The organism is Fibrella aestuarina BUZ 2 (assembly GCF_000331105.1).
GTDB classification, from domain to species: Bacteria; Bacteroidota; Bacteroidia; order Cytophagales; family Spirosomataceae; genus Fibrella; species Fibrella aestuarina.
On record NC_020054.1, the window covers coordinates 3,943,477 to 4,174,162 of the forward strand.

The 230,686-nt window shown below is 57.3% G+C and carries 210 protein-coding genes, 8 tRNA genes and 1 pseudogene; 123 read left to right on the forward strand and 96 right to left on the reverse strand.

All coding sequences use genetic code 11. The features are described from left to right. Positions 1-162: 162 nt before the first annotated feature. The 4 genes from FAES_RS15985 to FAES_RS16000 form a co-directional block, all read right to left on the reverse strand. Entirely contained in the window at positions 163-1,635 is a 1,473-nt protein-coding gene (locus FAES_RS15985) for a tetratricopeptide repeat protein (protein ID WP_041259050.1), read from the reverse strand. A gap of 146 nt (positions 1,636-1,781) precedes the next feature. Then, a complete protein-coding gene (gyrA, locus tag FAES_RS15990) occupies positions 1,782-4,346 on the reverse strand; it encodes a DNA gyrase subunit A (protein ID WP_015332279.1) in 2,565 nt (854 codons plus the stop codon). A gap of 341 nt (positions 4,347-4,687) precedes the next feature. After that, positions 4,688-5,131 carry an RES family NAD+ phosphorylase gene (locus tag FAES_RS15995; RefSeq protein WP_229364569.1) on the reverse strand — a complete coding sequence of 148 codons (444 nt, stop codon included), beginning with the start codon at positions 5,129-5,131 and terminating at the stop codon, positions 4,688-4,690. A gap of 101 nt (positions 5,132-5,232) precedes the next feature. Beyond that, positions 5,233-5,613 carry an Xre family toxin-antitoxin system antitoxin gene (locus FAES_RS16000; protein ID WP_015332281.1) on the reverse strand — a complete coding sequence of 127 codons (381 nt, stop codon included), beginning with the start codon at positions 5,611-5,613 and terminating at the stop codon, positions 5,233-5,235. 162 nt (positions 5,614-5,775) lie between these two features. Between FAES_RS16000 and FAES_RS30735 the strand changes: the two genes are divergently transcribed. Beyond that, positions 5,776-5,910 carry a hypothetical protein gene (locus FAES_RS30735; RefSeq protein ID WP_015332282.1) on the forward strand — a complete coding sequence of 45 codons (135 nt, stop codon included), beginning with the start codon at positions 5,776-5,778 and terminating at the stop codon, positions 5,908-5,910. Between the two features lie 21 nt (positions 5,911-5,931). Then, positions 5,932-6,531 (forward strand): hypothetical protein, encoded by a 600-nt coding sequence (locus tag FAES_RS16005; RefSeq protein ID WP_015332283.1) that lies wholly within the window; start codon positions 5,932-5,934, stop codon positions 6,529-6,531. Between the two features lie 66 nt (positions 6,532-6,597). Here FAES_RS16005 and dapA read toward each other — a convergent pair whose 3' ends face one another. From dapA to ligA, 3 genes are all read right to left on the reverse strand, one after another. Further along, positions 6,598-7,494, reverse strand: a complete 897-nt coding sequence (gene dapA, locus FAES_RS16010) for a 4-hydroxy-tetrahydrodipicolinate synthase (protein ID WP_015332284.1) — start codon at positions 7,492-7,494, stop codon at positions 6,598-6,600. Positions 7,495-7,575: 81 nt separating this feature from the next. After that, positions 7,576-9,303 carry a glycosyltransferase family 39 protein gene (locus tag FAES_RS16015; RefSeq protein WP_015332285.1) on the reverse strand — a complete coding sequence of 576 codons (1,728 nt, stop codon included), beginning with the start codon at positions 9,301-9,303 and terminating at the stop codon, positions 7,576-7,578. Positions 9,304-9,419: 116 nt separating this feature from the next. After that, positions 9,420-11,552 (reverse strand): NAD-dependent DNA ligase LigA, encoded by a 2,133-nt coding sequence (gene ligA, locus FAES_RS16020; RefSeq protein ID WP_015332286.1) that lies wholly within the window; start codon positions 11,550-11,552, stop codon positions 9,420-9,422. Positions 11,553-11,747: 195 nt separating this feature from the next. Here ligA and rpe point away from each other — a divergent pair, with 195 nt between their 5' ends. The 10 genes from rpe to FAES_RS16070 all read left to right on the forward strand — a co-directional run bounded on the left by rpe (position 11,748) and on the right by FAES_RS16070 (position 25,621). Beyond that, positions 11,748-12,422, forward strand: a complete 675-nt coding sequence (gene rpe, locus FAES_RS16025) for a ribulose-phosphate 3-epimerase (protein WP_015332287.1) — start codon at positions 11,748-11,750, stop codon at positions 12,420-12,422. A 28-nt stretch (positions 12,423-12,450) separates the two neighbouring features. Continuing rightward, positions 12,451-13,881: an alpha-amylase family glycosyl hydrolase gene (locus FAES_RS16030; protein WP_015332288.1), complete on the forward strand. Its 1,431-nt coding sequence runs from the start codon at positions 12,451-12,453 to the stop codon at positions 13,879-13,881. 15 nt (positions 13,882-13,896) lie between these two features. Beyond that, complete coding sequence (locus FAES_RS16035) at positions 13,897-15,939, forward strand: OmpA family protein (protein ID WP_015332289.1); 2,043 nt, start codon at positions 13,897-13,899, stop codon at positions 15,937-15,939. A 98-nt stretch (positions 15,940-16,037) separates the two neighbouring features. After that, on the forward strand, positions 16,038-17,759 hold the full coding sequence (locus tag FAES_RS16040; protein ID WP_015332290.1) for a hypothetical protein: 1,722 nt from the start codon (positions 16,038-16,040) through the stop codon (positions 17,757-17,759). Positions 17,760-17,762: 3 nt separating this feature from the next. Continuing rightward, the gene (locus FAES_RS16045; protein ID WP_015332291.1) at positions 17,763-18,962 is read left to right on the forward strand and encodes an acyltransferase family protein; all 1,200 of its coding nucleotides are present in this window, start codon (positions 17,763-17,765) and stop codon (positions 18,960-18,962) included. Positions 18,963-19,147: 185 nt separating this feature from the next. Further along, positions 19,148-19,909: a glycosyltransferase family 2 protein gene (locus FAES_RS16050; protein ID WP_015332292.1), complete on the forward strand. Its 762-nt coding sequence runs from the start codon at positions 19,148-19,150 to the stop codon at positions 19,907-19,909. A gap of 77 nt (positions 19,910-19,986) precedes the next feature. Further along, a complete protein-coding gene (locus tag FAES_RS16055; protein WP_015332293.1) occupies positions 19,987-21,378 on the forward strand; it encodes a protoporphyrinogen/coproporphyrinogen oxidase in 1,392 nt (463 codons plus the stop codon). Between the two features lie 120 nt (positions 21,379-21,498). Continuing rightward, positions 21,499-24,195, forward strand: a complete 2,697-nt coding sequence (locus FAES_RS16060) for an NHL repeat-containing protein (protein ID WP_041259052.1) — start codon at positions 21,499-21,501, stop codon at positions 24,193-24,195. Then, positions 24,192-25,199 (forward strand): hypothetical protein, encoded by a 1,008-nt coding sequence (locus FAES_RS16065; RefSeq protein ID WP_015332295.1) that lies wholly within the window; start codon positions 24,192-24,194, stop codon positions 25,197-25,199. Before FAES_RS16060 ends, FAES_RS16065 begins: the two co-directional genes overlap by 4 nt. A 125-nt stretch (positions 25,200-25,324) precedes the next feature. Further along, a complete protein-coding gene (locus FAES_RS16070) occupies positions 25,325-25,621 on the forward strand; it encodes a hypothetical protein (protein ID WP_015332296.1) in 297 nt (98 codons plus the stop codon). Between the two features lie 220 nt (positions 25,622-25,841). Here FAES_RS16070 and FAES_RS16075 read toward each other — a convergent pair whose 3' ends face one another. Then, entirely contained in the window at positions 25,842-27,530 is a 1,689-nt protein-coding gene (locus FAES_RS16075; protein WP_015332298.1) for a PKD domain-containing protein, read from the reverse strand. 180 nt (positions 27,531-27,710) lie between these two features. Between FAES_RS16075 and FAES_RS16080 the strand changes: the two genes are divergently transcribed. Both FAES_RS16080 and FAES_RS16085 read left to right on the forward strand, forming a co-directional pair. Continuing rightward, positions 27,711-28,130 (forward strand): hypothetical protein, encoded by a 420-nt coding sequence (locus FAES_RS16080; RefSeq protein WP_015332299.1) that lies wholly within the window; start codon positions 27,711-27,713, stop codon positions 28,128-28,130. 125 nt (positions 28,131-28,255) lie between these two features. Then, positions 28,256-29,617, forward strand: coding sequence for a sensor histidine kinase (locus FAES_RS16085; protein ID WP_015332300.1), 1,362 nt, complete (start codon positions 28,256-28,258; stop codon positions 29,615-29,617). A 70-nt stretch (positions 29,618-29,687) separates the two neighbouring features. On the opposite strand, the gene FAES_RS16090 is transcribed toward FAES_RS16085, so the two are convergent. The 4 genes from FAES_RS16090 to FAES_RS16105 form a co-directional block, all read right to left on the reverse strand. Next, positions 29,688-30,104, reverse strand: a complete 417-nt coding sequence (locus FAES_RS16090) for a response regulator (RefSeq protein ID WP_015332301.1) — start codon at positions 30,102-30,104, stop codon at positions 29,688-29,690. Positions 30,105-30,157: 53 nt separating this feature from the next. Then, entirely contained in the window at positions 30,158-35,644 is a 5,487-nt protein-coding gene (locus FAES_RS29625) for a CheR family methyltransferase (RefSeq protein WP_083891494.1), read from the reverse strand. A gap of 34 nt (positions 35,645-35,678) precedes the next feature. Beyond that, on the reverse strand, positions 35,679-36,731 hold the full coding sequence (locus FAES_RS16100) for a chemotaxis protein CheB (protein WP_015332303.1): 1,053 nt from the start codon (positions 36,729-36,731) through the stop codon (positions 35,679-35,681). A gap of 320 nt (positions 36,732-37,051) precedes the next feature. Next, entirely contained in the window at positions 37,052-37,585 is a 534-nt protein-coding gene (locus FAES_RS16105; protein ID WP_148289379.1) for a hypothetical protein, read from the reverse strand. A 197-nt stretch (positions 37,586-37,782) separates the two neighbouring features. On the opposite strand from FAES_RS16105, the gene FAES_RS16110 reads away from it, so the two are divergent. After that, a complete protein-coding gene (locus FAES_RS16110) occupies positions 37,783-38,580 on the forward strand; it encodes a hypothetical protein (protein WP_015332306.1) in 798 nt (265 codons plus the stop codon). A gap of 185 nt (positions 38,581-38,765) precedes the next feature. Then, positions 38,766-39,332: an RNA polymerase sigma factor gene (locus FAES_RS16115; protein WP_041257958.1), complete on the forward strand. Its 567-nt coding sequence runs from the start codon at positions 38,766-38,768 to the stop codon at positions 39,330-39,332. 55 nt (positions 39,333-39,387) lie between these two features. Here FAES_RS16115 and FAES_RS16120 read toward each other — a convergent pair. The 3 genes from FAES_RS16120 to FAES_RS16130 all read right to left on the reverse strand — a co-directional run bounded on the left by FAES_RS16120 (position 39,388) and on the right by FAES_RS16130 (position 41,584). Continuing rightward, positions 39,388-39,462 (reverse strand) — tRNA-Val (locus FAES_RS16120). A gap of 47 nt (positions 39,463-39,509) precedes the next feature. After that, positions 39,510-40,826, reverse strand: coding sequence for an MFS transporter (locus FAES_RS16125; RefSeq protein WP_015332308.1), 1,317 nt, complete (start codon positions 40,824-40,826; stop codon positions 39,510-39,512). A 23-nt stretch (positions 40,827-40,849) separates the two neighbouring features. After that, complete coding sequence (locus tag FAES_RS16130) at positions 40,850-41,584, reverse strand: tetratricopeptide repeat protein (protein ID WP_229364494.1); 735 nt, start codon at positions 41,582-41,584, stop codon at positions 40,850-40,852. Positions 41,585-41,665: 81 nt separating this feature from the next. Here FAES_RS16130 and FAES_RS16135 point away from each other — a divergent pair. Continuing rightward, a tRNA-Lys gene (locus FAES_RS16135) sits at positions 41,666-41,741 on the forward strand. Positions 41,742-42,142: 401 nt separating this feature from the next. Next, a complete protein-coding gene (locus tag FAES_RS29050; protein ID WP_015332310.1) occupies positions 42,143-45,079 on the forward strand; it encodes a PAS domain S-box protein in 2,937 nt (978 codons plus the stop codon). Between the two features lie 101 nt (positions 45,080-45,180). On the opposite strand, the gene FAES_RS16145 is transcribed toward FAES_RS29050, so the two are convergent. Further along, entirely contained in the window at positions 45,181-45,582 is a 402-nt protein-coding gene (locus FAES_RS16145; RefSeq protein ID WP_015332311.1) for a DUF3127 domain-containing protein, read from the reverse strand. 150 nt (positions 45,583-45,732) lie between these two features. On the opposite strand from FAES_RS16145, the gene FAES_RS16150 reads away from it, so the two are divergent. Next, positions 45,733-45,814, forward strand: a tRNA-Leu gene (locus tag FAES_RS16150). A gap of 119 nt (positions 45,815-45,933) precedes the next feature. On the opposite strand, the gene FAES_RS16155 is transcribed toward FAES_RS16150, so the two are convergent. Continuing rightward, positions 45,934-46,641: an XRE family transcriptional regulator gene (locus FAES_RS16155; protein WP_158408785.1), complete on the reverse strand. Its 708-nt coding sequence runs from the start codon at positions 46,639-46,641 to the stop codon at positions 45,934-45,936. Positions 46,642-46,790: 149 nt separating this feature from the next. Between FAES_RS16155 and FAES_RS30080 the strand changes: the two genes are divergently transcribed. From FAES_RS30080 to FAES_RS16260, 24 genes are all read left to right on the forward strand, one after another. Further along, complete coding sequence (locus FAES_RS30080; protein ID WP_015332313.1) at positions 46,791-47,084, forward strand: hypothetical protein; 294 nt, start codon at positions 46,791-46,793, stop codon at positions 47,082-47,084. A 159-nt stretch (positions 47,085-47,243) separates the two neighbouring features. After that, the gene (locus FAES_RS16165) at positions 47,244-47,750 is read left to right on the forward strand and encodes a hypothetical protein (protein WP_015332314.1); all 507 of its coding nucleotides are present in this window, start codon (positions 47,244-47,246) and stop codon (positions 47,748-47,750) included. After that, on the forward strand, positions 47,747-47,920 hold the full coding sequence (locus tag FAES_RS30405; RefSeq protein WP_015332315.1) for a hypothetical protein: 174 nt from the start codon (positions 47,747-47,749) through the stop codon (positions 47,918-47,920). The genes FAES_RS16165 and FAES_RS30405 overlap by 4 nt, the downstream gene beginning before the upstream one ends. Further along, complete coding sequence (locus tag FAES_RS16170; RefSeq protein ID WP_015332316.1) at positions 47,917-48,228, forward strand: hypothetical protein; 312 nt, start codon at positions 47,917-47,919, stop codon at positions 48,226-48,228. Before FAES_RS30405 ends, FAES_RS16170 begins: the two co-directional genes overlap by 4 nt. Next, entirely contained in the window at positions 48,225-48,989 is a 765-nt protein-coding gene (locus tag FAES_RS16175; RefSeq protein ID WP_041257963.1) for a hypothetical protein, read from the forward strand. Before FAES_RS16170 ends, FAES_RS16175 begins: the two co-directional genes overlap by 4 nt. 2 nt (positions 48,990-48,991) lie before the next feature. After that, positions 48,992-49,117 (forward strand): hypothetical protein, encoded by a 126-nt coding sequence (locus FAES_RS30740; RefSeq protein ID WP_015332318.1) that lies wholly within the window; start codon positions 48,992-48,994, stop codon positions 49,115-49,117. After that, complete coding sequence (locus FAES_RS16180) at positions 49,114-49,683, forward strand: hypothetical protein (protein WP_041257965.1); 570 nt, start codon at positions 49,114-49,116, stop codon at positions 49,681-49,683. The genes FAES_RS30740 and FAES_RS16180 overlap by 4 nt, the downstream gene beginning before the upstream one ends. Further along, positions 49,683-50,984 (forward strand): hypothetical protein, encoded by a 1,302-nt coding sequence (locus FAES_RS16185; RefSeq protein WP_015332319.1) that lies wholly within the window; start codon positions 49,683-49,685, stop codon positions 50,982-50,984. The genes FAES_RS16180 and FAES_RS16185 overlap by 1 nt, the downstream gene beginning before the upstream one ends. Next, complete coding sequence (locus tag FAES_RS29055; protein WP_015332320.1) at positions 50,984-51,463, forward strand: VRR-NUC domain-containing protein; 480 nt, start codon at positions 50,984-50,986, stop codon at positions 51,461-51,463. The genes FAES_RS16185 and FAES_RS29055 overlap by 1 nt, the downstream gene beginning before the upstream one ends. Positions 51,464-51,477: 14 nt before the next feature. Continuing rightward, entirely contained in the window at positions 51,478-52,041 is a 564-nt protein-coding gene (locus FAES_RS16195) for a DUF4494 family protein (RefSeq protein ID WP_015332321.1), read from the forward strand. A 1-nt stretch (position 52,042) separates the two neighbouring features. Then, positions 52,043-53,134 (forward strand): helix-turn-helix domain-containing protein, encoded by a 1,092-nt coding sequence (locus tag FAES_RS30085; protein WP_015332322.1) that lies wholly within the window; start codon positions 52,043-52,045, stop codon positions 53,132-53,134. Beyond that, positions 53,046-54,047 carry a P-loop NTPase family protein gene (locus FAES_RS16205; RefSeq protein ID WP_015332323.1) on the forward strand — a complete coding sequence of 334 codons (1,002 nt, stop codon included), beginning with the start codon at positions 53,046-53,048 and terminating at the stop codon, positions 54,045-54,047. Before FAES_RS30085 ends, FAES_RS16205 begins: the two co-directional genes overlap by 89 nt. After that, on the forward strand, positions 54,040-54,345 hold the full coding sequence (locus tag FAES_RS16210) for a hypothetical protein (protein WP_015332324.1): 306 nt from the start codon (positions 54,040-54,042) through the stop codon (positions 54,343-54,345). Before FAES_RS16205 ends, FAES_RS16210 begins: the two co-directional genes overlap by 8 nt. After that, positions 54,342-54,821 (forward strand): LytR/AlgR family response regulator transcription factor, encoded by a 480-nt coding sequence (locus FAES_RS16215; RefSeq protein ID WP_158408786.1) that lies wholly within the window; start codon positions 54,342-54,344, stop codon positions 54,819-54,821. The genes FAES_RS16210 and FAES_RS16215 overlap by 4 nt, the downstream gene beginning before the upstream one ends. Next, a complete protein-coding gene (locus tag FAES_RS16220) occupies positions 54,811-55,635 on the forward strand; it encodes a DUF5131 family protein (protein WP_015332326.1) in 825 nt (274 codons plus the stop codon). The genes FAES_RS16215 and FAES_RS16220 overlap by 11 nt, the downstream gene beginning before the upstream one ends. After that, positions 55,632-56,516, forward strand: a complete 885-nt coding sequence (locus FAES_RS16225; RefSeq protein WP_015332327.1) for a hypothetical protein — start codon at positions 55,632-55,634, stop codon at positions 56,514-56,516. The genes FAES_RS16220 and FAES_RS16225 overlap by 4 nt, the downstream gene beginning before the upstream one ends. Before the next feature lie 11 nt (positions 56,517-56,527). Beyond that, positions 56,528-56,860 (forward strand): hypothetical protein, encoded by a 333-nt coding sequence (locus FAES_RS29060; RefSeq protein WP_051054168.1) that lies wholly within the window; start codon positions 56,528-56,530, stop codon positions 56,858-56,860. A 1-nt stretch (position 56,861) separates the two neighbouring features. After that, entirely contained in the window at positions 56,862-58,130 is a 1,269-nt protein-coding gene (locus tag FAES_RS16230) for an HAD-IIIA family hydrolase (RefSeq protein ID WP_041257969.1), read from the forward strand. Beyond that, entirely contained in the window at positions 58,102-58,656 is a 555-nt protein-coding gene (locus FAES_RS16235) for an ASCH domain-containing protein (protein WP_158408787.1), read from the forward strand. Before FAES_RS16230 ends, FAES_RS16235 begins: the two co-directional genes overlap by 29 nt. Next, positions 58,653-59,060 (forward strand): hypothetical protein, encoded by a 408-nt coding sequence (locus FAES_RS16240; RefSeq protein WP_015332330.1) that lies wholly within the window; start codon positions 58,653-58,655, stop codon positions 59,058-59,060. Before FAES_RS16235 ends, FAES_RS16240 begins: the two co-directional genes overlap by 4 nt. A gap of 3 nt (positions 59,061-59,063) precedes the next feature. Then, positions 59,064-59,726 carry a hypothetical protein gene (locus FAES_RS16245; RefSeq protein WP_015332331.1) on the forward strand — a complete coding sequence of 221 codons (663 nt, stop codon included), beginning with the start codon at positions 59,064-59,066 and terminating at the stop codon, positions 59,724-59,726. Further along, positions 59,719-59,967, forward strand: a complete 249-nt coding sequence (locus FAES_RS16250) for a hypothetical protein (RefSeq protein WP_041257971.1) — start codon at positions 59,719-59,721, stop codon at positions 59,965-59,967. Before FAES_RS16245 ends, FAES_RS16250 begins: the two co-directional genes overlap by 8 nt. Before the next feature lie 15 nt (positions 59,968-59,982). Then, the gene (locus FAES_RS16255; RefSeq protein WP_015332332.1) at positions 59,983-60,342 is read left to right on the forward strand and encodes a hypothetical protein; all 360 of its coding nucleotides are present in this window, start codon (positions 59,983-59,985) and stop codon (positions 60,340-60,342) included. Between the two features lie 17 nt (positions 60,343-60,359). Beyond that, entirely contained in the window at positions 60,360-61,184 is an 825-nt protein-coding gene (locus FAES_RS16260; RefSeq protein ID WP_015332333.1) for a hypothetical protein, read from the forward strand. A 98-nt stretch (positions 61,185-61,282) separates the two neighbouring features. On the opposite strand, the gene FAES_RS16265 is transcribed toward FAES_RS16260, so the two are convergent. From FAES_RS16265 to FAES_RS16320, 12 genes are read right to left on the reverse strand one after another with little or no spacing between them, the layout of a single operon-like run. Next, the gene (locus FAES_RS16265; RefSeq protein WP_015332334.1) at positions 61,283-61,864 is read right to left on the reverse strand and encodes a glycoside hydrolase family 108 protein; all 582 of its coding nucleotides are present in this window, start codon (positions 61,862-61,864) and stop codon (positions 61,283-61,285) included. A gap of 9 nt (positions 61,865-61,873) precedes the next feature. Continuing rightward, positions 61,874-62,161 carry a hypothetical protein gene (locus tag FAES_RS16270; RefSeq protein WP_015332335.1) on the reverse strand — a complete coding sequence of 96 codons (288 nt, stop codon included), beginning with the start codon at positions 62,159-62,161 and terminating at the stop codon, positions 61,874-61,876. Then, positions 62,158-62,994: a glycosyltransferase family 9 protein gene (locus tag FAES_RS16275; RefSeq protein WP_015332336.1), complete on the reverse strand. Its 837-nt coding sequence runs from the start codon at positions 62,992-62,994 to the stop codon at positions 62,158-62,160. Before FAES_RS16275 ends, FAES_RS16270 begins: the two co-directional genes overlap by 4 nt. Further along, complete coding sequence (locus tag FAES_RS16280; RefSeq protein WP_041257972.1) at positions 62,991-63,431, reverse strand: hypothetical protein; 441 nt, start codon at positions 63,429-63,431, stop codon at positions 62,991-62,993. The genes FAES_RS16275 and FAES_RS16280 overlap by 4 nt, the downstream gene beginning before the upstream one ends. Beyond that, positions 63,424-63,903, reverse strand: a complete 480-nt coding sequence (locus FAES_RS16285) for a hypothetical protein (protein ID WP_015332338.1) — start codon at positions 63,901-63,903, stop codon at positions 63,424-63,426. The genes FAES_RS16280 and FAES_RS16285 overlap by 8 nt, the downstream gene beginning before the upstream one ends. A 33-nt stretch (positions 63,904-63,936) precedes the next feature. Continuing rightward, positions 63,937-64,569, reverse strand: coding sequence for a hypothetical protein (locus tag FAES_RS16290; RefSeq protein ID WP_015332339.1), 633 nt, complete (start codon positions 64,567-64,569; stop codon positions 63,937-63,939). A 2-nt stretch (positions 64,570-64,571) separates the two neighbouring features. Further along, on the reverse strand, positions 64,572-64,985 hold the full coding sequence (locus FAES_RS16295) for a hypothetical protein (RefSeq protein ID WP_015332340.1): 414 nt from the start codon (positions 64,983-64,985) through the stop codon (positions 64,572-64,574). A 47-nt stretch (positions 64,986-65,032) separates the two neighbouring features. Further along, positions 65,033-65,410, reverse strand: a complete 378-nt coding sequence (locus FAES_RS16300; protein ID WP_015332341.1) for a hypothetical protein — start codon at positions 65,408-65,410, stop codon at positions 65,033-65,035. Between the two features lie 11 nt (positions 65,411-65,421). Further along, a complete protein-coding gene (locus FAES_RS30090) occupies positions 65,422-67,236 on the reverse strand; it encodes a phage head spike fiber domain-containing protein (RefSeq protein ID WP_015332342.1) in 1,815 nt (604 codons plus the stop codon). Further along, positions 67,236-67,955, reverse strand: a complete 720-nt coding sequence (locus FAES_RS16310; protein WP_015332343.1) for a hypothetical protein — start codon at positions 67,953-67,955, stop codon at positions 67,236-67,238. Before FAES_RS16310 ends, FAES_RS30090 begins: the two co-directional genes overlap by 1 nt. A gap of 2 nt (positions 67,956-67,957) precedes the next feature. Next, positions 67,958-70,114, reverse strand: coding sequence for a NosD domain-containing protein (locus FAES_RS16315; RefSeq protein ID WP_015332344.1), 2,157 nt, complete (start codon positions 70,112-70,114; stop codon positions 67,958-67,960). A 24-nt stretch (positions 70,115-70,138) separates the two neighbouring features. Beyond that, positions 70,139-71,068, reverse strand: coding sequence for a hypothetical protein (locus FAES_RS16320; protein ID WP_041257977.1), 930 nt, complete (start codon positions 71,066-71,068; stop codon positions 70,139-70,141). Positions 71,069-71,140: 72 nt separating this feature from the next. Between FAES_RS16320 and FAES_RS30745 the strand changes: the two genes are divergently transcribed. Continuing rightward, complete coding sequence (locus tag FAES_RS30745) at positions 71,141-71,269, forward strand: hypothetical protein (protein WP_262493788.1); 129 nt, start codon at positions 71,141-71,143, stop codon at positions 71,267-71,269. Positions 71,270-71,420: 151 nt separating this feature from the next. Here FAES_RS30745 and FAES_RS30630 read toward each other — a convergent pair whose 3' ends face one another. From FAES_RS30630 to FAES_RS16395, 13 genes are all read right to left on the reverse strand, one after another. Continuing rightward, entirely contained in the window at positions 71,421-75,359 is a 3,939-nt protein-coding gene (locus FAES_RS30630; RefSeq protein ID WP_041257979.1) for an alpha-amylase family protein, read from the reverse strand. Positions 75,360-75,401: 42 nt separating this feature from the next. Beyond that, the gene (locus FAES_RS30555; protein ID WP_051054174.1) at positions 75,402-75,842 is read right to left on the reverse strand and encodes a hypothetical protein; all 441 of its coding nucleotides are present in this window, start codon (positions 75,840-75,842) and stop codon (positions 75,402-75,404) included. A 1-nt stretch (position 75,843) separates the two neighbouring features. Beyond that, the gene (locus FAES_RS16335) at positions 75,844-76,434 is read right to left on the reverse strand and encodes a hypothetical protein (RefSeq protein WP_015332348.1); all 591 of its coding nucleotides are present in this window, start codon (positions 76,432-76,434) and stop codon (positions 75,844-75,846) included. Continuing rightward, the gene (locus FAES_RS30515; RefSeq protein ID WP_015332349.1) at positions 76,434-78,293 is read right to left on the reverse strand and encodes a fibronectin type III domain-containing protein; all 1,860 of its coding nucleotides are present in this window, start codon (positions 78,291-78,293) and stop codon (positions 76,434-76,436) included. Before FAES_RS30515 ends, FAES_RS16335 begins: the two co-directional genes overlap by 1 nt. Beyond that, the gene (locus FAES_RS16350; RefSeq protein WP_015332350.1) at positions 78,280-78,522 is read right to left on the reverse strand and encodes a hypothetical protein; all 243 of its coding nucleotides are present in this window, start codon (positions 78,520-78,522) and stop codon (positions 78,280-78,282) included. The genes FAES_RS30515 and FAES_RS16350 overlap by 14 nt, the downstream gene beginning before the upstream one ends. Continuing rightward, complete coding sequence (locus FAES_RS16355) at positions 78,510-79,352, reverse strand: hypothetical protein (protein ID WP_015332351.1); 843 nt, start codon at positions 79,350-79,352, stop codon at positions 78,510-78,512. Before FAES_RS16355 ends, FAES_RS16350 begins: the two co-directional genes overlap by 13 nt. Position 79,353: 1 nt before the next feature. Beyond that, the gene (locus tag FAES_RS16360; RefSeq protein WP_148289380.1) at positions 79,354-79,668 is read right to left on the reverse strand and encodes a hypothetical protein; all 315 of its coding nucleotides are present in this window, start codon (positions 79,666-79,668) and stop codon (positions 79,354-79,356) included. Continuing rightward, positions 79,652-81,766 (reverse strand): hypothetical protein, encoded by a 2,115-nt coding sequence (locus tag FAES_RS16365; protein WP_015332352.1) that lies wholly within the window; start codon positions 81,764-81,766, stop codon positions 79,652-79,654. The genes FAES_RS16360 and FAES_RS16365 overlap by 17 nt, the downstream gene beginning before the upstream one ends. A 355-nt stretch (positions 81,767-82,121) precedes the next feature. Next, entirely contained in the window at positions 82,122-83,219 is a 1,098-nt protein-coding gene (locus tag FAES_RS16375; RefSeq protein ID WP_015332354.1) for a hypothetical protein, read from the reverse strand. A gap of 13 nt (positions 83,220-83,232) precedes the next feature. Next, the gene (locus FAES_RS16380) at positions 83,233-83,880 is read right to left on the reverse strand and encodes a hypothetical protein (protein ID WP_015332355.1); all 648 of its coding nucleotides are present in this window, start codon (positions 83,878-83,880) and stop codon (positions 83,233-83,235) included. A 10-nt stretch (positions 83,881-83,890) separates the two neighbouring features. Then, positions 83,891-84,910: a hypothetical protein gene (locus tag FAES_RS16385; RefSeq protein WP_015332356.1), complete on the reverse strand. Its 1,020-nt coding sequence runs from the start codon at positions 84,908-84,910 to the stop codon at positions 83,891-83,893. 57 nt (positions 84,911-84,967) lie between these two features. Beyond that, positions 84,968-86,569 carry a hypothetical protein gene (locus tag FAES_RS16390; protein WP_015332357.1) on the reverse strand — a complete coding sequence of 534 codons (1,602 nt, stop codon included), beginning with the start codon at positions 86,567-86,569 and terminating at the stop codon, positions 84,968-84,970. A gap of 72 nt (positions 86,570-86,641) precedes the next feature. Next, complete coding sequence (locus FAES_RS16395) at positions 86,642-87,613, reverse strand: hypothetical protein (RefSeq protein ID WP_015332358.1); 972 nt, start codon at positions 87,611-87,613, stop codon at positions 86,642-86,644. A 161-nt stretch (positions 87,614-87,774) separates the two neighbouring features. Between FAES_RS16395 and FAES_RS16400 the strand changes: the two genes are divergently transcribed. The 11 genes from FAES_RS16400 (at position 87,775) to FAES_RS16450 (ending at position 94,424) form a co-directional block, all read left to right on the forward strand. Next, complete coding sequence (locus FAES_RS16400; protein ID WP_015332359.1) at positions 87,775-88,443, forward strand: hypothetical protein; 669 nt, start codon at positions 87,775-87,777, stop codon at positions 88,441-88,443. A gap of 45 nt (positions 88,444-88,488) precedes the next feature. Next, positions 88,489-89,208, forward strand: coding sequence for a hypothetical protein (locus tag FAES_RS16405; RefSeq protein ID WP_015332360.1), 720 nt, complete (start codon positions 88,489-88,491; stop codon positions 89,206-89,208). 237 nt (positions 89,209-89,445) lie between these two features. Continuing rightward, entirely contained in the window at positions 89,446-89,667 is a 222-nt protein-coding gene (locus tag FAES_RS16410; RefSeq protein WP_015332361.1) for a hypothetical protein, read from the forward strand. Between the two features lie 112 nt (positions 89,668-89,779). Continuing rightward, positions 89,780-90,574 (forward strand): hypothetical protein, encoded by a 795-nt coding sequence (locus FAES_RS29075; RefSeq protein ID WP_193790487.1) that lies wholly within the window; start codon positions 89,780-89,782, stop codon positions 90,572-90,574. A 13-nt stretch (positions 90,575-90,587) separates the two neighbouring features. Continuing rightward, on the forward strand, positions 90,588-91,139 hold the full coding sequence (locus tag FAES_RS16420; protein ID WP_015332363.1) for a sigma-70 family RNA polymerase sigma factor: 552 nt from the start codon (positions 90,588-90,590) through the stop codon (positions 91,137-91,139). A gap of 25 nt (positions 91,140-91,164) precedes the next feature. Beyond that, positions 91,165-91,830, forward strand: a complete 666-nt coding sequence (locus tag FAES_RS29080; protein ID WP_051054176.1) for a DUF3307 domain-containing protein — start codon at positions 91,165-91,167, stop codon at positions 91,828-91,830. Next, the gene (locus FAES_RS16430) at positions 91,827-92,228 is read left to right on the forward strand and encodes a hypothetical protein (RefSeq protein ID WP_041257985.1); all 402 of its coding nucleotides are present in this window, start codon (positions 91,827-91,829) and stop codon (positions 92,226-92,228) included. Before FAES_RS29080 ends, FAES_RS16430 begins: the two co-directional genes overlap by 4 nt. Positions 92,229-92,536: 308 nt before the next feature. Next, entirely contained in the window at positions 92,537-92,914 is a 378-nt protein-coding gene (locus tag FAES_RS16435; protein WP_041257986.1) for a hypothetical protein, read from the forward strand. 35 nt (positions 92,915-92,949) lie between these two features. Continuing rightward, entirely contained in the window at positions 92,950-93,351 is a 402-nt protein-coding gene (locus FAES_RS16440) for a hypothetical protein (protein ID WP_015332365.1), read from the forward strand. After that, a complete protein-coding gene (locus FAES_RS16445; RefSeq protein WP_015332366.1) occupies positions 93,323-93,784 on the forward strand; it encodes a hypothetical protein in 462 nt (153 codons plus the stop codon). Before FAES_RS16440 ends, FAES_RS16445 begins: the two co-directional genes overlap by 29 nt. Further along, the gene (locus FAES_RS16450; RefSeq protein ID WP_198409036.1) at positions 93,774-94,424 is read left to right on the forward strand and encodes a DUF5662 family protein; all 651 of its coding nucleotides are present in this window, start codon (positions 93,774-93,776) and stop codon (positions 94,422-94,424) included. The genes FAES_RS16445 and FAES_RS16450 overlap by 11 nt, the downstream gene beginning before the upstream one ends. 132 nt (positions 94,425-94,556) lie before the next feature. Here the strand turns inward: FAES_RS16450 and FAES_RS16455 are convergent. From FAES_RS16455 to FAES_RS30750, 5 genes are all read right to left on the reverse strand, one after another. Continuing rightward, a tRNA-Gly gene (locus FAES_RS16455) sits at positions 94,557-94,632 on the reverse strand. Between the two features lie 437 nt (positions 94,633-95,069). After that, positions 95,070-95,142, reverse strand: a tRNA-Met gene (locus FAES_RS16460). Positions 95,143-95,214: 72 nt separating this feature from the next. After that, positions 95,215-95,544 (reverse strand): hypothetical protein, encoded by a 330-nt coding sequence (locus FAES_RS16465; protein WP_148289381.1) that lies wholly within the window; start codon positions 95,542-95,544, stop codon positions 95,215-95,217. Positions 95,545-95,604: 60 nt separating this feature from the next. Then, the gene (locus FAES_RS16470; protein WP_015332369.1) at positions 95,605-95,952 is read right to left on the reverse strand and encodes a hypothetical protein; all 348 of its coding nucleotides are present in this window, start codon (positions 95,950-95,952) and stop codon (positions 95,605-95,607) included. A 407-nt stretch (positions 95,953-96,359) separates the two neighbouring features. Further along, the gene (locus FAES_RS30750) at positions 96,360-96,488 is read right to left on the reverse strand and encodes a hypothetical protein (RefSeq protein ID WP_262493789.1); all 129 of its coding nucleotides are present in this window, start codon (positions 96,486-96,488) and stop codon (positions 96,360-96,362) included. A gap of 923 nt (positions 96,489-97,411) precedes the next feature. Between FAES_RS30750 and FAES_RS16475 the strand changes: the two genes are divergently transcribed. The 34 genes from FAES_RS16475 (at position 97,412) to FAES_RS16640 (ending at position 114,972) form a co-directional block, all read left to right on the forward strand. After that, complete coding sequence (locus FAES_RS16475) at positions 97,412-97,651, forward strand: hypothetical protein (protein WP_148289382.1); 240 nt, start codon at positions 97,412-97,414, stop codon at positions 97,649-97,651. A 145-nt stretch (positions 97,652-97,796) separates the two neighbouring features. Then, complete coding sequence (locus FAES_RS16480) at positions 97,797-98,069, forward strand: hypothetical protein (RefSeq protein ID WP_015332373.1); 273 nt, start codon at positions 97,797-97,799, stop codon at positions 98,067-98,069. A gap of 24 nt (positions 98,070-98,093) precedes the next feature. Next, positions 98,094-98,414 carry a hypothetical protein gene (locus FAES_RS16485; RefSeq protein ID WP_041257989.1) on the forward strand — a complete coding sequence of 107 codons (321 nt, stop codon included), beginning with the start codon at positions 98,094-98,096 and terminating at the stop codon, positions 98,412-98,414. A gap of 79 nt (positions 98,415-98,493) precedes the next feature. Beyond that, positions 98,494-98,925, forward strand: coding sequence for a hypothetical protein (locus tag FAES_RS16490; protein WP_015332374.1), 432 nt, complete (start codon positions 98,494-98,496; stop codon positions 98,923-98,925). Positions 98,926-99,014: 89 nt separating this feature from the next. After that, positions 99,015-99,749 (forward strand): hypothetical protein, encoded by a 735-nt coding sequence (locus tag FAES_RS16495; protein WP_015332375.1) that lies wholly within the window; start codon positions 99,015-99,017, stop codon positions 99,747-99,749. A 3-nt stretch (positions 99,750-99,752) separates the two neighbouring features. Continuing rightward, a complete protein-coding gene (locus tag FAES_RS16500) occupies positions 99,753-100,145 on the forward strand; it encodes a hypothetical protein (protein ID WP_148289383.1) in 393 nt (130 codons plus the stop codon). 3 nt (positions 100,146-100,148) lie between these two features. Then, entirely contained in the window at positions 100,149-100,382 is a 234-nt protein-coding gene (locus FAES_RS16505; protein ID WP_015332377.1) for a hypothetical protein, read from the forward strand. Between the two features lie 5 nt (positions 100,383-100,387). Continuing rightward, positions 100,388-100,930 (forward strand): hypothetical protein, encoded by a 543-nt coding sequence (locus FAES_RS16510; RefSeq protein ID WP_015332378.1) that lies wholly within the window; start codon positions 100,388-100,390, stop codon positions 100,928-100,930. Positions 100,931-101,196: 266 nt separating this feature from the next. Next, positions 101,197-101,328, forward strand: coding sequence for a hypothetical protein (locus FAES_RS30755; protein WP_262493790.1), 132 nt, complete (start codon positions 101,197-101,199; stop codon positions 101,326-101,328). Positions 101,329-101,330: 2 nt separating this feature from the next. Further along, positions 101,331-101,552, forward strand: coding sequence for a hypothetical protein (locus tag FAES_RS16520; RefSeq protein WP_041257991.1), 222 nt, complete (start codon positions 101,331-101,333; stop codon positions 101,550-101,552). Positions 101,553-101,557: 5 nt separating this feature from the next. Beyond that, positions 101,558-101,779 (forward strand): hypothetical protein, encoded by a 222-nt coding sequence (locus FAES_RS30105; protein WP_148289384.1) that lies wholly within the window; start codon positions 101,558-101,560, stop codon positions 101,777-101,779. Positions 101,780-101,804: 25 nt separating this feature from the next. Continuing rightward, entirely contained in the window at positions 101,805-102,068 is a 264-nt protein-coding gene (locus tag FAES_RS16525) for a hypothetical protein (protein WP_015332379.1), read from the forward strand. A gap of 5 nt (positions 102,069-102,073) precedes the next feature. Beyond that, the gene (locus FAES_RS16530; RefSeq protein ID WP_015332380.1) at positions 102,074-102,592 is read left to right on the forward strand and encodes a hypothetical protein; all 519 of its coding nucleotides are present in this window, start codon (positions 102,074-102,076) and stop codon (positions 102,590-102,592) included. Beyond that, entirely contained in the window at positions 102,589-103,458 is an 870-nt protein-coding gene (locus tag FAES_RS16535; RefSeq protein ID WP_051054178.1) for a hypothetical protein, read from the forward strand. Before FAES_RS16530 ends, FAES_RS16535 begins: the two co-directional genes overlap by 4 nt. Continuing rightward, positions 103,455-103,979 (forward strand): Rad52/Rad22 family DNA repair protein, encoded by a 525-nt coding sequence (locus tag FAES_RS16540; RefSeq protein ID WP_015332382.1) that lies wholly within the window; start codon positions 103,455-103,457, stop codon positions 103,977-103,979. Before FAES_RS16535 ends, FAES_RS16540 begins: the two co-directional genes overlap by 4 nt. Continuing rightward, complete coding sequence (locus FAES_RS16545) at positions 103,976-104,266, forward strand: hypothetical protein (protein WP_015332383.1); 291 nt, start codon at positions 103,976-103,978, stop codon at positions 104,264-104,266. Before FAES_RS16540 ends, FAES_RS16545 begins: the two co-directional genes overlap by 4 nt. 41 nt (positions 104,267-104,307) lie before the next feature. Beyond that, positions 104,308-105,522, forward strand: a complete 1,215-nt coding sequence (locus FAES_RS16550) for a phosphoadenosine phosphosulfate reductase domain-containing protein (RefSeq protein WP_015332384.1) — start codon at positions 104,308-104,310, stop codon at positions 105,520-105,522. Then, on the forward strand, positions 105,497-106,027 hold the full coding sequence (locus FAES_RS16555; RefSeq protein WP_015332385.1) for a hypothetical protein: 531 nt from the start codon (positions 105,497-105,499) through the stop codon (positions 106,025-106,027). Before FAES_RS16550 ends, FAES_RS16555 begins: the two co-directional genes overlap by 26 nt. A 31-nt stretch (positions 106,028-106,058) precedes the next feature. Continuing rightward, positions 106,059-106,280: a hypothetical protein gene (locus FAES_RS16560; protein WP_015332386.1), complete on the forward strand. Its 222-nt coding sequence runs from the start codon at positions 106,059-106,061 to the stop codon at positions 106,278-106,280. A 46-nt stretch (positions 106,281-106,326) separates the two neighbouring features. Continuing rightward, complete coding sequence (gene dnaN, locus FAES_RS16565; protein ID WP_015332387.1) at positions 106,327-107,442, forward strand: DNA polymerase III subunit beta; 1,116 nt, start codon at positions 106,327-106,329, stop codon at positions 107,440-107,442. A 68-nt stretch (positions 107,443-107,510) separates the two neighbouring features. Further along, positions 107,511-108,278, forward strand: a complete 768-nt coding sequence (locus FAES_RS29085; protein ID WP_015332388.1) for a PRTRC system protein E — start codon at positions 107,511-107,513, stop codon at positions 108,276-108,278. Positions 108,279-108,302: 24 nt separating this feature from the next. Beyond that, complete coding sequence (locus FAES_RS16575) at positions 108,303-108,521, forward strand: PRTRC system protein C (protein ID WP_015332389.1); 219 nt, start codon at positions 108,303-108,305, stop codon at positions 108,519-108,521. Between the two features lie 33 nt (positions 108,522-108,554). Further along, positions 108,555-108,758 (forward strand): hypothetical protein, encoded by a 204-nt coding sequence (locus FAES_RS16580; RefSeq protein ID WP_041257993.1) that lies wholly within the window; start codon positions 108,555-108,557, stop codon positions 108,756-108,758. A gap of 170 nt (positions 108,759-108,928) precedes the next feature. Beyond that, complete coding sequence (locus tag FAES_RS16585; RefSeq protein ID WP_041257994.1) at positions 108,929-109,828, forward strand: hypothetical protein; 900 nt, start codon at positions 108,929-108,931, stop codon at positions 109,826-109,828. Further along, a complete protein-coding gene (locus FAES_RS16590; RefSeq protein WP_015332391.1) occupies positions 109,812-110,558 on the forward strand; it encodes a hypothetical protein in 747 nt (248 codons plus the stop codon). The genes FAES_RS16585 and FAES_RS16590 overlap by 17 nt, the downstream gene beginning before the upstream one ends. Further along, positions 110,555-111,346, forward strand: coding sequence for a PRTRC system ThiF family protein (locus FAES_RS16595; RefSeq protein ID WP_015332392.1), 792 nt, complete (start codon positions 110,555-110,557; stop codon positions 111,344-111,346). The genes FAES_RS16590 and FAES_RS16595 overlap by 4 nt, the downstream gene beginning before the upstream one ends. Then, entirely contained in the window at positions 111,343-111,621 is a 279-nt protein-coding gene (locus tag FAES_RS16600) for a hypothetical protein (protein ID WP_015332393.1), read from the forward strand. Before FAES_RS16595 ends, FAES_RS16600 begins: the two co-directional genes overlap by 4 nt. Before the next feature lie 171 nt (positions 111,622-111,792). Then, positions 111,793-112,221 carry a hypothetical protein gene (locus tag FAES_RS16605; RefSeq protein ID WP_041257995.1) on the forward strand — a complete coding sequence of 143 codons (429 nt, stop codon included), beginning with the start codon at positions 111,793-111,795 and terminating at the stop codon, positions 112,219-112,221. 11 nt (positions 112,222-112,232) lie between these two features. Beyond that, a complete protein-coding gene (locus FAES_RS16610) occupies positions 112,233-112,880 on the forward strand; it encodes a hypothetical protein (protein ID WP_148289385.1) in 648 nt (215 codons plus the stop codon). Positions 112,881-112,971: 91 nt separating this feature from the next. After that, positions 112,972-113,343 carry a hypothetical protein gene (locus FAES_RS16615; protein ID WP_148289386.1) on the forward strand — a complete coding sequence of 124 codons (372 nt, stop codon included), beginning with the start codon at positions 112,972-112,974 and terminating at the stop codon, positions 113,341-113,343. Between the two features lie 97 nt (positions 113,344-113,440). Continuing rightward, complete coding sequence (locus FAES_RS16620; protein WP_148289387.1) at positions 113,441-113,647, forward strand: hypothetical protein; 207 nt, start codon at positions 113,441-113,443, stop codon at positions 113,645-113,647. Beyond that, positions 113,647-113,835 (forward strand): hypothetical protein, encoded by a 189-nt coding sequence (locus FAES_RS16625; protein WP_015332397.1) that lies wholly within the window; start codon positions 113,647-113,649, stop codon positions 113,833-113,835. The genes FAES_RS16620 and FAES_RS16625 overlap by 1 nt, the downstream gene beginning before the upstream one ends. A 12-nt stretch (positions 113,836-113,847) precedes the next feature. Further along, positions 113,848-114,366, forward strand: coding sequence for a hypothetical protein (locus FAES_RS16630; protein WP_041257998.1), 519 nt, complete (start codon positions 113,848-113,850; stop codon positions 114,364-114,366). 225 nt (positions 114,367-114,591) lie between these two features. Further along, positions 114,592-114,972, forward strand: coding sequence for a hypothetical protein (locus FAES_RS16640; protein ID WP_015332398.1), 381 nt, complete (start codon positions 114,592-114,594; stop codon positions 114,970-114,972). A 109-nt stretch (positions 114,973-115,081) separates the two neighbouring features. Here the strand turns inward: FAES_RS16640 and FAES_RS16645 are convergent, their stop codons facing one another. From FAES_RS16645 to FAES_RS16705, 13 genes are all read right to left on the reverse strand, one after another. Then, entirely contained in the window at positions 115,082-115,489 is a 408-nt protein-coding gene (locus FAES_RS16645; protein WP_015332399.1) for a hypothetical protein, read from the reverse strand. Further along, positions 115,486-115,941, reverse strand: coding sequence for a hypothetical protein (locus tag FAES_RS16650; protein WP_041258001.1), 456 nt, complete (start codon positions 115,939-115,941; stop codon positions 115,486-115,488). The genes FAES_RS16645 and FAES_RS16650 overlap by 4 nt, the downstream gene beginning before the upstream one ends. Positions 115,942-116,140: 199 nt before the next feature. Beyond that, positions 116,141-128,704 carry a DEAD/DEAH box helicase family protein gene (locus FAES_RS16655; protein WP_041258002.1) on the reverse strand — a complete coding sequence of 4,188 codons (12,564 nt, stop codon included), beginning with the start codon at positions 128,702-128,704 and terminating at the stop codon, positions 116,141-116,143. Between the two features lie 8 nt (positions 128,705-128,712). Further along, positions 128,713-130,278, reverse strand: coding sequence for a phospholipase D-like domain-containing protein (locus FAES_RS16660; RefSeq protein ID WP_015332403.1), 1,566 nt, complete (start codon positions 130,276-130,278; stop codon positions 128,713-128,715). A 41-nt stretch (positions 130,279-130,319) separates the two neighbouring features. After that, positions 130,320-134,240: a hypothetical protein gene (locus FAES_RS16665; protein WP_041258004.1), complete on the reverse strand. Its 3,921-nt coding sequence runs from the start codon at positions 134,238-134,240 to the stop codon at positions 130,320-130,322. 4 nt (positions 134,241-134,244) lie between these two features. Then, the gene (locus FAES_RS16670) at positions 134,245-138,201 is read right to left on the reverse strand and encodes a hypothetical protein (protein WP_015332405.1); all 3,957 of its coding nucleotides are present in this window, start codon (positions 138,199-138,201) and stop codon (positions 134,245-134,247) included. A gap of 2 nt (positions 138,202-138,203) precedes the next feature. Then, positions 138,204-138,800 (reverse strand): hypothetical protein, encoded by a 597-nt coding sequence (locus FAES_RS16675; RefSeq protein ID WP_015332406.1) that lies wholly within the window; start codon positions 138,798-138,800, stop codon positions 138,204-138,206. Positions 138,801-138,802: 2 nt separating this feature from the next. Next, positions 138,803-139,510, reverse strand: a complete 708-nt coding sequence (locus tag FAES_RS16680; protein WP_015332407.1) for a hypothetical protein — start codon at positions 139,508-139,510, stop codon at positions 138,803-138,805. Further along, positions 139,489-140,043: a hypothetical protein gene (locus FAES_RS16685; RefSeq protein ID WP_015332408.1), complete on the reverse strand. Its 555-nt coding sequence runs from the start codon at positions 140,041-140,043 to the stop codon at positions 139,489-139,491. The genes FAES_RS16680 and FAES_RS16685 overlap by 22 nt, the downstream gene beginning before the upstream one ends. Positions 140,044-140,046: 3 nt before the next feature. After that, on the reverse strand, positions 140,047-140,862 hold the full coding sequence (locus FAES_RS16690) for a hypothetical protein (RefSeq protein WP_015332409.1): 816 nt from the start codon (positions 140,860-140,862) through the stop codon (positions 140,047-140,049). 5 nt (positions 140,863-140,867) lie between these two features. Further along, positions 140,868-143,312, reverse strand: coding sequence for a hypothetical protein (locus FAES_RS16695; RefSeq protein ID WP_015332410.1), 2,445 nt, complete (start codon positions 143,310-143,312; stop codon positions 140,868-140,870). Between the two features lie 112 nt (positions 143,313-143,424). Further along, on the reverse strand, positions 143,425-144,108 hold the full coding sequence (locus FAES_RS16700; protein ID WP_015332411.1) for a helix-turn-helix domain-containing protein: 684 nt from the start codon (positions 144,106-144,108) through the stop codon (positions 143,425-143,427). A 2-nt stretch (positions 144,109-144,110) separates the two neighbouring features. Beyond that, on the reverse strand, positions 144,111-145,484 hold the full coding sequence (locus FAES_RS16705; protein ID WP_015332412.1) for a site-specific integrase: 1,374 nt from the start codon (positions 145,482-145,484) through the stop codon (positions 144,111-144,113). Positions 145,485-145,693: 209 nt separating this feature from the next. Between FAES_RS16705 and hemF the strand changes: the two genes are divergently transcribed. After that, positions 145,694-146,611: an oxygen-dependent coproporphyrinogen oxidase gene (gene hemF / locus FAES_RS16710; RefSeq protein ID WP_015332413.1), complete on the forward strand. Its 918-nt coding sequence runs from the start codon at positions 145,694-145,696 to the stop codon at positions 146,609-146,611. Position 146,612: 1 nt separating this feature from the next. Here the strand turns inward: hemF and FAES_RS16715 are convergent, their stop codons facing one another. Then, positions 146,613-148,286 (reverse strand): M1 family metallopeptidase, encoded by a 1,674-nt coding sequence (locus FAES_RS16715; protein WP_015332414.1) that lies wholly within the window; start codon positions 148,284-148,286, stop codon positions 146,613-146,615. Between the two features lie 36 nt (positions 148,287-148,322). Next, entirely contained in the window at positions 148,323-149,411 is a 1,089-nt protein-coding gene (gene menC / locus FAES_RS16720; protein WP_015332415.1) for an o-succinylbenzoate synthase, read from the reverse strand. 104 nt (positions 149,412-149,515) lie between these two features. Between menC and lpxK the strand changes: the two genes are divergently transcribed. From lpxK to FAES_RS16755, 7 genes are all read left to right on the forward strand, one after another. Continuing rightward, complete coding sequence (gene lpxK, locus FAES_RS16725) at positions 149,516-150,559, forward strand: tetraacyldisaccharide 4'-kinase (RefSeq protein WP_015332416.1); 1,044 nt, start codon at positions 149,516-149,518, stop codon at positions 150,557-150,559. Between the two features lie 107 nt (positions 150,560-150,666). Next, the gene (locus FAES_RS16730; protein ID WP_015332417.1) at positions 150,667-152,778 is read left to right on the forward strand and encodes a putative porin; all 2,112 of its coding nucleotides are present in this window, start codon (positions 150,667-150,669) and stop codon (positions 152,776-152,778) included. Positions 152,779-152,798: 20 nt separating this feature from the next. Further along, entirely contained in the window at positions 152,799-153,965 is a 1,167-nt protein-coding gene (locus tag FAES_RS16735) for a transglutaminase domain-containing protein (RefSeq protein ID WP_015332418.1), read from the forward strand. Positions 153,966-154,076: 111 nt separating this feature from the next. After that, positions 154,077-157,553, forward strand: coding sequence for an isoleucine--tRNA ligase (ileS, locus tag FAES_RS16740; RefSeq protein ID WP_041259072.1), 3,477 nt, complete (start codon positions 154,077-154,079; stop codon positions 157,551-157,553). Positions 157,554-157,801: 248 nt separating this feature from the next. Next, positions 157,802-160,132, forward strand: coding sequence for a T9SS type A sorting domain-containing protein (locus FAES_RS16745; RefSeq protein ID WP_015332420.1), 2,331 nt, complete (start codon positions 157,802-157,804; stop codon positions 160,130-160,132). Between the two features lie 303 nt (positions 160,133-160,435). After that, positions 160,436-161,056, forward strand: a complete 621-nt coding sequence (locus FAES_RS16750; RefSeq protein WP_041258007.1) for an RNA-binding domain-containing protein — start codon at positions 160,436-160,438, stop codon at positions 161,054-161,056. A gap of 111 nt (positions 161,057-161,167) precedes the next feature. Then, positions 161,168-162,091, forward strand: coding sequence for an EamA family transporter (locus tag FAES_RS16755; protein ID WP_015332422.1), 924 nt, complete (start codon positions 161,168-161,170; stop codon positions 162,089-162,091). 3 nt (positions 162,092-162,094) lie between these two features. Here the strand turns inward: FAES_RS16755 and FAES_RS16760 are convergent, their stop codons facing one another. After that, positions 162,095-162,709 carry a deoxynucleoside kinase gene (locus tag FAES_RS16760; RefSeq protein ID WP_015332423.1) on the reverse strand — a complete coding sequence of 205 codons (615 nt, stop codon included), beginning with the start codon at positions 162,707-162,709 and terminating at the stop codon, positions 162,095-162,097. A 241-nt stretch (positions 162,710-162,950) separates the two neighbouring features. On the opposite strand from FAES_RS16760, the gene FAES_RS16765 reads away from it, so the two are divergent. Next, entirely contained in the window at positions 162,951-163,874 is a 924-nt protein-coding gene (locus FAES_RS16765) for a sugar phosphate isomerase/epimerase family protein (protein ID WP_015332424.1), read from the forward strand. 2 nt (positions 163,875-163,876) lie between these two features. On the opposite strand, the gene FAES_RS16770 is transcribed toward FAES_RS16765, so the two are convergent. The 5 genes from FAES_RS16770 to FAES_RS16790 all read right to left on the reverse strand — a co-directional run bounded on the left by FAES_RS16770 (position 163,877) and on the right by FAES_RS16790 (position 171,053). Beyond that, positions 163,877-166,783: a carboxypeptidase-like regulatory domain-containing protein gene (locus FAES_RS16770; protein ID WP_015332425.1), complete on the reverse strand. Its 2,907-nt coding sequence runs from the start codon at positions 166,781-166,783 to the stop codon at positions 163,877-163,879. A gap of 57 nt (positions 166,784-166,840) precedes the next feature. Beyond that, positions 166,841-168,040: a vWA domain-containing protein gene (locus tag FAES_RS16775; protein ID WP_015332426.1), complete on the reverse strand. Its 1,200-nt coding sequence runs from the start codon at positions 168,038-168,040 to the stop codon at positions 166,841-166,843. Positions 168,041-168,197: 157 nt separating this feature from the next. Beyond that, complete coding sequence (locus FAES_RS16780) at positions 168,198-169,028, reverse strand: AAA family ATPase (RefSeq protein ID WP_015332427.1); 831 nt, start codon at positions 169,026-169,028, stop codon at positions 168,198-168,200. 119 nt (positions 169,029-169,147) lie between these two features. Next, positions 169,148-169,708 (reverse strand): hypothetical protein, encoded by a 561-nt coding sequence (locus tag FAES_RS16785; RefSeq protein ID WP_015332428.1) that lies wholly within the window; start codon positions 169,706-169,708, stop codon positions 169,148-169,150. Between the two features lie 121 nt (positions 169,709-169,829). Next, on the reverse strand, positions 169,830-171,053 hold the full coding sequence (locus FAES_RS16790; RefSeq protein ID WP_015332429.1) for a M28 family peptidase: 1,224 nt from the start codon (positions 171,051-171,053) through the stop codon (positions 169,830-169,832). 39 nt (positions 171,054-171,092) lie between these two features. Here FAES_RS16790 and FAES_RS16795 point away from each other — a divergent pair, with 39 nt between their 5' ends. Together FAES_RS16795 and FAES_RS16800 are read left to right on the forward strand one after the other, a co-directional pair. Beyond that, a complete protein-coding gene (locus tag FAES_RS16795; RefSeq protein WP_015332430.1) occupies positions 171,093-172,109 on the forward strand; it encodes a glycosyltransferase family 2 protein in 1,017 nt (338 codons plus the stop codon). Next, the gene (locus tag FAES_RS16800; RefSeq protein WP_015332431.1) at positions 172,070-172,858 is read left to right on the forward strand and encodes a polysaccharide deacetylase family protein; all 789 of its coding nucleotides are present in this window, start codon (positions 172,070-172,072) and stop codon (positions 172,856-172,858) included. Before FAES_RS16795 ends, FAES_RS16800 begins: the two co-directional genes overlap by 40 nt. Positions 172,859-172,978: 120 nt before the next feature. On the opposite strand, the gene FAES_RS16805 is transcribed toward FAES_RS16800, so the two are convergent. From FAES_RS16805 to FAES_RS16830, 6 genes are all read right to left on the reverse strand, one after another. Further along, the gene (locus tag FAES_RS16805; RefSeq protein WP_015332432.1) at positions 172,979-173,296 is read right to left on the reverse strand and encodes a DciA family protein; all 318 of its coding nucleotides are present in this window, start codon (positions 173,294-173,296) and stop codon (positions 172,979-172,981) included. A gap of 189 nt (positions 173,297-173,485) precedes the next feature. Then, complete coding sequence (locus tag FAES_RS16810; protein WP_015332433.1) at positions 173,486-174,349, reverse strand: hypothetical protein; 864 nt, start codon at positions 174,347-174,349, stop codon at positions 173,486-173,488. A gap of 110 nt (positions 174,350-174,459) precedes the next feature. After that, entirely contained in the window at positions 174,460-175,221 is a 762-nt protein-coding gene (locus FAES_RS16815; RefSeq protein WP_015332434.1) for a LytR/AlgR family response regulator transcription factor, read from the reverse strand. 40 nt (positions 175,222-175,261) lie between these two features. Further along, positions 175,262-176,734 carry a histidine kinase gene (locus tag FAES_RS16820; RefSeq protein ID WP_015332435.1) on the reverse strand — a complete coding sequence of 491 codons (1,473 nt, stop codon included), beginning with the start codon at positions 176,732-176,734 and terminating at the stop codon, positions 175,262-175,264. Positions 176,735-176,817: 83 nt separating this feature from the next. Continuing rightward, the gene (locus tag FAES_RS16825; protein WP_015332436.1) at positions 176,818-177,474 is read right to left on the reverse strand and encodes a hypothetical protein; all 657 of its coding nucleotides are present in this window, start codon (positions 177,472-177,474) and stop codon (positions 176,818-176,820) included. A gap of 215 nt (positions 177,475-177,689) precedes the next feature. Further along, on the reverse strand, positions 177,690-178,673 hold the full coding sequence (locus tag FAES_RS16830; protein ID WP_015332438.1) for a glycoside hydrolase family 43 protein: 984 nt from the start codon (positions 178,671-178,673) through the stop codon (positions 177,690-177,692). A gap of 237 nt (positions 178,674-178,910) precedes the next feature. On the opposite strand from FAES_RS16830, the gene FAES_RS16835 reads away from it, so the two are divergent. From FAES_RS16835 to FAES_RS16845, 3 genes are all read left to right on the forward strand, one after another. After that, positions 178,911-179,597, forward strand: a complete 687-nt coding sequence (locus FAES_RS16835; protein WP_041259074.1) for a response regulator — start codon at positions 178,911-178,913, stop codon at positions 179,595-179,597. 111 nt (positions 179,598-179,708) lie between these two features. Further along, on the forward strand, positions 179,709-181,079 hold the full coding sequence (locus FAES_RS16840) for a HAMP domain-containing sensor histidine kinase (RefSeq protein ID WP_015332440.1): 1,371 nt from the start codon (positions 179,709-179,711) through the stop codon (positions 181,077-181,079). 127 nt (positions 181,080-181,206) lie between these two features. Then, the gene (locus tag FAES_RS16845) at positions 181,207-181,461 is read left to right on the forward strand and encodes a hypothetical protein (protein WP_015332441.1); all 255 of its coding nucleotides are present in this window, start codon (positions 181,207-181,209) and stop codon (positions 181,459-181,461) included. A 75-nt stretch (positions 181,462-181,536) separates the two neighbouring features. On the opposite strand, the gene FAES_RS16850 is transcribed toward FAES_RS16845, so the two are convergent. Continuing rightward, positions 181,537-182,655, reverse strand: coding sequence for a glycerate kinase (locus FAES_RS16850; RefSeq protein ID WP_015332442.1), 1,119 nt, complete (start codon positions 182,653-182,655; stop codon positions 181,537-181,539). Between the two features lie 280 nt (positions 182,656-182,935). Here FAES_RS16850 and FAES_RS16855 point away from each other — a divergent pair, with 280 nt between their 5' ends. From FAES_RS16855 to FAES_RS16875, 6 genes are all read left to right on the forward strand, one after another. Beyond that, positions 182,936-183,958, forward strand: a complete 1,023-nt coding sequence (locus FAES_RS16855) for a Gfo/Idh/MocA family protein (RefSeq protein WP_015332443.1) — start codon at positions 182,936-182,938, stop codon at positions 183,956-183,958. Between the two features lie 156 nt (positions 183,959-184,114). Then, complete coding sequence (locus tag FAES_RS29090; protein WP_015332444.1) at positions 184,115-185,734, forward strand: endo-1,4-beta-xylanase; 1,620 nt, start codon at positions 184,115-184,117, stop codon at positions 185,732-185,734. Between the two features lie 98 nt (positions 185,735-185,832). Next, positions 185,833-186,282 (forward strand): hypothetical protein, encoded by a 450-nt coding sequence (locus FAES_RS30110; protein ID WP_148289388.1) that lies wholly within the window; start codon positions 185,833-185,835, stop codon positions 186,280-186,282. Between the two features lie 80 nt (positions 186,283-186,362). Beyond that, the gene (locus FAES_RS30410) at positions 186,363-186,509 is read left to right on the forward strand and encodes a hypothetical protein (RefSeq protein ID WP_158408788.1); all 147 of its coding nucleotides are present in this window, start codon (positions 186,363-186,365) and stop codon (positions 186,507-186,509) included. Positions 186,510-186,549: 40 nt separating this feature from the next. Then, on the forward strand, positions 186,550-187,158 hold the full coding sequence (locus tag FAES_RS16870; RefSeq protein ID WP_015332447.1) for a GrpB family protein: 609 nt from the start codon (positions 186,550-186,552) through the stop codon (positions 187,156-187,158). After that, positions 187,151-188,365 carry an FAD-dependent monooxygenase gene (locus FAES_RS16875; RefSeq protein ID WP_041258008.1) on the forward strand — a complete coding sequence of 405 codons (1,215 nt, stop codon included), beginning with the start codon at positions 187,151-187,153 and terminating at the stop codon, positions 188,363-188,365. Before FAES_RS16870 ends, FAES_RS16875 begins: the two co-directional genes overlap by 8 nt. A gap of 89 nt (positions 188,366-188,454) precedes the next feature. Here the strand turns inward: FAES_RS16875 and FAES_RS16880 are convergent, their stop codons facing one another. Together FAES_RS16880 and FAES_RS16885 are read right to left on the reverse strand one after the other, a co-directional pair. Further along, positions 188,455-189,765, reverse strand: a complete 1,311-nt coding sequence (locus FAES_RS16880; RefSeq protein WP_041258010.1) for a serine hydrolase — start codon at positions 189,763-189,765, stop codon at positions 188,455-188,457. Between the two features lie 133 nt (positions 189,766-189,898). Further along, complete coding sequence (locus tag FAES_RS16885; RefSeq protein WP_041258011.1) at positions 189,899-190,453, reverse strand: hypothetical protein; 555 nt, start codon at positions 190,451-190,453, stop codon at positions 189,899-189,901. A gap of 256 nt (positions 190,454-190,709) precedes the next feature. On the opposite strand from FAES_RS16885, the gene FAES_RS16890 reads away from it, so the two are divergent. From FAES_RS16890 to FAES_RS16930, 9 genes are all read left to right on the forward strand, one after another. After that, a complete protein-coding gene (locus FAES_RS16890; RefSeq protein ID WP_041258012.1) occupies positions 190,710-192,146 on the forward strand; it encodes a hypothetical protein in 1,437 nt (478 codons plus the stop codon). A gap of 35 nt (positions 192,147-192,181) precedes the next feature. Next, entirely contained in the window at positions 192,182-193,627 is a 1,446-nt protein-coding gene (locus FAES_RS16895; RefSeq protein WP_015332452.1) for an oxidoreductase, read from the forward strand. Continuing rightward, positions 193,624-194,436: a 3-ketoacyl-ACP reductase gene (locus FAES_RS16900; protein WP_015332453.1), complete on the forward strand. Its 813-nt coding sequence runs from the start codon at positions 193,624-193,626 to the stop codon at positions 194,434-194,436. Before FAES_RS16895 ends, FAES_RS16900 begins: the two co-directional genes overlap by 4 nt. A gap of 23 nt (positions 194,437-194,459) precedes the next feature. Then, entirely contained in the window at positions 194,460-195,695 is a 1,236-nt protein-coding gene (locus FAES_RS16905; RefSeq protein ID WP_015332454.1) for an MFS transporter, read from the forward strand. Positions 195,696-195,942: 247 nt separating this feature from the next. Continuing rightward, entirely contained in the window at positions 195,943-196,353 is a 411-nt protein-coding gene (locus FAES_RS16910) for a TerB family tellurite resistance protein (protein ID WP_015332455.1), read from the forward strand. A gap of 13 nt (positions 196,354-196,366) precedes the next feature. Further along, positions 196,367-197,257, forward strand: coding sequence for a hypothetical protein (locus FAES_RS16915; RefSeq protein ID WP_015332456.1), 891 nt, complete (start codon positions 196,367-196,369; stop codon positions 197,255-197,257). A gap of 435 nt (positions 197,258-197,692) precedes the next feature. Continuing rightward, positions 197,693-202,294, forward strand: coding sequence for a glutamate synthase large subunit (gltB, locus tag FAES_RS16920; protein ID WP_015332457.1), 4,602 nt, complete (start codon positions 197,693-197,695; stop codon positions 202,292-202,294). A gap of 99 nt (positions 202,295-202,393) precedes the next feature. Next, positions 202,394-203,884, forward strand: a complete 1,491-nt coding sequence (locus FAES_RS16925) for a glutamate synthase subunit beta (RefSeq protein WP_015332458.1) — start codon at positions 202,394-202,396, stop codon at positions 203,882-203,884. A 197-nt stretch (positions 203,885-204,081) separates the two neighbouring features. Next, on the forward strand, positions 204,082-205,008 hold the full coding sequence (locus FAES_RS16930; RefSeq protein WP_015332459.1) for an NAD-dependent epimerase/dehydratase family protein: 927 nt from the start codon (positions 204,082-204,084) through the stop codon (positions 205,006-205,008). A gap of 59 nt (positions 205,009-205,067) precedes the next feature. Here the strand turns inward: FAES_RS16930 and FAES_RS16935 are convergent, their stop codons facing one another. The 6 genes from FAES_RS16935 to FAES_RS16960 all read right to left on the reverse strand — a co-directional run bounded on the left by FAES_RS16935 (position 205,068) and on the right by FAES_RS16960 (position 214,604). Next, entirely contained in the window at positions 205,068-207,392 is a 2,325-nt protein-coding gene (locus FAES_RS16935; protein WP_015332460.1) for a glycoside hydrolase family 65 protein, read from the reverse strand. A gap of 101 nt (positions 207,393-207,493) precedes the next feature. After that, complete coding sequence (gene pgmB, locus FAES_RS16940) at positions 207,494-208,165, reverse strand: beta-phosphoglucomutase (protein WP_015332461.1); 672 nt, start codon at positions 208,163-208,165, stop codon at positions 207,494-207,496. Between the two features lie 111 nt (positions 208,166-208,276). After that, positions 208,277-209,170, reverse strand: coding sequence for a PIG-L family deacetylase (locus tag FAES_RS16945; RefSeq protein ID WP_229364495.1), 894 nt, complete (start codon positions 209,168-209,170; stop codon positions 208,277-208,279). Positions 209,171-209,246: 76 nt separating this feature from the next. Further along, positions 209,247-211,115, reverse strand: a complete 1,869-nt coding sequence (locus FAES_RS16950; RefSeq protein ID WP_041258014.1) for a glycoside hydrolase family 13 protein — start codon at positions 211,113-211,115, stop codon at positions 209,247-209,249. A 185-nt stretch (positions 211,116-211,300) separates the two neighbouring features. Then, positions 211,301-213,340, reverse strand: a complete 2,040-nt coding sequence (locus FAES_RS16955; protein ID WP_041258015.1) for a M3 family metallopeptidase — start codon at positions 213,338-213,340, stop codon at positions 211,301-211,303. Between the two features lie 139 nt (positions 213,341-213,479). Further along, complete coding sequence (locus tag FAES_RS16960; RefSeq protein ID WP_041258016.1) at positions 213,480-214,604, reverse strand: fatty acid desaturase family protein; 1,125 nt, start codon at positions 214,602-214,604, stop codon at positions 213,480-213,482. A 176-nt stretch (positions 214,605-214,780) separates the two neighbouring features. Here FAES_RS16960 and FAES_RS16965 point away from each other — a divergent pair, with 176 nt between their 5' ends. Next, positions 214,781-215,599, forward strand: coding sequence for a DUF4198 domain-containing protein (locus FAES_RS16965; protein ID WP_015332466.1), 819 nt, complete (start codon positions 214,781-214,783; stop codon positions 215,597-215,599). An 18-nt stretch (positions 215,600-215,617) separates the two neighbouring features. Here FAES_RS16965 and FAES_RS16970 read toward each other — a convergent pair whose 3' ends face one another. The 8 genes from FAES_RS16970 to FAES_RS17005 form a co-directional block, all read right to left on the reverse strand. Then, positions 215,618-216,586 (reverse strand): quinone oxidoreductase family protein, encoded by a 969-nt coding sequence (locus FAES_RS16970; RefSeq protein ID WP_015332467.1) that lies wholly within the window; start codon positions 216,584-216,586, stop codon positions 215,618-215,620. 85 nt (positions 216,587-216,671) lie between these two features. Further along, the gene (gene cdaA / locus FAES_RS16975; RefSeq protein WP_041259082.1) at positions 216,672-217,475 is read right to left on the reverse strand and encodes a diadenylate cyclase CdaA; all 804 of its coding nucleotides are present in this window, start codon (positions 217,473-217,475) and stop codon (positions 216,672-216,674) included. Positions 217,476-217,572: 97 nt separating this feature from the next. Continuing rightward, entirely contained in the window at positions 217,573-218,559 is a 987-nt protein-coding gene (locus tag FAES_RS16980) for a ribonuclease Z (protein ID WP_015332469.1), read from the reverse strand. Continuing rightward, positions 218,513-218,935 (reverse strand): STAS domain-containing protein, encoded by a 423-nt coding sequence (locus FAES_RS16985; RefSeq protein WP_015332470.1) that lies wholly within the window; start codon positions 218,933-218,935, stop codon positions 218,513-218,515. Before FAES_RS16985 ends, FAES_RS16980 begins: the two co-directional genes overlap by 47 nt. An 85-nt stretch (positions 218,936-219,020) precedes the next feature. After that, positions 219,021-219,971, reverse strand: coding sequence for a phosphoribosylaminoimidazolesuccinocarboxamide synthase (locus FAES_RS16990; protein ID WP_015332471.1), 951 nt, complete (start codon positions 219,969-219,971; stop codon positions 219,021-219,023). Between the two features lie 82 nt (positions 219,972-220,053). After that, positions 220,054-221,229 carry an acetyl-CoA C-acyltransferase gene (locus tag FAES_RS16995; protein WP_041258018.1) on the reverse strand — a complete coding sequence of 392 codons (1,176 nt, stop codon included), beginning with the start codon at positions 221,227-221,229 and terminating at the stop codon, positions 220,054-220,056. Positions 221,230-221,260: 31 nt separating this feature from the next. Then, on the reverse strand, positions 221,261-221,965 hold the full coding sequence (locus tag FAES_RS17000; RefSeq protein ID WP_015332473.1) for a tetratricopeptide repeat protein: 705 nt from the start codon (positions 221,963-221,965) through the stop codon (positions 221,261-221,263). Positions 221,966-222,067: 102 nt separating this feature from the next. Next, positions 222,068-223,021 carry a VWA domain-containing protein gene (locus FAES_RS17005; protein ID WP_015332474.1) on the reverse strand — a complete coding sequence of 318 codons (954 nt, stop codon included), beginning with the start codon at positions 223,019-223,021 and terminating at the stop codon, positions 222,068-222,070. 227 nt (positions 223,022-223,248) lie between these two features. Between FAES_RS17005 and FAES_RS17010 the strand changes: the two genes are divergently transcribed. The 3 genes from FAES_RS17010 (at position 223,249) to FAES_RS17020 (ending at position 224,484) form a co-directional block, all read left to right on the forward strand. Next, positions 223,249-223,338: transfer RNA gene (locus tag FAES_RS17010), tRNA-Ser, on the forward strand. Positions 223,339-223,340: 2 nt separating this feature from the next. After that, positions 223,341-223,413 (forward strand) — tRNA-Pro (locus tag FAES_RS17015). A gap of 459 nt (positions 223,414-223,872) precedes the next feature. Then, positions 223,873-224,484, forward strand: a complete 612-nt coding sequence (locus FAES_RS17020) for a hypothetical protein (RefSeq protein WP_041258019.1) — start codon at positions 223,873-223,875, stop codon at positions 224,482-224,484. 7 nt (positions 224,485-224,491) lie between these two features. Here the strand turns inward: FAES_RS17020 and FAES_RS30820 are convergent. Next, positions 224,492-224,904: pseudogene (locus FAES_RS30820) on the reverse strand (recombinase family protein). Between the two features lie 1,777 nt (positions 224,905-226,681). On the opposite strand from FAES_RS30820, the gene FAES_RS17030 reads away from it, so the two are divergent. Next, positions 226,682-226,755 (forward strand) — tRNA-Arg (locus FAES_RS17030). A gap of 111 nt (positions 226,756-226,866) precedes the next feature. Here the strand turns inward: FAES_RS17030 and FAES_RS30635 are convergent. The 4 genes from FAES_RS30635 to FAES_RS17055 form a co-directional block, all read right to left on the reverse strand. Further along, a complete protein-coding gene (locus tag FAES_RS30635) occupies positions 226,867-227,130 on the reverse strand; it encodes a hypothetical protein (RefSeq protein WP_041258021.1) in 264 nt (87 codons plus the stop codon). 289 nt (positions 227,131-227,419) lie between these two features. Continuing rightward, positions 227,420-227,926 (reverse strand): hypothetical protein, encoded by a 507-nt coding sequence (locus FAES_RS17040; RefSeq protein ID WP_041258022.1) that lies wholly within the window; start codon positions 227,924-227,926, stop codon positions 227,420-227,422. A 980-nt stretch (positions 227,927-228,906) separates the two neighbouring features. Next, positions 228,907-229,833, reverse strand: coding sequence for a hypothetical protein (locus FAES_RS17050; RefSeq protein WP_015332476.1), 927 nt, complete (start codon positions 229,831-229,833; stop codon positions 228,907-228,909). Then, positions 229,834-230,655, reverse strand: coding sequence for a hypothetical protein (locus tag FAES_RS17055; RefSeq protein ID WP_041258023.1), 822 nt, complete (start codon positions 230,653-230,655; stop codon positions 229,834-229,836). Positions 230,656-230,686 lie beyond the last annotated feature (31 nt).

Genomic DNA, 230,686 nt, shown 5'->3' on the forward strand with positions numbered 1-230,686 from the left:
TTTTTTAGGCTAACTGCTTCTGTAGTAATCCATTAGCGTTCCACGTGGATATGCTGTGGATAGCGAGTGGAAAACTGGCCAGCCTTTAGTTATATAATTTATATTATGTTAAGTTAAAACAGCAAAAATAAGAGAGGGTGTTTCCCCTCCCTTATTCACCGATTATTTGGTCGGCTCAACGCAGGCGATGTTCTTGCCTTCGAATTGCTTCAGAATCGTTTCCAACTGCTCCAGCGTGCTCAGCAGTTGTGGATCGTCGGCCTTGATCGACTTCGCCTTCGTGAAGTAGGGTAACGCCTGCTTGAACTTACCGCAAACCCGGCCTTCGACTTCTTTTCCGTTCTTGCTGTAGTCGCTCATGCTCATGTTATCAACCTCCCGCTTCATCACAACGGCTTCATTGAAGTAGGCAACGCCCATGTTGAAGTTACCTTCATAGTTATTTGGGTCAGCAGCAAGCGCTTTCTCGTAATACTGACGGGCCATTTTCTTAGCCTCATCCGTCTCGGCGTTCAATTTGGCCGCTTTAGAAGCCAGAGCAGCCCCGTCAACGCCTTTGCCTGCTTCCGCCTTCACCTGCTGATCCAGCTCGGCAATTTTGGTTTTCTGCTCAGCAATTTTGCCTTGCACATCGGCCAGCTGACGCTTCAGATCGGCATTTTTTGGCTGCTTCTTGATCGCCGCTGCCAAACGTACCACCTCGCTGTTGAACGTCTCCAGTACGGCTTTCTCGTCAGCCAGCTTTTTCGTGAGCTGCCCTCCGCGCTTCGCTTCGTCCGTTGCCTTTTTGGCATCCGTTTCCAGCGTGTTCGCCTTGTTATCATACATGATTCCAAGGTTCACGGCCGTTTGTGCGTCGTTCGGGTTTTTATCATACACCTCCTTCATGCTGGCGATGGCGTCGTCGAGGCGGCCATTCTGCTGCATGATGCTTACGCGGGTAGTGCTCAGGTCCCGGTTGCCAGGGAACACTTTCAGCGCCCGATCCAACGTAGCCAGCGCCTTGTCGGTTTCTTTGTCGGTGCTGTACATCGACGCCAGCATGGCCCAGATCGTCGCGTCTTTACCGCCGTTGCTGGTGTATTTCTCAAACTGCTCCTTCGTCAGAGCCGTATACTTCGGCTTGTCAGCCCCCTCCCCTTTCTGGCTAATCGCCTGCTGCGCGCTGATACCTGCGTACAACGGAGCGGCCGTATCTTTCGGGTTAATCTGGCTTGCCATACCTAAGGCGCTGATCGCCGCGTCGTAGTTCTTCGCCTGGTACCGACGAACGCCCTGGTTCATCATGGCCGAGTACATCATCTGACCGCTCAAGGCGTCGTTGATCTCTTTGGTGATCTTGCTGTTCGGCTCGACCTCCAGCGCTTTCTTATACGACTCGTAAGCTGTCATAGCCGCGTTCGAATCCAGCGCAACCACCTTAGGATCATTTGATACCGCAATCGCCTCGTAAATCTGCGCACGAGCCTGCCAAGTTTTGGCTTTCGTACTCAGTTTGGCTTCGGTGACGTTATTATCGATTTCAGCTTTCGCTTTGTCGAGTGCACCCTGTTCTTTCAACAGGATCGCTTTGTTCTGCGCTACAGCCGAAAAAGACAGCACAGTTGCCGCCGACAGGGCCAATAGGTGCTTCATGGGTTGTTCCATGTAGGTTTTCACTTGGTTTTGTTCAACAATGGACACGAATTTACGCAATTCTACGCTTATAGACAGAAAACCGAGTCGCCGGTTTATTTACCCAACAACTCGGTTTTCTATACACACCCTGTAAAACAGGCCAATTACTCCGTAACGCCGGGCAAATCGGTGGCGGTTGGCGTTTCACCATCCACGGCAAGCGGGCCGCCGGCATCAGCGCCGGCCGTGTCGATAACCTCTTCTTCCTGCGTTACCGTGGTTACCGATGAAATGGCATCGCCATCACGAATCGAGATGACCCGCACGCCCTGGGTGTTGCGCCCGATGACGCTGATGTTCCGAACCGGCGTACGCAACAGCACGCCTGACCGGTTGATGACGATCAGATCGTCGGAATCGGAGGCTTCCAGAATCCCGACCAGCGCACCCACTTTTTCGGTCACTTTCAACGTACCCACGCCTTTAGCACCCCGGTTGGTTACCCGATACTCGTCGATGGGTGAACGCTTGCCGTAGCCGTTTTCCGAGAGCACCAGCAATTGGGCATCAGGTCGGCCAATGCAGACCATACCCACCGCGCGGTCGTCGGCTACCTCCTCGTCGAGCGTAATGCCTTTTACCCCGGCTGCCGTACGGCCCATAGGACGTACCCGGCTTTCGTGGAAACGAACCGCTTTGCCGGCCCGCGACGCAATCACCAGGTCATTATCGCCGTTGGTCATCACCACGTCGAGCAGGCGATCGCCTTCTTCGATGGTGATGGCGATAATCCCCGTACGACGCACATTCGAGAACGCTTCCAGCAAGGTTTTCTTGATGGTGCCCTGCTCGGTGCACATCACGATAAAGTTGTTCTTGACGTAGTCGGGATCGTCGAGGTCTTTTACGTTGATGACGGCGCGGACTTTATCGTCGCTGTCGATCTGAATGTAGTTAGGTAGCGGCTTGCCCTTGGCATCCCGACTTCCCTCCTGCAATTTGTACACCGGCAGCCAGTACAACCGCCCTTTCTGCGTGAAGATCAGCAGGGTGTTGTGCATGGTGGCCGAATAGATATGCTCGGTGAAGTCGCCGTCTTTAGACGTTGCTCCTTTTGACCCGGTGCCGCCCCGCCCCTGCCTCCGGTATTCGGTCAGCGGGGTCCGTTTGATATAGCCTTCGTGCGAGATCGTGATGATCATTTCCTCATCGTCGATCAGCGACAGATCGTCGAGGTCGCCGTCGCCCAGCGCATTGATCTGGGTACGTCGGGGATCGCCGTAGCGGTCTTTCACGTCGAGCAGCTCGGCCTTGATGATACCGCGCTTACGATCGTCGCTCGCCAGGATTTCCTTGTAATCGGCGATGTCGCGCATCAGTTCGTCATACTCACCCTGGATCTTATCGCGCTCCAGGCCCGTCAGGCGTTGCAGACGCATTTCCAGAATGGCTTTCGCCTGCACCTCACTCAGCTCGAAGGTCGACATCAGGCCATTTTTGGCCACCTCGGCATCGCGCGACGACCGGATCAGTTCAATGACCTGATCGATGTGATCGAGGGCAATGAGCAGACCGGCCAGAATGTGGGCGCGTTTCTCGGCTTCACGGAGTTCGTACTGGGTACGTCGGGTCACCACCTCAAACCGATGCTCTACGTAGTAGCGCATCATGTCTTTGAGGTTCAGGATCATGGGCCGCCCTTTGACGAGGGCCACGTTGTTGATACTGAACGACGATTGCAGCGAAGTATGCTTATAGAGATTGTTCAACACCACGCTGGCGTTGGCATCCCGCTTGATGTCGTACACCACCCGCATGCCGTCGCGGTCCGACTCATCCCGGAACGCCGAGATCCCCTCGATCTTTTTCTCGTTGATCAGATCGGCGGTTTTCTCCAACATCACGGCTTTGTTGATCATGTACGGAATCTCCGTAACGATGATCTGCGTTTTGCCGCGGTTTTCCTCGATTGTCGCGTTGGCCCGAATAACCACCCGACCCCGGCCTGTATGAAAGGCCGAATGCACGCCGCTCACCCCAAAGATGGTACCGCCCGTGGGGAAGTCGGGGGCCAGCACGTATTTGGTCAGTTCGTCGATCGTAATCTCCGGGTTATCCAGGAAGGCTACCAGCCCGTTGACCACCTCCGAGAGGTTGTGCGGGGCCATGTTGGTCGCCATACCCACGGCAATCCCCGACGAGCCATTGAGCAGCAGGTTGGGCAATTTGGCCGGCATCACGGTTGGCTCTTCGAGCGAATCGTCGAAGTTGGGCTGAAAATCAACCGTTTCTTTATAGATGTCGCCCAGCATCTCCTCGGCAATTCGCTTCAGACGGGCCTCGGTATACCGCATGGCGGCGGGTGAGTCCCCATCGACGGAGCCGAAGTTTCCCTGCCCATCCACCATGGGGTAACGCAGCGACCAGTCCTGCGCCATCCGAACCATGGTATCATACACCGATGCGTCGCCGTGGGGGTGGTATTTACCCAACACCTCCCCGACGATACGGGCTGATTTTTTATGCGGTTTGTTGTAGTTCACGCCCAGTTCGGCCATACCAAAAAGCACGCGACGGTGCACGGGCTTGAGGCCGTCGCGCACGTCGGGCAGGGCCCGGGCAATAATCACCGACATAGAATAGTCGATGTAGGCACCGCGCATTTCGTCTTCGATATTGATCGGGACGATGTTGCTGGGGGTCTCCATTTCGGGAGTTTGTTCTGCCATAAACGGAAGGGGGATTTCGCGAAAATTTGCAATTTCTGCCGTTGCCTACGGTAGGCGAACGACTATAGACAAATATACAATTTTTTCGTCGGAAACGGAAATAATCGTTACAATAACGCGCACGAGGGCTTATCAGGCGGTTATCGGCGCTTCGGCGCAGGCCCTTCCCTCCTACCGCCCCCTGCCGGTTATGTTCTTTCCGAAATACAATTCGTCGTGAGTTGAAACAGCCCCGCTTTTTGGCTGCCGACACCGCCCGATGATGTGAATTAGTCAGGTGGCCAACGCAACCCTTACCCCTATACGCACCACGGAGCCATCGAGCAGAAAAGCGGTGATACTCAGGCTTTAATTCGGGGGTCGAACAGGAAGGGTTCGGTGCGGAGCAACGTGATGCGGGCAAAGTCGGGATGAGCCGGATTGAGCAGGTAGTTCCACTCCTGCGGCACGATAACCGACGGCACGCGCAACACGGCGGTTTGACCCGTCGTGAGCCAGCGTTCGCCCAGCTGCTGGCACACATCAAAATTCTGGTAGTCGGCCCAGTTGGCAGGCAGGTCGGCGGGGGTAACGGTTTGGCTGGGTACATTGTCCGGTACGTGGATGACCATCACCCGGAAAAGCGCCTGCAGGCCTTCGCCGCTCCGGTGCACGACGTTTTCGAGGCAGGCCAACGCCCGGCTCCCGGCCGTGTAGATAACAAAGCGACCCCGCGCATTCCACCGGGCCACCCCGCCCGACGCCACCAGCCGATCGGCATACACAGCGCGGGTGATTCGATACACCTCCAAAGTCGTTTGATGTTTATTGTTTCCCGTCTGACGTCGGGTCATTTTCAGGTGGTCAATAACCTCAACCCCGAAACGACAAACGTCAAACTAACCGATCAAGCCAGATCGCCGTAATCGATGCGGATGAGTTCGTCCATAATCAGGTCGATACCGCCCGACGTATGCAACAGCGAGAAAGGCACCTGATCGCCTAGCCCGAAAGCGGGTTTATCCATCCACCGGCGAAAGGCATCGAGTGAACCAAAGACCTCGGTACCCCGCGCAAACAGCGCCTGAATTTTCAGGACCTTCTCGCTATCCTGCGGGTTGAGTTTCCGGTGTTCCCGCTCGTAGCGCTGAAACGTTTTCAACGAGGTATCGAACACCTCAGCCAATTGCTCCCGACGATACCCCGTCTGATCGGCCACGTCGAAAAACAACAGGGCCGGTACGCCCCGCAGTGCGGCCAATACCAGTCGATTTCGATCCTGAACCATAGTGCGTTTTTGTTTAGCCGAACAAAGATAGACAATTGTCTGACTAACCAAGAAATTTGTCTATATGTTCCTCCGATCGCTAAGCCAGCAGCACCAGTCTGGACTCAGGCAACTTACTTTATCACCTTGACGACGATAAACGACACGTAACCACCACCTTATATGCTCCCACAACGCTATCTGATCCTTGGGCTAGGCGCGCTGACGATCGGCTACCAGCCTAAACAGGCAACCGATCCGTCGGCTACCTTCCAGTCGATCCCATTGGCTGTCAACGAGGCCCCCCCGCGAACCTAACGGCCCGCACTCAACTTCGCCATGTACGCGCAAGTCAGTCGGCCGGTTCGTAGTGAGCGCGATCACGAGGCCCGGCAACGCCTGATTCACCAGCTAAAAGGGCAACTCGCAACCGAATCGCCACTGCTCGTTCCGCTCAATGAGCCGCAGCCACCCCGTTCGCTCGCCGCCGCCGACCGGATCTACCGCCAGTTTGTACTCACTCACCGCAACAGCCTTGTCCTTCCGCTGTTTCAGCAACGCCACGCCCGCTCGCTCCTGATCGATTACGGAATGCTGCATACCCAAAACTGGTCGGCCATCGCGTATTACACCGATCAGCTGGTAAGGGGCCAATCCCTCGACTACCCGCTCATCACCAGGGCGTTGGTAAGGCTGAAAGGGCATTTGCCAGCCGGTGCGTACAGCGCTTTGTTGCGGCGGGCCACCACCGTCGCCGAGGCGGAGTGGCACCGACAGCAACAACACATCGACCTGCTTGATCAGCAATTGGCCAAGGTGCCCACGTCGCGCGGGCAGGCAGTAACCCGAACGCTGCTACAGCGGGGCATCGCTCACCTCCGCGCCGATTGCATTGGGCCGGAGGTAGCTACCCTCCATCGGTTGGCCAAATCAGCCTGACCAGCCTACCCACAAAAAAAGCATCCGCCGGCGGATGCTTTTTTTGTGGGTACGACTAGAGCGCGCCTAGGCAACCAGTTCAATCAGGCTGTCTTGCTGCAACACGGCCCGTTGGCGCTCACGCAGGTCGTCGGACGCTTTCATGAGCGGCAGCCGCACATCGGAGCCAATGATACCGAGCGTATCGAGAATCCCTTTGATACCGACGGGGTTGCCTTCTTCGTAAAGCAGCGGGTCGATGCGCAGGAAATGATTCAGTTCGCGGCGGGCGGTCTGGAAATCGCCGTGCAGCGCGGCGTCGATCATCCCGGAGAACCGGGCCGGGAAGGCGTTGGCAATCACCGACATAACCCCTACCCCACCGATGCTAATGATGGGCACGCCCTGCACGTCGTCGCCCGAAATGAGCAGAAAATCCTCGGGCGCGTCGCGCGCAATTTCCATGCACTGTTCAATGATGCAGGAGGCTTCTTTCACGCCAATGATGTTGGGATGCTGCGCCAACTCAACCACCGTTTCCGGTGACATGTTGATGCCCGTCCGCGGCGGAATGTTATACAGAATGACTGGTACCGGCGAGGCATCGGCTATGCGGGTGAAGTGTTCGATCACGCCCCGGCGACCGGGTTTATTGTAATACGGACAAACCGACAGGATGGCGTCGACGCCATCGAAATCAATGTCGTTCATACCCGCGACCACATCGGCCGTCACGTTGCCGCCGACGCCATAGACGATGGGCAGGTTGCGCGGGTTGTTTTCGTTCAGGTACGTTAGCAGTTGTTTTTTCTCGGCCTTCGACACCGTCGGTGACTCACCGGTGGTGCCTTGCAGCACAAAGTAGCGCACGCCTCCCTCCGAAACGTGATTGATGACCCGACCAAATCCCTCGAAATCGATCGAATGGTCGGCGTTGAACGGGGTGACAATGGCGACACCCACACCGTGGAACTGCGTGTACATGAGCAGAGAAAGGTCAAATTGACGACTGCAAAGATAGTCAGTTGTCCTTGATGGTCAGTAGTTGTTTTTTACAATGACAGCCTAATACCGATACGTCGCCCCTTTGAAGTCGAACAGCACCTGCTGACGGCCATCGGCTTTCTTGAGCAGGACCTTGTTGGGCTCGTGCTGATCCACCCGCTGCCAATAGGTCGCCGTTTTGGGCAGGTAGAAATTGACCAGCTGCGCGTCGATGATGGGGTAAAACGACGGACTGACCGTATAATCGGCATCGTCGCCTTTATACGACGGATACACGATGGTATCGCCCGCCACGTATTGCCGCTCAATCGTCTGTGCAATCGAGCGGTATGGGTTGGCGATGCGCGGGTTGGCATACAGCAGGTAACGCGGCGATCGGTCTTCCCAGACGTGCCGAATCGTGTTGGCTACAAACCCCAGCTGGCACAGCAGCAGCACGGCCATCGGGTACTTTACCCAGGCTGGGTACGTCCAGAGGGCGCGCAGGGCTAGTGCCACCAGCACCAGCGCGAACGCCATGCTGTAGCCCACGTATTTGTGCTGAATGCGGAAGGTATTCTGATCCTGCACGGCGTAAACGAGCAGAAACGCCAGCGGTACCATCCCCAGCAGCCACATCGCCCAGTAGGCCCGCCGCCGCTCGCCGCGTTGACGCATGGTGTCGTCGATCAGCACAGCCAGCAGCAACAGCCCCGCCGTAAAGCAGGTGAATTGCAACCGCGTTTTGGAATAGAGCAGCCCCGCCACGACCAGCACCCCCAGAATAGCGCCCTGCTTGATGCGTTCGGACCGGACAAACCGGTAGATACCCAGGATGCCAACCGTAGCCGCCGCCAGGATGAGCCAGTTTCGTTTACCCTCCAGCACGTCGAAGAAGCCATTGATGGGCAAGAAGTGGTTGATGGCGATGGGCACCAACTGAATAATCGCGTTGAACGGCGTGGTGGGGGCCAGATAACCCACCTGCGGATTTTTAGCGGCCATCTCGTTGTAGACATTCTTACTGTCTTCAATGAACCGAAACGCGTATTGCCCGCCCCCGGCTTTCAACCACCAGAGCATCCCCAGCGTGGGAATAACCATCGCCAGGGCCAGCCCAACCCAGGTACGTAGGTTCCGTACGAACAGCAGCACAATGAGGCCGTGAAGCGCAAACAAGGTGAAGACCGAATAATGGCACATCAGGCACAGGAAGGCACACAGGCCATAGGCGACATAGAGCCCCACCGGTCGTTGGCGGGCCTCCTCCGCTTTCAGAATCCGAAAAAACAGGTACGTGGCCAGCAGGCAAAAGAAGAAGGTCATAGTGTAGGTACGTACCACCTGCGACCAGCCTACGTAGAGCGGCTCGATGGTGGCCAGCGCCGCCACGCCCAGCGCCAGATTGGGCGAGTTGAACACGGACCGCACAAACACGAAGATGAGCGGAATCAGCAGGACACTGAACAGCACCGACAAGGCCCGCAACGTACCATCGCCCACGCCAAACCAGTTGGTCCAGTAATGCAACAGCAGGGCGTGCGCCGCCGAACTGCCGTTGTCAATCCGGGCGCCGGCATCGTAAAAGTCAGCGATGCCTTTCTCCTTCCAGAACTCGGCCGGTGTAAAATACGGCTTGGCTTTGTTGAAGAAAACCTCGTGCTGGTTCGCGCCGCCCATCGGCACAAACTGACTGACGAAGAAGGAGTTCTTCTCGTCGCCGCCAATGCCGTGTGCGTCCAGATTAACGATGCGAATGGCAACGGCAACCGCACAAAGCAGAAAAAGAAACAGGTAGTGAAGGCGCATGAAATGGAGGTTGGAGGTTCAATGTCCAAAGTCCCACGTCCAAAGTTCAAGGTGGGCCGACGCAAGAGCAAACATGCCAGCCCACCTTGAACCTTGAACGTGGGACTTTGAACTCATTATCCCAGCATCGCGACGAATTCGTCTTCGCTGATCATGGGTACGTTTAGTTGTTGGGCTTTCTGCACTTTCGACGGACCGGCATTTTCACCCACGATGAGGTAATTGAGCTTTTTGGATACGCCGCTCAGCAGTTTACCGCCGTTGGCCGCAATGCGTTCTTCGAGGCTTTCGCGGCTGAAATTGGCAAACGTGCCGGTATACAGGAAGGTCTTGCCCGCCAGCGAGTCGCTCTCCTGCGCCACTTGTTTCTTTTCCGAGACGAACTGGAGGCCCGCTGCCCGCAGGCGGTCGATGTACTGGCGGTTTTCGGCGTCCTGAAACCAGGCGTAGGCACTCTCGGCAATCCGCGGGCCCACGTCGGGCACCCCCGCCAACGTATCGAGCGGAGCGGCCATCAGCGCATCCAGCGAGCCGAAATAGGCCACGAGGCGGTCGGCGGTGGTATTGCCCACGTACCGGATGCCCAGCGCAAACAGCACATTGGCAAACGACTGGCTTTTCGACCGCTCGATCGCCGACAGGATATTGTCGACGGTTTTCTGGCCGAATTTCACCGTGCGGGCCTTACCCGGCGTCTCCGAGCCATCATCATGAATCAACGGTGCCGCCGGATACGTCTTCTCCAGTCCCAGCAGTTTTTCGTTGGTCAGGTCGTACAGGTCGGCGGGGCTCTCAACCAGCCCTTTGTCGATCAACAGCTCAATTTTACCCTCGCCCAGGCTCTCGATGTTCATGGCCCGGCGCTGGATGAAATGCTCGAACCGCGCCTGCCGCTGCGGCGGGCAGTGTTTGTCGTTGGTGCAATAAAAGTGGGCCTCCCCTTCTTTCCGCACCAACGGCGTGCCGCAGGCGGGGCATTCGGTTGGGTACGTGATGGGCTGCACGGCGTCGGTACGTTGGCTGAGGTCGACGCCCGTTACTTTCGGAATGATCTCCCCGCCCTTTTCCACGAAGACCGTATCGCCCAGCATGACGCCCAACCGGGCAATCTCGTTGGCGTTGTGCAACGACGCCCGCTTGACTACCGTACCCGCCAGCAACACCGGCGACAGGTGCGCCACGGGCGTCACGGCCCCGGTGCGGCCCACCTGATAGCTTACGCTGTTGAGCGTGGTGCTGGCTCCGGCAGCCTTAAATTTATAAGCAATGGCCCAGCGTGGGCTTTTGGCGGTAAAGCCCAGCTCACGCTGCTGATCGTAGCGGTTTACCTTGATCACGATGCCATCGGTATTCAGGGGCAGCGTAAACCGCTGGGTATCCCACTTCTGAATGTAGGCCATCACGGCGTTGATGTCGGCGCATTTTTCCCAGGTTGGCGACACGTTGAAGCCCCACTCGGCCATGCGCACGAGGCTTTCTTCGTGGGTCTTGAACACCGCTTCGTCCGACAGAAACGAATAGAGGTAACAATCCAGCCGCCGTTTGGCTACGCTGCCCGAATCCTGCTGCTTGAACGTACCGGAGGCGGCGTTGCGCGGGTTGGCCAGCAGCGGCTCGCCAATGTCTTCCCGCTCCCGGTTGATGCGCTCAAATTCGGCCAGGGGCAGAAAGCCTTCGCCCCGCACTTCGAACAGGGACGGGATGGCAGGGGTTGGTTCCGCCGCGGGGGTGGCGGGGGGCGTCGACTCATCCGCAACACCGGCGGCGAAGCGCCCCGTCACCTTCAGGGGTAATGTGCGGATCGTGCGGATGTTGTTGGTAATGTCGTCGCCGCGAACGCCGTCGCCGCGGGTCGCGCCCTGCACTAGCACGCCATTTTCGTAGGTCATGCTGAGGGCCACCCCATCGAATTTCTGTTCGCAGATGTATTCGTAGGCCTCGCCGTTCAGGCCTTTCCGCACCCGGTTGTCGAATTCGATCAGGTCGGCTTCGGAATAGGTATTGCCCAGCGACAGCATCGGAAACCGGTGGTAAACCGTCGGGAATTCTTTGCTGATGGTACCGCCCACCCGCAGCGTAGGCGAGTCGGGTTGGCGCAGTTCGGGGTATTGGGCTTCGAGTTGCTGAAGTTCTTCGAGCAGCTTATCGAAGGTGAAATCATCAACGACCGAGCGGCTATGCTGGTAATATTGGTCGTTATAGTAATTGAGCCGATCGGTGAGTTCCTGGATACGCGTTTGTGCAGACATAAAAAGCAGAAGGCAAAGGACTTGGGGTCAGGCGATAAGCGCGCCGGACGGATTGGCGGGGTAGCCCCAGGCCCATTTACCCCGGCCCTAAGCCCAGCACGAAGATGGTAGGGTTTCGGCATTCGGGCAAAAAAACTTAGTTTTACTGGCTGGCTATGGGTTTTGTAAGCCCCAACTGGCCTGACACCCATTTGTATGAATTTTCCCATTGTGGCGCCGTCAATTCTGGCTGCCGACTTTGCCAATCTGCAACGCGACGTTGAGTTGATCAACCGCAGTGAGGCCGACTGGTTTCATATCGACGTGATGGACGGCGTCTTCGTGCCCAACATCTCGTTCGGCTTTCCGGTGATGGAGGCCGTTCGGCGGCACGCGACCAAACCCCTGGATGTTCACCTGATGATCGTGCAGCCCGAACGGTACATCGACGCCTTTGCCAAGGCCGGTGCCGCCGCCATTACAGTACACTATGAGGCCTGTACGCACCTCCACCGCACGCTCACCCAGATTCGGGAAGCCGGGTGCCGGGCTGGGGTGGCGCTCAACATGCAAACCCCGGTGGAGGCCCTCGCCGACCTGACCGACGCGTTCGATCAGGTGCTGATCATGACGATTAACCCCGGTTTTGGCGGGCAAAAACTGTTGCCGCTGTCGATTCCGAAAGTGCAGAAAATGCAGCGTCTGCTGGCAATGGCCCGCAGCAATGCGTTGATTGGGGTCGATGGGGGCATTGATGCCCGGACCATGGGGCCCGTACTGGACGCTGGTGCCCACTATTTTGTGGCAGGTACGTCGGTGTTTGGGGCCAAAGACCCCCTCGATGCCGTGCGCACACTGAAGCACCTCGCCCCCACCAAACCCCTTGCCTAACCGGCCACCCCCATTCGAACCGTAACGTATGAAGCAGTTGACGATAATGCTGGCATGTCTGCTAACCGGCCTCGGGTTTAGCTGTCGGCAGCCAGACCGCACCGAGACAGCAACCACTACCCCCGCGGCCACCCAGGCGGATAGCCTGACGGTCAGTGCCCCCACCCCCACGACCCATACCGCACCCGAATGGGCCAAAAACGCGACGATCTACGAGGTCAACGTGCGGCAGTTTTCCGAAAAAGGCGACCTGGCGGGTGTGGAAGTGCAACTGCCCCGCCTTAAGGAATTGGGCGTCGACATTGTCTGGCTCATGCCCATTTACCCAATCGGCAAGGAGAAACGAAAAGGCTCGCTCGGCAGCCCTTATTCCGTGGCGAGTTATACCGACGTCAACCCGGCTTACGGCACCCTCGACGACCTGAAACGGCTGGTGAAGCGGGCGCACGACCTCGGCCTGCGCGTTATCCTCGACTACGTACCCAACCACACGGCCTGGGACCACCCCTGGGTGAAGGCCCATCCCGACTGGTACACCCAGGTGAAGGGCAAAATGAGCTCGCCATTGGATGAAAACGGCAAACCCACCGGCTGGGACGACGTGGTCGATCTCAATTACGACAACCCCGCCATGCGCAAAGCCATGACCGACGCGATGACCTTCTGGGTTCGGGAAACCGACATCGACGGCTACCGCATGGATGTGGCCGGCCTGGTGCCCGCCACGTTCTGGCAGGAACTACGCCCCACACTCGACAAGATCAAGCCCGTTTTTATGCTGGCCGAAGCGGAGGCCGACACCAACTTGTTTCGGAACGGCTTCAACATGAACTATGCCTGGGCCATGCACGCCCTGCTGAAAGACATTGCCAAAGGCAAACGGCAGGCCCTGGCCATCGACTCGTTGCTGGCACAGCGCCGAAGCGTCTATCCGGCCTGGGCGTATCAGATGCAGTTCACCCAGAACCACGACGAAAACACCTGGAACGGCACCCTGTCTGAGTCGTTCGGAGCCGGGGCCAAAGCCTTTGTGGTCCTGACCAGCACATTCAACGGCATGCCTCTCGTGTATAACGGCGCGGAATCGGGCCTGAACAAGCGCCTGCAATTTTTCGAGAAAGATCCGATCATCTGGGGGAATTACCCCGAGGCCACGTTCTACAAATCACTGCTGACGCTCAAACACCGCAACCGCGCCCTCTGGAACGGCGAGGCCGGAGGCGACCTGATCAAGATTCCGACGGGGCGCGACGAGCAGGTGTATGCCTTCTTCCGGCAACGTGACATGGACCGGGTGGTGGTCCTGATTAACCTGAGCAGCCAGCCCCAGACCATCCGGCTCGGCGGCGAAGGCTACGATGGCCGGTATATCGAAATATTCAACCAACAGCCTTTTGAGTTGAAACCAAATATGAACTTGACCCTGAAACCCTGGGAGTACCGGGTTCTGACGAATTAACGCAGGTAGTCATTTATGGTCGTGAAGTGGTCCTATATCGTCTCGTTTCTGGTGCTGAGCGTAGCCACGGGTTACGCCCAAACCGTGCAGTGGGCGACACAGGTAACGGGATACTCAACCGAGCGGGTCAGCCGGTTCGGCGATCAGCAGTTTCGGGCCTCGCAGGCGCTGGGCAAACCCAACGTGCTGCCGCAGGTCGTCGAAAGCCCCTGCGCCTGGTCGCCCCTGGGCCCCGAAAGCCCCCAGGACGAGTGGATTAAGGTGTCAGTCGATCAAGTTAAACCCATTCGGCAGGTGCTCGTGGCCGAGTCGGCCAACCCGGGCGCGATCACGCAGGTGATCGTCTATGACGAGCAGGGTAAAGAGCGGGTCATCTTTTCGGAAGAAGAGGCCAACGCCCGGCTGGCCAACACGCCGGTCAACCCGCTGCTTCGCATTCAGGTCCCCGAAGGCGTGCTCACGGGCCGGGCGATTAAGGTGGTCATGAAACCCAGCCGGGTGAAAGGCATCAACCAGATCGATGCCATTGGCGTCAGCGACAGTCCGCAGCCCGTCACGGTGGGCATCCGGCTGGGCACCAATGCTCCCAAAGTACAGGAACGCGAAAACCTGGGGCCGGGTATCAACTCCCCCTCCGACGAGGTAGCTCCGGTGATTTCGCCCGACGGCAAAACGATCTATTTCACCCGTACCAACCACAAGGGCAACGTGGGCCGGCCCGATAAGCAGGATGTCTGGTTTTCGACCCTCAACCCCGACCGCACCTGGAGCGAGGCGCAGAACATCGGCAAGCCCATCAATACCGACAACAATAACGCCATCAACGGCATCTCGCCCGACGGCCGCACCTTATACCTGCTGAATGTGTACCGACCCGACGGCAGCCTGGAGTTTGGCATCTCCAAATCGACGCTGACCAAAACCGGCTGGACGTTTCCCCGCGAATGCCAGATCACGAACTACGCCATCCGCGACCCGACGAAAAACACCTTTCTGGAGCTGACCGTCTCACCCGACGGGCAGACGATGCTGCTGGCGCTGGAACGGAAAGATGCCATTGGGAAACGCGATCTCTACGTCTCGTTCCGGCAGGCCGACGTGACCTGGAGCGAGCCCAAATCGCTCGGTTCGGTGCTGAACACGGCCGACGAAGAAGCCGCACCCTTTCTGGCCATCGACAACCGGACGCTGTATTTCACCTCGCAGGGGCATCCCGGCTACGGCAACGGCGACATCTTCGTGACGCGCCGCCTCGACGACACCTGGACCAACTGGAGCGAGCCTGAAAACCTGGGGCTGGGCATCAATTCGCCCGAATGGGACGGCTATTTCAACGTACCTGCGTCGGGCGATTACGCCTACCTGAGCTCCCGGGCCAACTCGCTGGGCGAACATGATCTGTTCCGGCTGAAACTGGTTCCCGGCCTGCGGCCCGAGCCCGTGGCCATGATTACCGGGCAGGTGCTCGACCTGATCAGCAAAAAGCCGGTCGCCACGGAGGTCGTCTCGGAACTGCTCGACAGCACCAGCCTCACCAAGGTGGATTATGACCCCGAAACGGGCGAGTACAAACTGTTTCTGCCCATTCAGAAAGCCTACAAACTGACCGCCCGCAAAGACGGCTATTTCCCCATCAGTGAGCTGATCGACTTGAGCCGCGACAAACGGTTCCGCGATATCAAACGCAACCTGTACGTGCTGCCCATTCAGGTAGGCTCCAAAACGGTGCTGCGGGGTATTCTCTTCGCCCAGAGCCAGTCGGAACTGCTGGCTGGCTCCGAAACCGAACTCGACGCCCTCACGGACTTGCTCAGGCAGCACCCGACGATGGACATTCTGGTGGAAGGGCATACCGACAATCAGGGCGAATGGGAGCCTAACATGAAGCTCTCGGAAGACCGGGTGAAGCGGGTAAAGCAGTACCTGATCGACAAAGGCATCGACCAGGCACGCATCCAGACCAAGGCCTGGGGACCCAGCAAACCCATCGCCAGTAACGAGACCGAAGAGAAACGGAAACTAAACCGGCGGGTAGAATTCACCATTCTCAAACTGTGAAGCTGCCCGTTTCGGCTTACTTTTGTCGACCACTTTCTTCGGTCGAGTTCGTTTAACTGCCTCTGGGGCGGGCAACGGCTCCTGTCACCCAGTCGATTATGACCAGTTCTCCTGTTGTCACGCCTACCCCACCGCCATCGGTTCCGAGTCAGCTGCCAGCAAAACTATATGCCCTTATTTTTAGCCTGCTGCCCATTGCGGCCCTCACTTGGGTGTGGTCGCTCTGGTCGATCAACGTACCCAAGTGGGACGATCACACGCTGAAAGCACTGTTGCTGGGGATGGAAAAAGCCACTTCCCTGCCCGAGGCGATCCAGCACATCATCAAGCAGCACAACGAACACCGCATCGCCTACGACCGGGTGATCGCCTGGCTCGACTACAGCCTGTTTGGCAAGCTGAGCTACACCCGCCTGATGGCCTATGGCGACCTGAGCCTGCTGGCGCTGGTGGCCCTCTTCGGGGTATATCTGGCGCGCTATACCCAACGCTGGTATCTGTTTCTGCCGCCGGTGGTGCTGTTCATCATCAACCTGGCCAACTGGGAGAACCTCTTCTGGGCCATGTCGGCGGTGCAGAACTTTGCCATCGTTATCTGGTCGATGTGGGCGTTCTACACGCTGAGTCACCGCCCCTCGCCCTGGCTGGCCATCGGCCTCGCGGCGGTAGCCACGCTCATCAGCGGCAACGGCATTCTGCTTTGGCCCGTGGGTGCGGCCATGCTGTTTGTGCAGCACCGCCACAAGCATATGGTTATCTGGCTGGGGGCCGGGGCACTGGTGCTGTTTCTGTACTTCTTCGATTACGTGCAGCCGAGCGTGGCCCCGTCGAAGCACGACGACTGGCTGAAAATCGGTTCGGGGTTGCTGGCCTTTCTGGGCGCCGCCGCCGATGCCCTGCCCTTCTACAACACCTACTGGCTGTCGGCCGGGCTGGGTACGTTGCTGGTTGGCTTCTGGCTCTACGTGTTCGTGAAAGTCCTCCCCGATTTCCGTAAGCCGGCGGGCTGGTCGGCCCGCGATACGTTTGCGGCGGGGGCGGTTGCCTTCGCGTTCGGTACGGCGGCGGTGGTCGTCTGGAACCGCGTAGGCTGGGGCGAGTCCGCCATTATCACGAGCCGGTACCGTATCTACTCCTTAACACTGTTAGCTTTAACGTATTGTTACTGGCTGTCAGCTTTTTATAAAAAGAGCACGTGGCAGGCCGCTTTGGGTGGTTTGGTGGTGGCGGGCGCCTTCTGGTGGTCGGCTTTTATCATGAATCAGCACGATGCGTATGTGTTGCGCCGCTTCTTTGTGACGAGTCAGTTCAACTGGACGTACCGCTCGCCGGGGCCGGTGTCGAATATGGACTCGGTCACGAGCCGCCTCATCGACAACGCCCCGGCGTTCTACGATTCGGCCCTGTCCACGATCTATGGGCCGGCGACGGGTCCGCTTTTCCCCATCGACTCAGTCTTCCGTAACCCCGACAACTACCTCATTCAGGTGAGCGCGGCGGGGCTCGAATCGGCGGGGGTACCCTCCCTGCGGCACCCCGATCAGGGCGTCTGGATTCAGATGCATTCACCCAAACGGACGTACCTGATCAATACCATGCCGCTCCGGCGGCGAAACTGGCGGGTGCCGCTTGGTCTGCTGCCCATCTACAATGTACGCGAGCCGTTTATCGTGCCGATTCCCCTGACGGAGCTCGACGCCGATACGTACTCGATCAACGCGCTCGTGGTTGCCGCCGATGGCAGCACCCAGTTGCGGCCCACGCAGAAGACACTCACCGTGCTTCCCTACACCCTCAAAGAACCCGTCAAAAACTGGTAATTCATGTCAATCACTACGCCCTTCTCTGACTCAGGCCATTCAACCAAGGCCCCACAGGCCAAAGCGCACTCGTTGAATCACCTGATTCAGTTAGATGGGGTTCGCTTCCTGGCGGTGGCGCTGGTGCTCTTCGACCACTGGATGGCCGAGCGCGTGTTTCTGCCGCTGGGTTCGTTGGGCGTTACCATCTTTTTTGTGCTCAGTGGCTTTCTGATTTCGCGTATCCTGCTGGCGGGTAAAGACAAACTCACGGCCAACCAGCCCGACACGCCCGCCCGCCGGTCGGGCGCCAGCGGCTATTTCAAGACCTTCTACGCCCGCCGGACCATCCGGATTTTCCCCATCTACTACATCACGCTCATCGTGCTGTTTCTGCTGAACGAAAAGCCGGTGCGCGACACCTTTGGCTGGCTGGCCCTCTACGCGAGCAACCTCTACATCGCCACCAAAGCTACCTGGATGGGTACCGTCGATCACCTCTGGTCGCTGGCGGTGGAAGAACAGGTGTACCTGTTTATGCCCTTGCTGCTGTTTCTGCTGCCCAAACGCTGGGTGCCGCTCACGGCGCTGCTGATGCTGGTGGGGAGCGTAGCCCTGCGTTATGCGCTGATGGTGCTGGGCAAACCCTGGTTTATTGGGTACGTGTCGATGCCCACCTGCCTCGACGCCTTCGGGCTGGGGCTGCTGCTGGCTTACCTGTGGCTCTATCAGCGCGACCGTTTCGACAAACTCTTCAGTTCCTCGATCGGAGTGTGGGTCGGCATCGCCCTGTTTGCCGCCTGCATTGCGGGGCAGCGCTGGCTCACCGCCGCCACCGGCGCCACCGACCCCCACAACGTCTTTAGCCACGTTTGGGAACGGCTGGCGGGCTCCCTGCTCGGGTTTTTTCTCATCGGGCGGGCGATCGTTGGCTTCGGTGGCCCCATGAAATGGTTGCTGCTGCACCCGGTGAGTCAGTATCTGGGGCAGATCAGCTACGGCATCTACCTCTTTCATAACTTTGTTTACAACGTGTACCACACGCCCGCCACGCACTTCGTTCCGCGGTTGTGGCGAAAGCTGGTGAGCTGGTTTCCGTTTCTCGATGCGACCTACGCTTTCCAGTTTGCTTATTTTGCGACCATTACCATCCTGCTGGCAACCGTCTCCTGGTACCTGATCGAGAAGCCAGTGAACCGGCTGAAAGACCGATTTGCGTATTAATTCGCCGGGGCCAAGTCACCTTTGGCAGCTCGGGGCGATAAATAAGCCCAAACAATAACCAGTGCCTAAGGAAAGGGGCCGTTGGGGCGGGTAGGCCAAACAAATACGTATCTTTGCTCAGTTTACCTACCAGATAACCCAACGCGATTGCTCTTTTTTAGCGCGTAACTACCGATCTATTCTACATGAGTGTCTTATTGTCGATTGTCATGCCTGCCTACAACGAAGAAGCCTGTATAGCCGACGTTGTAGCGATGTGGTCTTCTTTGTTGACTAAGCAATTTCCGACTGAAACTACGCGCTTAATTGTGGTGAACGACGGCTCCCGCGATCGTACGGGGGCCATCCTTGACGAAATTAAACCGGATTTCCCTAACCTGATCGTCGTGCATCAGCCCAACGGCGGCCACGGCAACGCGGTGGTCAACGCCTACCGGCAGGCGGTCGCCATCGATTCGGAATACGTTTTCCAGACCGACAGCGATGACCAGTTCGTCCCCGAAGATTTTGCCAAGCTGTGGGCCAAACGGTTCGATACGCCTTTTGTGCTGGGTTGCCGCGAGGTTCGTTACGATGCGCTTGCCCGCCTGGTGATCACCCGGATCCTGCGGTTGAGCATCTTCCTCATCTACGGCACGTACATCAAAGACAGTAACATTCCGTTCCGGCTCATCCGGGGCAGTTACCTGAAGAAGCTGCTGGCACAGTTGCCCACGCCCACGCCCTTTGCCCCCAATATCTTCCTGGCGGTGATGGCCAAAAAAGCCGGCAATAACCTCTTCAACATTCCCATTACGCACAAAGAGCGGCAAACCGGCACGGTGTCGATCCTGAAATGGAAACTGCTGAAGGTCTGTTTCCAGAGCTTTAAAGAACTGGCTCAGTTCCGCCTGGATCTCGGCCGGAAAGTAGCCGCGCTGCGGAAACCCGAACCGGTTGCGGCTTAATCCCATTCCCTCATCCTGCCCTGATGAGGTCTACTCACGTTTATTGCGCCTTCCTCTGGGGCTAAGGCATTTCACCCATGCATACCAAATACGTTATTATCGGCTCGGGCCCAACCGGGCTGGGCGCTGCCTATCGGCTCAAGGAACTAGGCGTCACGGACTTCGTTGTCCTGGAAAAAGAGAACCGGATCGGTGGCCTCTCCAAGAGCTTTGTCGATGAGAAAGGGTTTACCTGGGACGTCGGCGGCCACGTGCAGTTTTCGCACTACAAATACTTTGACGACCTGATGCTCAAGGCATTGGGCGAGGATGGCTGGCTACGGCACCAACGCGAATCGTGGGTCTGGATCGAGAATCGGTTCGTGCCCTATCCGTTCCAGAACAACATCAAGTACCTCACCCCCGAAACCATGTGGAAGTGCCTGGAAGGCATCATCCACGTGTATAAGAACCCGACCACGCAAAAGCCCAAAAACTTCCGCGAGTGGATTCTGCAAACGTTTGGGCCGGGTCTGGCGGAGACCTTCATGTTCCCCTACAATTTCAAGGTGTGGGCCTACCCCACCGAAGAAATGAACGCCGTTTGGGTGGGTGAGCGTGTGGCCGTGACCGATCTGGGCCGCGTTACGAAGAACATCCTCTTCGATCAGGACGATTTCTCATGGGGCCCCAACAGCACGTTCCAGTTCCCCAAAGAGGGCGGTACGGGCGGTATCTGGGAAGCCGTGGGCAACCTCATCGGTCGCGACAAGATCAAACTGAACGCGACGGTGAAGACCGTAATCGGTCCCGAGAAAACGATCGTGCTGGCCGATGGCGAAACCATCACGTATGATCACCTGCTCAGCACCGTCCCGCTCGACATCTTCACCCGGCACGTAGAAGGGCTCGACCCCGCCATCGTGGAGACGGCACAGGGCCTGAAACATTCGTCGACCAACGTGGTGGGCATTGGCTTGAAAGGCAAACCGAAAGACAGCCTGAAAACCATGTGCTGGATGTACTTCCCCGAGTCGAACAGCCCGTATTACCGCGTCACGGTGTTCTCCAACTACAGCCCCAACAACGTTCCGGATTCGGAGCAGTACTGGTCGCTGATGACTGAAACGAGCGAATCGTCGGCCAAGCCGGTCGACCGCGAAAAGCTCATCGAAGACACCATCAAGGCGCTCATCGAAGACCAGCTGATCGAATCGGCCGACGATGTGGTATCGACCTTCCACAAGGCCTTCGATTACGGCTACCCAACGCCGTCGGTCGAGCGCGACGGTATCCTGAAGCAGGTACTGCCCGCTCTGGAGCCCTTCGGCATTAAATCACGTGGGCGGTTCGGCGCCTGGAAATACGAGGTCAGCAATCAGGACCACTCGCTCATGCAAGGGGTCGAATGGGCCAACCGCGTGGTCAACGACGTACCTGAATTGACGCTCTTCTTCCCCGATACGGCCAACGCCATGTGGGGTAAATAGCCTGCGGTTCGTTCGCTTCGCTGCCAGCAGTCGTGGGTAGTGTTAATCGAAACAGTCTGTAAATTAGCCACCTACCCCACTGACTGATGACAGCGAAGCGAATGACCAATGAGTAATGCCATGCGAAAACCCGTTTGGTGGCTGGCGGGTGCAGGACTAGTGCTCGTACTCGCCTGGCTGGGCTATCGGTCCGTTCGGCAGGCGCAGCAAACGCTGGCCGCCAGCGTTCCCCCCGACGCCCAGTTGATTATTGAAAGCCGCGACTTGCAACAGCCGACCCGCACGGGGCCGCGGGCGATGTCGCTGCAACAGCTACCCCTCTTTAATGTAGCTCTCAGCCGGCTGCAACGACTGCTCAACGCCGTCGATTCGACGCAGCAGAAAGCGTTTTTACAGAACAAAGCCGTTCGGTACTCGCTGCACCCCGTCTCGAAAAACACGCTGGATTTTATCGTGTACGTACCGGTACAGACCACCGACGGGGCTTTTCTGGCGCAGTTACAGCAGCCCGATCCCAACCGGTTTCGGGTGCTTAGCCGGGAATTCGACGGGCAAACCATCTACGAACTGCGTGATCTGAGTAACCGGGTATATGGATCGTTCCTGTTGCGCGATACGTACCTGATCGGTAGTCCGTCGGGCGTTTTGCTCGAAAACGTAGCCCGCCATTTAAGCCAGTCGTTCCGCTCCACGTCGGGCATCACCTTCCCGGCCGCGGCCGATAATGTCGCCAGCGTCTACATCCGCCCCGACGTGCTCAGCGGGCTGGTGGGCGACCCGAAGATCAGTTCCTCATTGCTGCGCGTGTTCATTCCCGAATCGCTCACCTTCCAGTTTCGGCGGTCGGCCTCGCCCACGCACTGGCTGGGGTTTGCCTCCGATCCGCTCGGCAACCGGCAGACCGTCGCCAACCTCTTTGCGGGCCAGACGCCCCACCGCATTCGTAACAGCAGCCTCATTCCCCAGCAAACGGCCACCTTTTACCACATCAGCCTCTCCGATGGCCCCCGATTCGGGCAGGCCATTACGCAATTGCTCGAATCGGGGGGTACCGACCGGCTGAAAAAACGGCTGGTCCGTATCCGGCCGCTCCTGCCCGACTTTTACCAGGCCCTGGCGGGCGACTTACTGCTGTGCCGGATGGAGGCCAATACCAGTGCGGCCGGGCAGGTACTGCTGCTGGAAGCCCGCGACGCCCGCCAGTTGGCCCAGACCCTGCAACGCATTGCCTATCAGCTCGCGCCGGGCGCCCGGCGGGCTACGCCCCGCCCCTTTCTGCGGCATCAGCTGCTCCCACTGCCCGTCGATGAGCTACCCGCCACGCTGTTGTCGTCGCTCTTCGCCGGTTTTCCGCAAAGCTGGATTACCCAGCATGGCTCCTACGTACTGCTGGCTAACTCGGAAGAGGCGCTGCAAACGTACCTGCTGGCGCTGGATGCCAACAGTGTCTGGGCGACCGACCGCCGCCTGGGCCCGCTGGTGAGCCAGACCCTGCGCCCCGCTCACCTCACCACTTTCACCCGCCTCCCCCGATCGGGCTCGGCGTTTCTGGCGCAGTGGCCCGCCAGCTGGCAGGCGCTGCTGGGCCCGGCCCCCTTTGCCAACGTCGACAACGTGGCGTATCAGGCTACCTATGGCCGGGCGAATGTGCTGTCGACCCTGGTGCTGGGCCGGGGCACTCAACGCTCCGACACCAGCGTGCTGAACCGGCTGTTGCTGCGCAAGCGGATTCCGTTCAACGCCAGCCTCATCGCCTCGCCCGTCGTGGTCGGGCGGCTCTCGGACCCCGCGGCACAAATCTGGGCGCAGAACAGCGCCCGGCAGTTTGTACTGCTGACGACCGAAAAAGACAAGATCGTGCAGGACACCACCGATGGCGCCATCCAAAGTAATGTGGTCGCCATTGACTGGCGCAACAACGGTCGGCTGCAATATGCCTTCATGACCCGGCGCTCCCTGTACGTCGCCGACTTGGGCAACAAGCGGGTGCAACTGCAACGGCTTGGCCTACCTGAAGGCATCGAAACGGCCTACCTGGCGCTACCCAAGGGCAGCAGTCGGCAACCTGATCTGGTCGCGCTGATGGCCCACCGCAACGGCTCCATCTACGCACTTGACCGCAAACAGCAACGGCTCATCCGGCTGTTTACCCCGCCCAGGCCCGCGCCACTGCTCCTGCCGTTTCAGGTGATCGATCAGGATGGCCATTTGGAAGTCCTTGGCTTACAGCAGACTAACTTTATTAATCGCTGGGTTATGCAGGCGGATAAGCCCGTGGCGCAGGCGGCTCATTTTCCGGCCAACCTTAACGTACCCAACGATAGCCTCCGCTTTGCTGGGCCCTGTTTATGGCTACCGGCGCAACGGCAATTGGCGGCAATCAGCCAATCGGGCAACCTGTATACGCTGAACGAAGCCGGGCAGGTCGTCGGCCGCAAGCAGTTGTACCGGCCCCTGCGCGGGGGGCAGTTCCGTCTCTTCCCCGACGCCGAACAGACCGGTTACCTCATCCTGCGCACCACCGATGCCGACCTGGGCGTGCTCGATGCGGGCGGCAACCGGCTGTTTGAACTCCGCAACCTGCACCCCGACCAGACCCACGTGCAATACCACCGGCTGGGGGCGGGTGTCGAAATCCTGGCCGTCAAATCGGGCGGATTCACGACCCTCTACGACCGAACCGGCCAACGCATCGGCGACCGGCCCATCCCCAGCGACTTCCCCGTCACCCTGCAATTCGATGATCAGGCGGGCGAATTGTATATTGTCAGCAGCATTCAGAAAGCCGTGCAGCTTTTTAGCATTCGTATCCAATGAAACTACTCCGCTATACCGTCCTTGTTGTCGCCAGCCTGCTGTGGTTGGGCGGCTGTTCGCGAACGGTCATGCACGAGCTGTATCAAATCGGGTTTATTCCCGACGACTATCGGTTCGGCGATTTATACCGGCTTTCCAGCCTGTCGCAGTTCAAAGAGCCGGTGACACCCTGCCCCGCCTCGCCAACGTACCCGGACACCGCCCGCACGGACGTCTACGTGCTGGGCGACAGCTTCACCGAGCCGGGCCGGTTGGCAAAAGCCGATCTGCCCGTTCGCTCGCTCCACTATTTCCACTGGGATCACGACCTCAACCGACACGTACAACTCGACACCACCCACCGGAATGTGTTGGTGATTGAATCGGTCGAGCGGCATTTCCGGCAGCACGTAGCAGTCCCACCCACGCAGAACATTCTTGTCGTTAGCGATACAATTGGAACGAACGGTCAGCATCAACAATCGGCGCAGTGGGGGACTATGCTCATCGACTGGATCAAAGCGACGGGGATCGAAGACCGGCTCGAAACCACGCTCTTCAGCCGCGACCTGTTTTTGTGGTTCCGCGAAACCAAAGCGGCGCTTACGCTGGCGCTCTTCAACCGACACAACGATAAGGTCGCTTTGTCAACAGACGGCCAGGCAATCTTTTCGGAACTGGAAGTGAACAACCCGGAAACGTCGGCCTTCACGCCCCTTCGGGATACGTACCTGGACAGCCTCGTGCATAACCTGAACGTAGCTGCCGACCACTACCGTAAGGCTGGTTTCGACGAAGTTATTTTGTCGATCATACCCAACAAGGTAACCCTGCTGGAACCCAATCGGGGCACCTACAACCACCTGATCGAACGCATTCAGCAACACCCCGGTCTCCACCTGACGGTCATCGACACCTATACTCCCTACCGCCGCAGCCGGTTACCGCTGTACGCCAAAAGCGATACCCACTGGAACTGCACGGGTCGCGCCATCTGGCTCGATGCCCTACGCCAGCGGCTCTAGACGGTCGCCCTCACCGCGCAGTTGTGCTGGCTAAAACCGGCCCTGCAACAGACATTGATCGGTGCGGGCAAACAGCAGCGAGTAGAAGCTGAAATCGGCACAAAGACATTGGCTACCTCCGTGCGTTGCTGCAAACCGGCGTGCGGGTGGAGTTTGATAGTGCGTTTCGCTGGAAGGCGGGTGAGCCAAACCAGCCATTTGCGTGGCAGGAAGCCCTGCTCCCTGACTTTCCCAATCAGATCACCGTTGGCATGGATGCCTTCCGAAACACCTACTGGCATGCCTACGGCAGCGCACCGGGGCTGACGTACCTGCTAACGACCTTCCGCGACGAACTCAGCCACCGTGGGCTAGCCAATTGCTGGAATCGCCTGCTGATCAACAACCCGACGGCGCTGTGCACCTGCTGTCAGCCGCTCTAAATGCCCATTCCGCTTTTCGGTTCATTGGGTAGCAGGCTCCAGAAAAGTAGCAGCCGTTGTTACCGCCGGTATACACCCCAGCGGCAACAACGGCTGTCTTTTGTTCATTGGGTGCTACGAACGGCACGGCGGCAGCAGGCCTGTCGTACGTAACCATTTCGCCCAGGTACGTCATCGAGGGGCTTAGTCAGCCATCCTGCTAACGCGGGCCGGGTGCCCGTTACTTTTCGATCAGTACATTGTCGGCGGTGTTGCTGGTGAACGTATTGGCCGTACTGAGGTCGGTGTTGGCCGAAGCGCCGTAGCTCACAAAAACACCGTAGCCACCGCTGTTGCTGATGCGCGTTTTGGTGATACTCATGGCCGCCCGGGTGCCGTAAATGGCCACATTGGCTTTCTTGCCCGACACGATAGCAACGCTCCCCGCATGGCTGACTTCAGCATGGTCCAGCGCGTTTTTGTTGTTGGCCGAGTAGCAGATGATCCCCCGCCAGTAGCCCGCCGTGCGGTTGGCGCCCGTGAAGATCACCTTGTCGGTCTCCGTTCCTTTGGCCGACAGATACCCGCTCGTGTTGACCAGGATCGTTACGTCGCGGTTCATTTCCAGGGTCACGCCGGGGTTGAGTTTGAAGCCCGCGTTCACGCTCAGGTCACCCGTCAGGCGGTAGGGCGTTTTGTCGGTAAAGCCGGGCCACACCACTTCCTGCGCGCCGGTTATGGCCGAGGGCGTTACCTCGACTACGTCGCGGCCGTTGTTACCTTTGAACGTCGAGGCCGGGTCGAGTTTGGCCACGTTGGCGGCGTCGAGCAGGATACCCGCTTCGGTGTGGTTGGTAAAGGCGTTTTCCTGAAACTCCCGCAAAATCCCCCCTTCATACACATACACGCCATAGCCGTCATTTTGGGCAAACTGGGTGTTTTTCAGCGCAATCTGGGCCTTGCTCCCACCCGACATAAACAGGGCGGCCTTGGTCGTACTGTAGAGCGGGCGGCTCCCGGCATGCAGCACGTCGACGTATTCCAGCACGTTGGCGTTGCTACCCGAGTAGAGCGCGATGCCCACCCAATAGCCTTTGGTTTTCTGCACGCCCATTAGCTTGATTCGCTGTTGGGCGGTTCCTTTCGCGATCAGCAGCCCACCGCCGTCGTTTACGTTTACACGCACGTCGCGCTCAAAGGCAATCACCACGCCGGGGTTGATGGTCAGTTCGCTCGTTACGTCGATTGATTTCGTCACGATGTAGTCGGGCAGGTCGGGGTTGGCGATCCGGTCGATGAGGTTGGTTTTGACCGTGATGTTACTGGTAATGGCAATCGGTTCGGCCACCGACGCGGCCACCACGACCCGGTCGGTTGCTTTGCCATTGGCGCTGCTGACGGTCAGCTCAATTTCGTACTCCCCTACCTCATCGGCTTTGAACGTTGGTTTGACGGCCGCCACGTCCGACAACGTGATGGTGCTCTTGGCGGGCTTGCGAACGATCGTCCACAGGTACGTCAGGGGTTTGTTGTCGGTATCGGTCGAGGCCGAGCCGTCGAGCGTCACCGTTTGCCCGACCTGTACCGGCTGATCGGGCCCGGCGTTGGCCACCACCGTGCCCACCGGCCGAGGGGTGGTGTCGGTCTCTTTTTTGCAGCTACTTACTAGTAACAAGCTGGCTATCAGCCATAACAGCGACCATCTGTTGGTCAAACGAACGGGTTGGGAATAGGTGTATAGTATCGTTTTCATGCGCGGGGTGGCAGTGGCTGCCGATTTGTTGTTTACCGACACAAACGTACCCGGCCCGCCCGCCAGGCCGGGCGGCCAACCTCGATGAAACGGAAAATCCCGACGGTGAAACGGCGCAGGTGCGCGGCCACCCGCCCTGGGAACGTACCTGGCCGCCGGGGTACCGCCTTGAGCCATCGCCGGGTTAAAGGCCCGTTGCAGTCATCCGGGCTGCGCAACGGAGGCGCAGCCCCGTGGTGAGTAAGGCACGGCTGTTTTACCGCATGAGCTACCAAAAAGGACGATTGACCGACGATTGCCTTCGTCCCGCGGGCCGCGTATCCGTGCTTTGTGGCATCAACCAAAAACAACAAATCGATGAACCGCCTATCCCGTACCCTGGTGCTGGGGCTATTAACCCTACTGCCGTTCGTGCAATCGTGTAAAAAGAGCAACCCGATCGATCCGCAGCCAACGACGCCCGCTACCGAAGTCGCCGGGACCTACCAGCTCACCTACGCCCAGGCCCCGTCAGGTACGTTGTCGCTGACCGATTATTCGGGTACGATCAACGTGACGAGGGTCGACGACAGCTCGGTCAACCTGCGGCTGCTGATCGTGGAGAAGGCGACAAACGAGCAGAGCGACGTCGACCTGGGCAACGTTGAGTTGCTCCGGCAGGCGGGTAAAATCCTGCTGTCGGCGGATGGGCAGCAGGCGGGCAGCTACCAGAACGGCACGATCGAGGTGCTGGGCCATTCGCCGGACGGCACCCTTACGCTCCGTGGCAAACGCTAACCCCAACGCGCCCTGCTATCGACCCCTACCCGCTGATCATCAGGCCGATTAGCCATATTTGTTTCCAAATCAACGCTATTTTTAACAACTTTATCGATTGCCTAACTCCCTGACCTTCTTCTGCCATGACCTACGAAGTCTGGTCGCCCCTTTTTCTGGGTATGGTGCTGTCCATGCTGCTGGCCAATCTGGTGCAGTGGTTCATGTATCGCGAGCGGATCTACGGCCTATACACGCTGTATACCACGGTTTGGGCCGTTTATTTCACCATTAACCATATTGAACTGCCCAAAAACATCAGCAACGTGTACAAGGTCCTGCTGTCGTATTCGGGCTATATACTATACCTGGAACTGGCCAAACTCTTCCTCGATCTGAGCCAACGCCCCCGGCTGCGGCGCTGGATCGGGTGGGTGCAGGTCGCGCTGCTGCTGTACATTCTGACGAAAACGTATGTGTATCTGTTCACCGATTTCTGGCAAACCAACCTGCACAGCCTGTTGCTACAGCCGGTGCGGTTCTCGCTCATGGGCGTGGGGGGCTACATCATCGTTACGTTCTACCGATCGAAGGACACGGTAGCGCGGCTGTTTGTGGCGGGCACGGCGTCGCTGCTGCTCAACCACCTCATTACCACCCTACTGCTGATCCGGTCGCCGAACTACAGCTTACAGATGCCGTTCTGGCAACATCCCGATCTGTTTGTGCAGATGGGCGTGGTGTTCGACCTCATTTTCTTTGCTTTGGGTATCTCCTACCGGCACCGGCGCGAAGCCGTGCGAAAGGCCGTGGTGGAAGAGCAACTGGCCCGCGAGCGCGAGCAGCATCAGCGCGAACACCTCGAAGCCGCCCTGTCGCTTGAACGGCTCAAGCAGGAAAAAACCGAGGTGCAGATGCGGGCGCTGCAAAGTCAGATCAATCCGCATTTTCTGTTCAACAGCCTCAACTCGTTGTCCTCGCTGATCGACGAAAGCCCGGGGCAGGCGGGCGATTTTGTCGACGAACTAAGCAGCGTTTACCGGTATCTGCTGCGCACCAACGATGGCGAGCTGACCACCGTTGGCCTGGAACTGCGGTTTATCCAATCGTATTTTCACCTGCTCAAGACCCGCTACGGGCGGCGGGTTCGCCCCGACGTGGCGGTGCCCGACACGTACCTGGAGGCTCTGCTTCCGCCGCTGACGCTGCAACTGTTGGTAGAAAACGCCGTCAAACACAACATCGCCCTGCCCGATCAGCCCCTCACGATCCGCATCGGTATCACGCCCGACGGGCAGTTGCTGGTGGAAAACAACGTGCAGCGCCGCCCGATCCGGGTTGAGTCCAACGGGGTTGGCCTGTCGAACATCACCGACAAGTACCGGCTGCTCAACCGGGCCGAGCCGCGCATCGAAGAGGTCGACGGCTGGTTTCGGGTTACGTTACCGCTGCTCCACACGCAGCAGGCCGTGCGGACGGTCGTTCCGCCGCGCATTGGGAACAAATAACCCCAGTATTGCCCCCAAACGTACCCAACCGGGCCCGGTATAGGGGCAAGTGCGGCCGATCTACGTCAGGTTACAACAGACGGTCGGCTGGGAGCCGGTTCAAGTCGACCCAGTATTGGCTCAGCAACTCCATGGTTCGCCGTAACTCGGTAATGTCTAACGGTTTGACCAGGTACGAGCAGGCCCCGGCTTTGTAGCAGGCCAGTACAAACTGCTCGTCGGTACGATTGCTGACCATTACCACCGGCACTACCTTCCAGCCCGGCCGTTGTTTGAGGCGTTCGAGGGTCTGGGGACCGCTCAGTTTGGGCATATCTACGTCCAGCACAATCAGGCTGGGCAGGGGCGGATTCTTCGTCTGATCAATGTGTTGCATCAGGTCGAGCCCATCCGCGAAAAACCGCACCGGATATTGAGGCAGAAATAGTTTGAAAACCTGCTGCACCAGAAAGAGGTAGTCAGCCGCATCATCAACCACGTAGATCATAGCATAGGCAACAACAGGGGGCTCCGATTGGCAACCCGAAGCCCTTCGTCGAATTATGAGTTATTGTACTGCTTGGGGAAGCTGATTACAAATTCCGTACCCATGCCCAGCTGACTGGTCACTTGCAGGCGCGCTTCCAGCAAGAGGGCCAGTTGCTGCACGATGCGCAGCCCGATACCCTCGCCCCTCAGGGCAGTCCAGCCGGTTTCGCCCCCGGGCGCGGGGCGGGCGTCGGCCACGGAAACGCCCGCGTTCCGCTGGCTATTGGTGTTCAACTGAGTCACCAGCTCAGGATCGAGGCCCGGCCCGGTATCGCTGACCGAACACCACCACCGCTCTTGGGTCGGCTCGTCGCCCCACCGAAGGGTCACCTCGCCCCGATGCGTGTATTTCAGCGCGTTGATGACCAGGTTCTGCACCATCCGGTGGATATGGATCGGGTCGCCCTCCGTGGTCAGTGTCGCCGGGCCGTCGACCCGCAGTTGCAGCTGCTGCTCGTCAGCGATGGGCTGGAATCCCTGGCCTATTTTCTGAAGCAGCTCGCTCACGTCGACGGTTTCGAGTTGCCGCTGTTCCTGACCGGTCTCCAGCCGGGCGTAGTCTAGCAGTTCGGTCAGCATGCTTGTAGCTTCTTTCACGTTGCGGAGCGCCATGTCCATCATCTGCGACCGTTCGGCCTCCGAAGCCGCGATACTCAGCAGTTGCAGCGACCCGGCAATCACCCCGAAGTTGCCCCGCAGGTCGTGCGATACCGCCCGCAGCAACTCGGTACGGTGCTGCAACGACGCCCGCAGCTCCGACAGCGCATCCGTTGTCTGGCGCGACTCTTTCAACTCGCTCAGCCACTGCTGATTCTGCGCCTGTATCTGTTTCAGGCCGGTGATATCGAGGCCCGTCAGCACCACCCCGTCGTCCTGACGGGTCACCGAGATCGCCACCCAGCGGTCGTTGGTCGGCATGGGCTGCTCGCGGTAGACGGGCTCACCCGACTGGTGCACGTGCCGGAGAATAGCCAGTGTTTCGTCGCCCCAGAGCAGTTCACAAAACCGGCTGGTCGACTCGCCCAGCAGGGTATCCAGTGGCTGCCCGAAAAACTCACTTAGTTTCCGGTTACCCACCGCCAGCCGAAAGTCACTGACCTGCTCGGGGCTGGCCTCGTCGCGAACGGCTTTCAACAGCCCAATGGCCGCCGGGGAGCTGTCCAGCACGGCCTGTAGGTTCTCGGCCGTTTGCCGAATCTGCTGCTGCGCTTCCAGTTGCTCCGAAATATTGAGATCGACGCCCATCACCCGCGTTTGTGGCCCTTCGCCAATCACGCCGGCCTTGATGCGTAGCGTCTTGACCCTATCCCCCACCTTGATGCGAAAAATCGAGTTGAACGAGTTCTCTCCCTCATGCAGGTACGTGATCAGGCGGCGGGCTTTGTCTTTGTCCTCCTCAATGGCGAACGTTTCGTACAGAGCCGGTTGAATCGGCTGATCGGGGGCCAGCTCGAACAGCCGGTACATCCCGGCCGACCACGTAAACTGCTGCTGCTGCCGGTCATACTCCCAACTGCCCACGTTGGCGAGTTCTTCGGTCTGCTGCACCAGCGTTTGCTGTTTGAGCGTTTCCAGTTGCAGGCGTTCGAGGGCCAGATACAGCCGGGGCGCCAGGTCTTCGAGCAGGTCGATTTCGTCGGCGCGCCAGGCGTAGGGTTCCTGCTTGTAGAGCGTCACCACGAAGCGCCATTGGCCGTCGCTCAGCATGGGCGCCAGCAGTTGAGCCCCCTCGTCCAGGCGTAGGTACGTCTCGGCCGGGGCGACGGGGTGGGCATAGGCCTGCCTGTCGTTGACGACGATCGGGCGGCCGTCCCGGAACTGATGCACAAAACCCGGACTGATCAGGTCGCTCATGCGCCAATCGCCGAGACTGTCGGGCAGGTCGGGGTGGTGGACGTCGTAGAGTACCGTAGCCTGATCGGCCGCTTCATCGACGCGGGTGAAGGTGAGGCGCGAGGTGCCGAAGTAAGCGGCCATTTTTTCGCCGACCACCTTCATCACATCGTCTGAAACGGTCAGGTGCGCAAACACTTCACTCACGTCGGCCAGAAAGACGGCGTTGGCTTCGCGCCGCTTGCCCTCGGTGATGTCTTTGAAAACGAGCGTAAACAGGCCGTTATTCAGGGGGCCAACCGACGCCGCGTAGGCATCATACCAGCGGTCGATGGATTCGGCCCGGCTTTCAAAGCGGTACGTTTCGCCCTGCAACGCCACCCGGCCATAGCGTTCGATCTGCCACGGCTCCAGGTCGGGCAGCAACGCGCGGGCGCTGTGTTGCCGGGCCGCCTGAGCGGTGATGCCGGTCATGGCCGTAAAGGCCGGGTTCACGTCGACCATCCGGTAATCGACGGGTTGCCCGGCCTCATCGACAATCAGCTGGCAGAGGGCAAAGGCCTCGTTGACCGCCGAAAACAGGCTGCGGTATTTTTCTTCCGACTCCCGCAGATTGGCCTCGGCCCGCGCACTTTCGACGGCCGCCCAGGTACGTTCGGCGGTTTCTTCCAGCAGGGCCAGCTCATCATCCGACCAGTTGTGTGCCTGCTGAAAATGGCCGAACAGAATGGCCACCAGTTGCCCGCCCTTCAGTACGGGTACGTTGACGGTCGTGCCCACCGGCCGAATGGGTCCCGCTTCGTTTTCGGCGGATGCGCGCGTAGGGTCGCTGGCGACGTCATCGTGTACCAGCGTATGCCCCGCCTGTAGTTGAGCCAGCAACGCCGGGCTGACAGTAGTCGTGTAGCGGTCGGCGGGGCCATCGGGATACTGGCGCGACATCACCACAACCTGACTATCGGGCTGCACCTCGGCGTAGTCGACCCGGCTGGCTTTCAGGTGTCGACACAGCAACCGGCACGCCTGGTACTGAATGTCGGTGGGGTTGGTCAGCGGGCGCAGGATGTCGGTGAGGGCCAGCAGAAACGCCTGTTGCTGCTGACTCAGCCGCAGGGCTTCTTCGGCCACTTTGCGCTGGGTGATGTCGATAAATGTGAGCACGATGCCGTTGATCCGGTCTTCGGCCGTCCGGTAGGGCAGCACCCGCATGATAAACAGGCGTCCCTCGCCGGTCTGCACTTCCCGCTCCACGGGTTGCAGCGTGTCCAGCACGGCTTCGGCATCGGCCTGTAACTGCTGGTAATCGAGCCGGTTGGTGATGTCGGTGAGGGGGCGGCCAAAATCCGACGGAATGAGGTTGAAAATCTGGCGGGCCGCCGGGGTAAACAGGTTGACCCGCAGGCTCCGGTCCAGAAACAACGTGGCGATGTCGGTGGAGTTGATGAGGTTCTGGAAGTTATTGCTCGTGAGCGACACCTCTTCCACCTTGACCTTCAGTTCCTGGTTGACGGTCGTCAGTTCTTCGTTGATCGACTGCAACTCTTCTTTACTGGTTTCCAGTTCTTCCGCCGCCGAGCGCAGTTCTTCGTTCATGGCCTGCAACTCTTCGTTGGAGGCCTTCAGCTCTTCGGCCTGTAGCTCGTGGTGTTCGTTGGAGGCCCGCAGTTGCGTTTTGGCGCGAATCAGCTCCTGTTCCAGCTGGCGGGCCACCGGCTCCACCGAGGTCAGCACGTTCTCGACGGTGTCGGGCTCGGCGTTGACGGGCTCGAAAATCACCAGAAAGAAGCCCCGGGCGGGGTCGCCCTCTCGCAGCACCGGGCGCACGTGAATCGTGATGGTTTCGAGGCGATCGCCCTGTTGCAGCCTCAGGTTGCGGACGTCGACGTTGGTTTGCTGTTGCTGGGCCTGATAAAAGGCCGTGCGCAATTCGAGCCGCAGCTCGGGCCGGATGAGCTTCAGCAGGTTTTTCGAGGGTTCGCCACCCGCCACGTGCAGGTAGGCACCGGCCCGGTCGGAAATGTGGAGGATGTCGTATTCTTCGTTGACGATGATCGAGGGTGGCGCATACTGTTCCAGCAGTTGCTGGTGCAGGTCGCCGTAGTTCATCCGAATGGCGGGCCGGTTTTCGGTTTCAGCGATGGGCTCCAGCGACCGTTTTTTCTCTTTGGCCAGCAACGGCGTCGACTCCGGCACGGGATACGAGCGGGTGGCCACCTGCCGGCTCTGGTAGAGGTGATGCTCGCGGCTGACGGTGGCGTAGAGGTCGTTGGACCCATCGACGGTCTCCGACAGCCCGAGCACCAGGTAGCCGCCCGGTTTGAGCGCAAAATGGAAGGTTTCCATCACCCGCTCCTGCGCGGTATGGTTCAGGTAGATCAGCAGGTTGCGGCAACTGACCAGATCGATCCGGGAGAAAGGCGGGTCTTTGAGAACGTTGTGGTTGGCAAACAGCACCATCTCGCGGATTTCCCGGCGGATGCGGTATTCATCGCCTTCTTTGGTGAAAAAGCGGCGCAGGCGTTCGGGCGATACGTCGGCGGCGTCGTTGATGGTGTAGAGGGCCTCGCGGGCAATGGCAATGGCTTCGTCGTCGATGTCGGTGGCAAAAATCTGCACCTTGGGGGCGTCCAGCACGTCCATCGTTCGTTCGGCGCAGAGCATCGCCAGCGAATAGGCTTCTTCGCCGGTAGCGCAGCCCGCCACCCAGATCCGCAAGCCACCCTGCGCCCGGGGCCGGGTCAGGGCGGGGATGATGTCCTGTTCGAGGGCGGTGAAGACCGCGCTGTCGCGAAAGAAGTTGGTTACCGAGATAAGCAGGTCTTTCAGCAGCGCCTGCGTTTCATCCACGTTTTCGCGCAGGAAAGCAACGTAAGCCGGCAGATCGGGCAGGTTACGAACGTGAATACGTCGCTCCAGCCGACGCAGCAGCGTGGGGCGTTTGTAGTTGGAAAAGTCGTGCCCGGTACGTAGGCGCAGCTGGGTAAACACCTCCCGCAGCGCCTGTTGCTGATCTTCGGGCCGGTGCTGGGCTTCCAGCTTGATCTCGACGGTGCCCAGGCTTTGCCGGTAGGCCAGCAGCCGGGCCGGAATCTGGCTCACGGGCAGCACTTCGTCGACCAGGTCCGTGGCGATGGTGTTGCGGGGCATTTCGCTGAAAGCCGCCTCCCGCGGATTCTGCACAAACACCGCCCCCCCTTTTTCCTTCACCCGTTTGATACCCATCGACCCGTTGGCCCCCGTGCCCGACAGAATCACGGCAATGGCCTGCCCACCGTGCGATTCGGCCAGGGTACGAAAGAAAATATCGACCGGAGCGCGCCGCTCTTCAATGCTGGTATTGGGGATGACCAGCAGGTGGTCATCCTCCATTTGCAGGTGCTGATCGGGCGGGATGACGTACACGTGGTTGGGCAGCACCTGCGTCTTACCGGTCACCTTCGTAACGGGCAGCGGCGTCACCCCCTGCAAGATCTGGGTTAGCTGACTGTCGTAGTCGGGCGAGAGGTGCAGAATGACCACATACGCCATCCCGGAGTCGGCCGGCACGTGCTCCATGAAGGTACTAATCGCTTCGACGCCGCCCGCTGATGCGCCGAGTCCCACAACAAATAGCCTGTCGGCCTCGGGTTTGTCGGGCGTTTTGGTCGATGTTTTTCGTTGGCTCATGGTTCGGGAAGGTTTACTCATTGGTTATGTGGCGTCAGGATGCCGGTGGGCTGTCGGCAACGGGTTCGGGCTGGTCGATGTTTTCCTGACTCAGCGTCTGCTGGCTTAGGGCCACCCGCCGCACCAGGTCGATCCGCTGTTCAGCTTCCTTGGCTCGTTGAAAATAGAAAGCGGCCTGCCGGGGCTGGTTGGCCTCGGCGTAATGGTCGCCAATATGGTTCATTAACATGACACTTTCAGCCATGCCGCGGATGGCGTCGTAGAGGCGATCTTCAACGGCCTCGGTGAGGGAGGCCAGCAGGGTATCGGCCGAGTAGGCGTGCCCGGTATGACAGCGAAACCGCGACAATGTCCCTTCTTTTAGCACCGTCAGCACACCGTGGCATTCCGGGCAGGTGAAGGGGCTTAGCTGACCAAACTCAAAAATAGGGGTATCCAGCGCTTTTGCTTCGGCGGCAATCCCAATTTCGATGGCCGTTCGTTTATCGTCGGCGGGGCTGACCGGGGCCGCCTCAGGTACGTCCTCCCCTACCAGGCGGGTCAGCGTTGTGGCCAGGCGCGCGATCGGCAGGACATAATCGACCGCCACTTCCCGAATAGCGCTTTCGGGCATCGACGGCACCTCGGCTTCGGCGGGGTCCTGCACCAGCGCCAGCCCGCCCCGTTGTTTGATGGTCCACAGGCCCGCCGTTCCGTCATCGAGCGCGCCCGTCAGCACCACGCCGATCACCTGATTCCCGTAGATGTAGGCAGCCGAGCGAAAGAGCGGGTCGATAGCGGGGCGGAAGCGGTTCTCTTTCGGGCCACGGCTGACGCGCACGTAGCCGTCTTCCAGCAACAGATGATGGTCGGGCGGGGCAATGTAAATATGATTGGTCTGAATGAGTTGGCCGTTGTAGGCATTCGTTACGGGTATCGTCGTTACGCGCCCCAGCACATCGGGCACGATCCCCCGCCCCGACGGCGCAATATGCCAGACCACAAACACGGACGCCGCCAGATCGGGCGGTAGCGCGCCAATTAATTTCTTCAGTGCGTCGAGCCCACCCGTCGAGGCCCCAATAACAATGATCGTTCGCTTCTTCATACCGGCAGCACAGCTAGTAACACGCCGCTTGCACGCAGTGAGCTGAGTGTAATACGTAGGCAACAGCGTTTACCAGTTACTTACTGGCTACACGTATAGATGTTTGCAAAGATTAGCCTGAATGGGGCTAGTCGCATGGCTTTGCGCTGGCAAACGCAGAAAAAAAGGAGCCGGATACGGGCGGCTGGCAATCCTTTTTTGCGGGCTAGCGGGTTGTCAAGGCGTTTGCTTAACACCCACGCATACGTAGCCACCAAGCCAAAAAACCGCGCCGGCGGGCGCCAGGGCGGTTTTCTGATTCACTTAACGGGCGATCACGCCTACCAGGTCGTGGGCAGGAACGTGCTGACGTTGGTGTCGCCCCGGTTGAAGCGCACCACGATGGTCGGTTTGCCGCTGCTGCCGGTTTGCAAGGTGTAGTAATACGTCTGCGCCTTCAGTTCGGAGCGCTCCATCTTCCGGTCGATGTTCTTGCTGGGCGCGCAGGCATAAAAGCCCCGATAGTGGCCCTCGGTGGGCGTGGTGGTAAAGGAGCCGTCGGCTTCGTTGAAATTGACGCTGCCTTTTTCGTAGGTAAAGGCCTGCGTGCGGCAGTTGCTGTAGTCGTTGGTCGAGGCCACGAAGTATTTCTCATAGGTGCCGTTGGCTTTAAAGTCAAAGACAACCGCCAGTTCGAAAGGCTTACCCTGATAGGTGCCATCGTACGACCAGAAATCAGCCATGGCAAACGAGCCATACATCCATTTCCCGACGGCCTGCGTATCCACGTGGCCACCGGGCAACACGTCGGCGTTTTGTTTACAACTGGTACTGAGGGCTGCTACCGACAGCAGCCAAAAGAGGAGCTTTTTCATTCGTATAACGGGGTTGTTGTTTACAGCCCCAAAATTGGCCCGGTGCGCTTTCGTCCGAAACGCCAACGCCAATGAACCGGAAAAAGCGGCCCATGAACCCGCGCAATCCGGCCGTGCGGCTGCCAGTCGAAACGGCCCAGGCCTTGCCATCTAGGCCGTATTGCTGAACTTGCCGCTTCTTTTGCGCTCGTTTGTGTATGCTTTTCTCGTTCCGACTCTTCGCGTCGACGGCGCTGGCCGGCCTGTTATCGGGCTGCGCCAGTGTCAGTTCCCACACCGACATCATGGAGCTGAACCGTATCTACCGGGTACGGGCCAACCAGACCCTGTACGTTGCCGACCGGCAAGGTTCCGTACAGGCCAAACGATTGCAGCAGCCCGCCAGCGCGGCCCTCTACAAACGGGCCGACACGCTGTTCGCCAGCTTTGTGCCCCATACGCTTGCCCCGGCCGACCAGAACCCGCAGACGCTCGATCGGGCCGACTCAACGGCGGTTCTGTTTCTGAGCTACACCCCGCGCATCAAAACCGTCGAGGAGAAAAGCCCCTGGTTTTATTATCAGCTGACCTCGTTCGACATCGACCTGTTTACCATTCCGTTCAAGTACCGGTTTCCCACCGCCGCCCGGCCGGGGCAGCTGGCCACCAATGCCAACATCGGCCTGTATACCGGCATCCGCTACGATCAGGGGCGATTCCGGAACATCTTTTTTCGGGGCGAACGGCGTTCCGACGTGGAGTCGTTCAGTTTTGGGCTGGGTACGTTGGTGAGTATCAATCCAGTGGTGGTCAATGAATTCAACACCGACGGACTGGTTACGGGCGAATACGAAGCGTTGGGCGTTAATTACGGGCTGGCGGCGATCGTTGGCTACAAGGGCCTGACGGCGGGGCTGGCCCTTGGCTTCGAAAACCTGGCCGACCGCAACAACCGCTATTGGGTGTACCGTCAGCAGCCCTGGCTCGGCCTGACCGTCGGGATCAACATCAACTAGACCGAGATCGCCGAGGGGTACGTTTCGCCGTTTACCGATTATCGGCAGCTACCGCCCATAAATCGCCATTTTTTCCAAAAAACGGGCAATACCTGCAGTTTATCGAAAAGCTTCATATGATTCTTTATAGAGGGACAACCTTTGGGTCATCAATCACGAAGCACACGCGAAACCGCCCCCAACCCATGTACGCCATCCCGTCAACAAAGCAGACTCTCAGCGACGAACTCGTTATCCAGAACTACTTCACGACCCGACCCAGCTATTGTTTTGAGTTGCTGTACAACCGCTACCAGCAGAAGGTGTACCGGCGCTGTCTGTCAATGACCCGCGACGCCGAACTGGCCCAGGATTACGCCCACGATATTTTCATCCGCATGTTTTCCCGGCTGGACAAATTCCAGGGTCGCTCATCCTTTTCGACCTGGCTGTATTCGATTGCCTACAACTACGTGCTCGACCAACTGCGCCTGACCAAACGCCTGCCAGTTGCCCAGTTGGACGAAAGCTACGAATACCCCACCTTCCGCCAGGACGACGGTGCCGAAACGCTGGAAGCGAGCCTGCAACAGCTGGGCAAAGCCATGAGCAGCATCTCGAGCCAGGACGCCAGCATTCTGCGGCTCAAATACCAGGATGGCCTCGACGTGCGGCAGATTGGCTCGCAGCTCAAGATTCAGGAAAGCGCCGTGAAGATGCGCCTCAAACGCTCACGCGACCGGGTGAAGCGCCTGTGCGACGTAGCCTACTAACCCACCTTAAATGACGAAAACCGCCAGTGAAGCGGTTTCCGTGGGGGACTCTCGGTAGGACGTAGCGGGCTCGAACCGCTGACCTCCGCCCTGTCAAGGCGGCGCTCTGAACCAACTGAGCTAACATCCTGTGCTTCCCGTTTGTCGGTGCGCTGGCAGCCGGTCGGGCGCACAAAATTAAGCAACTTCGGGTGTTTCCAATGGCTGACCGTAGACTTTTTGCGATGGTATGCGGTACAGCAGCACTAACCCAATGATAAACAGGCCCAACAGGGCCAAGATACTATTCCGCATGCTGCCCGTCAGTTGCTCAACGTACCCGTAAATAAACGTACCGAACACGATCGACAGCTTTTCGCAGACATCGTAAAAGCTGAAATACGAAGCCGTGTCGGTCGTTTGCGGCAGCAATTTTGAATAGGTCGACCGCGAGAGCGACTGAATGCCGCCCATCACCAGCCCCACGATGGCCGCTACGATAAAGAACTGATTCTGCGTCGTGACGTAGTAGGCCGCCACGCAGATGCCGATCCAGATCACCACCAGGCACATCAGCGCGTAGGTGTTCCCGATCCGCTCCGATAGCCGGGCGAAGGCGTAGGCCCCCGGAATCGCCACCAGTTGAATCAGCAGGATCGTAATAATCAGGGCGCTTCCTTCCATTTTCAGTTCATCGGAGCCAAAGAGCGTAGCAACGTACATCACCGTCTGCACGGCCATGTTGTAGACGAAAAAGGCAATGAGAAAGCGCTTGGTAAGCGTCTGGGTTTTCAGTTGGTTGAACACCAGCCGAAGTTCCCGAAAGCCATTGAACAGCCAGTTGCCGTCTGTTTGCTGACCCGCTTTTTTCACCCCATCCGGCAGCACCCGAAACGGGATCTGAGCAAAGCCAAACCACCACAGCCCCACCGTCAAGAACGAAATGCGGGAGGCCATGGCGCTGCTGATGCCCCCAAACCAGTCGGGCTTCAGAATCAGCAGCAGGTTACCCACCATCAGCAGCACGCTACCCAGGTAGCCCATCGAAAAACCGCGCGCACTTACCCGGTCAAACTGATCTTCGGTGACGATGTCGGGCAGATACGAGTTGTAGAACACGATACTTCCCGCCCAGCCGACCAGGCTCCAGGCAAAGCAGAACACGGCAAAGGTGGTGGTGTCGCGGGTGAAGAAATACAGCAGCGCACAGGCGAGTGACCCCGTATAGCAGAAAAACTTCATGAACCGCTTTTTCTTACCGCTGTAATCGGCCAGGGCCGTGCTGAAGGGGCTGATGCAGGCAACCAGCAGCATCGACGCCGATACGGTGTAGGAAAACAGTACCGAGTTTTTAATCGATATGCCCAGAAAGTCGATCACCGGCCCGCCCGAATCGTTGAGCGCCGTAGCGGAGAAGTAAACCGGGAAAATGCTCGACACGATCACCAGCGAGTGAACCGAGTTGGCCCAGTCGTAGAGCGTCCAGGCGCGCACAACACGGGGGTCATTTTTCATAGAGGATGGAGGTTGCAGAGGGTTCAGATGATCCACAAACGGTCTTTGCGGACGTAATAGAGTCGGTTGTTATAAAAAACACGCCACCAAATGTCGGTACTGCTCAGGATATTTACCTTGTTACCACGCCCCAGCGTGAGGGCCACGGGGGCCGCCGCCGAGGGTTCGGTGCGGAGCAGCACCGCGCTGGCGTTGGTAATCCCCGACTCGTAGCCTTCGGGCAGGTTCACAAAAATCAGCAACACGACCAGGTACGCCAGAATGAGCGTTTTCAGCCGGTTGGAGGTCGATTCCTGCCGAATGGTTTTGATGAGCAGCACGCTAAACACATAGGCCCCCAGCAGCAACAGCAGCAGCAGCAGGTAGACGCCGTACTGGCGGTAAAAGAGGTAAAAATAATTTAGATCGCTGGTTTCGTAGCCTGCCAGGCTGTTGAGGCGGGCAATGTCGTTCATCTTCCGCAGCACGGCCTCGTCGGGGTGGCGTTTGAAATACACTTGCAGAAAATACAGCACCTTGGCCACGTCGCCCTGTTTCTCGTAGGCGCGGGCCAGCTTGAGCAACATGGGGTCGGTAGCCGGCTGCCCCGCCGCCATCGCCGACTCATATAGCAGGGCCGCTTCGGGCCACTGCCCCTGTCGAAACAGCGAGTCGGCCCGCTGAACCCGATCGGTCAACGAGGCCGGTTGCGCCCATCCCACTGAGGGCCAGCCACCTGCCAGAAAACTGAGCAGAAATAGGAATATTTTTACGTGCATGGCTTGCATTGGGCCAATTTACGCAATAGTTTTGCATCGCAATTCGGGAAACGGTCATTTGTTCCGCACCTGAATCAGGCCGATCTGGTAGCTCAGCTGGTAGAGCAATACACTTTTAATGTATGGGTCCTGGGTTCGAATCCCAGCCGGATCACCACCTCAAATTAACCCAGTCCGTTGATGCAGGTCAGCGGACTTTTTTTGTGCTTGGTCTGCCAGACACTACTCCCTAAATCCGGCCAATAGGTTGCCGGTACTGACCGTTTTACATCCGTAGACTGCACCTGCGCCACTACAGAAGGCAACCAAGTGCGGGGATACATGTAGCCGCCCTATCGGTTTTGCGCATTGTACGTATTCCGGCAGGCAGTTGATCACTGCACGGTGCCTTTTCAGCCCGGTCGCCAGCCACGCACCCACCAGCCAGTTAATAAGAAATGGCTGTTCGCCGCCACAGGTAGCCCTTTCTTGCCCAGGTTCACTCACCAAAAAGGGTTTACATGTACTAATTTAAGCCCTTTACTCAACACCAGACCCGCCAGTTTGCCAGTACTTCCCATGCCCCATCACGAGCCAGCGAACCAGTCAAAAAACGCCCTCAATCAACAACTCGATGTCGATTTTGCGCTTGAAGCGGCTGGTTTGGGCATTTGGGAACTGGACCCGGACACGCAACTGGTCAACTGGGATCAGCGGTGTCGACAATTTTTCGGTATCACCAGCGATAGCAACGCTGAACTGGCCTACAAAAAAGCGGCGGCCTGTATTCATCCGGACGACCTGACCCGAGTCGAGCAAGCCATCGCCTGGTCTATGGACGTCCGTTCAGGCGGTCAGTACGATGTTACCTACCGGACTCTTGGGGCCGACGACGGTCGGTTGCGGTGGGTTCGGTTTGTGGGCAAAAGCTATTTCCACCCGGATGGCCGTGTTTATCGCTTTGCCGGAGTGGCGCAGGAAGTTACCCAGCAGGTCCTCGCGCAGCAGGCCGTCGAGGAAACGAAAGCGCGCCAGATCTACCTGTTAACCCTGAGCAATCGACTGCGCAACCTGACCGACTCATACCAGATCCAGTATGAAGCGGCCTGCCTGCTCGGCGAGCTGCTCGAAGCCAACCGGGTCGGTTACGCAGAGGCGCTGGCAGATGACAAGTTAGTGGCCGTAAGGCGCAATTACACGCGGGGCGTCAGCAACCTGGAGGGTATTTACCGGTACAACGATTACGGACCGGCGCTATTGGCCAGCCTACAGGCCGGGCAAACGCTGGTACGCCCCGACATCGCCGGTGACCCCACCCTGACCGACTCGGAAAAAGAGGCGCATGCAGGGCTGCAACTTGGTGCTACGCTGAATGTGCCGTTGATTAAAAATGGGCAGTTGACCGCCATCCTGTTCGTTCATTATGAACGCCCCCACCCTTTTTCCGAGAGCCAGATCGCCCTTGTTCAGGAAACCGCCGAGCTCATCTGGCTGGCTATCGAACGGGTTCAGGCGGAAGAAGCCCTCCGGGAAAGCGAAAACCAGTTTCGTCTGCTGGCCGATACGCTACCCCAGGCCATCTGGATCAACGATACCAATGGGAATGTCGTGTTTCTGAACAAGTGGTGGACCGATTACTGCGGTATCCCGTTTGAACTCACCACGACCTCGCAGATAGCCCTTGACAGTATCCACCCCGAAGACAGCCCCAAACTCATGGCTACGTTTGCACAAGCCATGCAACAAGGCAGGGGCTTTGCCGTCGAGCAACGCAACCGGTCGGCGTCGGGTGAGTACCGCTGGTTTCTGAACATTGGCGAGCCGTTCAGGGATCCTAAAACCGGCCACATTTCCAAATGGGTGGGCGTAGGCGTCGACATTAATGACCGTAAGCAGGCCGAACAGGCCCTGTTACAAAGCGAAGCGCGATTCCGCAGTATCATCGAGCAGGCCCCCTTAGCCATCGGCTTGCTGAAGGGCCAGGATATGCGTATTGAACTGGCCAATGAACAGCTCTTTCGAGTGTGGGGCAAAGACAGCTCCATTACCGGCCTTCCGCTGACTGAAGCCTTACCCGAACTCAGAGGGCAGGGCTTCATGGACATACTCCTGAGCGTGTATAATACGGGCATTCCCTACATGGGCCATGGTGCGGCGGCCACGCTGATGCATCAGGGTAAGCAGGAGACGTTCTATTTCGACTACACCTACGCCCCCCTCCGGACTGCCGATGGGACGGTTTCAGGAGTAATGGTCATTGCCAATGAAGTTACCCAGCAAGTGCTGGCTCGCCAGGCGATTGAAGCCAGCGAAGCAAAACTTCGGTCGGTTATCCTGTCAGCCCCGGCAGCAATGGGTTTATTCGTTGGTCCTGATCTGGTGATCGAACTCCCCAACCAGGCGTTTATTGATATCGTTGGAAAAGGCCCTGCTATTGCTGGCAGGCCCCTGCGGGAAGTAATGCCGGAGTTGCTGACTGAGAATCAACCTTTCCTGGCCATTCTGGATCAGGTATACCGCACCGGTAAAACCTACCAGACTACTGGTGCGCTGGTCAAGATCGTTCGGCAGGGCGTGCTGACCGACAATTATTACAACATCACCTACAGCCCTTTATTCGACCAGTCGGGGCAGGTGTATGCCGTTCTGGATATTGCGATTGATGTCACCAGCCAGGTTCAGGCGCAACAGGCCCTGGCGGATAGTGAACAGCGCTACCGGCAGCTGGCCAGCGATCTGGAAAATCGTGTGGCCGAACGTACCCACGAGTTGCAGCAGGTCAATCAGGATCTGGTCCGCTCCAACGACAATTTACAGCAGTTTGCCTACGTCGCCTCCCACGACCTGCAGGAGCCCTTACGCAAGATTCAATCCTTCTCGACCTTACTGAAGGAGCAACTGGACGATACCCAGGACACGTCGGTGCATGACCTGCTGCAACGGATCGGGGCGGCGGGCGCCCGCATGTCCATGTTGATCAGAGACTTGCTCACTTACTCCCGCATTGCCACGCGTCAGCAGGTATTTGGTCTCATCCCGTTGGGCGTGGTAATCGACAACGCTCTCGACACCCTGTCCCTGGTGATTCATGAACGAGGTGCTCAGATCCAGGCAGATGACCTGCCGCTGGTCAATGGCGATGAATCACAGCTAAGCCAGTTGTTTCAGAACCTGCTGTCCAATGCGATCAAGTTCACGCCGACAAACCAGGCACCCCGCATCCAGATCAGGTATGCCCGCCTGAGTGCCGATGCGCTCTCAAAGACCATTCGCCCCACGAAAGCGGCATCACATTACCATCAGATCAGCGTAAGCGATCAGGGCATCGGCTTCGATATCAAGCACTTGGACCGTATCTTCCAGGTCTTCCAGCGCCTCCATGGCAAAAGTCAGTTTCCCGGTACGGGCGTTGGCCTCGCCATTTGTGAGCGGGTCATCCAGAACCACGGAGGCAGCATTACCGCCAGCAGTGAGCCGGGCAACGGGGCCACGTTCTACGTTTATCTGCCAGCTTAACCGCTACAGACCTTAAAACCAGAAAGGGCTGGCTGGCGCTCATTGTTGCGCCAGCCAGCCCTTTGGTTGTCATCCGTCGCGGCAGCAAACCGCCCGGACATTTAAAACGGCAGGTCGCCGGAGTTGTCGTCGTCGAAAGAGGCGTTGAACGGCGTGGCGGTCGGTTGCGCAGCTCGGGGGCGGCTTGCGGCCGGCGCGGCCTGGGCCTGCGGCTGACCACCTTCAGCGGCGTCGGCGGCTTCGATGCGCCACGCCCGCGCTTCGGTATACCAGCGGTCGTTGTACTCGCGCGATTCCAGATTCAGGCTCACCTTCAGGCTGTCGCCGGGTGCATACTGTTTCAGGTCGTTTACTTTATCACCCCAGAGCGAAAGGCACACTTTCTTGGGGAACTGATCGAAGGTTTCGATCACAAATTCCTGTTTTTGCCACGCGCCGTTCTTCCCCTGACCCGTTACTTCGGGCATTGTTTTAACGAGTTTACCGACTAATTCGAGTGCCATAATGCGTTCTGTTTCAGTTAATGTATGATGTCGATAACCATTCTCCGGGCTATCATTTACTGATCGAAATTACGAAATTTTGCCCAAATTTGGGCCTTTCACGTTGACTTTATTCGCGGCAACGCCTACTTTTGCATCACAATCAAACACGGCCACGTGGTGAAATTGGTAGACACGCCATCTTGAGGGGGTGGTGCTGCAAGGCATGGTGGTTCGAGTCCACTCGTGGTCACCTTAGACGGTGAATATCAGCCGCTTACGACATTCGTAGGCGGCTGTTTTGCGTTAAAGCCCTGTGCATTGGTTTAAACATGTGTCAACCACCCCCGCGAAAGGGGGTGGTTGCTGGGCTTAGCGATGCCGATTGTGGTCGCGGTCGATGACGTATTCGATCAGATACACCTGTCGCAACTCCGTCAGGGGCATGGGCGCCACCGGGTTATAGGACGGGTTCTCAGAGGCGAGCTGTACGGCCTCGTTAGTAAAGCTCTCGAACAGCTTGATGGCGATACCGTCGTCGGTCTGGAAAACATAGGCCTTGCCCTTCTTCATCCACTCCCGGTTTTCAAGCAGGGTGCAGACGACAAACGAGCCGGGCAGGTAAAGCGGGTACATGGAGAAGCCTTCTACTTCGAAGCAGAAGCATTCCCCGGCGATCATGGGAAAACTCACGCGTTGAATCTGATGATTAAAGGTTCGACTGGGGAACCCCCGGACAAAACCCGCTTGCGCCCGAATTTCAACCACCCACATGTTGTTCTTACCCCCATTGCTGCGCTCGCGCGCGTTGTAGGGGGAGTAAGGTACTGTGGTATCCTCTGCCATCGTCAATTCGCGCACCCCTGGCTCCGTATCCTCTGACGACACCAAATCCATAAGCTCACTTTGCGACACATTGAATAACCGGGCCAGCAGGTTGATTTTATCGAGTGCTGGTCGGTTGTGGTCCTTTTCGTATTTTGATACAGCCGCTTTCTTAACGCCAATTTCGTTGGCAACGTATTCCTGTGACCAATTACGATCGGAGCGCAGTTGAAATAATTTTTGACCTAATGTCATAAAAACCAATACCATATAAGCGGCTGTATTAAAATGTTGAGCAATACTTGACTTGTATCGTGTTACGATACTATTATTGCAACACGATACAAGGCGAAATATCGAACACGATACAGCCCTGTACAAGAAACAAATATGGTACTGGAACGATGAATGAGCAAACGGCATCTAATCTAGCGACTCCCTATACTGGTGTACAGCAGGAGACAACGAAACCCGACCTGCGCACGGCGTACGTCATCGAGCGGGAAGAACGTGAATTGAAGATTTACAAGCGCTATCAGGAATTGATTGCGCAGCCTGGGGCAATGATGACGCCCGTCGTCGATCAACTGTGCCGGGAGTTCAATATTCACAGCCGGACGACCATCTACCAGTTACGCAGCCGCGTTGCCAAACGGCTGGACGATGCGGCCGCGGAAACCCCTTCGCTTCAAAGCTAAAAAAGTACAATTGTACTTTTCGATCTACCCCAATAGATCTTGTCATTCGGTGCCGACGCTACTGGTGAGGCCATCAGTAGCTGGTGTGGATAGAGTCACGATTACTGGCCCCGAAGCCGGGGCCAGTAGCGTCGGCACCACCAACTTACCCTGTCAACCATGCGAATTGAGCGCCTATTGTTTCTCTACGCCGACGATCTGAAGGGGTCGAACGAACGACTCTACGAACGGGTCGTACTCGAGGCGGTATGCCGGGCGGTGTCACGCGCGGCGGGGCGGCCCTGCCGCCAGAGGTTAACGCTGCAACCCGTCACCTTTGACGAGGTCTACGCCTGCATTCCCCTGTCGCCAGGGACACCCACGCACCCCGACTACGCCAAAGTGCTGAGCCCGGGCAACGTCCTGCGGTGGCTGCAGGAACTACGCGAGGCGGGTTGGGTCCGCATCGATCGCTTCGAGCATCAGGATATTCGGCTGACGGATGCCCTTTTTCGGCAAATCGCCTGGGCTACCTACGAGCATAAGAGCGGGGGCCTATCGCACCCATTAGGGTCACCCACCCAATTCGTGTTCTGTCGCTCCGCCCAACGGGCGGCGATGATTCACCAGGTACGTCAGGCGCGCGCGAATCGGCAGCAGCAACCTCAACCTCAGTTTGCGCTATGATTGGCACACTGGTAATTGGCGCGCCAGTGCGCGTAACGGCGCCCTCGGGTAAGCTGAGGGGCGAAGTCGTCGAGTTCACCCCCAGTGGGCTGGTGAAGGTCAAACTCAGTAACGGCACCTGTAAAACGTTTGCGGCCTACAACGTCAACGCTATTCCCCAAAAACGATGAGTGAGCTAGTTGTTCTAACCGTCGATCAGGTCTCTGCGATCGCTATGGAGGCGGCCCAGAAAGGGGCCGAGCAGGCGCTGGCCCAGTTCCGGAAACACGACCGGGTGGGGGGCATCGAGCTGGCTATTGAAATCACGGGCTATTCCGCTGATCACATTCGGCGGCTGGTCAAAGACCCCAGCAGTGGTATACCCTACCGTCAGCGAGGAGCCTCGACGCTCGCCTTTCATGAAGGCGATTTACGCGAATGGTTTTATCCGGGGGCGAATCAAGCCCCAAAACCCACCGTCCCCCCTCGCCTCCAATGAACGTACCTGCTCCGCTGGCGGCCCTTGACGCCAAACCGTTACCCGCCGCCACCCCACCCGTTTTGAGCGTTCACGTCACGGGTATGGTGGCCGAAAACGCCGATCTGCGCGCGTTGACCGAGGCCGCCAAGAAGTTGGACGTGTCCATCGAATCGGTCGACGGGTTAGCGTACGTAACCGAACAGCGACTGGCCTTGCGGCGGCTTCGGCTTGATTTCAATGCCAACGTTGATACCTACCTGGCTCCCTTCAAAGCCTCCATCGACGAAGCCGAAAAGGTGAAGGTCGCCTTTGTTACTCCAGCCAAGCAGCTGGAAGAACGGCTTAAAACGCGCGTGGCTGAGTTTACGGCCCGGCAGGCCGATGAACACGTAGCCCTGCTAAAAAAGGAGCAGGGGCTTTTTTCGGACCGCGATGCGTTGCTCAAAGCCAATGGTTTCGCCTACCAACCGGATGAGAACGTCTATAAAAAAGGGCGTCACAAAATTCCGGTGCACTGGCTGCGGTGCGAGCCCGCGGACTGGGAAGAAAAGACGGCCAAGTGTAAGCTGGAAGACATTGCCCCCCAGCAGGCCGCCGCGATCAACTCGTTTTTCGACGATCACCGCGCCGATATCGGAACGCTGAAACGGTTCTGGCAAATGATGCCGACCGTACCCGATCCGGAAACGATGCGCACCGACGAAGGGCGGGCCATTGCCTTGCAGATTGCTAGTGCCTGGGAGACCATGCAGCGGGTCATCGCTCAACTCACCGTCTGATTATGTCCGAGCATCACCCACTTCGGGATTGGCTGCAGGCCTTTCCCCTACCCAGCGTCGTGGCGTCGCTACTAGTTGGCCTGCTAGTCTTGATCGGCTTCTACTACCTGCTGACCGACAGCCTATGAAAAAGTATTATATCAACCTGGGAGCCAACGTACAGGCGTTGCGCTTCAAGCTCCACGCCCAGATACCGGACGATGCCGATCGGGAGTTTCATGACGCCATTGACCATCGATTATACGAAATCGCCCAGCTGTGTATGTCGCTGGGTACGCGCTCAAAAAAGCCCCCCAAACCCAGGGCCACGGCGTTTCCCGAGCCCGCTCCGCCTCCGCCACCCGTAGAGCAGCCAGCGGACGAATCGCCGCCGACACCACCCCTTGCCGACGTACTCACCCCGCCTCCGGCCGACGTACCCCGGCCGCCCAAAGCGTATGGCGCACTGGCCCCGCAGACGCTGAACATGCAGCAGTGGCGGGATCAGATGAAGCTACTGGAAAGCACGGCAGCCGCCTACAACCGGCACATCGAATTTGGAAAGACGCAACTGGCGGGCGTCGATGGCCCCAACAAACGAATCCTGCTGAACGATCTGGTGGCGCAGGGCAAAGTTGTCGGGCTGATCTACGATGAGGGTCAGGCCGTCTTTCTGGAAGATCCAACGTATCCAAAACAAGCGCACCCCTACTGATGAAAAATTCCTTTTCACAACCCGATCTGGCGGCGATGGATCTGGCGATCGCCGACTGCCTGCGTAAGTTCAACACCCACAGCTACGTCGACGTCGATACGCGCGCGTTTACCCAGCGCCTGGGCGTAGCCGCCTGTTTTTTCGACGTGCTGCGCTGCCAGGACATCGACGCCCTGGAGCAGAAACTAACGGTCCTCGATGGGGTAACGGCCTTTCGGGCGACTGACAAGCTCAAAACGCTCAGGGCAGCGACGGTGCTGCAGGCCATTGCCGATGAGCTGCACCTGAAGCCTTTCGTGCCGCCATCGTCCACCGTAGTTCTATCTGTGCCAAATAGGCAGGTGGGGCCGTCTATTCACGACGATTCGGGACCAATCAGAGGCACGATTGGCCTAGTGCCCTTGACGACAAAACCGGAAGTTTCTGAGCAACTAACTACACCAGCCACCGTACCTGAAGCGCGGGCCAAGACTGCCAAACCAACGCCGCCCCCGCCCGGCGAAACAAGGCCTGCCCGTCGAACGAAAAAGTGGCTGGCGGAACAAAGGGCCAAACAGGCCGGCAACGTACCTAGCAAGCCCGCTGACGAACCGAGCACGCTCGATCCGTTGGACGATGAGCCGCTACCCCGGCGGGAGTTCGTTGGCATCCCGATTCTCCACGAGGAATCAGGCCCTGTCGATATGGCCGTAATCAACAAAGCGCTCGATGAACTGAACGCGCTGAAGCTGGCAGGTAACGATATGGGCATGATTGCCATTGGCGGCACAGGTGATCGAGTCGGTGAAGCGATTGAGGCGGTTTTCGAGCCGGTCATACCCCAGGAACTAGCTACCGATCCCCAACCCATCGAAACAGATTTACCATCCCCCCCGACTTCTATGTCAACCCAATCCGGCACTCCTGCCACCAAAGAGGTATTGAACCTCACGACCATTGCCTCCTTCAACCAGCCCAGTGGCGTCCCGTCGATAACGCTGATTCCCAAAGGGTCTGCCTTTCGAATCAATCAGGCAGCCGTTCAAACATTAGGGCTGAAGCAGACGCAAACCGTCGAATTCACCCGCCTTGACGGGCGGCTTTTCATCCGCTTTGATCGGCCTGCTGGCGTTGGGTTCCCCTTTCAAAAGTCTAAAACCGATCAGGCTGGCTTTTCTTTCTCTAGTCGGGGGCTCATGAAAAAGCTGCTTGGCTTTCTCCACTACGAATCGACCTCAGAACTCCCCATTTCGACCACCCAATCAGCTGATGGGTACGAACTGCTGCTCGATAAGGTCGTCACCAAGAAACGCCAGAGCTGATGCACGCCGACGAGTATCAGGCGCAGTTCGGTGGTAAACCCAAAAAGTCAAAGGCTACTAAAGCTGGCCGCCAAACGGGCGAAACCTTGGACGCGGCCACGTTTCGGGCCCAGCATGTCGACCGCTTCGAACACGACATTCAGGCCCGCTATTTCGACTGGTTCTATCGCAACCCGAAGTACCGCGACTTTTTGCTGTACGCCATCCCAAACGGTGGTGAACGGACAATTGCCGCGGCCCAACACCTGCTGGACGAGGGGCTTTACCCCGGTATGTGTGATGTCTGTCTGGCGGTGGTCACCCGGCGGTACCCAGGCCTGTACATGGAGTTGAAGCGGCTGAAGGGCAAAGCCCAGGCCAATCAGCTCCGCGTTCATGCCATGCTCCGCAAGCAGGGTTACCGGGTCGAAGTGCCCGACACTTGGGAAAAAGCCGTGGCCATCACCGAGGACTACCTGAGCGATTATTTCACGCAATAAACACCTTAATTATCATGAATTGGTACACCAGTAAGATCCGCTTTCGCTGGCAGAACGCGAAGGGGGATATCACCTACCGAAACGAGGTGCACCTGCACGACGGCACCAGCCTGGTCGACGTGGCCAACCAGACGCTTGTCGTGCACCTAGATCGCATGAAGAACCCGATGAATGTAGGCGTCAATGTGGCCAGCAAATACCGGGATGTTCACTTTCAGGTAGGAGGCAAATACTTCTTCGACGTGACCTGCGTGGAAGAGGACGACGAAGGCCGCGAGCGCACGTTTACCTGCCTTGTGGCGGCCGATAAGGTGTCGCAGGCCGAAGAGCGTGCCGAGCGTGCTTATCGGGATAATACCTCCATCAAGTCAATAGCGGGGGCCAAACGCAGTGGTATCCTGACGGTCTATCACCCGACGTCGGATCAGTGGATTAGTGATTTCAAAAACCGCTCGGAGGCGCTGGCTGACAAACGCTACGTCGAGTACGACGAGAAAACCGCCACCGCAAAAGTACCCAAACGTAACCAGGGGCAGCCTCGACAGCGGCCCTCTCAATTAGGCCTGTTCGGTCAATAATATGGATAGTGCATCACAGAAAGGGGTGTTTATCCCCAACGACATTCTGGACCTCATCGACCTGTCTGATCAGGAAAAGATGGTACTGGCCCAGATCTGCTACCGCGCGCGCCACAATGGGGGCATCTGCACGGACACCAACGATCAGTTGGCGGCCGTTACCCGCCATCATCCCAACTCGATCGCCCGGGCCATTACGACCCTTGAAGACATTGGCACCCTGACGCGCGGCAGGATCGGTCGGGACCGAACGCTGACGCCGACGACGGTGCTGGTGATGGCGGTCGACGGCATGGATTCCGCCTCCTTTCCGACGGCCAGTTACGTACCGCCGCCGGGGTTGTACCCACCGCTGAGCCTTAACAATCTGTTACATCAGCCTTCACCATCGGTTAATGTAGGCTTAACAACTTGTGAACCTTCAACCTTAACAAATGGTGTGGGTAGCCTTCACAATCTGTTAAATCAGTCTCAACAACTTGTTAATGGAGCCTTAACAAAAAGTGAAGCCACTCTTATTATAAAAAGAAATATAAAATTAAAAAAAGGCGCGCGCGCTGGGGGTAAACAATCTGTTAAGCCTCAATCCAAAAAAGAGGGTAAACAAATTGTTAAACCTCAAGGCCCGCCCCAAGCGGTAACACCACCTCCGCAACAACCACCCCCGGCGGCCCCCACTCCCCCTACCCCCTCGCCCCCGGCCAGCCTTCAACCCGCCTCGGCTCCTTTGCCTCATTGGGAAACCCAGGAGCCACAGAACCGGCCACAGATCGTCGATCGACTCCACTACTGGCATCAGAAAATACTGACCCAGGAAACCGAATACCTCGCCGGCATGGAATCGACACTCAAGCCAGCCAGTCGAGAGGTCATGCTTGAGCGCATCGCCGCCTTCTTCCAAGAGCAGATTTCGAAGAACAAAAAACACCGGGACTATTCCGATTGCACCAGTCACCTGTGGGATTGGGCCCGTCGTCAGTTCGAAAAACATCAATACAAACGTCATGAGCAAGCTCCCACAAACACCGACCCTACCAGCCGAACACGAGCCGACCTCGGCGGCAGAGATTATTCAGACGCTGGCGGCTGGTGAGCCAACGGGCGACGGCGAGCCAACGGAACTGAGTATTGGCGAGGTCGCTCCTGGTAAGTTCTTTTTTCCAGAAGATACCGGCCTGCTGAATCGAGACGTACCCGTGCCCTCCAGCGGCGCCGATCGGTGGCGTGACCGGGTGATGGGCGTGAAACCCGAATCGGCGGTCGTCGTGGTACCGCCACGCACCCAGCCCCAGCCCGAACCCATCACGCCCGAAGCCGAACGCGCGCAGCTCTACAACCGGGCACTTCAATCACTGACTGAAAAGTACAACAAGCCGCTCTGGCGCCCGACGCTCACGCTCAGCCAGGGCAGCGAGCTGCTGGAGTACATCATCGGTATGGAACTGGCTCGGGAAAACCGTACCATCAGCGAGGAGGATGTCGATATGGATATCATGTTCAACCTGCTGCTGTATTTCTGGGGCCACGAGAAATGCCCCTATGACCTGACCCGAGGCATTTACCTCTATGGCGAGGCGGGCGTTGGCAAAACGTTCGTGTTCGACTGCTTCGCTACCCTGTTGCGGGAAATAGCGCCACCCGCCGAGCAAATGCGGGTGATTCCCACCGAGGACATGATGGACGAGGTATCGGTCAAGAAATCCTTTGCGGCCCTTACACCCTACAAATTCGGCTTACTGACCATGGATGATCTGGGCCGTGAGGAGCGGGTTGCCCAGGCTTACTCCGAACGGCGCGATGGCTTTGCCCACCTGCTGACGTTCCGCTACCGGCAATTTGTACAGAACCGGCTCAAGACGCACTTCACCTCCAACCTGCTGCCCAAGCAGCTTGAATCGCCCGAGCATTATGGTACCGTACTCGGCGACCGCTTCAAGCAATGGACCCAATGCATTCACTATCAGGGCCGCTCAAAACGCAATAAATCAACCCTACATCATGGCTAAACGCAAAAAAACAGTTGATCCCATCAACAACCCCAATGCCCCCAAAAAGAAGACCCCGCCCGAGGTGGGCGTTATCGTCGGCAAAGCCGGTTCACTGGGCCTCATCCACCAGCTAACGCTGACCGAAAAAAAAGTCACCATCGAGCGCCAGCCGCTGGTGACCACTGATCGAAACGGCCAGCCGCAAATTACGTCCTATGATACCCTGTACGGCGATCGGTCGGCGTATACCCGCCTGATCGATGATGTATTCGAAAATCCATGCGAGTGGCCCGAACAAACCCCGAACCGATCATGAACAGACCAGCCCCCAAACGACCCAACCACGAACCCATGTTACACCGACGGCTACCTGGTAGTTTGCGGCTGCTGATCGGAAAGAAATACCAGTTCGTGCCTATCAGTCAGATCATCTATCTGCGAGGAAATGGCAATTACACGCAACTGGTGACCACCAGCGGGCAGGTTACGTTTGGCATCACCTTGGCCAAAATGGGCCAACGGATAAGCGGAGCACATTTCGTCCGCGTGCATAGGCGTCACATCGTGAACCTGCGGTACGTAGTCGACTGGTCCGGGCCTCAGCAGCTGCAACTGCATAACGGCATGACCATCGACATATCGCGCCGCGAGCTGGTGGCCACCAAACAGGCCTGGGTAACGTACCTGCGCGAAAGACAGTTGGCTGGGCTTCAACCCAGCGGACACGCGTACTGCACCAGACCACTAATTACATCCATCACCTTAAGACCCATTGGACGGCATGGCAACTGAATCAACGATCGAATGGCTACGGCCCCAGCGCGCCGACGGTTCGCTAATGCCCGGCCATACCGGCAACTTGTGGTGGGGCTGTGAAGAGGTGCACGCGGGCTGCCGGGAATGTTATGCCCGGAAGTGGGCTAACCGCCACCATAAAGACAAACGCCTGTGGGACCCCGAGCGCGCGCGCCGACTGGTTATCAAGAGCATCTGGGATAACCTGCGGAGCTGGCAGCGCGCGGCTCAGAAAGCGGGCGAAATGCACCGGGTGTTCGGCTCGATGATGGACATTTACGAAAAGTCAATGGCCACCGTCGACTGGTTGGATAAAGACGTGTACCACGAGGTCGAGGGCGTATCGGTACCGCTCACCACGGGCTTTCTGCGCGACCGCTACCTGCAAACCGTCGTGCCGGCCACGCCGAATCTGTGGCACCTGCTGCTGACCAAACGGCCGAGCAACATTCTGAAGTTCTCGCCGCCCGAGTGGCGTACGGCGCCGCCCCAAAACGTCATGTTCGGCACCAGCATTTCCGAGCCCGCCAACCTGCGGCTCCTGGATCTACTGCGCGCCGTACCGGGTCGGCGCTTCGTGAGCCTTGAACCCCAGATCGCCTACATTCCCGAGCTGGACCTGACGGGTATCGACTGGCTCATCGTCGGCGGGGAATCAGGGGGCTTACGCCGCCCCTTCAATCCGGACTGGGCCCGTCGGCTGCGCGATATCAGCCGCGAGCAGGGCGTGCCGTTTTTTATGAAACAGTGGGATAAAGTGCAGCCCGTTCCGGCGGATCTGCTCATTCACGAATTCCCCGCCTACGCATGAGCCGTCGTCACCGCAAATCCAACCGCCGGGAACCCGCTTCCGCGCCGTCTGGCTGCGGCGGCTACTGGCTCACCGATCAGTTTGCCCCGGCCTGCCGGGAGTGTCTGCGCTTTGTGAAGCCCGCCCGAGCCGAAACAATCGGCCAGACGGTCGATGTACTCGCCTCCGCCTGCGCTAGCTCAGGCCAGTACGCCTTTCAGCTGACGGTGCGCGACGAAGGCGCCCAGGCCTACCGGCTTGGCCAGGCATCGCCCGACATTACCCTGCCCAAAACGGGCGACGATTCAACGTACCTGACGCAGACGGGCGTGCTGGACCGCAAAGGCTGGACCGGAGCGATGCTTAAAACCTTCATGGCCGTCCCCTGCAAGTTTCGCCGCAATCCGCATTACAAGTCGGGCCACGCGGTAAAGCTGTTTAGCCTGACGCGCATTCTGGAAATTGAAGCGACCGAGCTTTGGCAACAGGCCGCGGCTGGGGCAATCACACGGAGCAAGCGGGCCCAGACGGGCGTGCAGACCAAGCGCGCGCGGCTGACGGAGTATCTGGAAAATCTGGTGATCGAGGTACCAAGCATCGACCGGCAGGTACTGATCGAGGCGGCCTGCGCGCATTTCAACAAGCGGCAGGATGCCAAATGCTGGCGGGGTTATGAGCGCGGCCGTGATGTAGAATGGGAATGGGAACCAGCCACCTCCGACAGCGACTGGCCGTTTTTGCAGCGGATCACGACCAACTACCTGCGCCACGAACTGACCCATTATCACCACGAGCTTAACCGGCTCTACGGTAAGGTCGACGCCGATCAAAGTGCTGACCGGCTAAAAGAGCGCGTCAACGAGGCTATCTGGAAAGCCTACCCCTTTTTATCACCTTTGTAAACAGTAGAATTATGATTAAACCCGTCGATCTACGATTTAAAAAACTCGACACCCCGCCGCCCGACCCGTTCTGCAACAGCTGCGGGGCCACGGTGTCCACATCCGGTTGGCGCATGGCCAACTTCCCCATTCGGGACGGTACCCAGCACGCCAGCATTCTCGTCTGCTCCAAAAATTGCCAGCGACAGTACATGCACTCGGCCGAAGGCGCCCAGCACCTTGAGGCCTTTATCACCCGGCTGGAGGCGCCCCCCGCCCCCGAGCCGACGGCCGTCGATGTCGAACGCTATCGAAACCAATTACAATCCCGACTGGGCTTTCCGCTCACCTCAACCCCCAACTAGCATGCACAATCCTGACAATTTTCAGAAAAAACCCGTGCTGTTTATGGACTTGGACGGCACCGTCCGCCGCCCCAAATCCGGCAAAACGTTTAATACTGCGTCCGATGACTTTGAACTTATACCCGGTATCGAGGCGCGGATTATGGCGTACGTTCAGGCTGGCTACTTGATTGTAGCGGTCACTAACCAGGGCGGGGTCGCCCACGGTCATAAGACCGAGGAAGCGGTTGACGAAGAACTTCGCTTCACGGCTAACCTGTTTGCCCAAAATCCGTTCGTGGGCATGTATTCGTGCCCGTATATGGAGGGTGGTCACATCGCTGAATTCAACTGGCGGTCGCTCTGGCGCAAGCCAGATTACGGTATGCTGACCCGGGCGGAGTCCTATCTGTTCGACAATGGGTTTATTGTCGACTACAGCAACAGCCTGTTTGTCGGCGATGGGTCGGACGATGCCAAATGCGCCCGCAATGCCCGCATCGGCTTTCAGTGGGCGTGGGACTTTCTGGTGGCAAAGGGTACGGATCACCCCCGCTACGAACCTGACGGGGCCGATTTGATTGTGGCCGAGCGTAACGATCACCATTACAAACACGGCTGGGACGCTACCGATGCGCAGTATAAAAACGGCGAATTGATCGACGCCGCCCTGTTTGCTATCGACCCGAAGCGGGAGTTTTCTGACCGCTGGCCTAATGGATGGGTCGATCCGTTTCGGGAAAAGATTCTCAACAAGTCTCTGGAGGAACGGCTAGCGGTGGCGGGCTCGCTGATCGCCGCCCAGATCGATCACCTACGTAGCCAAGGCAACGTACCTGCCGCCCCCAAAACGGCGCACTTCGTCCGGGTGCTGACCGGCGAACAGGGTTGGTACGAACGGGGCATGGCCCTGCTGTTCTCCTTGTCGGTACCGCACACGCTGGCATTTTCCAAGAGCGGAAAAATATCAGTTGAAATGACCACACATTTTCTGGTTGTAAGCAGTTCGCCCGGCAAAGGTAGGCATCCGGCCTCGACGATTGCCATGTCGTCGACGGTTACCGGCAAGTACCCGGAAGCGCCCTACAACTGGGTGCAGGCCCGCCTGTCTGGTGAATTCCGCTTTGCGGAGGTGCTGGCCGAACTGGGCTACACGATCGACAATCTGGGTGAGTTGCCAGCAATTAACATGCAAGGCCAACTCATGGATACGAGGTACACACAGGATGCAAACTATAAAACGGCTCAACCGTCACAAAGCGATGAGCCCACCCCCGATGCAGCAGCTTAATCTCTTCGACGCGCCGACCCAACCCGAGGTCGGCGCCCATCGGCCCCTGCTCATGAAGGCGATAAGCCTGTGGCAGCCCTGGGCGTCCTTGTGTGTGCATGGGCTGAAGGCATACGAAACCCGTGGCTGGAACACCTTTTATCGGGGCCCGCTCCTGATCCATGCCACAAAGACGCTCAACAGTGCCGCGCGCGAGGTGCTGACAATAAAAGACTTCCAGTTGGCAATGAACCAGATGGGCTACAACGCCAATACGTTGCCACTGGGTGCCATCGTTGGCAAAGTCGATCTGGTACGCACGCTGCCTGTTGAGGAGTGGCGAACAGAGAAACGCCGGGATAAAGTCAACCATACCAAATGGGTACGTGAAATGCTGTTTGGCGATTACGCCGAAGATGAGGGTCGGTTTGCCTGGGAGCTGGCCAACCCAGTGTGGCTCCCCCAACCCATTCCGGCCAGCGGCGCGCAACTCATCTGGAAGTTCGATATGACCGAATACCGTCACCTGATCGAAACCGCCCAATGACGACCTACACCTACTTAGGTGATCGATTGACCGATCCTGATCTGAAACGCGCGAGCTGCACGGCCGTACTGGATGAGCGCGGTAAATGCATTCGGGGCAAGAATGGCTCGATGCTCGTGCAGCTCGCCGATGGGCGCAAGCTCGTCGTGATCGGTCACCTACTTCGCAAAATAGCGCCGGATGTCATACCCTCGATTATGGCCGACGTAGAAGAAGCCGTAGCCGATTTACAGACAGCCGAGCGGATCAAAGCGCTGCTTACCGATAACAGTTTGGCCTGCGTGATCACAATCGGTACCGAGAAAATAGGCCTGGCGCAAAACGCCTGGCTCCTGCCGGTGATGGACCAGCAGATAAACGAGATCGTCAAATTCCTCAATAACGAACCCAACGAGTGGGAGTAACACATGGCTAAACAACCTCATACCTATACGCTTCAACTTACCCAGGCTCAGTTTTTTGCGGTGGCCGATGCGCTCGAGTTCACCAGTCGCTTTACTGCCGGTCAAATCGAGGCAAACAACTTGCCGATTGGGATTAAGTCTCGACTGAAGGGCAGATTTCCAGAAACAGTTAAAGGCCTCTTGAAAGGACTAAAACGCGCGCTGTTTCCAGATTTGGCCGAGTATGAAAACCTCGGCGTTGGTCACCAGCCCGGCGACGAATCAGGCTACTACCGGGATACCTTATACGAAGTATATCGGACGATGCTTGAATTCCGAACGCAGGAAAAGCGGGCGGCCGGGCAGGATGTCAGTCTTTCGGTGTACGATCATCCAGGCCTGCAATACACTAACGAGCGTAAGCCGGTAGTAAAGGCGATTGATCAGGCTGAAGCCAAGAAAGCGTTCATCGACGAACATTTCCCTAAGCCGCTCCTGCGGGCGCTGCGTAAGCAAGGAATCTTCACGCTGGAGAAACCCACCTACGAGCAGATCGAGGAGTGGGTATGCAAGCACTTCGGACTCGAATCCATTTTCGATTACGGGTCAATCATGGATGGTGTCGGCTATCATCTGTCGCTCACCAAACGGGGTATGGATCAACTCAAACAACAACAGCATGGCTAATCTGAAATTCGTCTCGTGGGGCCGCATCAAGCCCGTGCCTGCCGGTATGTACGCGGTCATATCGGGTTCCATCCCCGACGCCGAAAATATGTACGATGAGCATGGCCAGATCAAACGGAGTCTATGGCAACACCGGAAGATTTTCAAAAGCGAGCGCGCCGCTAAAAAGTACAGAAACAAACTGGTCAAACAGGGCTGGCAGGCGTGGCGCGAAGCCAACGGCCTGAACTGTCCTAACTAACAATCAACTAGCAATATGGCTACGACAATCATTGATGATCTCCGCTGGTTCAGCTACGGCGGTAAAGAGAATTTAGAACCCCAGCAAATCCCCACGCACGACGAGCTGATTGCCTTTGGTGCTGAAGTTTCCGACTCAACTCTGCAAGAACGGCACGGCACGGAACCCTTACCTGAAGGCCGCGACGAGCGGTTATATTGGATCGACTCGAAAGAGTGCAGTCGAACGATGCTCACCTACGTACCTGACGCGCACGGCTGGTACGTCGAAAACTCGAAGGGCTTTAAGTGGCGGCCAAAAGACCTGAACGATCTATACGCCCTGATGGACGAAATGGACCAACAGTACGAGCGTTACGGTGATCTTCTCCAATAACTTACCCTACGTCAACGATGTATAAGCAGAGCAAATTTCTCAAGAAATACACACTTGCCTTCGAGCGATTTCGACCCGCGGCTAAAAGTCTTTCACCCGTATACCAGACCGGCATCCGCAACTGGGAAACCGACGAGTTTTTCAGTTATTCGGTTGTGCTGGGTACGTTTCGGGTCATATTCTTCATTGCCAAAGTGGCCAGAAATTGTGTCCGCCAAGCGGGTTTGTTCATCCTGCTGGCCACCGTGTCAGCGTTTGCCCAATCGACTTCCCTGGAGGTGTTGCCGCGCGCAGACCGGTTTCGTCCCGTCAGTCGGCAGCTGGTCGATTCACTGGACCGTTACAAATTCAGCCCCGATGGCGATACGTTGTTTAAACTGGAGGTCTCCGAGCCAATGTATTTCAAAGCTGTACTGGATAAGGATACGACTCATTTGTATTTGCCCGGCTATCGGTATAATCAGTGGATTACGGCAAAGACGCCAACACGCAATGCGTACAACCGGCCCGACTGGATCACTGAATTAAACCCCTCTCGGTACATGTATAGCCTAGATTTGAAAACGGGAGACACGCTGGCTATCATCGATCAGATTGATTCCAAAAAATCCATCTATCGACAAGAGTACATTGATGCGTTCGACCAAGAATATAAACGTCTGCTTCGCTATCAGGAACGGCGTTACGATGCGCTGGAACGACGGTATAAAGATCTTTTGCATGCTTCTGATCATCTTTATTCGACCGCCAGACAAGGCTTAGCGGCCACGAAAAAACTGATCGAAGCTTTACATACACCTGCGCCTAACAAGGCCAAACAAAGCCAGCCCCGACAGAAATAGGATATTCTAAGTCGGACTATTCTATCCAAACGCATCCCAAACAAAATAGCCCACCAGCAAGCGCTAGTGGGCTATTTGATTATTCCTCTTAATTGTCGTTAGATCTTCACAAAGTCGACCCGGCTGATCCACGATCGGGCAAAGACCTCCTGCGGGGTCTTTCGTTCCAGGATCTGCACATAGCGCGCGCCCTGCAGGACGTTGAGCCATTTATAGACATCGTACGAGTTTGGGTGCGTGTTCAGTAGCCCAAGCGTCATTGGCCCAACCTGCCGGTCTACGGCGATATCCCGGTACAACTTCGCGTTCTCGTTGGTCATGTTCAGCGCCCGCTGCAGAAACTCCGCCGCGATCTCTACGCCCATATTCACACCTGTGTCGAACAGTTCGTTGGCGATTGCCTGACTCTTCACCTGGTCGAGCCGGTTGACGTCCCAGTAGTTGGCTTTATACAGTGCACGTACCCACGCCATTAGGTCCGCATTGCCCAGCATCACCTCATCCCACCGCGCCCGCGGGTAGGTCTTTTTGAGTTGATCAATCAGTTTCCAGCCTGACCAGCCCGGATTTGAATTCCGGGCAATTCCCGCGAAGGTCTCCCCACCTTCATCGTCTGGATGATTGGCGTAGCCCCCTTCGTGGCCCATTGTTTTGCGGTATGCCGTTAGGAAATCGGCCATGTGATTCGGTTAGTTTAGGGGCAGTTGAGCCGCGCCCATCTGCCAGTGTTGGATAAGCTGGCCAGCATCGACCTGCGTTGGTAGCCATTCTTTGAAAAAGCACTGTGTTCCATGATTCATCAGCATCATGGCCACCGAGCCGTCCGCGCGAAACACGATCGTCCGCCACTCATGGCCGTAGCACTGCCGCAGTTGCCAGCCCGACCCGTCGCGGCAGGGCCGGAGCACCGGCATGATGCGCCGGTGCACCATGGCCACCAGCACCTGCAGCGCGATGTCAAACCCCTGGTCTCTCATCGACGTGGCAAGAGTTTAAGCAGCGCCGCCGCTACATCGCTGGCCGACGTGCTGGCCAGGCTGTGACACCCGTGCAGGCCGCAGGCCTCGCTGAATCCCCGGTCGACCTGCCAGCCGCAGGGCGCATACCCGCAGGCATTACTACCCACCGCCTGCACAGCTGTGTGTGAAAACACCAACCGTACCGACAGGTGCGCCATGACGGCCACCGTCGGTACGCCCAGCATGCCCGCCACGTGCGTGATACCCGAATCCAGGCCGATTACCCCGGCAGCACCCAGCAGCGTATCAACCACCTCAGGCGCCGACAGCCCCCACAGTAGGTTGATGCGGCTCCCGAACGTGCGCCGTAGCCGCGCCTCGTCGGTATGCAGACCCAGCACCTCGTAGCCCGCCCGGTGCAGGTGCGTGACCACGTGGGCCCAGCCCGCCTCCGTCCAGTTACGCGACTCCCACAGCGAGTACGGCGCCAGCACGACGTAGGGCGGTTTGTCCTGTAGCAGCTCGGGCAACACCAGTTGCCGGCGATCGACGTGAAAGCCCGCCGAGGCCTCCAGATCGACCAGGCCCGTTTGCGCCATCACCTGCTGCACGTACCAGTCTTTGCGCGAAACCGAGTCGCGCAGCTGCTCGCCGTAGCCCAGGTTCATATCGAGGCTGTCGCCCGGGCGCTCGTCGTGGCGGGCGATGGTCACCCCCGGCGCCGAGATCCGCCCAAGCCAGTCGGGATGTTTGGCCCAGTACGTAACCGGCGCGTGCCGGGCAATACCAGCTGCGGCATACACGCCACAGATGGTATCGCCCAGCCCGTCGGCGCTCAGATGCAGGTTCATTGATCGATCGGCCGGGGTTTGGGGTTTACCTCGTCTTCGCGCGGTGGCGGGGCCGAGGGCATCGTCTGGGTACGTGGTCTGGTTCCACCCTCATCGGCATACGCCGGCAGCGACGCCAGCCACCCCCCAAACACGATCACGCTGCAGCCCACCACCAGCCGGGCGACAGCCGGGGTAAATGGAATGCGCGCGCGCAGCACGTGTACCACAGGCAGCAAACTACCTGCCGGGATCACCGACAGGTAGGCGATGCGCAGCCACCGCAGTACACCCGGCAGTGGTGTACTGAAGACAATCCCGTACGCCAGGCAGGCACTGGCCAGACAAATCAGAAATAACAGGCCCACCCCTGCTTTATAACCGGGCGAGGCCTCATCGGCCAGCCCAAACAGCATTGCCAGAATCAGCATGGCACAGAGTGCGAAGCTGCTAGCCATCACCCAAAGGGTGGTCGTTGTTTCGGTTAGATTGTGAAAAGGATTCATTGTCGGCGGTGATCTTATCGATCTTATCAAAATGGGTTAGTACAAAGAGTGACAGGCGTAAGAGACGAATCAGGCCGTTCTTGAGGTAGGAAAACGGGTTGCGTTTGATAGTTTCCCGCTGCCCCGTAATCCCCAGCACAAAGGCCGTTCCCCACAACCCGAACAGAAAAGAGACGAGGGTAGAAACCGTGTAGAGCGCGCACAGGTCCAGCTCGAACTTGTAATGGATGGCCAGCCCTTTTATGAAAGCCTCGCCGAGCATCTGAGCCAGAATACCGACCAGCGTTCCCATCAGCCATGACATCAGCCCCTTGAGCCGGTCGGTGTGAATTGGTTGGAACGCCCATCCGGCCGAGCCCACAGCCGACCAGAACGTGTAAAAGGCAAGTGGCATATGAGCCGCCACTTCACACCAGGATGTCATACAGAAACGATTGTTGGATAAAGCGTTGAGAGGTTAAGGAGGCGGGTGCTGGGCATGCTCCCAGACTTCCCGCACCCAGGGCGACGTCCAGCGAATCAGGGCGGGTGGCTTGCGGCGGGTGAGCTGCTTGCCTTCCTGGGCATGTTTCCGGAAAGCGCTGATCGTGTCGGCTTGCTGGCGGTTTTGTTCGCCAGCAACCGCCAAAGCAAGGCGGCTTTGCCTGTGGCGAACCTCACAGGAGTCACACACTTCGAGCCGGGCCGCCAGCGCCTGCTGCTGCACCGGCGTGAATGTGTTGCGCGTGGTTTGACCTGTATCGCGCGCGGTCAGGTACTGCGTTCGATACAGGTCGGTAATGATCTGGCGAGTCAGGTTCAGCACATCGGCATGGTCCGCGCGGTAGAGCGCCGCCAGTCGGGTTAATGCCTGTTGCTCGTCGGTTTGCTGACCAGCCAGTTTAACGGCCGATAGCTGCTGATCCTTCATGCGCAACTGGGCATTGACCGAATCAAACTGACGGCTTAGCTGATCGACTTTTGTAGCCAGTTCATCCTCGGAGCCCTGGGCTCGCTTCAGTGCCTTGCGCGCATCTGGCAACAGGATCACGACCGCGTAGGTCGCAATCCCGGCCAGTAGCGCAAAAAAACCTGCCTTCCACCAGTTCATACTTAGCGGGTTTCTTTAGTGGGTACAGGTGGCAGCTGTGGATCAGAAGCGACGGCGGGCTTGGCGTCACCGATCTTCTGAACCGTGAACGGCGAATACAACTTATAGGCCGATCCTAAGAAGGCCAGTACCGAGGCCAGCTGCGGGTAATGGACTTTTACGTAGTCCATTTCGGCCAGCGCCAACAACACGGTAAAACCAGCGGCGATCCAGACAGAAATGCTGTACACGCTGTTGTTTTGCAGTGTCTGAGTTGACACGGCGGCGATGAGCGACAGCACTGACAGGCCGAAGACGATCGACTCGGGCAGGTTGAAGTGCTCGACGGCCAGCGTAATGAGCGCGGGAATAAGAACAAGCCAGCCCGTCAGTTTGGCGATGGCGTTGTCTTGGGCAAAAAATCCTTTCAGATTCATGATAATTATACTGTTTTAGGTGAAAAAATTGGGTAAAGCATATGATGTTAGTCTACCACCGGCTGGGCGTCAGGGTCCCAGAGCGTCGGCATGGTGCCGTGACATTGCTCGACGAGCTTAGTCAGCACGTCGGGTTCTTCGTTCAGCACCAGCATGGCGATCTTGCGGCAGGTGGCGGCGCTGATGGGGATGCCAACGGCGGGCTCGCAACTGGCCACGATCACGTCGGTAGCCTTGTGGCGGTAGCAGCTCTCGATGTCGACGCGCCCTGAATAAGCCATCCAGTCGGCGGAGGCGTTGTTGATGGCGCGGGCGACGATGTCGATCGTACCGTTGTCGATGAGCGACTGGCGCTGGGCGTCGGAAAGCAGCGGCCAGGCCGAGGCCAGTGCTTGTGGATCAGCGGTGTTGATGGTGACTTGCATAGTTGGATTGATTAGTTGGTCCACGCCTGGATTTGCCTGCCAGCGTGTGAGAGCGGATAATAACGAAAGCTGGTGATGTAGCCGGAAAAGGTCTGTCCGGTGTTGCCGTCCATGTTTCCTAATTGAAACAGGTTGATTGCTGTAGGCAGCGAAGTTGGAATGGCTGTATTAATGGTTCCTCCATTTCTCACCAGTTGAGAAGAGCCAACCCTGTAAGTAAATCCGTACCGATTTGACACAAATCCGTTCGTACCAATAGAGCCAGGGACAAGTTGATTGACGCCGCCAACACTTATATAAGGTTGGCCAGCGTTGGCACGTAAATCAATTCGGTTGTTCAGTGTGCCATCCGTAAAACCAAACATACCTTTATTGCTCAAGGCACCGATTGGTGTAACATCAACGAGTATCGTACCTTGGTATTTATTAAACCACGATACTGATGCCGTCTTTAGGTCTTCCGCGTTACGCGTAACAGCGGCCCCTGTTGCCGGAATATAGGACGTTGGAAAAGCGCCTATTTCGAGTTGACAACCTGTTACCCATACCGCTTCGCCTCCGCTGTAGGTTCTGACTTCATTGTTACCTATATCCGAAATAGCCAGACCTGCCAAAATATTCCCCACGTCTGTGGCTGTGATTGTATGAGTTACCCAAACCCTATACCAGCCGTTGCCCACATATTTCCACCCCGTGGTATACCCACTTACAGGAGTTGGAAAACTCTGAGTGTCAAAGTTGAAGGCGATATTGGCATAGGTAGATGTATTCCCGGCTCGAATACCTACATAACTCCAATTGACTTTCTTCACATAAGCAGAAAAGGTATAGGTAGTGCCTAGCGTTACAGAAAACCCTTGCCGAACATATGTATTCCCTGTGCCAGCTACCGCCGTTAACTGAAACGTGTTGTTATCGCCGAAAGGACTTATCCCCGCAGCTTGCGTTACGACTACCTGTGCTCCCTTACCCCAAGCTCCATTTGTTAATGCCTGAGAAAAGGTAAGCTGGTTTGTTCGCCCCTCTTCAATCAACAAGCCCAGTGGCTTTGCGTAAGTGACCATGCCTACGCTGCTTGTTGTAGTTGACCGATATGTATTGGGGAATGCTCCTGTTTCCAGTTGTGCGGCTGTCACGTATAGCCCCGATGAACCGTCGCCAGTATAACTGCCGGTTCCACTTACTAGGGATGAAGCAAAAGCAACACCAGTGTGCGCCGCCGCGCTGTTTAATTTTGTAATACTGCACCTGTACCACCCATTAGCGATAAAGGTTATCTGTGCTGCCACGCCTGACTCATTTGTGCCGACAACACCATTCGTCAGGTCAAACCAAGCCGACCCCCCAGAGATTCCGCCGAAATACAGCCAAAGCCAATTGCGTTCACCGGCTTTAGCATACACTGACCAACAGTATATGCCTGCGGCGTTGGACGATTGAAGAACAACGTGACCGCCTGTTGCCGATGACTCTACTATCTTAGGCACACTGCCGCCGAGCGGACCTGCTATCGTAGTCGAAGAGACGACGCTTACATTTGTCTTAGCCCAATCCGATGTATTATAACTCTCGCTTTGGGTAAGTAAATTTTGAGTAGTCGAAAATGTAGTGGCGTCATATTCGATACGAGCCGTGTTGGTTGACACAGGCTCAATCACTCCCAAGTTATTAATCCTTGTAGATGGAGTCGTTCGTGTTATTGTGTAGCCCGTGCAGCAACTTGTCGTTGCTGTTAGATTCAGCACCTGCGTAGGCGTGTACGTCATGCGCGGCCCCTGCGCCCACGCGCTGCTTGCCAGTAGCCAGAAGAGAAGGATGCGCTTCATTAGAACTTCGTGTAGTAGCCGTCGATCTCGGTAGCGTTGGCGGCAAAGAGTGAAAAGGTGGTAACCGAGCCAGCAGCCGTTCCCCGGTCAATAGCCGCGCCGCCGGGGAAGGTCACACTGGAGGGCAGGGTGATGGCAAACCCACCAGCGCCGCCCTGCTTCTCCCGGATGTACAGCTCGACACCCGGCGTTACATTGGTGAAGGTGAGCGTCACGTTGCCCGTCAGTGTGTAGAGCAGAATGATCTTCGACGACTGCGAGCAGTCCACGGTGATGGCGCCACTGGCGGCCGCGTTGACGATCGTGACGGTGGCGTTTTTCCGGGGTGAACTACTGACGAGTTCCAGGTTCGTGCCGGTCCAGAAATATTGAACCATACCGCCATTGGCCCAGCTTGGCACGGTGGTGCTGGACACCAGTGTACCATCGGCGTTTTGAATCAGGTTCGTCGCGCTGTTGCTGGTGACCAGTGTGATGGTGCCCGATGACAGGGCCACGTCACGCTTGATCAGCAGGGTCTGGTTGATCATCATCTTGGCCACGTCGATGGTCAGGATCACGTCATTGGCCGCGTTACCCACCCGGTAGACGTTATACTGCGAAGCGTCCAGCGTGGCGTTGGAGGTCACGCTGGCTACGCTTTGTTGCGGCGGGACGATCGGTGTCTGCGCCCAGGCTGCCGCCCCGCTCAGCCAGAGAAGAAAAAGGAGATACCGCATGGTTAAAACAGTTTGGCAAACGAGATGGTAATGGTGCCACTTAGCCCCGTCACGGAGGGGGAAGCCATGATCTTGGCCGTGTTGCTACCTGGACCATAGCGTAGCAGAAAGCCCTTGGCCGTGCCGGTATAGGTGTCGCCGTTGGCGCTCAGGTTGGTGGTTCTGGCCGCCGAGCCACTGCCGGTCAACACCGCTGGGGCAACAAACGACTGAACGATCGTTTCAATACCCGGCTGGTTATAGAGCACCTTAATGACGTAGATGTAGGGAAACTCCATGACGTTTTCGGGGATAATGTCGACGTAGGTGCCGGGCGTCCACGAGGCCGTATTATAGCTCACCGAATAGATCGCCGTGGGTATGGCGCCATCAGTCATCATGCGTTGCCAGGCGGTCCACGGGTTGCCGGCGCTCGTTACGCCAAATTTGGTGCGGAACCAGACGGCGCTCTTGACGCCACCCGGCGTATAATCGGTGTACCGCTGGGTAATCCCGTCATTGGAAAAAAAGACTTCCAAGTTACCTGCGGTTGCCGCCAGGATCGGCGCGTTAATCGTGAGGCTCCAGGGACCGCCCGACACCTGGTAGGTACCTGCAAGGGTGAAGGAATCAAACGAAGTCGTGCCATCGGTGGCGATGTTGGGTTGAGCCATCGGCACCTTCAGGTTCAGGGCCGTTACCCGAAGACCTTCGTCGTCCGAGTACTTCAGGCTGGGCGAGTTGCCCACTTTGGTGACGGCCGTGTTGACGGGCACGTTCTGCCAAAGCCAGCGGCCCACCGCCCCCGACACGCCCGAGAAGTTGTAAGCCTTCTGGTGCTGCATCGTCGAGCGCGTGTCGATCACCGAGTTGTCGGACACGTCATTGTAACGGGTTACTTCCCATACCTCGACCACGTCGCCCCCCAGCGTGTTGCCCGTTACCGTGCAGTCCTGGAAGCGGTTGCCACCGGTCGTCAACCCATCGATATTATAGGCGACCATCCCCAGCGCCCCCGAGCCCAGAATCGTATTGTCCTTGACGGTAACGTTGGTGCTGCGCTTCACGCCCGACAACGAAATAACACTGGAGCCGTTGAGGCTGAGAATGGCAATCGCCCCCCGCCCCGCCGTGGCCTGGCCATTGTTGCTGTAGCTGGTGCCGTTGATGGTCACCGTGCTGTTGGTATTGGTCAGCGTGTTGCCGATGATCTCGCCGTTGATCGTGGCGGCGGGATCATCGGTTCGGAAGTTCATAAAGCTAATGCCCCCGTTGACCGTATTGATGACCGTATTGTAGCGGACCTTCACGCCTGAACCCGATACCGAGGCGATACCCTGGTAGCAGTTAGTGATGTAGTTTCGCTCGATCTCCGCGTCGGTCGACTGCGTGTAGCCGTAGCTATTGAGGATCGCCTTGTCGCTGGGTACGTAGGCCATCAGGTTGTCCTTGTCGTGGAAGCTGATGGCGTCGTCTTTGCAGTTGTCGTACTTGTTGTCCAGGACTTTGACGCGCGCACAATAGCGGAAATAGCTGCCATCCCGAAACGTGCGCGTCACGCGGTTTTCCTTGAACTGAACATCCAGGCAGTTGGTAAAGGCAATGCCCATTTCGGGGCTGTTGTCGAACCAGGCGCCGCTGACCTTGATGCGCTGGCAGTTATCCCACTGCATGATGTGCTGGGAGTTCCCCCCGTTGGCCGTGATGGATTGGGAGAACCCCCACTTGCCACCACTCAGGCTGACGTCGGAACAATTCTGAAACAGCCAGTTGAGCTGCGTCTTGTCGCTGGAGAGAATAATCGCCCCGTCGGCGGCGACGATACTCAGGCGCCGAACGTTGGCAATCGTCAACGTACCGGCCGCGATGCGATAGACGCCCGTCGGAATGAACACGTTGCGGTTCGACTTCAGCAGTTTCAAAAATGCCTGGGTGTCATCGGTCGTCGAGTCGGCTTTGGCCCCGAAGTCCTGCGGCGTATAACTACGCTGCTGCATGTCGACCAGGTTGGGTTCGGCAACGACGGCCCCGCTGAAGGGGACGGTATACCGGCGGCCATTACGCCACGCCTGCCGGGCACGCCCAGCCTTGGAGGGCCGGGTCGTGGTGTCGGCGGAAAGCTCCTGCCCCCAGGCAGTGATCTGGGTAAGCAGGAGCCAAACGAGCAGGAGCTTTTTCATCGCTATAAATGGGGTTGATTAGGGTTAGTTGGCTGTCTCGACGGTGATGGTGCCAGAGAAACTTTCACGCGTGCCGGCCCCATCATACGGGGAGACGAGCGTAATGGTGTTGGCGGTACCAGCCGACCACGTATAATTCATGTCGTAGAAGTTGGAGCCCGTTGGCCGAAATAGTACCGTCACCTTTGACGAGTTCAGGTTGTGGGTAATCGTACCCCCGTGGGCCAGGTTGCTTACGGTCAGCTCGACGGCCGATGACTTCAGCGCAATCGCTGTAGCGGCGGCGGTGCTGACGGGCTTGTTGGCATCCGAGGTGTTGTCGACCTGATCCAGTAATAGTGCCGTCTTGGTTTGCCCCACCGTCAGGTCGATCGCGTTGGCCGTCGCTCCCGTATTGTTACCCTTGAAGGTCATCGTGGGCATCTGGGCGAGCTTCGTATTACTCACAGCATTGGTGCTGATCGTGGTGGCGTAGGAACCACCAGCGGTCGTGACATCACCCGTGAACGTACCCAGACGCGCCGCCAGCAACGTACCTGCGTTGAGCTTGGAGGCGTCCAGACCCGCCAACCAAGTCGGGTTGTTGTAGGTCCCACCGGTTACGACGGCATCCGTAATACCGTAGCCAGCGGCCGTTGTGGGCGTGCTGGTGAGTTTGGAAAACGCCAGCGAGCTAATCCAGCTGGGGTTGGCGTAGCTACCCGACAGCTGGGCATACCGGGCATCACCCAAACCCTGGGTCAGCGTACCCACAAACAGACGATACAGCGTCGTGTTGGTGCCATTGTTGTACCGAACCGACAGCGACTGGTTATTGGGGTTGAAGAAAAGCGAACCCCGGTTGACGGGCACCGCCGACAGGGAGTCACGGGTGATCAGGAATTGGGCGTTAGCAGCCGAGACGAACGCTAGGATAAGCAGAGGAGTAAGCGCCGAGCGCAGGAACCGTTTCATTGGAGTAGTTGGGGTTGTAAGCGTGATTAAATTTCTCGTGGCGGAGCGAAGCATACCAGCTATAGGGTTCCGATGAACGTGTCGTCGATGGGCATGTCGACCTCGCCGTACTGGTCTGACCAGGTGCCATCGTCTTTTGTCTGGGACGACCATTACGAGATCGTCGAGCTGACCGTCTGGCATTCGCAGGTCAATATTTAGTTGTCTGGATAGTTGAGGTTGTCTTTGATGAGGATGCGTGATTGAGGCTAACTACGTTGTCGTCAGGCGGCTCAGCTGGCGGTGAAGGCAGGCACGCCTCAAAAAAGGAGGTGTCGGAGAGCAGATCAAACAGCGATCGATTCATGGTTGATTAGGGCTGAGGTACGGAGTCATTAGTCATTACGATACGGACGCGCTTGGTGCCGCCTGCGGTCTTGGCGTTGTAATCAGCCTGAAGACTGCTGGTACCATTCCACCACTCCCAGCCGAAGTTGGCCAGCAGCTGACTCGTGGTAATCGTCATGGTATCGTCGTAATCGAAGCGCGGAGAGCCCGAGATGTAGCCCGTATCGCGCAGGTTGCTGTAGATCGCAGCGATGCGATCACGCGTTTGCTGAGCGATGCCGGCATCCTCACCCGAGCCTGATTTTTGTGGCCCGGCCAGTACCACCATCGACGCACCGGCGTCCAGTGCTCCCTTGTAATGGAAGAGGTTTTGTGCCAGCGTGTAGTCCTGCTGCGTACCCTGGTCTTTCCAGCAGAACACCTCATCGGCCGACCATTTGCCCCCCTGCTGCGAAATGGCCTGGATCAGGGGCAGTGGGTACCACGGCGTCGAGTTCTGCTTGCGTCCGTCGGTGAAATCGGTGACGGCCGGCAGCAGCCACGACCCGCGACCCGCGCAGTTGCGGTCGTACATTGAGCCATTTTCCGAGAACACCTGAATGTTGCTGGAGACGGCCCGAATGATATTGGCCATGGCCTTATTGAATCCGGCCAGGCTCTGGGTGCGGCTGATATAGAAGTCACGGGTGTAGGTGCTACCAAAGACCCAGGCACCCCGCGTATCGCCACCGTCGCCCCGTGGCACAATGGGTAGCTGCACCGCGCCCCACGATCCAAACGACTGACCCCAGGCCGCATTCGCCGCCGCGATGGTGCCGTACTTGGCCTGCATGCGGGTGATGAACGCCTGCCGGGCAAACTCGCTGTAATCGAAAAGCTGATCGGTTACCGGATCGCCGTCGGCGGGCTGAGCACCCGACTGGTACTCACCTTCGTAGTAGCCATTGCCCACCACCGATACGGCGATGATGCGTCCAGCCTTCCCGCTCCCCTTGATGTGGTTCAGCAGGGCCGTGATGAACTGGCCAGCGCGGTTGGTAGCGTCGGGCGAGTCATATGAAAAGGCGACCTCGCCGTTCCAGCGACTGACGTAGCCGCGCTCGTCGCGCATCCGGTCGGCCGTCGAGAAAAACTTATCCCAGTTCTTGGCCGGCTCATTGTTGCGTTCGCCCCTGGTGACCACAAGCCGGATGGCCAGTTTGATGTTTTTGGCCTGCGCCAGATTCAGGGCGGCATCGACCGACCCCCAGTCATAGTTGCCGGGTGTGGGTTCGCAGTTGGTCCAGTGGAAGGAGGGCGCAAGCAGGTTGGCTCCGTTGTCGGCGGCGATGGTGACGATCTCCTGATCGATCGGCGAAATCCCACTACCGTAGAGGAAAATCTGGGGGCCAACGAACCGCTGACTGCGGAACGCCTGAGCGTACGAAACAAACGGATCACCCGGCGTCGTCGTCGTCGATACGACCGTCGTCGAGGTGCCACCACTACACGAAACAAGCTGAACACTGCGCCACTGAGTACAGCCATTATACGTACCAGCGATCGTGAACGACTGGCCGACGGTAATGTTCTCCGCGTAATGATTATCGAAATTCAGCTTGCCACTGGGTACGCTCCAGTACGTGCCGTTATCCTGCACGGTGAAGGGTACTTTGTAGGTGCCGCTACCAGTGCAGACGGGTTCGCCCAGCGACATAGCCCATGAGCAGGTAGCTGTCGAGGAGCCCCGAACGACATTGGTCGTGGAGATACGCGGGTCGGTTTCCGGGAAGCAGCTCAATGAACTACCCGAATATCCGTTGGCTAACAAATAACTTTGCGACCGGAAAACGCCCTGCGTGTTGGCCGCGTACAGCGTGACCCCATCCTGACGGTAAGCCTTGATAACCTCCGAGCCGACAGTCAGAATCGTCTGCGCCTCGGTGATGGAGCTACAGGCAACCACGTTGGTGGTTGAGCCCCCACCCGTCGTCGTCGACGTGTTCGAGCCGGTCGGCGTTACGACGGGCGGCGGCGAGGGATTCGCCCCGGTCCACTCGACATTGTAATCGCCGGTCCACGTTATGGTACGATAACCCGATGTCGTGCCCACCGGCAAACTGCGGAACTGAATGCGGAAATCCTGGGGACGGGCGTTCTCGAAACCGGCTGGCAGCTGCCACCAATCCCAGACCGTATTCCGATCCTTCAGCATGAAGAGGTAGGAGCCGGTCTTGCGGCCATCGGGCAGCTCGATCCACACCTTGACGGGGGTGTCATGCGCCGGGTTGCCGATGTCCTGAACAAGGAAACCACCCACGAACCCTACGCCCCGACCACCGACTTCCTTCATCAGGGCTATCGTAGGCTTTTCCCAGACGTATTCTCCCGCTACATTGTTGGCTTTTCGGATGCCTCTTTTCGGCCAGATGAACTCGATCTTGTTCTGGTCCTTCAGCTCGAAGTATTTGGGAAACTGGCGCGCGCGGAAGAGCCCATTAAACGTCGCCTCCACGCCCCCGAAGTGGATCGGGGTTTTCGTAACGGTTACACCGCCCTCGACAGCCGTATAGGCTTTGGCCTGCGTGAGGTTTTTATACCCTTTATCGTCCCAGATCACGTCCAGGTCGTAGAACAGACAGCGCAGCAGGGCCGAGTATTCCTGGCTCTTGGCGTTGACCACGCGGCGGTTGGACTCGGGCTCACCGATGTCCTCGCGCTGTCCAGTTGCCTTGTTTTCCTGCGTCCCCGCCTCCGTGTCGGTGGGCCGGAGGAAATGCCCTACGCGGATTTTCTCAAAGCCAGGCCTGCGCGCGACGGGTCCCCTCCCGTACGGGATATTGCCCGGCACATCATTGCCATCATAGGCACTGGGTTCGGCCGGCGTATCACTCAGCCAACGCACGTTGGCCTGAATGGCGTCCAGCTCATAATACACCTTTTGCGCCCAGTACTCGGCCTCGTCGCTATAGACGCGGGCCGTGGTGCCAAAGTTGGTGACGGTGGCGGTGGGGAAATTCGAACGCAGAAACAAGGCTTTGCCAGCCCCATCGGTCTTAATGGACCCATCGCCATTTTTCTGCCAGACCGTACCATTACCCCACGTCACCCGCCAGTAGCGATCTTCGCACAGGTAGGTGATTTGGTTGCGGCGCATTAGCCGAACCATCTCGTTGGCCGACGTGTCTACCCATTTGCCGTTGCCCGCCCAGTCGCCGTTGGTGGCGCGAAACATGACGTCGTTCTGATACAAGTTGGCCAAATAGCCGCCCGGAGGCGCCAGCGAGCCAATGCCATAGGTGACCAGCCGGGTGCGATGCCCACGAGCGTCGCGCTCCAACAGCCAGCCCGCCGTCCAGCCCAATTTGAACTCGCGCTGCACCGCGTGGTTCAGCGAGTCGTTGCCCGTATCCTGAAAGGTCTCGATGTCGGCCCCGCCGAGTGGCAGGTTCGAGTTGAAATGCTGCGCGTACGAATATCGGCCCAGGGCGACCCACAGGTTATAGAAACCAGGCAATACGTTTCGGGGCAGCAGGCGCTGCTCACGGGGCGTACTGGCATTACCGGCGCCACCGTAAGCCTCCAGGGCCGTGTACTCAGGACTGCCCTGCGTGTACTGTGACCGCAGGCCGTAGGTGTCGTGGGCGATCTCCTGATCCGGGTGGAAGTACCACCGCTGGTCGTTGGTGGCGCCAACGGCTTCGGCGGGCTCGCCCTCGAAATGCGTTACCCCCAGGTTAGTGATCATCCGCTGCGCGTCGGGCGCCTTGGGGAACGACACCCCCGTCGATACGAGCACGGGGTGATTGGGGTATACGGTCCAGTTTTTCTTGAACCGGCGGACGTTGATGGTGTTGACCGCGGTTTGTTCGGGGAACGAATACCAGTTGCCCTGCTCCCGAGGGGCCGAACGGGGTTGCGCTAGGCTGGCCATCGACATCCCCAGCAAGCCCAGCAGTACGAGTAGTTGATTAAAGCGTTTCATAGTGATCAATAAAGTATAATTATACTTTTATCAATAAAAGAGTTAGGGATTCCGGGGCGTCTGGCTTCCTTCAACGGGCTTGCCTAGGTAGTCCGCCGTTACGTCGAGAGGATCATCATCGATACCCAGCGTCATACCTTCGGCCACGTAGTCAGCTTCGGAACCAGGCGTGCCTGTGCCTGCTCCATCGGGCGCCTGACCAGAGCCGGTTCCCGATCCTGAGCCGGTGCCCGAACCCGTACCCGTGCCCGAACCCGTCCCTGTTCCTGAACCCGAACCGCTCCCTGTTCCTGCCGGGCCAGGTACGAGCGTAAACGTACCCGGCGCCCAGACTGTCGCGGCGCTGGGGTTGGCCAGAAAGCGTTGCAACGCCAGCGCTGGCGACTCAACGATACCGGCGGTTTGCACCCGCACGATCGCTGAGCAGTTGGCCAGCGTCGGCGAGATGGTGCCAGTGGGATAAATGAGCGCAATGGGTTCCATCTTAAATTTCGCGTTGGGGTAAAAAAGGGTCAATCCAGATCATACCCACAAAAACTTCACCGTCTGGATAAATCAATTGGGCGCGGTCCGGGTCGACCATGGGCAGGTCTTCAGCATCCATAAGCTGATGGCCATTGTCGTCGAGCATGGGTAAGGGTTGAACCTTGGCTAGTTCGTCAATTGTCACGCCGTCGCTCCGATATGCGACCCAGTTCAGCGCCACACTACCCCGACCATGCAGCAGGATCGTTCCGTTGACGCCAGGCTGATGAGCCGGAAAGGTGAACCACGTCTGCCGTTTAGAGACCGAATCACCCTCGTCGCCTTTATCGCCCTTATCCCCTTTGGGCCCTTTAAGCCAATTGAGAAAATCGAGGGGTGTACCGACGTGGCCCGCCTTGATCCATTCCTCGTAGGCGCTCAGGCCATCGCGCGCTACCACGATCGGCCCGGTGAGGCAATCGCCTTCCTCCTGCTCGTGGCGCACCAGGGGGCCGTAGTCGATATTGCAGGGGCGTGTTTCGCGCCAGGCGATATCCAAATCTGCCAGTAGATCGTCCGGCGGTGTTTGTATGATGGGTGAGCGATACATTAAACGGACAGGGTGAAGACGGTGATGGTCGTATAAGCAGCCGAATACAACAGGCCGGACCGCGACCGTATCCGGTAGCGATACTGGGTACCCGGTTGTACGTTCAGCGTATCGGTTAGGGTGATATCGACGAACTGACTGGCAATCGACTCCCAGGTTGATTCCCCCACCAGCTGCCGGTCGATGTCGTAGCTACCCGCCCCGGAAGCCGCGTTCCAGAACAGCGTAACGCTATCGGTACCCGGCGTGGCGGAGAAGCTGCCCGGCGGCATTAGGCCGTTACCTGATCCGGAACCCAGCCCCGTACCCGACCCACTCCCACTGGCCAACGGAATGACCACGGGTTCGCTCAGGTGATCACCAGCCGCAACGCGCAGCGGGAAATTGAAGACGGCGTAGGGAGGCGCCAGATCTTTGAGCTGAACCAAATAATCTGTCAGCGCCAACACGCCACCCACACCAGCCACCGCCGGGTTCATTTCGCAGCGCGCGTTGTAGTTCACAAACGGTGAGCTGACCGTATTGCCCGGCGTAGGCCAGCCAGCACCAGCGATCGGCTGCCCATTGGGGAGCGCAATGCGGTATTGTACGGCCCGCGAGACGTTGAGGTGAATGGACCCTTGACGCGACGAGGCCTGATACGTGTAGGCGGGGTCGGCCAGCAGGAAGTCGGGCCGAACGGTGGTACCACCCGGCCACAGAATACTACCTGAGCCCAGCAATACCCCGTAGTTGTCCTCGGCATTGTATAATTGCCAGGCGGCTCCTGAACCCGAGCCACTACCCGAGCCCGTGCCAGTACCTGTACCTGTCAGCACAAAGGCGATTTCGTTGGACGTGGCCAGTACCTGACCATTTTGCGTAGCCTTCAGAACGGCGTAGTACCGCTTGGTATTGATGCCAACAAACCCGGTCACCTCGTAGGTCGACTGGATCGAGCGTGGCGAGGCGTTGTTGGTGATGATATCCCGTTCGAACCACTGCGTAAGCAGACCCGCGGCGTTGGTGGTACTGCTGGTCAACGTGATCGACTCACCCACACCAATCGACTGCGGCGAGGTGGCACCGGCCACCGCGATCTGAGGCGACACCGTTCCGCTACCAGACCCTGAACCGCTACCAGACCCTGAACCGCTACCAGAGCCTGAGCCGCTACCTGTGCCTGAGCCGCTACCAGAGCCTGAGCCGCTACCGGTGCCTGAGCCGCTACCCGTGCCGCTACCCGTGCCGCTACCCGTGCCGGAGCCGCTACCGGAGCCGCTACCCGTGCCGGAGCCACTGCCACCTGCTGAATACGCCGTGCACAAAGGGTCGAGGGTAAAGCCCGCCGCCAGCGCCGTCGTTTCATCAAAGCAATCCCCTATACTGCCTTCCCAGCCAGCCGGTGCGATATAACAGTGGTCCGTTGTCGTTTTGATTACGTGCTGAACGATCTCCTGGATCTGCACACCACAGGCCATTAGCGAGGCCGACACCCGAACCGTAAATTCGACATCTGGCTGGCCAGTTAACCGGCCGTATAGAAGCAGATCGGCCAAAGGAACCGGCAGGGTGATCACCGGGCCAGCCTGATAATGCAGCCGGTCAGTGCTCCACTCCGCCGCACCTGAGCTGCCAACCACCCCGAGCCGCAGAATCATCGTGCCGCTCAATCGACGCAGCGAGAGCAGCCGTCCTAACACCCGAATAGGCCCGGTACCACTACCCGGCGGGCAGGCGCACACCCCGGCCAAAAACCAGTCAAGCCAGTTTCCGTACGGTAAGGTTACCGGTGCCCAGGGCACGCCATACCCGGTACCCGGCCGGGTAACGCCGGGGCAATTTGATCGGGTGCAGTGGGTTTTATTACACGGGCACATAAGCGGGGGTGGTTTGACTCGTCAGTGTATAAAGAGTTTGGCTTACTTGACCCGGCGAGGCCCACTGGGCTGCTTCGCGCAGCAGCAGTAGCCGGTATAGTTCGGCATCGATTGCCGCCGTGGGCTCCGCTACCTGCATGGCCGCCCCCAGCTGGGCGGCTTTGGCGCGCGCCAACTCATCAATTCGCTCGACGAGTTTGGCCGTGGTGTACGGCTTCAGTGTGGCCATGCGAGCAGTTCGTGTTGAATACGCGTGAGCAGTAACGTGGCCGTTTGGACATCAGCGACCTGAGTGCAATTCGTTGTTTCCAACAGTCGCAGCAGGCTACCGATATAGCCCAGCCGCCCGACTGGTTCACCCAGCGGGCCGGGCTGACGGGGTTGATTCGGCAAAACGATCGATTGCTCCTGGGGGCCGGCCAGCGTGTTCAAACACAGGTCCGCCCACTGGCGCCGTTCGTTGGCGAACAGCATCAGCGTCGTTTCAACGTACCCAATGGGCTCTTGGCTTGTCACGGCAACCGCCGTTTCATTGGCGATTTCGGCCATCACCTGCCCACCATCGACCCGCTGACCGTGCAGCAGCAGCTGCCACTCGGTATAGGGGGCTTCCACATTGTCGAGTTTGACCCACATAGAGCCGCTTCCTGTCGACGACGGGCTTACGTCCTGCCAGCGCGCACCTTCGCCCTGACGGACCTGCAACTGCATGGCCGAGGTGGTCGCATAGGGAATAAACACGGTATAGTGCGTCGGCTTCCGATTGGTCATCAGTGACCCGATTGCCGTCAATGAGACGTGCAACGGACCTGATTTGAACGCCAGCGAATTCATCCCGGCGCGCGCGGCCAGATCCGCGGCATGGATCACCAGGCCATCGCCACGCAGTTCACCCATCGGGGAGGCGTTCTTTTCCCAGTACATCTCCACCCCACCCGCGTAACGCAGGCGGAGTTGATAGCGGGTGAGGTTGGTTTGCCCCGACCAGGTGGGGGTAACATCCCGCAGCCGCAGCGTATTGATGCTGTCGAGTTTGGCGTCGAGCTGGAGTTGCTGCATACTAGTCGAGAGTTAACAGACCTTTGAGTTCGATACTGTGCTGGGTCAAATCCGCCAGTTCAATCGTGACGTACTGGACAACCGGGCATTGTCGCTCGTTTTGCAGCCGCACCCATTCGGGCAACTGACCCGGTGCTTGGTAGGCGAGGTGCAACGTGTCACCCTCGATCCGACTGGATGAGCAGGCGCAGGTCGTACTCACATCCCGAAAGGCAGGGCCTTGCGCGCGCGTCAGGGTGGTGCTGAAGCGTGCGCCCAACCGAAGTCTGCCCATGTCAAGGCTGTCTGGCAGGTTGGTGCTAGTTGTAGTAGTCACTGGTTCCATAGGTTCGTGGGGTGCCCGGCTGAAGACCAAGGCGAATGAATGAGTTGTTGTCAGCCTGCCGCGCGTACCCTGGCCGCGCGCCGAGCTGAATTACATTGGTGTCCGTAGGCTGAGTGCTGCCCGTTAGAAGGGCCGTTACTTCATCGTCGTCGAGTGCTTTGTCGCGCAGGGCATGCAGCAGGTGCAGCACGCAGTGAAAAGCCGAACCGATGTCGTTGTTTTCGTCACTGCCCCAGTTGAGTAGACTGTACAGCAAGGGCAACAGCGTAATACGTTGATAGCGGTCATTGGCCATGTACTGATGCCCCAGCGCGGTTACTTCCTGCTTGACGTTGCCCTTGATTTCAATACCCGGCTGAGTGCCGATATAATAGAGCCGATGGCCCTGCTGGCGGTCGTTAAGCCAATCGACGAAGGCATCCGTGTTGTATTCGTAGAGGGTCTTTTTTACCGAGTAAAACAGCATCCCTTTCATGAACTCTTCGTAGGTGGCCGGCATCGACGGCAGCTTGTCGATGTACAGCGCCACGGGCATGTCCTGATTGATCGCCTGCGTGGTGGGCTTGCGATAGATGATCATGCAGTTGCGTGAATCCCGTTTCTTGAGCTTCTGCCCCGGGCGCAGCTTTTTATAGCAGTCATCAATACCCGCCACGTGCAGGCCCGACAGGCCCGCCTGGGGTACGCCCTCCAGGTTAATCAGCCACGGCCCGCGCTGTTTTTCGGGCGTATTCGCCGGGTCCTGCACGAAAATAACGCGACCCGTTTTGCGGCCAAAGGCATCGTTTTCGTACTTCAGATGACCCGACACCCACGCCAAATCAAGCCCGTGGCTTTTGACATGCTCGATCTGCGCCAGCAGCATAGCGCTGTCGTAGGCCAGGCTGGTGGCAGGCTCGAAGGCCTCGATTTCGTTGAGCGGGTTTTCAACCTTTTCCTTCTGCAGCAGCGAGGCGTTGTGCTCGATACTCTTTCGGTAATTCTGAATTTCCTTTTCGGCCTGCTCGACCAGGTCTTCCCCCGTGTGCAGGTCGATGAAACGCAGATAGCCGCGCGTTTTAGGCGTGAAATGGGCTTTGGCTTCGTAGTCGAGCGGATTGAAAAACATCCGCTTGTAATTCTCTGATGGGTTGATGAACGCGTTGGATGTGCCCCCTACCACGAACATGCCCCACTGCCCATCACCACTACCCAGACAGTCTTTGTTTTCCGCGTAGAAGTTATCCAGCGTGTCGCCTTTCCACAGGCCTGCCTCGACGACGGTAATCTTCGTGTAGCGCTGCCCTTTGAAGGGGCCCGCATCTTTTTCGGACGAGATGAGCCGGTACTGCACCCAGTTGTGTTTGATACCAACTTTGCTGCTACCCTTGCCAACCCAGCGACCAACGGCGAAATTCTCGTTGTTGTCCTCGATAATATCGAGCACCTGCCCGTTCCAGGTTTTAAAGAACGGGTGAATGTGTTCAGCCCACAGCGAGCGAAAGGCGTTTACCTCGCCCTTCATGTGCTTTTCGGTGGGGTAACCCCGCCCGATCCAGCGATCACGACCCGTGCAGAACAGGAAATGATACATATCCACGCCCAGAAACTCCATCTGCGTCCAGCCGATGGTGCGGGGCTTGGCTTTGATCAAATTGCTGGCGCGGTAGGTGCGGCCGTTGATGGTGCGCTGCCGGAGATTCCACAGCACCCGCATGATTTCCTCGTCGTTTTGCCGGAACAGCGGCGCGTCCCAACCGGTAATCGTGTCGGTCTCCGCATCCTGACGGGGAATCTTGATGAAGTTTAAATAGAAATAATGATACCCATTGATGTAGTGATTATTGTAGGGGCATACCCAACCGAACTTGATGCGGTGCAGCTGCTCGCTCCACCATTTCCAGGCGGAGTCGCCGCGCGCTTTGGGACTATCGGGAATCCGATCAGCCAGCACGGGCCGGTACAGATCCTGTACGCTGGGGCCTCTGGGGTCAGTCGACGTCGTCTCTACGACCGGAGCAGGCGCGGCTACCGGCGGGGGATCGGTGGCCATCACCGACAGGGCAACGCCCAGCACGCCCGCCTTGATGAGTTTACCGACCTTATCCATTGTGTAGAGGAGAAAAACGATTAAAAAAGCCACTGAACCAGCCGGTACAGCCAGCTGTGGCGCGGAGGATAGCAGGCCGCGCGCGGTCTGCAGCGCGGTGGTGATTGGGCCGAACCGGCGCTGCACCCCTTATCAGCCCAGAAGAGTTGTGGTGTTGGACAGCCGCAGCACATACAACTGCCGTTGGTGTAGCAGCTCCAGGCCTGCCGCTTGCGGGTCTCGACGCTTGCCTTCAGATTCCGACCCAGCAGGAACGGTGCGTACTGAAAAAGCCAGTAGCGCACCGTTCCCTGCCAGAACCAGATGGCGTCGGCCGGCTTGGCCCGCAGGTGCCTGATGGCCTCCCGCAAACCCATTAGCTCAGCGCCAAGGCCGTACCCGTTCCGATCACATCCCCGGCCGTAACGACAGCGGGTTTGGCTGAAGCTGTGCGCGTGACGGTGTACAGCGACCGGCCATTGCGGTAGGCGACCCGTTGAATCGTCACCGCACTATAATCCGTCTTAGCCGTCGCCATGGCCGCCGCATCGCCCCCATCGGCGCGGTCGACGCTGAAGGGGTACACCAGAAAATCCTGGCAGGTCGGCGTTGCGCCCGTGGTGAACAGGTGCTTTTGTGCCTTGAGGATGGTCACTGCGGCATCGTGAGCGGCCGTCGCGTTGGCATTATCGGCAAACAGAGCGACGCACCGGCGCTGGATAGGCACCATCCGCTGCGTTGTCTGCCCAAACGACGAGGTCATCTGGCCCAGCAATTCAGCAGCCTGATACTCCATGTAGTCCAGCTCAATGGCCCGCAGACACGTACCCGCGGGCACCGCCTCACCCGGAAACAGGCTGGCGATGAGCGCCGGGGTCAGCCCCACATTTTTACCGGGAACGACGATGCTTGCCGCCGACAGGCCATCGGTACCTTTCATGTGGAAGAAATCGCCCGGTTTCAGGACTTCGATCTCCACGTATGAGGTACCGTTTTCCGTCACGGCCGTAGCGTTGCCGTACAACCCGTAGTACAGGTTGAACTGGCGCGCGGCGTCGGCGGCTTTCTGAGCAGCCGTCTCAATACGCCCCTCGTCGTAGCCCACAAAAATCGGCGTTTCCTCGTCAAGTTCTTTGGGCGCCACGCAGGTCGATACGGGCCGCAGATGCAGCATTACCGGCTGAGTTTGGGGAGCGATGACGGCGTATCGTACCTTTTGTTTGGTAGCCGCGTTGCAGCAGCGCAGGCCTACGCCTTTCCCACCCGGCAGGATATCGATCAGCGGTACCCCCAGTTCGGGGCCATCGTTGTCAGGTACGTTGGACAGCGCCCCCTTAAACCGCAACAGGCCGTTCTCTTCGAGCGGCGTTACGTTGGTGGCCCCGGAATAATAAACAACCTGATCAAATTCGGGCTGGCAATCCGGCGTGCGAAGAATAGGCTCGTAAGCGGGAAAAACGCTTGAAATGTTCATGCGACAGAGTTGGTTAAAGGTTTAGTTCACGCTGGGGTATCTCACTCCCAGTTAATGCGGCGTAAGCGGACGGGCCCGAAGGCCGAAGGTGCCGGGCTAGTACCCGATCCAGAATTTCACTAACCGCTTTATCTCCTTCGATCAACACCTGGGCATTGGTCGCAGTTGGTGGCGGAGGCAGCAAGGCAGGTGGCACCTGCCAGTAGCTGAGCATGGCGATGATCGGCGTCGTCTTACTCAATAGCGTCAGTTTTGTGCCTTCCTGCTGGTATTTAGGGTACCAGTCATCGGCACGGCGGGCTGGGTTACCTTGATCGACGGCCAGCGTATCGTCTTTGGCAGGCGCACACGGCCGATCGGGCAACGGCCTGGTCAGCCCACCGACGTTGTACGAAAACGTCAGATTCAGCGCGCGAATCGGTCCCACAGCCGGGGTAATCGTGGCCAGATCAATGACCGTACCCGGATGCTGGATGAGCTTACGCACCACGAAGGCCGCCATCAGCTCCCGGATATAGTCGGTCTCTTTTTCGAGGGCCTTCAGTTTTTGCCACGCCGCTCGCTCAGTGGTGTAATACGCCGCAAATCGGTTCGGCGCCAAATAGGGCACATCCGATTTGCGCAGTTTTTCCCACAGAGCGAATACGTCGTAATTGGTCATTACCGTAGGGTTAGTAATTCACCAGGTCATCCATCATGGTCACCTGTTGCGGGTTTTCGGCAAAAAACGTATCGACTTCCTCGCGCGACATAAACGGCTTAGGTACGTCGGCAATCGTCCAGACGCCGTCCGTTTCGACAACCAGCCCCTTTTGAATGTAGGCGTTGACCTTGTTGCTGATGGCCTTGTCGACAGTCGGAGCGGTAAGCTCCTCGGACACTTCCTGAACCGCCTCCGCATTTTTTACCCCGACGGTGGTAGCCAGTTGCAGCAGTTCCGACTCTTCCAGTTTTAGCTCGGTTGGTCGTTTGGCGAGCCGCGGCCGACCCGCTTGCTCTTTGATGGTTTGCTGCACATAATGGCGGGCGATTGAGTTGGTCGACAACTCGTAGATAGCCCGGGCGTAGGTTTCGCCCAGCACCTTTCCGTCGCGGCGCATGTACACCTCCCCGTCCAGATACAGGATGCCCGTTTCCAGGCCCGCGTCCAGCAGCACCTGCGTTTCGTAATCGTTATCCTCCCACAGCCAGGCACCCTCCACGGAGCGGAACGCATCGACACCCTCGCGGGCTTTGGCTTTCAGGGCAATAAACAGTGATGGTGCCGGAATGCCTGCCGTTGACCCCAGGCCCACGCGGCGGTAGAGGTTGCCCAGCGTTTCGGTATCCTGCCGGTGGTCCGACAGGTAGGTAGCCAGCTCCTGTTCCAGATCGAATTGCGCCATGGCTTTCCGGCTTTCTTCCTCGGGATCATGCAGCTGCACGCGTTCGGCGATCGTGGGGTCAAACTTGACGATGACCTTCAGCACGTCCCAGTTGTGCTTATCGTACTTGTCTTTCAGATTGAAGAGCCGGTGCGATTGAATGATCATCGGCGCGGGTTTACCCAGCCGATCGAGAAAGGTGAAGGTGTACGGTTGGCCTTTGATACTGTACTCGTGTTCGGCCTCGAGGTATTCCTCGGTTTCCGGACCCGGATCGCCTTCGCGAATGGCGTTGTTGCGAACCAGTAAAGCTTTAGCGAACTCCATAAGAGGAACAGAATTAAGTCGGGTGAGCCAGTGACCCACCCGACAGTAGAATTAAGGTTATTTCAAATCCAGAATCATGTTCTTGTCGTACGAGGCTTTCACCGTCAGTTGCGACAAAAAGCAGATTTCATCCCCGTCGACCATCGAATCAACCCGGTTACCGTTGTTAGCCAGTGTCCGTTTGACCTGCTCGTCCGACACGTTCAGTAGCTGCTCAGGCGTCCAGCTACCGCGACCGACGTGGCCTTTGGTGACGGCCGGGTTGAGCAACCGACGGATATCGTCTTTCTCCTTGTGGTAAATCCGGACCGTGGGCTTCTTGGCGCCCGTGCGCGGATCGGTGGTCGATACCGGCATGAAGTAAATCCGGTTCGAGCGCGAGGGGTACGACACGCCGTTGTAGCCAATGCGGTCGCTCATACTCCAGCTATCCTGGGGCTGCGAAATATCGTAGATGAGAATTTTGCCATCCGGCGTTTCCATCGTATCAATGTCGTAGCCGACACTGCCGCCGTTGAGCTTGCCGTCGTTCACGCCCACGTGAATCTGATAATTCAGCTTCTTGGCCAGCGCGAAATAGGTGTCTTTGAGCCAGTCGCGGCCGAGGCCCTGACAGACGGCCAGCAGCGTTACTTTTTTGCCCGCAATCGCGCGCATCGATTTAAGCATCCACTCGAGCTTGGCCACCGAGGCCTCCTGCGAGGAACGCAGGTAGTGCTCGTAGCGTTTGGGCGCCAGATCCCATTGGTAATACACCCCGGCAAAAACCGGGCGCTCGGGGTAGCGGCTGTCGGCCATCGTGTTGGCGATGCGCCGATCTTTGGCCGTAAAGTTGGGTTTCCAGTGCATGACGGCATCGCTCAGTTCCTGGCAGGCCTGCCGGAATACCTGAACGGGAATATCCGACGACACGTCGATGCGTTTGCCCTGGGCATCTTCCAGGATTGCCGCCATGGCATTATCGGCTAACGCGCTACCCGTCGACACGGAGGCCGAGCGAATGATGGTCGTGACGTTGATTTCGTCGAACGATACCTCGCCGTTACCCACCATCGGCAGACCACCCAGGGAGCCCTGGCCCATCGTGTTGGCCATCTGGTAGCGGATCGGCGCATCCATCGACAGCAGCGAGCCGTCAGCCGTTTCACCCGGGATGCCTACTAACTGAGCCGTGTACTCGACTTCCTCCGTGCTGAGCGAGCGTTTGCCGACCGCCAGAATAAGCGTCTTCTCGTCGCGGAGCATAAAGATCGAGCCCGGCTCACCCATATCCCGGTTGGCCCGGAACGTAAAGTTGGTCTGGGCCGAATTGACGCCACCGGGGTTGGGCGCCACCAGCACGGCCGGCACGCGGCTGTTGTCGGTCACCCGGCCCGGAATCCGCTTTTCGACGAACGTGCGGGTTACGTGGTACTCGGTGCTGATGCCAGCCCGTTCGACGTTGATCAGCTGTGCCTGGCCGTCTTCGTTGTTGTCGGCCGAGATAAAGCCTTTGAAGTCCGAGAACATGTTCAGCGGCGAGCTGGGCACCGCCTCGCGCAGAAACATATTGATCGATTCACGCTGGCCCACGTAGGAGTTGATGTGCTCCATATCCAGCGCTTTGCGGCGGGGAACGCGCGTGGTCCGTACTACTTTAAGCGGATTATTGACTGCCATGAGAGGTAGTTGGATAAAGGATTGGGTTTAGAAATAGTGGCGTCGGGCGATCCCCGCCGTGGCCGAGGAATCTTAGTTGAGCTGGCTGGCCAACCGTCGGTTAGCCCCTTCTTTGGCGCCGCGTTCGTAGTGGGCTGCCAGCCAGCGCGCGCGCAGCTGGGGATTGAGCACCAGCGCCATCAACCCCTGTTCTTCCGGGGTTAGCGCGTCGTAATTGGTAAGCTTGGTCCGCAGCCCGTCCGAGTTGATAAAATCAATCAGGGCGGTGCGGTCGTCGTCGCTCAGCGGCACACCGCCGGGATTGAGCGTCTTTATCGTGTTGGCCGTTTGCTGCCGGGCGGCAGCTTGCCGGTTGGCCACGTTGGCCCCGTGCTCCCAGGCCGCCTCCTGCTGCTGCTCCAGCCATTGGTTCTTTTGCTGCCGCAGCTGATCGACGCACTGCTGGCCTTTGGCGGTCAGGGCGCCTTCCTGGATGTAGGTGAGCATGTAGCGATCCCGATCTTCATCGTTGTCGCGCAGAATGGGCATTTGCCGGATCAGGTCTTGCTCCAGCAGGTATTGATTGTCGAGGAACCGCGCATGATCCCCGGCTTCGCCAGGCTCATAGGTGCGGCTCAGGCGCGCCTGCAGCTCAGCGTACTCAGGCACCTGCTGAATGAAGCGGCGGGCTTCTTCGAGCATCGTGAGGTTGCCCAGCACGTTTTCGGGCGTAGGCTCGATGTCGGCGGGAATGTCTTCGCCGAAGGCCTCTTTGTACTTCGCTCCCCAGTCGATGGTTACCGGGGCCACCTCCGTCGACGCATCGGCTTTCAGATACTCCGGAATCGAGGCATCAACAGGTGCCTTCTGGCCAGGCGCAAGCGTCTGATCCAGCGGCGGCGTGTTGGTGGTAATCTGACCCAATGCCTGCTTTTCGGTGTCATTGAGCCCGGCTTGCTCAGGCCCGCTTTCGGGTGCCTCAGCTAAGCCTTCTTCGGCTAGAATACTGTTCAGATCGAACCCGGAGGTGACGTTGAGTTGGGGACCAGAAGAGGTGTTTTCCATAAGAGGCAGCCGATGACGGCGATTGGTTGGCGCACGTGCGCTTTAGCTGCTTCAAAATTCCTCACTCTATAAGTACAATTGTAATGTTTCATGTTGTCTTTTCGGCGTCGTCTGTGTAGTTTTCCATCGTCATCGTGTATTTCCCTTCCTTTTTCCTACCTATGAACACGGCTTTAGGGATGCCAACGGTCCCGTCGTTTGAACTTCTGTCCGATGTAAGCCAGTACAACAACTGGCAGGACGCGTTTTCAGCCCTGTATCGGCAAATCGGGTACCAGCATCAACAACTTAATCTGGTACACACGCGCATGGATGAGGCCGAGGGCCTGTTAGAATCCATCCTCTTCACCTATGGCCAGCACCAGCTCGACCGGCAAACGCTGGTGGGTGCCCACGTGCTGGCCGTAGCGGCCTATTTCGACGTGGCGCGCGACGATTTACTGGGCCTGACGGGTCGCGGCGGGCTGGGCATGGCGCGCACGACCCTATCAGGCGAGTACGATCAGCGTATCCGTCGCGCGCAGGACTGGCTGTTGATGCTGCTGGTACGGGCATTTCCGGTGGTGCGCCGGGCCGACTTCAAGGGGTTTCTGCGCTTTGCCTCCGAGCGCCGCTACAATCACTGCCGGGTGGCGGGCCAGGAGATTCGCAACAACCTCAAACACCCGGATCGCCGCGACTGGGTGGCGCTCTGGCAACGTACCCTGGCCATCGCCAAACGCGGCGACGTGGATCTGCGGGAGTTCATGGCCCTGACCGAGCGCGAAATCGGCCAGTTCGTCACTCAGCTAGCGGAAACCGAGCAGCGGCAGGCAATCGACGCAAATTAACTAGCCTTACCAACCGCCTGCCCGGTGCGCAACCGGGCTTTTTTTATGAACCTAGCAATTTTGTTTGCAAACCGGAAACAGCGTGATCAGATGGCCGAAACACCTGGCATTGATACGGTCATTGGCATATCTATGAAAGCCCATCAGTCGATACTCGAGGAAGAGATTCGACGGGATGAGTACAAAGCCGCAGCGGCACTTGATCCACACATCAAAGGATGGCACGATACGCTGACCAGTGTTATCGATAAAGTAAAACGGGCAAGTCAGCGGTTAGAAGAATCCGGGCAGGCCGCAAGCAGTCAGGATATTATTGATTTGCATAAGGCTCTCGACTTTGCTACAGATGCTCAGTCAAAGATGGCCAGTCTGTGTGCCCATAGTATTCCACTGGCAGTTGCCGCGCGCGATTTGGTTTCATCGGGTATCGTGAACCCGCCTGCATCTTACCCAAGCCCTACACCCGAGCAACTTGACTCAACCGAGTTCAAAGAGCTGTGGTCGGTCATGAAAGACTGGGATATCAACGTACCTGGCTGGTACGAGGGCTATACGGGCTGCATGGGTAACCACGTCATGGCGGTACTGAATGCCTTACCCGTGTTGAAAGAGGATGAATCCGGCCACGAGTATAAGGTGCCGGCATCGATGGCGGCCGAGTTTGACCGGATCATGGAAGGTATTAACGGTACCAAATCCTACTCGGAAGAATGGAACGCCTACTGCGATGAGCTGAATGAGACGTTCGGTGATTACCGAGTATGAAGAAGGGGTATTTCGCTGACGGGGGGCGGATCGTGCCGCCTACTCCGTCTCCCTGCAACCACCAGTGCGTATACGATGAATTATTCGGGGTAATCCAACACATGTATGGCTATCACCCCGACGGCTCTACGTGGCATGGTGCAGAAATCGTTATGCGTTGCCGGGGGTGTCAAAATGTGTATCACGATTTGATCTATAACGAAATCCGATTTTTGAAGCGGCTCGACGAGCTAAAGTATGAACAGCTATTTCAAAAGCGATAACGCCATTCTCCGATTTTTTCGCTGGCTAAAATTGACGCTCTACCGCTGGTGGCTTTGTCTGTTTCAGCCTCGCAAAGTTTTCTCCATCCAGTTTAACGGTGAGCCCTACAAAGAGGGCGACGTAGTGACGATGGCTGAGGGACAAACCAAACTGCTGTGTATCGGTAAGAGCAAATTCATTCTTCTGAATTCTTAAAACACCTTTCATGAAAACGATTAAACTATACTACGATACCGAGTTTATCGAGGGATTTCGTACGCCACTTTTTGGCAAAAAACGTCATTTCATTGACCTCATCAGCATTGGCATGGTCGACGAAACCGGGCGGGAATTTTACCGGGTTTGCAATGAATTTGACCTGGGCTATGCCTGGGAAGATGAATGGGTACGTGAAAACGTGCTCAAGCCGCTACATGCTGAATTGTGCAGAGGTGTGTCAACCTACGGCAAGACGTATCATCACGACCTGTTCGAGTCATTTACCCGTCGCAGTCTAAAAAACCTGCTGAATTGGTACGGCAAAACGCGTGCGCAGATTGCGGGGGATTTGCGCGAATTCCTCTACGGCCCGGCTCTCGTCGACTATGATGAACTCTATGGCCGTGAGCCGGTCGATACACTGGCAAAGTTCTGGCTGGAAGAAAATCGGTATGAGCTGGTTGGGTATTATACCGATTACGACCACGTATTACTGGCTTCGCTGTTCGGTCGAATGATCGATCTGCCCAAGGGCCTGCCGATGTTTACCACGGATTTGCGGCAAAAAGAGGAGGAACTAGAAGCCAAAATTAAACAGCGGTTTATTCACGTGCTGCGCGATGGCTTATTGATACAGGAGTTATACCCGGATGTTGATGTTAATGAGCCTTTAGTTGTCGGCAAACAATACTTCCGGTACTTCTCGGTTGCCGCCAAAGCGGGCGATGAACCTGATACGAAAAGAGCCTCAGGTTTAATCACATTTCCGATGGGTACCTACATTTCTGAGTGGGGTAATGCGCCATTGCAAACCCACCAGAATTACCCTGTCAATACGCAGGAGCATAACGCGCTGGCCGACGCCAAATGGAACCGCGCGCTCGACCAGTTTTTAAGCGTTTAACCCTGCTGGACAATTGAAGCCGACCCCTCAAAAAACTGACTTCGCTAGCCAGCTCGAAAAACACCGGCGGCACCTGTTTGCGCAGGCCTTGAACCTGGTGAAACATAATGAGGCCGACGCGGAAGATCTGGTACAGGACACGATGATACGCGCGTGGCTGAAGCAGGATTATTTTGAAGAGGGTACCAACCTGCGGGCCTGGCTCTCGCGGCTGCTCAAAAACCTGTTCATTAACGATTACCGCGACCGTAAAGGGATTTTGCTGATCAGCATCGACGCCGAGGTTGGCGATGATTTTACCCGGTACGACTTTCTGCCTATCGCTGTGCACAGCGAAAACGATGGCCCGGCCAATGTCTTCGCCCAGCAGGTTGATTTGACAATCAGCAACCTGAGCGAGAATCAACAGCTAGTTATTCGCTATTGGATGGCAGGCTATCAGTACGATGAAATAGCCGATATAATGAAGCTGCCGATCGGTACAATTCGCTCCCGTCTTTTTTCGGCTCGCTGCAAAATGGAAGGCTCCAACCGCGACGCCGGCCGTAGGCCCAAACACGTTTAACTTTTCACTCTTACACTTCTTTATAATGTCTCTCGAATTGGCGCTTTTGATTGGATTCCTATTCCATCTAATTGGCGATTACGTCACGCAAAACGACTGGCTAGCCCAGAATAAAACGAAGGATTGGAATGTAGCCTTCATACATGCTTGTATTTATTCTGTACCATTCGCATGGCTGGTCAGCGGCAATGTTTATTGTGGATATCAATTGTTTATTATTATGATTACACACGCTCTGATCGATCATTACAGACTGGCGGTGTATTGGATCAAGCTGGTCAACTGGAATTGGAGCAGCACCAACTACGGCTTTTCAGATAAAACACCGGCTTGGCTCAGTACGTGGCTGTTGATCATCGTCGATAACATCTTTCACATTATCATTAATTCGGCCTGTATCGTCTGGAGTTTTCAATATCATCCCTCGCCATCTGTTAAACAAGCTGGTGTTTTTAGTTGGGATCAGATACCCGTTAAAATTGAGGCAGGCTACTGTTATTTTTTGACGACTAAGACGAATAGCCCCTTTCCCGAAGTCTTCTCCGTTGTTCGCATAATTGATGTTCGATCTGGTTTCGCGCGCTATGATTATGTATCAGGTCACTTCAGGGGGCTCGACGATCAGATAGACACGCTCTCTTATTTTTCTGCTCGTCGCGCGCGTCCGTGTGATTGTCCAGACAAGCCATGATCAACCTAATCACAACGATTCCTGCCAGCAACTTCAAAACGTGGGAACTGGCCGAGCGTGTGCTTCGTCGATGCGATGGCACAACCGACTGGGATGAAGTCGACCGGGAAGGCACCAACCAGGGCAAAGAATGGCTGTGGTTTATCCGCTGTCATCGCTTGCCCAAAAAGCCGTTGACTGACTCGGTCTGCTTCATGATCTACAGTGGAAGAGTTCGCGGCTATTTCCACATCGTTTCTTCCGGTAGAGCCCAGGAGTGGGTAGACAAGGGCTATTTGCTGGAAGACAAACCATCTGGGTACGTTGTGGTGATGGCCAACTGGGTAGCGATTCCTGAATCTGAGCAAACTGAATACTCCGGCTTTCAGGGCTGGCGGTATACTGAAAAACAACCTTAACCAACAGTATTCATTCGGCTTTAGCCGACTTAAACCCAATCCAATGCAAACAATACATCAAGCCCGTCCTATGACTGGCGTAAAACCGTTTTTGATTGCTGTACTGGCCGCGACGGCGATCACAATCACTCTTCATGTTCCGACTGGTACAACAGTCGCTGACATTACAGTTTCAGTCGCTGAACCATCGTCTACGACGATCACAATGCCACAGGCTACTACGGTCGCAACCCCACCAATCAATACCACAACTTCTACTCCCAGAACCTTGTCAAACTGAACGCTACGCTTTAAGTCAACTTAAGACTATGTCAGAACAAGACCTTATCAATAAGATCAACCAAGCCAACGAAAATATCGAACGCTTGAACTCGCAACACAAGGCCAATATGGCTCCTTTCAAAAACGAGGTTGCGGAATTAACTCGGGAGTATAGCCAGGCATACTCACCTCTGAAAGTAGGCACTGTGATTGAACATAAACCCTACGGAGCCAAACACACAGGTATAGTTAAAATATTGAGTGCGACCTGCCTGGTTATACCAGATAGATGGTCTTATGAGGCTCAGATATTGTCTGTAGGTGATAACGCTGGTGAATCCGATAAAAAGCTTATTGGACGAAATACGATTGTGCTCCTGAATCGGAGTGAGACGCCCAAAATAATAACTGAAATCTCCGCTTAATACGTGGGGTTTTCGCTTCCCCAATTCAATAGGTAGTGAAGTTTTACCATCAAACGCGGCTGCACCAGCCCGATCTGGGCATCAACGGCAATTGCTTTCCGACGGCGCTGGCCTGTCTGCTCGACCTCGATAGTCCCGAGGCCGCCCCGCAGTTTCAGGAGTTGTTTGACGACCCAGATCAGAACTGGTTTGCTATGATGCAAGACTGGTTATATGAGTTAGGCTGGGAGTTTATCACCGTGTACAAGCACCGCTCAAACGGCCAGCCGTACCTGGTATCTGGCGACACCGAGCGCGGCACGTACCACGTCTGTATTTATCAGGATGGTAAGCTGCTGCATGATCCCCACCCCAGCGGCGCCGGGCTGATCAACGTGAAAGAAATTCAGATGTTAATACCTGTAAGCAATGAAACGAACGACCCTGTTCAAGTTTGAAGACGAGTTCATCACGATCGTTCACGAACCATTTTTTGACGGGTTGGCAGCACCGTTTTCGGGTATTGCCCACGTACCTGCGCTGGTGGCCTGGGTCGATCGGCACACGTTTGAGTTATTCACTAATCAACGTGTGCCTATTCAGCGGCAAAAGCGCGTCTATGGTGCGCTGCTTAAATCGCGCTGGTACACTGATACAACAAGCGTATTACTTGTTAAGACGGCCAGAGGCGATTTGTCGCTGAATCCGCGCGAAGTCTACGGCTCAGTAACTCCTGATCGAGTTGTGCGGGCTTATTGGAAACAATCGATGGCCCATTATAGGGAGGGAGCCACGCTGTCTGATGGCTCACGAATAAGTGGGCAACAGTTTTACCAAATGGCCACCACAAGCGGATTACCCCTTGAAATAAACCATGTCTATGAAATTTGACCCTTCAACCAACCGCATTTACCGCGACCAAGACGATTTTCAGGTGCAGAACCGCGCGCTTCTGGAAGCCGAGGTAGGTGAAGCCGCCTGGGACGACTCACACTATTGGCCTCACGTCGCCCAGCGCTATGATGCCTTGGTCGACGTGACCATGAGTTACGACGGCGGCTTTGATACGCTCCGCCATATACGTCGTGTGCAACAGCTACTCAACCTGGCAGCGATCGAGCTTTTGAGGCGCGCGAACGTGCACGACGACAGTAAGTTTGATGTCAAAGAGAAGTTCTACTTTGACCGAGAAACGCCGCTGCTGGCCGGGCTGACGTACGGCTCGGACGAATACAAGGCTTCGTTGGAACGGTTGGGCCCAGCGCTACAGCATCACTACGCCAACAATAGTCATCACCCGGAGCACTTCGGGAATGGCGTCGACGGTATGACGCTGTATGACGTGCTGGAAATGCTGCTCGGCTGGAAAGCGGCCGGCGAGCGCCACCGCGACGGCGATATCTTCAAATCGATCGAGATCAACAAACAGCGGTTCGGCTTATCCGAGCAGCTATGCCAGATCCTGATCAACACCGCCAAAACGATCGGGCAGGAAACGTCGCCGGTAGCCTGGCTTAAACCGCACCGGTAAACAAAACAGCCTGTCTCCAGAGGAAACAGGCTGTACATACCCACCGTAACTTATACTTAATCGTAATCTGTCTGGTAGCAGCCAGACCAGCCCCTAAACCGACCTAACTTCTGACGCTGGCCACCACCAGACTGGGACAAAAGAGCGGATTCGAACCGCTGACCTCCGGAAATGGCAATCCGGTATTCTACCACTGAACTACAATCGTCATCCACCTCCCGTTTCGCGGAGTCGTCTCGCGCTTCGTTCGCCCATCGACTGGGCTTCTCGTTCTAAAAATGTGCGGGCGATGAAGGGCTCGAACCTCCGACCTCACGTTTGGGGTGGCTGACTTCCCAAACATGCGCTCTACCATCTGAGCTAAACTCCCAGTTTGCCAGCCCACCAGCAGAGCTATCCCTACCGGGTCTGGCTCCAGAAGCTACAGGCTCTGCGAACAGATCTGCACTACTGCCGGGCGTCTGGCTCGCCCCCCTTTCGGGCACGGGTTATCGTTTTCGCATAAACAGTAGGGGCCAGAGTCCAGCCCCGTGTTCGAGTATGCTTTATACAAAAATGAAAAGGCTAGGTTTGGCTGTCGAACAAGTGTGTCTTTGCCTTTTCCTCGTGCTTCAGTTTCCGCTCCGGATCGACAACCAAACTTTGTAGCGGGAGCGTGACTCGAACACGCGACCTCTGGGTTATGAGCCCAGCGAGCTACCGACTGCTCCATCCCGCCATACCGTCAAAAATGTGGCTAACGTATAAGGGTATGCGTTAGCCACATTTCATTGTCAATTCTGGAAGTCATTTACCCATGCAATAGCCCGCGGCCAAAGAGGGTAGTCATCAGGATTTGTCGGATACTGAAGAGCGCCGTCTGTACGATGGATCGGGCTAACTGCCGGTACCTGGCCACGAACAGCGCGAAGGCATGCACGTAGAGAATCAGGAAATCAAAGACACTGTAGCTTGAATCGGTCAGCTTAGGGGCTTCAGTAAACAGAGCCATGTCTTGCATGAGCCTATCTGACTGATCAGGCCAATCATCAAACGGTTCGACGGTAATTGGCGGCGAGGAAGCGGCCAGTAGTAGGATTGCCCCCGCGACGGCGGCCGATCCAATGATGAGAATAAGCATGATCGTAGAAAGGTAAGCGGTTGAATCGGTGGCAATTATACCCATAAAAGTATAATTCTACTATTCCGGGTCGCTTTTTTTACGCCGCCGCCCCCCGGTATCCTCGCCATAACTGATCCACTCCGGGTTAACCAGGTACGTTCCCTTCTGCCCTTTATTTAGTAAGCCTTCCCGCTTGAGCATCCCCAGGTAGCGATAGATCGTAGACTCTTCCAGATCGTATAACTGCTTCAATGCTGTTCTCGCTGGACCGGTGTTGCTCCACTCCCCTGTGGCCCGGTTGAAGGTGGCAATGATGTAGCTGTAGAGGTGCGTCTGGCCCATGTGTTTGCACTTGCTAACCCAGGTCGTCGTGCCTCCGTAGACCTTCATTTTTACCCAGTAACGTAGTTCGGTTTTCTCTTGCATTACGTGGCAAGATAATGCGCGTTCTGGAAACTATATGAGAGTTTATCTCTCACTATTGGTGAGAGTTTGAAAACACTATATGAGAGTAGACTACTCACCAGTCAGGCAGTTACGCGTTTTTTAGCAATACACAATTCGTCTATAGCGTCCCCCTGTCTGGATTGGGTAGTGTATACTGCGTCAACGACACACCCCGCCGCGCGCCGTTTCATTCGAATGGGTTTGTCAAAAAAGTGGATCTGTTTGACACGCTGGGACTACCGCCCACCGCCCCGCTATCGGCCCCCCGTTTTTTCCCTACCCCCCCCTTGACCCTCCCCCCCCTACTTTGGCTATTGCACACCTGTTAGCCTGTTGAGTTGGGTACTGATTTGGGTAATTTGGTGAAGCAGTTACAAACCCATTGCTCAGGGAATGGCCAGCACCACAGGCAGGAACACATCAGGGCTGAGGTAGTATTCATCTGGATTTTGGGAACGAGCAATCAGGTTCATGCTTACCAGTCGGCTGATACTGGTGCTGACCTGCTGACTCACGCCAACGTGCTGACGTAATACGGTCCTGGCTACGCATGAACGCCCTGTACTGTGGTCATAGTTGGCTCCTAATACCAGCAACAGCCGTATATCCGCATGACGCAACGAAGTGAGTAAAGCAAGGGTGGAGTCATTGGGTGCATAGATCGTTGCTCTACGCTCATTTGTGGGGCTCACAAACGGGTTTTGCTTGTATCTGAGTGGGTGACGGTTCGCTTGTGCCACTGTATTCACTGGATTGGGTTCTACAGCCACAGTATAATTGTGCTGATTCCCAACGAATATACAGGCTGTCTGTGCTTCATCGTGTAGGATAGGGCTGTAAACAGTGTGGTGGATAGCCCACCTTATTTTTTCACACCCTTGACAACGCCTGAACACCCTACTCGTTTTGCCAATCCTACCACCTGATAATGGCCCACAGTTATCATGATAATTTTACTATTTTATGTTATCAAATAATTATACTTTTTAAAGAATATTAGCCTTTGTAAGCCTTTTTTATTGCATCTTTCTAATAGCCTATTGCTTTATGTCCCACATGGGACATACCTTTGATGCAAGCAAACGGGGAAACGCCCTGAACGACCACAAATTAACCTTCATTCATACAACAGCATCAGCCTAGCGTAACGGAGTGGGACCGGCACCATAAAAGCCGGAGACGTAATGCCCTGACGTGATTCAGGGGGCGGTCGGTTGAAATACCTGACCTACGGGAGACAAACCCAGCCTTAAACGAAGCTCGCCACTGAACGGCGCATGAAAGGCAACAGCGGACATATCAACCGTTGGCGATAGCAAACCATGAGCGACTGTAATGCAGCTAGAAAAGTAGAATTCTACTTTCTCTAACGGTCTCAAGCCCGAACCAAATGCAGATGAGAAGTCAGCTTAACACACTAACCAGAGTGAGCATCCACATGAAACAGACATTCGGACAGTGGCAGAATACGGTCGATATGGAAGTCCGTAGCCACTTAGGAACTCAGGCCTCATGCATAGGCATCTACACCTATGGCTACAATGACGTAGCAAAACGCAATGACCTTGCCCCTCACCCGATGGGGGAGCCTGACCAAGCCCACAAAAAGGGCATTCAGGCAAAGCAATACGCCGTTCATATCGCCACTGTACTGATAAACGCCTGTTGGTGCAACTAGCTATGACTGGAAGGCAAGCCATCGAAAAGATACAGGCTCTGACTGGCTGTATCGTCTACAACCTTCTACCCGCTGACGAAGCGGGTTTTGTGTATCTGTACACGACCAATGATTACGAAACATTCAGACTAATTGACCTAAAGCCATGATTTCAACCAACACAAACAACGTTTCTGTCACTGCTCAATGTAGCGTCTTTACCGTAGACGGTGATAGCTATTTCGGGACAGCCCACTATCTGGTAGCCGGTCAGCACATCATCGTATTAGGCCACCACGTAGAAACCAACAGCGATTGGGAAGGCGATGAAGCCAACAAGGACGAACCGCTGTTCGAGGCACTACTGAAAGAAGTAACGACCCTGAAACGCCCGATTGTGGGTGTTCTGCCAGCCAGCCGAGTGGATTTCGGCCAATAAGCAAAGCCTTTCTATCTATAGCCCATGAGCACAAACACAACGTTCGACCACGCTTCACATTGGAAAGAGGTCGAAGCTAAAACCACTACCCTTACCCCTCACCAGCAAAGTTGGATACAGAGCATAGTCGGCAAACTAAGCGCTGAACAGGTAAGCGCCGAAAACTACACCACAGAGCGGGCAGAATACGAGTTAAAGCCCTGCGTTGCAGGTGGTAAGCTGATAATGGTGTTACATGAACATGAAGACTTGATAAAAGCGTGCCTGATGCCGGAAGCCTACTTCGAGCAGCGTCGGCAAATGGAGGCTAACGCGCTACCTACCATCACTATAATATCTGCCTGACGATGATACCCGGCACGTATCGAAACGCCCGATTGGGCGTCGCAGAAGCCAAACGTTTAACTAAAACATAACAATTATCATGTTTTACCTCAACTCGAAAGTAAAGCCCCTGAGCGGCGACGACCAAGCCCTGTACGAGAATGCTGTTGCCAATGTGGACTCTATCGCGCGCCACACGTACACAAAACGCGAATCAAGTGCCATATCGGCGATTTACCACAAGTACGTGGACAGGGTAAAACCAGCGTTATATGCGTCCTACGTGAAGAACCAGCGGTATCTGGATAATAAGCGGCCAACGGGCGCACAGGCAATGCACGCGCTGTTAACTGCCTATTTGTACTTCGTGAACCAAGGGAACTGCACCGATGAAGACATGAGCACCCTCCTGTGGTCTGAGTGGGAGTCTGTTGAAGAAAGGCGGGAATTGTTACGGGCGATGTACGAGTACCAACCCACGATTCACCCACTTGACCTTAGTCAAACACTCACCACCTGCGAACCCGTCTAGCCTTACCCAATCCTACCCATATCTGTGCCTTACGGGCCTGCTAGTCATAGCAGGCCCTTCTTTTTCAAGCATATCTATCAACTATCAGCATGAACGTTTCAGACATCACACCGGCCCAACTGGCCCGACTCACCAGCGACTTCAACCAAATGGCTAAACAGCCGGTACAGGTTGAGATTATCTCAGAAACCGCTTACGCCTACGGCACTGAATTGGCCGTATTACGGATATGGTCTAAGTACAAAGCCAGCCCTAAAACGGCTTACGGCTATTCGACCAACCTGAATACATGGTTCTTTTCGCTGACTCTTGGCCCTGCAACCGAAGTGAGCGTTTGGTCAGACCAAATAACCAGCATCCGTGAAGCGTCTGCAAAAGCTATCCTATCCCGATTGGAGCAGGAACAGGACTGTACGCTGTACCTACTGCCAGCGTGTGAAATTCTTCACACCGATGGGGCATTCACCTACGCTTTACGTGGGATTGAGTCGTTAGGGGCCGAACTGGAAAGCCAGATTCAGCTGAGTTACGATGATGGCTCGTTCGATGTCGTTTGTGATTTGACCGACCTGTCAACCGACGCCCTTGTTCACCTAGCCGAATGGATTCAGCAGCCCGTTCATCCGTCTGTTGAGGCAACGCTCGATGAAGCCCTGACCGAAGCCGTTGACACGTTCATGGACCTGTATGCCGATGTCATTGCCGCCAATGGACTGGACATTAAAGCCGTGTTCGACTGGTGGTCAGAAAATGACTACAAATGGCCCCACACCAAGTTTGAGGCGCTTAAGCAAGCAATTGCCCAACGAGTTCTAGCCGCATAGATGATGAAAAAGCAGACTAAACACGTTGTCGGGTACTACCACTACCCATCCTGCATTATCGTCGCCTACAACGACGTAGTAGAAAAAGGCGATTACATGCGACTGGCCCGTATGTCCCATAATGGGCGAACCATCACCTACATCAAGAAAGACCTGCCCCCGGAAGTCAGGGGCGAAATTGAAGCCTACGCCAAGACACTACACACGCCTGACTTGTCCATCAACCTGACCATAGAGCAGATTGATAACGCTTTGAAAGGCATGTTTTTTCTCAACACAGAAGCCGTTGCCCTTTTGGCAGAAGCCCAGCGGCGCGAGTACGTGGTCATTTTAAGCGCCACCCAAGCGCAATGGACAGACGAGGGATTGAAGAAAGCCAGAACCGAATTAGCCTAGCCGATGGGACAGCAGACCAACGCCTTCAACGTACCCAAAAGCCGGGCCACGTTCGAGCAACACCTGTTGCAGCAGGCCATGAGCCAGAACGAGAACATTACAACCTCAGTGGCCGACCGAGCCGCCGAGCAGCGCCGCCAGAAGCTGGCCGAAACGCGCGCGAAAAAGCCAGTCAGTAACACGCCACAGCTATTCAGCGAACCCACAACCCCAACCAATCAAACCAGCATATTCTAGCCGTTATGACCCTATTCGATGAAGTTCTACCCGTAGCCGCCCAGCCGGTTGATTACACTGGCTACAACATGGCCACCACCTATAACACGGTTAACGACGTGTTTATCAAGAATCCGATCAGCTACACCGAAGCCAACGGGACGATCAATTACTTTAAAATCAAATGCCCCACCAGTTTCACGGCGGCGCTGATGAATCCGAAGCAGTACGCTGAACTCTCTGGCGCACTACGTGCGGCCAACATCCGCCACTCGTCTGAGTTCTATCCGGCTGGCTACTTCGATTATAAGAGTAAGGAAGTGTGGTACAGCATCACGGTGGATGCACCAGACTTTGACTATAACCTTGACGTTCGTTTGCTACAGTTCGGTTGTAGTTATGGGAAAATCAGCATTAACGGACACGTGTTTCGTATCTCACACGGTGGGGGCTCTGGCCAAACGGATGAAGGGCAACCTACTTGGACTGAGTACACTGGCAACTGGAATATCGTCGGTCAGCCGGTCGAACTGATTCGGCTCATTCTCGCCAGCCGCAAGCAATACTAATCGGTACTTCTACCGCTAACCTGCCCCGGCGCTACCAACGTCGGGGCTTTTCATTTCCAGACCATGAACACAGCGTACCTACAAGACAAGGTGGACAGCGTTCGCCAGCAGCACAAGCAATCACCCAAGCAAATGGCTGGCCTTCGAGCGGTCATCTGTTTAACGGGGGCACACGTTCAGATACAGTACTGGACAGCAAGCGAGATTCAGCAGCGCACTATTCGCACCCACGGTCAGACTTTCAATTACATCGAACGGCTGTAACCATGCACTCAATTCTTCGCTATCGCTGGTCACTGCTACGCTGGGTGCGTCGGCACTGGCCCCTGATTGAAATCGCCCTGGCATTCGCTTCTGTGCCGGTTATCTGGCTTCTGTTTCACCTCTATTATCACTGATTATGAAAGCACTTAGAAATCTGTTGGAAGCCCTTCTTTGGCTGGTGCTAATTGTGGGGCTTTTCATGGGAATGGGGTACGTGCTCCAAGGCACAGACATTAAACTTCCAGCCTCAGAAAAACGGGCATTCGTTGACCGTGGCCTTATCTGGATGTACGGGACAACAGGCGTTGTAGCCTTTTTGGCAATCTGCGGTAACTGGCTTATCAAAAAACTCGCCTAATGCTTATGAACTCGGCAATCAAATACGGCTATTGTCCCGGCTGCGGCCAGCCACACGCTGACATCAAACTGGAAACGACGCTGTGCGCTCCTTGTGAAGTGACACACTCCCCTGAGAATCGGATGCGTGAATACGTAACGTATTGTGAAACCTACAACACGTACCCCAACCGGGCCTTCTATGAGGAATGTAAGCAGAAGTTAAGCCAGCCTCAACCCCAAAACTAACCCCGGCAGTCGTCGGGGTTTTTTCATGCCCGAACTCGTCAAGAAACCGTCGCGCAGCCGCCAGATTGGCCGGTTGGCGAAGAAACTGCAAACGCAGCTCAACCGGGTGGCGCAGATGAATCTACAGTCGGACGCGCGCGGCACCCTCTACCTGACCTACGAAGACATCCCGGCCCCGATTTGGGATGCCGCGCTGGCCAAACTGCGGCCACCCAACAACACGCCCAGCGACCAGATTGGCCACGTATTCAGCGTGGGCCGCATTACCGTTTTCTTCTGTCTCAACTAATCAAGATGCTCACAACAACCAACCACGTACCCTACACGGTACAACAAACACCGAAGGGACAGTATCTGACCCTGTTCCCTATCCAACATATCCACAACGGTAAGGCACTCATTAAAGCCTCCGACGAAGTGCGCCAAATGTACCCCGATGCCCTGTTGGCCGTTGAGCCAACCGTGTGCGTGAGAACCAACGAGGCACTGATTGCACAGACCGACCGGGACGTATTTGTCTTTATGCTGAACCGCCTGCCGGAACAGCTACTGGTAACGGCCCGTATACAGGCCGTGTACGGCTCAGGCCGCGCTGTTCACATGGGTAAGTTACCCGATGCGTTCTGCCCTGAACTGACGCTTTTCCGGCGCTATGAGGAACCGATTCGCGCCGAGCAACGCGGCACCACAACGATCGGTGAAGTCTTTGACACCTACCAGTTCAGTTTCCCCCCAACGCGCTGGACGGTGTTGGGCTTCGTCGCAAGTGCTGGCATCGTGCTGGCTGCACTCTATAAATTCTATCACTCATGATTACGACACAAACGAAAAACACCCTGTTGGCTGGCCTGTTGGCTATGGTCAGACACCTTAGCCAGCACCCATTCATGGGGCTACCTGCCCCCGACCGGATTAGCGCCACCAACTTGATTAACGTCAGGGAGTTGAGCAAATTGATGCTCAACGGTTGGAGTGCCGAATACGCCCTCCGCATAACGCCAGTGGTCAATGATCAGCAATATCTGCACAGTTCATTGCACTGGACGTTTCCGCAAGCCTACTACAGCATCCTGTTCACCGCGCGCGCGCTGCTACTGATGCGGGGCTGTTCTGTCAGCAACGACGAGTTAGTAGCCAGAAAAGTGGCCAGCATGGTAGTGAGTGGACTCTACCCGCAAGGCTTAAACTACTACCTGACGGGCACCCCCCACGATTACAACGCCAAACGGCTACAGGGCGGGGCGGCGTTGTTTTCGGTGCTGACCCAAACGCGCGACAAACAGCTTAAAAAACAAGGCAATCAGGTTCAGACCAACCCCAAAACGGCAATGCGGTCACCGCGCACCGGGGAAGTATTAGATAAGCTGGGACCGGAACACTATAAGGCACTGGCTGACCAGACCGGTCCGACGTGCTTCTTCAACGTGCTGCACCGGCTGCGTATTTCCAGCAACCAGCCGAACCCGGACGTACTGACCACCGACGAGTTGGATGTGCGCGAACTACACGCCTGTCTGGTCGAGCTGGTCAACCGAATCAATCAGGTACACGAGGCCTATCTAGCCAAGGCGCTCGGCCTTGATAACTACCAGACGCTGGTGGCGGGGTTACCGGGCTACCTGAACGAATCCTTTGTCAACGAACGACTCAACACCCTTATCCCCATTCTGGCCAAATGAACTCAGAAACCAACACCAACACGCTCGACATTCTGACCCAGCCCATTCAACCCGAAGAAATTGAGTGGCGGGTTCAGATGCAGACCAAAACCGGCAAAATCATCGTCGTCCCCTACATCACCAACCGCTGCGTGATGGAGCGATTCGACCGGCAGTTTGGTTGGGCCAACTGGCAGAATGAAATTACCGAGATTCAGGGCGGGTTTCTGTGCAAAGTGATTGTGACCATTCCGGCCACCGACACTACGCCAGCCCAAACGCTGTTCAAAATGGACGGGGCCAGCCGCACCGACATCGAACCGGTGAAAGGCGGGATTTCGGATGCTATGAAGCGGTGCGCGGTTCAGTTCGGGCTGGGCCGTTCGCTCTATAACTACCCGCGCGTGATGATTGACACGCCCGACAAGTTCATTCCTGATTGGGCCAGCCAGCAGTTAGACGTACTGGTGAAGAAGATTAACGACGGTAGTTACCGGGGCGGTGATATGGTCGTGCTAAAAGCCTCTTATGCCAAATCATGAGCGCACCACCTGACGCGCTAGTCTCGCTCAGTATGGCCCTAAACGCCAAAGCGTGGATTCAGCACCACCTCAACCAATTGCCTCCTTTGCCGCATCAGTACGTTGGTCAGGAGGCAATTTTATTTCAATGCCCGTTCTCCAAATCGCCCCTCGTCAGCATCCGCCCCCGTCAGGGCGGCGGCTGGATCGGCGTACTCGACAACGGCCTTCTGGCCGATCTGAACGACAACGCCTACGCCATCGCCCAGGCACTCAACTCCGGCCAGTTTAAACCTCAAGCACCATGATGTTTTTTTCTCGTAAAAAGCGGCAACGTACCTAAACGAAAATGAGCCAACTCGACTTATTCACGCCTGCCCTTACCGATGGTGAATTGCCACCCGTTGCCCTGACGCCCGAAATTGAATCGTTGCTGGCCAAGAATGCCCCCGTAGCGATTGGGGTAAGTGGTGGCAAGGATTCAGGCGCTGCGGTTTGGGCTGTGGTCAACCACCTCAACCAGATCGGCCACACCGGCCCGCGCCTGCTGATTCACGCCGATCTTGGCCGAATCGAGTGGGCGGATTCGCTGCCGATCTGTCAGCAACTGGCCGATCTGTTTGGGCTGGAACTGGTCGTTGTGCGTCGGCCTGCTGGTGGCATGGTGGAGCGGTGGATGAGTCGATGGGATGGCAATTGCACCCGTTATGCCGATCTGGCCTGCGTCAAACTGATTATGCCGTGGTCAAGCCCAGCCAATCGGTTCTGCACATCGGAGTTGAAAACGGCGATCATCAGCCGTGAACTGACCCGCCGCTTTCCCGGCCAGCGCATTGTGTCGGTGTCAGGGATTCGTCGGCAGGAAAGCAGTAAGCGCGCGCAAAAGCCCATCTGTTCCGAGCAAGCTCGACTGACAGTAAAAACGCTGGGTACGTCGGGCGTAGACTGGAATGCCATTATCGAGTGGAAGCTGGACCACGTATGGAACTGCCACAAGTGGCACAACCTGCCCATCCACGAGGCTTACAGTACCTACAATATGACGCGGGTAAGCTGCTGCTTCTGCATCATGTCGTCCCTGCCCGATCTGCTGCGGTCAGCGGGCTGCGAAGCCAATCAGGACGTATACCGCGAACTGGTCGATCTGGAAATTGCCTCGACCTACGCCTTCCACGAAGATACCTGGCTTGGCGACGTGGCCCCGCACCTGCTGACCGATGAACAACGAACAGCCCTGAGTGGAGCCAAATACGCCGCTCGTCGGCGTGAACTGGCCGAATCCCGCATTCCTGAACATCTACTCTTTACGGAAGGCTGGCCAACGCGGATGCCCACCTACGACGAGGCGGTACTGCTGGCTGAGGTTCGGCAGGAAGTAGCCGACACGGTGGGCCTGACTATCGGTTTCACCGACCCGGCCTCTATCCTGCAACGCTACGCCGAATTGATGGCCGAGCGGGCTGAAAAGCAATTCTTAGCCGACTGGACCGAAGCCAAACGCGAGTTAAAAGCCCTGAACAAACGACTCAAAGAAGCTTATGAAGAAGCCAATCAAACAGTATAACCTGTTTGGTGGGGTTGATCTGGTGCAACCGACTGAGCCAAAACCCAGCCCCGACCTGAAACAACTGTCAGGCTCCAGATACGCCCAATATGGACTGGACGATATAAAGGAGCCCGCCGATAAAGGCGAAACGATTAGGCAACTATTCGACCCTTGGCTGTGCGTCGATTTTCCAATAACGGAACCCCACATCTACCTATGCTTCGGCTCCTTCGCGCTGAGCGGTCGAACGGTGGCGGCATTCAGCCAGCAACAACCCATCGACGGAATCACCGAAACGGAGTATTGCTTCAAATGTCGGGAAGTACGCGCGCGGCTCCACTACCATGTGAAGGGCGTTACTACTAACTATTTCGGTGAGCCCTTCGAGCCAAATCTTGGTGTATGTCCTGAATGCATCGAATGGGCGGCTGACTATCTGGCCCGACGTGCCGACGAGCAAGCGGCCAAGCTGGCCGAACCGCCACCGCCGCCACCTACGGGCACCCAACTTAGTCTTATCTAATTTCTCACAATCAACCCCCAATTACACAGCTATGGCATTGCCTATCGCAACCGCTGAACGCATCGTCAGCGACCTCAAATCCCTGCTTCCTAATCTCTCAGCCACGATTGTTAAGGAAGATTGTCACATCAAAGGAACTGCCGATAACCTGACGCTGACCGGCACGAATCTGGTCAGGCTGGGTCAGGTTGTTGGCCCCTTCAAATTGACTATCAAACGCTCAGGGGCGAAAGTCTCGATCACTATCAAGTAACCGATGGTAAGGACATTAATGTCCTTACCATCCATCCCCTAGATATATGAAATTCATTGTCTCATCTTCGGTTCTTCTCAAGAACCTACTGAACCTAAGCGGCGTGATCGCCGCCACTCCCATCGTGCCCGTCCTCGAAAACGTCCTGCTGCGGATTGAGGATGGTCTGATTACCGTTACGGCGTCTGATTTGCAGCTAACCATGACCGTACAGGTTCCGGTGGATGCCTCCGCCGATGGCTCGGTTTGCATACCGGCCAAGTTGCTGCTCGATGTGCTCAAAAGCCTGCCTGAGCAGCCCATCACCATCCATATCAACGCTAAAACCTTTGCCACTGAAATCCTGACGGATAACGGACGTTTCAAACTATCGGGCCAGAATCCAATCGACTACCCCAAACTGCCCAAGGTGGCCGCCATTACCACGGTTGAACTTCCATCGGGTACGCTACTGGATGCCATTACCCACACCGCCTTTGCGTGTAGTAACGACGATCTGAAAGCGGCTCAGACTGGCGTATATGCCCTGTTCGCTCCATCAGGTACAACGTTCTACGCCACCGATGGCCACAAACTCGCGCGCTACACCCGCACCGACGTACAGGCCCTTACCGAAAGTTCGTTCATCATACCCCGAAAAGCGATGGCCCAACTAAAAACGGCCCTTAGCGAAGGGGTTCCGGTGACGCTGGAAGCCAACCAATCCCATGCTTCCTTTTCGTTTGGCTCGACGCAGCTCATTACCCGGCTGATCGACGAGGTATACCCCGGCGTTGAGGCGATGATTCCGACGACCAACACCAATGATTTAGTTATAGGCCGCGCCGATCTGGTCAACTCGTTGAAGCGAACGATGATCTGCGCCAACCGCACGACGCACCAGATCAGACTGTCGTTGAAGAAAAACACGTTGACAATCTCAGCGGAAGACCTCGACTACGCCAATGAGGCCAGTGAAGTACTGCTTTGCGAGTACGAGGGCGACGATATGGAGATTGGTTTTAACGCTAAAATTCTCACTGATCTGGCCACTACGCTGTCAGCAAAGATGGTCACGCTGTCGATGTCCACCTCAAACCGACCCGCGCTGCTCACTCCGGTCGATAAGGACGAACACGAGGCCATTCTGATGCTCATTATGCCCTTGCAATTGAACGTGTAGCGCGCGCCAGTACCCAATTAATTCATTCGTTTTCTCACCCAAAGCAGTCCGCACGTCGGGCTTTTTTTATGACGTTTTTTCAACAACTCGCCGCCCTGAATCTGGTCGGCACCCTCAATTTTTCGGTAACGAAAGTGGGCGACAAGATGACCGTATCGGTTCGGCTCGATAACCCATCCTGCGGCGATGCCGCGCGCAATCAGATTCGGCCCCTTACGTCCACTGGCACCCCTGTTGAACTTGATGCCGGTTGGTTTGACGCGATCACCAAGCCGATGCAATCCGCATCGGGATTGATGGTCGATATGGAAACCCATCAGAAGTCACTCGACAAAGCGCGGCAGGATTCAGCGATGAATAAGTCGAACGGCACCAAATCGACTACGCCTACCCCTGCCTCAAGTGCAGCTAGTACCCCTGCCAAACCGACCACGACGGTAATCTCCGCTGTCGATAAAAAGACGCAGGTGTACATGGATGCCATGCAGAAGGTCGATAAGCTACGGGAGGAAGGCCGGTACATGGACGCGCTGTCCGAGTTGCCCAAGAGTAAGGATTACCCCAACAACAAGATTCTGGAAAAGCGACGTACCTGGCTGGCTAATATGGCAATGGGCGGGGTGCTGATTCCTGATCCGTGGCCGATTGATCCCGCCACCGAGAAACCCGCTGCGGCAACAGCAACGCCCGAAACTCCGGCACCAGCACCAGCCCCCACCGTCGAGGCCGGGCCAGTGGCGACCGATAATCCGGCAGATGCGCCTGACGAGTCAGCCGACGACGACAAAGAGCCGGAGGAAAATCTGGACTCACCCCTTGTCGAAGAAACCATTTAATCACCTTTTTTTCAACGCAAAGCGATGTTAGTAAACACTGATTTAGTCCGAAAATTTGAGTTCAAAAAGAACAACGAAACGATTGTAATCGACGACCCCAACCCTGATTTGAGTACCGGGGCCGTGCAGAACCATTTGGCTGGGCAATACCCCGAACTGCTCACCGCCAAGCTCAAAGGGCCGGAAATTAAGAATGACGCCTTTGTCTACACGTTTGAAACGACAATGGGTACCAAAGGCTAATTGCCCCTGACTAATCAACCCTGATTGAAACCAATGAAACGCAGCCAAAAAGCGGCAGCGCGGACACCCGCAGCGGGTGTCCGCGTGATTGCCCAAAAACCCGACTATACAGTATGCGCACTGCACAATCACCTCGGCGATCTACTCGCTCGGTTCAACCAACTTCAGGACGCCGCCACCGTCAATCGCCTGCACCCCCAGTCCCAACCATTAGACCTGCTGGCCCCGCCTTTCTGACGCAGCCCATTTTACCTATCCAGTTCCAATCAGATCGCATTCAGGATAGTTATGGCCGGTTTTACAAGAAGTCCGGTCCAGACGATCAGGCCAAAGAGGTCGCCGAATATTATGCTTCACTGGATCATCTGGCTAGCCTATATAACTTTCAACCGCGCAACTGTCGGGATATGGCTTACCCGATGAATATCGGATTGAGCTTTATAGCGGCTCGTCAGCAGCTAAAAGCGATCAAACCTGACCTGACGCTAGTACTGGTGGCTCAATCTTACAAAGACGAAAAAAAGTACCGTGCCACATTGGCTACGGTGCAGGCAGAAGATACAGATATATCGCTCTACAACGTACCGGTTCGCCCCTACCAACGCATGATCGGAGATCGGCGGCAACGTCAGCGATTGAGATTACTAGACAGCCTGTTTGCCTTTCTGTATCGCCGGGTTGCCTTCCCATATTGTGGGCCTGACGACTCAAGCTACTTTGATGACATACTAAGCTATACCATCGACGAAGATGGGATATATGCATCAGAGCGCGACGCTGAGGAAGAATACGGTGATCACTACAAAGCGGCGAAGCGTAAAGTTTTCGATATACGTCGGCTGTGTTTACAGAGCAAGAAGCGCTTCAATCATGAGTATCACGTACAGCAACTCAGTCAACGGGTCAATTCATTCAAACCAAAATCAGAGCTTGATCAAGACCTCTTGATCGCCGCTCAGAAACTGGTGGAAGTTGAGTGTCATTTCCCGCACCATTCGTTTAAGATGGCAACTGACAACCACCATCTTGAGATTAAAGACCGGGCGGAGGGTACCATTTTCGTTGATCAAATTGCAACATTCGTCTGGTCAGATAACGACGAATTCTATAGCCTTTACACGCAGTTTCTCGATGACGAGATGAGTAGTGGCTGTGATCAGGAACCACTGCAATCTGTACAGGTCTTTGACTCACCGCAAGCCAAAGACATCCACGCTGACTATCAAGAATATTACCAACTACTGCTGGACGCCGTCGGCGATCTAGGTGCAGTACTATCCCGAATGGATCATGGAAAATGTGAATAAACTGTTTCTGGATTTCGCTATCCCCAAATTTATCCTGTTGTTCTACCAGCAGCCGAATAGCTACCAACAAGATCAAGACGATGACGGATCATTCTATGTCGAATCCTGCGACATAGACCCTGTAACGGGTCTGATGAGGAATCACCACCCACTGGCTGTGGAAGAATCGCAGGCACTGGGCAAACGTCTGAACGCCTCGCATGACCGAATTACCGGCTTTCTGCTGCCCAAAGGGCTTTTGCCAGAAAACGTATTGTACCTAAACCCACGCGGGGAAGGGAAAGTAATCTGGTACACCAAACCGGGGAAACGTACCCTGTATTTTAGCGATTATCGTAAAATTAAGGATGGAACAGCCCATGTACCTGGGCTACTTTGGTGCGCTACTGCCACCACCTTGCGTCTATTCGCCCTCAAGCCGGGTGTTGTCGAAGGCCGACCGGCCTCTAACACCCAGTTATACTACGCCCCCTTTTACAATACAAATTCGGCTGGGGAAGTGTGCCAGGGCGATGTTGACATCGACGTGACGGGGGAGTCTACGCTTGAGGATTTTATCACAGGATGGGAGCGGTTTTACTTCGATAGTCGCTTTTCCCACCTGAGTGGCAATCTACCCATTAAAGGGAATCTGGATGAACTGTGGAACAGCCTGATCGGTACAGAAACGCCATTCCCCCACGACTTAATGATCTCGACGAAACTCACACTAAAAGACCTACTGGCATGACTTCGGTACATCTTACTGCTAAATACCTGATTAGCCCTCAAAACCCCATTACAGTCAACCTTATCGGCGCTGGCGGCACCGGTAGTCAGGTGTTGACTGCACTGGCCCGAATGAATGTAGCCATGCTGGCGCTTGGCCACCCCGGTCTGTATGTATGTGTATGGGACCACGATACGGTCAGTCGCGCCAACATGGGCCGACAGTTGTTTGCTCAGTGCGAGGTTGGCCAGCACAAGGCGGTAGCTCTGATTAACCGCACAAACCGGTTTTTCGGCACCAATTGGAAAGCGATTGCTCACAAGTACGAGAAGGCTAATTTATGGCAAAGCCCCTTCGCGCATGGGTCGGCGAATGTGACCATTAGCTGCGTCGATACTGTGGCTGCCCGTTTCCAGATTGCCGATACGCTCAAAACCCTTAACGTTCATGAGGACCACCGCGACCGCCCCTATTACTGGATGGATTTTGGGAATAGCCTCACCAGCGGGCAGGTCATGCTCTCAACTGTTGGCAAGCACAAGCAACCGGACTCCAAGAAATTCAAGACGGTAGCGCATCTTCCGTTCATCACCGACGAGTACGCCGACGCGCTGCGGAACACAGTCGAGACAAACGAACCCTCCTGCTCACTGGCCGAAGCCTTGGAGCGCCAGGATTTATTCATCAACCCGACGCTGGCGCAAATGGGCTGCAAACTGCTGTGGAACCTGTTTCGGGAAGGTATGACACCCAACCGGGGTTTCTTCCTGAATCTGGCTGACTTCCGCTCGATGCCCTTGCCGGTATGACCCCACCCCTCCTATCCGATCTGCACCAGCAGACACTTAAGAAACTACTGGCCAGCCTGACGATTCCCGATAAACCGGCGTACCTCGTCGTCGGGCTGGCCGCGCGCAAAGCGGAGGTACTGGTTAAGCTGGCCATCACGGATGCCGCCTCGTCCGTCGAAGAAGATATTGCCCACACGCGCCGGGAGCAGGCCGCTATCTGCTTTCCCGACTTCGACCGTATTCTACTTTACCGTCGCAACGGCTCAGGTACGTTGGACGACATCACCAACTAGCTATGGACATTATACTGATTTCGGGAATAGAATTTCCAGCAAACTGGCAAGCGACAAGCTGGGCACCAGCCCATTGTGGTGGCTTTACCAGCTACTACGCCAAAAATGTGCGAGGTATGGTCTTCGAGGTTCGGGTATGGAATGACGGAACATTAACTGCGCGCTAATACTATGGGACCGAACACCTTTCTTGGCCTGCTGCATAACGCCCTGACGCTGGGCAGTACCGCCAGTGAGCCGGATGAACTACTATGGGCATCCGATAACGATTTCCCGGTTCATACCATCGCCCTGACCGAAACAGAGGTCAAGGGCTGGGAGGCTAAAACCGTCGATGGACGACCGGTACGCCCCGGCTCCTACATCGGCGGTCAGTTGCGGACGCTGGCCTTCGAGCCGGTGTTCCTGGATGATCTTGGCGAGGACTCGCTGACGGCCGCGCGCTGGCTGGGCCTGTTTGCGCTGTTCGGTGAGGTCAATCTGCGACAGCAATGCATATTCCAGCGTCCCACCGATCAGCCCGACGAGTACGACTTTTACCTGCTGGCCCATATCGGCGGCGAGTGGGTAGGTCTGAAAACGAAAGTTGTCGAAACCTAAACCCACACACCATGCAACCTTTTCCCCTCCAGTGGCCCCTTGGGTGGCCGCAGTATAGTCAACGCCCTAAATCGTGGTCAGTGGCCAAGCTGGGTACGTTAGCCTTCGAGCGCGACGCCGTGCTGAAAAAGCTGAAACTGCTGAAGGTAAACCGCTACGTACTGACCTCGAACGGGCGTACCGACAAACGGGGTAAACTCGTCGATGGCGCCGGGCGGCTCTCTGCTCCGGGCATCGCGCTTTATTTCTACTACATCAACGGTTGGTATGTGGTCGCAGCGGATCAGTATTCGACGCTGGCGGGCAATCTGCGGGCCGTGCGCGAGGTGCTGAACTCGCTTCATACTGTCAGCCGCTACCATTCCACAACCCTGATGCAGCGGCTGCTGGGTACGTTACAGGTCGATATACAACGGCTGGTGGATCGCTCAGAACCCATCAAGGCACAACCGATACAGACACCGCCCGCCGCCAGCAAACAGCCCGAACAACCTGCTTGGGTGAAAACGCTGGGTCTTGATGGGACCAAGAAGCTAACGTTTGCGGCGGTACGATCAGCGTATAGTAAGCTGTCGATGGATGCCAACAGCCAGAAACGACGAGACGCACTAGTGAAAGCGTACGAGCAGGCCGCGCGGCATTTTGGCCATGCGATGTAACAGTGGCGCAGGAATTGGCGCGTCAACTGCACAGAATGAACAATAAGTGCGACTTTTGCGCTTATTCCGCTATATGAGTACCGATCTTCCCATGAGTAAAAAGCAAGCCAACCTCTACGTCCGACAGGACACCATCAACCGGATTTACCAGTTGGCTGATGAGCTAACCGATCCGATACTTCGTCTCCGCCCGTCGGACGGGCAGGTGATCGCACTAGCCACCAATCTGTTTCAGAAACACGTAGCTGTGGCGGCAACCCTGCAACTACCAGATACGGAGGTCAGCTACAGCGATAAACGGTATCGGCTCGACACGACCACGATTGAAAAGATCGACGCGCTGAAAGAAACGTTGAGCCTAAGTGGCCGTGGGGCGATCGTAGACCGGGCCATTTACTTCTTTAACAAACAACACGAAGCCCAGCAAGCCCGAAAAGGAACGGCGACAGCCAGTGCCCATTGAGTGCGTCTTACCGACTGAATGCCCACGCCCCGGCCCTCGCCGGGGTTTTTCGTTTTTAGGCGAAAACGCATCGAACACATCACCAACCAATACGCCGATGGCAACACAATTAAGCCCTGAGACAATGACGCCCGAGCACGAAGGGCGCGCGGTCACCTACGTACCTCGACACGCCGAGGGTGATCTGAGCCACGAAGATTGTGAGCGTGGCAAGATTATGCACTGGAACCACTGTGGGGTGATGGTCGATTACAGCCGCAACCAATGCCGGACTGATTACAAAGACCTCTATCTCGATTTCTGATGACACCCGACCAAATCACCCTGGAACACGCTCGGCTGCTCGACCAGCTCGATCGCGCGCGCGCCCTGGCCAGCATCCTGCACATGCCGGGGTCACCTGCCTACCATGACGCCATAGCGGCGGACCAACGTACCCTGACCGATTTTGAAACTACTCACGGTCTCACGTCGAGCCAACTTCCTTTCTGATATTAAAACCCAATGAGCTACACCGAAATTTTTGCCTTCAAGAAAACTGGCGAAATCGAATCCATCGCAGAAATCAGGAATTCACACCGTGGCGCTGCGGCAGTATGGTCAACAGTTGAAGATCGCTATCTGCCTAAAAAGCAATACTCTCGTATAGTCCTAAGTGAAATGCAGGATATATGGGATTTATGGAAACGCGATGATGTGAGCTTGACTGATAAGATTGTGCTGTTAAGTACGTTCGATCACGTCATTGTCGAGAAAGAGCATATCCCTCGACTGATCGCGGCGTTTCGCGCTTTTGTTGGCCAAACCAGTCTCCCAGAACAGGCTGATGCTATTGCAAAAATCCAAGACGATCCCGACCTGTGGGCTATTGGTTGGAATCAGACTTCCATAAACAGTGATGACTGGACAAACCTCGGTGGATATGATGAGGAAACGGATGAACCTATACCCTACGATTTTAAGACGGGTGAGTTGCATTGGCGTTTGTTTAGCTTCGAAGAAAAACCCACAAAAGACCAATAACATATGGGACGAGAGGTAAGAAAGGTTGCCGCTGACTGGCAGCACCCAACCGATGAAAACGGCAGACTATCGCCTGAGCAGCTTGAAAAACTGAGGAATCAGACAATGAATAATAATATGTCTGCTATGTTCTGGTCTGGCTTTTCGATAGGAATGTCTGTAGCGGTTATAGTGTTTTTACTTCTCATGCTGTTGCGTAAATGATGAAGTTTTTCTTCAAGAATAATGAACGAGCCACCGATTCAACCTAACGAAACTGAGCGTGTCGTGACAAGCTGGTACGTTCGCCTCACGATCACGAAAGGGCTAATTAACTGGCATTATCAGTACTGGTTTCGCAACGAAGCAGGTGAGTGGATCGACTACCCCGTTCGTGATCGGGGACGTGGTGACTGGTACATCGACCGGGCCGTTGATAAGCTGCTCACCTTGCCCGAACCTGAGCAGCAGACGCTAACCATGCAACAGGTAGGGCCACTGGCCTCAGCGATCCGGCAGCGGTATCAACGGTCAGGCGTGTACCCTAACAGCGGGGTCGGTGGGGGCAAAACACTCAAAGGGGTGATGGCATGGGCCGAGGGGGTTTTTAAGAAATACGGCCCTTGATTGTACTGCCGACTAGACGAGTGTAGACAAAAAAGGTACGTTTGCCCCGCCCAAAACGGGCCTTCTGAATGCATGGGGCCACTTTGTACAGATTTAAGGTACGTTTACCTCACTGCCTGACGAGGGTGAACTGGGTGGTGGTTTCCTTGCCGGTGGGTACGTAGGTGCAGTAGCCACTGCCCAGCGCGCGGCAGACGAGCGTGTTGCCAAACGTCGAGGGCAGTACGTAATTGGTGCACTCCCGGTCTTTCTGTATCGGCCCATACTGATAGACTACGCGCAACACGCCGTTCTCAACCCGGTAGGTGTAGTAATTCGGTGAGCCTGGGCCAGTGACCAACAGCGTTCCATCGGACTTGAACTCGTAGATCGAATGCCAGTTCGGATTGGTATACGCCTCCATGTATTCCCATTTACCAACCAGACTCGTGGCACTCACCGACGTGTCGGCGGGGGCGGGATCGCTGCCTTTACAGGCCAGCACCAGCGTCAGCACCAGTACATACAGGTGTCTCATGCTACTGGGTCCGGATTGGTCCAGAGCGGCTTGATGATACCAATAATCTCCAGATACAGTTTAAACTCCTCTCCTGTCATAGTAGCAATCGGCTTGGTCATCAAGACGGTTTTTACTTCCGCAACTCGTTTCTCATAATGCAGGCGATAGAAACGTTTAGCGACGTCAAGCATCTGCGCACGCTTATCCTTATCTAGAAGAGTTTCATAAAACTTTGGGAAGGCTTTTTGCTCCGTAAGCTCTATCCTTAGATCATCTGTTTTCAGATCTCTAAACAGCGCTGTGTATTGGGTATTTGTTACATCTGAAATAAGCAACCCTATTTTAAAGGCCATAGTCGCTTCGAACTGACTAACATGGCCTCGACTTAAGCTGTCTAACCGCTGCTCGTCGGAAAGGAGGGTGATAATCTGTTCTAGATCGGGCAGGTTTTGAGGAGAAGTAACTTGCATGTGGTATAGAGAGTATTTGACACCAAATCAGCACGAAGTGTAACTAATTTCCAAGCAAGTCAAACAGGCCACCCCGAAACAGCATAATTGTCATTTTACGCAGTCGCTTCTTTTACATTTCATTTATTTCGATAAACGAAAAGCCCCGTTCCTGCATTGGAACGGGGCTTTTCGTGTTTGTAGCTGTCGCTACTTCTTTTTAATCGTTTGTCAGCTGGCCACGGACCACGCGGGTCACTGTGCTAGGCAGGCCTACCCACTTCGAGACAAAATCAGTCGATTTTCGCACGAACGTATCCCCCGCCTGAGCGGCTTTCTTCTCATCCTCTTCGGTCATGTACCGGCCTGCTGCCAGCACCGCATCGACGCCCTGCTGCATGTTCGACAGACTGGGCACCTCGTACAGCTGCTCATTGCCACCAACACCATCGACCTTATTGATGGCGTACTCGACGAACAACGTACCCAGCCCGGGGAACGTACCTGACACGTTACGCAGCGAGTCGAACATCACGCGTTCGGTCAGCTTATCGGCTTCGGGCGGTTCCCCACCCGACAGCATGGCCATGATCACCGACGTACCCGCCGACACGGCGCCGACGTACACGGCGTTGGCCAGCACTCCGTAGCCCAGCGTCTGCAGGAGTTTGGCGCGCGCGGCTTTGGCCTCCGGCGTTCCCGGTGTGGCCTTCGTGTAGCCGATCATCGCCCGAATCACCAGCCCCGCAATTTTCTGCTGCTGGCTGCTGTACATGCCCAGCATTCGGGTAAAGAACTGCTCGGAGAGTTGCATCGGGGTACGTTCGGCCAGCGAATCCGTGTTATAGGTTTCGCTTACCACCCGCTCGGTCAGGTGGGCCACCCGATCCCACCACGCATCGCTGTTCTGCTGTAGCCCTTCGGCCGAGGCCTGCAGCTGCGCCGCCTGCACGTAATACAGGATGGGCGCCCGGTCAGCCCGGCGCATGGCCGACATAAGGCGTTCCCCCGCGAAACTGTCGTACTTCCTGAGCAGCTTCTGCGCGTTGCTGAGCGTCGCGCTGTTGAGGCCCAAATCGTCAAAACTGACGTCACCGACGTGCTGCTGATTGGAGTCGAGTAGCCGGTTGATTACCGCGCCGAAGCGCCGTAGCTGCTTGGCCTTGGCCGCTTCGTCCATGCCCTGACCCAGCAACGCCTCGATGTAGGGCCGCTCGACTGTATCGCTCTCACTAATCAGCCCACCGTGAAGCCCCTGATCGGAGCCGTCGGCGCGTACCGACGCCCCTACACCCGCATCGCGGTATGCCCCGGCGGTTAGCTTGGCCAGCAGGCCCAGCGCCTGCGGATCGCGCAAATGCTGATCCTCAATAATGCCCTGCCCCATCGCCGAGGCGGCCGTGCCCAGCTGTTTGGCAGGCAGGCCCAGGTTGAGCGAGAAAATCGAATTCGTGAACCGGCGCATACCCCGCTCGACGCTCGTCAGGCCGGGGTTGTCCTGCCGAACCCGCATCATGCGCTCCCGGTAGCCACGCAGTACTTCGTATTCGCGCGTCAGGTAGCCCACCAGTCGCGCTTTCTGCGGCCCCTGGTACTTGTTTTCGATGGCGTCGCGCAGGTGCATGACGTTTTCCGACAACCGACCGTATTCCAGCAGATCAGCGACCTCCTGTTCGTAGCGGATCATCGTTTGCAGCGGGTTGCCCAGCACGATGCCCTTCGCTTCACGCGACCGCGCAATCAACCGGCCCGACTTATCGTAGAGCTTCATGCGGCCCTGCGCCTCAGCGCGCGCGTTGGCATCCCCGCCCGTCACCCGAATGGGGTAATAGAACGTCTGGCGGGGCCGGTTTGCCGCCCGTCTGGCCCGGTTCTCGTCGCGCCGGTCGCGGGCTTCCGCCAGCCACTCCTGCGCGCCGGGCGCCAACGCCGGGTCGATGCCGGCACCCGCTTCGGCAGGCTCGATGAGTCGAGGTGATTTACCACCGGTACGTTCGCCTACCCGCTCGAAGGGTTCGCCCGGTTTGAGCGCATTGTTTTCTTCTTCGAGCAGATCCGCTACCTCGTTGACGTTGAAAAACGAAATCAGCGCCTCGTAGCCTTCCACCTCCCCGGTTTTGGCGTCGTTACCCTCCACAAAGCGCGACAGCAGGCGATTGTATTCCGCCCGGGGTAACATCAACGTGTCGAGCCGATCGCGCGCGGCATCGTAATACTGGCCACCGTGGTCGAGTTTTTTCGACAACGTACCATCGGCATCGCGCTCGTAGAGTTCATTGGGACGCGGCTCAGCGTCGAACACGTGAGTTATGCCACCCGTGGGTGACGACCCCTGCTGGGTTTCAGCCAACGCAACCGCTTCCATCACCGTCAGGAGCGGCACCTGCTTTTCGACCAGCACCACCTCACCCGTATTGGGATTGAAGTCATACGACTGCACCCCGATCAGCTGCTCCTCGAAGGGAGCCAGTAGCCGGGCGGCCGTAGAAAGCCGGTCCTGCAGGTACGTTTTCGCCGTACCCGCGCGACGTGATCCTTCGAGCTGCGGTTCATGGATCAGGCGTTTGATGCTGCCCTTCGTGTCGTCGATCAGATCGGCGAACGTAATCAGGTTGGTCCACGACTTGAGCCAGTCTGAGACAAAGTTGGTCAGCCGACCAACGTACCCAGTATCATCACTGCGCTGGCCAAAGCCTGTACTCACTGCATTGGCCAGCGTTGCCTGATCAAGCGTCAGCACCTGCCCGTTCGCCAGATGGTAATGCGTCTGCGGATGGGTATAGGTGAGCTTTTGGGGTGAGGTCAACTCAAAGCCCGTCTGCTCGGCGATCTGTTTGATGTACGACTTATCGGCGTCGGTGTAGTTGACGGGGGACATTTCCCATAAATCGCGCGAAACAGCCGGTTGCTTCAGCCCCTGCACGGTGAGTTGCGTATTGGTCACCGGCGGGTTGCGCAGCTGCTGCTCGGCCACCGATAGCAGGTTGGCCAGCGTCGTGGGTTCGGCCCCCAGCACACTGTTGGCAGACGGGGCGGTCGGCTCAAGGGTCGAGGGGGCCGGATCAGGCGCCAACTGGAATTGGGGTACGTTGCTGGGGGGCGCAGGCTGAGCGCGATTACCCGGCCCTTCCATCAACCCCAACACCTGCCCGGCCCAACGCGCCAGCTTCGCATCGGCTAGTTTCTCATTCGAGGTCCAGCCGATCGCTTTTCCAATTTTGGCAAACAGTTCGTCGAGCCACAGCCGGAACGCCGATTTACGGCCCGACACTTTAAACTGTTCGCCCTTGTCGCCGATCGCCGTTTCGAGCGCTTCGATTTCCAGTTCGGGAGTGGACAGCGTTTTGTAATAGCTGTCGGTACGCAACCGGGCGAAGTAGCCTGAATCGCGCACCAGCGCCACGCCTTTGGTGTACAGATCGGGAAACTTGGTTCGCGCCGCTTCGGCCCACAGGCCGCCGAACTCGTGAAAGACGGAATTCAGGTTTGCCTCGGGCGAGAAATACACCTTGCCCTGCCAGCGGAAGGCGAGCGGTCGACGAGTGGCAAGGCGAGCCCTGTCTGCTGGCTGCAGTCGGCTCAGGCTTTCCTGCAAGGCCTGCCCGTACGCGGCCGGATCGGTGATGGCGTCCACGCCGAAGGCCTGCGCCAGTCGCGCGACAGCCTGCCCAATGGGGGCAGTTGACCGGGCAGGTACGTTCCCCTGCTCGGGAGCCAGTTGGAAAAACGGGCTATCCGGCTCGGCAAACGGGTTGGAGGTATCGCCCAGCGAGTCCATCATGCTAGCCAGCCCGGCATCTTCCTGCGTGGCCGACGTACCTGGCGCGGTCAGGCCCGTAACCTGCTGGTAAAACTGCGCGGCTTTTTCGGCGGTCTGGAACTGGAAACCGGGGATGGCTCCTGATCCCTGAAACCGCGAGTAGTAGCCGCCCAGCGACTTGGCCTTATCCAGCGCGGCGTTGTACTGCTCAGTACTGAGCCGCCCGTTAATGGGCACCACGAACGTGTCCCGTTGATTTTTGGCGTGAAACCCTTTGACGGGTTCTTTCAACGGTGCGTTTTCCGCTGTAACAGAGGAAGCCGCAGCGGTCTGCGGTGCAACAACCGGGACGGCAGCAGCAGCCTGAGCTGCTGGCTGGGCGACTGGCTGCGCTGGCAGTACCGACGAGCGCGTTGATAAATCCACCCGCCCAGCATTTACCCGCTGTACGTCGGCTGAGGTGATCGTTGGCCGTTCAGGCACCTCGATCGTTTCCAACTCATCAAACAGTTCATTGATGTCTTTGACGTCGCGCAGATCAATTTCTTCCACCGACCCCGGATTGGCATCAGGCTGCAATTTATCAAGCACCAGCACCTGCGTGTTGACTGCCGTACCCGCCCGCCCGAACGTACTGCCGGGCAACAATATGCGCGCTGTCAAATGAACACTACTGGTAAGACGCCCCAGTTTTGGGGGCGTATTCACTTCCTCCAACCACTTGTCAAACTTAGTATTGAAGGCGCCGACTGGTACCAGTGCCACCACCCGGCTACCGACGACCGAGTGTTGCTCAATCGCCTTTTTGACGTGCTCCAGTGCCGTTTTACCGGCCTGCCCATACGGCGGGTTCATGACCGTGACCTGGTACTTGTTCACCGGGTTATGATCCTCGTAAGCCTCGTTGAGCTTACGGCCATCGGTCACCAGCGATACTTTACTGAACAGTTCCGACGACGGTTCAATGACCGTTAGACTGGCATCTTCCGGCACCCAGCGGGCAATGGCACCGTGGCCAGCCGAAGGCTCGTTTACGCGGTCGCCTGTTTTGATGTTACCCCACTCGACCATCTTCATGCCCAGCGGTTCAGGCGTGGCAAAGTAATCGACGCCTTCGTAGGCTTTGGTTTTGGCGGTACGTTTGAGTTGTGCGAAGTAGTAGGTTTTTGCCTGATCCCACGGCGAAATCGGCTTGGTGAAACTGCGGTCAAATGCCTTACCGCCCGTACCATCCTTCTCAGAGGGTACGTACTCGGTGGTTGCCTCGAAGCCTTCAATGAACGCCTGCTTCAACCCACGGGCCATTTCACCCATGCCCAAATTCTCAGCGGTACCGGCCCGGCCAGCAATCGTATCAGCAAAAGCCCGACGCTCCCAGTTGGTGCCCGTATTGAAATACACGAACATACTGTTGGAGTCGGGATGCTGGCCAGTCCGGTAAATGCGCCCTTCCTGTTGAATCGAGCGGGTCGGTTGCGTGGGCAGGCCTAGGTTCACCAGCACGCGCGGATGCCTACCCGTCGTATCGTGGCCCGACCAACCCGCGTTGGCCGCCGCATTGACCAGAATGATGTTGGCCTCGGGCTTGGTGTCGTCGTTGAAGTTTTTGACGGTGGCGGTTTTAGCCGTTTTGCTCATGCCTCCCTTTAGGCGAGCCGCCTGCGGGAAGGCTTCGCCCAACGTGTCAAGGGGTGCCCCGTAATCAGCGGCGTTGATCGCGTAGAGGTCCGGTCGACGTTCGTAGAACTCCCGAATCAGCGTGCGAATCGAAATCGATTTTTGGCTACCATACGGGCCAGTCATTACGTTGCCTTCGGGCAAATCGCCGTTTTCATTTTCGAAATGGAACGGCGCAAAGCCGCCCCCTTCCGTGTAATCGTAGAACACGACGACTTTCTTACCCTGATCCAGCCACTGTTGGATGTACGGTATGGCTTCCTTGGCCTTAATGGCTTCCAGTAACCGCTGGCGCTGAAGGTAATTGAACCGCTTTTCCAGCAGATCGATTAGCCCCGTATACCGCTTGTTATCGCCTTCCCGAACGAAGGCCAAACCCTCGTCGATCAACGTACCCACAGCTGACGGGGTGAGCGCAAACAAACGCTGATAGTCTGAATCAATATCCAGTACGCGGGCGCTGGCCACGCCTTCTTTTTGAAGCCAACCGTTGAAATTGCGCTCCATCAGCGACACGTCGACCGACACATCGGGCTGCGTCAGGCGGTTATACCGCATCCGGTAGCCGAAATGCTGCACCATGAAGGCCTCATAGCCCGAGGGTACGTTGTAGGCGGTACTGTCGGATTTTCCGTAGCTGAACAAATAGCCATTGGCCCACTGGATTGTTTCGCGGTAGGCAAAGGGCGTGGCCGATAGAAACACCGCGCGCGGACGGACGGCGCCCTGATTTTCTTTAATCAGGGCTTCATTCGCCTCCAGGTAGTTGTCCCACTCCCGTTCTTTCAGCGATCGTTCCTCGGAGAGTGCATCCAGTTCGGGTTTTAACAGTTCCCGTTGATAAGCCGTATCCCGGCTTCTGAACTGGTCGTCAATCTCTCTGATGCGGGCCCGAATTTCGGAGAGCCGGGCAAACAACTCTTCGTGCTCCACCATCGTCCGATTCCAGGCCGAATCAGGGTGATAGGTATGCACCTGAAACGCTTTTAGGGCACCGGTCACGTCGGCCGACGACGACTGCATGAGGTTGTGCGCTTCATCGGCCAGCAGCAGATCAAACCTACGGGTAGCCAGCGCGTTATTACCGGCAAAATTGGCGTAGGTCGTTACATTGATCCCCGACCCGGCATCTTTCATGTCGTCGAGCGCGCGAATGGTCAGCCCCAGCGCAGGTGCTGACATGACCCACTCGTTCATTACGCTGACATTGGGCACGATCACCAGTGCGCTGGTTTTACCCTGCTTGGCAAAGCGTTTGATGATGCCCAGCCCCAAGAAGGTCTTGCCGGTGCCGGTGCCGTTGGTAAACAGCACTCCGTACCCGTCGGGCTTGGACAATCGCGCTTCGGCAAACTGCACATCTTCGCGCTGGCCATCCATCAGGTAGGGCAACGTGGCGTCAATGTTTGCGCGGTTGCCAACGACAACCTCAATGGATTCGGCCTGCTGCTGAAGGGCTAGCTTTTCTGCACGAGTAAGTGAACGGCCTTCCTGAGCAGCTGCGATAGCTCGCTGCTCTCCGAGTCGGTCAGGCTGAATTCCTGCGTCGCCAAGCGCAGGGCTTCCGCTACGGTCGTCACTTCGGGCAGTGCTGTCCGCAGGGAATAAGCTTCCGAACTCGTTATAAATTGGGTTAGCGCGTGATGTTCTACCAGTAGCGGCAGGATCTGCTGATACGCGCTGATCACCCGGGCGCTGTGTCCCTGACTCGTCAACCAGTCGGATTCCTTCGCCAACGCCTGGCTCAAGGCTTCCGGCGTCGGCTGGTTGAACATCGTTAGTGCCCACTGGCTGAGTAGTGGTTGTTCGTGGGCTATCTGGTTCCACACGGTTAGCGGTACCTGCGTCATTGGGTTGTGTATTTACATCATCAAGGGTAACGGCCCGCACCGTGCGACCGTCATCCATTTTATCAAACGTATCGTCGTCGACGGTGTTCTGGTAGGCACCGTAAACAGATTTCAGCGCCGCCAAGTCGTTTTCGGTCACCGGGCCCTGCAGTTTCACAAAGTCCCGAACCACCGCCGTAAACTTGTGTACACCCTGCTGAAATTTCACCGACAGGTATTCGGCACCGAGGGCCAGAAGCTCGGGGTCGGCAAACGGATTGCTCGACAGATTGCCCCGCATCTGACGCAGCTTTTCCTTTAACCGGGCGGCCAGATCAGCCTCACGCTGGGCCAGTTCGTCGAGTTTATTGACGGGGGCTGGCGTGTCGGTTTGAGCCGGAAGTGAGTCAGTAGTCGCGTTTTGTGGGACAGAATTGCCATTTACTGCGACAGTTGACCCGTTTTCTGCAACAGATGACCCAAACAGCGCGGTTTGTTGCGTGCTGGCGGCAACGGCCTGCTCGATCGCGCGCAGCTTATTGGCCTGGGCGGTTTTCTGCCGCTCGACGAGTGCTGCGCGCTGCTGTTTGGCCCGATCAATCGCCTGACGGGCGGCAGCTTCCGCCTCCAGTCCGGTGGTGTTACCAGCAAACAGATCAGATTGGGTCGCAGCTTTGGGATCGGCCGCAAACAGATCACCCGTCTGCAGCCGGTTGCGGTTTTCGCGTTCAAGCCGGGCAATGGTGCGGTCGGCTGCATCGATCTCGCGTTGCAGGTTCGCCAGTTCAATGTCGAAGGGAGCCGTGGCCTCGGCCGTGCGCGGATCAACTACCGCCTCAGCCGCAATGGCTTCGTCAATTTCTTGGAGCAACGTGGCCGCCTGTAACCCGATGTCGGCGAGTTGTTCCTGCTGATCAGCCGGGCTTTCGTTCCTCGATTCCTGCGCACTAAGGGGCAGATACGAGGCAGTAGCGATCCGGCGATTACCCGCTTGGTCTGTGTATGCATACGAAAAGCCAGGAAGGTTCTTAGCTGAATACGCCGTAGCTACTTTACTACCCGGACTATCTTCCTTAATCTCATAGAAACCGGCCGCTTCCCAATTACCATCAACCAGTATTTCGGAAACAATACCAACGACACGCCCAGTCTTGCGTGTTTTTACACTACTGACAACGTACCGCTGTTCCTCATCAACTTGAAATAGATCGCCTTTCTGAACCGTGGCTAGCAACCAATTAGCAATAGTTGGCCCATCATTGGTTGCAACGACGTCCTCATAACTGCTTTGTGTTGTTACTGTCGGCTGATCACTTGGCGCGACCGAGTTAGTTTCGTTAACTAGGGTGTCTGTTCCGGCGCTTGGTTGTCCGACGGCTTCGGCAGCATTTTCGAGGTCCGCGACCGCAGACTCAAGAGCGACGAGAGTTTGTCCGACGGTGGTACCGCCCCCGGCCCCTGACTCAGTCGGGCTGTTAGTAAGGCCTCCGTCAGCTGCTGGCGCGGGCTTTTGTTGTTGGATGGCTTCATAGATGGGAAGAACACCGGCATGGCCAACGGCCAGATCGGATAAGAAACGGTTAAGTAAAACTAAACGTTCGGGCGTGTAACCCATTAATCCTGAGTTCACGAATGAGTAAACGGCAGAAAACTCATCCAGCAACGGGGCTAGATCGTAGCCCGCCTGCGAGTCCCAGTAACCCAGCGTGCGCATTTCTTTGAGCAGCGCCTCGACTTCCTCATCGGAATAGCCGTTGACCAGGTCGAGTACGTCGCGGGTTTCGGCGGCCAGCAGATCGGGGTTTTCCTGCCATTGGGCCGCTACCTCGGGGTCGAGTTCAGCCAGCACGTCGGCCTGCATCTGGGCCGCCGCCTCATCGGCCGCGCCTTCGTCGGCATACTCCCGCAGTTGCTTACTCGGGGTGTTATCGCCCTGAAAGCTTACCACCATATCAATCAACTGCTGCTCCAACTCGTCGGGGCGAGTGTCCAGATCACGGCCAGCGGCCTCCCACAGCGAGGTGGCAATTTGATCGATACCCGGTTGCCGGTTGCTTTGATCGATGTAGTTGATATAGACGTTACCTCCTTTGGGCCCAAGGCGCGCATTCTCACCAGCCATGCGGTCGAAATCGTTCCGGTTGATCTTGCCGCGCTGGGCAAAAAACTGCAATACCGCCCCCCGAAAATCGGTGGGTACGAATGTTTTGGCAATGGACTGTTTGGGGCGTTTTAGCCGTTTTGCCGCGATGGCGCCACGGACTGCACCAGCAACACCCGGGTTAGCGGGTTGTTGTCCATCTGCTCCCTCATTCGCTGCAAGATCAGCTCCCGCTGCTGCACGCTCTCGCTCAAGCGCTTCGAGTAATCGCTCGTCGGGTCCTGCTGCGAGAGCAGCTGCTGCAAGGTCCGCTGCGTGTTGTGCATCGTCCTGTAGTTGCTCACCCGCCTGCGCGCGTTGTTGTAATCCAAGCGTTGATTGTACTGCGTCAACGTATTGAGTAGCTGGGTCTGATGCGACCGGGTTAGCCGCCGGTACTGACCCGGTGGCTGCAGGTTGGGAAGTCGATACGACATTGATTAGTTGTCCGTTAGAATCGGTGAACTGAAGGGTTGCTTTACGCTCGATTTTCCATTTATCGCCCTGCCGAACGAGCGTTCCCGGCTGGGTCGTTACCAAACCCGCCGCGCGGTCCATGCCAGCCAGCGGGTAGGTGGCTCCATCCTGCAAATAGCTGTAGGGGTCGCTCAGGGCAAGCGCCGCCGCTTCTGGACGTACCTGGTACTCCGCCCTGTCTGCACCCGTTGGCGTGATCTGGTAAACACCCCGCTCGCTATCGGGCGTTAGATTACCGCTGCTGAAACCGTCGCCCAGATCGACCGACGAGGCGTACATAGACGGGGTTGTCGCCGCTACCGGGCTACTCACCGGAACCGGGGTGGACGCAAGGGGCATTGTTGACACGCCGGGCAGGCCTTCGGCCAACAGATCGACATCGCCCCCCATCGGCTCAGCGGCCATCGGATCGACTGTAGTGGGGTCAGCCAGCAGCGGGGTCAGCCGGTCGGCCACTTCCATGAAGGGGGTCGCATACCGTTCGTTGGTGGCCAACACCGGGCCAGCCGCCGCCAGATACGCCGCCGCCAGCGCGCGCGTTTTGTCGAGGGCTTTCTTTTTACCCGGCGAGCGCGTCGCCCCCAACGTTTCCAGATCACCCACCAACTGCACGCCATCGGCCAGCAGGTTTCCCTCGACGCTGTTGTCAGGTTTGGTATAGCGACTCGTTTCGTAGCCGGGCTGGCCCGCCTGCACGCCGGTGGCCAACCGTACGTGCTCGTCGACGCTGGGCAGTGGATCGCCATACGACTGTTCGACGGGGTTGCGAACAGCCGGTACGTACGTGCCGGCATCGTCGAGGCGCGCCGGGCTGGTCACCTCCCCGCCCGTCTGCACCAGCGGCCGGTAGAGCCGCCCCTGCGGATCAGTCAGTACGACGGCGCCCGTTTGGGGGTCAGTCAGCTGACGGCTCGGTTTGAAGGTATCGGTATAGGTCGTATCGCCGTACTGCTGGGCGATAGCGCGCAGGGCATCCTGCGTGTAGGTACGTACCCCGGCCCGGCTCTCGGTGTCGGTCGCAAAGCGTTTGAGGGTTTCACCGACGACGTTCTCAATCGCGCTGCGGCGCGCGGCCATATCCAGTTCCGCCTGATAGACGGGACCACTGGGCGAATCGACGAGCCCACCCAGCTGCTTTTCGCCAGCGGCCAGTGCCATCTGCGCCTTGATCTGCTCGGCCATCGTGGCGTCGGGACGGGCGACCTCGGCCGTCAGCTGCGCCTGGGTATTCTTTGCTTCATCGATCTGAGCCGCCTGCTGGGCGAGGCCTTCGCGCGCTTCTGACACGGCAAATAGTGTATACCGATCATTGTCGTTGTAGGTATCCACGTCAGCGAATTCAGCGGCCAGATTGGCCATGCGGGCCGCTTTCTGGACGAGGCCGGCGTGATCGTCGGGTGTCAGCTCCCCGCGCTGCAGTTTATCATCGAGCACACCCAGCAGCTTCAACCGGTTGGGGCTATCAGGGCGAATCAACTCGTCAGGCGATAACCCCCGCGCCAGCCCGTTTCTCACGTTGGCGCCAACGTACCCAAACAGAGTCGGCTCCATCGTTTTTTGCTGGAACGCCGCCCCCGGCACGGTGCCGACCAACGTACCCAATATGGTGCCGTACACCGAATCAAAGGCGTACCGGCCAAAGCCCGGATCGTCGAAACGGCCCGTCGTATCGGCTGACTGCAGGTTGAGCATGATGTCTTTGGCTCCGTTCTCGACGATCGACTGCCAGAACTCCTCCCCGCCTTCGGGTATACCCTGTTCGACGAAACCACGCGCCACTCGCGCACCACCCCGACGCAGTCCTTCGGTCATTTGTACCCAGGCTTTAAGTTTGGCCGGGTTGCGCAGCAACTCCAGCGATCCTTTGGCGGCTTGCTCGGCGGTTTCGACCAGCGATTCCGCCGTGAGTTTGCTACCCGACCGAAGCAACGCCTCCACCGCTTCAGCCGTTGAGGCCTGCCGGATGGCAGAGCGGGCCGTTTGGGGCGCGACGCCCATGGCTTTGGCCAGCGCGCCCATATTGGCCGTTTCGATCAGCGCGTTAACCGCCGCCACCGGTAGCGCGTACAACGTGGCGTGCATGGGGTCATAGCCCTGCTGCATCGCCTCCCGCTGGTACATGGGAAAGGTCTGCAGAAAGGCCGATGCGCTCGTTGCCCGGGTGGCCATCGACGCGGCCCCTTCGAGGGTATTGACGGCGAGCTGTCGTTCGGCCGCCGTCGCGGCCCCGCGCAGGGCCGCGCGGGCGCCACCGGTAGCCAGCGACGCCCCGCCCATGGTCAGTATACCCGGCAGGATATACGAGATCAAATTGCCGGTCGTACCGACGATGGCTTTAAAATCGCCGTTCAAACTAATGTCGCCCGTCTGGTCGTTGTATTCGGCCAAACCCCGCTGCCAGTCGGTCGACACGTAGGTCCGCAGCCCGGAAAGCGCTTTTTCAACCCCCTGATTAGCTTGTCGCCACTGGTTTTGATCAATGCCGCCCGTCAGGCCAGCCCCCGCAACGACGAGTTTGGGTACGGCCTCCACCAGATCGGCCAGGCCGTTGGTGATGGAGCCGAAAAAGGCCTGCGCGGTGGGCACGGAGTTATACTGCGGGGTGACCTCTTCGGGCGATTGCAGCCGGTGCTGATCGAGCAGGCTCTGCCCGGCCGCGCCGCCCTGAATCTGGTCGGTCAGGCCCGCGAACTGTTCGGCCAGTTGCTTTTTGGTATAAAAATCCCCCCTGGCGTGTGCCTCCTGGAATTGCTTGCGCAGGGCGGTGGGGTTCTGGCCGTTTTGCCGCAAGACGGTCTCGACGCTTTTGCCGAACGCGAAGTCGGTCAGGGTCGGGTATAGATCCTGCGGTTGGGCGGGGCTGGCTGGCGCCGCCGCCTGTTGTACGTTTCTTGGCAGCATGGGTCGAGTTAAAAAATGGAAGTGTCCAGAAACGGCATGGCCGCTTCGGCGGACGCCTCTTTTTTGCCAGCCGCCTGAATCTGCTGCTGGCGCATGAACGTGAAGTTGTTTTTGCGGTCAATCGCCCCCATCGGCACAAACAGCGTGGCGCTCATGCTGGCCGGGTCATAGACGCCCGCGCCCCCTTTGGTGACCGAATCGAACATGCCCGTGGCATCGCCGTTGCCGAACAGGCCCATGCTGAGCCGGTTGGGATCGTAGAGCCCAGCTTTTTCAGCCTCGCGGACGTTGTTGAATTTGACCACGACGCGGGCAAACCCACGCACGCCTTTGGGGTTGAGCCCAGCGGTGCCCACGTCGCGCGGATCGTAATACAGACGAGGGTCAACGCCTACCACGTCGAAATGCCGGTCTTTCAAATCGAACGTGGCCACCCCGTTGGCATCGGTGAAGGCATCCTTGATGCTCCCTTTCGAATACACGCCGTTTTTGCCTTTCGACAGACCCAGCTGCGAGGCAATGAACTGCTCGCCTTCGCCAAACAGGCCCGTAGCGTGCAACCCACGCATCCCACCGATGTCCAGGCCCGAGTGGGGCAGCTTCTTTTTGGGGTCGTCGGTGGCCAGCTTGATGACCTGTTGCGGGCGACTGAGCATCCCGTAGTCGAAGCCCATACCAGCGGTACCATTCTGCTCCCCTTTTTCCTTGGCGATTTTGAGGTCGAGCAACTGCCCCTGTTTGCGACGCAGCGCCGAAGCCTCTCCCGCCTGCTGCACCGACAGGTTAAACCGGCTCTTTTCCAGCGCCAGCCGCTGCTGATCGTTCTGGAACTCGACTTTCTTGGTAATCGGGTCGGTTTTGTAATAGGTCGGCACCCCGACGTGCTGGCGTAGGTATTTGTCGATGCCCATGTCGGCCCCGTAGCTGTTGACCAGGTGCGCCTGCTTGTCGGCCTCGGAAACCGGGGTTTGCTCCCACGGCATTTTACCGGGGGCATACTGGTTGCGCAGTTCCTTAAGATCATCTTCGGGCTTATACGACCCGCGCATGGCGAATGTCTCCGCCCGCCCGGCCAGAAAATCAGCGAGTGCCGCCTCGCCGGTGCGGTAGTTGGTCGGCGAATCGCCGTAGCCAACCAACACCTCGCCTTTAGCCAGCGCCGCTTTGGCCCTTTCGACTTCTTCAAGGTGCTTTTTGGCCTGCAAATAGAACGGCTGCTGCTCCAGCTCCGCTTTTTTCTGGGCTAACAGGCCCGGCTCAGCAGCCAGCATCCGGGCCGCTGAGCCATTATAGACCGTGGCCAGCCGCTCAAAAAAGGGCTTGGTGACGGTCTCTCGGACGTACTGGTGCAGCTTTGTTTTGTCGGCCCCCACGAACGGCAGGGCGTTGAGGTACTGTAGCGCCTGTTCGGACTGGGCACCGGCCAGCGCTTCCTGCTGCTGTTCCTGCTGAGCCTGCTGGGTAATGTAAGCCGACAGTTGTAGCCCTTCCTGACGAGCAGCGGACCGGCCAGCGATATTGTCATACGGGGTAGCCAGCGCGGCGATCAGGCCCGCTCCTCCAGTTGGTGTCATACGATTTTAGTGCAAAATAGTACAATTATACTTTTTTGTGACTACGAAACAGCCGTGCCGGAGGTCAGTAGCCCCGCGCGCTTGCGGTAATAATCCCGCATAGCAGCCATTGAATCTGCTGCCTGTTGTTGCTGGGTTAGCTGGTTCTGGGCGATCTGGTCATAGAGGGGCTGGTTCTGGGCCAGCACGCTCCGGTTCTCGGCATTCTGCAACGTGCGGGCGATGAGCTGCTGGCCTGCCGCCTGCTCGGCGATGCCGTCAGGCTGCTGGTTAGCTTCCATCGCTGCCGTTTGGGCGGCTACACTGCCAAAGCGGCTAAAATTCTGCGCCCGGCGGGCTGCATCCAGGCCCAACAGGTTCTGGGTCGCGTTGTTACGCTGCGCCCCCAGATTAGCCAGCCCCGCCAGTACCGTACCCGACGAGGCACCCCCACCCACGGCATTGGTCAGCGTCGTGACGCCCTGTCGATAATTGCTGGCCAGGGCGTTGTTGGCCACCGACCGTTCTGTTGGCGTCAGGCCTTGGTCTTTTTGAGCGGTAACTTCCTCCGTGTAGGTTTTCCAGGCGGAGTCACCCGAGGGTTTTTCTATGGGCCTGGTCGCCAGCAGTATGCCCGCACCTAGCCGACCGACATCTTTCAACGTATTGACCAAACCGGCTGAATTCGAGGCGGCTGTCGTGGAAGCAGCGTCCCCTGTGGCCGCCGCCGGAGGCGCGGTTGCGGCCGCTTGAACCGCAGGTGCAGGCATCGTCGTAGGCTTGCCCCCACCGATGGGCCCGAGCAGACTAGCCTGCGGCCGGGGTTTGGGGGCGTACTTATCCTCGATCGATTTCCACAGCTGCGCGCCAAACTCGCCGATAGCCCCACCAACGGCGGGAGTGGTTGCCGCCGGTTTAGTTACGGGCGGGGCAGCCGGAGCCGTCGATCGGGCCGCAGGACGACCGGTGCCGCTGCCACCGCGTGGCCCGGCGGTATTACTGCCCGCCGACGATGTGGGAGCGGACAGTAACGGGGGCCGCGTGGCCGCAGCGGGAGCCGTGACGGGCGTGAGTGTTTTGGGGTCGGTCGGCGTGACGGTCTGCGGCCCCCAGCTACGCAGGGAAACGACCTTACCGTAGTCGGGATGGTCTTTTTTGCGGCCATACTGGTCCATACCCAACGCAATCGCGTTCTGACGGGCTTTGTTGGAACCCGGACTGGTCGCGTACTGCGCATCACCCACAAAACTGTTAACGGCCTTTTCGGCGTCGAGCAGGGCGTTACTGTTGGCGGCGGCAGGCGTCGAGTAGAATGTAGTATACCCTTCGTTCAACTGGTTGCGCAGGCCATTGATTTTAGCCAACGTCGCTTTCTGGTCGAAATCGAGGGGTGCCTTTTCGCCTGGCTTTGCCAGACGAATATCGGCCTCATATCGGTCCAGTTTAGCAAGGGCAGCCGCTTTGCGCTTGGCCAATTCACTGTTGACCGGATCGGGCCCGGCGAAACCACCCGTAGCGAAGTAACGCGGAATGGTTTTTTTACGGGGCTCGTCGGCAACGGTATAGTTAGTAGCCGCTTCGGCAGGAATGGTCAACGCGGGCCGGTTTGCCGGGGGCGTAATGGTCCGAATCGGCTCGACCGTTTCCAGCGTTGGCGTGTAGGCCAGCGGCGTCGATGCAGGCAAAGTAGCCGCGCGCGCCTGCGCGGTTTGAGCGTACTCGGTATTGACCCCGCGAATACCGTCAACCGCCAGTGGTTTGCCGTTGGCGCCAACGTACCCGGCGGCGTTGAGGCGGCGTTGCAGATCGGCCACAGCCGGATCGAACCGGGGCGCTGGCTTCTGGCTTGACGCGGGCCGGGCGGGCGTCGGTATGGCGCCCCCCGTGAGCGGCTTGCCAATCGTTTCGGCGGGCTGGGGTACGTCCAGCAACCGGGCCCGGCGCTCGGCCCGGCGCTGCGCGGTTTGATCGGCCGCGATATTGCCACCAGGCCCAACCGATCCGGCAACATCGCGCGCTTCGCGGGCATCACGAAGCGCTGCGTTGCGGTCATCCCAGCGGGCATACATCGCACTCAGGTTGAGGCGATCGTTGCGCTCGGCCCGGCGCTGGCTCACCAATGGGGGCAGCTCAGAGTGGCGCGTAACCGTATTGACGCCTTCCCGATCGTCGGGCGTAAAGGTGTAGACGCCATCAGTGCCTTTCGTTGCGGTCATCACCGACGGGGTGAGCAGCCCGCTGCGCTTTTTAAAATACTCTGACGCCCGGTACCGGCGCAGTTGATCGGTCACGCTGGCCGCCCCACCGTTTTTGAACGCGACCGTATCGGCTGCCGCCTCGGCTGGAATGGGTTGGGCACTCAGTTGCTCGTGGAGCAGGTGACCCAGCGCGTTTACTTTGCTCGTTGTGGGAATGTCTTTCTGCATAATGTCGCCTGCAATCAGGCTGCGTTTTTGATTGAGCACGTACTCACCAACGCGCATGTGGCCGTATACCCGCTTGCCGTCGGGCGTCAGAATGGGCAGATCTTCCGAATGATCGTTATCGGCGTAAAGCGTGTAGCTGGTGGGTTTGGGGGCTACCCCCGCTACACGGCCGTATCGATATGGCAGCACAGGCCCACCCTCTTTGAAGGTGTTATTGAGCGAATCGAAGACATTTTGTTTGGTAGTCACCCGCTTTAGGTCCTGAAAGGCTTCGTGCGCGCGGCGGTTGGTGGCCCCAATGCCCAGGCCACCCAACAGATTGGCACCCATCCAGGCCAACCGCTTGAATGGTTTGTCTGGGGTCTGCCCCACGGCCTGCCGCATCTGCATCAGCCGCGCGTGCTGTTCGGTGGGCGAGGACAGGTAGGACAATGTATCGTAGGGTCGGCCCTGAACGCGCAACTCGGGATTGGTGCGTTCGTTGAGCAGCTTCATGGTCTGCTGCATGGCTGGGTTCGCGTCGAGCACCCCCTGTAACTGGTGGGTTGACTCATGAGTCGCCAGTGACGGCATGTTGCGGGCGGAGCCTGCCCCGGTCGACACGTACGCCTGCCCAACGCCACCCATACCGACGTAGATGCCCAGGGCATTGGCTCCGCCCATGACCGATTTCATACCCTCGGGGGTTTCGATCGACACCGGGTTGAGCAGCTTGGCCGCTTCTGGATACCCCTTTGCCGTCGCCCAATTTCGGACAAACTGCGTTCCTTTTTCCGCTTGCCGCACGTACGGCACATTGGCGCCTGGTGCCCGATCAGGATGCGCCCGATTGAACGCGATTTCCTGATCGGCCAGCCGATCGGCTACGTCCCAGTCGACGCGATCCGTAGCCGCCGCTGGAGCCCGTTCGGCCAACCTTTTGGCTCGATCGTTAAGGCGCTGCAGCCCAACGACCGAGTGCGCCAGCGGCGCTAGTACCGGCCCGCCCTCTTTGAAGGTGAACAACTGGGTGTTTTTGGGCCGCTTGGTCCCAAACAGACGCTCCTCCTGCTGCCAGATGGGTACGTTCGGATTGGGCAACGACTGACTTGGCTCGCCCGGTGGAGGCGGCAAAATAGACGGTGCCAGCGCCGCCTTGTTGACCGTCGGCGTAAAGCCGGGGGTTGGCGCTACGGCGGGTGTTGAACTGGGTGATTTAAGGCTACCCGCCAGGTTGCTGGCCAGCCCACCAACCATGCTGCCGATCTGCGTCAGTCCCATCTGCTTGCCCGCGGTTAGCTCGGCCTGATCGGCGCTGTCAGTACCGCGCATGCCATCGGTCGCCAGCGCAGTCAACCCCTGGGCTCCAAGTTTGCCCACTTCCTTACCGATGGCCGCGCCAGTGGGGCCACCCAGCAACGCGCCGCCCACGGCTCCCACGATGGGCAGCCCCGTGGCCACTACGTCACCCATCAGTGTGGATTTGCCAAACCGGTTCACCAGCAGATTACCCCGCGTCGCAAAGCTCGGTGGTCGAAAGTAGGCGGACGGTGGCACTTGATTGTCGAATAAAGCCATGGTATTAGTCGAAGTAGGTGGTGATCGACAGCAGATCCAGACTGACAGGATCGGCGTCATTGGAAAACGTCAGGGTTACCAGCAGGTAGCCATCGCGCAGGGGTTGTTTGAGGCCGTTCCAGTCCCATTCGTGGAGCGGCACCATCAGCCCGCCATCTTCGTAAAAGCAGCGCTCGTCGATCGGCGGGGTCAGCTCGTGTTGAAAAGCCGCCTCGGGCCGTGACGTCCGAAGCGAAACGTGCACCAGCTGGCGGGCAGCCGCCTGCGGCATATTCAGCTTCAGGGTGTTGAAGGTCATCATGCGGCCTGGTGCGACCACGGCCGTCAGCACCGTGGGCTGCGGTTGGCCGTACCAGGTGCCGGGGCTACCCTGATTGTGCACCCAGAGCGTTGCCGACTCCTCTTGCACCGACAGCAGCGCGCCGCCCCGGTTCAAATACCGCCGGGGTGCAATCGGGTACTGGCCCATAATCGCCCCCAGCCGGGTTTGGTACACCCACGTCTGGGGCTGACCACCCGGCCGGTTAAACGTCAACAGCACTTCGCCAGTGCTGGCATCAGCCCCAGCGCGGCAGTCGTAGCCCGGCTGGCCAAAGGGGGCCGTCAGCAGGGGCGCCGAAATCGCTTTGATGCTGTCGTCGATGTTTTCCCGGATCGACAGCGGATCGATGCCACCCGCCAGCCGGTGCAACACCCCGCGCCGGGCATCCCAGGCCCCCACCTGACCGCCCACCTTCCACACCGACAACGGGTGCTGGGTGCCAAACTCACGGCTCAGGGGAATCTCTTTGCGGAACACCGCGCCGCTGTCGGTCTGCACGGTGCCATCGGCACCCGACTGAAACTGCGCGACCTCCAGGGGAATAAGGCACGTACCCGCCTGCTGGTAGCAGATCAGGCCCGAGCCCTCCGCCCGGATCAGCTCGACGATGCCACCTAGCCTGCCGTCGACGCGGCCCATGTCGCCCACCAGATGCTGCCGCCAGGCATCCCAGCGCGAAGAATCCGACCGTTTTGGGGTCCACACAAAGCCCGCCGGATCGTCGGTGATCTCGATCAGATCACTCGGTCTGGGCGCGTAGGGCACCAGCCCCGTGGTCACCAGCAGCGTACGGTTGTAGTTGGGATCGTCGGGCTGGTAGGGCCGCAGACCGTTGGCGGTCTGCGGCTTGATGTTGTCGCAGTCGGCGATTTCGGGCCGCACGGCGTTGCGGGCGAACGAGCGGCCAGGCATCAACATAAGGTTGTACTTGGTTTCAATGGGCACGATGTGTCCCACCGAATAGTCGTTCTTCGAGCAATCGCCGGAGGCAAAGGGGAAAATGCGCAGAAAATCCCACAGCTGTACGTGCCCGTCCCCACCCCACAATTCGACGTCGTTGTAGACGTAATGCGTCACCCGGCCCAACGTACCCCGCCGCTTTTCGGCCTGTTCCAGCCAGGTAGGCGTCAGCGGCTGAAAATGCCCGATGCTTTCGTAGGGTAGGCCGGGTACGTCGTTTTCGCCCGTAGCCGTGGGCAGGCTAGCCACCTGCTCGTAGTTCGCTAGCCGGAAGCTGAACGGCTTATCGGAATTGCCTTGCTCATCGACAACGGGGCAGGCATCGACGGCTTTCCAATCCAGCGCGCGCAAAAGTAGCGAACCCCGACGGATCAGGCCGTGCACGATCACCGGCGCGAAGATATTGGGGCTCAGCTGCGGATGCACCGCCGTCTCAAACATCAGGTTCTGATCCGTCTTATCCCACTCTTTGTAGGTATCGACGAATTGGCGGTCGAGTAGCAGCCCACCCGACAACCGGGTGGTGTCGCCCAGCCGCGGGCGTCCGTTTTTAGCCAGCACCTCCAGGCGGGCGTAGCGCCGGGTCTCGTAGCTTTTGGCGTACCCATGCGTAGTCACCCCGTTGATTGCCGGTGCCAGGCCAACATAGATAGCGCCGGTCGGCTGGCTGACGATGCCCACGTGCCGCAGCACATCGCCCGATGTAATTCCCCGGAACGTACCCTCGATGAGCAGATCGGGGGAGTGGTAGGTGAAAATATTGGGTTGGGAAAAGGTTCTATTGTACGCGCCCCGATCGCCCTCGCAGGGCGTATCGATTGGGTACTTAAACCGGTCCGGCAGCTCACTTTGCGTTTTAAAGTTGTTGCCTCGGGGCAGCGGAAACGTCAGAAAATCGGTCCGGTTGTCGTTGCGCTTGTTGCCGGTTTCGCAATAGTCCGTGCGACAGACGGGCACCACGATCCCCTGATGCAGCAGCCGGGGTTGGCGCGGCCGACGCACGAGCATGAAGCCAGACACGCGCAGGTTACCCGCAGCGTCGTAGAGCTGATCCGTGGGCAGCGCCAGGCCTGACACGTTGAGGCCCATAATGCGGGGCTGCGGGAAGGGGTAAACCGACAGCTCACCCGTCAGCCGGTAGTAATCCTCCTCACCATTGGGCCCGGCATCCGCCTGATTGGGAAATGTATAGGCTGGGATCGGCTGCACGTACATGGGTTGCCCCTGCCGGTCCAGCAGCAGAACGCCAAACTCGTAGGTTTCTCCCCGGAAATACGACCCGTGCAGGTATTCCCAGACCTGCCCTTTGTCGTTGGCGTAATCGTCGGTGATGGTATAGGTTTCGGCCACCGAGCCAAATAGGCGGCGCGTAATGCCCATCGTGCTGACGGGCGTCGAGGTGAGCGGGTTGCCATCATCGCGCCCCGAAATAAGGTTGGTCAGCGCGTCAAAGGTGCTGTTGCCCTGGATGTCGGCCCCCACCGTTTTCAACTCGGGCGTCAGGCTGACCGTCGACACATCCATCTGCAGGGTCGGGGCCAGCCGCAGCCCCCCCTCCACGAGCCGGTCGGCTTCAGTACTTAACGTACCCACGCGCTCGAGGACCAGGTTGCGGGCCAGTAGATCGCTAACCGTCAGCTCCTCGCCTTCCAACTGGGTGATGTTCACCCGCAGGCGATTGCCAAAGGCGTCACCCGTGGCCTGTACCTGCTGGGCGATATCGATGGCAGGCAGCGCGATGATCTTACTGGGTTTGCCCAGGGTGTCGTAGTAGAGCGCCACCACGCGCACCTTCGCCCAGCGCGTATCGACGCCCCGCAGTTCCAGGGCAAGGCCTTCTCGGGTGAGCACGCCCGAGGCGCCCATCGTGCGGTTGTGAAAATTACTACGCAGACTGATTTGCCGGACCGGGTCGGCATCGTCAAGCGGGAACTCGGTCACAAACAGCCGCTGCGTAATGTAGGGGATAGCCGAGCGAACGCCTTCAGGGTGTTCGTAATACACCCCAAACTGATAACACCCCGACAGTAGCCGACCACTGATGCGGCCTAGCGGCTTGATCAGCGGCGGCACCATGTCGGGCCGATCACAAAAGCCATGCACGGAAAAATAAGCCGGGTAATACCCGTCGGGCTGCAGCGTGGGTACGTTGCGGATGTTCAGCACAGACTTAATACCCCGGCGCGTGGTCCAGTACACCCGCTCGACCAGCTCGTTGGCGTACACGGTTTCCAGCCGGGGCGTGTCGTCGAGGGCAAAACCCAGTCGCATATGGGTCGCATCGGCGGGCGTGCGGCGGCGGTAGGCCTCACCCGGCACGTGCGGATCAAAGGCGTCGTCGTAGAGCACCGTATAGGCACCTGCCGCGACGCTATCGCCCTGCGGCTCGTCGAAGGCCCACAGCCCGATCTGCGAGCGGCTACCCGTCGTGGTTAGCAGCACCGTACCCAGCCGGGTATCGATATGGGCCAGGTAACGCTGACCACCCGACAGTTGCAGCACGGCTCTCGTGCCGGGCAGGTTGACGATGGTACCGCCTTTGCCCAGCGTGGGGTCATCCACGTCGGGGTTCACCACGATACGGCCATTCGACAGCGTACGGTAGGTGCCTGTCGGCTGGCGGTGGGCATCGACGTCCTGATGCAGCCCCCGCTCGAAGGTTTGCGTGAGTTGTGGCATGGTTATTCGTGATAGCCGATGTAGCGGCGGATGGTCCGGTCGGCGGCTTCGCCTCTGGGCGTCAGGGCGGCGCGCGCGCGACCGATCCAAGTGTCGGCGCTGCGTTGCAGGCTGCTGCGTTCACCGAAGCGGGGGTGTTGCGGCTGGGTGCCCAGCACTTCGGCCAGACACAGGTCGTAGGCCGCTGGAAAGCAGGCCTCGGGTATCAGCGCCTGCTCGTCGGCATCGGTCTGGAGCCGGTAGCCGCGCACGTAGAGGGCCGCGCCAGTGAAATACGGGAAGGTAACGCCGTAGGGATCACGCTGCATCGTCAGCACGTGCAGGGGCCCCAGCTGATCGGTCGGCCCCTCGACCGCCGTCCAGTCGGCGCCGTTAAGCGACGCGTCGGTAATGGTCAGAATTGAATCGGCCAGTTCAATACGCCGGTTGGTGGGCAGGTTGACGGGCTCCACGAAGCGCACGCCCACCCGCTCGTAACCGATCCGGCGCCACAGGCGGGTACGTAACGTGTTGATCACCCGCACGCGGAAGGCCTGCACGTCGCCGACCGACACGTCCTGTTGCAGCTGATCGAGTAAATCGTCGATCGTATAAGTCATGGCTAGGGTTTGTTGAGGGCGTTTTCAGTGCCGTTATTGATTTGGTCTTTGCGTTGAAAGGTGGCCACCGCACCCCCTTTGAGCCGGATTTCAGCCCGCTCGACCATCACCGCCCGGTCGTCCAGCCCGATGGGCATGGGCCACAGCCAACGCAGCGGATCATTGATGTCGGCCTCGACGCCCCCGGTGAACGGGTTGGCCGGGACGCCACTGACGATCACCTGCGACACGGCCAGCGTGCGGGGGCCGTGAAAGATTTCCAGGTACGGCCCCACGTGCACGTAGGCGCCGCGCCGGGTGAGTTTAGCGGTGCGCTCCAGGGAGGCTACCGTTCCAGCCGGCACGAAGGAGGTACTGCCCACCAGCACACCCGTGATGTAGGAAGTGCCGCCCCGGTTGGCGTAGGTACCGATCGTTGCGCGGCGGCGATGCAGCTGCTGGGAGGGCGTCATGGTCGGCTCATCAACGCGGCTCAGCGTCACCGTGCGGGTAACGATGCGCTGGGGATCGGCCGCCAGATTATTGCGAAACTCCAGCGCATCGCCGCTTTTTCGAATAAACGCGTACTGCTCGATGAGCAGATCCTCAATTTCCCGAATGCCGATCGTGGCGTCGTCGGTAACCGCTCCACCATAGACGTTCTGCTGCACCCGCATGGCCAGCGCGCGCAGCGAGTCGGGATGCACACTTAGGCTGTCAGATTGTTCCATATCATGTCGAGCGAAATCATCCCCCCCGTACCCAGCGCCCGAACTAACTCCGTTTCCTGTTCGGCCAGGTCTTTAGTGAGGTCTTTGAGGTACTTGTTGAGGTCGGTTTTACTTTTGATATTCTTGGTAATTTCGTCCGGTTTATTGGCGTCGAGCTTGATGGCCGTCAGCGTCTGGTTACAGGAAATGATTTCCTCGGTTAAGCTCAGCCAGCGTTCCAGACTCGGCATTTGCAGGAAGCTGTAGAGTTCCTTGGCGGCCTCGGGAAACAGCTTATCGGTGTAGAGTTTGGTAGGGTAGGTTGCCCGCCCACTCGCTTGTTTGTTGATGCCCCGTTGCCGCAGGGTGTCGATCACCTGTTCGTCGCGGTCGGCATCCGCCGTGAGGTGGCGCAGCAGCAGGGGATGGGAAAACCAGGCCACGTAGTGTAGCCCGGCATCCCCCCAGCGGTTATAGATTGATTGCAGGGCTGGCTTTTGCAACACCACGTCGGTGACGAAGGAAAAGCCAGCCTCGGGATCAAAAATGACCATGCCTTATTCGGATTTTGGCGCAGCAGGCGCCCGACGACGCGATGATTTTGCGGGCGGTGCCTGCGTACCCCCATCACCCTGACTGCCATCACCCTGACTGCCATCACCTTGGTTGCCGTCGCCCTGGCTGCTGTCACCGCCCTCTTCGACACCCTGGCCGTTGTTGACTTGGTCACTATCGCCCTGTGCACCGTCCTGCTGTGCACCGTCCTGCTGGCTATCATCGGCCGATTTATTATCACCCGCGCCTTCATTTCCCGCCTCAGCGTCGTCAGCCGAACCGCCCACCGGTGGAACTATCGGATCGGGGACCGCTTGCCCGGTCTTATCATCCGTTGAGTCGCCAGTAGTGGGCGAATTGGATTCAGCCCCCTCAGTTTTAGCATCGGTGACCAGTGACTGATCCCACTCTTTGTAGCCTTGTTGGCTGGCCGTCATTACCTCGCCATCGGGCGTTGTGGGCGGGAGCTGATCAGACGGCGTAGACTCCTCTCCTATCATCGGCGAACCAGACCTTACACCTACAATACCACTTGTCTTGGCGTCATACAGCGCCTGAAGGGTTTCATCGACGGGCGGCTCGGTGGCATCCTTCCAGCTGACCATGTAATAGTCGTCCAGACCCTCCACGGGCGTCAGCGTGTACTTACCGTCTTCTTCCAACAGGGTTTTATTCGCCGCTGAGACGCGCACCATGCCGCCCAGCGATAGGTCGCCACCGTCAGCTGCCTGTTCGATGGCCGCCAGGATGGTCTTTAACTCCAGCCGCTCAGGGCTATACGTGGTGGCCAGTTGCTTGGCCTCATGCGCAGTAAACATATCAATTAGGATTTATTGGTTGACTCGTTTTCGTGTTCGCGCTTGTAGTCCAGCTCCATTTCTTTGAGCTTGAGTTCTTTGCGCTCGTTGATCTCGGCAACGGCTTTGTCGCCTTCGTTCTTCTTCTCCTGAAGCGCCAAATCGAACTGCTGCTTTTCGCGCTGCTGTTGCAACTGGATCTCGGCCGTTTTCTGACCCGCTGCGGCTTCGTCGGCCTTACGCTGCTGCTGCTGCTGGTTGATCTGCCGCAGCTTGGCCAGCCCCTCGGTGGGGTTATCTTCCACCTGAATGGTCATCAGCGCCTCGTATTCTTCGGCGGACGCACTGGCAGCCATAATTTTGACCATTTCGGTCAACAGTTGCTTTTTGTCGGCCAGCGACTTACCCGATTGCAGGTAGATCCCAAAGTCAGCCAGGCTTAGACTGGTCGTCAATCGAAGTACCTGCTGCTCACGTTCCGACAACCGCACCACCATATCGGCGTCTTTGGCGTACAGAAACTTGAGGATATCGGCCGCCGTCTGCAGGACCTGGGTCATCAGGTCGTTGTGCTCCATGTTGAAATCGACGTTCAGCAGCTGCTGCCCGGCCAGATTCATCTGCTGTTTGGTGGCCGACTGGTAGGGGTTACCCGCTCCCTGCACGTCGGCGCCGTTGCCGACCCGCACCTCGTAGCCCTGCTTAATGGTCCGAATCATCATGAACAGATCGGCGATCTGCTTCAGGTCATTCGACACTTTCACTGTCGTCAGGTGTTTGAGCGCGGCGGGGTTGTTGCGTTCGTACTCGCTCGAATCAATGCGGACGACGCCCGACTGCTTGATGTTGTAGAGGTAGGTGATCGGATCATGCCCGTGCACGTCGTCGACAATCAGTGCCTCCTCGTAGCCCATGCCCGCGACAAACTGGTTGATCTTCTGGTGCAGGATGTTCACCTTGACGGCATCCTCTTCCCCCAGTTTGACCATCGACTTATCGTAAGACACCCGCAGGGCGATCGGCCAGTTGATGCGGTCCCGCTCGGAGGTGTCAGTAGCCCAGTCGGGTTGGTGCTCATATGGCCCGATGTCGAAAAAGTCGGCGTGGCCCACGCGCAGAAACGTCCACAACTCGGGTTTACCGTAGGTCATCACCAGCCCACCCGCGCCTTTGTCTTTGTCGGCCAGCGGCGAGAAGTCAATCGAATGACTGATGTTGGCGCGGTTGACGCGCCAGGCCTCGATTTCGCGTTTGGTGGGGCGGCTCCGCTGCCCGTTCTCCACCTTATGCACCAGAAACCGTTTCTCGCGCAGCATGGTAAAGTAGTTGCGTTGCACCAGCATCTGCCGCTGCAGGCGATTGCCCATGTAGTACGCCGGATAAAACAGGTTGTTCATCCAGTTGTATTGCATGGGCACGGCCGAACCATCCGGGGTCCACAGCGCCGAATAACCCTGCTCGGTAAAGTACGAGGCGTGCGGGTCGTAGTAGGGTAAACCGTACTTACGGGTGTTTTCCAGCGACTCGAAAAAGGAAAAGACGCCCTTCAGTCCCGTTCCCGGTTTGGTGAAATAGGTGGTGCCGTAGCGATTGAACAGCTCCGAGAGCGTCATGTAGTCGTTCACCTGGCAGGCAAACACGCTCGGGTCGTGCAGCGTCTCGATCGGTCGCCCACCCGACAGCCACCGCACCTGGTTGGGGTGCACCGGCTCAGCCACCAGTTCGGTTCCTTTGCGCACGTCCAGGTGGACGGCCTGGGCATTCAGATCAAATTTGTGGCCCAGCGTGGCGCGCACCATCCGGCGAAACGAGGGCTGAAACGTCAGGTGCTTGAGCAGCTTGGTCATGATGCCCTCCACCTGCTCGACACCTGTCGCATAAGCCAGCCAGTCGTCGGGGGCTTTGGGTACCTTAATCTTGGGGTTGATCAGCGCGCGGGCGGCCCCGTCCCCTTCACTGGCCATCTGCCCAAAAAGCGCCTGTGTCAGCATGGCCGCGCCACGATCGGCATCGTCGAGAATCGACTGCTTGGCGAAGGCCTGGCTAATGTTGCTGGCCGAAAACTCAATGGGCTGCCCGATGATCTGGGCGATAAGCGTCTTTTTGGCTTCCTCGAAAAAATGATTGTCCTTCAGGGGTAGCACCGGCCCCTGCCCAAACAACAACAGCATGGGGTCGTAATCATCCCTACGCAGTTTTCCGGCGGCAACCTCACTCTGATAGGGCTTGTTGGGATTGTGTGACCCGTAGAGCGGATGCGGATTGAGCAGCATCACGTCGGATAACTGCTGGCAATGCCGAATCAACTCAGCCGGTTTTTTAGCAAACGCATCGCGCCAGGTCAGCACCGGCTGGTTCAGTACGTGGCTGGTGTAACTGGTAATGGCACCGTAGACCGGGGCGGGTACCCCCGACTGCCCCAGCAGCGCGCTGCGGTAATTTTCTTCGTGTTGCTGGAGTAGCGTTTGCATGGAAAGCAGCACCCCATAGGGGTGAACTACTCAAAGCTATCCGCTCCACAGCTTGCGCGGTACGAGACTACAGACACGACGACGAAAAGAACAGCCGCTACGGCGCAACCCGTTACAGGGTGGGGCCACTGATGCCCAGCGGCGCGTCGATGCGGTACGTTTGGTACACGTAGGGTCGCTGCAGCTTGCGTACCGACTGACGCCCCGTTGCCGTTTCCAGTACCAGATACTCCTGCACGATCTTTTCCAGCCAGCCAATCTCGAAACCTTCGGCCGTGCGGACCACCAGCAAGGCGCCCAGCGGCGGCAATTCGTCCTCGGTTACCAGCCGGGTAATCAGCAGCGTGTCGGCCAGCAAACGCGGGGGCGGTACCGAGCCCAGCACAAAGCCCACGTGCTCGTCGTTCAGCAGCGGATGCACGTAGTAGGTAAACCCCTGCCGACCCCGACTGGCGTGAAAAGTGGCCAGGCTGTCGGGCAGCACCAGCTTCAGGTTACCGCGCTTGGCTTCCGTAGGGTTGGTTTTCGCGCGCTGTACGCTGGTGAAGTGCGGCCCCTGGTTGTGGAGAATGTACGCCCGTGAGGCGCCCAGGTGCTTCACGTACAGATCCACCGTCAGCCGGCCGATGGGCACCCGGCCGTTTTCCAGCGACGATATGAGCGTTTGTCGGCCCGAGGCGGCGTAACCGAACAGTTCGCCCAGCTCGTGCTGCTTAAGGTCTTTTTCCCGCCGCAGCTGCCGGAGCCGCATACCGATTTCTTTGAGTTGTTCAGGGGTAAACTTATACTCGACCATGGTCAGGGTTGGGGGGTTAATAGCAGGTGATCAATGGCATCGTCGAGTTCCGAATCCCCAAACGGTGCGAAATAGGTGTTGGTCTGTTCTTCGGTGGCGTGATCCATCAGGTCGGAAATCAGCGAGCCCGCCACTTTCTTTTTGCGGAGCGTGGTGGCCATCGTGTGCCGAAATACGTAGAATGTGAAGTCTTCAGGATCGATGCCTACCGCATCGGCGATCGTTTTCAGGTTCACGTTGATGCGGTCGGAGGTGTCTTTGCGCCGGGTTTCGATCTGCTTGGGCGTTTTGTGGGTGTGCCGGTTGAGGATAAACGAAAACACGTACTGCTCGTCATCCCATTTGCCCACAGGTCGGTAGCGGTCAATGATCGCCCGCGCTGGCGGCAGCAGCTTAAGCCGGAACTTGCCTTTCGTCTTGCGGCGGGTGTAGTGCACCCGCACGACCCCATCCTGATCGGGGCGGATGTCGCGCCAGCGCAGGTGAATGAGGTCCACGAAGTTGATGCCCGCCACGTAGTAGGAGAACAGCGCCAGGTCCTTGGCGTACTGAAGCCAGACGACCTGGTGGGCATTCTTCATCTTCCAGTAATCGCCGTCGGCCTGTTTAGTGTGGGTGCCCACGGGTACGTACCCAATGAAGGCTTCCAGCTGTTCGACTGATATGGCGCGCGGCTCGGTGTCGGCCGAGAATTTGGCGATGGAGAACCGGTGCTTCTCCCCGGCCCGTTCCGTGAAGGGGTACGCCGACGCGTCGTACTGTTTTTCAGCAATGGCCAGGTTAAGCAGTTTTCGCAGCGAGGAGAAGCGCTGGCGCATGGTGTTTTCACTCAGGCCTTCCTTCCGCATCCAGGTTTCCAGCCGGTTTAAAAACCGCACGTCGACCCAGGACAGCGGCACGTCGATGTTATCCAGAAACACGGCCAGCCGGTTGCGTAGTTGTTGGTAGACGCCCGCCGTGCCGATGCGCCCCGCCTCGCGGAGTTCAGCGACGACCTGATCGATAAACGGCAACAGCATCACCGTTGGCCCCGTGCTGCTGCCCCGCTGCTGATTGGCTTCCGCCAGCACGTCCTCGGCCGTGTGAGGCCCTTTGAGTTGCAGGGTTTTGGCGGCGGCTTTGTAGCGTTTTTCCCAGTTGTCGATTTCGGTCAGCAGCTCGTCGCGCTCCGCGTCGGGCAGCGTGCGCCGAATCGTGGCGCGCTTGTCGTCCCAGTGCTTGGCGGGCAGCGACAGGCCCGTGGCCACGTACTTGGAGCGGCGGTTCTTGGTGACCCGGACCATAAACGGGTGGCTCCCATCAGCCAGCGTCTTTTGCGTATAGTAGATTACGTTGACCGTGGCAAGCCCTTCTTTATGTGCGGTGGTACGCGACATGAATAACGACGGTGGTTTAAACAAGTCGGCCGTTTGATGCCTGACGATGTCGAAGCGTACCGGCCATAAACCTGTATATTTGTGCGAAAATAGAACATTTGACCGGAGTTATCGGCCAATGACGACTAGAACCCCCGTTACTGCAAGGCATGGTGGTTCGAGTCCACTCGTGGTCACAAAAGGCTCCCAGTTCGGGGGCCTTTTCTGTTATGGAGCAACCAACACGCGACCAGATTACAACGTACCTGCAGGGGTTACAGGATCGAATTTGCCAGGCGCTGGAAGCCGCCGACGGTACCGGGCGCTTTCGGGAAGACCAATGGCAACGGCCCGGTGGTGGCGGTGGCCGGTCGCGCACGCTGTCGGAGGGCACGGTCATCGAAAAGGGCGGCGTAGGCTTTTCGGCCGTTCACGGCGAGGCCTCAGCAGCCACGTTGCGCCAGTTGAACCTGACCGATCAGCCCACCGACGCCCCACCCACTTTTTATGCAACGGGCGTATCGATTGTGCTGCATCCCCGCAACCCGCGCGTGCCGATCATCCACATGAACATCCGGTATTTCGAGATGAGCACGGGGCAGTACTGGTTTGGGGGCGGTATTGACCTGACGCCGCACTACGTAGTGCCCGACGATGCACGCTGGTTTCATGAGCAACTCAAAACCGTTTGCGACCACCATAATCCGGCCTACTACCCCAAATTCAAAACCTGGGCCGACGATTATTTTTTTATCCCCCACCGGCAGGAAACGCGGGGCATCGGCGGCATCTTCTTCGATTACCTGACCGAAACGGATACGACGAATAAAGCGGAGCTAATGGCGTTCTGGCAGGGCGTAGGCGAGGCCTTTGCGCCCATTTACACCCACTTCATGCAGCAGAACCGCGATCTGCCCTACACCGAGCGTGAGCAACGCTGGCAGGGATTGCGCCGGGGCCGGTACGTGGAATTCAACCTGGTTTGGGACCGGGGCACCAAATTTGGCCTCGAAACCAACGGCCGTACCGAGTCGATCCTGATGAGCATGCCGCCGATGGCCAACTGGATCTACGACTACCAGCCCGAACCCGATTCGCCCGAAGCCGACACCCTCGCCTGGCTGCGGAAGGGCGTCGACTGGGTGTGATTTACAGGCCGCGCACGATTACGTAATAATCGGCGTCGACGGTGACGGCTTTGACGTCGGGTTGTTTGAGTGTCTGCCAGGTCGTGGTGGGCGTCAGTAGCCGGCGGGGGCCGGTTTCATTCAGGCAAAGGCGCACGGGCATGGTGAAGCCCGCAGGGCAATTCGCCCAGCGGTAGGCCACCCCGTCCTTGCTAAGCTTGTATTCGAGCACGGGAATGCGGGTATCGAGCAGGTACTGGTTGAACAGCGGTTGCAGCGGCAGGCCCGTTTGCTTGATCAGGTACGTCTCGATCTGCTGCGTCGTAACGGTCTGATGGTAAAACGTCTTGTTGAGCCCGCGCAAAATCTGCCGCCATTTTTCGTCGTTGGCCACCCACTGCCGGATCATGTGGAGCATGTTGGAGCCTTTGTAATACATGTCGCCGGAGCCTTCGTGGTTGACGTTATAGGTGCCAATGATGGGCCGGTCGTTCATGATGCGGGCCCGCGTGCCGATTACGTACTGCGCCCCGGCGTTTTTGCCGTAGAGCGATTCCACAAACAGGCATTCCGAATAGGCCGTGAAGCTCTCGTGAATCCACATGTCGGCGATGTCTTTGTAGGTAATGTTGTTGGCAAACCACTCGTGCCCCGACTCGTGGATGATGATAAAGTCGAATTTCAGCCCCCAGCCCGTACCCGACAGGTCATTGCCGAGGTAGCCGTTCCGAAACCGGTTGCCGTAGGTCACCGAGCTCTGGTGTTCCATGCCTAGGTAGGGCGTCTGCACCAGTTTGTAGCCGTCTTCGTAGAACGGATACGGACCAAACCAATGCTCAAACACATGCAACATGGTTTTGGCCTGCCGAAACTGCTGCCGCGCCGCCTGCTCGAAAGCGGGCAACACATAGAACGACAGCGGCAATACGCCCTTTTCACCCCGCAGCGTGTCGGTCCAGCTTACGTACCGGGCGATGTTCAGGTTGACGCCGTAGTTGTTGATGGGATTGACCACCGCCCACTCAAACGTACGGGTGCTGTCGGCGTTATCGATCACGCGGCGGAGTTTACCGTTCGACACGTCCATGTAGGGCCGGGGCACAGTCGCGCTGATGAGCATGGAATCGGGCTCGTCGGCCATGTGGTCTTTGCAGGGCCACCAGGCCGAGGCCCCCAGCCCCTGGCACGAGGTGGCAATGAACCAGTCTTTGTTGGCGTCGCGCGCCCAGGTGAAGCCACCGTCCCAGGGCGGGCGTTTAGCCACGATCGGCTTACCATCGTATTCCACGGTCACGGTTTCGGTCTGCCCGGGCTGCTGTTTTTTCAGCAGCGTCACAAAGTGCGCGTTGCCCTCCGACCGCACCGCGAGTTCCTGCCCGTCCTGCGTGGCCCGAACCAGCCGCATCGGCCGCTGAAGGTCGATCTGAAGCACCTGCGCGGCCTTCAGCACCTTGTACTGGATGTCGTTGCGCCCGCTGATGGTGCTGTCGGTGGTGTTGACACGTACCTGAAGGTGATAATGGCGCAGATCCCACCAGGTACGTTCGGGTGTGAGCGTACCGCGCAGCGTATCGGCGCGGGTAAAGCCACCCGCCCCCGGCAGCAGATCGCCCGATTGGGCCTGTGCCGACAGGGCAAGCAACGTACCCGCCAGGCAGGCCAAACTGGTTTTGAAACGAGAAGAAAGCGTTGTCATAGGCGTTAAACAAGAAAGCCGCAACCCGGTGCGGCTTTACAGACTGATTCCATTCAGGTGCCAGGAAACAGCGGGATCATACCGGAGCGTGCCGTGATCGATCCGTAGCGGGCTGTCGATGTTGTTATGATAAAGCTGCCCCGTACCCAGGCCCTGCGGCATGAGGTTCTTGAACTGGGCCGCATACTGGGCAATGGCGTTGAGGCCGATGTTCGATTCCAGCGCCGAGGTGATCCACCAGCCGATGCTGAGGCGATTGGCCAGTTCGATCCATTCGTCGCAGTGCCGCAGGCCGCCCAGCAACGTCGGTTTCAGAATGACGTATTGCGGCTGAATTTTCTTCAGCAGCCGAAATTTGTCGACGTATTCCATGTGGCCGATCAACTCTTCGTCGAGGGCGATGGGCACGGGCGTGTGGCGGCATAGCTCGGCCATCAGCTCGTGCTGACCGGGTTTGATGGGTTGTTCGATCGAATGCAGTCCGTATTGGGCCAGCCGTTCCAGCTTGGTCATCGCCTCGTCGGGCCGGAACGCGCCGTTGGCATCCACCCGCAGCGTAATCTGCTCGGGACTGTAGCGTTCGCGGATATAACCGAGCAGCGCACATTCCTGATCGAAGTCGATCGCCCCGATTTTGAGCTTGATGGTGGTATAGCCCGCTGCCAGCTTCTGGTCGATCTGCGCGCGCATGGCCTCGTGGGAGCCCATCCAGACCAGTCCGTTGATCGGAATGGCCCGCCGACCGTGTACGAATTCGTTCTCGCGGATGAACCGTTTCCCCCCCGACAAAAAGTCGTGCATGGCCGTTTCAAACCCAAACAGAATACTCGGATACTGCTGGCTGATGAGCTGATTCAGCACGATGGGTACGTTCCAGTCAAACAACTGAAGATCAAGCTGATTGAAGTAGGAACAGTAGTCGGCCAGGCGGGCCTCAAAGTCGGGCTGATCGTCGAGACTAAGGCCTTTCAGGGGACCGCACTCGCCATAGCCAACCACGTCGGGTTGGTCGGTATCGACCAGTCGAAGGAAGTAGGAGTCTTTCTGGGTAAGCGTCCCCCGCGAGGTGCCGGCCTCGAACGTGAAGTGCAGGGTATATTTCAGGTAGCTGACCTGGAGACTCATTGGGACGAGGGTGGGCGTAGAAATAAGGGACGGTTAAAACTACTACTTTTGGCCCATCAGCAAAAACATGTTACGAAATTATTACCTAAAGCGTTACATCCTGATTGGTATTAAAACCCCTTTCCTCGCTCTACGGAGGCCTTCTTGACCTTCGCAATTCGCTCTACGACGCGGGTTGGCTGGCTAGTTTCACACCCTCACAATGCTGCCTTTCCGTTGGGAACCTGACGGTCGGCGGAACGGGCAAAACGCCGGCCGTCACGTACCTGCTACGGTACCTCTTAAACGTCGATCCGGCCCTGACGGGTGAGTTAGCTACGCTCAGTCGAGGCTACGGTCGAAAAACGCGCGGTTTTCGGCTCGCCACCCCCACCGATACCGCCGAGACGCTGGGCGACGAACCCCTGCAACTGTACCAGACATTTGGCGATCAAGTTACAGTCGTCGTGGATGAGCGCCGATCCAACGCGTTGCAACACCTCGCCGCCGAGCAGCCCGCCATCGGCACGGTGGTGCTCGACGACGCCTTTCAGCACCGGGCGGTGCGCCCCCACCTGAATCTGCTGCTGATGGATTACAACCGCCCTTTTTATCGGGACGAGCCGTTCCCGGGTGGGCGGCTGCGCGAACGGCGACACGGTGCGCGCCGCGCCGACGCCGTGATCGTGACCAAATGCCCCCACGACCCCACGCCCACCGAACGGGCCGACATGACGGCCCAGATCCGGCGCTATGCCCGGCCGGCCGTGCCCGTCTGGTTTGCGGGCCTGCGCTACGACACACCCCGCCGGTTTGGCACGCAGGCGCCGCACGAACCTAACGCGCCGGTGTTGCTGGTGTCGGGCCTGGCCGATGCCCGCCCACTCGAGCAGTATGTGCGCGACACCTGGGGGCTGGTGCTGCACGTTGCCTACGGCGATCACCACCCCTACACCCGCGCCGACGTCGACCAACTGCTGGGTACGTTGCCGACGGGCCATACCCTGCTGACCACCGAAAAAGACCGGGTGAAACTGGCGGCGCTCCTGACACCCGACGAGCTAGCCGCCCGACCACTAGCCTACCTGCCCGTTGCGATGCAGTTCTGGCAGGAAGCCGACGCCACGGCTCTGGCCAGCTTAGTACTGGGTACGCTTAAAAATCGTTAACTAGTCACCACACTACCGCCGCTGTAGTCGTTTGGTTTACCTTTGCAGGCTCAGCGTCGTAAGCTCAGCTTGCTCGTTGAGCTTGCCGACTCCAGGTGTCCCTTTTCATGCGTTATCGTTTTCTCGTCCTTTTTTTCCTGCTTGGCTGGTTCACCAACCTGCAGGCTCAACAAACCGGTTTCCCGACGACGGGCACCCAAACGGGCAATGGCTTTCCCGGCACGGGGGGCACCTTTCCGGGTGGTGGCGCCGGCCGACCCGGCGGGCAGGGGCCGGGCGTGGGCATCGACGACTCGACGAAGGTGATCTACGGCCCCAAAACGACCCGGTTTTTTCTGGAGAGTGATGTCTTCAACAACCGCAAAACGCTGTACCTGACCGATACGGCGCTGGTGGGTGTGCATCAGTTTGAGTTTACTCAACGCAATAAAAACCTGCTGACCGACCTCGGTAACCTGGGTACACCCCTACGGCCCGTTTATTACAACACGCCCACGCAGATCGGCGCGCAGCAGGGCTATTATGTGTTTTCGCCCTTCGGCTACCAGACCGATCAGGTACGTTACTATGACACTAAATCGCCGTTTACCGATCTGTATCTGGTGTTGGGCGGGCGCAACCAGAACATCCTGAACTTCGACTTTAACCAGAACATCACACCCCGGCTCAATGCGGGCTTCGCCATTCAGCGCTTCACCTCGGAGCGGCAGTTTGGCTTGCCGGGCAGCACCTCGCAGACCCAGCGCCTGCTGGCGCAGAACTGGGGGGTACTGCTGCACGGCAACTACCGGACAGCCGACGACCGCTATGTGCTGCTGGCACACCTGAATCACATGAACCACAGCCTCCCGGAGCAGGGCGGCAACATCCCCAACAGTCCGCTGCCCGGCCAGGATAGCATCACGATTGATTACGAAGGGCAAGCCAAACTAGCCGCAACACTGGGTTGGGAACGGCGCACGGCCATTCATCTCTACCATCAATACGCCCCGGCGCAGGGTATTCAGTTCTTTCACAAACTAGACTACCTCACCCGCATCAACAACTACCGCGACGACGCCGTCGTGGAGAATCAGAACTTTTCCCGCTTTTACGATACCCGTTCCGTTGGCGGGGATGGTAGCGCGTTTATCCGGGCTCGGTTTGGCGACAGCACCCGCATTCAGCAGGATGTCTACTGGCAGTCGATCGACAACACGTTTGGCGTGAAGGGCATCTTTACCCGCCGGGGCGCCGCCTACAACTACCGGGTCTATTACCGCCCCCGGTATTACAGTCAGCAGGGTGATTATAATGTGCTCTCGACTACACTCGTCACCGGAACCGGTTCGGAAACCGCCGTGGGCAACACGCCATCGCTGCAACGCTACGACACGCGCAACAGCTTCGAGAACTACATCGGTGGCTGGGTCGGCTATTATTTTCCCGACAGCCTCTCGCGCCTAACGGCGGAAGGCGAGTTTCTGGTGGCCGACATCGGCTCGACCAACACGGGTGCGTTCCGGCTCAACGGGCAGTTGGAAAGCAAGTATTTCACGGTGGGGTTTACGTCGGTGCAGGCCGCGCCGCCGCTAATCGCCCAGCGGTTCATCAGCAACGTGCAGAGCCTTACCTGGACCAACACGGCCAACCAGTTCCAACGTACCCAGCACGCCTACGGGCAACTGACTGTGCGTACTAAAAACTGGCTCGTCACGCCCGGCGCCGATTTCTGGCTTATCGACAACTACGTGTATTTCGACCGGCAGGCCCGACCGGCGCAGTCAGGGGCGTTTACTATGTTGCGGCTCGGGCTGGGGGCTACCTACACCCGTTCGCGTTTTCAGGCCAGTGCGCAGTCGTATTACACGCTCAACGCGGGTGACGACGTGCTGCGGGTGCCGACGTTCTTTTTCAACGGCCGCATCCAGTACGATTTCATTTACGCCAAGGTGCTGCACATCCAGACGGGTGTCCAGCTTCATTACAAGTCGGCCTATTATGGCAACGCCTACAACCCCGTTACGCAGCAGTACTATTTGCAGGAGGGACAACTCGTGGAAGGCGCGCTGCTCGCCGATGTCTTTGCCAACATGCGCGTGAACCGGGTCCGTTTCTTCGTGAAACTAAACCACGCCAATCAGGGTATTCTTAGCCCGTCCGGCTATTTCGTGGCCCCCGGCTTCCTGCAACTCCAACGCGGCTTCGGCTTCGGCGTCGACTGGCTGCTGTTTGATTAAGGCGCTTAACTATCCTGCCGATGAAACGTCCGTTTTCTCCTCTGTTGCTCATCAGCCTGCTCGCTTGTCTATGGTCAAACGCCCGTGCCGAAAAGAGAGGTGCGTCAACCAGGTTAGCCTGCACTTATCAAAACAGTAGGCCAGTAACTATCAGCGAACTAGATAGTTTAGCGCGGGCTATTAAGATGACTTACAAAGATGACGCAAGTCGCCTCAAGGCTGCTTATGTATGGGTAACATCGACGATCAGCTATGATGTTGACAAACTATATTCAGTACAGTTCACGAAAAAAGAAGATCAAGAAACGATTACTGCCATTACGTTGGCCACTAAACGGGGGGTCTGTTCAGATTACGTAGCTGTACTTCGGGCAATCGCCGATCGATTGGGTTTGACATCGCATGAAGTAGTCGGCTACACCCGACAGCATGATCAACTTGATTATGTGCCACACGCCTGGTGCGTCATTCAGGTAAACAGCGTGTGGCAACTTTTTGACCCTACCTGGGATGCAGGCCACGTTCAAAACAATCGCTTCTATCAGCGTCCCTCACTGACGTTTTTTGCCTGTAATCCTCAGGTCTTTCTCCAAACGCACATGCCGTTTGATCCGATCTGGCAATTGCTGAGCACCCCCATGAGCTACAGCTTCTTTGACAATGCCAAACCCACGCCAATACCAACTCAGAAACCCGTTGATTACAACCAATTTATCATTGCGTATAGTAAACTTGACTCACTGGATCAATTGATTACCACCACGGACCGAATTCGCAGCCAATCGCCTTTAAATTCGATCGTTGCTCATTATCTGTCTATTGCCGAATTCAATATCGTCCAGCTGAACCACGCTAAGATTTCTCAGTCGTCTGTCTACTTTAATGAGGCGGTCAACCATTATAACCTATTTATATCGTTCCTGAATAAACAGTTTAAACCGACGCTTCCTGATAGTACACTCGACGCAATGCTCAAACGGCCGATTCAACTGTGCAGACAGGCAAGGGAAGGCCTCGCTGGAATTAAACGGCCGACAAACGAAGTGGCTGCCAACCAAAAGGAACTCGTTAAAGCGATTGATGGCCTCGACATTAACCTCCGTAAGTATGATGCCTGGTTGGCAGTTTATTTAACAAAAAGTAAAATCGGCCGGGTAATCTGGTTTACGAAACTCTCTGCCGATTAATCAATGCATTGGGTGGACGACAACAGCCCGCCCGGAAACCTATACGGTTGCGAAAACCTTATCAGGTTGAACTATGCCGTATCTTTGCGGCCTGACATTCCCGTTTGCACCGTGCTTTATAACGAATACAAAAATCTGGATTATGCCCGGGTGGCCGATGACGTGCTGGCGCACTGGAAACGGACCCGTGCGTTCGAACAGTCGGTGGCGATCCGCGACGGACAACCCACATTTACCTTTTACGAAGGGCCACCATCGGCCAACGGGATGCCTGGCATTCACCACGTGATGGCCCGGACCATTAAAGACATTTTCTGCCGTTACAAAACCCTGCGGGGCTTTCAGGTAAACCGCAAGGGCGGCTGGGACACCCACGGCCTGCCCATCGAATTGCAGGTCGAGAAGGAACTCGGCATCACCAAAGACGACATCGGCAAAAGCATCAGCGTTGAGGAATACAACCAGAAATGCCGCGAGGCGGTCATGAAATTCACCGACCGGTGGAACGACCTGACCGAGCGCATGGGCTACTGGGTCGACCTCGACAATCCCTATGTTACCTACCGCAACGAGTACATCGAGTCGATCTGGTGGCTGCTGAAACAGCTCTACGACAAGGGGTTACTCTACAAAGGCTATACCATTCAGCCGTTTTCGCCCAAAGCGGGTACGGGCCTCAGTTCGCACGAACTGAACATGCCCGGTACGTATAAGGACGTGAAAGACACGACCATCGTGGCGCAGTTCAAGGTGAAACCCAACGGTAAGTCGGGCTTCCTGTTCTTCGACTCGAGCGATGCCGACGTGTACATCCTGGCCTGGACCACCACGCCCTGGACGCTGCCCGCCAACTCGGCCCTCACGGTCGGCGCCAACATCGACTACGTGCTGGTGAAAACCATCAACCCCTACACGCATCAGCTGGTGCATGTGGTGCTGGCCAAAGCGCTGGTGAGTCGCTGGTTCAACGAGAAAAGCCGCGTGGAGAGCCCCGACAGTGCGGCGGCGTTTGATGCCTACCTGCCCACCGACAAAACGCAGCCCTGGGCGCTGGTGTCGGAGTTTAAAGGCAAGGACCTAGAGGGCATCGAGTATGAGCAGTTGATGCCGTACGTGCAGCCCACCGAAGGCAAGGCCTTCCGGGTGATTCTGGGCGATTTTGTTACCACCGAAGACGGTACGGGCGTCGTGCACACCTCCCCGACGTTCGGGGCCGATGACTTCCGGGTAGCGCAGCAGAATGGCGTACCGGCGATCATGGTGAAGGACGACACCGGCAAGGACGTACCTGTGGTGGATCGGCAGGGCCGGTTTGTGAACGAGATCACCGACTTCGCCGGGCGGTACGTGAAGGAAGAATATTACAGCGACGAGGAGCGCGCCGACCCGGATTTCCGGCCCACCGACGTGTTGATCGCCATCAAGCTGAAAGAAGAAAACAAGGCGTTTCGGGTCGAGAAGTACGAACACCCCTACCCGCACTGCTGGCGTACCGACAAGCCCATTCTGTACTACCCGCTCGATAGCTGGTTTATCCGCACGACGGCCGTAAAAGACCGGCTGGTGGAACTGAACAAAACCATCAACTGGCAACCCGAAAGCACGGGCACGGGTCGGTTTGGCAACTGGCTCGAAAACCTCGTCGACTGGAACCTCAGCCGCAGCCGCTACTGGGGCACGCCCCTGCCGATCTGGCGCAGCGAGTCGGCCGTTGGCGGTCGCCACGAGGAAGTATGCATTGGCTCGGTAGCCGAGTTGCTGGAATACGTACAACAGGCGCAGCAATCCGACGTGCTGACCGACGACCAACGGGCTAAAAACGAGGCCTTCCTGGCAGCGCACGCGGCGGGGACGTTCGATCTGCATCGCCCTTACTCCGACGAGATCTACTTCGTGTCGCCGTCGGGGCAGTTGATGCAGCGCGAGCCCGACCTGATCGACGTGTGGTTCGACTCGGGCGCGATGCCCTACGCGCAGTGGCATTATCCGTTCGAAAACAAAGACGTATTTGACCAAGCCTTCCCGGCCGATTTCATCTCGGAAGGCGTCGATCAGACGCGGGGCTGGTTCTTTACGCTTCACGCCATCGCGGGCATGCTGTTCGACTCGGTTGCGTTCAAAAACGTGGTCTCGACGGGCCTGGTGCTCGACAAGAACGGCAACAAAATGTCGAAGCGGCTGGGTAACGCCATCGATCCGTTCGCGACGTTGAGTCAATACGGCCCCGACGCCACGCGCTGGTACATGATCACCAACGCCGAGCCCTGGGACAACCTCAAATTCAACCTCGACGGCATCGTGGAGGTGCAGCGCCGCTTCTTCGGGACGCTCACCAACACCTACAATTTCTTCGCCCTGTACGCCAACCTCGACGGGTACCAAATCGAGTCGGCCGATCGCCGCATCCCGCGCGAGCAGCTGCCCGAGATGGACCGCTGGATTCTGTCGAAGCTGAACACGCTGATCAAAGAAGTCACCGAGCAGTTTGACATCTACAACCCCACGAAAGCGGGGCGGCTGGTGCAGGATTTCGTCAACGATCAGTTGTCAAACTGGTACGTGCGGCTGTGTCGACGGCGTTTCTGGACCGGTGCCTCCGCCGATGGTGAGCTGACCGCCGACAAACGCGGCGCCTACCAAACGCTGCACCACTGCCTCTCGACAGTAGCGCAACTGATGTCGCCCATCGCCCCATTCTACGCCGATTGGCTATACCGCAACCTGACGGGCCGGTCGGACGATCAAACCGCTACGCCAGCCACTGGCAGCGAAGCGGGCGCGGATGCGTTCTTCCAGCACGATTCGGTGCACTTTACCGATTGGATCGCCGCCGACGACACCTGGATCGACACCGATCTGGAAACGTCGATGGCGCTGGCGCAGCAGATCAGTTCGATGGTCCACGGCCTGCGCAAAGGGCACAAACTGAAGGTGCGTCAACCCCTGTCGCGTCTGATGATCCCGGTACTGACGCCCGACACGCGGCGGCAAATCGAGCACGTCGCCCCGATTATCCAGAGCGAAGTGAACGTGAAGGCGGTGGAATTTGTCGACGACGCCAGCGGCATCCTGACGAAGAAAGTGAAGCCCAACTTCAAGGCGCTCGGCCCCAAGTTTGGCAAGCAGATGAAAGAGGTAGCGGCTGCCATTACCGGCATGACGGGCGACCAACTGGCCGAACTGGAACGTACCCAGACGATTGATCTGGGTGGTTTCACGATTGCCCTCACCGACGTGGAAATACTGACGGAAGACATCCCCGGCTGGGTGGTGGCCGCCGACGGCCCGCTGACGGTAGCCCTCGACGTGAACCTGACCGACGAACTGCGCCGCGAAGGCATCGCCCGCGACGTGGTGAACCGGATTCAGAACCTGCGCAAAGACCAGCAGTTTGAGGTAACCGACAAGATTCGGATTCAGTTGGAACGTAACGACGACCTGCTGGCTGCCGCCGTGGAAGCCAACAAAGCGTACATTCAGCAGGAAGTGCAGGCCGTGGCGCTCGATCTGGTCACGGGCCTCAACGGCTCGTCTGTCGAGATCGAGATGGACGAGTTCGTGCTGAAAGTCGTCGTGGAGAAAGCATAAGGTGCGTTTGATGTTTACCAGTTAACGTTGGCTGACGCATTCTTTTCTCGCGCTGGTTAACGTTAACCGGTAAATATCAAACGGTTAACCAAAATCTGGCACGGCATTTGCTACTTATTGCGTACCCATATTTGTGATTGCCAACAGCCTCAAAGAGTACATACATACTAGATCAATAAGCCCGAGCCGCCCTGCGACCGGGCTTTTTTGTTTGTTGTACCTTTGCCACATCCTTACACGCCCAAGTGATGAACGCTACACTACGTTTTGCCCTCGTTGTCCTATTCTTCGTCGCTCCGTGGTGGGGTGTGGCCCAAACCATCGTGCGCGGGCCTTACCTGCAAAACGTAACGCCAACGAGCATCGTGGTCCGCTGGCGCACCGATCAGCCCACCGACAGCCGGGTCCGGTTTGGCGATAACCTTGCCCGGCAGGCAACCGACGGCCAGTCAACCACCGAGCACGTAGTGACCATCACGGGCCTGCAACCCGCCACGCGTTACGGGTACGTGGTGGGTACGTCGGCAACCGATTTGCTCACGCCCGACGCCTCCTATTTTTTCACTACGTCCCCCGCCCCCACGTCGGTGGCGCCGGTGCGGCTGTGGGTGCTGGGTGATTTCGGGACGGGCTCGGAACGGCAGAAACAGGCTACCGAATCGTTTGTCGAAGCCAGCAAAACCCGCCGACCCGACCTGTGGGTGTGGCTGGGCGACAATGCCTACTCCAGCGGCACTGACAACGAGTACCAGCGCTATGTCTTCGACTATTACCCAACGTACCTGCGCAACCTGCCCGCGGTAGCGACCCCCGGCAACCACGACTACCACGACGACAACAACGACTTCAACGTACCCTACTACGCGCTGACCAGCCATCCGCAGCGCGGCGAGGCGGGGGGCGTGCCGTCGGGATCAGCGTCGTATTATTCGCTCGATTACGGGCCGGTGCACCTGATTTCGCTCGATTCGTTTGGCAATGAAGCGGGTAAGCACCGCATCTGGGACACCACCGGCACCCAGATTCAGTGGCTTAAGCGCGACCTTGCCGCCAACAAAAAGCCCTGGACGGTCATCTTCTTCCATCACCCGCCCTATACCCAGGGCTCGCGCAACGCCGATACCGAGCAGGACCTGATCCTGAACCGCGAACGCCTGACGCCCATTTTTGAGCGCTACAACGTCGATCTGGTGCTGAGCGGCCATAGCCACGTCTACGAACGTACCTACCAGATTCGCGGGCATCGGGGCCTGTCGACTACCTTCGACAAACGGACCATGGCTGTCGACAGCAGCACGGGGCGCTACGACGGGTCGGCCAACTCCTGCCCGATTCTGCCCGCCAAAGGCAGCGTCGTGTACGTCGTGAATGGGTCGGGCGGGGCCAATACCGGGCGGGCACCCAATTACCCCCACAAAGCGATGGTGTATAGCTATACCGACGAGGGCGGCTCGATGCTGATCGACGTGGCCGAGAACCGGCTCGATGCCCAGTGGGTGGCCCCCAGCGGCGTGAAAGACCGGTTTACAATGGTCAAAAACGTAAACCGCCGCCAGACGCTGGCAGTAGAATATGGCGATACGCTGGCCCTGACGGCCTCCTGGACGGGCGCCAGCGTGCCGGGCAACGGGCAGGCAGCCACTTACACCTGGTCGAATGGGCAAACGGGCCGCACCATCCGCACGGTCAATCAGTCGGGTACGTTCCGGGTTACCGACGGGCGGGGCTGTCTGGCCGATGAGTACGCCGTGCAGGTAGGCGCGCGCCCCCGGCTGTCGGTGTCGCTCACCTCGACCGGGGCTGTTTGCGCGGGAGGCTCGCTGGCGGTTACTACCACCATCGAAAATACCACCAAGAGCGCCGGGCAAGTCGAGTTGCAACTCTCCGACGCGGCGGGCAATTTCACGGCGCCCACGGTGCTGGGTACGTTCCCACTGACCAAGAATCAGACCGTCACACTACCCGCCACACTCAGCGCGGGCAGCGGCTATCGGCTGCGGCTGGTATCACGTGGGTTGCCCTACGCCGACGTGGTGGCCAGTTCGTCGTTTGCCCTCCTGAAAGCGGCTACGGCAACCGTCATCGGTTCGGCTTCGGTAGTGGCGGGCCAACCGGCTTCGGTCACGCTCAACCTCAGCGGTTCGTCGCCCTGGCGCGGTAGCTTTTCCGATGGCACTACGTTCTCGGCAACGGCCAGCCCCGCCGTCGTCGCGTTTCCGGCACCCCGCCCCGGCTCAATCACCCTCAGCAGTATCAGTAATGAGTGTGGACCAGGCACCGTCCTCAACAGCAATGCCGTAACGGTGCTGTTACCCACCCCCACGGAGCCCATCATCGACGATCTTCTGCGCGTTTACCCGAACCCCAGCAACGGCGATACTTGGGTTGAATTCCTCATAGATAGCCCGAACCCGGTACAGCTACGCGTACTAACGGTCACTGGCTCAGAGGTAAGCAACCAAGTACTCCCTAACGTTACTAGAAATAAGAAATTAAATATCCGTAGTAATCTTACCGGTATTTATCTTCTACAAGTTGTTTTCAATGAACAGACCAAAACATACAAAATAGTAAGGTAGTTACTTAGTAGAAATACATAAATTTTAATTTGGTAAAACTAACATGTCTTAATACGTTTGATACGTCACTTACGTAGTTGGCCTCGCTTACCTGTAGTCAACAACTTGGTGGCGCCCTATCAACGCTTATCCAACTATTTCTTACTATCCAAATGATGCAGGCCTGCTTTGAGCCCTATGCTCAGAGCAGGCCTGACTCTGTTTTTCGTGGCTACCCGGTTTGGCTGTGGGTTGCGCCGATGGTCGATGGATCGGGCAACACAACCGGCCTTCGTTTATGGTTATCTATCCAAACCTTATCCAATGAAGCGATTAGCACCCTACTTAGAGCAGGGCGAAGGTATTCAGATTGAATACAAACGCACGTTATCCAGCGCTTATCGCATTGCCCGGACCCTTGCGGCCTTTGCCAACACCTCGGGTGGTACCATCCTGATCGGCGTTGATGACGACGGCCGAGCGGTGGGTATCGACTCCGAATACCGGGAAATGCAGATTATTGAACGCGCCACTGATTTTTTGATCGAGCCGCCGCTGTCGGTCGCTTATGAGATCGTCAGGCACGAGGGGCGCAATGTGCTGCTGGTGACCGTGCCCGAAAGCGACGAAAAACCCCACACGGCGGTCAACGAGCATAACGAACGCACGATCTACGTGCGTCAACGCGACAAATCGGTGCCGACGCAGCGCCTGTTGATCGATGACAACGAGGTCAATCAGCAACTGTTGCAGACGACAATGGTGAAGAACCTGCTTCAGTTTTTGCGCAAGAGCGACAGCATCACGGCGGCCCGGCTCGCCAAGCTGGTTAACATCTCTACGTACCGCGCCAACAAACTGCTGCACGACCTCACCCGGCAGGGGGTGCTCCTGATGGTCGACAAGCCACGACCAGCGCATTTCTCACTCAAGAAAGACGGCTAGTTTTCTTTTTTCAAGGAAAACTATAAGCCTGTTCATAGCCAACGAGCCAACGCTCCGGATACTGCTACTTTTGCAGGGTCGATATTCGCCAACAGAGTATCATCGATCAGCATGACTATTGATTCGCCCCGTTCCGACGTCAGGCAGCCCGACCGCGTTCAGTTGTGGTCGGCTTTAGGGGCCGTGTACCTGCTTTGGGGGTCAACCTACCTGTTTATCCACTTCATGACCGAGCAGATGCCCCCGCTCTACATGGCGTCGGTTCGGTACCTGGTCTCGGGGAGCCTGCTCTACGGGTATGCCCGGCTGACGGGCAGCAAACGCCCAACGCGGCAGCATTGGCAGTCGACGGCGCTGATTGGCTTTTTCCTGCTGACGATCGCCAACGGCGCGCTGACGATCGCCGTGCAATACATCCCGACGGGCATGGCGGCGCTGCTGGGGGGGCTTTTGCCCATCTTTCTGCTGATCCTGAACTGGCTCTGGTTTGGCCGGGTTCGGCCCACGACGCTGTCGCTGCTGGGCGTCGGGGTGGGCGTCGTTGGCATTTACCTGCTTATCAAGCCCGACCGGCTCGTGAGTACGGGCGGGGTACACGCCAACCTGATCGGCACCTCGCTGGTGGCGGCGGGCAATCTGTCGTGGGCCGTGGGTACGTTACTCACGCCCCGACTGCCGCAACCCGGTCAAACGCTGGCCAGCGGCATGCAGATGCTGCTAGGCGGTTTTTTCCTGTTGATTATCAGCCTTCTCACCGAGCCCGTCGGCGTGTTCAGCATTCTGATTGCGCCAACCAAAGCGCTGTGGTCGGTGTTGTACCTGGTTATTTTTGGCAGCATCATCGGCTTCTCGTCCTATGCCTGGCTGGCCCGCAACGCTACGCCCTCGCTTCTGTCGACCTACGCCTTCGTGAACCCGGTGGTGGCGGTTTTGCTGGGCGTTCTGTTTGCCGGTGAGGTCTTCTCGGGCCGGTCGCTGCTGGGGGCCGGCGTAGCGCTGATCGGCGTGGTGCTGCTCACGCTGGGGCGCAAATAATGCCTACGCCTTCACGGCCAATTGCCGATCGATGAGCCCGATCACGTGTTGCAGATCGTCGGGATTGTTGGCGTAGTCCAGCTCGTTCACGTCGATCACCAGCAACTCGCCTGCCTGGTAGTGCTCGGCAAACTGGTCATACAGCAGGTTCAGGCTTTGCAGGTACGCCGGGCTCATCGCCTGCTCGAAATCGCGCCCCCGTTTTTTGATCTGCCCAATCAGCTTCGGCAAATCGGCACGCAGGTAGATCATCAGATCGGGCGGGCGCACCAGACTCAGCATGTTATCGAACAACGACCGGTACGTGTCGTAGTCGCGGGGCACCATCAGGTCGGTGTCGTAGAGGTTCTTGGCGAAGATGTAGGCGTCTTCGTAGATGGTCCGGTCCTGGATCACGCTTCGCCCCGACTCACGGATTTTCTGTACCTGCTCAAACCGGCTGTTCAGAAAATAGATCTGTAAGTGAAACGACCAACGAGCCATGTCGCCGTAAAAATCAGCGAGATACGGGTTGCCTTCCACGGCTTCGTAGAGCACATCCCAGCCATAATGGGCCGCTAACTGTTGGGCGAGGGTCGTTTTCCCGGCGCCGATATTTCCGGTAATCGCAATGTGCATGAACGCGAATGAAGTTGATGGATCCGTTAGACGGCCTCAAAAATCCGGTATCGGCACCGTTTTGCCAACACAAAGCGGGACAATCTTTTTGGCTAGGTACCGTTAGCCGACCCTATGTAAAGGGGCCCCGGCGGCGGGCAGTTGGGTTGGAGTTGACCTAAATACCGTCGTAAGTCGGCTAAAGCCGTGAACTTTAGGGGTTAGTTGCCTTTTACAGGCAGATCACGATTCGCCTCCTGTCATGAACCCGTCGCGCCGCCAGTTTATAACGTCTCTCACGCTGGGTACTGCTGCCCTCGCCACCGCGCCGTCGCTGGTGCAGTCAGCTGTTGCCGCCCCGCTGCCCCTTTCCTGTAATTCGTATTCGTGGCTGACGTTCTACGAGCGGGCGGGTAAACAATGGATGAACGACCCCGATGCGTCGATGCGGGATTTTGTGGCTTCGGGCTTTACGGCCTACGAACCCAGCCTCGATTCGCCCGCCGCGGCGAAGACGCTGGCCCCATTGCTGAAAACATACGGGCTAACGATGCCGTCTATCTACGTCAATAGCTCGCTGCACAACCGGGCCGAGGCCGACACGTCGATTGCGACGGCGCTGGCGATTGCGGATGCCGTGAAACCCCTCGGGACACGCCTCATCGTGACGAATCCCAACCCCATCAAGTGGGGGTCAGCCGAGAACAAATCCGACGCGCAACTCGACGAACAACTGCGCAACCTCGACCGGTTGGGGGCAGCCCTGCGGCAGCGCGGGCTTACGCTGGCCTACCATACGCACGCGCCCGAACACCGCGCCGCCGCCCGCGAATTTCACCATATGATGCTCGGCAGCAACCCCGACCACGTAAAGCTGTGCCTCGATGCCCACTGGGTGTACCGGGGCTCTGAAAATTCGCAGGTCGCGCTGTTCGACGTGGTAAAGCTATACGGCAAACGCATCGCCTCGATGCACGTCCGGCAGTCGAACGGGGGCATCTGGGCGGAGACCTTCTCCCCCACCGGCGACATCGACTATAACCAGCTGATGGCGACCATTAGGCAACTGGGCGTCAGGCCGTTGGTCGTGCTCGAACAATGCCTTGAGAAAGGATCGCCCAACACCCTGGATGGGGTAGCGGCGCATAAAGCCGATCTGGCGGTGGCCCGTCGGGTCTTTGTCTAAGCTCAGTGCGACCCGCCCACCGACAGCGTTTGCACGCACGATACCGGCAACCCCGCATCGGTCACGCCCTGTAGCGTCAGCCGGAGGGTTCGGACGGCCGGAGCCACCTCGATCGGGATGGTGAGCTGCCCAAAGGCGTCGGTGGTAGCGAGCGGTAGCCAGGCGAGTACGTCGCGGCGGACGCCGGGTACGTTGGTCCAGGTCGAGGGGGCGGTCGGGTTGGCGTAGCCCCGCAGCGTGTGGCGACTCACGCCCTTCACCGAAGCGCCCTCGCGGGTGGTTTTAGAATAAAAGGCCAGCACACCCCGCGCGGCGTTGGCCCCGTAGATCGCCGCCACCGATCCCGATTTGAGCACCTCGATCCGTTCGATGTTGGCGGGCGAAAAAGCCAGCAGTTGCGTACCATCGGTATCGTCGATGGGAAAGCCATCCATCAGAAACAACGGATTTTGCATCGTCGCCTCGACCGTGGTTTTTGGCGGTGGTGGCGCCCCGAAGCCCGTTTGCACTGGCACAGCCGCGTTCAGGATCGACCACGTACCTGGAAATTTCACCGAATAGCTCACCCGCCCGTTGGCCAGGACCTGTTCCACCCTGACCGAGGGTACTTTAGCCTGAATAAGCAAATACAGATTGGCCACATCCGGGCTATCGTCGGTCAGCACGATTGTCTGATCGACCCGGTCGTGCAGGCTGCGCAGTTGTACGTCGGCGGGGCGGTCGTCGAATGACCGGCGGGCCCGAACGGCCACTTCGTTCAATTGGCGGGCTTCGGCCTGTCGATAAGCCGCCGGGTCAGCTTGTTGCCGCTGCCAACCCGCTTCGATCATCGACCGCCATTGCGTGAAGTACCGGGCGGCATCAGGCAAAACGGGCAACGTACCTGGCGACTCGGCCTGAGCACGAAACGATACCCGCGCTTCGATGGGTTTCCCGCGCCGGTTGGCTACCCGCACCACAGCCTGTGTCGTATCGGGCAGATCGAGCTGCTCGACCGTAAACGCCCCTGTTTGATCGGTTTGCGCCACCCGCATCTGCACGGCGGCCCCGCCCGTGGCAAAGAAAGTCACGTTATACGGCGGCTTTTCCGAGCTGATCACCGTGCCGTGCAGCGTGATATCGGGTTTTACGGCGTTCGCGCTGAGTGGTTGCTTGTTGGCGAGCGCAAGTTGGGCGAAAAAGTCTGGCCCAAGCGAATCGGGCGGTATCCCATCGGCATCGGTCACGGCCACCGATAGGCGGGCAAACACGGAACGGCCCTGGTCATCCTGTAGGGCTATACTGAGCGATCGGGTGGGCTCACTGGTGGCAGTCCCCAACGTAGCCGTCGCGACGATCCGCTTTGGCGGCGCTACGGCGTTCACGATCCAGCGGCGGCGGTCGGGCTGGCTCGTTGGTGGCGGGTTGCCGGGTACGTTGGGTTGCGTACCGTTCACCACCAGGATGGGTCGCTCAAAGGCGGGTTGTTGGCGATTGGCCCCGGTATAGGCCCGAAGCCAGTACGTACCCGTTGCCAGCGTATCCGACAGCCGGAACGTACCCACCGTGCGCCCTTCCCGCACTGGCAGCCATTGGTGCTGTACCAGTGTCTGTCGGTCTGACCATATAGCCACGCTCAGCGCCGGGCCCACCGCCGCCGTATCAATCTGCCGCGACCGGCCGTCAAGCACGTACCCACTCAGCGACAGCCGGTCGCCGGTGAGGTAAAGCGGTTTGTCGATATGCAGCAACACGGCTGGCCCGCCATGGGTCGCTTTGTCCGCAGTGGGGAGCGGGGTTGAGGCGGCTACTGAATCGCGGCGGGGCTCGACCGGACGTTGCCAGTCGTCGGGCAGGGCGGCGGCGAGGCGATCGTCGCTGAGGTAGCCAACCGCGTCAAAGCCACGCGGTGCCGTGATGGCCCCCGCCGTAGTGAAGCCGAGCGTTTTTTGCGGCAATACCAGCTTCGAGAAAGCATAGGGTGCATCGCGGTAGGGCGAATTGCGGGGATTGTAGCGGGTGTAAAACACTTCCAGCGGGCTCATACTGACCAGCCAGCGCTCGTGAGGTTGCGCACCGGGCAGCACCAGCGTGCTCAACTCAATAGGCTTCAGATGCCGCCCCAGTTCCGTGCCCAGCGTCGGCGGCGGGTTTTCAGGAAGTGGGCGGTCGGGATTGGTTTGGTAGACCAAAAACCCTTCTTTCTCGTGGGTCCCGGCGGCCAGGCTCGCCAGCAGGTGCCGCAGCGACCCACGGTAGGCGACCTCCCGGTTGCGCTGCCAGGTAGCGGCCTGCCTGGGCGAGTCGGGCTGGAGTTCGCTGAAAAGCGTGGTACCGCCAAACACCACCCGCCCGGTCTGGTTCTGACTGCGGAAGCCCAGCAGCGTATACTGCATCCGAAACCCCAGCGCCCGGTTGTCGATGACGAGCGGTGCACTCGCCGTAGCCGTGAGCGTGCCGTTGGATTCGCTGAAACTCAGCACTTCCGGGTTGGTGATGGTGCATTTACCCGCAAACGGCGACGTACCCAGCAGGTCGCGTTTGAACCGGTCCAGCTGCCCCTCCCACTGGCGATCTTTCCCGGCCTTCACGACCACGTCGCTCAGCAGGTTGGTCATGGGAAAGAGCGTGATCTCGAGCAGGCGCGGCCGGACTTCCTTGACATCGATGGTCTTTCGTTCGGCTGTGAACCCAGTGTACGAGACGACCAGTTCAGTCGTGCCGAAGGGAACGTCGGGCAGCGTGAACAGGCCTTTTTCGTCGGTATTAGTACCGCGCGTAGTGCTGTTGATATATACCGACGCAAACGGCAGGGGTTCCCCCGTCGTGGCGTTGGTAATTTTGCCCGTTAGGGTAGCGCGTTGGGCGGGTTGGGCCTGCGTGAAAACGGGTAAGCAGCACAGGCAGAGAAGCCAGCGAAGGGTGGTCATGACGGTCGGGACACGGTAAGGAACAGCAACTTACGGTAATTCCCCGAACCGTTATCTTCAAAACGTCACCTTCGGATTTTTGAGCGATTTCATGGCCTGCCCCAGCCCACCGAGCGTCAGCGGAAACATGCGGTTACCGGCCCAGTCGCGGATGAGGTTCGTGCTGTTGGTGTACGACCAGTAACCCGCAGGGGTGGGGTTCAGCCAGACCAAATGCGGGTACTGCGCCTTGAACCGGTCGAGCCAGACGAGGCCCGCCTCCTCATTGTAATGCTCAACGCTCCCGCGCGGCTGCGTGAGTTCGTAGGGAGCCATGGCGGCGTCGCCCACGAAGATCACCTTGTACTCCCGGTTGTATTTGTGCAGCACCTCCCAGGTCGGGATGCGGTCGCGGCGACGCGTGTTGTCTTTCCAGAGCGTTTCGTACACGCAGTTGTGGAAATACAGAAATTCGAGGTGTTTGAACTGGTAACGGGCCGCCGAAAATAGCTGGTTACACAGGTCGATGTGTTCGTCCATCGAGCCACCCACGTCGAACAGCAGCAACACCTTGACCCGGTTTTGCCGCGACGGTTGCAGCTTCACATCCAGATAACCGCCGTTGCGGCTGGTTTCGGCGATGGTCTCGTCGATATCCAGCTCGTCGGGTGCTCCTTCGCGCGTCAGGATCCGCAGGCGGCGCAGGGCCATCTTCATGTTGCGGGTGTTCAGCTCCACCCCATCGTCCAGGTTTTTGTAGTCGCGGTGCTCCCAGACCTTGGTAGCCCGGCGGTTGCCCCCCGACTCGGTGAGCGTTTGGCCTAGCTTAAATCCTTCCGGCGCGTAACCCGTGTTGCCAAAGGGCGACGTACCGCCCGTACCGATCCATTTACTGCCACCTTCGTGCCGCTCCTGCTGCTCATCGAGCAGGTCCCGCAGGCGGGCATACAGGGTATCGAGGCCACCGGCGGCATCCAGGGCCGCTTTTTCGTCGTCGGTCAGGTTCTGCGCCAGCGCATCACTTAGCCAGGCGGGCGGCACCTCGGGCAGCGCGCCCCTCGTCACCGTCGACGTACCGGATACCCACTCGCCAAACACCCGGTCGAACAGGTCGAGGTGCTGCTCGTGCTTAACCAGCGTGGTCTTGCTGAGGTAATAAAAATCGTCGATGGTGGTGCCGCCCACGTCGCTCCGCAACGCTTCCAGCAGCGTCAGGTATTCCGACAGCGTCACCGGCAACGCCTGTTGCCGCAGCAGGAGGAAGAAAGTGAGAAACATAAGTTAATGAATAATGGACAATGCACGATGAACAATGTATAATGCACGATGTACAATGCACAATGACCCCGTATGACTACAAAACTGGCCGAAGGATACTGCACCGTTCATTGTACATTATACATTGTTCATTATTCATTGTCCATTATCCATTCCCTTACTTCCTGCCCCGGAGGGCGGCGAGCAGGTCGGCGTCCTGTTCGTTTTTGAGGAGGGCACCGAGGTAGGGGGGCACTTCGCGCAGGTTTTCGAGGTCGGTGAGGTCATCGTGCGTGACGCCCGCCACCATCAGCAGCCGAATCCAGTCGATGAGTTCGCTCGTCGAGGGTTTCTTTTTTAAGGCCTTTACGTCGCGGATTCCGTAGAACACCGACAACGCCTTGGCCATCAGTTCGCCCGGCAGTTTCGGAAAATGCACGTCGACGATCTGCTGCATCGTGGCGCGGTCGGGAAACCGGATGTAGTGAAAAAAGCAGCGGCGCAGAAAGGCGTCGGGGAGTTCTTTCTCGTTGTTCGAGGTGATGATCACCACCGGCCGGTGCCGCGCCCGGATCGTCTGCCGCAGTTCGTAGCAATAGAAGTCCATGCGGTCGAGTTCCTGCAACAGATCGTTGGGAAATTCAATGTCGGCCTTGTCGATTTCGTCGATCAGCAGCACCGCCGACTCGTCGGTTTCGAAGGCCTCCCAGAGTTTGCCTTTTTTGATGTAAGCGGCCAGATCGCCTACGTCGCGGTCGCCCAGTTGCGAGTCGCGGAGGCGCGAGACGGCATCGTATTCGTAGAGGCCCTGCTGCGCCGTGGTGGTCGATTTGACGTGCCAGGTAAACAGCGGTTTGTTGAGCGCCCGTGCCACCTCAAAGGCCAGCAGCGTTTTGCCGGTGCCGGGTTCGCCCTTGATCAGCAGTGGCTTCTGCAACTGAATGGCGGCATTGACGGCCACGCTCAACTCGCGGGTGGCCACGTAGGCGTCGGTTCCCTGGAACTGCATTGGAGTTAAGTTCAATGTCCAAAGTCCAACGTTCAAAGCCGATAGCGCAAACGGACGTCTACACACCTGCCACGTTGGACCTGCAGCGGACCGCCTGGACCTTGGACATTGAACGCTAATTACTCTTCCTCGTCGCTCGAAAACGAGTAGAGCGTTTGATCGAGGCGGAGGGTGTTTTCGTTAAATTGACTGATGAATTGTTCGATGACGTCGTCGGTGATGTCTTCGGTGTTGAGGCAGACGTCGATGCCGATGCCGTATTCAAAGCCCCGGTCGAGTTCGACGTGTTCTTTTACTTTAACGGCTTCGGTGTCTTCCAGTTCTTCGATGAGTTCGGTCAGTACTTCCTCGACTTCCTCTTCCTTTTCGGTGTCGATGCGGTAGCCGGGGGCGCGCTCTTCGGGAGGCTGATAGCCAGGGTACGTCTTCTTCACCTGATCAACGGCCATTTCATAGACCATGCTGCTGTGGTGCAACCGCAACGTATAGATGAGTCCGTCAAAAATTACCTCCTGCCCATCATCTTTTCCAACGAATTGGATGTGAGCACACTCGCCCGACTCCAGCACGTCCAGTTCGTCGTCTTCAACGTAGACAAACGAACGCCCGGTCTGTCGGCACTCATCTTTTAGTGCATTGATTTCGTCGGGTCGATACCCGTCATTCTTATACGTGGCCATTTGTGTAGATACAGTTTAGGATCTGGCGACATAAAATGGAGACTAACTAGCTGTAAGTCAATCACTAGTAACATCGAAGCCTTTCATGCCAACCGCCGAACCTGCTGAATAATGTCCTAAGTTACGGATTTCGCGCGTCATGCCACACGCGCACCACGGCTTCGGCGAAGTCAATGGCCGTGTTCATGGGGGTCTCATCGACGGCGGCCAGTACATCATCGGGGCGGTGAATGCGGGGCATGCTGCCATCGGGCGCCAGCGCGCACAGGGCCAGCGTGGGTACGTTGCCCCCCCGCACAAACCACGCGCTGTCGAAGTCGGCGGTATGCCAGCGACCCGTCTGGGTACGTTCCCGGAAGGCCGCCGTGGCCGTCAATTGCCGGGCCAGTTGAGTGAGCGCATTGTCGTAGCGCAACACCTCTACGGTTCCCGTTTGCTCAACGACGGTGAGCTTACCCGCGCCGAGCGTGTCGAAATTGATCACGATGGTTTGTTGGCCGTTCAGGGGCCACTTAGGGCGATTTTTCTGGGCGTAGGCCAGCGAACCCAGCATCCCGGCCTCTTCGGCGGAGGGCAACAGCACTTCCACCAGCAGGCCGGGCAATTCACCCGCCAGGCTCGCCCGTTGCAGCCGGTCGGCGGTTTCGATGGCGGCGACCACACCCGTTGCATTATCGCTCGCCCCATTGGTGTAGCCCCGCGTCCAGTACCCGATACTGCCCATCACGGCCTGCGCGATGAGGTACAGCGCCACCAGCCCAACACCCCAGGTTACCCAGCCGGGCCACCCCGCCGCCACGTACACCACCAGCAAGGCTACGCCCAGCGTCATGATCGCGAGCGACAGCATCAGCGACGCCCGAAACGACCGCTGCTGCCTGGGGCTGTACAGCGCCGACACCGGGGCCGTATCATAATGCGCCATCAGCACCACGTGCGTCCTGACCGGCTCAGCGTCGGGGCGGGGCCAGCGGGCCACCACGTTGAGGGCCGTGTGCTGCACCGGCCAGCGGCTGATGAGCGTGGGGCGCCAGTTGAAATACAGCCAGGCCTGAACCAGAAAAAAGAGGGCCACCACCAACCCAATCTGCTGGAGCAAAAAGCCCGCGCTCATCGCCAGACCCATACCCGCCAACAGCCCGCCGATGAGCCAATACACGATGGTCACGTAGGTTTTTGGCGTCTGGAAGGGCTCCAGGCGGGCCGTGGCGCCGCGTTCCGTCAGGGCGTCGGCCAGCAGTTGGGCCGCGGCGCGTTCGTTGGCCGTGGCGGCGCCCCGATGCGGAAATTGACAAAGTGCCGCCAACAGGAAATTTGTCGATCGGGCTGAGGGGGATTTAATCATAAGCAAGTGTATCTTTACGAAAAAATACGCATCTTTTTAATGTCTTTTCTACTCGTGCCGAACCTGATCAGCCTTGTTGTGCCGGCTTTCAATGAGCAGGAGAACCTGCCTGTTCTGGTGGAGCGGTTGCGCGCCGTTATGAGCACGCTCAGTGATCCGGCGACCGACCGGCCGGTTGCTTACGAGATCCTGATCGTCGACGATGGGAGCACCGATCGCACCAAAGCGGTGCTGCGGCAATTAAGCATGCGTTACAACGAAGTACGCTTTATTTCCTTCTCGCGCAACTTCGGGCATCAGGTAGCGTTGCGGGCGGGCTATGAACACGCCCGTGGGATTTGCGCAATCAGCCTCGACGCCGATTTGCAACACCCGCCCGAACTGATTCCGACGCTGGTGAAGAAGTGGCGCGAGGGATTCGACGTGGTGTATACGGTGCGGCATCAGGACCCGAATTTACCCTGGAAAAAGCGATTTACCTCCCGTAATTTCTACCGGCTTTTGCGAGCTGCCTCCGACCTGGAACTCGAAGATGGCGCCGCTGATTTCCGATTGCTCGACCGGAAAGTACTCAATGTCTTGAAGCAACATCAGGAGAACGATCTGTTTGTGCGGGGCATGATTTCATGGATGGGTTTTCGGCAGTGTCGCATTGAGTATGAGCCCGCTGCCCGGTTTGCCGGTACGACTAAATACTCGTTTAAGAAGATGTTACAGCTGGCGATGATGGGCATTACTTCGTTCAGCACCAAGCCGCTGTATATCTCCGTTGTGGTTGGTTTGTGCATGGCGCTCTTCTCGTCGCTCTTCGGATTGGAAGTTTTGTACGAGTATTTTTTCACGAACGCCACGGTGTCGGGTTGGACCACGCTGGTCCTGCTGGTTGTGCTTATCGGCGGCGTTCAGTTTATCGTCATCGGTATTATGGGCGTATATTTGGGCAAAACCTTCATCGAGGTGAAACGTCGCCCGCCTTACATCATTGGCGATTCGAGTGAGATCGAGGAAATTATCCAATGGCAAGTACCCAACCCCGCCGCATTCTCTTCACAGTAGACGTCGAAGAATTTGATACCGCCGTCGAATTTGGCCACACCATTCCGCTGAGCGAACAGATTGCCGTCTCGACCCGGGGCCTTCGCCTGCTGACCGAGCGGTTCGACGCGCTCGACGCCCGCACGACGCTGTTCACCACGGCCAATTACGCGCTGCACGAGCCCGCGTTGATGAAGCAACTGGCCCAACGGCACGAGGTTGCTTCGCACGGCTATTACCATACGACCTTCGAACCGGCCGACCTGGGTACGTCGAAACAGGCGCTGGAAACGTTACTGGGCAAACCCGTTCGGGGCTTCCGGCGGGCGCGCATGGGCGAGACCAACCCCGATGATCTGATCGCCGCCGGGTACGTCTACAACTCGTCGCTGCACCCGACGTTTATACCGGGCCGTTATAACCATTGGGGCGAACCCCGCCTGCCGTTCAAGGAGAAAACGATCTGGCAGATTCCCGCTTCGGTCACGCCCAATCTGCGGTTACCACTTTTCTGGCTGAGCCTCAAAAACTTCCCGTTTGCCATCTACAAACAGCTTTGCTTGCAGACCCTCAAGGCCGACGGGTTCGTGAATCTGTATGTGCACCCCTGGGAGTTTACCGACCTGGCGCAGTATGAGAAGATTCCAACCTACGTGAAGCGGCATTCGCGCCACGACCTCCTCGACCGCGTAGAGGCCCTGCTGCGCTACCTGCGCGCCGAAGGGGGCGAGTACCAGACAATGGACGAGTTTGTAACCGGGTTGGTGTAGGGCTTCGCTGTCATTGATGGTCATTCATTGTCATTGGTGGTCATTCATAGTCATTCGTTGTCATGGATCGTTTTTTAACAATGAATGACTAAGAATGACCATCAATGACAACCAATGCCCCTAAATAAAAATCACATCCGTGATGACTTCGGAGCCGATCTCTTTATTGACGAGTTGAATGACTTTCTGCTTGGCGTTGACCAGTTCGTTGCGCAGGGGTGCCGATGACAGTTCGATGTACAGCACGCTGTCGCGAACATAGAGGCGGGTGGTGCGGGAGGCGATCGTTTGGCCCATCATACGCCCCCAAAAGGCTTCCAGGTACGTTTCGTTGAACCGGCCGCGCAGTTTATAGACCTGGAGCAGCTTGTCAAAGGCTTCTTTGACGGTCGTCGTGCCAGGCTGTCGCGATGTGGGCGAAATGTACTTATTGGTCATGGAATGGAGGGGCCGTTCAGTTGGATAACGACAAAGTTAAACGCCTAGTCACGTAACCCCTCGGTTACCAGCAAACATTTTTTAGCGGTGACAAATCGGGGGCGTGGCGACAGGCGGGAAAGTCGGTAACGAACAGAAGGCGGGAGTTGGCCAGTCGGTTTCGGGTTGCTTACGTGCGCTAAAAAAGGACTATCCAGACTCGGCACTCCCTTTCTTCGCTGACTTTCCAGCCTTGTCAACCGCCTGTTCGGGCTTCGCTTTCTTATACACCTCGTCGAACGCCTCACCCGCGGCCAGTTGCCGAACGAACGGTAACAAGGGCGGCTGTTTTTCGGTAGCCAGCCAGCGGGCGACCTCGCGGCCGGCGGCCAGGTAGGCCAGCATCACCCGGCCATAGTTGCCGTAGAAAAAATCGCGGGTCGTTTCGAGGGCGGGCAGGGTCGGCACAAACTGCGGATGCTGGGCCATGAGGCCGCGGGTGCGGTACCGCCACTCGGCATCGTAGTCGGCAAACCGAATGGCGGGGTCGTTGGTTGGGCTCGTGAAGCGGTAGTCGACCATCAGCGCGAGCCCTTCGTTGAACCACTGCGGTACCTGCCGTTTGATGGTCAGCCAGCCGAGGCGGGCAAAAAGCTCATCATGGCACAGCTCGTGGGCCATCACGTCGGGGCTGTTGCCCTCGGGGCCGAGTACCAGAAAGGAGGTGCCCCAGGGTAGGCCGATACTGCAACCGGCGCCTTCGCCCCCCGAACAGTAGCGCGCATATTGCGCCTGCGTGGGGCAGTAGATAAGCACCGCCCGCCCCTGCCGGCTCCCCCAGAAACGGCCAATCCGCTGGGTGGCTACGTCGAGGTGGCGCACCAGCACGGCCCGCTGCCGGGGGGTGGCGTCGTTGCTGACGTAGACGGTATGCTGTTGGTGCTGAAAGGCCGTAAAATCGTCGGCGTAGCGGATGGTCAGGCAGCGCCGGAGCGTCGGAAAGGCGAACACCAGACTGATCGGCAGGGCAATCAGAAAGGACACAAACCACCTTAGCAATGCGGAACGGCGCATGAAAACGAGTTTACAGTTGGCAGTTTAAGCGGTTCAGTTGGCAGACCGACGAGTCGCGTCCGGGCTGACAATGAAGCAAAAAACTGTACACTGCTAACTGCATACTGCTTTCAAAGTTCCATTAACTGACGGACATTGTCGGCGTAGGTGCTGCCGGTGGTGAGGCGGGTTTGTTTGCTGTCGTTGAGCGTCAACACGTATTTCCCGTCGAAATGCTTCTGGAACTCCCGAATCCGGTGGCGATTAACGATGACCGCCCGGCTGATGCGGACAAACGAGTCGGGTAGTTTTTCGTCGAGGCTCGCGATGGTGTAGGTGGTGAGGAATTTCTGGCCGTCGTGGGTAGCCAGGAACACGTATTTCTCTTCGGCTTCGAAAAACGCGATCTCGGCCAGCGGAATCAGGCGAATCTTATCGCCGGTCTTGACCGAGATGGAGAAGATCTCTTTTTTCGGCTTCATCTGTTCCAGCAGGCGGGCTAGGTTATCGGTGTAGGGGTTAGACGCGGCCTGATCATGACTCCGCAGCAGCCTGATTTTCTGCACGGTACGCTCCAGCCGGTCGGCCTCGATGGGCTTCAGCAGGTAATCGACCGAGTTTTCCTCGAAGGCCCGAATGGCGTACTGGTCGTAGGCGGTGGCGAATACCACCAGCGGCATGTAGGATAGTCGGCCCAGCATCTCGAAGCCGTTCAGCAGAGGCATTTCGATATCCAGAAAAATAACATCAGGCCGCTGGGCCTCGATCATCGCCAGCCCTTCGGCGCCGTTGGTGGCCTCGCCGATAATGGTAAAGGTGTCGGTATGTTTGGTCAGGAGCCGACGCAGGCGGCTGATCGCCAGGGGTTCATCATCAATCAGGAGGGCAGTCATACGTAGGGCAAGGCGTTGGCCCTGCCGGTTAAGCGGTCTATTAGCCAACCGAAGCCGAGGCGGCGGCCGGGCTGGTCAGGCGGTTCATTTTCAGGCCAATGCAAACCTGCTTCTGGGGTTTATTCTGTAACTCAAACCGGGCGTCGTCGGCATACAGCAGGCGCAGTTTGTCCTGAATGCTCCGCAGGCCATAGCCCCCGCCCATCTCGTCGGAAAAAGCGGGGCCGTTGTCCTGCACCGTGAGCCAGAGCCAGCCCGCTTCCTCACGGATACCCACCCGGATGCAGCCCTCGTCGGCCCGTTTGCTGATGCCGTGTTTGATGGCATTCTCAACGAGCGGTTGCAGCAGAAACTGCGGGATGGTCAGGCCGTCGAAGCGAGCGTTGTCACCGTCGACCTCAAACCGGAGCCGGTCACCAAACCGTACCTGTTCGACGCGCAGGTACGTTCGGACCATGTCCAGCTCATCGGCCAGGGTCGTAAACAGGCTGCCATCGCGACCGGTGCTGTAGCGAAACAGCTTGGACAGCAGCAGGGTCATTTCCTCGGCTTTGTCGGGATCTTCGTGGACCAGACTGGCAATGCTGTTGAGGGCATTGTACAGAAAATGGGGGTTTATCTTGGCCTGTAGCGCATCGAGTTCGGCCCGGTTTTTCAGCTTCTCCATGTTGAGCAACTGAAATTCCTGTTCCGACATTTTGCGGGTGAGTTGCCGCCCCTGCCGCAACACATACAGGAAGGTGTTGCCCACGATCAGGTAGGATAGGATGTAGAAGATAACGGGGGCGTTGTCGGTGGTGTATTCCGGTCGTTTCACCAACTCATTGACGGCCGACTGGCCAAAGAAGAAAAAGGTGGTCAGGCTAACCGTGGTCGACGTCATAAACGTCGCGCCCGAGGCCAGCAGGTGCCGCAACCAGGGGGATTGGATGCGTTGATTGAGCCATTCGTCGAGGAGCCAGATAACCAGAAAGATCCCGGCCCCGATTGCGACATTCTGGATGATCAGAAAGCGGTAAAGCTGGGCCATCAGCGGGTCTTTCGAGATCGCAATCTGGGCCGTGAAGTAGATGATGCCGCTGAAGCCATACACCACCAACGCCCCCGCGATCATCCCGATCAGTAGCCCCCAGAAGGGCGTTTGCAGCAGTTTGGCCAGCATGTTGGGCTCGGCCGACCTGTCTTTTGGCTCGGATTTGGCGGATACGGCCGCAAAACTCAACCGCGTCCCCGTCAGGTTGGCCCCGTTCAGCACGGTGTTCGACAGGTCGCTGAAGCTCAGGTTGGCGTCGGTCAGGTCGGCATCGCGAAAGTTACTACCCCGAATGGCCGAAAAGCTCAGATCGGCCCCGCGCAGGATGGCCCCTTCAAAATTGGCTTTGGTCAAATCAGAAAAGCTAAAATCAGCCCCCGTCAGGTTGAGGCCACTGAAGTCGAACCCACGCAGGCTTTGCCCCCGTAGTTGCAGCCGCTGCGTGCCGTTGGTCCGTTTGATGAGTTGATCGCGGGTCATGGAAACTGTTCGCTATTCACTGTCTACTGGTCGGTTGTTGGCTGACGCTCGCCTACTCCAGCGTCAGCCAACAACCGACCAGTTTAATCGCACTGTCCCAGCACGGGGTCGATGTGGCTCTGGCCCCAGGCGGGGGCCAGGTCGCTTGCTGGTTTGAAGGTAGCCAATTTTTCGGTCGCCGTTTTCAGCACGGGGCAAGCCGTTTTGGGGCCACCACCGAAATTTTCGGGCGTGAAGATCAGCCCCAGCCCTTTCAGCACGTAGGGCCGGGGGTTGCCGGGGTTCTGCGCGATGGCTTTCCCAATGGCGGTTTCAAATTGCGGGCCGTAGGTTTGCCAGCGGTTGGCGAGGTCGACCGACATGCGCGACTGGGCGATGTAGGCCCGCAGCACCGACAGTTCGTCGTTATTGGGCGACAGCTTGTCGGCTTCGTTCAGGTACGTATCGGCCCGGTCGAGAAACCGGTCTTTTTCGGCTTGGTCTTTCCCGATAAACCCCAGATACACGTAGGTGAGGCCCGCATAATAGCGGGGTAGCCAGGCCTGCTTTTCTGCCGAGGCGATGCGCGCAAACTCGTTGGCCAGCGCAAGCATGTCGGCGGTTGGCGTTTGGGCGCTCAGGCTATTCAGGGAGGCGATCCCCTGGCGCATGGCCTGCTGATGGGAATCGGATAAAGGCTGGGCCCGGGCGGTAAACGCCCACAGGGCCGTGAGCAGGAAAACAAGACGGACGACGTACATAGTTGAGTGCGTTTGGCTGGCTCAAACCTACGTTGGGCGCGACCCGGCTTCCAGTCGTTTCCGACAAAGTGCGGGTTCGGCGGGATAAACCCGGCCATTCGGCGCGATAGGGTTGACTCCTCATCGAGGGCCTTCCAGGTTCGGCACCCCGTCGCCGTCGTTTCAAAGCAGGGAGGCTGGTCAGGTACGTTGCCCGACCACCCTCCCTGGGTACGTTACTTCAGTACGTTTGCCTTCACGCCTTCGACCGTAATCTTGACGGGCTTAATGGCTCCGTTGGCGTCGAACTCCATGCGGTCGATGCAGGTTTCGCGGTGGTTACCGTCCGTTTCGGTGAGAGGGCGGCGGTGGTACACGATGTACCAGTCGTCGGTACCGGGCACGTTCAGCACTGAGTGGTGACCGGCGCCTCGGGCCACGGTGGGGTCCTGCTGGAGAATTTTGCCCACCCGCTCAAACGGGCCGAAGGGCGAATCGGCCACGGCATAGGCCACCGAGTAGTCGGGGCCGGTCCAGCCCCCTTCCGACCACATGAAGTAGTATTTACCGTTGCGACGGAACATAAACGGCCCTTCCACGTAGCCTTTCGGTGTAATCTCACGGAACGTTTTGCCGTCATCGAAGGGCGTAAACCCTTTAAAATCAGCGTTGAGTTTAGCGATGTTGCAATGCTGCCAGCCGCCGTAGATCATGTAATACTGCCCGTCTTTGTCGTGAAACACGAACTGATCGATGGGCTGCGCGCCATTGTGGATCTGCCCGATCAGCGGTTTGCCGAGGTAATCGCGGAAAGGGCCTTCAGGCTTGTCGGCCACCGCCACGCCGATGCCCCCGATTTCGCCTTCGTGGACGTCGTTGGCTCCAAAAAACAGGAAGTATTTACCCCCTTTTTCAACGATGGAAGGCGCCCACATGGCCCGTTTCGCCCATTTCACGGCTGTGGTATCGACGATGCGCGGGTGCTTGGTCCAGTTGACCAGATCGGGCGACGAAAACGCGTCCATGAACACCTGCTTGTTGTATTTGTCGGAATAGGTGGGGTAAATCCAGTAGCGCTTACCAAAGAGGGCCACTTCGGGATCGGCATACCAGCCGGGAAACAGGGGATTCCCCGACATGGTTTTGGGTTTTGTAGCGGTTTGGGCCGCCGCGGGTAGCAGCAGGCAGGCAAGCAGACCGGTAGTCAGCAGACGGTGCATACGTATCGAGAGTGATGTCTTGGGTAAAGACGAAAGTTAAGCGGTTTACCCCTACCGGCCTCGTCAGGTACGTTGCCGAAGTGGGGTCTTGTGGGGCCAACCAAGCGTCCTAATCCAGTGTTAATGCAAGGTATCCGGGCTTAGCGTTACCTTGCTGAAACGAAACCAAGAGCGCGATGTCGCCGGATGACCGATGCGGCCCGGCGCGCCATTGCCCATTTATACCCCTATTCACCCATGTCCACGAAACCGCATCTGCTGGTTGTTGAAGACGAAATTAAAGTAGCAGCCGCCCTGAAGAAAGGGCTGGAAACGCAGGCCTACGCCGTTGACGTGGCCAACGACGGCCGTGAAGGCAAACGGCTGCTGGGGGTCAACCGCTACGACCTGGTGATCCTCGACGTAAACCTGCCGTTTGTGAGCGGCCTCGAACTGGCCGAATACGCCCGTAGCAAAAACGATCGCCTGCCTATTCTGATGCTGACGGCCCTGGATACGACCACCGATAAAGTGCAGGGCTTCGACGCCGGGGCCGACGATTACCTGGCCAAGCCCTTTGCCTTTGCCGAATTGTTTGCCCGCGTGAAAGCGCTGCTGCGCCGCGCCGTGCCCGCCGAGCCCGACCCCGTTCTGGCCTTTGCCGACCTCGAACTCGACCGGTTGGGCAAGGTGGCGCGTCGGCAAGGACTGACCATCGAACTGACCGCCCGCGAATTTGCCCTGCTCGAATACTTCATGCGCAACGCCGGCCGGGTCCTGTCGCGCGCCGACATCGCCGAGCAGGTCTGGGACATCGGGTTCGACACCGGCACCAACGTGATCGACGTGTACGTGAATTACCTCCGCAACAAAATCGACAAGCCCTTCGCCACCAAGCTGATCCACACCGCCGTGGGCATGGGGTATGTGTTGAAAGAAAAATAAAAATAGGTTGCTGTCCCCCGTTCACGGTCTTCGGCTGACTGGTGCCCGACCAGGTTCGCGTCAGCCAGCAGAGGCCAGCCAACAGAGAACAGCAAACCGTGCTTCCCCTCTATGACCATCCGAACGCGCCTGACCCTCTGGTTTACGGGACTGCTCTCGGCCCTCTTGCTGGTGTTTTGTCTGGTACTCTATACCGTGGCCGAGCGGCACCGGGAACGCGAATTCCGGGAGCGGCTGCGGGCCGAAGCGCAGACCTCGGTGGGCTTGTTGTTTGGCCGCGAAACCATCAGCCCCGAGTTGTTCAAGCTCCTTGACCGCAACCACATGACTGTGCTGCCCGATGAGGAGATTATTATTTACGACAGCCAGAACCACATCCGCTACGAAAGCGGCACCGACTACCTCGCCGTCGACCGCACGACCCTCGACCGGGTGCGCGTAGAGACGGATGTATACTGGCGCGAGAAAGACCGCGAAATTGTGGGCACGGCCTTCACCGCCCAGGGCAACCGGTTTGTGGTGTTTGCCTCGGCGGTCGATACCTACGGGTTCAGCAAGCAGCGCGATCTGGCCTGGCTGCTGGCCGTGGGCTGGCTGGTGGTCACGGGCGGCTCGTTTGGCGTGGGGCGGTTTCTGGCGGGTCGCAGCCTGCAACCCATGCGCCGCGTGATTGGGCGGATCGACGGTATTTCGGCCACGCAACTCGACCAACGCCTGCCCACCGGCGCCGACAACGACGAGATCGATCAGTTGTCGGAGCGATTCAACCGCATGCTCGACCGCCTCGAAGCCGCCTTCCGCATGCAGCAGGCCTTTGTTTCGCACGCCTCGCACGAACTGCGCACGCCCCTCACGGCTATGTCGGGACAGTTGGAAGTGTCGCTGCTGACCGACGAAGAACCCGCCGAACTGCGCGAAACCCTGCGCTCTGTGCTCGACGATGTGCGCGGCATGACCCGGCTCACCAACGGCCTGCTGTCGCTGGCGAAAGTGGGCGTAGATGCCTCAGCGGTGCGCATGACGCGCTTTGCGCTCGACGAACTGCTCTGGAAAGTGCGCGACGAAGTGCGGCGCCTCCATGCTGGCTACCAGATCACCGTCTCGCTCGACACGGCACATGGCGATCAACCCACCGACTGGCAACTGACCGCCAGCGAGCCGCTGATCCACACGGCCCTGCTGAACCTGTTTGAAAACGGCGGCAAATTCTCGCCTACCCACCACGTCACGGTGAATCTGGGCCAACAGGCGGACACGTTGCAGCTACGGATCCACAACGACGGCCCGCCCATCCCCGCCGATGAGCTGCCGAAGCTGTTTGCGCCGTTCCAACGTGGGACCAACGCGCAGGGTATCCCCGGCCACGGCGTGGGGCTTTCGCTCACCCAGCGGATCATCCAGCTCCATAACGGCCGCCTCGACGTGACCTCTAGCACCGAGCAGGGTACCACATTTACGGTAACCCTACCCCAAAATCTGTAGCCTCGGTTCACATCGGTGAACGCTGCCTACCTAAGCGGCGATTTGCCAACGACCGCGCTTACATAGGCCCAACGCGCAGCCGCCACCCAATGCATATTCTGTATCTTTTTTTAACGTACCTGCACTTATGTTTTCAGCCAAGGACTATTCCGTAATGACGCTTGACGAGTTACTATCAGAAAAGAAAGCCATGAAGTCAGGCACAATCGCAACAGCTTTTGTCATTGGCATGCTGGTTGGGGTGGCTGTGTGGTCAGCCGTAGGTGGTAAGTTTCTTCTCACGATTGGCCTGCTTGGCGCCGCTATGTTTATTGGCAACAAAAACTCAAAAGCCAGAAAGGCAATCCAAACGGAGATCCAGCGCCGGCAATCGGTGGGTTAGGGCTTCGTTTCCGTATCACGTTGGCTAGGTACTATGCTGATGTGGCCGGATGCCTTCATCAATCCACGCTGATCATCATCGCCCCAGGAGCCGTATCACCTGCCAGGTCGTTTGGGTGAGGTAATGGGCGGCGTGGGTCAGCGCGTCGGTTAAGGTAATCGGGCCGGGAGCGATGGCAAAGGCGCTGGTTAGCCCCAGAGTCGTTAGCTCGTCGGGCGAGAGTTGTACCGACCCCCCCAGCGCCACGACCGGAATCGCCTGCTCGTTGGCCAGCCGGGCTATGCCCGCAATCAGTTTGCCCTGTAAGGTTTGCTTGTCAATTCGCCCCTCCCCCGTCAGCACCAGGTCAGCCCCCTTCATCGTTTCGGCTAGCCGCGTGTGGTCGATCAGCAGTTGAACACCTTCCGTCAGGCGGCCATTCAGGAAGAGGACCGCCCCGGCACCCAGCCCCCCCGCCGCGCCGCCGCCCGGCAAAGTCGACACATCGACGCCAAGCTGCTGCCGAACCCGTTCGGCCCAGTGCGTCATACCGGCGTCAAGCAGCGGCAGGTCGTCCGGCGTAGCGCCTTTCTGCGGCGCGTAGACATACGTGGCTCCTTGCGGCCCCACCAGCGGGTTTGTCACGTCGCAGGCTACGTCTACGGTTCCTGTCCAGGCTATGGCGGGCGCGATAATTTGGTCGATCTGGGCCAGGTTCCCGCCACAGGGGCGCAGCACCTGACCGGCTTTATCCAGGAACTGCCAGCCCAGCGCGGCAGCCATACCGGTGCCGGCATCGTTGGTGGCACTCCCACCAATCCCCAGCACGATCCGGTCGACGCCCTGCTCTATCGCCAGCCGAATCAATTCGCCCGTGCCGAAGGTGTTGGTCTGGAAGGGATTGTAGTCCGCTGGATTCAATAACCGCAGGCCCGAAGCCTGCGCCATTTCAATGAAAGCCGTTTTGCCATCGCCCGAGATACCATACCCCGCTTCGACCGGGCGCCCCAACGGATTCTGCACCACCGCCGTATGCCAGACGCCCCGCGTGCCCTGTGTCAACACCTGGGCCGTGCCTTCGCCCCCATCGGCCATGGGAACAGCCACCACCTCAGCCACCGGATTGGCCAGCCGAATGCCTTCCGTCATGGCTGCGCATACCTCCGAAGCCGTCAGCGAGCCTTTGAATTTGTCGGGTGCCAGCACAATTCTCATCGTCGGTTTGCGAGTGGGTGATGTGGGGAGTGTTTTATCATCGGGAACGCCAACAGACGCGCCTTAGCCCGCCGACGTACCTGGGTGGCAGCTTAAAAGAACCTGTTTCAAGCGGGCCATTCGCCGAAGCGGATCGCAATCCTACCATTATTTCCAGGACAAATCAAATCGGTCGGGCTGGGTACGTTCCCGCTGACGGCATCTCGTGCTGGCGGCTTTAGGGGCGACCCGCTCAGGGCCGCAGTGGAGTAGACAGGCCACTTTTTGCGTTCTTTAGGGTATGTCCAAATCGAACGTAGCCATCATCGGCGGGGGAAATATTGCCGATAAAAATCACATCCCGGCCCTGAAGCAGGTAGCCGAGCAGGTCGACATTGTGGCCGTATGCGGGCGCGATAGGGCCAAAGCCCGTGCACTCGCCGATAAACACGCAATCCCCCATGCCTTCGACAACACGGGCGAGCTGTATCGGGTTTGCGCGCCCGACATGGTGGTCATCTGCACGCCCAACAACCTGCATTACCCACAGACCATCGAAGCGCTGGAACACGGCTGTCATGTGTTCTGCGAAAAACCATCGGCCCTACACGCCCGCGACGCCCGGCATATGGCCGATCTGGCTGCCCAGAAGGGCCTGACGCTGGCGTATAATTTTCAGCTACGGCAAACGGGTGAATGTGAATTGTTGATGCGGTGCAAAGCCGAGGGGCTCTTGGGCGACATCTATCACATCAAGGCCCAGTTTCTGCGGCGACGGGGTATTCCGGGCTGGGGTTCCTTCACCAACAAAGCCGTGCAGGGCGGCGGCGCGCTGATGGATCTGGGCGTGCACGTGCTCGACCTGGCCCTGTATGTGCTCGGCTTCCCGACGCCCGATCAGGTGCTGGGTAACACCTACGACCTGATCGGCAAAACGGGCGGTAAAGGCCTGATGGGCAGCTGGAATCCCGCTACGTTCGACGTGGAAGATGCGGCGATGGCGTACCTGTCGTTCCCAAACAAGGCGTCGGTTATGCTGTCGGCGTCGTTTGCCCTCAATACCCAACTCGACAAAGACCGGAATCTGGCGGTTTTCGGCAGCAAAGGCGGGGTCAGCCTGTTTCCGTTTACGTTGCACACGGAACTGGCGGGCGAGCTGGCCGACGTTCGGTTTCCGTACCTGGAAGACGTGGATAGCCAATTGAAAAATACCATCGCCTTTCTGGATGCCTGCCAGCACAAGCCGTCGAACGTCTGCACTGCCGAGCAGGGTGCGCTTTTGCAAGAAATCGTCGAGCGGATTTATCAGTCGGCGGAGCGGTAAATTCCGGCAACGCGCCTATCCATCCTACAAGAAACGATTGCTAGTCGGCAGGCAAAACAGAATTTCGTTTGCCCATTATTCGTTTTAACAAAATAATAAAACAATTATTTCACAAAATCGTTATAATTACACATTTAATTAACCATATAGTTCTATATGAAAATAAATACCTGGAAACTTATATTAGTACTGGCCGTTGTGTCCGCCTGTAAGAAGGAGGTCGATAATGGCACCACGCCAACGCCGACACCGCCGGTGCTGGAAAGCGTACCGCTGAAGTCGGTGGCGACCTTCCCGATTGCGGTAGCGGGTAGCAACGGCGCTTTTCTGACCAATCCTACTTCCTCGGAGCTGCTCAAGCGGGATTTTAACGGCATCACGTTTGAAAACGAGATGAAAAACAGCGCCCTCGTCACTAGTTCGGGGGGCTATAATTTCGCGACAGCCGATGCCATGGTGGCGGCAGCGCAGGCCGCAAACATTCAGATCCACGGGCACGTGTTGGCCTGGCATTCTCAGGCGCAGGGCACTTATTACCGAAGCATTCTGAATGCAGCCCGGCCGAGTGGCGTCAACCTGGTCCCGAACCCTGGCTTTGAAACCGGAGACGCAAACAGCTTTGTCAATTTCACCGTGCTGAACAGCGGCAACCCCGCTGGTACCGCTACCATAACGGCCGGTTCCGGCGCGGCCGAGGTACGTTCCGGTAGCCGCTCCATGAAGGTCGTAAACCCCACGGCTTACACCACCGAGCAATGGCGCGTGCAGGTAGCAACGGATCCGATTCCGCTGACGGTGGGCAAACAGTATCAGGTCAGCTATTGGGTCAAGGCGGCCACTGCAAACGGCTCTATTCGGCTCTCAACGCAGCCAACGCCCTTGTATCAGGGCGATCAGACGATTGGTACGGCCTGGCAGCAGGTAACCTGGCTCATCACGGCCAACGAAGCCCAGACCCGCATTGTCTTCGATATGGGCCGCAACAGCAACACCTACTTCATTGATGACGTGAGTGTCAACGAACTAGTTACGTCGGGGAGCCCAACCAACAATTACACGAAAGTGGATAGCCTGCTCAAAACCACGATTCAGCAGATTGCCGGGCATTTCAAAGGAAAAGTGCGGGGTTGGGATGTGATCAACGAGATGTTTGCCGATGGCCCTGCGGGGGCGATCCGAAACAATACGAACACCGCCAACGCAACCGCCAATGACATCTTCGTCTGGAGTGAATACCTGGGGCGTGATTTTGGCGTGAAAGCGTTCACCTACGCCGCCCAGGCCGACCCGACAGCCAAATTGTTTATCAACGATTATAACCTGGAGTTTTCGACCGCCAAGCTCGATTCACTCATCGCGTACGTCGCCGAAATCAGGGGAAAGGGCGCCAAGGTGGATGGCATCGGCACGCAGATGCACGTCAGCATCAACACCAGCAAAGACCAGATCGATGCGCATTTCAAAAAGTTGGCGGCTACGGGCCTGCTCGTTCACGTTTCCGAACTGGACATTGGCGTCAATACGAATAACGCGGCCAGTTTGGTCTTCACCGAGGCGCTGGAAAACACGCAGGCCGAGATGTATAGCTACATCGTTACGTCCTACATGCGCAACGTACCCAAGGCCCAACGGTATGGTATAACGATCTGGGGCTTGCTGGATAACCAAAGCTGGCGCTACCGGAACGGGGCCGATTACCCGCTGCTCTACACCCCAGCCGGCACCAAAAAGAAAGCGTATGATGCCGTGTTAAACGCCCTACGCTCAGGATTATAAGGCGGGATGCTTGATAACTCAGCATCCATTGGCGAACAATTCAATCGAATTGTTCGCTTTTTTTATACTCGATTGGCGCCTTACAACCCGCAAGCCCCTTGAAAAGCACCCTGACAAGCCTGCTGGTTTTTACCCTCTCCTGTACGCGACCAGCTCACACGACTCACCCTGTCGCAGATGGGGCGTTGAGTTTGTATCCCAAACCAACGCTCCTGGACGAACCCGGCTTTACGAAACTGGCAATTTCCAGACAGGATAGTACCATGTGGCTCCGCGCCGACATCCAGCGGGATCATCACATTTTTGGCTACGAACAACCCGACACCACGTCAAGAAAACTGCTTTTATTATCCCTTTTTACCGACAGCGTACAAGGGAATCCGCACCAATGCCTGTATGGCGCCTATTACGAATCGGCTAGCCTGAACGACCTGCACCTGACGTTTGTCCGGTTTACGAATGCGTTTGCCGAAAGCCGCTTGCTGTCGGGCGCGAAGCCGATTGATACGCTGTATTTCCGTAAGGAATGGGTGATGTGGACACCCTGATGCTGCGGTTTGTTCACCGGCAAGCAGCGCGTTTCGCAGCAGTCTGGTCGCCAGCCGAACGATTAAGGTTTCAGGTACGTATGGAAGCCCCGAACGACGCGCCAACCGGCAAGCAAGGGGGTAGTTTGTTTGGCGTCAGCACAATGGCCATTTTTATGGCCGGGTTGCGCCAGTATAGCGGCTACGCACCGACGCAAATTCCCCTGAACACCGCCGAATTGGCGTAGAAAGCGTATCCGAACTGACGGGCTTTTTGTCCGCCGTCCTATGACCAAAGCCCCCATCCACATAGCCGATTACTCGCCGGCCTGGGCATCGGCCTTTGACGACTTAGCGGCTGTTTACCAGGCCCACCTCGGCGATTGGCTCACTGCCATTCAGCACGTTGGCAGCACATCGGTACCGGGGCTGGCGGCCAAGTCTGTCCTCGACATTGATTTGGTCATTGCTGACCGGAACGACCTTGACCCGGTAATCGACCGGCTGTCCAGGCTGGGCTATGTGTACCGGGGTGATCAGGGTATTACCGACCGGGCGGCATTCAAACGGCGCTCCGACCAGACACCCATCGACGGCTCGGCACGTACCTGGCCCGCTCACCACCTCTACGTATGCCCGGCCGACAGCCTCAGCCTGCGCAATCACCTCACCCTGCGCGATTGGCTGCGCCAGCATCCCGATGAAGCCAGCGCGTACGGCAAGCTCAAGAAGGAACTGGCCCGGAAACACCCGTACGATATGGACGCCTACATCGAAGGCAAGACGCCGTTTATCACGGGCATTTTGAAAGCGGCGGGATTTGCTGATATTGCCATCCAGACAATCACCCGCGAAAACCGGGCGACGCCCACCCTATCATCATCCGTTCGTGACTAAACCGACTGTGCTTATCGCCGGGGCCAGCATTGCCGGTCCTACCCTCGCCTTCTGGCTTACCCGCTTTGGCTATCAACCTACTATTGTCGAGCGGGCCGATGCGCTCCGGCTGGGCGGGCAGAATATCGACATCAGCGGCGCAGCGCAGCAGGTGGTGCGGCTGATGGGGATTGAAGACGCGATACGGGTGGCGAACACCGGCGAGTTGGGCGTCCGATTTGTCGACGAAACCAACGCAACGAAAGCCGAGTTACCGAAAGGCGAATCCAGCATCGGCACCCGCGAGCTGGAAATTCTGCGGGGTGACCTCGCCCAGATCCTATATGACCTGACGAGCGATAAGGTCGAGTACCTTTTCGGCGATCAGATCACGGCGCTGACCGACGAGGAGACCGGGGTGAAGGTGACGTTTCAGCAAGGAAGTCGCCGCCGGTTTGACCTAGTGATCTGCGCCGACGGCATTCGGTCCAGAACGCGGTCGCTGGTCTTCGGTGAGGAACCCGTTATCAAACCCCTGGGCCTGTATACCTCGTATTTTACCGTGCCGCGCACGGCGACGGATAGCGCCTGGGCCCGCTGGTACAACGCCCCCCGGTCGCGCGTGGTCTTCCTTCGGCCCGACAATGTAGGCACCACCCGCGCCTCCTTTTCGTTTTTATCCGAGCCCAAAGGCTACGAACGCCTGCCGATGGCCGAGCAGAAAGCCATTCTGAAACAAACGTTTGCCGACGCGGGCTGGGAAGCGCCCCGGCTACTGGCCGCCCTCGACGACAACACGGACATTTACTTTGATGGCATTAGTCAGGTAAAAGCGCCGCGATGGTCGAAAGGTCGGTGCGCGATGGTCGGTGACGCCGCCTACTGCCCGTCGCCGCTGAGCGGCATGGGCACCAGTCTGGCCATTGTGGGGGCCTACGTGCTCGCTGGGGAGCTGGCTCAACATGCCGATTACCGGCAGGCCTTTGCGGCCTACGAAAACCGGTTACGTCCGTTTGTCGAGGAGGTGCAGTCGTTGCCACCGGGCGTGCCGTGGGTGGCGCATCCCAAAACCCGACTTGGCATTGCGGTTTTCAACGCCGGGATACGGCTCATTTCCAGCCGGTTTGCCCAGCGGATCGCTGCGCTATTCAATCGCAAGAGCGACAGCCCGACAAACGACTCGTTTGTCTTGCCTGACTACGAGAAAGCCGCTATCGCCAGCCGGTAGCGAGCAGGATTTGAGCCTGGCCCGGTAGCGAGCGGCACCCGTGGGGCTCAACATTCGCCGGTACGCTCCTTACGGATGCAGCATTTCCGTCAATTTTCGACGTTTTTTACGACGGGGCGGCTGTCGGTACGGCGTTTTTCGTAGTCGACCCGGAAGCGGCTCAGGTCGGGCTTGTGGGTACGTTGCCGGGTACGTTCGTATTGGTAAATTGTCTGGCCCAACTGGTACAAAAACGGATGCCCCACCGACTCGTATTCGTACTTGTTGTCGTTCAGGATACCGTCGCTGTTGACGTAGATCGTCGCCGACAGCATGAATTCGACGCCATTGGCAAAATCAGCCACGTAGGAAGCGTCGGTTAGGAAGCCATAGGCCCAGCCCACTTTATTGAACACGCGCAGGCCGTTGGGCATAGCGTGGTGCAGGCTGTCCTTGAAGAAAAACTTCACGTAACTGTCGTAATACGCGCTGGCGTCGTATTTGGGGTAGTTGGTTTCGCCGGGGTATTGCGAGAGATACTGGTACACAAACCGGTAGTCGTCGGGCGTGAGGGTAAACCGCTGGCGCGCCGGCACCGATTCGGGGAACAGCACCGATTGCAGCATCCGGTGCAGCGATTCGAGGGGTAGTCTGTTGCGCTCCGTAAAATCGAACGGCGCATTGACCAGGCTGTCGTTGGCTGTCAGATAACCCTTCCCCAGTTTGGCTACCCGCCGAAAATCAAACGGATCGGGGTTGTAGGCGGCGGGTTGCGCGTAAAGCAGCGCGCCATCGGGCCGGATAAACCGCAGGGGGTTGGTGTGCCGGTTTTCGTCGGCGCTCATGCGCACAAACCGGTGGGTGATGCGCGTGTCCGGGTAGCCTTTGGCGTGCAGCGACCGGTTGAATTCGCCCTGTCCGATGAACTCGTAGAGCCGGGTGTAGGGGTCGTTTTCACTCACCAGAAACGCCTTTTTGATGAAATGGGCAACAGACGGAAGGCCCGTTTCGGACGTGCTATCAGTCCAGGCGTGGGTCTGTCGGCTGTAGGCGCTGTCGATCTGCACCGGCGTAAATTTCGTAATGGCCGGGTTGTTCAGGCGGTTGATTTTTTCCACTGCCAGCAGCGCGGCGGGCAGCTTCACCGTCGACGCCGGGTTAAAATACTCGGTGCTGTCGACGCGGAAATAGTAGTGCCGAAACGACGGCCGGTTTTGCCGGTCCCGGTCGATCTGCGTGTAGATAATTTGCAGCCGATACGCCGCCGGATTCCGAATCACCGACCGAAACAGCGGATTGGTGTTTCGGGAAAACAGCTTCGTCAGAAACGCATCGGTTCGGGCCTGACCGTAGCTCGATGTGATGCCGGGAAAAAGAAGGAGTACCAGGCTCTTACACCAAAAGCGGGTTACGTATAGCATAGGGCGGGAATCTGGTCGGCAAGTTACGCAACATGGCTGGCGCGCGAGCCGTCGACAGCGCATGAGCGAATGGCTAACCGTTGGTTGACTAAACAGCCGTTACACTAAGGGGCCGCGACCGACCAACTAGCCGTTAGTCCGGCACAACGGCACCCTCGAAACCAAGCGTCATAGGTGCGTTGAACGATTCGGTATTGCTCGGGCCGGTCGGCTGTAACAGCAGATTGCGGCATTTGACGTACAAAAACTTGTTGATCCGTGACACCTCGACGGCACCCTTTTCAGCGGTCCACTCCTTGATTTTCTTATCCGACACATCGCCGAACGATACCCGCACCTGTCGGTCGGGGGCGTTGCCTTTGCTGGCGATTTGATACGTACCCGGTGTCGGGTTGTCAATCCCAAAGTCTAGTTGCAGCACATAGAGCCGATCCGACGTAAACGAGGTATACAACCCCTGTATGACCTGAAAACCGCCTTTGTAGGCGTAGGGTGTTTTCGCGGCGTTGGTCACCTGAGCGCGCACTTCTCCGAAATTGTACCAGCCATTCGGCCCGCTGTACACCGGACTTTTGGGATTCGTGTAACGATCGTCTTGGGCAGGTGGTACGTTGGACCAGCTATCCGTAGCGGGTGGTTTGGATGCCTGCTGCGCCATACCGACCGAGGTCGTTAGCAGCAGGCTCATTATGAGTAAGTGACGGTAGTTCATGGCTGGTTTTTTGGCAAGGTACGGGAAAGCAGCGCATGGGCTATGTAGACGCTACTATTCGGTCAGCGGCCCCTGATCGGCGCGGCCTAGCCGGGTTGGCAGCCGGTAGCACCACTCGCTGACTAACGCACCCTGGCCGCTGGTTGCGGTTTCCCTAAAAGTAGAATCTGCCGGTGCGCTGTTTTGTGTGGGTAGCCGATTCACCCGCCCGGCCGCCTCCTTAGTCTACCGCATGATCCACCTGAATTCGACCCTTACCCCGTCTGATTTATCGACCAAACTCAAGCGTTTCTGGGCGCTCTCGGGCCAGAAAATAAACCACCTTGAGCAGACGTACGACCCCAAAAACGGATCGCCCGTGTTCACGATTCAGGGCCGCTACACCACCCGCGGCTGGACCGAATGGACGCAGGGGTTTCAGTTCGGGTCGGCCCTGCTGCAGTTCGATGCCACCGGCGACGAGTCGTTTCTGGCCCTCGGCCGCGACCGGACGCTTCAGGTGATGGCCCCGCACGTGAGCCACGTGGGCGTACACGACCACGGCTTCAACAACGTCAGCACCTACGGCAACCTGTTACGGCTGATGCGGGAGGGCAAAACGCCGCCCAATGAGTGGGAAGCCCACTTCTACGAACTGGCCCTCAAAATCTCCGGCGCGGTGCAGGCCAATCGCTGGACACCCATCAGTGGCGACGGGCTGGGTACGTCGGCCGGGGCGGGGTATATCTATTCGTTCAATGGGCCGCACTCGTTGTTTGTCGACACCATCCGGTCGTGCCGGGCGCTGGTGGTGAGCCATTTGCTGGGCCACACGTTTCAGGGTGAAGGCGACAAACGCATCGACCTGCTCGAACGGGCGCTGTTGCACATGCAGGCCACGGCCAATTTCGCGGTCTACTATGGCGAGGGCCGCGACACCTACGACCTGTGGGGCCGCACCGCCCACGAAAGCATTTTCAACGTCAACGACGGTAATTACCGCTGCCCCAATTCGCAGCAGGGCTACACGGGTTTCAGCACCTGGACGCGCGGCCTTGCCTGGGCCATGTGCGGCTTTGCCGAAGAACTCGAAGCCCTGGCGGTCATCGGCGACGACGAACTGACCCGCTTCGGGGGCCGTGCCGCGCTGGAAGCCATGCTGCTGAAAGCGGCGCGCGCTACCTGCGATTTCTACATACAGCACACGCCCACCGACGGCGTACCCTACTGGGACACCGGTGCGCCCAACCTCCACAAGCTCGGCGATTACCTCGACCGGCCCGCCGACCCCTTCAACGACCACGAACCCGTCGACAGCTCGGCGGCGGCCATCGCGGCGCAGGGATTACTGCGGCTGGGACGCTACCTCATGCAGCCGGAACGTACCCAGTCAATCGACGGGCAGGACGCCGCCCAACAGGGCCAAACGTACTGGCAGGCGGGGTTAACAGTGTTAGGTACCCTTTTGGAAGAGCCATACCTGAGTACCGATCCGCAGCATCAGGGTCTTCTGCTCCACTCGATCTACCACCGACCCAACGGCTGGGACTACGTACCCGAAGGCAGCCCCATACCGCGTGGCGAATCGAGCATGTGGGGCGATTACCACATCCGGGAAGCTGCGCTGTATGTGCAGCGCCTGATCGACGGCGGTCCCTACTACACCTTTTTCAACGGCGTCAACGCCTAAGTACCGCTACCGTATTCCTAAAACCGTCCCTGTTCATGAGCGGCAAATACAAACCGAAGTACCCCCGGATGGCCCAGATCAAAACGGCCAGCGACCTGACAACGTACCTGCAAACCAACGCGATCGATCTGCCGTTCGACACCGATCTACTGCCGCCCGACCAGAGTCCGTTTAACCGGACCATCCCGCTCAAGTCGGGCAAGACCATCGGCAACAGCCTGTGCATTCTGCCGATGGAGGGCTGGGACGGTACCCCTGACGGTAAGCCCACGGACTTCACCCGGAAGCGGTGGGTAAAATTTGCCGAAAGCGGGGCCAAACTCCTTTTTGGCTGTGAAGCCGTAGCCGTTTGTCCCGGCGGCCGGGCCAACCCCAACCAGCTGGTGATGAGCCGGGAAAATCTGCCCGAATTCGTCAGCCTTCGGCAGTTGCTGCTCGATAAACATACCGCCGCCTTCGGCAACACCGACGGGCTGGTCATTGGCCTGCAACTGACGCATTCGGGCCGGTTCTGCAAGCCGGACAGCCACAAGAAATTCGAGTCGAAAATTCTCTACACCCACCCCTTCCTGAACGCCAAATTCGGGATGGGGGCCGATTACCCTACGCTGACCGACGAGGAAATCGATACGATCATCAGCCAGTACGTCGATGCGGCCGTGATGGCGCAGGAAGCCGGTTACGACTTTGTCGATATCAAGCATTGCCACGGCTACCTGGGGCATGAGTTTCTGAGTGCCGTTGACCGGCCGGGCAAGTACGGGGGCTCGTTCGAGAACCGGACGCGCTTTCTACGGAACATCGTAGCGGGCATCCGGCAGGCTGCACCGGGCCTGGAACTAGCCATCCGCCTCAGCGCCTTCGATTTGCTGCCGTTCAAGAAAGGCGAAAATGACATCGGCACGCCCGAACTGGCCGACACCTATCCGTTTGCGTTTGGCGGGCAGGCGTCGGGCCTCGGCATCGACCTGACTGAAACTAAAGCGTTTCTTGAGTTAGCCCAGTCGTTGGGCATTCAGATGATCTGTATTACGGGCGGCAGTCCGTATTATAACCCGCACCTAATGCGCCCGGCGCTGTTTCCGCCATCGGATGGCTACCTGCCCCCCGAAGATCCGCTGGTGGGGGTAAAACGCCAGATCGACGTGACGCACGAACTAAAGAAGGCGTTCCCTGAGCTGGTAATCATCGGATCGGGCTATTCGTATTTGCAGGAATGGCTACCCAACGTGGCGCAGTATGTGCTGCGAACGGGCATGGCCGACAGCGTTGGTTTTGGGCGAATGGTGCTCTCCTACCCCACTATGCCCGCCGATATGGCGGCGGGCCGGTCGCTCACGCGCAACCACATCTGCCGCACCTTCTCCGACTGCACTACGGCTCCGCGCAACGGCCTGATCTCAGGCTGCTACCCGCTCGATCCCGTATATAAGCAACTGCCCGAAGCCACTGAGTTAAAAGCTGTCAAGGAAACGCTGTGAGCCACGCCCCATCCGACGGTCCGGCGGCTGCTACGCCCCGACGCCCGGTCGCTTTCATCACCGGCAGTAGCCGGGGGATTGGCCTGGGTATTGCCGAACACCTTGCCCGCAACGGATTCGACCTGGCCATCAACGGCGTGCGCGCCGAAGCCGAGGTTACCGACGTGCTGGCTCAGTTGCGCGCGCTGGGGGCCGACGTGCTGTATTGCCCCGGCAGCATTGCCGACCCCGAATCACGCACGGCGATGCTGGCGCGGATCGAGAGCCACTTTGGTCGGCTTAATGTGCTCGTCAACAACGCGGGCGTTGCCCCCAACGTCCGGGCCGATCTGCTCGACACATCCGAAGAAAGCTTCGACCGGGTGGTAAACACCAACCTGAAAGGCACGTTTTTTCTGACCCAGGCCGTTGCCAACTGGCTGATCCGGCAGCAGGCCGATGACGCCGCTTTTCAGGGCATGATCATCAACATCTCGTCGATATCGGCCACGGTGGCCTCGGTGAACCGGGGGGAATACTGCGTCTCGAAAGCGGGGCTCAGCATGACCACCCAACTCTTTGCGGTGCGGCTGGGTACGTTCGGTATTCCGGTCTACGAGGTACGTCCCGGCGTTATCAAGACCGATATGACGGCCGGTGTGTCGGCCAAATACGATGCGCTGATTGCTAACGGCCTCACCGTGCAGCCACGCTGGGGCCTGCCCGACGACGTGGGGCGCGCCGTGGCGGCCATCGCCGACGGTAGCTTTCCGTATTCCACCGGACAGGTATTTATGATTGACGGCGGCCTGACCCTAGCCCGCCTCTGACCCGCCTTGACCTTCTGAACTTCATGACTACTCCTCCCCTTACTGTTCGTCAGCATCTCTTTCAAATTCCCGTTCTGGTGGCCGCACTGGGCTATTTCGTGGATATGTATGACCTCTTTCTGTTCAGCGTCGTGCGGGTGCCGAGCCTGAAAGAACTGGGCGTAACGGGCGACCGCCTCCTGCCCGAAGGCATCTTTCTGCTCAACTGCCAGTTGGCGGGCCTTCTCATCGGCGGGGTGCTGTGGGGGATTCTGGGCGACAAACGGGGTCGGCTGTCGGTGCTGTTCGGGTCCATTTTGCTGTACTCGCTGGCCAACATCGTCAACGGCACCATCACCAACCTGACGCAGTATGCGCTGCTGCGGTTCATCGCGGGCATCGGTCTGGCCGGTGAGCTGGGCGCGGGCATCACGCTGGTGGCCGAAATTCTGCCGCAACGCCTGCGGAGCTACGGCTCCATGCTCGTGGCCACGATGGGCGTGCTAGGGGCCATTCTGGCCTATTTCGTCGCCGATCTGTTTGCCTGGCGCGTGTCGTACTACGTCGGCGGCGGGCTGGGCTTGCTGCTGCTGGTGCTGCGTTTCAACGTGTTCGAATCGGGACTATATGAGCACCTCAAAGCGAGCCGGACTGAACGCGGCAACTTTCTGGCCCTTTTCACCAATCCTGCCCGGCTGCGCAAATACCTGATGGCCATTATTATGGGCGTGCCGCTCTGGTTTGTGGTGGGCATCCTGATCACCTTCTCGCCAGAGTTTGGGCAACAGGCCGGGCTCACCGACCCCATTGTGGCTGGCAAGGCGGTGATGTTGTCGTTTGCCGGGCAGTCGGTGGGTGATATCGTCAGCGGGCTGCTAAGTCATCGGTGGCGCAGCCGGAAGAAGGCCATCCGGTTGTTTATTCTGCTGTCCTTCACGATGATGCTCGTCTACCTGCTGGCACCGGTTCAGCAAAACAGCACCTTCTATTTTTTCTGCTTCTGCCTCGGCTTCTGTAACGGCTACTGGACGCTCTTCATCGTGCTGGCCGCCGAACTGTTCGGCACCAATATCCGGGCTACGGTGGCGACTTCGGTCCCCAACTTTGTGCGGGGCGCTACCGTACCGCTCACCGCGCTGTTTGTGCTGCTCAAGCCCTCGCTGGGCGTTACCTACGGCGCTCTCGCTATTGGCGCAGGCGTGGTAGCGCTATCGCTCATCGCCCTCAATAACCTCGAAGAAACGTACGACAAAGACCTTGACTACGTCGAGGAGCACTGAGCACCGTAGTCTTGCTACGAACCTTCCGTTGCCGGGCCTTTTCCCCTGGAAGAACGGCCGGGCAAGCTGCGTAGTTCTTCTCCCGAAACGGGGGCCTGGGTACGTATGCCTGGCCACACCCCGATTTCTAACTGACCTCTAATCGGCCCTTAATCGGCGTCTAATTAGTCAGAACTGCTCAGGTGAGAGTTTTGTATCAACCAACTGGAACGCGGCGAGTTCTTTCTACCGCGCTCCACATAGAGCTATGATACAGAACACGGAAACCCCCGATTTATACATTGGTCTTGGCAGTCTGATTTACGCGTTAGCCAAGGTTGACGGCAACTTTCAACTCGACGAAATGCAGACGGCTAAAGAAATTTTGGCCAAAGAGCCGCATGGCGAATTAGCCCTGTACGCGCTCATGCTTCGCGAAGAATACGACGAAACCGTAGAGGAGGCCTATGCCTTTGCGATGCGCCGGTTCAGCAGTCAGCGCGACCAGTTCGATAAGCCAACCCAAAAGCGATTTCTCGACCTCCTACAGCGCATCGCCAACGCCCACGATGATGTGTCGCGTAAGGAGCAGGCGCTGATCGACCGGTTTCGGCGCGACGCCCGCCGCCTGAGAGCACTGCCCAGCGGGCAGCCAAGTAGGCCAACTCCCGTTTCCTGAGCCAGCCTACCGTATGACATGTTGCTTCGTTCAGTTAACCAGACTCAAGGCGGTCTGGCGGATTCTATGGTACAATTCATGGCACTTCCCGGTTAACAGGGCTGCTCCGAGACAGTCATCGGCCAGATGGCCACCCCCAAGCCGGCTCACTACCAATCTGTCACGATCAGTCCGGCTCGCGGCCGGGCTGGCTCTGGGCTGGGCGGCTACGCTTTCACCTGCGCTCGCCCAGCAAAACCTGTTCAACATCCCATCCTCGGATATCACCCGGAAAGGCAAGATTTTCTACCAGCACCAGATTAATCTGTATAACGATCGGTTCGAGTCGAAAGGGCATTTCGTGTATGGCTTGGGCAAAGGCTGGGACGCCGGCGTCAACGTGGTCGGCAAAGGGTTGGTGTTCAGTCCCCGGTGGGACGTTATCCACAACGACAAACTGACCTACGGCGCGCTATTCCCGGTGGTTATGGGTACGTTGCAAAAGCAACTGACCATCAGCCCCAGGTTCAACGTAAACATTGGCACGCAGGCGGGCACGAACATCAGCCGGTTTGAGTCGCGGCGGAAGCTGCACCATTTTACCTATGGCATGGCTTCTTACGAGTTTGCCCCTGGCCGCCGGATTATGGGTGGTACTTACGTCACAAACAGAGCCTACGTTGGTCCCGGCAACAACCTTGGCCTGCTCCTGGGCTATGAGTGGCGCCTCACCGATAAGTGGTTTTTGATGGGCGACTGGCTATCGGGGCACAACGACACGGGTGTGGGCGTTGTTGGGGCCATGTTCTGGCCTTCACCACGCCTACAGCTGTGCGCAGGCGCCCTGATACCCAACCCCGGCACCCCCAAACCGCCAGGCCTCGTACTGGAAATCAACATCCTGGGCTGGGACGGATCGCACTGATCGCTGGTAGCGCCTGTTGACCCTGCCTAATGAGCTAAAGTACATGCGTAAGGCCCCGACTTTTGCCTATGTGCAGTGGTCGGGGCCTTCCTGGTTAATAGGGGTCACAGGCGGTAGGCACGATGGCAGCGTTTAAGAATATTACTTGACAAAGTCTAAATAAGGACCCTGCTTCGTTGGCAAATTGTTATTTTTACAGAACTTTTATAATCAAATTCACAAGCACACGATCAACGAACGAAAATTGGCCAGACGGGCTTTCAACCATACCCGCCATGTCGTATATTGCGTAGCTTTCATCACAAACATTCGTTAGTCTCATGACGTAATTGCTCCGTCGACTAACGCTCCAGACTCGCTTGTTGTCAATTTCGTAATTCAGTGTTGGCTCAGTCTGTTTGTTGATCTACCAACCTGCTAATCTGTTTATCGTTCATGGCTGATCAAGTCGATCAAGTAGGTGACCAACGTACCCAGGATTCGCTGGGACTCTATCGCCCCGAGTTTGAACACGATAACTGCGGCATCGGCTTCGTTGCCCATATCAAGGGTCGCAAATCGCACCGTATCGTTTCCGACGCCCTCTTTATGCTGCGCCGGATGGAACACCGGGGTGCCGTGGGTGCCGAAGGGAACTCGGGCGATGGCGCGGGGCTGCTGATTCAGCTTCCCCACGAATTTTTCGTCGACGAATGCCGTAAGTTGGGCGTTCACCTGCCCGCTGCCGGTGAATACGGCGTGGGTATGGTCTATTTTCCGAAAGACGTGTGGCTGCGCGAAGAGTGCCGCGCCGTACTGAACCGGAAGATGAAAAAGCTCGGGCTCGAACTGCTCGGCTACCGGGTCGTGCCCGTCAACAATAGCGACCTGGGCGGAACAGCCCGTTCGCAGGAGCCGCAGATGGAACAGGTGTTCATCAAACGGCCCGCCACCATCACCAATACCGACGACTTTGAGCGTAAACTTTACATTCTACGGAACGTCAGCACCCGGATCATCAACGAGACGATCACGGGGGTTGAAAGCTTCTATTTCTCGTCGCTCTCGTGCCGGACAATCTCCTACAAGGGGCAATTGACTACCGAGCAGCTCGAAACCTATTTCCCCGATCTGGAAAACGAGGACGTAGTCTCGGCGCTGGGCGTCGTGCACTCGCGCTTCTCGACCAACACCTTCCCGTCGTGGAAGCTGGCGCAACCCTTCCGCTACATTGCCCACAACGGCGAAATCAACACCGTTAAAGGCAACGTCAACTGGATCAAGGCCGCCGAAGCCCTGCTCGAATCGAGCAAGTTCACGAAGGAAGAGATGGACATGCTGCTGCCCATCTGCGACCACCGGCAGTCGGACTCGGCCAACCTCGACAACGCCATCGAGTTGCTCGTGATGAGTGGTCGGTCGCTGCCGCACGTGATGATGATGCTGATTCCCGAAGCCTGGGACGGCAACACGCAGATGGACCCCGTTCGGCACGCGTTCTACGAATATCATGCCGCACTGATCGAGCCCTGGGATGGCCCCGCGTCGATTTCATTTACCGATGGCCGCATCGTGGGCGCTACCCTCGACCGTAATGGCCTGCGCCCGTCGCGCTTCTGGGTAACCAATGACGACGTGGTGATCATGGCGTCGGAAGCGGGCGTGCTCGACATCGACCAAAGCAAAGTGGTGAGCAAAGGCCGTCTGCAACCGGGCCGCATGTTTGTGGTCGATATGGAACAGGGCCGCATCATCGCCGACGAAGAGATCAAGCAACAAATCTGCTCGGCGCAGCCCTATCAGCAGTGGCTCGACGAGAATAAGATTCGGATTGCGCAACTCGAAGCCCCGGCACGTACCTACAGCCGCTACGGCGAAAAATCGCTGCTGAAGATGCAGCAGGCCTTTGGCTTTACGTCGGAAGACCTGCGCATGATTCTGGCGCCGATGGTCGAAACGGGTAAGGAAGCGCTGGGCTCGATGGGTACTGACGTACCGCTGGCCGTGCTTTCCGAGCAGAGCCAGCACCTGAGCCACTACTTCAAGCAACTGTTTGCGCAGGTCACCAACCCGCCCATCGACTCGATCCGCGAACGGTCGATCATGTCGCTGATCTCTTACGTAGGGGCTACGGGCAACCTGCTCACCGAATCGCCGGAACACTGCCGGCAGGTGGAGCTGGAGCAGCCCGTGATGACCACGCAGGAATTCGACAAGGTCCGGTTTATCGACCGCCCGAATTTCCAGGCCAAGACCGTCAATTCGCTCTTCCTGGCCGACGGCAAGGGCGAATCGCTCGAACGGGCGCTGGAGCGCGTGTGCCGCTACGTCCGCGACGCGATCGAAGACGGCTACAGCATCGTCATCCTGTCTGACCGGGCGATCGACTCCGACCACGCGCCCATTCCGTCGCTGCTCGCCACGGCGGCGGTGCACCACTACCTCATTCGGGAAGGGTTGCGCGGCAAAGTGGGGATTCTGGTCGAGGCGGGCGACGTCTGGGAAACACACCACGTGGCTACGCTCATTGGCTACGGCGCGTCGGGCGTGAACCCCTACATGGCATTTGAAAGCATCGCCAGCCTGAAAGACAAGGGGCAGTTGCAGGTGGATTACGACCTCGACAAGCTCTACAAAAACTACATCAAGGCCGTCAACGGCGAGTTGCTCAAGATCTTCTCGAAGATGGGCATCTCGACGCTACAGTCGTATCAGGGCGCGATGATCTTCGAGTGCCTGGGCATCAACAAATCGGTGGTCGACCGGTATTTCACGGGCACGGTATCGCGCATCGGCGGTATGGGCCTGACCGAAATCGCCCGTGAGGTGCTCGTGCGCCACCACACGGCGTTCCCGCCCCTGCCGACGGTCGCCACGAAGCGCCTTGAAGTGGGTGGTATCTACCAGTGGAAACAGCGCGGCGAGAAGCACATCTTCAACCCCGATACGATCCACCTGCTACAGCAGTCGACCAAAAAGAACGATTACGGGCTGTTCAAAAAGTACAGTCAGCTTATCGACGACCAGACCCAGCACGCCCTCACCCTGCGCGGGCTGCTGACGTTCCGCAAGGGTGAGTCGATTTCGATTGATGAAGTCGAGTCGATCGAGTCGATCTTCAAGCGCTTTGCCACCGGGGCTATGTCGTTTGGCTCGATTTCGTGGGAAGCGCACACTACCCTCGCCGTAGCCATGAACCGCATCGGCGGCAAAAGCAACTCGGGCGAAGGTGGTGAAGACGAACTACGCTTTTCGCCGCTACCCAACGGCGACAGCCTCAATTCGGCCATCAAGCAGGTGGCATCGGGCCGGTTTGGCGTCACGAGCCACTACCTGAGCAATGCCCGCGAATTGCAGATCAAAATGGCGCAGGGAGCCAAGCCCGGCGAGGGTGGGCAACTCCCCGGCCACAAGGTCGACGACTGGATCGGACGTACCCGGCACAGCACACCCGGCGTGGGCCTGATCTCGCCCCCGCCCCACCACGACATTTACTCGATCGAAGATTTAGCGCAGCTCATCTTCGACCTGAAGAATGCCAATCGCGCCGCCCGCATCAGCGTCAAGCTGGTGTCGGAAGCAGGCGTAGGTACCATTGCGGCGGGTGTCGCCAAAGCCCATGCCGATCACATTCTGGTGTCGGGCCACGACGGCGGCACGGGCGCTTCTCCCCTATCGAGCATCCGCCACGCGGGCCTCCCGTGGGAGCTGGGTCTCGCCGAAACGCACCAGACACTGGTAAAAAACAAGCTGCGGGGCCGCGTAACGGTACAGGCCGACGGGCAGATTCGTACCGGTCGTGACCTTGTCATCGCCGCCATGCTGGGTGCCGAAGAGTTTGGCGTAGCCACGGCGGCGCTGGTCGCAGCGGGGTGCATCATGATGCGGAAATGCCACCTCAATACCTGCCCGGTGGGCGTAGCCACGCAGAATAAAGAACTGCGGGCGCTGTTTACCGGTAAGCCGGAGCATGTGGTGAACATGTTTACGTTCATGGCGCAGGAAATGCGGGAAATCATGGCCGAACTGGGGTTCCGCACGGTGGCCGAGATGGTCGGGCAGGTGCAGATGCTGCAAATGCGGTCCGACATCAGCAACTGGAAATACAAAAACCTCGACCTGTCGGGTATTCTCTACCGCGAGTCGGCCAGCCTGGATGTGGCCCTTTACAAGCAGGAAGATCAGGATCACGGCATCGACCAGATTCTGGACCGTCAGCTCATCGAGGTGGCGCAACCGGCCCTGCAAAGCGGCGAGAGCGTCTACGCTGAATTCCCGGTGCAGAACATCAACCGGAGCATCGGCACCATGCTGTCGAACGAAATTTCGAAAGCCTACGGTGGTCCGGGCCTCCCGACGAGCACCATTCACTTCAAATTCCGGGGTACGGCGGGGCAGAGCTTCGGCGCGTTCAACACCGCCGGGGTGCGTCTCGAACTGGAAGGCGACGCCAACGATTACTTCGGTAAAGGCCTCTGCGGTGCCGAGCTGATCGTGTACCCCGACCGGACGGCGACGTTCAAGCCTGAAGAGAACAGCATCGTCGGAAACGTGTCGTTCTACGGGGCGACCTCGGGCGAAGCCTACATCCGTGGGATGGCGGGCGAACGCTTCGGGGTACGTAACTCCGGTGCCAAAGTCGTGGTGGAAGGCGTGGGCGACCACGGCCTCGAATACATGACCGGGGGCGTCGCGGTGATCCTCGGCAAAACGGGCCGCAACTTTGCGGCGGGCATGTCGGGCGGTGTGGCCTACGTCTACGATGTTGACGGCAGCTTCCCCGAGAAGGTAAACCGGGAGATGGTCAGTCTCGAAGCATTGACCGACGAAGACCAGACCATCCTGCGCGACTTCGTGGAAAAGCATTTCCAGCACACGACCAGCAACGTGGCTCTCGCGCTCATGCAGGACTGGGACAACCAGATCGGCAAGTTTGTGAAGGTGCTGCCCGGCGACTTCAAGCAGGCACTCGCCAGCCGGGGCATATCCCTCAGCGAGCAAATCCGCGACAAAAACGTCGTTTATCAAGATATCGTCGTCGACGTAGTGGGCGGTTGATTTTCTGCCGCAAGCCTGAGGCTTCTATAGTTCGCCTCGAAGCCTCAGGCCTGCCTAGAAACAAACGTCAGCTACGTCATTTAATCACCTATTGATACAATGGGAAAGCCTACCGGATTTTTAGAATTTACCCGCGAACTGCCTAAAAAGCGTGACGTAACGGAGCGGGTCCATGATTATAAAGAAATCGAGCAGCCGTTCAACGAGCGCCAGACGCAGCAGCAGGCGGCCCGGTGCATGGACTGTGGCACGCCCTTTTGCCACAGCGGCTGTCCGCTGGGCAACATTATTCCCGAGTTCAACGATGCCGTGTACGAGCAGAATTGGGAATATGCCTGGGAGATCCTGTCGACGACCAACAACTTCCCCGAATTTACGGGCCGCATCTGCCCGGCGCCCTGCGAGTCGGCCTGCGTCCTGGGAATCAACAAGCCACCCGTGGCGATTGAGTTTATCGAAAAGTCAATTGCTGAAATTGCGTTTAAGAATGGCTACATTCAGCCGCAACCGCCGCTGAAACGGACGGGCAAAACCATTGCCGTAGTCGGTTCGGGGCCAGCCGGTCTGGCGGCAGCGACGCAGTTGAACAAAGCGGGCCATACTGTCACGGTCTTCGAACGGGCCGATCAGATTGGTGGGCTGCTGCGCTACGGTATCCCTGATTTCAAGCTCGAAAAATGGACCATTAGCCGCCGGCAGGCGGTGATGGAGGCCGAGGGCATCACTTTCCGCACGGGTGTGAACGTGGGCGTCGACATCAAGGCGAAAGACCTACTGGCCAGCTTTGATCTGGTGATGCTCACGGGCGGCTCCACCGTTCCGCGCGATCTGCCCATTCCGGGCCGGGACCTGAAAGGCATTTACCCAGCGATGGAATTCCTGAGCCAGCAAAACAAGCGGGTGGCAGGGATTGCACTCGAAGTCGACCACCGGGGCGTTCCGTACGCCAATGGTGATTTGCAGGCGACGGGCAAAAACGTGGTCGTGATTGGGGGCGGTGACACGGGTTCCGACTGCGTGGGTACGTCGAACCGGCACGGTGCCACGAGCGTCACGCAGATTGAACTGATGCCGATGCCACCCAAAGAGCGCGCCGACAGCACGCCCTGGCCCCACTGGCCGATGATGCTGCGCACGAGCACCAGCCACGAAGAGGGCTGCGAGCGCCATTGGAGCATCAACACCAAAGCCTTCATCGGCGACGAAAATGGTAACCTGAAGGCGCTGCGCCTCGTTGATCTGGAATGGAAAAATGAAGGCGGCCGGATGCAGATGGTCGAAGTTCCGGGCACGGAGCGCGACGTTCCCTGCGAACTGGCCCTGCTGGCGGCGGGTTTCCTGCACCCCCAACACGACGGCCTGATCGCCGACCTCGGTCTGGAGCTGGACGAGCGGAAGAACGTGAAGACGAACAAATACCAGACGGTAACCAATCCGAAGGTGTTTGCCGCGGGCGATATGCGCCGAGGCCAATCGCTGGTGGTTTGGGCCATTTCGGAAGGCCGCGAAGCCGCCCGGGCCGCCGACTGCTACCTGATGGGCGAAAGCATGCTCGAAGCCAAATCCCAGTCGATGCTGGCCCTGGCCTAACGTACCTGGAGTTTCTTATTGAAAGCCGCTGGTCGATAACCAGCGGCTTTTTTGCTGGGTACGTTGCTATCCTGCCTCTATCCCCTGTATGTGTGCTCATAAAGCAAGATTGACGCTCTGTCAAACCCGCGCCCTGCCTGACCGGTTACTGAGTGAAGTAGCTGGCTTCTCCTCTGCTTATTTTACTCCTAATCCGTATGCAAACCATTCTGGGTGCTGGCGGGGCCATTGCCGACGAATTGGCCCGCGAACTGCACCGGCACTACACCACCGACATTCGGCTGGTGAGCCGACATCCACAGCAGGTCAACGAGACCGATCAACTAGTGACGGCCAACCTGCTCGATGCGGGGCAAACAGCCAAAGCCGTGGCCGGTAGCGAGATTGTCTACCTCACGGTTGGGTTGCCTCTCGATACGGCGCTGTGGCAAGCGCAGTTTCCGGTTATCATGCAGAACGTGATTGCCGCCTGCAAGCAACACCAAACGAAGCTGGTCTTTTTCGATAATACCTACATGTACCCTCAAACGGGTGTGGTGCTAAGCGAGGATACGCCCTTTGCGCCTTACGGCCCGAAAGGCCGGGTACGTGCTCAGATCGCGCAACTACTCCTCAACGAGATGGCGGCGGGGATGATGACGGCCGTTATCTGTCGCGCACCCGAATTTTATGGCCCCGGCAAGACCCAGAGTTTTACGAACTCGGCCGTGTTCAACGCTATACGACACGAAAAGAAGCCCCGCATTTTCCTCCGCGACGATACGCTGCGCACGCTTATCTATGCCCCCGATGCCAGCCGGGCGATGGCGCTCATTGCCCATACACCTGAGGCCTATGGCCAAACCTGGCACCTCCCCTGCGACGACAACCGCCTGACGTACCAGCAACTGATCGCTACGGCGGAAGCGATCGTCGGGCGACCGATTCCCTACGATGTAGTGCCGCAATGGCAACTGAGCCTGCTGAGTCTGGTCAATAAACGCGTCCGCGAAACGGGTGAACTCCTGCCCCGCTACCGGGTCGATAATGTCTTTGTCTCGGACAAGTTCAAGCGGCGTTTTCCGCAGTTCGCCGTCACCACGTACCCAGACGGGATCAGGGCGGTGCTGAGCGAGGTACGTTAGCCACCAATCAAAAGCGGGGATACCGTCCGGCATCCCCGCTTTTCTCCGCGCTGGTTTCGTTAGGCAGCGATCGCCTTGTGCGCGATCGTTTCCGCGCTGTCGGCACCGATCGTCACGGCTTCGCCATGCAGCGATAGCGTGATGGGTTGCGTCGAGAAGTTGGCCACCGTGGCATCCTGCTGTGTCACCGTGATCTGGAGCAACGTACCCCGGAACCGAATCTTGAACGCCAGCGCCTCCCAGCCGTCGGGGCAATAGGGTGCCAGCACGATTTGGTCTTTTTCCACGCGCAGTCCGCCGAAGCCTTTTACCACCGCCAGCCACGTACCGGCCATGCTCGTAATGTGGCAGCCATCTTCCGTGTCGTTGTTGTAATCGTCGAGGTCGAGGCGGGCCGTGCGGAGGTACATCTCGTAGGCTTTCGCCTTCATACCCAGCTTCGACGCCTGAATGCTGTGGACGCAGGGCGACAGCGACGATTCATGCACGGTCATCGGCTCGTAGAAGTCGAAGTTCCGGCGCAGTGTGTCGGTATCGAACTCATCCTCAAAGAAGTACAGCCCCTGCAACACATCGGCCTGTTTGATGAAGCACGACCGCAGAATCCGGTCCCACGACCAGTGCTGATTCAGGGGTCGTTGTTCGGCCGGAATGTCCGAAACGGGCATCAGGTCTTTATCGAGGAAATCGCTCTGCTGCAAAAACACCTGCCGCTCGGGGTCGTAGGGGTAGTGCATCTTTTCGACGATGTCGGCGGCTTTAGCCAGTTCGGCGGTTTCATCGAAGTGGATACGGGTGGCCAGCGCTTCGTAGGCCCCGGCATCCAGCCGTTTCACCGTCGCGACGGCCTCGGCGGTGTAACGCAGGGTCCAGGCGGCGATGTAGTTGGTGTACCAGTTGTTGTTGACGTTGTTTTCGTACTCGTTCGGACCCGTCACGCCCAGCATCACATACTGCTGCTTGGCCTTTGACCAGTTGACGCGTTGCATCCAGAACCGGCTGATGCCAATGAGCACTTCCAGCCCGTATTGGGCCAGATACATTTCGTCGGCGGTGTAGCGCACATAGTCGTAGATGGCGTAGGCGATGGCCCCATTGCGGTGGATTTCTTCGAAGGTAATCTCCCACTCGTTGTGGCACTCTTCGCCGTTCATCGTCACCATCGGGTACAGGGCAGCGCCATCGGTAAAGCCCAGCTTCTGCGCGTTTTCGATGGCCTTTTGCAGGTGTTTGTGGCGGTACACCAATAGGTTTCGCGCCACCTGCTGATCGGCCGTAGCCAGGTAGAAAGGCAGGCAGTAGGCCTCAGTATCCCAGTAGGTCGATCCGCCGTATTTCTCGCCGGTGAAGCCTTTGGGGCCGATGTTCAGCCGTTCGTCTTTGCCAGTATAGGTCTGGTTGAGCTGGAAGATGTTGAACCGGATGCCCTGCTGCGCCGCCACATCACCGTCGATCCGAATGTCGTTCAGTTGCCACTTATCGGCCCAGGCCTGCTGCTGTTCGGCCAGCATCGTCTCGAAGCCTTTGGCTGAAATGCGCTGAATGTAGGCTTTGGCTTCGCGCAAAAGCTCATCAACGCCGTAATTCAGCGACGACAGGTTCACGGCGTACTTGATCAGCACCGTTTCCTGCCCCTGCCGACAGTCGAGGGTGATGCGGTTGGCTACGTACTTTTCGTGCTTGATCGGCTGCGACTGGTAATCGACTTTCTCGCCGTTCTGCATCACCTCCACACACATACCCGTGGTGACGTGGAAGCCGGTTTTGCGGGTACAAAGTTCGATGTAGGCTTCGCCGTAGGCTGTTTCCTTGCGTACCTCGTCCCAGAACGTCTCGTCGTAGTTGGCGTCTTTGTTCCGAATGGCGCCATCGAGGTAGGGCGTAAACACAATTTTGGCATCAGCCGTGATGGGCGTGATGCTGTAGCGGATGGCCCCGGCTTCGTCGTCGACGATCGAACAGAACCGCGTAGACCGCACGCGAAACTCGTGGCCGTTTTTCAGCGTAACCACAAACGACCGCTCCAGATAGCCCGCCTGCATATTAAGCACCCGGCGGAAATCGCGCACGGGGCAGGTATTCAGATCGAGCACTTCATCGTTTATTTCAACGTCGATGCCGATCCAGTTGGTGGCGTTCAACACTTTGGCGAAATACTCGGGATACCCGTTTTTCCACCAGCCCACGCGGGTTTTGTCGGGGTAATACACCCCTGCTACGTAATTGCCCAGCAGGGTCTTTCCCGTAAATTTCTCTTCAAAGCTACCCCGACCGCCCATTTGGCCGTTGCCAAGGCTCATCAGGCTTTCGGTAATCTCGTTGAATTCGGGGTGAAACCCGTCTTCGACCACACACCAGGGGTCGTTCGTAATGTATTGTTTCATCGGTGGTTCGTGTTCATCACAGGTTGTATAACAGGGGTACGATTTACTGTTAGCCACTAAATCGTACACTTTAGACGGTAAACCGTCCTCATCCGCCACAGCTAATACCCCAGCCCCTGCGCCTTATCGACGGCGGCGAGGAGCTCAGCGACGGTCAGGTGTTCGAGCGAGGGGACGACCAGATCGGCTTCGGTGAGCACGTCGGGCGTACCGATCCCCAGGGCAAACATGCCCGCCCGTTTGGCCGCTTCGATCCCCGCCACGGCATCTTCAAACACGATGCACTGCGCCGCAGGTACGTTTAGCTCATCGGCTCCTTTCAGGAACACCTCGGGGTCGGGTTTGCTATTGGTGATTTTGGTGCCGTCGATGACGGCATCGAACAGACCAGTCATGCCCACGCGCTCCAGAATCAGCGGGGCGTTTTTCGACACCGACCCCAGCGCCGTCCGGATACCCGCCCGTTTGGTTTGTTCCAGAAAGGCATTCACACCGGGTAGAATGTCGGCCGGGGTCATCTGGTTGACCAGTTCGAGGTACCAGCTATTTTTCTGCGCGGCCAGAATCAGCTTTTGCTCCTCCGACAGCTTCACCCGGCCGAGGTCGAGAATCCGGTTGAGCGAGTCCATCCGGCTGACGCCCTTGAGCGTTTCGTTGAATTCGTGCGTAAAGTCGAAGCCAAGCGAGTTGGCCATCCGCCGCCACGCCTGATAATGAAACCCGGCCGTGTCGACCAGCACGCCGTCGAGGTCAAAGAGAAATGCGTTGATCATAAGTGTAAAGAGCGAATGAGCGAACGAATGAAAGCGTGATTATTGATGATGAACCCATCATGCCGGACTGGATAATCCGTCACTCTTTCACTCATTCGCTCGCTCACTCAATTAGTATCCGCTTGCCTTGAGCGAAGCGAACAGTTTTTTGAGGGTTTCGAGGCCGCCGGGGCCGTTGGCGGCGAAGTAATAAAAGGCTTCAACGTCGCCCCGGTGCATGGCCACGTTCATGTCGCCCGACTGCGACTTGTGCTCGGCCTTTACCCAGTCGGCTACAATCATATAGCTGTGTTTACCTGCCTCGCCAAACGTGTGCGACACGTCGACTTCGTAGACAGGCGCGTTGGGCAGCACCTTGGTTTCGGGGTAACCTGGCAATTCACTGAACGAGAAGGTGGTGGCCCGGCTAAGCGTGCGACCGCCCAACACGATGGGCTTTTTCGACCCTTTGTAGCGCTGCACCGCCCGAATGGCCAGAATCGACGCCGTCTTGTGGTGGGCGTGTTGCTCAGTCGACGGCACCAGGCACAGAATAAGGTCATACTGTCCTTTATTCAGCACCTCATCCAGCTGCTTGTCGACTAACTCAATGTTCCAGCGGCGACCACCCAGATACGGCGAGGGATCGGTGGAATAGAAATCATCGATCTGATCGAAGAAGTAGAAATTGGTAATGCCCATCACCTCGCCGGCTTTCATCAGCTCCTTTTTCCGAATAGCGGGTAGCGCCCGCCGCCCCACGGCCGAGTCGAGCAGATTCATGCCGTAATATTTGGACGCGATCATGCCGTTGTAGCCCCCCGACGCGTCGGTGACCAGCGCCAGGTCGGCCGAGCCACCCAGTTCCCGCACCAGCTTGAAGACCGTTACGGGAAACATGGTTTCGTCGTCAGGGTGTGCCGTCACGATCAACGTCCGCAGAGGCATCGAGGTGGTGGCTTTGGTCGCCTGAGCCTGACCCAACAGCGGCAGGAAAAGACAAAAGCAGAGTAAGCGAAGAGACACAATCACAATTCAGACGGCTATTTACGGGACAAAGTTGGCCAAACGAAGCCGATTTTTAAACCAATCGGGCGTTCCGTTAGCGTTGTAGCTCCAGCACCAGCGCCGTTTTGGCAGGCAGGTTAACCAGTTTCAGGTCGGTGATCACCTCGCCGGTCAGCGCATTTTTCGCTTTGGTAAAGCCCTGGGTACGTTCCTGGAAGCGCGCCATATCCAGCGCAATCGGTTTGTCGGTTTGGTTCGTAGCGACCATCACCGTGTTTTTGGCGTCGTACCGGAAATACACGTAGGTGCCGTTCTGAGGCAGGTATTGCGTTAGCTTACCCGAGTGCAGTGCCGGGGTGTTTTTGCGGTAATTGGCCAGCGTCTTCACGAAGTCGAAAGCCTCGTTTTCAGCCTTGCTGCGCCCCGAAGCCGTGAATTTGTTGTCCTTGTCGCCCGCAAATCCACCGGGAAAATCGCGACGTACCTCAGCATCCGAAGGGTTTTTGAAATTCTTCATCAAAATCTCCGTCCCGTAGTAAATCTGCGGGATGCCGCGCGTGGTCAGCAGCCAGGTCAGGCCCATTTTGTACTTGTTGATATCGTCGCCAACCACCGACAGAAACCGGTCGGTATCGTGGTTGTCCAGGAACGTGACCAGTTTCATCGGATCCTGATAAACGGCATCCTGCGCCAGTGCCTGCTGCACCCGATTGGCGCCGCTATCCCAGCCCTCGCCGTCGTTCAGCGCGGCGTTCATGGCCGAATAGAGCACGAAATCAAGCCCGCCCGTCTGGTTCGATTTAAACGGGAAGTTGATGTTGTTGCGGGTATAATACGCCTGATCGACCGTATTGTTGACCCACGATTCGCCGAACGTATACATGGCGGGGTACTCGGCTTGCAGGGCGGCGTTACACCGGTTCATAAACGGCTGATCGTTGTACATATACGTGTCGATCCGCCAGGCGTCGAGGGCAAACTCTTCCACACTCCAGATGGCGTGCTGAATGAGGTAGTTGGCCACGAACGGGTTGTTCTGGTTCAGGTCGGGTAGGTGCGGCACAAACCAGCCATCCAGCGCTACCTTCCGGTCGATAGCCGCCGAGTGCGGGTCGGTGATGGGCTGGTATTTGTAGGACGTGTTGGTGTAGGCGGGCCACTGATGCAGCCAGTCTTTGCTGGGCATGTCTTTCAGAAACCAATGGTTGATCCCCACGTGGTTGTAGACGGCATCCTGCACCACGCGCATACCCATGGCGTGTACTTTTTTGTTCAGCGCCTTGTAGGCCTCGTTGCCGCCCAGCCGCTTGTCCACGGCGTAGTGGTCGGTGAAGCCATACCCGTGGTAAGCCGAGCGCATCGCGCCCCCCTCATTGGTTTGCGGCTGATTATTTTCGATGATGGGCGTCATCCAGAGAGCCGTTACACCTAGTTCCTTGAGGTAATCGAGGTGGTTTTCTACGCCTTTCAGATCGCCCCCGTGCCGCAGGTAGGGATTGTTTCGGTCGGCTTCGGGGTCGGCCATATCGGCGAATTTGTCGTTGCCGGGATCGGCATTGCTGAAGCGGTCGGGCATCAGCAGGTAAATGAAATCGGCAGAAGAGAGCCCCCGGCCTTTCGGCTCGTTATCGCGGGCTTTGAGCTCGTATTTCCGCCGAATCACATTAGCGCCGTTTTTCCCGACGATTTCCAACGTACCTGGCCGGGTATTGCCCGCCAGCGTGAGGTCCAGAAACGCGTAGTTTTTGTTCTCGACGGTATGCGCCTTCACCAGCTTCACGCCGGGGTAGTTAACCGTGTAGGTGAGTGTACCGGCATTGGGGCCGTACACCAGCAGTTGCAGGTTGGGGTTTTTCATGCCGACCCACCAATGAGTAGGGTCGACACGCTGAATGGCGGGGGTCTGAGCCAGCAGGGTGTTACCCAGCAGCCAGAAAAGGGTAAGTAGTCGCACTTTGTTCATAGGACAAAAGTAAGGTTGCATAGACCGAAACGCATAGTCCCAGTTTGCCCACCTTGTCCCACTTTCGCAGAATGCGCCCTGTAAACGAGTTTGGGGATTAACGTTTGGGGTTTCCAGTTGGCTAACGCGCGCTACTCAGGCGTCAGCCAACTGGAAACCCCAAATGTTAATCCCCAAACTCGTTTCTACAACACCAGCCCACTTCGGCGGAGCATGGCCTGTGGCGACGGCTCACGCCCGCGAAATTTCTTGTAAAGCTCCATCGGCTTTTCGGCACCGCCACGTTCGAGCACGTTCTGCCGGAACTTCTGCGCAACGGCTTTGGCGTTCAGGCCACCGTTCTGCTGGAAGTACTCGAAGGCATCAGCGTCGAGCACCTCGCTCCACTTGTAGCTGTAGTAACCGGCCGAATACCCGCCCGCGAAGATGTGCGAGAACGCCGTGCTGAACGACGTGCCCTTTACCCGTGGGAAGAGGTTCACCAGCGAGTCGGCGTGGTTTTCTACGTCGGTGATCGTTTCGCCGGTGGGCTTGCGGTCGTGGTAATACATATCCGTGATACCAAAGCGCAGTTGCCGCAGGTTGGCCAGCCCCGCCATGAAGTTCTGGCTCGCCCGGATCTTATCGATGAGCGTTTGCGGGATGACCTCGCCCGTCTGGTAGTGTTTGGCGAACAGGTTGAGGGCCTCGGGCGTGTAGCACCAGTTTTCCATCACCTGCGAGGGCAGTTCCACAAAATCGCGGGGTACGCTCGTGCCGCTCAGGCTTTCGTACTGCCCGTTGGCCAGCATGCCGTGCAGCGCGTGGCCAAACTCATGGAAGAGCGTGGTTACCTCATAGAACGTCAGCAGCGAGGGGCGGCTGTCGGTGGGGCGGGTGAAGTTGCAGACGTTGACGATGTGCGGCCGCAGGTTTACGCCGTTCACGATCTTCTGGCCCTGCACGTCGTTCATCCAGGCACCGCTGCGTTTGCCGGGGCGGGGGAAATAGTCGCCATAAAATACGGCCAGGTACTTCCCGTTCTGGTCGAACACCTCATAGGCTTTCACCTCCGGGTTATACACCGGAATGGCTTTGTTTTCTTTGAAGGTCAGGCCGTAAAGCCGGTTCGCCACCGTGAAGACGCCTTCCAGCACGTTGTCGAGTTTGAAGTAAGGCCGCAGCATCTCGTCGTCAAGGTCGAGTTTCTGCTTCTTCATCTTCTCGGCGTAGTACGAGTAGTCCCACTGTTCGAGGCGGTCGTGGTCGAAGCCATTAGCCTGCGCAAAGGCGGTCAGTTCGTTGAGCTGACGCTCAGCAGCGGGGCGGGCATACTGCACCAGCTCGTTGAGGAACGACTGCACTTTCTGGCTGGAGCCAGCCATGCTTTCTTCCAAGACAAAATCGGCGTGGGTTTTGTACCCGAGCAGGTTGGCCCGGTCGTAACGCAGCTGCACCGTGCGGTTGATGATCGCCTGATTGTCGTTTTTATCCCCCTTGAACCCCCGCGTGTTATAGGCTTTATATAGCGTTTCACGCAGATTCCGGTTGTCGGCATATTGCATGAACGGCCCGTAGCTCGGCGCCTGAAGCGTGAAGGCCCAGCCCGTCAGCCCTTTTTCCGTCGCCGTTTTTTTGGCGGCTTCCAGCGCAAAATCGGGCAGGCCTTTCAGCAGGTTGATGTCGCTGACGGGCAACACATAGGCGTTGGTCTCGTTCAGCACATTCTCACCAAATTGCAGCGAAAGCTGGGCCAGCTCCTTATCGATCGCCCGGAGTTTTTCTTTATCCGTTGCGTTCAGGTTGGCGCCGTTGCGGGCAAACCGCTTGTAGGTTTTCTCAACCAGCATCTTGCTTTCGGCGTCGAGCTTAAGCTTGGCCCGCTGGTCATACACGGCCTTCACCCGGGCAAACAGCTTCGGGTTGAGCGTAATGTCGTTGCCGTATTCGGTCAGCAGCGGCGACGCTTCCTTCACGATGCCCTGTAGCTCAGGGCTGGTTTCGGCGGCGTTCAGGTTGAACAGCACCGACGTAGCGCGGCTGAGTTCATCACCCGTACGCTCTAAGGCGACGATGGTATTGGCAAAGGTGGGGGCGGCAGGGCTATTGGCGATCGCCTCGATCTCCTTACGCCCAGCCGCGATGCCGGCCTTAATGGCGGGCAGGTAATGCTCATTTTTAATGAGCGGAAAGGGGGCCGTTTCGTGGGGTGTCTGAAACGGCTTCAGCAGTGGATTATTGGTCATACTAGGTGGAGACTGCGCTGCCACACCGGCCTGAGTACTCGATTGGGCAAAGCCCGTAGCGGCACCACAGAGCGTGGCAGCAGTTGCTACAACAACGTTGATTACGGAAAGCGGGGTTCGCATGAAAAAGCCATTCGGTTTAGCCAAAATTAACCGCTGCTTCCTGTTTTTCAGCGTCGCTCATCGCCATAGCGGTTCCGTTTTTTTTCAGCAACCGATAGTGAGACCCCAATGCCGACGCGAACGTCTGGTTTTCGATGTAGGGAAGATCAAATTCATGCGCTGTCTGCCGCACAATCATGGCCAGGGCCGGATAGTGCACGTGGCACACCTTCGGAAACAGGTGGTGTTCGATCTGCCGGTTGAGGCCCCCGCACAGAAACGTAGCCATCAGGCTGTTGGGAGCAAAATTGGCCGTCGTTTGCATCTGATGAGCCGCCCAGTTTTCGGTAATGCTACCCTGGTCTGTCGGCATCGGGAACGTTGTGCCTTCCACAACGTGCGCCAGTTGAAAAACCAACCCGAGCACCAACCCTTCAACCAGGTGCATCAGCACAAACCCGATGATAAACTGCCACCATGTGATGTCGAGCACGATGAGCGGCAACACGATAAAGGCCACATAATAAAGTGCCTTGTACACAAACAGATTGACGTATTCCTGCTGTGGATGCCGCGAGTTGTCGTGCGAGGAGCCAATCTCTTTCTTGAAAAATTTGAGATAATCCTTTCGGAACACCCACGACAACGAGGCCAGTCCGTAGAGCGGAAACGCATACAGGTGCTGAAACCGCTGCCAGGGCTGATGCCCCTCAGTCGGGTCGAGCCGGATCAGGCCGGGGGCCACGTCGATGTCTTCGTCGTGGCCGGGAATATTGGTATACGTGTGGTGTACGATGTTATGGGTGATCTTCCAGACATACGGGTTGGCGCCGATCATGTAAAAGCTGGTGCTGACCAGCCGGTTCACCCAGCCTTTGGCCGACAACGCCCCGTGAATAGCATCGTGCGAGACATTGAAGCCCACAAAGGCCGCAAAAGCGCCCATCAGCATCGCCATGCCCAACATGGCCCAGCCCCCAAACTGGTTGGACATGATCAGGGCGTATAAACCCAGGTAGCCAGCCAGGAAAAAGACGATCTTTCCCCACATGTGGGCGTTGGCATACGGTGCAATATTGTGTTGGGAAAAATAGGCGTCGGCGCGGCGACGGACGGTGGCATAAAAGGCGGAACGAGGCTCGGTTATGAACTTAACTTTCATGTAAGGAGGGTTATGGTAGAGGACCAGCAACCAGCTTACCCAAGTGGCACTTCACATCCCATTTTATAAGTATAACGCATGGTTTCCAATAAACCTTTACCACTTCCGTACTATATTTTTGGCTACCCGTTGTGCGTTAGACACGTTGAACAGCTTTGCTATCGATTTCCCACCGCATGAAACACCGTGTATGGTTAACCTGCCTGCTGCTGATCGTATCGGTTTCCGGGGCCGTTGGCTATGAATTCTGGCTACAGCCTGCCCGCTTTTTTGTCTCCCCCGGCATGACCATCCGGGTGCAGACGCTGGTCGGCGAACGGTTTACGGGCGAGCTATCCGAAGGGCACAAAAAACGGATTGTCCTCTACAAACACCACTCGGCGTCGGGCACGGTCGATCTGTCGGCAGCGCTCGCGGGCGATCATTACGGCGAGACCAGCGTGAAGCTGACGCAGCCCGGTACGCATGTGCTGGTTTTTGCCAACACACCCAAGTTTATCCGGATGGAGCCCGATCAGTTTCTGAATTACCTCAACGAAGACGGCCTCGACAATGTGATTGCCGCCCGCGAAGAAGCCGCCGACACGCTCAAGCCCGGTTACGAATTGTATAGTCGCTGCGCCAAAACAATGGTGCAGGTAGGCGACAACCCCGACCCGACCCTACCCGCCAGCAGCAGCCTGACGCTCGATATTGTGCCGCTACAGAACCCTTACACCCTGCGGGCCGGCCAACGGCTGCGGCTGCAAATTCTGTTCAACAACAAACCCCAGCCCGACGCGCTGGTTCGGTACTGGGCCAAATCGGAAACGGGTCAGGTGGAAGCCGACGTTGTCCGCTCAGACCGACGGGGGCAGGTGCAGTTTAAACTGAAAGCCGGCCAAAACATGGTCAGCACCGTTCGAATGATCCCCGCCCCCATCAACCGCAACGTACCTGAGACGGCAGACTGGCGGAGCTACTGGAGTAGCCTGACCTTCGGGTGCAGACCGTAGCACGTTCAACCGCCGCCTTTACAGGCGAATAATCAATTTCCCGGTGGTGCCGCGGCTTTCCAGATCGCGGTGGGCCTGCGCGGCGTCGGCAAGCGCATAGGCTGGCTGAATGAGCAGCTTGAGTCGGCCTTCAGCCACCCAGTTGAAGACGGCGGTGGCGCGTTCGAGCAAGGCCGATCGGGTGGCGGTGAAATGGCCCAGCGTGGGGCGCGACAGGAAAATCGACCCTTTCTGACTCAGCAGCAGGGGCGAAACCGGCGGCACGGCGCCGCTGGCATTGCCAAACGACACCATGCTGCCCAGCGGGCGCAGGCTGTTCATACTCCCCTCAAACGTCGACTTACCCACCGAATCATACACGGCATGTACCCCCACGCCGCCCGTCAGGCGTTTCACCTCGGCGGCAAAATCGGTTTGGGTGTACAGAATGACCTCATCGGCCCCGTGCGCCCGCGACAGTTCGGCTTTTTCGGGTGTCGATACGGTGGTGATGACCCGGGCGCCGCGCATCCGGGCAATCTGGGTAAGCAACAGCCCCACGCCGCCCGCCCCGGCATGAATCAGCACGGTATCGCCCGGCCGGATGGGGTACGAAGCAAACGCCAGGTAATGGGCCGTCATACCCTGTAACAACACCGCCGCCGCCTGCTCGTCGGACAGCCCGTCGGGGATGGGGACCAGCTTCTCGGCCGGCACGACCACGTACTCGGCATACGTACCTGGGTGCGAGGTGAACGCAACACGCTGCCCAACCGACACCTCCGACGTACCTGGCCCCAGTGCCTCCACGACACCGGCTCCCTCCTGCCCCGGAATGTAAGGCAGCGCGACAGGGTACAGACCCGACCGGTGGTAGGTATCGATGTAGTTGATGCCGATGGCGGAGAGCTTCACCAGCGCCTCGTTGGGGCCGGGTGTTGGCGTGGGTACGTCGGCCAGGGTCAATACCTCGGGGCCACCAGTTTGGGCAAATTGAATCGCTTTCATGTCATTTGACGGTTACCGTTACTAACTGACAGACCCGGTAATTGATGAACAACACCAACCACCGGGCCTGATGCTGACGTAGGCCTTATGCTTTGGGGGCAGCGAGGTAACGCTGTAGCCGCTCTTCCAGGTCGTGCAGGCTCAGGTTGACGTCCAGATTGCCGTTGGTCGCCAGCGACAGGCGGCCCGTTTCTTCCGAAATAGCCACGACAGCGGCATCCGACGCTTCGCTCATGCCCAGCGCCGCCCGGTGCCGGAACCCCATCGACGCGGGCAGCTCGGCATCGTCGGATACGGGCAAAATGCAACGCGCCGCCCGAATGCGCCCTTCGCCGATCAGCACGGCCCCATCGTGCAATGGGCTGTATTGGTTGAAGATAGCCAGCAACAGCGGTTTTGAAATTTCGGCGTCGAGCTGCTCACCCGAATCGGCCACCTTCGACAGGTCGTCGTGCCGCTGCAACACCAGCAGCCCACCCGCAAACTCAGCAGCCAGCACCTTGCAGGCGTCCAGAATGGGCCGCAGCGGGGTTTGTTGCTCGGGTTGTTCGGCCTGCCGCAACAGCCATCGACGTACCCAGCGGTTGTTGCCGATATTGGTCGACTTGCCGATGAGCAGCAAAAACCGCCTGATTTCCTGCTGAAACAGGATAATCAACGCCAGTGCCCCCACGCTGATAAAGTATTCCAGAATGGTCGTCAGCAGGTGCAGGCCCAGCGCTTTGGCAACCAGGTAAAACAGGTAGACTGACAGATACCCCACAAACACCCGGCTTGCCACGCTCCCCCTAACCAGATTGTAGATCTGATACAGCAGCACGGACACAACAGTGATGTCGAGTACATCAAGCCAGCCAACATCAAGGAAACCAAGGCGAACAACAAGCATCATGGTGGGAACAAACGGGTTCAGGTGCTAGGTCGGCAGGCCGCTACCAGGCCATAGATACGCCAAAACTGAAAACAGAAGGCCGAAAACTCAACACTTATACTAAAAAAGACTGCCCTTCGACCGCCAGATTCGTATTCGGAAAAGCGGCGCGGGCTTCGGTCAGGAAGTCATCGAACGTTTTGTACCGCGACGAAAAATGCCCGATCAGCAGTTGGCCCACCCCGGCTTTGCAGGCTAGCTCACCCGCCTGACGGGCCGTCGCGTGGTGGACTTCGCCCGCCCGCAGCAGGTTGTCGTCGCGGAACGTGGCCTCGTGGTACAGCAGGTCTATACCCTGAATCTGGTCGATGATCCGTTCATTATAGCGGGTATCCGAGCAGAAAGCATACGCCCGCGGAGCCGGGCCGGGGGTCGTGTAGTCGGCGGCGGCATACACCACCTGACCAGCTACATCGGTGACGTCCTGCCCGCTTTTCAGGGTTTTCAGGACCTCAATCGGCACATCGGCGGGCAGGCGCTCCCGAAGCAGGTGCGGCCGCGCTGGTTTTTCCCGAAACAGAAAGCCTGTGCAGGGAATGCCGTGGTCGAGCGGAATGCTTTCGACGGTCAGGCCCGGCAGATCGAGCAGCAGCGTCGGCTCGGTGGGGTCGACGGCCTGGAAATGCAGCGGAAAGTGAAACCGCCCGTCCGACACCCGAAACGTGGTGGTGATAACCTCGTCGAGCCCGTGCGGCCCAAAGAGCCACAGGTCTTCGGTGCGGCCACTCATGTTGAGGCTCGACAGCAGCGGCAGCAGCCCGAAATAATGGTCGCCGTGCAGGTGGCTGATAAAAATATACTTCAACCGACCGGGCCGGATCCGCTGCTCGAGCAGGCGGTACTGGGTGGCCTCGCCACAGTCGATCAGAAAATAGTCGGCCTGATAGGTCAGCAGTTGGGCCGTCTGATACCGGTCGCGGGCGGGGGTTGCCGACCCCGACCCTAAAATAGTTACCGCAAACGGCACCGAAGAGGCTTTTTCGGCACTCAGTAGGTCATCGTTCTGGCTCGAAGCTTTCGTCCAACTCTCCATCATACTCATCATCGGCCCCGTTACCGAAATCGTTCTCAAGTTCGTTTAAAAATACGGCGTCGATGGCTTCTTCCACCGTGGGCAGAATCGTCAGGTCGGCAATGCGGGCATCTTCCAGTTCGTCGGTCAGTTCGTCGTTTTTGGTAACCAGCACCAGCAGGCCCAATTCGTTGCTGCACTGCCGGTTGATCTTTTTGATGGCCAGCAAGGCACCCTGATCGACCGTCTGTATGGGGCCGAGGTCCACAATCAACCGACTGAAACCCTCGCGAAACAGCCCGCGGCTGGTCGTCTCAAATGCGCCCGCCGACTCGCCCGTGAAATCCCCTTCGCCCGCCACCCGTAACAGGGCATACCGTTCTGTTTTTTCTACTGTAAACTCCATACAACGTTGTAGGTTTAAGCTCAACCGCCAGAATGTGCCAATATGGGGCCCGCAGGCCCGTATCGGCGCATATCTGTCTTCTTTTTTATTTTGTCAAATACCCATTAATCGCCTGCTCGATCCGGCCCAGCGGGTCGTTGCCCGGCGCCGGTTCAAAGGCCTGCCCCGTCACGGTTTCATACAACTCGATGTACCGGGCCGTGATCTGACCAATCCACTCATCAGACATGTCGGGCACGGTTTGGCCCGCTTTGCCCTGAAAGTTATTGGCAATCAGCCACTCGCGCACAAACTCTTTCGACAGCTGCTTCTGGGGTTCGCCCGCCGCGAGCCGCTCGGCATAGCCTTCCCGGTAAAAATACCGGCTCGAATCGGGCGTGTGAATTTCGTCGATCAGGTAGATTTTACCATCAACGTGCCCAAACTCATATTTCGTATCTACCAGGATCAAACCCCGTTGGGCGGCCATCTCGGTGCCACGCTGAAACAGCGCCAGCGCGTACTCCTCCAACTGCACGTAGGCTTCGGCCGATACCAGCCCGCGGGCGATGATGTCGGTGCGCGAAATATCTTCGTCGTGGCCTTCGTGCGCTTTGGTAGTCGGCGTAATGATGGGCGTGGGCAGGCGGTCGTTCTCCTTCAGCCCGTCGGGCAGGTGTACCCCGCACAGGGTACGTCCCCCGTCGCGGTAGGTACGCCAGGCATGCCCCACCAGATACGCCCGCACCACCATCTCGACCGGGAAGGCATCGCACTGCCGCCCGACGCTCACGTTGGGGTCAGGTACGTCCAGCAGCCAGTTGGGCACCAGGTCCGCGGTGGCCCGCAGGAAGTGCGCCGCCGTCTGGTTCAGCACCTGCCCTTTGTAGGGAATGGGCCGGGGCAGCACCACATCGAACGCCGAAATCCGGTCCGACGCGACCATAACCAGCTGTGGACCAGCCGGATGGTTGGCAAATGAATACACATCGCGGACTTTGCCCTTGTAGAATCCGGTCTGACCGGGAAAGGAGAAGTGGGTTTCCTGAATAGGCATAAAATGGGGTTTGACGTTTGGGTTTTAAGGGTTGACGTTGGTTGTTGACCATCAACCCTTAAAACCCAAACATTAAACGAACTTATAGTTTCTCAATCACAATCGCGGAGGCGCCACCCCCGCCGTTGCAGATGCCCACGGCCCCGTAGCGGCCACCCCGCTGCTGTAACACGTTGGTGAGCGTCGTGACGATGCGGGCACCCGATGCGCCTAGTGGATGGCCGATCGAGACCGCCCCGCCAAACACGTTCAGTTTTTCCTGCGGAATGTCGAGCACCTGCGCAAAGGCCAGCGGCACCACGGCAAAGGCTTCGTTAATCTCGTAAAAATCAATCTGATCGGCGGTCAGGCCGGCGCGCTCCAGGGCTTTGGGTACGGCTTTGGTGGGCGCCGTGGTGAACCACTGCGGTTCCTGCTCGGCATCGGCATAGGCCACGATCCGGGCTAGGGGTTTCAGGCCCAGCTCAGCGGCTTTCGTCGCGCTCATCAGCACCAGTGCCGAGGCGCCATCGTTGATCGTCGAGGCGTTGGCGGCGGTTACCGTGCCCGTTTTGGTGAAGGCGGGCTTCAGGTTCGGAATTTTGTCGTAGAATACGTTTTTGAATTCCTCGTCTTCCGAAACCGTCACGGGCCCTTTGCGGCCAGCGACCTCCACCGGTACAATCTCCGCGCTGAAGGCCCCACTTTCGGTGGCGGCTTCGGCGCGCTTGTACGACTGAATGGCGTAGGCGTCCTGCGCCTCGCGGCTGATGTGGTACGTGTCGGCCGTGGCATCGGCGAAGACACCCATAGCGCACTGGTCATACACGTCGATCAGGCCGTCTTTGGCCAGACCGTCGACCAGTTCGGCATTGCCGTATTTATAGCCAAACCGGGCTTTGGGTACGTAGTAAGGCACGTTGGACATGCTTTCCATGCCGCCCGCGATCACTACGCTCGTCTGCCCCAGTTGAATACTCTGAGCGGCCAGCATAATGGCTTTTGTACCCGATGCGCACACTTTGTTAATGGTCGTGCAGGGAATGTTGGCGGGCAGGCCCGCTTTCAAGGCAGCCTGTTTGGCGGGGGCCTGCCCCACGTTGGCCGACACCACATTGCCCATATATACTTCGTCGACCAACTCGGGAGCCACACCGGCGCGGCTAAGGGCGCCTTTGATGGCCGCGGCCCCCAGCTCGGTGGCCGAGAGGGTCGACAGGGCGCCGCCAAAACTCCCGATGGGGGTTCGTACGGCGGCGATGATTACTACGTCTTGCATGGTTTTCGTATTCGGGGTTGATGAAGGTCGTTTACCAGCGGCCCGCCGTGGCCTGCGGTTTCGTTCGCCGGGCTTTCCGGCGAGCCAGCTCATAGGGCAGGTCGTCGGCCTGTAGGGCATCCAGCAGTTGTTTGGCCTGCTGTTCCGACATGGCGGCGTTTCGGAATCGGTTAAGCTGATCGCGTTGCTGCTCGGTTTGTTCAACGCGCTGCCCCTGCGTTGGCTGGGGGGCTTCGGTGGGCTTTGGTGTCTGTTGGGCGGGTTTCTTCGCCGGCTTCTTACCCGAAAAACGCATTTTCACCAGCTCGTAGTTCTGGCGGGCCGCCATGTTATTTGGGTTGCTGAGCAGCGCCTTCTGAAAATGGGTAAGCGCAGACGTAGTGTCTTTCGCCAGGCAGGCCAGCACCCCCAGCTGCGTCGCGGCGGTGGCCGTTAGCTCGGGCGTTGGGTCGGCACCAGGCTGTTGCAGTTCGCGTTGCGCCGCTTTGTACTGCCGCAACTGGAACAACGACTGCGCCACGTTGATCCGTTCGGCCAGCGTGGGCGTCGGGGTAGTTTCCTCGACGTAGCGGTACAGCGCCAGCGCTTCGGCGTAGCGTCCCGACCGGTAGGCCACGGCCGCCTGCTTACGCGCCCGGTTTCGCCGTGACACCAACCCCAGCGAGGAATCGCTCAGGGCTGTTTCCAGCCAGGAAACCAGCAGTACGCTCAGAATGACGATACGGGATAGCAACATAGACGCCCCAAAAATAGAAGAAGATTGTCATTGGTGGTCATTAGGCGTCGCCGTCATTACCAGTCATTCGTTGCTTTACGCTGCCTGATAGACCACAGCCACTCACAGCCGCAGCGTTCGAACCGTGACCAGAACGTCCAGCGCGATGAGGATCAGCGCCGCTCCGAGGAAGTAGTAGTACTTGTTGGTCGACACCACGATGCGCCGCTGATCGATGGTGCGCCCCGGCAACGAGCGCAGGGCGAGCGCGATATTATTGGCCACATCGTCGGTCACGTCGGCATACCAGCCTTTGGTGGTTTGGGTCAGCGACCGCAGGAACTCCCGGTTCAGGCGCGATTGGGCCACCTGCCCCTGTTCGTCGGTGAGAAAGCCGCGCCCTTCCCGGATGGGGCTCCCTGCCTCGGTGCCCACGCCCACCGTCAGCAGCGCGATGTCGTACTTGCGGAGCGCATCGAGCGTGGCCGGGGGGCAACTCCCGAAGTTTTCGCCGTCGCTCAATAGCACGATTGCCCGGGTACGTTGCTGGGTGCTCGAATCGGACAGCATTTTCTGCCGAGCCAGGTCGATGGCCGCGCAGAGGTTGGTGCCGCCCCCGACGGCATCGGCCCGCACGGCCAGGAGTAGCTGATGCATGGCGGCGTGGTCGGTAGTCAGGGGCGCCAGCACGACGGCATCGTCGGCGACCAGCATCAGCCCGAACCGATCGGTGCTCAGCGAATCGGTGAGCTGTTCGAGTACGTATTTGGCCCGTTCGAGGCGCGTGGGGGCAATATCGGTAGCCTCCATCGAGCGCGACACGTCGAGCAGCAGGAACACATCCCGCCCCTGCGACGACACGGCCCGGGTGGCTTCACCAAAGAGCGGCCCGAGCAGGGCGATCAGCAGCATGGCGATGCTCAGTGACCGCAACACGAATTTGGGAACGATCGACCAGGGGGTGGTGTGCAGCTGACGCGCCAGTCGGATAATGCGGATAAAATAACCGACGTACCCCAGCAGGAAGACCAACAGGATGCCCCATTCAAGCCACGAAAACGAATAGAGCCAATTCATAAAAAAAATATGGGGATCAACCGGGCCAACCAGCGGCTATTTCTTCCGGCTCATTGCCAGTCGCTTGCCCGTTGGCCAGGCCTGTGGCAACCGCCTTGATGGGGTCAAAAATAGCACAGCAGCCGCTTTGGCTGTAAAGATTTTCTGGGATGTCGATTGGAGAACGCTCATTAGTCGCCTATATTTGCACCCGAATCAACCAGAAATGAGGGATTCAATCAGCCAGTGGAGAGATGGGTGAGTGGCTGAAACCAGCAGTTTGCTAAACTGCCGTACCCGCAAGGGTACCGCGGGTTCGAATCCCGCTCTCTCCGCCACTCGGGGTGTAGCGCAGCTGGTAGCGTACCTGGTTTGGGACCAGGGGGTCGCAGGTTCGAGCCCTGTCACCCCGACGAGTGAGAACCCCGGAATCAATCTGATTCCGGGGTTTTTCTATTCATAGCCTACCCATTGGCCGTTGATTTTCCAGACAGGTACGTTCGCACTTTTGAAAGCTACCTCCCCCTACGCTACCTTCCCGTCCTGATCTTACAGCATACAATCAACGATCGTTCTGGCCCGACAGCCGTTGGCTCTGCTTCGGCACGTACCTGACTGCACTGATGCGTCTCTCCTTGTAGACATAGATCAGAGAGCGCCACCTGAATTGGCTTACCAAAAGCATCCTGCGGGTGCAGCAGCACTGTTGCCATTCCAGCCCTGATCGGATGTATACATATCTGCGTAAATATGGTGCAATTTTCGACGGTCAGGATCTGACCGACTTCTCTACGGCCTAGTCAGACTGATGAAATCAGAATTTACTATTATTGTACTAACTTGACTAATAGGCTACAACACGCATTTGTACTATGGAAGAACACGATATTGAGAAGTTTATTAGGAGGGGGTTTCCAGAAAACTGGTATGATTATGCACGGGAATTGAAAGAGGCAGCAGTTCTAATTTGGAGAAGTGGCTCTAATGGATATATCGCCTATTTCATCAAAAATAAAGAGTCATACTATCGTAAAGTTTATTCAAGAACTTACTTTCTACTGATGGGCATTTCGATAGAAAATTTAATGAAAGAAATATTGATATCGGAGCGTCCCAATCACTTAGAAAATGGGGTTATAAGCAATGAGATTTCGTCTGGACACGACATACTACACCTGTCTAGTAAAGTAACGTCCCTGATTTTCAGCGATAAAGAGAAAGATATCTTTCGAGTATTAAGCGAAGTGATACCTTACTGGGGAAAATATCCGATCCCTAAAAATTTCAGTAAGCTAAAGAGCGAAGTTTTTATGACCGATCACTGGTTCAATGATTTGGTAGAGGTATATGACAAATTATTAGATCAATTACTCAAACTGAACCACAATGGCATTCAGGGGCCAAACAACATAAAATTCCCTGGTCTTAGGGTTGGGACAACAGACCAACTATCTGAGATATGGGGATCAGATGAAGATAGCTAGTTAATACTTACGCCTCGCGAACGTAAGTACCTGTACAGTGTACCAGAGCCAATGCCCAGCTCATCACAGATATCGCGCACAGGTTTTTTTCATTGTACAACGACTCAGCCAACCGGGCGGTCTGCTCGGCCTTTTTGAATAAGCTAGACTTACGCCCGCCCTTGTTGCCCCTAGCCCGTGCGGCCGACATCCCCGCCATGACGTGCTCCTGAATCAACCCACGCTCAAACTCAGCCAGTGAGGCCATCAGGTTAAAGTAGAGCCGCCCGCCGTGCTGGAATCGATGTTGTCCTGCAAGGAAATAAACTCTACTCCTTGCGTCTCTAACCCCTGTACGATATCTATTAGATGGCGTAGGCTTCGGCCTAACCAAGCCAATTTCCAGACGACCTGTGTATAACTAGGCCGAAGGCGCTTCATCAAGGTATTAGTCTAGGGCAATCAATGATAAGCGAACGGTTTCAGTAGTCTTGGCAGTCTCGTGGCAATCTTATTTATCTCCAATGTCTCGTAAAATGGCATCGATAAGGCTTTACAACACATTGATTACCAAATAAATATATTATTTCTATTACATGACCACGTGGTCAATCGAGGCTATATTCATATTTTTTTTACTGCACCGAAATCCAGCTCGCCGGTTTCTACGTAAAGTAGGTACAGCCGCCGCTTTATCCAACTACGCTCACCTTTATAGTCACTCCTTTATCCAACTAAAGTCATGTTCAGGACGCCTCATGACCTGGTACCACTGGCAAGCTGCTGTCAGTTAAGGTCAGGTTACTAACAGGCGTCTTTCTTTACCGTTAGCCAGCCCCCTGAATAGGTCAGGAACGCCGACTGCTACCGATACGAAGCGTTCCGGCGGTGCACACACCAGAGGTTGTATGAGAGCGGGTACAGCGCCCTGCCTCCATTAAAGCCGACCGCTTGGCGCTGCTGATTGAGCAGACGGGCCGTTTTGGGCATTATCCTTGTTGGCAAACCGGGCTCATTTTGAACCAGCAGGAGACACAACGTTCTCCTGCTGGGCGATTCATGTTGGATAAAGCGTAGTCAATTCGAAGGCAAAGCTTTCGCACACCCTATACTCTAGTGCATTTATAGATTATATGTATAGTTGAATCTATTACAATATGATTGATATAACTACCTCATAATCACCGTTGTTTAGGTAAGTTTCAAAAAAATTGATCTATTTATTTTTTACGAAGTTATGCCTAATTTTCACAAATACGTATAGACTATAGCGTTACTAGAGAATCTACTTATTAAACCTTAATATTTCCTGATTTCATAAAACGGTATACTTGTTTCGTAAAAACAACCACTCAGTATATTAATTGCCGCTTTTTCTGACGAAAGAAGTTTCATACGAACAGAATTAGCTGGGTTGGTACTCCTTTTGCTAAACGTATATCATCCTACAAAGGGAAACTTACTTCAACGTTATTGATGAAATTTTTTACTCACGAGCAAACCTATACGTACACCTTCTCAGGTCGTACTTTTTTACGATGGACAATAACAAAAAGCCACTACAGTCTGTAGTGGCTTCATTATTATTAGTTGGATAAAGCGTAATGTGAAAAGCCTCGGTTTATATGAACGGAGGCTTTTTTGTTGTCAGTTCAACCTCAACAGATTCACATTGTCTATTACTTACCCTATAGCAAAACCTAAGCCAATATAAATTGATATTATTTAGCTATTTTTTATAATTATATGCTTAATAATACTTACTTAAATACCAGAATTAAATACAACTTCCTATTACGCCATGCCGGATCCCTAACCGGCTGAGCTAGTTTGGCAACTACTCGATCATATGGGCGTTCCGGTGCAGTTCGGTTGAGCAGATTGATTGTCGGGTATACGTTCCAGTCTCGTTGCCGCTTCGGCTACGCGGCGTTTGTCTGTGATTCACCAAGCGATGGCCGACTCATTGACGTCCAGTCCATTTTCCCGAAAAAGCCGCTTCTTCTCGTAAACAGGCCGTAAGCATATAGGCCCCCTCCTGCTGTGAATCGGGCCGATTGACTGGGCTGCCGCTTGTAATTGCCCCCTTCAAGCCCTACTTTTGGGGCGCCTACTATTGACACTGACGGTATCCACGCCAGTGCGAACCCAGTCAGGTAAAGTCAATTGATCGGCGTGTAACGACTGAGGTAAAGTTCAGTTCCACATACAATCATTTGGTCCCGTAGCTCAGCTGGATAGAGCATCTTCCTTCTAAGAAGGCGGTCCTTGGTTCGAATCCAAGCGGGATCACACTAATAATCAGCCAGTTAACGTAATCATTGACTGGCTTTTTTGTCTAAAGGTACAACGTTAGGTACAACAAAAAGCAACAACGTACTTATCTACATTAGCCTTGAACATTTATCTACCGTTGTCAGGTAGCATAACTTTAACGCAACCGCCGACATGTTGGGCGTAGGCGGTTAGCTCACTATACGGTGTGATTGCCTCTCCACATAAACCCTTTACAACAACCTTGTCAGTTGGTTGAGGAAAGTTGCCGTTCGCTTCGTAGATCACGATCAACGGCTTTAGATCAGGCTTGAACAATCGCTTCACGGTGCCTTGGTCAATTCCTCCTTGTAACAGTTTTGCAAGCAGTGCTGTCTTCTCTGAACGCTTCATCAGGCCTCATTCTAAACTTGTGAGTTCGCTGGATTGACTAACATTACATTCGTACTCAAACGGCGGGCGTATCGGTTTACTTCTCCTAAGGCCGTTTCGTAGCGTTGCCCTCTTATCTGAAATTGCACGAGTGAGGCATCAGTAAGCGGTGGGCCTGTATAATCCAGGTCATCTATAATAACGATTGACCGGGGGGCATTGGCTACAGCCCGTTCTAATCGCTTGCGGGCGGCATCGGCAGTATCACTTTCCAGAACGCTAGTCAGCAACGTTATTTTTTCGGCTCGTTTCATTGGGGTATACTCATCAAAGGAACTGTAACGACTTCGCGGGGCTCAGCGTCGAAGAAAAGGCCGATGTAGGGTTTACTCAGCGAATCAGCGCACCGGCTAAAGTATCGGCGTAGGTCGCCAATCGTACCACCACTTATATTGATGCGTACATAGTTTCGCTTAGTCAGTTGCATCGTGTGCAGCGGTATAAGATCATACTGGCTATCGGCAGGATCTAGCATGGTGATGGCCGAACTGCTCATAGACCATCTTCGAAGGCCTGACCTATCCGCAACCTTGCAGATAAACTCCTGACTTGTTATAGTGATTGTATCGTTGTCTATATCATTGTAGTATACCAGAACCCCTAGCAATGCCTCAGGACAGTTGTTTACATCAATAACGCCGTGTGCATCAAGATAAGGCATAGAATCACGTAGACGCTCTTTTTGAAGTTTGCGCAATGCTGAGCTTTGCCCTTTTAGCGCATCCTGTAAAATAGCTTGCTTATCAGCCCGTTTCATGTCAGCTTAGTTTGTTGAGGGCCTTGTTTAACAGGTCGTCTACTTGTTCATCTGTCAGTGTGGATAGGTCTATTTTCTGTTCCCGCTGTTTGGGTAGTATATACTCCAAAAACTTTAGATAGGCGGCTATCCGGTCTTTTGGCTCCAACTGTTCTAGGTCGGTAGTTATCCCGTCAAACTGACTATCTATCAGAGTAGCAATCCGACTCTTTATGTCAGTGGTGGCTTTATTGGTGCTGCCGGGTTTACGCCCTCCCGTTTTTTCGCGTCCCTTCTGAAATACCATTGCGCTGTTTTGTTTTCAGGGTGTAAACTGGATTCATGTTGACTGACTGCTACCCCAAGCCAGGGCGGTAACCTTTTCTTTAGCTCATCCTCCTTTAGTTTGGTCCGTATTTTAACGCTGTTCAGTTAAAGCATCACGTAAGGCAGTAGAGCGGTAAGCATTCGCGCCCAGTCGGTGGGTTCCATTGCGGCCAATGTATCAGGTAATTCATTCAAGGACGATTGTCCTATGGCCTGTATTGATGCAGTAATTTCTTCAAGGCTACATTCAGCGTCCCGGCTTCGCGCCCTTTTTCAACTTTATCAACTGCTCTATTTTTTCTCTAATTTAGAAGAAAAAGGTAAATATCTAATCAATAAAATCATTATTATTTGGTGTATTTTTTTGACTTAAACCAATGAATTAATTGATTTAAAAACTGGCTTCCTAACGTATTCTTAAAAAGTTAAAACGCAATTTTTTTTTGCAATAAGACACATAAACATACAGACTTCCATTACGCAATCCTTGGGCAATATAATACCATACAATATGTACCTCTTTCTATGATTGCATTTTATGGCTATCAACCATAAGCCTGTAATTATTGTCAGTTTATTTTAGAAAAACGCTCTAGAAGTTATAATCAATAATAGTATAAAACAATCTATTGCTACGCACTTAGTTTACACCTAAATCTAGATGTAATACTTCATTATATTATGCCGAGCTCCTTTAATATATCATATTTAAATTTACTAAAAGGCCTATTAATAAAATTTATAGAGTCATACTCTGCACCAAAAATAATTCCGTAAAGGTCTTCTCGAGAAATATGGACACCTCTAAGTAAATTTGAAGTAAGAATACTCAGATATCTGTCAGAAAAATACTGTCTTGTCTTAATAAGGTTCAATAGCTCTCCAATGTGTGAGTTATAAATTTGTTCTAGTGCAAATGCTTCAACAGTATTTTTTTCCTTTGATGGATTTTGAGTAATAATTTTGATTTTTAGTCCGGACTTTGAGGAGTTAGAGTATTCATAAGTAAATCGTATATCGCTAATCTTATTATCAAAGTATGGGTGTAAATGATCATCTAAATTAAATTTAGCCGTTCCTTTAATACTTGAATTGCAAATAGAGCAACATGGAATCAAATTATAAAATGAAACTGCAAGTAATGGATTTGTTCCTTTATCAAAATAATGGTCAAATTGTGGTCGTACGAGTTTCTCTCCCCCTTCTGTGATAACCGTACTTGTGTAGTTTCTATTGCAATAAGTGCAAGTATTTATATCCAGTGATTCAGCTAAATCATATGCATCATATCTATTTTTTGCTTTTGTTATAAATAGATCATAATTAAAAACGTATTCAATTCCAATTCTTAAATCAGGATAAAAAGTAACAAAAGGGGCCAATTGTTTATTTACTTCGATAAGTTTGTCAGGTGTACCAATTAGAATATCATCAATATTATCATTAATTAAGTTTGAAAATATTGTTTTCATAATTTCATTATTTATATTTCTTATATTATCAATTTTATCTATTCGCTTTAAAATAAAATCGAACATTCCTTTATGAAAACTTCGTTTCGCCTTCATTATTTTCAGACTATTTGCAGGTAGATGTAGCATTTATTTCGTTATTTTATTTTTTAAAATTAGAAGTTTTTCTATTTGCTCCTCAATTAATGATATTTGTATATTTGTTTCCATCTTATCATCATACATCTCTGCAAGCTTTCGTTGAACTATTGGCTCATCAATCAGAGATATTAGTTTTTTATAATAGTCTGAATTTTGTCTATCTTCTTTATTAGTTAGCCATTGTATAGTATCATGGATTTTATCAAAGACAAAATTACCTATAAGAGAACTTTCAATAAAGAACGAATCAGCAATTAAATCGGATATGTTCGCACCAAATGTCCTTGATGGTCTGTTTTTGTCGTTATACACTAGAACATTTGACGGACTATCATAGTCTTGTCGCTCTATGTAAACAACATTAGTGTTCGGCAAATCGGATAATGTAATAGGGTCATGTGTTGTAAAAACAATTTCGATAGATGGCTTTGTCCTAAGTTCATTAAAAAAATATGGCAAAGTTTTTATAAGTGCTTTTATATATTTCTTTTTCCACGAAATGTGGAATGTTAAGTCAGCTTCGTCAAGTAAAAGAATATAATGGTTACCCACTTGCCTGGAAGTGAGCTCCTTAAGATTCGAATCTAGGAAACCATAAATCCTTGAATAAAAGTTAAGCAAAGCGCTTTCTCCTGAACTCATCCTTCTAGAGTATGGCATGTAATTGATAAACTCATCTACCTTCTCCCTTTCATCAATTACTAATTCAGCTTTATTTGAATAAAACTTTACATAATAGCTATTCAACTCATTAAAAAATATTCTTTGCAACTGTAAAATTTCAACTGCATCCTCTGGCGATAGTTTCAAAGTTTCATTTGAAACTTCATATTCGCTTTTC

Bases quoted from the DNA above. Each gene is read 5' to 3' on its own strand.
- FAES_RS15985 (WP_041259050.1), bottom strand. From the start codon at position 1,635: ATGAAGCACCTATTGGCCCTGTCGGCGGCAACTGTGCTGTCTTTTTCG.
- gyrA (WP_015332279.1), bottom strand. From the start codon at position 4,346: ATGGCAGAACAAACTCCCGAAATGGAGACCCCCAGCAACATCGTCCCG.
- FAES_RS16000 (WP_015332281.1), bottom strand. From the start codon at position 5,613: ATGGTTCAGGATCGAAATCGACTGGTATTGGCCGCACTGCGGGGCGTA.
- FAES_RS30735 (WP_015332282.1), top strand. From the start codon at position 5,776: ATGCTCCCACAACGCTATCTGATCCTTGGGCTAGGCGCGCTGACGATC.
- FAES_RS16005 (WP_015332283.1), top strand. From the start codon at position 5,932: ATGTACGCGCAAGTCAGTCGGCCGGTTCGTAGTGAGCGCGATCACGAG.
- dapA (WP_015332284.1), bottom strand. From the start codon at position 7,494: ATGTACACGCAGTTCCACGGTGTGGGTGTCGCCATTGTCACCCCGTTC.
- FAES_RS16015 (WP_015332285.1), bottom strand. From the start codon at position 9,303: ATGCGCCTTCACTACCTGTTTCTTTTTCTGCTTTGTGCGGTTGCCGTT.
- ligA (WP_015332286.1), bottom strand. From the start codon at position 11,552: ATGTCTGCACAAACGCGTATCCAGGAACTCACCGATCGGCTCAATTAC.
- rpe (WP_015332287.1), top strand. From the start codon at position 11,748: ATGAATTTTCCCATTGTGGCGCCGTCAATTCTGGCTGCCGACTTTGCC.
- FAES_RS16030 (WP_015332288.1), top strand. From the start codon at position 12,451: ATGAAGCAGTTGACGATAATGCTGGCATGTCTGCTAACCGGCCTCGGG.
- FAES_RS16035 (WP_015332289.1), top strand. From the start codon at position 13,897: ATGGTCGTGAAGTGGTCCTATATCGTCTCGTTTCTGGTGCTGAGCGTA.
- FAES_RS16040 (WP_015332290.1), top strand. From the start codon at position 16,038: ATGACCAGTTCTCCTGTTGTCACGCCTACCCCACCGCCATCGGTTCCG.
- FAES_RS16045 (WP_015332291.1), top strand. From the start codon at position 17,763: ATGTCAATCACTACGCCCTTCTCTGACTCAGGCCATTCAACCAAGGCC.
- FAES_RS16050 (WP_015332292.1), top strand. From the start codon at position 19,148: ATGAGTGTCTTATTGTCGATTGTCATGCCTGCCTACAACGAAGAAGCC.
- FAES_RS16055 (WP_015332293.1), top strand. From the start codon at position 19,987: ATGCATACCAAATACGTTATTATCGGCTCGGGCCCAACCGGGCTGGGC.
- FAES_RS16060 (WP_041259052.1), top strand. From the start codon at position 21,499: ATGCGAAAACCCGTTTGGTGGCTGGCGGGTGCAGGACTAGTGCTCGTA.
- FAES_RS16065 (WP_015332295.1), top strand. From the start codon at position 24,192: ATGAAACTACTCCGCTATACCGTCCTTGTTGTCGCCAGCCTGCTGTGG.
- FAES_RS16075 (WP_015332298.1), bottom strand. From the start codon at position 27,530: ATGGCTCAAGGCGGTACCCCGGCGGCCAGGTACGTTCCCAGGGCGGGT.
- FAES_RS16080 (WP_015332299.1), top strand. From the start codon at position 27,711: ATGAACCGCCTATCCCGTACCCTGGTGCTGGGGCTATTAACCCTACTG.
- FAES_RS16085 (WP_015332300.1), top strand. From the start codon at position 28,256: ATGACCTACGAAGTCTGGTCGCCCCTTTTTCTGGGTATGGTGCTGTCC.
- FAES_RS16090 (WP_015332301.1), bottom strand. From the start codon at position 30,104: ATGATCTACGTGGTTGATGATGCGGCTGACTACCTCTTTCTGGTGCAG.
- FAES_RS29625 (WP_083891494.1), bottom strand. From the start codon at position 35,644: ATGAGCCAACGAAAAACATCGACCAAAACGCCCGACAAACCCGAGGCC.
- FAES_RS16100 (WP_015332303.1), bottom strand. From the start codon at position 36,731: ATGAAGAAGCGAACGATCATTGTTATTGGGGCCTCGACGGGTGGGCTC.
- FAES_RS16105 (WP_148289379.1), bottom strand. From the start codon at position 37,585: ATGAAAAAGCTCCTCTTTTGGCTGCTGTCGGTAGCAGCCCTCAGTACC.
- FAES_RS16110 (WP_015332306.1), top strand. From the start codon at position 37,783: ATGCTTTTCTCGTTCCGACTCTTCGCGTCGACGGCGCTGGCCGGCCTG.
- FAES_RS16115 (WP_041257958.1), top strand. From the start codon at position 38,766: ATGTACGCCATCCCGTCAACAAAGCAGACTCTCAGCGACGAACTCGTT.
- FAES_RS16125 (WP_015332308.1), bottom strand. From the start codon at position 40,826: ATGAAAAATGACCCCCGTGTTGTGCGCGCCTGGACGCTCTACGACTGG.
- FAES_RS16130 (WP_229364494.1), bottom strand. From the start codon at position 41,584: ATGCACGTAAAAATATTCCTATTTCTGCTCAGTTTTCTGGCAGGTGGC.
- FAES_RS29050 (WP_015332310.1), top strand. From the start codon at position 42,143: ATGCCCCATCACGAGCCAGCGAACCAGTCAAAAAACGCCCTCAATCAA.
- FAES_RS16145 (WP_015332311.1), bottom strand. From the start codon at position 45,582: ATGGCACTCGAATTAGTCGGTAAACTCGTTAAAACAATGCCCGAAGTA.
- FAES_RS16155 (WP_158408785.1), bottom strand. From the start codon at position 46,641: ATGACATTAGGTCAAAAATTATTTCAACTGCGCTCCGATCGTAATTGG.
- FAES_RS30080 (WP_015332313.1), top strand. From the start codon at position 46,791: ATGAATGAGCAAACGGCATCTAATCTAGCGACTCCCTATACTGGTGTA.
- FAES_RS16165 (WP_015332314.1), top strand. From the start codon at position 47,244: ATGCGAATTGAGCGCCTATTGTTTCTCTACGCCGACGATCTGAAGGGG.
- FAES_RS30405 (WP_015332315.1), top strand. From the start codon at position 47,747: ATGATTGGCACACTGGTAATTGGCGCGCCAGTGCGCGTAACGGCGCCC.
- FAES_RS16170 (WP_015332316.1), top strand. From the start codon at position 47,917: ATGAGTGAGCTAGTTGTTCTAACCGTCGATCAGGTCTCTGCGATCGCT.
- FAES_RS16175 (WP_041257963.1), top strand. From the start codon at position 48,225: ATGAACGTACCTGCTCCGCTGGCGGCCCTTGACGCCAAACCGTTACCC.
- FAES_RS30740 (WP_015332318.1), top strand. From the start codon at position 48,992: ATGTCCGAGCATCACCCACTTCGGGATTGGCTGCAGGCCTTTCCCCTA.
- FAES_RS16180 (WP_041257965.1), top strand. From the start codon at position 49,114: ATGAAAAAGTATTATATCAACCTGGGAGCCAACGTACAGGCGTTGCGC.
- FAES_RS16185 (WP_015332319.1), top strand. From the start codon at position 49,683: ATGAAAAATTCCTTTTCACAACCCGATCTGGCGGCGATGGATCTGGCG.
- FAES_RS29055 (WP_015332320.1), top strand. From the start codon at position 50,984: ATGCACGCCGACGAGTATCAGGCGCAGTTCGGTGGTAAACCCAAAAAG.
- FAES_RS16195 (WP_015332321.1), top strand. From the start codon at position 51,478: ATGAATTGGTACACCAGTAAGATCCGCTTTCGCTGGCAGAACGCGAAG.
- FAES_RS30085 (WP_015332322.1), top strand. From the start codon at position 52,043: ATGGATAGTGCATCACAGAAAGGGGTGTTTATCCCCAACGACATTCTG.
- FAES_RS16205 (WP_015332323.1), top strand. From the start codon at position 53,046: ATGAGCAAGCTCCCACAAACACCGACCCTACCAGCCGAACACGAGCCG.
- FAES_RS16210 (WP_015332324.1), top strand. From the start codon at position 54,040: ATGGCTAAACGCAAAAAAACAGTTGATCCCATCAACAACCCCAATGCC.
- FAES_RS16215 (WP_158408786.1), top strand. From the start codon at position 54,342: ATGAACAGACCAGCCCCCAAACGACCCAACCACGAACCCATGTTACAC.
- FAES_RS16220 (WP_015332326.1), top strand. From the start codon at position 54,811: ATGGCAACTGAATCAACGATCGAATGGCTACGGCCCCAGCGCGCCGAC.
- FAES_RS16225 (WP_015332327.1), top strand. From the start codon at position 55,632: ATGAGCCGTCGTCACCGCAAATCCAACCGCCGGGAACCCGCTTCCGCG.
- FAES_RS29060 (WP_051054168.1), top strand. From the start codon at position 56,528: ATGATTAAACCCGTCGATCTACGATTTAAAAAACTCGACACCCCGCCG.
- FAES_RS16230 (WP_041257969.1), top strand. From the start codon at position 56,862: ATGCACAATCCTGACAATTTTCAGAAAAAACCCGTGCTGTTTATGGAC.
- FAES_RS16235 (WP_158408787.1), top strand. From the start codon at position 58,102: ATGAGCCCACCCCCGATGCAGCAGCTTAATCTCTTCGACGCGCCGACC.
- FAES_RS16240 (WP_015332330.1), top strand. From the start codon at position 58,653: ATGACGACCTACACCTACTTAGGTGATCGATTGACCGATCCTGATCTG.
- FAES_RS16245 (WP_015332331.1), top strand. From the start codon at position 59,064: ATGGCTAAACAACCTCATACCTATACGCTTCAACTTACCCAGGCTCAG.
- FAES_RS16250 (WP_041257971.1), top strand. From the start codon at position 59,719: ATGGCTAATCTGAAATTCGTCTCGTGGGGCCGCATCAAGCCCGTGCCT.
- FAES_RS16255 (WP_015332332.1), top strand. From the start codon at position 59,983: ATGGCTACGACAATCATTGATGATCTCCGCTGGTTCAGCTACGGCGGT.
- FAES_RS16260 (WP_015332333.1), top strand. From the start codon at position 60,360: ATGTATAAGCAGAGCAAATTTCTCAAGAAATACACACTTGCCTTCGAG.
- FAES_RS16265 (WP_015332334.1), bottom strand. From the start codon at position 61,864: ATGGCCGATTTCCTAACGGCATACCGCAAAACAATGGGCCACGAAGGG.
- FAES_RS16270 (WP_015332335.1), bottom strand. From the start codon at position 62,161: ATGAGAGACCAGGGGTTTGACATCGCGCTGCAGGTGCTGGTGGCCATG.
- FAES_RS16275 (WP_015332336.1), bottom strand. From the start codon at position 62,994: ATGAACCTGCATCTGAGCGCCGACGGGCTGGGCGATACCATCTGTGGC.
- FAES_RS16280 (WP_041257972.1), bottom strand. From the start codon at position 63,431: ATGGCTAGCAGCTTCGCACTCTGTGCCATGCTGATTCTGGCAATGCTG.
- FAES_RS16285 (WP_015332338.1), bottom strand. From the start codon at position 63,903: ATGACATCCTGGTGTGAAGTGGCGGCTCATATGCCACTTGCCTTTTAC.
- FAES_RS16290 (WP_015332339.1), bottom strand. From the start codon at position 64,569: ATGAACTGGTGGAAGGCAGGTTTTTTTGCGCTACTGGCCGGGATTGCG.
- FAES_RS16295 (WP_015332340.1), bottom strand. From the start codon at position 64,985: ATGAATCTGAAAGGATTTTTTGCCCAAGACAACGCCATCGCCAAACTG.
- FAES_RS16300 (WP_015332341.1), bottom strand. From the start codon at position 65,410: ATGCAAGTCACCATCAACACCGCTGATCCACAAGCACTGGCCTCGGCC.
- FAES_RS30090 (WP_015332342.1), bottom strand. From the start codon at position 67,236: ATGAAGCGCATCCTTCTCTTCTGGCTACTGGCAAGCAGCGCGTGGGCG.
- FAES_RS16310 (WP_015332343.1), bottom strand. From the start codon at position 67,955: ATGCGGTATCTCCTTTTTCTTCTCTGGCTGAGCGGGGCGGCAGCCTGG.
- FAES_RS16315 (WP_015332344.1), bottom strand. From the start codon at position 70,114: ATGAAAAAGCTCCTGCTCGTTTGGCTCCTGCTTACCCAGATCACTGCC.
- FAES_RS16320 (WP_041257977.1), bottom strand. From the start codon at position 71,068: ATGAAACGGTTCCTGCGCTCGGCGCTTACTCCTCTGCTTATCCTAGCG.
- FAES_RS30745 (WP_262493788.1), top strand. From the start codon at position 71,141: ATGAACGTGTCGTCGATGGGCATGTCGACCTCGCCGTACTGGTCTGAC.
- FAES_RS30630 (WP_041257979.1), bottom strand. From the start codon at position 75,359: ATGAAACGCTTTAATCAACTACTCGTACTGCTGGGCTTGCTGGGGATG.
- FAES_RS30555 (WP_051054174.1), bottom strand. From the start codon at position 75,842: ATGGAACCCATTGCGCTCATTTATCCCACTGGCACCATCTCGCCGACG.
- FAES_RS16335 (WP_015332348.1), bottom strand. From the start codon at position 76,434: ATGTATCGCTCACCCATCATACAAACACCGCCGGACGATCTACTGGCA.
- FAES_RS30515 (WP_015332349.1), bottom strand. From the start codon at position 78,293: ATGTGCCCGTGTAATAAAACCCACTGCACCCGATCAAATTGCCCCGGC.
- FAES_RS16350 (WP_015332350.1), bottom strand. From the start codon at position 78,522: ATGGCCACACTGAAGCCGTACACCACGGCCAAACTCGTCGAGCGAATT.
- FAES_RS16355 (WP_015332351.1), bottom strand. From the start codon at position 79,352: ATGCAGCAACTCCAGCTCGACGCCAAACTCGACAGCATCAATACGCTG.
- FAES_RS16365 (WP_015332352.1), bottom strand. From the start codon at position 81,766: ATGGATAAGGTCGGTAAACTCATCAAGGCGGGCGTGCTGGGCGTTGCC.
- FAES_RS16375 (WP_015332354.1), bottom strand. From the start codon at position 83,219: ATGAACATTTCAAGCGTTTTTCCCGCTTACGAGCCTATTCTTCGCACG.
- FAES_RS16380 (WP_015332355.1), bottom strand. From the start codon at position 83,880: ATGACCAATTACGACGTATTCGCTCTGTGGGAAAAACTGCGCAAATCG.
- FAES_RS16385 (WP_015332356.1), bottom strand. From the start codon at position 84,910: ATGGAGTTCGCTAAAGCTTTACTGGTTCGCAACAACGCCATTCGCGAA.
- FAES_RS16390 (WP_015332357.1), bottom strand. From the start codon at position 86,569: ATGGCAGTCAATAATCCGCTTAAAGTAGTACGGACCACGCGCGTTCCC.
- FAES_RS16395 (WP_015332358.1), bottom strand. From the start codon at position 87,613: ATGGAAAACACCTCTTCTGGTCCCCAACTCAACGTCACCTCCGGGTTC.
- FAES_RS16400 (WP_015332359.1), top strand. From the start codon at position 87,775: ATGAACACGGCTTTAGGGATGCCAACGGTCCCGTCGTTTGAACTTCTG.
- FAES_RS16405 (WP_015332360.1), top strand. From the start codon at position 88,489: ATGAACCTAGCAATTTTGTTTGCAAACCGGAAACAGCGTGATCAGATG.
- FAES_RS16410 (WP_015332361.1), top strand. From the start codon at position 89,446: ATGAACAGCTATTTCAAAAGCGATAACGCCATTCTCCGATTTTTTCGC.
- FAES_RS29075 (WP_193790487.1), top strand. From the start codon at position 89,780: ATGGTCGACGAAACCGGGCGGGAATTTTACCGGGTTTGCAATGAATTT.
- FAES_RS29080 (WP_051054176.1), top strand. From the start codon at position 91,165: ATGTCTCTCGAATTGGCGCTTTTGATTGGATTCCTATTCCATCTAATT.
- FAES_RS16430 (WP_041257985.1), top strand. From the start codon at position 91,827: ATGATCAACCTAATCACAACGATTCCTGCCAGCAACTTCAAAACGTGG.
- FAES_RS16435 (WP_041257986.1), top strand. From the start codon at position 92,537: ATGTCAGAACAAGACCTTATCAATAAGATCAACCAAGCCAACGAAAAT.
- FAES_RS16445 (WP_015332366.1), top strand. From the start codon at position 93,323: ATGAAACGAACGACCCTGTTCAAGTTTGAAGACGAGTTCATCACGATC.
- FAES_RS16450 (WP_198409036.1), top strand. From the start codon at position 93,774: ATGAAATTTGACCCTTCAACCAACCGCATTTACCGCGACCAAGACGAT.
- FAES_RS16465 (WP_148289381.1), bottom strand. From the start codon at position 95,544: ATGCTTATTCTCATCATTGGATCGGCCGCCGTCGCGGGGGCAATCCTA.
- FAES_RS16470 (WP_015332369.1), bottom strand. From the start codon at position 95,952: ATGCAAGAGAAAACCGAACTACGTTACTGGGTAAAAATGAAGGTCTAC.
- FAES_RS16475 (WP_148289382.1), top strand. From the start codon at position 97,412: ATGAAACAGACATTCGGACAGTGGCAGAATACGGTCGATATGGAAGTC.
- FAES_RS16480 (WP_015332373.1), top strand. From the start codon at position 97,797: ATGATTTCAACCAACACAAACAACGTTTCTGTCACTGCTCAATGTAGC.
- FAES_RS16485 (WP_041257989.1), top strand. From the start codon at position 98,094: ATGAGCACAAACACAACGTTCGACCACGCTTCACATTGGAAAGAGGTC.
- FAES_RS16490 (WP_015332374.1), top strand. From the start codon at position 98,494: ATGTTTTACCTCAACTCGAAAGTAAAGCCCCTGAGCGGCGACGACCAA.
- FAES_RS16495 (WP_015332375.1), top strand. From the start codon at position 99,015: ATGAACGTTTCAGACATCACACCGGCCCAACTGGCCCGACTCACCAGC.
- FAES_RS16500 (WP_148289383.1), top strand. From the start codon at position 99,753: ATGAAAAAGCAGACTAAACACGTTGTCGGGTACTACCACTACCCATCC.
- FAES_RS16505 (WP_015332377.1), top strand. From the start codon at position 100,149: ATGGGACAGCAGACCAACGCCTTCAACGTACCCAAAAGCCGGGCCACG.
- FAES_RS16510 (WP_015332378.1), top strand. From the start codon at position 100,388: ATGACCCTATTCGATGAAGTTCTACCCGTAGCCGCCCAGCCGGTTGAT.
- FAES_RS30755 (WP_262493790.1), top strand. From the start codon at position 101,197: ATGCACTCAATTCTTCGCTATCGCTGGTCACTGCTACGCTGGGTGCGT.
- FAES_RS16520 (WP_041257991.1), top strand. From the start codon at position 101,331: ATGAAAGCACTTAGAAATCTGTTGGAAGCCCTTCTTTGGCTGGTGCTA.
- FAES_RS30105 (WP_148289384.1), top strand. From the start codon at position 101,558: ATGAACTCGGCAATCAAATACGGCTATTGTCCCGGCTGCGGCCAGCCA.
- FAES_RS16525 (WP_015332379.1), top strand. From the start codon at position 101,805: ATGCCCGAACTCGTCAAGAAACCGTCGCGCAGCCGCCAGATTGGCCGG.
- FAES_RS16530 (WP_015332380.1), top strand. From the start codon at position 102,074: ATGCTCACAACAACCAACCACGTACCCTACACGGTACAACAAACACCG.
- FAES_RS16535 (WP_051054178.1), top strand. From the start codon at position 102,589: ATGATTACGACACAAACGAAAAACACCCTGTTGGCTGGCCTGTTGGCT.
- FAES_RS16540 (WP_015332382.1), top strand. From the start codon at position 103,455: ATGAACTCAGAAACCAACACCAACACGCTCGACATTCTGACCCAGCCC.
- FAES_RS16545 (WP_015332383.1), top strand. From the start codon at position 103,976: ATGAGCGCACCACCTGACGCGCTAGTCTCGCTCAGTATGGCCCTAAAC.
- FAES_RS16550 (WP_015332384.1), top strand. From the start codon at position 104,308: ATGAGCCAACTCGACTTATTCACGCCTGCCCTTACCGATGGTGAATTG.
- FAES_RS16555 (WP_015332385.1), top strand. From the start codon at position 105,497: ATGAAGAAGCCAATCAAACAGTATAACCTGTTTGGTGGGGTTGATCTG.
- FAES_RS16560 (WP_015332386.1), top strand. From the start codon at position 106,059: ATGGCATTGCCTATCGCAACCGCTGAACGCATCGTCAGCGACCTCAAA.
- dnaN (WP_015332387.1), top strand. From the start codon at position 106,327: ATGAAATTCATTGTCTCATCTTCGGTTCTTCTCAAGAACCTACTGAAC.
- FAES_RS29085 (WP_015332388.1), top strand. From the start codon at position 107,511: ATGACGTTTTTTCAACAACTCGCCGCCCTGAATCTGGTCGGCACCCTC.
- FAES_RS16575 (WP_015332389.1), top strand. From the start codon at position 108,303: ATGTTAGTAAACACTGATTTAGTCCGAAAATTTGAGTTCAAAAAGAAC.
- FAES_RS16580 (WP_041257993.1), top strand. From the start codon at position 108,555: ATGAAACGCAGCCAAAAAGCGGCAGCGCGGACACCCGCAGCGGGTGTC.
- FAES_RS16585 (WP_041257994.1), top strand. From the start codon at position 108,929: ATGGCTTACCCGATGAATATCGGATTGAGCTTTATAGCGGCTCGTCAG.
- FAES_RS16590 (WP_015332391.1), top strand. From the start codon at position 109,812: ATGGAAAATGTGAATAAACTGTTTCTGGATTTCGCTATCCCCAAATTT.
- FAES_RS16595 (WP_015332392.1), top strand. From the start codon at position 110,555: ATGACTTCGGTACATCTTACTGCTAAATACCTGATTAGCCCTCAAAAC.
- FAES_RS16600 (WP_015332393.1), top strand. From the start codon at position 111,343: ATGACCCCACCCCTCCTATCCGATCTGCACCAGCAGACACTTAAGAAA.
- FAES_RS16605 (WP_041257995.1), top strand. From the start codon at position 111,793: ATGGGACCGAACACCTTTCTTGGCCTGCTGCATAACGCCCTGACGCTG.
- FAES_RS16610 (WP_148289385.1), top strand. From the start codon at position 112,233: ATGCAACCTTTTCCCCTCCAGTGGCCCCTTGGGTGGCCGCAGTATAGT.
- FAES_RS16615 (WP_148289386.1), top strand. From the start codon at position 112,972: ATGAGTAAAAAGCAAGCCAACCTCTACGTCCGACAGGACACCATCAAC.
- FAES_RS16620 (WP_148289387.1), top strand. From the start codon at position 113,441: ATGGCAACACAATTAAGCCCTGAGACAATGACGCCCGAGCACGAAGGG.
- FAES_RS16625 (WP_015332397.1), top strand. From the start codon at position 113,647: ATGACACCCGACCAAATCACCCTGGAACACGCTCGGCTGCTCGACCAG.
- FAES_RS16630 (WP_041257998.1), top strand. From the start codon at position 113,848: ATGAGCTACACCGAAATTTTTGCCTTCAAGAAAACTGGCGAAATCGAA.
- FAES_RS16640 (WP_015332398.1), top strand. From the start codon at position 114,592: ATGAACGAGCCACCGATTCAACCTAACGAAACTGAGCGTGTCGTGACA.
- FAES_RS16645 (WP_015332399.1), bottom strand. From the start codon at position 115,489: ATGAGACACCTGTATGTACTGGTGCTGACGCTGGTGCTGGCCTGTAAA.
- FAES_RS16650 (WP_041258001.1), bottom strand. From the start codon at position 115,941: ATGCAAGTTACTTCTCCTCAAAACCTGCCCGATCTAGAACAGATTATC.
- FAES_RS16655 (WP_041258002.1), bottom strand. From the start codon at position 128,704: ATGCTGCCAAGAAACGTACAACAGGCGGCGGCGCCAGCCAGCCCCGCC.
- FAES_RS16660 (WP_015332403.1), bottom strand. From the start codon at position 130,278: ATGACACCAACTGGAGGAGCGGGCCTGATCGCCGCGCTGGCTACCCCG.
- FAES_RS16665 (WP_041258004.1), bottom strand. From the start codon at position 134,240: ATGGCTTTATTCGACAATCAAGTGCCACCGTCCGCCTACTTTCGACCA.
- FAES_RS16670 (WP_015332405.1), bottom strand. From the start codon at position 138,201: ATGCCACAACTCACGCAAACCTTCGAGCGGGGGCTGCATCAGGACGTC.
- FAES_RS16675 (WP_015332406.1), bottom strand. From the start codon at position 138,800: ATGACTTATACGATCGACGATTTACTCGATCAGCTGCAACAGGACGTG.
- FAES_RS16680 (WP_015332407.1), bottom strand. From the start codon at position 139,510: ATGGAACAATCTGACAGCCTAAGTGTGCATCCCGACTCGCTGCGCGCG.
- FAES_RS16685 (WP_015332408.1), bottom strand. From the start codon at position 140,043: ATGGTCATTTTTGATCCCGAGGCTGGCTTTTCCTTCGTCACCGACGTG.
- FAES_RS16690 (WP_015332409.1), bottom strand. From the start codon at position 140,862: ATGTTTACTGCGCATGAGGCCAAGCAACTGGCCACCACGTATAGCCCT.
- FAES_RS16695 (WP_015332410.1), bottom strand. From the start codon at position 143,312: ATGCAAACGCTACTCCAGCAACACGAAGAAAATTACCGCAGCGCGCTG.
- FAES_RS16700 (WP_015332411.1), bottom strand. From the start codon at position 144,108: ATGGTCGAGTATAAGTTTACCCCTGAACAACTCAAAGAAATCGGTATG.
- FAES_RS16705 (WP_015332412.1), bottom strand. From the start codon at position 145,484: ATGTCGCGTACCACCGCACATAAAGAAGGGCTTGCCACGGTCAACGTA.
- hemF (WP_015332413.1), top strand. From the start codon at position 145,694: ATGGAGCAACCAACACGCGACCAGATTACAACGTACCTGCAGGGGTTA.
- FAES_RS16715 (WP_015332414.1), bottom strand. From the start codon at position 148,286: ATGACAACGCTTTCTTCTCGTTTCAAAACCAGTTTGGCCTGCCTGGCG.
- menC (WP_015332415.1), bottom strand. From the start codon at position 149,411: ATGAGTCTCCAGGTCAGCTACCTGAAATATACCCTGCACTTCACGTTC.
- FAES_RS16730 (WP_015332417.1), top strand. From the start codon at position 150,667: ATGCGTTATCGTTTTCTCGTCCTTTTTTTCCTGCTTGGCTGGTTCACC.
- FAES_RS16735 (WP_015332418.1), top strand. From the start codon at position 152,799: ATGAAACGTCCGTTTTCTCCTCTGTTGCTCATCAGCCTGCTCGCTTGT.
- FAES_RS16745 (WP_015332420.1), top strand. From the start codon at position 157,802: ATGAACGCTACACTACGTTTTGCCCTCGTTGTCCTATTCTTCGTCGCT.
- FAES_RS16750 (WP_041258007.1), top strand. From the start codon at position 160,436: ATGAAGCGATTAGCACCCTACTTAGAGCAGGGCGAAGGTATTCAGATT.
- FAES_RS16755 (WP_015332422.1), top strand. From the start codon at position 161,168: ATGACTATTGATTCGCCCCGTTCCGACGTCAGGCAGCCCGACCGCGTT.
- FAES_RS16760 (WP_015332423.1), bottom strand. From the start codon at position 162,709: ATGCACATTGCGATTACCGGAAATATCGGCGCCGGGAAAACGACCCTC.
- FAES_RS16765 (WP_015332424.1), top strand. From the start codon at position 162,951: ATGAACCCGTCGCGCCGCCAGTTTATAACGTCTCTCACGCTGGGTACT.
- FAES_RS16770 (WP_015332425.1), bottom strand. From the start codon at position 166,783: ATGACCACCCTTCGCTGGCTTCTCTGCCTGTGCTGCTTACCCGTTTTC.
- FAES_RS16775 (WP_015332426.1), bottom strand. From the start codon at position 168,040: ATGTTTCTCACTTTCTTCCTCCTGCTGCGGCAACAGGCGTTGCCGGTG.
- FAES_RS16780 (WP_015332427.1), bottom strand. From the start codon at position 169,028: ATGCAGTTCCAGGGAACCGACGCCTACGTGGCCACCCGCGAGTTGAGC.
- FAES_RS16785 (WP_015332428.1), bottom strand. From the start codon at position 169,708: ATGGCCACGTATAAGAATGACGGGTATCGACCCGACGAAATCAATGCA.
- FAES_RS16790 (WP_015332429.1), bottom strand. From the start codon at position 171,053: ATGATTAAATCCCCCTCAGCCCGATCGACAAATTTCCTGTTGGCGGCA.
- FAES_RS16795 (WP_015332430.1), top strand. From the start codon at position 171,093: ATGTCTTTTCTACTCGTGCCGAACCTGATCAGCCTTGTTGTGCCGGCT.
- FAES_RS16800 (WP_015332431.1), top strand. From the start codon at position 172,070: ATGGCAAGTACCCAACCCCGCCGCATTCTCTTCACAGTAGACGTCGAA.
- FAES_RS16805 (WP_015332432.1), bottom strand. From the start codon at position 173,296: ATGACCAATAAGTACATTTCGCCCACATCGCGACAGCCTGGCACGACG.
- FAES_RS16810 (WP_015332433.1), bottom strand. From the start codon at position 174,349: ATGCGCCGTTCCGCATTGCTAAGGTGGTTTGTGTCCTTTCTGATTGCC.
- FAES_RS16815 (WP_015332434.1), bottom strand. From the start codon at position 175,221: ATGACTGCCCTCCTGATTGATGATGAACCCCTGGCGATCAGCCGCCTG.
- FAES_RS16820 (WP_015332435.1), bottom strand. From the start codon at position 176,734: ATGACCCGCGATCAACTCATCAAACGGACCAACGGCACGCAGCGGCTG.
- FAES_RS16825 (WP_015332436.1), bottom strand. From the start codon at position 177,474: ATGTACGTCGTCCGTCTTGTTTTCCTGCTCACGGCCCTGTGGGCGTTT.
- FAES_RS16830 (WP_015332438.1), bottom strand. From the start codon at position 178,673: ATGCACCGTCTGCTGACTACCGGTCTGCTTGCCTGCCTGCTGCTACCC.
- FAES_RS16835 (WP_041259074.1), top strand. From the start codon at position 178,911: ATGTCCACGAAACCGCATCTGCTGGTTGTTGAAGACGAAATTAAAGTA.
- FAES_RS16840 (WP_015332440.1), top strand. From the start codon at position 179,709: ATGACCATCCGAACGCGCCTGACCCTCTGGTTTACGGGACTGCTCTCG.
- FAES_RS16845 (WP_015332441.1), top strand. From the start codon at position 181,207: ATGTTTTCAGCCAAGGACTATTCCGTAATGACGCTTGACGAGTTACTA.
- FAES_RS16850 (WP_015332442.1), bottom strand. From the start codon at position 182,655: ATGAGAATTGTGCTGGCACCCGACAAATTCAAAGGCTCGCTGACGGCT.
- FAES_RS16855 (WP_015332443.1), top strand. From the start codon at position 182,936: ATGTCCAAATCGAACGTAGCCATCATCGGCGGGGGAAATATTGCCGAT.
- FAES_RS29090 (WP_015332444.1), top strand. From the start codon at position 184,115: ATGAAAATAAATACCTGGAAACTTATATTAGTACTGGCCGTTGTGTCC.
- FAES_RS30410 (WP_158408788.1), top strand. From the start codon at position 186,363: ATGGAAGCCCCGAACGACGCGCCAACCGGCAAGCAAGGGGGTAGTTTG.
- FAES_RS16870 (WP_015332447.1), top strand. From the start codon at position 186,550: ATGACCAAAGCCCCCATCCACATAGCCGATTACTCGCCGGCCTGGGCA.
- FAES_RS16880 (WP_041258010.1), bottom strand. From the start codon at position 189,765: ATGCTATACGTAACCCGCTTTTGGTGTAAGAGCCTGGTACTCCTTCTT.
- FAES_RS16885 (WP_041258011.1), bottom strand. From the start codon at position 190,453: ATGAGCCTGCTGCTAACGACCTCGGTCGGTATGGCGCAGCAGGCATCC.
- FAES_RS16890 (WP_041258012.1), top strand. From the start codon at position 190,710: ATGATCCACCTGAATTCGACCCTTACCCCGTCTGATTTATCGACCAAA.
- FAES_RS16895 (WP_015332452.1), top strand. From the start codon at position 192,182: ATGAGCGGCAAATACAAACCGAAGTACCCCCGGATGGCCCAGATCAAA.
- FAES_RS16905 (WP_015332454.1), top strand. From the start codon at position 194,460: ATGACTACTCCTCCCCTTACTGTTCGTCAGCATCTCTTTCAAATTCCC.
- FAES_RS16910 (WP_015332455.1), top strand. From the start codon at position 195,943: ATGATACAGAACACGGAAACCCCCGATTTATACATTGGTCTTGGCAGT.
- FAES_RS16915 (WP_015332456.1), top strand. From the start codon at position 196,367: ATGACATGTTGCTTCGTTCAGTTAACCAGACTCAAGGCGGTCTGGCGG.
- gltB (WP_015332457.1), top strand. From the start codon at position 197,693: ATGGCTGATCAAGTCGATCAAGTAGGTGACCAACGTACCCAGGATTCG.
- FAES_RS16925 (WP_015332458.1), top strand. From the start codon at position 202,394: ATGGGAAAGCCTACCGGATTTTTAGAATTTACCCGCGAACTGCCTAAA.
- FAES_RS16930 (WP_015332459.1), top strand. From the start codon at position 204,082: ATGCAAACCATTCTGGGTGCTGGCGGGGCCATTGCCGACGAATTGGCC.
- FAES_RS16935 (WP_015332460.1), bottom strand. From the start codon at position 207,392: ATGAAACAATACATTACGAACGACCCCTGGTGTGTGGTCGAAGACGGG.
- pgmB (WP_015332461.1), bottom strand. From the start codon at position 208,165: ATGATCAACGCATTTCTCTTTGACCTCGACGGCGTGCTGGTCGACACG.
- FAES_RS16950 (WP_041258014.1), bottom strand. From the start codon at position 211,115: ATGAACAAAGTGCGACTACTTACCCTTTTCTGGCTGCTGGGTAACACC.
- FAES_RS16955 (WP_041258015.1), bottom strand. From the start codon at position 213,340: ATGACCAATAATCCACTGCTGAAGCCGTTTCAGACACCCCACGAAACG.
- FAES_RS16960 (WP_041258016.1), bottom strand. From the start codon at position 214,604: ATGAAAGTTAAGTTCATAACCGAGCCTCGTTCCGCCTTTTATGCCACC.
- FAES_RS16965 (WP_015332466.1), top strand. From the start codon at position 214,781: ATGAAACACCGTGTATGGTTAACCTGCCTGCTGCTGATCGTATCGGTT.
- FAES_RS16970 (WP_015332467.1), bottom strand. From the start codon at position 216,586: ATGAAAGCGATTCAATTTGCCCAAACTGGTGGCCCCGAGGTATTGACC.
- cdaA (WP_041259082.1), bottom strand. From the start codon at position 217,475: ATGCTTGTTGTTCGCCTTGGTTTCCTTGATGTTGGCTGGCTTGATGTA.
- FAES_RS16980 (WP_015332469.1), bottom strand. From the start codon at position 218,559: ATGAGTATGATGGAGAGTTGGACGAAAGCTTCGAGCCAGAACGATGAC.
- FAES_RS16985 (WP_015332470.1), bottom strand. From the start codon at position 218,935: ATGGAGTTTACAGTAGAAAAAACAGAACGGTATGCCCTGTTACGGGTG.
- FAES_RS16990 (WP_015332471.1), bottom strand. From the start codon at position 219,971: ATGCCTATTCAGGAAACCCACTTCTCCTTTCCCGGTCAGACCGGATTC.
- FAES_RS16995 (WP_041258018.1), bottom strand. From the start codon at position 221,229: ATGCAAGACGTAGTAATCATCGCCGCCGTACGAACCCCCATCGGGAGT.
- FAES_RS17000 (WP_015332473.1), bottom strand. From the start codon at position 221,965: ATGTTGCTATCCCGTATCGTCATTCTGAGCGTACTGCTGGTTTCCTGG.
- FAES_RS17005 (WP_015332474.1), bottom strand. From the start codon at position 223,021: ATGAATTGGCTCTATTCGTTTTCGTGGCTTGAATGGGGCATCCTGTTG.
- FAES_RS17020 (WP_041258019.1), top strand. From the start codon at position 223,873: ATGGAAGAACACGATATTGAGAAGTTTATTAGGAGGGGGTTTCCAGAA.
- FAES_RS30635 (WP_041258021.1), bottom strand. From the start codon at position 227,130: ATGAAGCGTTCAGAGAAGACAGCACTGCTTGCAAAACTGTTACAAGGA.
- FAES_RS17040 (WP_041258022.1), bottom strand. From the start codon at position 227,926: ATGAAACGGGCTGATAAGCAAGCTATTTTACAGGATGCGCTAAAAGGG.
- FAES_RS17050 (WP_015332476.1), bottom strand. From the start codon at position 229,833: ATGCTACATCTACCTGCAAATAGTCTGAAAATAATGAAGGCGAAACGA.